Source organism: Aeromicrobium sp. UC242_57 (genome assembly GCF_044452305.1).
Taxonomy (GTDB): Bacteria; Actinomycetota; Actinomycetes; order Propionibacteriales; family Nocardioidaceae; genus Aeromicrobium.
The window spans coordinates 108,044-329,025 of record NZ_JBIOAM010000002.1 but is presented as its reverse complement, the minus strand read 5'-3'; the positions used below and the strand labels follow the sequence as shown (position 1 = coordinate 329,025).

Here is a 220,982-nt window from a genome sequence, read left to right as displayed (position 1 = left end):
TGCCACGGGCTTGGTCATCAGCAGGTTCGCCAGGATGATCGCGCCCACCGTGAAGATGACGACCGACATGGCGCCGTACTGCTCCATGTGCTGCCACAGGTCGAACTCGCGGTCGAGCAGGATGATGACGTAGCCGTGAAGCAGGTAGCAGTAGAACGTGCGACCGCCGAGCACTGTCGTGATGGAACGAGAGCGCGGGATCAACGACAGGGTCGCGAACGTCAGGACCGCACCGAGCAGCAGCAGGCTGCCGCGGGTGGCCATGCCGTCCCACGGGCCGGCATCCAACGGCGGCTCGGAGTAGCGGTCCTTCCACAGCAGCCAGCGGGTGATCCACTCGCCGGAGTACATCTGGCACACGATGAACGAGACGATCAGCGTGATCGCCGAGAGGATGCGGATCCGCCAGTCGCCGAGCCGCATGAACAGCGACGGTTCATGTGCAGGCCGATGACCCAGAACGGCAGCAGCGCGAGCACCTTGGGCAGCGCGAGGACGTTGGGGATCTCGATCAGACCGGCCAGCAGCGAGATCACGATCGACGTCGTGATGGGGTACTTCAGGGCCCGCCAGATCGGCGTCGTGATGCGCCAGATGAACAGCGCGGCCAGGAACCAGCCGATCCACTGCGGCGACAAGATCATGAGCGTCTTCGGCTCGCCGTCGTAGTGCCGGGTGATGAGCTGAAGGCTGGTCTCGACGATCAGGTAGGGGACGATCAGCGTGCTGACGATGCGCCGGATCTGCCGGAAGTCGCCGATGTAGTGCCGTGCGGTGTAGCCCGAGATCAGGATGAAGAACGGCATGTGGAACGAGTAGATCCAGGTGTACACGCCGTGGGCGGAGTCCATGACGACGTACTCGGTCAGGCTGTGGCCGATCACGACGAGCAGCATGACCCAGTAGCGGGCGTTGTCGAGATAGGCCACCCGCTCCTTGGGCGGAGCTGTGGCTACAGGCAGCGGGTCGAGGGCACTCATCGCCTTCGACTCTAATAGCCTTGACCTACTTCGACCTGTGGAGACCCAGTGCAAGACCCATCCGATGGAGGACGTGTGCACGAGCCGTCCCGCACCCAGCGTCTCGGCGCCTATGCCGTGGTCCTGCGTGACGACAAGATCCTGCTGACCAGGATCTCGCCTCAGGGCTATCCGGCCGGCACCTGGACGCTGCCTGGGGGCGGTGTCGATCACGGCGAGTCGCCCAACGAGGCGGTGCTGCGCGAGCTTACGAGGAGGCCGGGCTGCGAGCCATGTCAGCGCGCCTCGTCGACGTCCACGACATCCACATCGTGGCCCAGGGGCGTGGAGACATGACGAGGACTATCACGGGGTCCATCTGCTGTACGCGGTCGACGTCGAGCCCGGTGTGGACCCGCACGTCGTCGAGGTGGACGGCACGACCGATGTCGCCCGATGGGTGCCGGTCGCTGACGTGGGCGTCACGGTCGCGCCGATCCTGCCGATGGTCGAGCACGTGCTGGCCCGCCAGGGGCACTACGCCGCCGGGATGTAGAAGAACGCGGTGTAGTTGCCTCGGGCCGACAGTACGTAGACCGCACGCGCGGTCGAGCCGTCCTTGGTGCGGACGGAGTAGGTCGTGCTGACCGAGTTGAGGTCTTCCACGACGTCCTTGCGGGGTGTGCGCTGAGGGTTGTTGGCCACGACGAACTGCTCGGCCAGCTGGTCCGCGTCGGCCGAGCTGGCATTGGTGGTGACGGCGAACGGCGTCGCGAAGCCGCTGAGCAGCAACGTCGAGTCGGTCGGCAGGGTCCACCCGTTGACCAGAGGCGTGTCGAGCGGGGCGTCCTCGTCCATCTTGGGCCACAGCAGGCCAGACGTGTCGCTGGTCGACTTGACGTCGGCCACGTCGGACAGGGAGCCGGTGTCAGAGCCGAGCTGGTCGGTGCGGGGGTCGCCGACGGCATCGACCGTGGCTCCATGACCGGGCGGGTCAGGGCGGCCGGAGGGGAGGTGCGGGTCGCGAGCTCGCCGGGATCGACGGTCAGCCTGATCCGGATCTCGCGCTTGTCGTCGGTCATGCCCCGCACCGACACGGCGCAGCCGGTGATGCGCCGGTCCTTGGACTGGCAGTGGGTCGCAAGGTTGTCGAGATCGAGGTTCGCGGTCGGGACGGCTGCGTTGATCTGGGCCAGCATCTGACGGAAGACGTCGGTCGGGTCGCCGTCGATGCGCATCAGCGAGATCGACGTGTCGGGCCGCGGCGCGTCCTCGATGAGCTTGAAGCTGTCGGGGCTGGGACGCGTCGTCGGCTCGGGCGTCGGCGTGGGGGGAGGGGGTGCCGTTGGCCTCGTCCTCGGCGACCTTGTCGGCGTCTTCTGCAGCCTTCTGCGCCTCGGCGGCGGCCAGCTCGGGCTGGTAGGCGGCGATGAGCCGGGCACTGCGGTAGCGGAACAACGGGCCGAGCTGGGTGGCGCCGCGGGGCACGTACAGCCCGTACGTGATGGGGCTCTCGGGGCCCGACTCGTGCTCGGAGAGGTCGGGTGCCTTGGTCGAGGCCGGGGTCGAGTCGGGCGTCGGCTTGGCCGTCGCGCCGTCCTTCGGAGTCTCTTCGCTGGTGCAGGCGGACGTCGCCGTCAGGAGCGCGGCAGCGATCGCGAACGAGATGACCCCGAGACTTCATGTGTTCCCCTTGCGTGACGTGTTCGGCTGCCTGTGACTGAGCCACGTCAATGTGACGGTCTCTCGCGCACCAACACCACACGATATCGTTTCGCACCAAGCCACCTGAAGCAGACGGAGAACCAGCCCGATGGCACGCATCTCGACGACGGACCGGGTGTTCTCGAGCCTGCGCGAATCGATCGTCTCGGGGGAGTTCCCGGCCGGCTCGCTGCACTCGATCTACCGTCTGGCCGATCTCCTCGAGGTCTCGCGGACGCCGGTCCGTGACGCCGTGCTGCGGCTCGCCGACCTGGGCCTGGTCACGATCGAGCGCAATCGCGGCGTGCGCATCCGAGGTGTCTCGGTCGCTGACGTCAGGGCTGCCTTCGAGCTTCGCCTGATGCTGGAGGTGCCGGCCGCGGCGCTCGCTGCCAGGCATGCCGACGCCACGACGGTCGAGGCAGTCACCCAGAGCTGTCGGCGATGCGGGAGTGCGCGGCCCGTGCCGATGAGTCGGGTCTGATGGAGCACGATCGACGGCTTCATCACGCGATCGCGGCTGTCATGAACAATCCCCGCCTGCAGACCGAGCTCACGACGTTGAGCGACTCGATCCAGGCCCGCGGGGTGCTCACGATCGACCGGTCGCGGGGCATGGTCGACGTGGCCGAGGAGCACTCGCCGATCGTCGAGGCCATTGTGCAGCGCGATCCCGATGCTGCGGCAGCTCGCATGGAGGAGCACCTGGTGCACACTGCGACCTTGCTCATGCGGCAGGTCGCCACCGAGGGTGTCGACGTCGTCGATCCGTCGTGGGCGCGGGATCTCGTCCGCTACATCGGGGTGCCGGGCGGGTCGGACTTGCGATAGCCGTCCAGCAGTAGCATGCTAGTGCTGACCAGTGCGGCGTGAGGAGCCAAGATGTGGGGACATGAACCGCAACGACCCGAGACGGTGTTCACGTACGGAGCACCCGGGCTCAAGTTCGGCGCAGGCGCTCGCCACGAGCCGCCCACGACCTGGCCCAGCTCGACGCCCGCCGCGTGCTGCTGGTGACAGATCCGGGCGTGGCCGCGACCGGCGCTCCCGACGAGATCGCCGACTCCCTGCGCGCCGCCTCGATCGAGACCGTCGTCTTCGCTGACAGCCGGGTCGAGCCCACCGACCAGAGCCTCGAAGCAGCCATCTCGTTCGCTCGGTCAGCCGGACCGTTCGACGTCATCGTCGCGGTCGGCGGAGGCAGCGCCATCGACACCGCCAAAGCGGTCAACCTCCTGACGACCAACGACGGAGAGCTGCTCGACTACGTCAACGCACCCGTCGGCCAGGGGAGGGCACCCGAGAAGCAGCTGCTTCCGCTGATCGCCGTGCCGACCACGACGGGCACCGGCAGCGAGAGCACCACGATCTGCGTGCTCGACGTCGTGAGCCAGCACGTCAAGACCGGCATCTCGCACGCGCGCCTGCGCCCGACGCTCGCAGTCGTCGACCCCGAGCTGACCGTGACCCAGCCGGCGGGAGTCACCGCCGCGTCCGGGCTCGACATCCTGTGCCATGCGCTCGAGAGCACACGGCCCGTCCGTTCCAGTCGTACGAACGCAAGCAGGCCGACGAGCGGGTGCCGTACTGCGGCGCCAACCCGATCGCCGACATGTGGTCCGAGAAGGCCCTGAGCCTCATGTCGGCTTCGTTCCGAACGGCCGTGCACGACGGCGACGACCTCGCGGCCCGGACCGAGGTCGCGATGGCCGCGACCTTCGCCGGACTCGGATTCGGCAACGCCGGGGTGCACATCCCGCACGCGAACGCCTACCCCATCGCCGGGCAGGTGCGCGACTTCCGGCCGACCGGCTACGACGCCGACCACGCGATGGTGCCGCACGGCATGGCCGTCTCCCTGACGGCTCCGGCGGCCTTCCGGTTCACCTTCGACGCCTCGCCCGAACGTCACGTCCGTGCCGCCGAGCTGCTGGCGCCGGGCGCGACCCGTCCCGACGACCCGGCCGACTTCCTGCCCCAGGTGCTCGCCGGCATCATGCGCGACGTCGGGATCCCGTCCGGCATCGCCGAGGTCGGCTTCGGCGCCGGCGACGTCGACGCGCTCGTCGACGGTGCCATGAAGCAGCAGCGCCTGCTGGCGACGGCGCCCCGCACCGTGACCGAGGACGACATCGCCTCGATCCTGAACGACTCACTGGAAAATTGGTAAGCAGTGACCACGACGCTTGAACCCGTGACGAGAGATGTTGTCGCTGAGCTGCGCAGGCTCGGCGTCGCCGACGTCGACGACTCGACGACCACCCGGGCGCTCTACAGCACCGACGCATCGCTGTACCGGGTCGTGCCGCAGGTCGTGGTGCGGCCGCGCAGCACCGACGAGGTGCTCGCCACGATCGAGGCCTGCCGCACGGCTGGCGTGCCACTGACGTCGCGAGGTGCCGGCACCTCGATCGCCGGCAACGCGATCGGCACCGGGGTCGTGATGGACTTCAGCAAGTACCTCAACACGGTCCACTCGGTCGACCCCGAAGCCAGGGTCGCGACCGTCGACCCGGCGTCGTCCACGCGGCGCTGCAGAAGACCGCAGGGCCCCACGGGCTGCGCTTCGGGCCCGATCCCTCGACCCACACCCGCTGCACGATCGGCGGGATGATCGGCAACAACGCCTGCGGACACCGGGCACTCGGCTACGGGCGCAGCGCCGACAACGTCGCCGGACTGCACATCGCCACGATGGCCGGCGAAGAGCTGCACCTGGCCCGCGGAAGCGTCACCCAGTCGCCGACGCTCGACGCGCTCAAGACCGTGATCGGGCAAGAGCCGCCGTGGTCCGCACCGAGTTCGGCCGGTTCACCCGACAGGTCTCGGGCTACAGCCTCGAGCACCTGTTGCCCGAGAAGGGCTTCGACGTCGGGCGTTCCTGTCAGGCACCGAAGGCACGCTGGCCGTCATGCTCGGTGCGACGGTCGACCTCGTCCCGGTGCCGCCGCACCGCCACCTCGTCGTGCTGGGCTACCCGACGATGGCCGATGCCGCCGACGACGTCATGGCGATCCTGCCGTTCGAGCCGACGACGTGCGAGGGCCTCGGTGCGCGGATCGTCGAGGTCTACCAGCTGGCCAAGGGCCCCGGCTCCGTTCCTGACCTGCCGCCCGGTGGGGGATTCCTGTACGTCGAGCTGTCGGGCGACGACCCGGCCGAGCTGGCCGACCGCGGGGCCCGGGTCGCCGCCGCATCGGGCGCGCTGGGGCACCGTCACGTCACCTCGATCAGCGAGCAGGCGGTGCTGTGGCGCATCCGCGAGGAAGGTGCCGGCCTGGCCGCCCGCGCCCTCGAGCGTCCGGCTCTAGCCGGTTGGGAAGATGCTGCCGTGCCGCCCGAGCGACTCGGCGCCTACCTGCGCGAGTTCGAGGCCCTGATGCAGCAGCACGGCGTGCACGGCGTGCCGTTCGGCCACTTCGGCGACGGCTGCGTGCACGTCCGCATCGACTTCCCGCTCGACGAGCCCGGCGGACATGCCGGGTTCAGGTCGTTCCTGACCGACGCTGCCACGCTGGCGGCCTCACATGGCGGCTCGTTCTCCGGCGAGCACGGCGACGGACGGGCCCGCTCCGAGTCCTGCCGTTGATGTACTCGACCGAAGCGGTCGAGCTGTTCAGCCGGATCAAGCACGTCTTCGACCCCGACGACCTGCTCAACCCCGGTGTCCTGGTGCGACCCGCTGCGGTCGACGCCGATCTGCGCGGCTCCGGCCGCGGCCTGGTCGACGCCAAGCTGGGCCTGCGCCTGCTGCACGACGACGGTGACTTCGGTGCGGCCGTGCACCGGTGCACCGGTGTCGGCAAGTGCATTGCCGACAACCGGGGTTCCAACGGTGTCATGTGCCCGTCCTTCCAGGCGACACGCAACGAGAAGGACTCGACGCGCGGCCGGGCCCGGGTGCTGCAGGAGATGATCGACGGCCGCCTCGTGAAGGGTGGCTTCAGGTCCCCGAGGTGCACGAAGCGCTCGACCTGTGCCTGTCGTGCAAGGGGTGCGCCAGCGACTGCCCGACCGGCACGGACATGGCGACCTACAAGTCCGAGGTGCTGCACCAGTCGTACAAGGGACGTATCCGACCGCGCAGCCACTACATCTTGGGACGGCTCCCGTTCTGGGCGCGGGTCACGTCGCCGATCGCCTGGCTGGCCAACCTCGGCCTGCGGACGCCCGGTGTCCGCTCGATCGCCCGCTGGGCCGCTGGAGTCGACCAGCGCCGCAGCCTGCCGATGTTCGCGACCCGTCGCTTCACCCGGACTGCACGGCCCGTCCTGCAGGCAGGCAGGCCCAAGGTCGTGGTGTGGGCCGACTCGTTCACGGAGTACTTCTCGACCGAGGGTGGTCAGGCGGCATTGCGGGTGCTCGACACGGCGGGCTACGACGTCGAGGTGCTCCGACGTCCGCAGTGCTGCGGACTGACCTGGATCACGACCGGGCAGCTCGACACCGCACGCGACATGATCCGCCGGGCGGTCGAGCAGCTGCACCCGTACGTCGCTGCCGGAGTGCCCGTCGTCGGCCTCGAGCCGTCCTGCCTCTCGGTGCTGCGCTCGGACGCCGTCGAGCTGATCGACGACCCGCGCGCGGTCGACGTCGCCCAAGGCGTCTTCACCCTCGCCGCAGGTTGCAGCGCACCGAAGGGTGGCAGCCGCCTGACCTGACGGGGACGACGCTGGTCGTCCAGCCGCACTGCCACCAGTCGTCGATCCTGGGCTTCGAGGCCGACATGGCCATCATGACCGCGACTGGCGCGTCGATCGACCGCCTCTCGGGGTGCTGCGGACTGGCCGGCAACTTCGGTGTCGAGCAGGGGCACTACGAGGTGTCGGTCGCCGTGGCCGAGCGGCGAGCCGTGCCGGCGATCCGTAACGCCCCGGCCGGCGCCGTCGTCGTGGCAGATGGCTTCTCGTGCCGCACCCAGCTCGACGACCTGGCTGACCTGTCGGCGTTGCACCTCGCCAGCTCCTGGACCTCACGCCGAAGGACACCCCCTGATGGACCACGTGCACGAGGCTGGAGGTCGCGACGTCGCGCTTCGCCGAGCTGCGTGCGGCTCGGCACCGGCGACGAGCCGGTCCCGGCCTGCCCCGGCTGGACGGTGCGCGACCTCGCCGAACATCTCGGGGGAGTGCACCGGTGGGCTGCGGCGATCGTGCTGAGCGGACAACGTCTCGCCCCGCCGCGACCGCTCGTCGAGGACCCCGTCGACCGCTGGTACGCGGGCACCGCCCAGGCGCTGCTGGCCGCCCTGAGGGCCGTCAGCCCCGCTGAAGAGGTGCCCAACTTCACCCGGATGGGCGAGACCGCGGCGTTCTGGCCGCGCCGCCAGATGCACCAGACGCTGGTCCACGCCGTCGATGCCGCCCAGGCGCTCGGCCGGGACGAAGCCGACTGGACGGTCGCCCCCGCCATCGCCGCCGACGGGATCGACGAGGTGCTCCAGGTCTTCTTCCCCCGGATGACGGCCCGTGGAACCCGCCCGACGTGGGCTCCCGCATCAGGTTGCAGGCGACCGACCTCGACCAGTCGTGGATCATCGGACCGGGCAGCGGTGACACCGGGACGCCTGTCCAGCTGCACGCCTCGCTGCAGGCCGATGCGCAGGCGTCCGGCACGGCCTGCGAGCTCTACCTCGCACTGTGGCATCGCGTCGACGTCGAGCGGCTCGACTTCGACGGGCGTCACGCGCAGGCCCTGTTCGAGGGCCCCACGACGCCCTGAGCAGTCAACCGCGGTGTGAGTTTGACCGAGCAATTTGTACAGGGGCGGGGCAGGCCGGTAGTATCTGTCGCTGTGCCTGAACTCATCAGGCCGATGCGCGCATCCTGCTGGATTGCACAGTGGCGAGTGCATCACGACTCATGGCTCACACCAGTCAGAAGAAGGAAGTTTGTAGTGCCCACCATTAACCAGCTGGTCCGCAAGGGCCGTCAGCGCAAGGTCGTCAAGACGACGACCCCCGCGCTCAAGGGTTCGCCTCAGCGCCGCGGCGTCTGCACGCGCGTCTACACCACCACTCCGAAGAAGCCGAACTCCGCGCTCCGCAAGGTCGCACGTGTCAAGCTCTCGAGCGGTACCGAGGTCACTGCATACATCCCCGGTGAGGGTCACGACCTTCAGGAGCACTCGATCGTGCTCGTCCGTGGTGGTCGAGTCAAGGATCTCCCCGGTGTCCGTTACAAGGTCATCCGTGGAGCCCTCGATACTCAGGCTGTCAAGGGTCGCAAGCAGGCTCGCAGCCTGTACGGCGCCAAGAAGGAGAAGAAGTAATGCCTCGTAAGGGTCCGCGCGCCAAGCGCGTCGTCGAGACTGATCCGGTCTACGGAAAGCCAGCTCGTCACTTCTTTGATCAACAAGGTCCTGGTCGACGGCAAGAAGCAGGTCGCCCAGCGCATCGTCTACACCGCGCTCGAAGGCACCCGTGAGAAGTCCGGCACCGATCCGGTCATCACCCTCAAGCGTGCGCTCGACAACGTCAAGCCCGCGATCGAGGTCAAGAGCCGTCGCGTCGGTGGCGCGACCTACCAGGTCCCGATCGAGGTCCGTGCAGCCCGTCAGAACACTCTGGCCCTGCGTTGGCTCGTCAGCTACGCCGGTGCGCGTCGCGAGAAGACCATGGCAGAGCGCCTCATGAACGAGCCCTCGATGCCTCGAACGGCCTCGGCGGCGCTGTCAAGAAGCGCGAAGACACGCACAAGATGGCTGAAGCCAACAAGGCATTCGCCCACTACCGCTGGTAATAGCAATCTTTCGAGGGGCTCACGCTCCTCAAACACCGAGCACGCAGCTCAATCTCTAGAACGGAAGCGATCACACTCGTGGCAACCGACATCACCACTGACCTCAAGAGGGTCCGCAACATCGGCATCATGGCGCACATCGATGCCGGTAAGCCCACGACGACCGAACGCATCCTCTTCTACACCGGTATCACGTACAAGATCGGTGAAGTCCACGATGGCGGCGCCACGATGGACTGGATGGAGCAGGAGCAGGAGCGTGGCATCACGATCACGTCTGCTGCCACCACGTGCTGGTGGAAAGACAACCAGATCAACATCATCGACACCCCCGGGCACGTCGACTTCACCGTCGAGGTCGAGCGCAACCTGCGCGTCCTCGATGGTGCGGTCGCCGTGTTTGACGGTGTTGCCGGTGTCGAGCCGCAGTCCGAGACCGTGTGGCGTCAGGCCGACAAGTACGGCGTTCCGCGCATGTGCTTCGTCAACAAGCTCGAACCGCACGGGCGCAAGCTCGACTTCTGCGTCAAGACCATCCGTGAGCGCCTCGGCGCCACGGCCCTCGTCCTGCAGGTGCCGATTGGCGCCGGAGCGACTCATCGGCGTCGTCGACCTCGTCGGCAACCGCGCCCTGGTGTGGCGCGGCGAGACCGCGATCGGCGAGGACTACGCCGTCGAAGAGATCCCCGCAGACCTCGTCGACATGGCTGCTGCCGCTCGGTTCAGAGATGATCGAGACGCTGGCCGACCAGGACGACGAGTTCAGCCGAGTACTACCTCGACGGTGGCGAGATCACCGCTGAGGTGCTCAAGCCGGCCATCCGTCGCGCGACGCTGGCCGCCAAGCTGCAACCCGGTCCTGTGTGGCACGGCGTTCGAGCAAGGGCGTCCAGCCCCTGCTCGACGCCGTCGTCGACTTCCTGCCCCAACCCGCTCGATGTCGGCGCCGTCACCGGAACCGATCCCCGCGACGAAGAGAAGTCGCTGACCCGCGAGCCCAACGAGAGCGAGCCGTTCGCGGCCCTCGCGTTCAAGATCGCCTCCGACCCGCACCTGGGCAAGCTGACCTACCTGCGTGTCTACTCCGGTCGCCTCGAGTCCGGTTCCACGGTCATCAACGTGACCAAGGGCCGCAAGGAGCGCATCGGCAAGATCTACCAGATGCATGCCAACAAGCGCGCCGAGATCGCCTCGGTCGGCGCCGGCCAGATCGTCGCCGTCATGGGTCTGAAGGACACCACGACCGGTGAGACGCTGGCCGACCCGCAGAACCAGATCGTCCTCGAGTCGATGACGTTCCCGCGCCGGTCATCCAGGTCGCGATCGAGCCCGAGACCAAGAGCGACCAGGAGAAGCTCGGCACCGCCATCCAGCGCCTCGCCGAAGAAGATCCGACGTTCCAGGTCCACGCCGACGAAGAGACCGGTCAGACGATCATCGCCGGCATGGGCGAGCTTCACCTCGACATCCTCGTCGATCGCATGAAGCGCGAGTTCAACGTCGAGGCCAACGTCGGCAAGCCGCAGGTCGCGTACCGCGAGACCATCAAGCGCAAGGTCGAGAACGTCGGCTACACCCACAAGAAGCAGACCGGTGGTTCAGGTCAGTTCGCCAAGGTCATCATCAGCATCGAGCCCACGGGCCCGATCACCGGTGGCGAGGGTGGCTACGAGTTCGACAATGCCGTCACAGGTGGCCGTGTGCCCCGTGAATACATCCCTTTCGGTCGACCAGGGCGCACAGGACGCCATGCAGTTCGGCGTCCTCGCCGGCTACCAGATGGTCGACGTCAAGGTCACCCTGGAGGACGGCGCGTACCACGACGTCGACTCCTGGGAGCTCGCCTTCAGACTCGCCGGTTCCATGGCGTTCAAGGAAGCAAGCCGCAAGGCCGATCCGGGTGATCCTCGAGCCCGTGTTCGCGGTCGAGGTCACCACGCCCGAGGACTACATAGGCGACGTGATCGGCGACCTCAACTCCCCCGTGGCCAGGTTCAGGCCATGGAGGAGGGCATGGGCGGCGTCAAGATCGTCAAGGCGGTCGTCCCTTGTCCGAGATGTTCGGGTATGTCGGTGACCTGAGGTCCAAGACCTCGGGCCGTGCGTCATACTCGATGCAGTTCGACTCCTACGCGGAGGTTCCCAGAACGTCGCGGAAGAGATCATCAAAAAGGCCCGCGGCGAGTAACAGCGGACCATCTCATAAGATGGCCTGAGGTACTGGTCCGCAGTATCCGACGGCGTTCAACAGCAACCAATTCGAAGAAGGAGCCCCAAGTGGCTAAGGCGAAGTTCGAGCGGACCGAGCCGCACATGAACATCGGCACCATCGGTCATATCGACCACGGTAAGACGACTCTTCTGCGGCGATCACCAAGGTGCTGCACGACAGAGTACCCCGATCTGAACGAAGCTTCGGCTTTCGATCAGATCGACAAGGCCCCGGAAGAGCGCCAGCGCGGCATCACGATCTCCATCTCGCACGTCGAGTACCAGACCGAAACCGCCACTACGCGCACGTCGACTGCCCGGGCCACGCGGACTACGTCAAGAACATGATCACCGGTGCGGCTCAGATGGATGGTGCGATCCTCGTGGTGGCGACCGATGGCCCCATGCCCCAGACGCGCGAGCACGTGCTGCTCGCTCGCCAGGTCGGCGTGCCCGCGATGGTCGTCGCGCTCAACAAGTGCGACATGGTCGATGACGAAGAAATCCTCGAGCTTGTCGAGATGGAAGTTCGCGAGCTGCTCAGCGACCAGGAGTTCGACGGCGACAACGTCCCCGTCGTCCGGGTTGCAGCTGTTCCGGCTCTGGCCGGCGACGCCAAGTGGGGCGAGGCTGTCCTCGAGGACCGTGCAGGCTGTCGACGACTACATCCCGATGCCCCCGCGTGAGACGGACAAGCCGTTCCTCATGCCGGTCGAGGACGTCTTCACGATCACCGGTCGTGGAACCGTCATCACGGGTCGTATCGAGCGCCGGCATCGTCAAGGTGACCGACACGGTCGACATCATCGGCATCCGCGACACCAAGCAGACCACCACGGTCACGGGCATCGAGATGTTCCGCAAGCTGCTCGACGAGGGTCAGGCTGGCGAGAACGTCGGACTGCTCCTGCGTGGCACGAAGCGTGAAGACGTCGAGCGCGGCATGGTCATCATCGCGCCCGGTTCCACGACTCCCCACACGGAGTTCGAGGGCCAGGTCTACATCCTGTCGAAGGAAGAAGGCGGCCGTCACACGCCGTTCTTCAACAACTACCGTCCGCAGTTCTACTTCCGCACCACGGACGTCACCGGCGTCGTCACGCTGCCTGAAGGCACCGAGATGGTCATGCCCGGCGACAACACCGAAATGAGCGTTGAGCTGATCCAGCCCATCGCCATGGAAGAGGGCCTGCGCTTCGCCATCCGCGAGGGTGGACGTACGGTTGGCGCCGGTCGCGTCACGAAGATCAACAAGTGAGCTAGTAACACCTGCTCTCTGGCCTAGGGCCCCGCACCTGCTTCGGCAGGGGCGGGGCCCTTCGCTTTGCCCGAGCCCGGGCTCGGTGGATCCGCAACCTCATCCTCTTGGGTCGGTGGATCCGCAACCTCACCTTCTTGGGTTGGTGGATCCGCAACGGCAAACGGGCGAACGGCGTTGATAAACCACCGCGTCGCGACCGTGTCGGGGAGACAGACCCGAATGAGGTTGAAAAGTCACCGCGTCAGAGGGTGCGGCGGGAGCAGTTGGGACTGGTTCCCAGTGGCGTCCTTTTGGCGGACACGACGTCGATGTTTTCGCAACAAGCCCGTAGCCTTAATCCATGGGACACGATCACTCGCACAGCGCCGGCGTCCAGCACCGGGGGCGTTTGGCTCTTGTGCTGGGTCTGACCCTGACGGTGCTGATCGTGGAGGCCGTGGTCGCCTTCATCACCGGCAGCCTTGCGCTGCTGGCCGATGCCGGGCACATGCTGGGCGACTCGTTCGGCATCGTCATGGCACTGGCCGCGATCACGGTCGCGCAGCGTGGGGGAGGACCCGGTTCCCGGCGTAAGCTTCGGCTACCAACGCACCGAGATCCTTGCCGCCGGCCTCAACGGCCTCATCCTGCTGGGCTTGTCGGTCTGGATCACGTACAGCGCGATCCGCCGGTTCGGCGACGCCCCCGAGATCGAGGGCAAGCTGGTCCTGGTCGCCGGTGCCGTCGGTCTGGTCGTCAACATCATCGGGCTGTTCCTGCTTCGAGCTGGATCGACCGAGAGCCTCAACGTCCGCGGCGCCTACCTCGAGGTGCTCGGAGATGCGCTCGGCTCGGTGGCCGTGCTCGTCTCGGCGACCGTCATCCTGCTCACCGACTGGTATGCCGCCGATGCCGTGGCCTCGCTCGTGATCGCGGCGATGATCCTGCCTCGCGCGGTCTCCCTGCTGCGAGAGGTCGCCGAGGTGCTGCTCGAGTCGACTCCTCGTGACGTCGACCTGGTCGAGCTGCGCGCCCACATCGTCGAGACCCCGGGCGTCAAGGACGTCCATGACCTGCACGTCTGGACCATCACCTCGGGCATGCCCGTGATGAGCGCACACGTGGTGGTCGACGACGACATCACCGAGATGGACGCCGCGCATGCGGTGCTCGACCGGTTGCGGGGCTGCCTGTCAGAGCACTTCGACGTCGAGCACTCGACGTTCCAGATCGAACCCGCTGGCCACCAGGACTCCGAGCACCACGTCCACCACTGAGCGACACGTCGCTAGGTCACCGCGCCGAGCTGCACGTGACCTCGCACACCCGGACGGCCCCGATTTGTATTTGTTGCAGGGGGTCTGTCAGAATAGTCAGGTTGCCCCGGCTCGATCGCGGGGGCACACGCGTCCGGCATCTCACGCCGATCACGACACGTGCGCCGAACCTGAGATCGAGGCTGTCCCGCTGCGGCGGGTCCGACCACCTAACTCGAGAAGTGTGTGACGTACCAGCCTTAAGTGGCCGCGACACGCCCGACCTCGGGGGTCGGCGGATGGGGGAGCCTTCTCCCTCAAACCCGAGGTGAGACTGCGAAGCGAACGAACGTAAAGGACAAGCGAGAGCATGGCGGGACAAAAAATCCGTATCCGGCTCAAGGCCTACGACCACGAGGTCATTGACTCGTCGGCGCGCAAGATCGTCGACACGGTGACGCGCACGGGCGCCAAGGTCGCAGGACCGGTGCCGTTGCCCACCGAAAAGAACGTTTTCTGCGTGATCCGTTCGCCGCACAAGTACAAGGACAGCCGCGAGCACTTCGAGATGCGCACACACAAGCGTCTCATCGACATCATTGACCCGACGCCCAAGACAGTCGACTCGCTCATGCGCCTCGACCTGCCTGCCGGTGTCGACATCGAGATCAAGCTCTGAGGGGAAGCGACCAATGAGCGACAGCAGCACTGCCACGACGCGCGGCCTCCTGGGCCGCAAGATCGGCATGACCCAGGTCTGGGATGCCGACAACAAGATCATTCCCGTCACCGTGATCGCCGCCGACACCAATGTCGTCACGCAGATTCGTACGCGTGAGACCGACGGCTACTCGGCCGTCCAGGTCGGCTTCGGCGAGATCGACGGACGCAAGATCAACAAGCCGGTCGCCGGCCACTTCGCGAAGGCCGGCGTCACGCCGCGCCGTCACGTGGTCGAGATCCGCACCGAGGCCATCGCCGACTTCACGCTGGGCCAGGAGATCTCCCCGGAGATCTTCGCCGCGGGCGACGTCATCGACGTCACCGCGACCAGCAAGGGCAAGGGCTTTGCAGGCGTCATGAAGCGTCACGGCTTCTCCGGCGTCGGCGCCTCGCACGGTGCGCACCGCAACCACCGCAAGCCCGGCTCGATCGGTGGCTGCGCCACCCCGGGTCGTGTCTTCAAGGGTCTGCGCATGGCCGGTCACATGGGTGCCGAGCAGGTCACCACCCAGAACCTCAAGGTCCACGCGGTCGACGCCGACAAGGGCGTCATCCTGGTCAAGGGCGCAGTGCCCGGACCCAAGGGTGCGCTCGTCGTCATCCGCTCTGCAGTGAAGGGAGCCTGACACCATGGCACTGACACTTCCCAAGGGCAGCATCGATGCCCAGCTGCCCGTCGACATCTTCGACGTTCAGACCAACATCCCGCTGATCCACCAGGTCGTCGTCGCACAGCTCGCTGCGGCACGCCAGGGCACGCACAGCACCAAGACGCGTGGCGAGGTCGCCGGCGGCGGCAAGAAGCCGTACCGCCAGAAGGGCACCGGCCGCGCTCGTCAGGGCTCGATCCGCGCACCCCAGTACAACGGTGGTGGCATCGTGCACGGGCCCAAGCCGCGCGACTACGACCAGCGCACCCCCAAGAAGATGAAGGCTGCTGCTCTGCGCGGCGCCCTGTCCGACCGGGCTCGCACGGGTCGCCTGCACGTCATCGAGAGCTTCGTCTCCGGCGAGACTCCCTCGACGAAGCAGGCCATCGCGACGCTGGCTGGTCTCACGACTCGCCCCCCGCGTGCTCATCGTCGTCGACCGTGAAGACACGATCACGGCACTGAGCCTGCGCAACGTCGACCTCGCCGTGATCCTCACGTTCGATCAGCTCAACACGTACGACGTGCTGAAGGCTGACGACCTGATCTTCACCCAGACCGCATTCGACGCCTTCGTGGCGGCGCGTTCGGCCGAGGGTGCAGAGACGATCGCGCTGAGCGCCGCAGCGACCGAGGTGTCCGCCAAGGACAACGCCCCGGCCGCCAAGAAGGCACCGGCGAAGAAGGCTCCGGCCAAGAAGGCTGAGCCGAAGAAGGCTGAAGCAGCCAAGGTCGTCGAGGCTCCGGCCGCCGACGACAAGGCTGATGCTGCCAAGCCCGAAGCCAAGGCCGGCGCTACCGCGACGCAGCCCTACGGCCCCGGTTCCAAGGCCCCGCTCAAGAGCGGCAACGCTCCCAAGGGCCACGAGATCAAGGGCAACGAAGACTCGATGAAGTACCACGAGCCTGACGGCCAGTGGTACGAAGCCACTGTCGCCGAGGTCTGGTTCGACTCCGCCGAGACGGCTGAGGCTGCAGGCTTCACGAAGGCTGGAGGAGACCAGTGAGCACGATCTACAAAGACCACCGCGACATCCTGATCGCGCCGGTCGTCAGCGAGAAGAGCTACGGCCTGCTCGATGACAACAAGTACACGTTCGTCGTGCACCCCGACGCCAACAAGACGGAGATCAAGATCGCCGTCGAGAAGATCTTCGGCGTCAAGGTCACTTCGGTCAACACGCTCAACCGCAAGGGCAAGACCCGTCGCACCAAGACAGGTCTGGGCAAGCGCAAGGACACCAAGCGAGCAATCGTGAGTGTCGCGCCCGGTCAGAGCATCGACATCTTCTCGACGCCGAGCGCCTGAGGACTGAGGACATATGGCTATTCGCAAATACAAGCCGACAACGCCGGGCCGTCGTGGCTCGAGCGTCGCTGACTTCGCCGAGATCACCCGCACGACACCGGAGAAGTCCCTGGTCGAGCCGCTGCCCAAGAAGGGTGGCCGCAACAACCAGGGCCGGATCACGACTCGTCACCAGGGTGGTGGACACAAGCGCGCCTACCGCATCATCGACTTCCGTCGCTACGACAAGGACGGAATCCCCGCGAAGGTCGCACACATCGAGTACGACCCCAACCGCACGGCGCGCATCGCGCTCCTGCACTACGCGGACGGCGAGAAGCGCTACATCATCGCGCCCGAGGGTCTCAAGCAGGGCATGCCCGTCGAGGCCGGACCGGCTTCCGACATCAAGGTTGGCAACAACCTGCCGCTTCGCAACATCCCGGTCGGCACCCTGCTGCACTGCATCGAGCTCCGTCCCGGTGGCGGCGCCAAGATGGGCCGGTCCGCCGGCGTCAAGGTGCAGCGTCGCCAAGGAAGGCTCGAAGGCTCAGCTGCGTCTGCCCTCCGGCGAGATGCGCTACGTCGACGTCCGCTGCCGCGCCACGATCGGCGAGGTCGGCAACGCCGAGCAGTCGAACATCAACTGGGGCAAGGCCGGACGCAAGCGCTGGAAGGGCGTCCGCCCGACCGTCCGCGGTGTCGCGATGAACCCGGTCGATCACCCGCACGGTGGTGGCGAGGGCAAGACGTCCGGTGGACGTCACCCGGTCAGCCCGTGGGGCAAGCCGGAAGGCCGTACGCGCAAGCGCAAGGCCAGCGACTCCCAGATCGTCCGCCGCCGCAAGTCCGGCCGCTGAGAAGGATTGGTTAACAGATGCCACGCAGTTTGAAGAAGGGCCCGTTCGTTGACGGGCACCTTGAGAAGAAGGTCGACGCGCAGAATGCCGCCGACACTCACAACGTGATCAAGACCTGGTCGCGCCGCTCGATGATCCTGCCGTCCTTCATCGGGCACACGATCGCCGTGCACGATGGCCGCAAGCACGTGCCCGTGTTCATCACGGACTCGATGGTCGGACACAAGCTGGGCGAGTTCGCTCCGACCCGCACGTTCCGTGGTCACGAGAAGGACGACCGGAAGGCGAAGAGGCGATGAGTGCAGCAACCCGTGAGAACGTGAGCGCTCGCCGCGAGCGTCTGCTGGGCGACGAGCCCGGCGCGTTCGCAGTGACCCGCTTCGTGCGCGTCACCGCGCAGAAGTCGCGCCGTATCGGCGACCTGATCCGCGGTGAGTCCGTGGAGAACGCCCTGGCCATCCTGCAGTTCGCACCGCAGGCTGTTGCCGAGGTCTTCTACAAGCCGTCGACAGCGCAGCGGCCAACGCCGAGACCACTGAAGGTCTCGACCGGTCGACGCTGATCATCACGACGGTCCACGTTGACGAGGGCCCGACGATGAAGCGCTGGCGCCCGCGCGCCAAGGGTGCGGCCAACCGCATCCTCAAGCGCAGCAGCCACCTGACCGTGGTCGTCCAGCCGGCCGAGTTCGTCGAGGCCAAGCGCCTCGCGGCAGCCACCAAAACCTCGAAGAAGAAGGGCGGGAACCGATAGTGGGACAGAAGATCAACCCGCACGGGTTCCGACTGGGCATCTCGACGGATCACAAGAGCCGTTGGTACGCCGACAAGCCTCTACAAGAGCTACGTCGGTGAAGACGTGCAGATCCGCAAGATGCTCACCAAGGGCATGGACCGCGCCGGCATCAGCCGTGTCGAGATCGAGCGCACGCGTGACCGCGTCCGCGTCGACATCCACACTGCTCGCCCCGGCATCGTCATCGGCCGCCGTGGCGCTGAGGCTGACCGCATCCGCGGTGACCTCGAGAAGCTCACGGCAAGCAGGTGCAGCTGAACATCCTCGAGGTCAAGAACCCCGAGATGGACGCGCAGCTGGTCGCGCAGGGTGTTGCAGAGCAGCTTTCGGGCCGCGTGCAGTTCCGTCGCGCGATGCGCAAGGCGATGCAGTCGACGATGCGTTCGGGCGCCAAGGGTATTCGTATCCAGTGCTCGGGCCGTCTCGGTGGCGCTGAGATGTCGCGCTCGGAGTTCTACCGCGAGGGCCGCGTGCCCCTGCACACGCTCCGCGCTGACGTCGACTACGGCTTCTACGAGGCCAAGACGACCTTCGGCCGCATCGGCGTCAAGGTCTGGATCTACAAGGGCGAAGTTGCCGGCACCCGCGCTGAGCGCGAGGCCGAAGCCGCCAAGCGCGCAGCTGCGCCTGGCAGCAACCGCCGTCCCGCACGTGGTGGAGCTGGTGGCGCACGTCGCCCCGAGCGCCCCGCGCGCGAGGATTCCGCAGCAGCGGCAGAGACCGCTGCACCCGCCGCCACCGAGGCTCCGGCCGAGGCAGTGGCTGCTACTCCGGCAGGGGAGGCTTCCTGATGTTGATGCCCCGTAGGGTCAAGTACCGCAAGCAGCACCACCCGGCGCGCCGTGGCGCAGCCAAGGGTGGCACCGAGCTGGCGTTCGGTGACTATGGCATCCAGTGCGTCACCGCTGCGTACGTGACCAACCGTCAGATCGAGTCCGCTCGTATCGCCATGACGCGTCACATCAAGCGTGGCGGCAAGGTCTGGATCAACATCTACCCGACCGCCCGCTGACCAAGAAGCCTGCCGAGACCCGCATGGGTTCCGGTAAGGGTTCGCCCGAGTGGTGGGTTGCCAACGTCAAGCCCGGACGCGTCATGTTCGAGCTGTCGGGTGTCGACGAGAAGACCGCACGCGAGGCCATGCGCCGCGCAATCCACAAGCTGCCCATGAAGGCACGCTTCATCACGCGAGAGACAGGGTGGCTCGTGATGGCATCCATCACGACTGCAGCGGCTGCGTGCCGTCAGCGCCGAGGATCTGGCTGAGAAGCTGGCCGAAGCCAAGGAAGAGCTGTTCAACCTGCGCTTCCAGAACGCCACGGGCCAGCTCGACAACACCGCCCGCCTCCGGGCAGTGCGCAAGGACATTGCGCGGATCTACACCGTCATGCGCGAGCGCGAGCTCGGCATCGTCGAAGACTCCGCTGTTGAGGGGGCCAAGGCATGAGCGACGACAAGAAGGCAGAAGTAGTGACCAACGATCGCACCACGCGCAAGACCCGTGAGGGTCTTGTCGTCAGCGACAAGATGGACAAGACCGTCGTGGTCAATGTCGAGGACCGCGTCAAGCACGCGCTCTACGGCAAGGTCCTGCGTCGCAACATCAAGCTGCAAGGCTCACGACGAGTCCAACGCTGCCGGCATCGGCGACCGGGTCCTGATCATGGAGACCCGTCCGCTCTCGGCGACCAAGCGTTGGCGCATCGTCGAGATCCTCGAGAAGGCCAAGTAGGAGACGACAGATGATTCAGCAGGAGTCTCGACTCAAGGTTGCCGACAACACCGGTGCAAAGGAAATCCTCTGCATCCGTGTCCTCGGTGGCTCGGGCCGTCGTTACGCGGGCATCGGTGACACCATCGTCGCCACCGTGAAGGACGCCATCCCCGGCGGAAACGTCAAGAAGGGTGATGTCGTCAAGGCAGTCATCGTGCGCACCGTCAAGGAGCGCCGTCGTCCCGATGGTTCGTACATCAAGTTCGACGAGAACGCAGCCGTCATCCTCAAGGCGGACGGAGATCCGCGCGGAACGCGCATCTTCGGCCCCGTCGGCCGTGAGCTTCGCGACAAGAAGTTCATGCGCATCATCTCTCTCGCACCGGAGGTGCTCTGACATGGCCCGCAAAGGCACCGTCAGCATTCGCAAGGGTGACCAGGTCAAGGTCATCGCTGGCAAGGACAAGGGCGTGACCGGTTCGGTCATCGAGGTGCTCGCTGAGCACGACCGGGTCATTGTCGAAGGCGTCAACCGCGTCAAGCGTCACACCAAGCCGACTCAGGCTGGCGGCGTTGGCTCGGGCGGCATCATCACCAGCGAAGCCCCGATCCACATCTCGAACGTCATGCTGCTCGCCGACAAGGAGCCGACTCGTGTCGGTTACCGCCGCGACGACGTCACCAAGACGCGTCCCGACGGATCCACGTACGCCGCACAGCGCAGCGTCCGCATCGCCAAGAAGACCGGAAAGGAGATCTGAGAATGAGCACGACAGAAGCTTACGACGATCCCTCGTCTGAAGACGCGCTACCGCGAAGAGATCCTTCCGGCTCTGCGTGAGCAGTTCGAGTACTCGAACGTCATGCAGGTTCCCGGTCTGACCAAGATCGTCGTCAACATGGGCGTCGGCGAGGCAGCCCGCGACGGCAAGCTGATCGAGGGGGCCATCAAGGACCTCACCGCGATCACCGGCCAGAAGCCGCAGGTCACCAAGGCTCGCAAGTCCATCGCACAGTTCAAGCTGCGTGAGGGCATGCCGATCGGCACGCACGTCACGCTGCGTGGCGACCGCATGTGGGAGTTCCTCGATCGTCTGCTGACGCTCGCGCTGCCCCGCATCCGCGACTTCCGTGGCCTGAGCCCCAAGCAGTTCGACGGCCGCGGCAACTACACGTTCGGTCTGACCGAGCAGGTCATGTTCCACGAGATCGATCAGGACAAGATCGATCGCTCGCGTGGTATGGACATCACGATCGTGACGACGGCGACCAACGACGACGAGGGGCGCGCGCTGCTCAAGCTGCTCGGCTTCCCCTACAAGGAGAACTGACATGGCGAAGACTGGACTCAAGGTCAAGGCCGCTCGCAAGCCCAAGTTTGCGGTTCGCGGCTACACCCGTTGCCAGCGTTGTGGCCGACCCCGCTCGGTCTACAAGAAGTTCGGGCTCTGCCGCATCTGCCTTCGCGAGATGGCACACCGCGGTGAGCTGCCCGGGCATCACCAAGAGCTCCCTGGTAATCACTTACCTCTAACTACGGCGTAGGTCCCTTCTCACTCGAACGATCCAGCTTGCTCGTTCAGCTGAAGACGATACGGAAACCGCGGCGAGAAATGGAAACACACACTCATGACAATGACCGATCCGATCGCAGACATGCTCACGCGTGTCCGCAACGGCAACCAGGCATACCACGACAGCGTGTCGATGCCGTACTCCAAGCTGAAGGCCGGCGTCGCCGAGATCCTGAAGCAGGAGGGCTACATCACGTCGATCGACGTCGCTGAGCCCGCCGAGGGCGAGGTCGGCAAGACGCTGACCATCACCCTCAAGTACGGCCCGCACCGCGAGCGTTCGATCGCCGGTATCCGCCGCATCAGCAAGCCGGGACTGCGCGTCTACGCGAAGTCGACCGCTCTGCCCAAGGTCCTCGGTGGCCTCGGCGTGGCGATCATCTCGACCAGCCAGGGTCTGCTCACTGACCGCCAGGCCAACCAGAAGGGCGTAGGCGGAGAAGTCCTCGCCTACGTCTGGTGAGAGGGGCCTGAACCATGTCACGCATTGGCAAGATTCCTGTCACGATCCCTTCGGGCGTCGAGGTCACCATCGAAGGCCAGGACGTTCGCGTCAAGGGCCCGAAGGGCGAGCTCGCGCACACCGTTGCCGAACCCATCACGGTCAACAAGGCCGACGACGGTTCGCTCTCGGTCGAGCGTCCGAACGACGAGCGTCGCAGCAAGGCCCTCCATGGCCTGTCGCGCACGCTGATCAGCAACATGGTCGTCGGTGTCACCGAGGGCTATGAGAAGAAGCTCGAGATCGTCGGCGTCGGTTACCGCGTCGTCGCCAAGGGCCCGACGGAGCTCGAGTTCGCACTCGGCTTCAGCCACCCGGTCGTCGTCAAGGCTCCCGAGGGCATCACGTTCGCCGTCGAGAAGCCCACGGCTTTCTCGGTCATCGGCATCGACAAGCAGGCTGTCGGCGAGGTCGCTGCGAACATCCGCAAGATCCGCAAGCCCGAGCCCTACAAGGGCAAGGGTGTCCGTTACTCCGGCGAGCATGTTCGTCGCAAGGTCGGAAAGGCTGGTAAGTAGTCCATGGCTATCTCGATCAGGCACAACAAGAGCATCAAGGGTCGTACGGCTTCGCGCCTGCGTCGCCAGATCCGTGGTCGCAAGAAGATCCACGGCTCGGCGGAGCGTCCGCGTCTCGTCATCACTCGCTCCAGCAAGCACATGGTTGCTCAGATCGTCGACGACCTCGAGGGACACACCCTCGCATCGGCGTCGACGATGGAAGCCGACCTGCGCGCTTCGAGCGATGACAAGTCGGCCAAGGCCAAGCGCGTCGGCGAGCTCGTCGCCGAGCGCGCCAAGGCAGCTGGCGTTGGCACCGTGGTCTTCGACCGCGCGGGCAACAAGTACGCCGGTCGCGTCGCCGCTCTCGCGGATGGCGCTCGCGAGGGCGGACTGGAGTTCTGATGACCAACACCACTGAAATCCACATCGTGAGGAGTGCCGCATGAGCGGGCAGCAGCGCCGCGGAGGCGGAGGCGGACGGGGTCGTGGCAACGACCGCGGAGCCGAGAAGTCGCAGTACATCGAGAAGGTCGTCACGATCAACCGTGTCGCCAAGGTCGTCAAGGGTGGTCGTCGCTTCAGCTTCACCGCTCTCGTGATCGTCGGCGACGGCGATGGTCAGGTCGGCATCGGTTACGGCAAGGCCAAGGAAGTGCCTACCGCGATCTCGAAGGGCGTCGAAGAGGCCAAGAAGTCCTTCTTCCGCGTTCCCCGGATCCAGGGCACCATCCCGCACCCCGTGCAGGGCGAGAAGGCGGCTGGCGTCGTCTTCCTGCGCCCCGCGTCCCCGGGTACCGGCGTCATCGCCGGTGGACCGGTCCGCGCCGTGCTCGAGGCTGCTGGCGTCCACGACGTCCTGAGCAAGTCGCTCGGCTCGTCCAACGCGATCAACATCGTTCACGCGACCGTGGCAGCCCTGAGGCTCCTCGAATCGCCTGAGCAGGTTGCAGCGCGTCGTGGCCTGACGGTCGAAGAGGTTGCTCCGGCAGCTCTGCTTCGCGCCGGCAAGGAAGGCATCGCCGAGGCCAAGGCCAAGGCTGATGCCGGAGCGGGTGTCTGATGGCCAAGCTTCAGGTAACCCAGACCAAGTCCGGTATCGGACGCAAGCAGAACCAGCGCGACACCCTGCGCTCGCTCGGTCTCAAGCGGATCGGCGACGTGGTTGTCGTTGAGGATCGTCCCGAGCTCCGCGGCATGGCTGAGTCCATCCCGCACCTCGTGGACGTCAAGGAGGTCGACTGATCATGGCGCTTAAACTGCATCACTTGCGCCCGGCCCCTGGAGCCAAGACTGCCAAGACCCGTGTTGGTCGTGGTGAGGGCTCGAAGGGCAAGACGGCTGGTCGCGGAACCAAGGGTACGAAGGCTCGTTACCAGGTTCCCGCCGGCTTCGAGGGTGGACAGGTTCCCATCCACATGCGCCTGCCCAAGCTGAAGGGGTTCAAGAACCCGTTCCGCGTGGAGTTCCAGGTCGTCAACCTCGATCGCATCGAGGCTGTACCCCCAGGGTGGAGACGTCGACATCGCGTCGCTCGTCGCCAACGGCGCGGTTCGCAAGAACCAGCCCGTCAAGGTCCTGGGACAGGGCGAGATCACCGTGAAGGTCAACATCACGGCGACCAAGTTCTCGGCCTCGGCCAAGTCCAAGATCGAAGCAGCAGGCGGCAGCGTCACCATTCTTGGTTGATGCTGTTCGGGGCAGGACGCACGTCCTGCCCCGGCTGCTCATCTGGGCTGTTAGAGTCATCTAGCGGGCGAAAGCCCGCTTTTGTCCGTCATACCGAAGCACACCACGTGCACGAGGAGGATCGCGGTGCTCAGCGCCTTCGTTAATGCGTTCCGGACGCCCGATCTGCGTAAAAAGATCCTCTTCGTCCTGTTCGTCATCGTCTTGTTCCGTCTGGGATCGACGATGCCGGCCCCCGGCATCAATGTCGGGAACGTGAGAGACGCCGTCGACGCGGCCTCCACTGGCGAGAACAGCAGCCTGTTCGCGCTCATCAACGTCTTCTCCGGCGGCGCCCTGCTGCAGCTGACCGTGTTTGCGCTGGGCATCATGCCCTACATCACGGCCAGCATCATCTTGCAGCTGCTCGTCGTCGTGATCCCCCGTCTGGAGGCCCTCAAGAAAGAGGGCCAGGCCGGACAGACCAAGATCACGCAGTACACCCGCTACCTGACGCTGGGGCTGGCAATCTTGCAAGCCACCGGCATCGTGGCGTTGGCCCGCAGCGGCAACTTGTTCGGCGGTGCTGAGACTGGTCCGCTGCTGTACAACGAGGACAGCATCCTGTCCTTCCTGCTCATCGTGCTCACGATGGTCGCCGGCACCGCCGTGATCATGTGGCTCGGCGAGCTGATCACCGACCGGGGTGTCGGCAACGGCATGTCGATCTTGATCTTCACGCAGGTCGTCGCGACGTTCCCCGGCGCCATGTGGCAGATCAAGCAGACCAAGGGCTGGACGACCTTCACGATGGTCATCCTCATCGGTCTGGTCATCGTCGCGGCCGTGATCTTCATCGAGCAGGCTCAGCGCCGTATCCCGGTGCAGTACGCCAAGCGCATGGTGGGTCGCCGCATGTTCGGCGGATCCTCGACGTACATCCCGCTCAAGGTCAACCAGGCCGGCATCATCCCGGTCATCTTCGCCTCCTCGCTGATGTACCTCCCAGCGCTCATGGCGCAGTTCAACTCGGGTGCCGGTTGGGCCACCTGGATCAACGACAACTTCGTCAAGGGCGATCACCCGCTCTACATGATCACCTTCTTCACCCTGATCGTGTTCTTCACCTACTTCTACGTGTCGATCACCTTCAACCCCGAAGAAGTGGCCGACAACATGAAGAAGTACGGCGGGTTCATCCCGGGCATCCGTGCTGGGCGTCCCACGCAGGAGTACCTGGCCTACGTCCTGAGCCGCATCACGGCACCGGGTGCGCTGTACCTCGGTCTCATCGCGCTCATCCCGATGATCGCCATCGCCTTGATCGGTGCCAGCCAGAACTTCCCGTTCGGCGGCACGACCTTGCTGATCATCGTCGGCGTCGGCCTCGATACCGTCAAGCAGATCGAAAGCCAGTTGCAGCAGCGCAACTACGAAGGGTTCCTCAAGTAAATGCGTCTCCTCATCATGGGTCCTCCCGGAGCGGGCAAGGGCACACAGGCAGTGTCCTTGGCCGAACGCATCGGTGGAGCGCACATCTCCACGGGTGACATCTTCCGCGCGAACGTGCGTGACCAGACCGAGCTCGGTCAGGCTGCGCAGCGTTACATGGATGCGGGCGAGTACGTGCCCGACGAGGTCACGAACGCCATGGTCAGGGACCGGCTGGCACAAGACGATGCGCGTGAGGCCTTCATCCTCGACGGCTACCCGCGCACGGTCGACCAGGTCGCGACGCTCGACGGGATCCTCGACGAGCTGGGCACGCCCCTCGACGGCGTCATCGAGCTGGTCGTCGATTCCGAAGAGCTCATCCAGCGGCTGCTGAAGCGGGCGGAGACCAGCGGTCGGGCCGATGACACCGAAGAGGTCATCCGGCACCGACAGGACGTCTACACCGCCGAGACGTCGCCGCTGATCGAGGTCTACAGCTCGCGTGGTCAGCTGATCAAGGTCGACGGCATGGGCGATGTCGACGAGGTCACCAAGCGCATCGACGCAGCGCTTCCCTCCTAGTCAGTCTGGTTGCTCAGCGCATGTTCGAGCGCGGTATCGAGATCAAGACTCCGGCGCAGATCGAGTCGATGCGGGCCGCTGGCCTGGTCGTCGCCAAGACACTGGAGCTGTTGCGATCGAGTGCAGTGGCCGGTGTCACGACCGGTGAGCTCGACGCCATCGCGCACGAGTCGATCCGGTCATGCGGCGCGACGTCCAACTTCCTCGGCTATCACGGTTTCACCGGGGTGATCTGCACGTCGGTCAATGACGAGGTCGTGCACGGGATCCCGGGTTCGCGGGGTGCTGCGTGACGGCGACATCGTCTCGATCGACTGTGGGGCCATCGTCGACGGCTGGCACGGCGACGCTGCGATCACTGTGGCCGTCGGTGACGTGCCCGACGAGGTGCGCGAGCTGATGCGAGTCACCGAGGAGTCGCTGTGGCGGGGTCTGGCCGCGGCCCGGCTCGGTGGACGTCTGACCGACATCAGCCACGCGATCGAGACCACGATCTCGCAAGCCGGTGACTACGGCATCGTCGAGGGCTACACGGGTCACGGCATCGGTTCAGAGATGCATCAGCCGCCCAGCGTCTACAACTACGGCAAGCCGCGCCGCGGCCCCAAGCTCGTCAAGGGTCTGGCCCTGGCCGTGGAGCCGATGGTCTCGCTCGGCACCGCCGACTCGCGGACATTGGCCGACGACTGGACCGTCGTGACGACTGACGGATCGTGGGCCGCGCACTTCGAGCACACCTTCACGTTGACCGACCGCGGGGCGTGGGTGCTGACGGCGCTCGACGGCGGCAAGGCACGACTCGCTGAGCTCGGTGTGCCCTATGGGGGAGACTAGGAGCATGAGACTCCTGCTTGCTGCCATGTCCCTCGTCCTGGTGGCTGCGTGCGGGACGTCAGACTCCGGTGGGGGTGGGTCGACTGAGTCGCCTGCCCCGACCGCTCCGACCGCATCAGCGGCATCCGGTCCGGCTGCAGCCGTGGAGCAGCCGATGCGCGCCCTCGACGCCGGAGACTGCGACGCTGTGAAGGCGCTCGTGGTGACGCCGTCCGCAGTCGACTGCGGCGACGTCGAGGCGGCTGAAGGCTCCTTCGCAGACGAGGGGACCGAGCTCGACGACGTCACCTACACGGCTGGCCCGTCGCAGGGGACGACCGCCAAAGTCACGATCGACTGGGGCAATGACAACCCGGGTGAGTCCTACGACGTCGAAAACGTCGACGGAACGTGGCTCGTCGTGTTCGACGCCGTCGCCTAGAGGTCAGAACGGGGGACAGCTGCTCGGATTGCCGTAGTTGCAGGCCCGCGCGGTGGTCTCAGAAGCCGCTGTCGACATTGTCCGTGGCTGCGACGTTGATCCGCACGCCCGGGTTCACGCCATGCACGGAGAAGACGATGGCCGGCACCGACGATCCGGTCTGGACACGTGAACAGGTCATGGCGGTCATGGTGTCTCCGGATGCGAACGAGTCACAGTTCCAGCTGGCGATGGAACCTCCGCGAAACGTCACGGGACCCGAAAGCGCGTCGAAGCTCATCGAGACCGTGACCGTGTTTCCGCGTGGTGCCTCGCCACCGGCCGAGACCGCCACGGCCACCTGGCGTTCGAGGTTCTCGTCCGGGTTGTCGGTGAAGGCGACCGAGGTCGAGTAGTTCGTCGCGGTGGGTCCGAGCGGAGTGGGCGTCGTCGGTGCAGGGGTCGTGGGGGTCGGACTGGGCCGCGGAGTCTTGGTCGGCCGGGGAGTCGGCTTCGTGGTGGGCGCGGGCGTCGTGGGCTCGACATCGTCCTTCTGCGGCTCTGGGTCGACCGGAGCCGGCACGAAGGGCGGTGGCTGGGACGGCGGCGAGGCGAGGTCGGCGTCGTCGTCCTCGGGGGAGGGCTTGGTCGCAGCTGGCTCGGACGGTGCCGACGTCGGGGCCGGGGCAGAAGGTGGTGAGCTGGGGGAGGGCTGCGTCCTGGCAGCCGGAGGCGCCTCGTCGCCGCTGGCGACGACTGCGATGCCGACCACTCCCGCCACGACTGCCAGTGTGGCGGCGCCGACGGCAGCGACTGTCACCGGGCTGTTGGACGTGGCGCTCTGAAGCTTCTTGGGCGCCGAGCCCAGAAGTGCACCCATCGAGGCGAGGGTGCCGGTCGCTCCGAGGTAGCCGGCGGCGGCCGTGCCCAGCAGCGCCGGGGCGAGCAGTCCGGACAGATTGCCGTTGACCTCGACGAGCTCGAGGTACAGCCCGGAGCAGCGGCTGCACGTGTCGAGGTGCTTCTCGACGTTCGCCGTGTCACGAGCTCGCAAGGACTGGCGGACGTACTGGCCCAGAAGGCCGGTCGTGGTCTTGCACGCATCGTCGAGGGTAGGCGCCAAGTGGCTCTGCAGGTAGGCCGCGCGGAGACCCTCGCGAGCGCGGTAGGCGAGCGCTGAGACGCTGTTCGCGGTCATGCCGAGCAGCGGGGCGACCTGTGCGGGCTTCTGGCCCTCGACGTCGAGGTGCCACAGCACCATCTGCCACCGCTCAGGCAGCGATGCGAACGCCTCCGCGGCGGCCTGCTGCTCGAACTTCATCTCGGCTGGGTCGACGAACTCGACGGCGCGGTCGAGCTCGGCCTCGTCACCTGTCGTGCGCAGCCGCTTGCCCGCCCGGATGCGGTCGATGTGCAGCCGACGGATGCTCGTCAGGAGATAGGCGCGGAAGAACTCGTCGGGTCCCTTGCCTGCCTGCAGCACCGTCATGACCTTGGCGAACGACTCAGCCACGAGGTCGTCGGCGTCTGGACCTGGGACGAGCTGCCGTGCGAGACGGGTCGCAGCATCCCGATGGCGCGCGAACAGCTCGCCGTACGAGTCGAGGTCACCGGTGCGGACGGCACTGATCAGCTCGGCATCGCTGACTTCGGAGGTCATGCTCGACATCTCTGTCACGGGACGGTGCGGCCTTTCAGGTGTCGGAAACGGTCAGGGATGGACGTGCTCGGATCAGCGTGGCAACGCCGGGACAGGGAGCCCGATCTCGGAACCGGTCGCCTGCAGGTCCGTGTAGGCCGCCATGCATTCCTCGCAGTGTGCCAGATGAGCATGAGTCTTTTCGACTGCTCGGGAACCCGCTGAGTGCTGCACGAGCGAGGGGGAGCTGTGAACGCGCGTCGACGCAGGCCTGGCTGGCTCCAGGGTCGGCGCCAGCGACGTGCTGCTGCAGATAGGCCTCTCGAAGGCCCGCCCTGGCCCGGTACGCGAGCGCTGAAACGCTGTTGGGTGACACGTGGAGTGCTTCCGCCAGCTCGTGCGGCTTGTGCCCTTCGACGTCGAGCTGCCACAGCACGCTCTGCCATCGCGGGGGCAGCGACTCGTAGGCGGCCCGGATCGTGCTGCGCTCGAACTGGTCGAGCTGGTTGCCGCCGAACGGCACGGGAGAGTCGATCTGCGACTCGTCATCGGTCGGCACGACCTTCTGGCGGGCCTTGGCGCGGTGGCCAGCCTCGTGGCGCACTGTCGTGAACAGGTAGCTGCGGAAGTTGGAGGCGGGACCCTTGCCTCGTCGCATGAGATCCAGGATCCGTGCGAACGACTCCGCCACTACGTCCTCGGCTTCGTCGCGCATGCCGAGGTGGCGTGCCAGGCGGTGAGCGGGGTAGGCATATCTGTCGTAGAGCGTCGCGTAGGCCGCTCGGTTGCCCTGATGGACCAGTGCAAGCAGCTCGGACGTCTCGAGATCGTCGAGTCCGGGAAGGTCTGCGACCTCCGCGAGTTTCCGAGTGTTCATACGTCTCCTGAGCTGTCCTCACGCGGCATCTTGGGATGTCGTCGGGCACCTGACGGAGCCGACGACTGATTCCGATCGCAGATGAGACGGGGCTGACTCGCGATCGTGACGCGGAACACGAGAGAAAAAGAAAAAAGCTGGCGTGCTGCCGCGGCCGCGATGGTGAGCCGCTCTCAGCGCACCGTGACGGAGCGGCTGTACGTCGCGGTCGACACGGTCTTGGTGCCGTTGAACGTGAGCTGGTAGGTCTGACGTCCGACCGGCTGCTTGCTCAGCGAGACCGTGGCACGGCCCCGGCGTACCTTGGCGGTCACGAGCCTCTTGGTGCCCGAACGAATCGTCACCGTGCCATCGGGTGCTGCTGTCCGGGAGGCGGAGACCCTGATCGAGAAGGTGACCTTCCGGCTGCCCGGTGCCGACGCTGAGGCCGAGAGCTTGGCGGTCGCCGTGGCCCGGCCGATGCTCGCCGTGGTGCTCGACCGGGGCGTGTAGCCGCTCGCCGACATGGTCACCTTGACGGTCAGTCGATGACCGAGGTCGGTCTTCGACACGCGGTGCGTCCGCTTGGTCGCACCGGAGATCTTCTTGCCGTCCCGCAGCCACTGGTAGCGCAGCGACGTGTTGCTGGGGGAGTGGACGCCGGGGGCGACCTTCAGCACCGAGCCGAGGCGTGGTGAGCCCGTGACGGTGGGCGCGGCGGAGATGCTGATGCGGCCGGACGTCACGGCGGCGGCGCGAGCAGAGAGCGCGGAAGCGGTGGTAAAGCCGTCACGGCGCAACGTGACCCGCACGCGAAGCCGATCACCCAGGTCGTGGCGAGTCGGCACGTAGGTGCGTTGCGTCGCTCCCTTGATCGCGGAGCCGTCTGAGTACCACTGGTAGGAGTAGGCACCGGTGGCTGACCAGCTGCCAGTCGACGCGGTCAGCTTCGAGCCGACTCGCATCGCGCCGGAGACGGTGGGGGCAGACCGTGCCGTGAAGGTTCCTGGCACCACGGCGGTCGTCGAGCGCGCGGCGGCCGTCGCCGAGACGTAGCCGTTGCGGCGAGCGGTCACCACGACGTCGAGCGTCTTGCCTCGATCAGCGGGGGTCACGTCGTAGCGTGCCGCCGTGGCGCCGGCGATGGCCACGCCGTTGGCCCGCCACTGGTAGCCGAGTGTGAGCCCGGTCTTGGACCAGGTGCCCGCCGACGACGTGAGGCGGGAGCCGACCGCGGCGGTGCCGGAGATCGCAGGTCGGACCGTCGAGAGAATATCGCCCAGCGCGACCGCGGCGGCCTGCGCCGAGGTCGCCTCGTTGGTCGTGTATCCGCTGCGGGCCGATCTGATCCGCACGCTGATCTTCTTGCCGACGAGCTCGGGCCCGGGACTGAACGTCGACGAGCGTGCGGAACTGATCGCGACGCCATCGGCGAACCACAGGTAGGTCTGGTTGGTCGCAACCGGGGCCAGGGCGCCCGATGCAGCGGTGAGGGTCGAGTCGACCTTGGGGGTGCCGGTCACGGCGGGGGCGGTGGTCCTCTTGAACGTGCCGCGCTCGACCTCGATCGCCGGCGAAGTGACGTTGACCGTCGGATAGCTCGGACGAGCCGCGGTGACCCGGACCGAGAAGCTCTTGGTGGCGTGGGTTGCGGATGGAGTGAACGTCTTGGCGGTCGCGCCGCTGATCGCGGTGCCGTTGGCCAGCCACTGGTACGTGTAGGTGTTGCCCGTCGGGCTCCACACCCCGCCCGTTGCCTTGATCGCGGTGTCGACCTTGGGTGTGCCGACGACCTCGGGCTTGGTCTCGTTGACGATCCGCGGATCGGAGAAGTGGATGAATCCATCGGGCCAGCCGGAGCCCGACTTGGTGATCTTGCGCCAGTCGAACGCGCCGCTCCAGTTGGACTCGGAGACCAAGACCTCGGTCGAGGAGACGACTTTCTCGACGTACGCGACGTGATTGCCGGTCTTGCCCCACCAGGCGACGGATCCGACCGTGGGGACGTTGTCGGTGACCGACGACATCGTGGTGCCCCAGTCGCGGGCGTTGCCGACGCCGGCCTTGGGACGCTTGTTGGGCATGCCGTTGGTCGTGACGAGGCGGTAGGCGACGTAGTTGGTGCAGTTCGTCCCGGTGTACATGTTCCAGTCGCTGGTGCCCTTGTGCGACTCGTAGCCGCCGTGCGAGTAGCCCTTGCCCTCGCACGACGAGTAGCCCGTGCAGAGCACGCTGTAGGCGGCCTGCGCAGGGCTCGCCGGAACCAGAAGAGCGGCGAAAAGTAGCACAGCAAGTGCAATCGGTGAACGCGACACGCCGACACTCTACGTGACGCGTGGGGCTGGTGTGACATGAACGCGGGACCAAGGTCCCGTCGGAGACGGCTCACATGCGAGTGACAGCGTGCGCGGAGGATGCGCCCAGGCGTCGTTCCTAGCGTCGAATCATGATGACGTGGACGTTCAAGACATGGCTCACCAGTGCGGTGCTGACCGGCACGTTGATCGGTGGGGCAGCGCTCGCCACGGCCCAGGACTCCAGTGCCGGAGTGTCGACGGTTGCCGTGGCTCCGCTGACCCCGGTCTCGCAGACGACGACCACGGCGGAAGAACCGACGACGGTCGCGCTGGAAGCCATCTCCACGGACGCGAGGTACTCGGTCTCGGTGCTCGACCTCGACTCGGGAGCGGCCCTGACCTACGGCGGAGGCGAGTTCGACACCGCGAGCATCGTGAAGGTCGACATCCTCGCCGCGCTCCTGCACGGGCACCAGCAGGCTGGCACGGAAATGAGCGACAGCGAGCGGGCACAAGCCGCGGCGATGATCGAGCGGAGCGACAACGCAGCGGCCACCGCGTTGTTCGAGGCCGTCGGCGGCAAGGAAGGCCTCGACGCGTTCAACCAGCTGATCGGCCTGGACGACACCGAGGTCGGCGCCAACGGCAGCTGGGGGCTCACCCAGACCACGAGCGACGACCAGATCGCGCTGCTGCAAGTGGTCTTCGGTTCAGGCTCGGTGCTGACGGCCAGCGCGCAGGAGTATGTGGCCGACCTGATGTCAAACGTCGTCGAGGCCCAGAACTTCGGTGTCTCCGCTGCGGCGGACGACAGCGGCGATGCTGCGCTGAAGGTGGGCTTCCTGCAGCGCTCGACCACCGGGGCGTGGGACGTCACGAGCATCGGCAGGATCGAAGCGGCAGGCCGCACCTACCTCGTCGCTGTGCTCTCCGACGGCAACACGCGCCGAGGAGGGGGGTCGCCCTGGTCGACCAGGTGGCCCAGGCGGCGGTCGACGGGATGACCGCGATTTGAGTCTGCCGCCCGCGTAGGCGTAGAATTGGGAGTCGGCCTTTCTGGGTCCACGTCTTTGTGCATGAAATCAGTGCTCCGGTCGCCGCTTCGGCGGTGTCACAATGATGCGCCCCGGCCGATGGTAGACGGGCTACACCAGAACCAGGCTACACCCCAGCAGTGCAACCAAAGAAGAGGTTATGGCGAAAAAAGAAGGCGTCATCGAGATGGAAGGTGCCGTAGTCGAGGCGCTGCCCAACGCAATGTTCCGCGTCGAGCTGGCCAACGGCCACAAGGTTCTCGCGCACATCAGCGGCAAGATGCGTCAGCACTACATCCGCATCCTTCCCGAGGACCGGGTCGTCGTGGAGCTTTTCGCCGTATGACCTCTCCCGCGGGCGCATCGTCTACCGCTACAAGTAAAGAGCAGCACAGCACGACAGCAACAAACTCAACAGCCACGTTCAGATCGCAAAGAGAGACTCTCGATGAAGGTCAACCCGAGCGTGAAGAAGATCTGTGACAAGTGCAAGGTGATTCGTCGCCATGGCCGCGTCATGGTGATCTGCGAAAACCCGCGTCACAAGCAGCGTCAGGGCTAAGCAAGCTTCTTCACAGCAGTAGCAACACGAAACATCTGATCGCTCCCACCACCCGACAGATTCATCTCTGGCAGGCGGCGGGTCACCCCCGGAAGCGTAGGCCGGGGCCCGGCTCCAGGAGCACTCTTTCCCTCCTGGGAGGAGCAGCCTGGGAGGCAGTCGGGATGCATCAGGTGACCACACCTCGCTCAACGGAAGGAAATGCCTACATGGCACGCCTCGTAGGAGTAGATCTCCCGCGCGAAAAGCGCATCGAGATCGCACTCACATATGTATTCGGGATCGGCCGCACCCGCGCCGTCGAGACCCTCGCCGCTACCGGGATCGACCCGAACAAGCGCGTCCACGAGCTCGACGACAATGACCTCGTCGCGCTTCGTGATCACATCGAAGCGAACTACCAGACCGAGGGCGACCTGCGTCGTACCGTCACGGCTGACATTCGCCGCAAGATGGAGATCGGCAGCTACCAGGGCCGCCGTCACCGTGCGCACCTGCCCGTTCGTGGCCAGCGCACCAAGACCAACGCGCGTACCCGCAAGGGCCCCAAGCGCACCGTCGCCGGAAAGAAGAAGTGATAGCGCATGCCTCCTAAGACAGCTGGCAAGAAGGTCCGCCGCAAAGAGAAGAAGAACGTCGTTGCGGGCGAAGCCCACATCAAGAGCACGTTCAACAACACACACGTGACCATCACGGATCCTTCGGGCGCCGTGATCTCGTGGGCTTCCGGCGGAACCGTCGGATTCAAGGGCTCGCGCAAGTCGACACCGTTCGCCGCCGGCATGGCCGCCGAGTCGGCCGGTCGTCAGGCGATGGAGCACGGGATGAAGAAGGTCGACGTCTTCGTGAAGGGCCCCGGTTCGGGCCGCGAGACGGCGATCCGGTCGCTGAGCGGAGTCGGCCTCGAGGTCGGCACCATCTCCGACGTGACCCCCAGCCCCCACAACGGCTGCCGTCCTCCCAAGCACCGTCGTCTCTGACGTCGTCGCTGCCCCACGAATTTTCTAGGAGTTATCACTCATGGCCCGTTACACCGGACCTCTCACCAAGAAGTCGCGCCGTCTCGGCATCGACCTCGTCGGTGGTGACGCTGCATTCGAAAAGCGTCCTTACCCTCCCGGCCAGCACGGCCGCGCGCGCGTCAAGGAGTCGGAGTACCGCAACCAGCTGCTCGAGAAGCAGAAGGCGCGTTACACCTACGGAGTGCTCGAGAAGCAGTTCCGCAAGTACTACGAGCTCGCCTCGCGTCGTCCCGGCAAGACCGGTGACAACCTGCTCCAGATCCTGGAGTCGCGTCTCGACAACGTCGTCTACCGTGCAGGCTTCGCCCGTACGCGTCGTCACGCTCGTCAGCCGTCAACCACGGTCACTTCATCGTCAATGGCGTCAAGACCGACATCCCGTCGTTCCAGGTGAGCAAGCACGACATCATCGACGTCAAGCCCAAGTCGCTGGAGACCACGCCGTTCATCGTCGCGCGTGAGACCCACGACAAGGACACCGTCCCCGGCTGGATCGACGTTGCGCCCGACCGCGGTCGCATCCTCGTCCACCAGCGTCCCGTTCGCGAGCAGATCACGGTTCCGATCCAGGAACAGCTGATCGTGGAGTTCTACTCCAAGATCTGATCTCCCACCCGCTCTGGCAACGGAGCACTACCCGGACCTTCAAATATCGGTTGGTTCGGAAAGGAAGAAAACTATGCTGATCGCCCAGCGCCCCGCCCTGTCCGAAGAGGTTGTCGACGATTTCCGTTCGCGGTTCGTCATCGAGCCTCTCGAGCCCGGCTTCGGCTACACCCTCGGCAACTCGCTGCGTCGTACGCTGCTGTCGTCGATCCCGGGTGCAGCTGTCACCTCGATCAAGATCGACGGTGTGCTTCACGAGTTCTCGACCATCCCCGGCGTGACCGAGGATGTCACCGAGATCATCTTGAACCTCAAGGGGAACTGTCGTCTCGTCAGAGAACGACGAGCCTGTCGTGATGTACCTCCGCAAGGAGGGTGAAGGTGACGTGACCGCCGCCGACATCCAGCCCCCGGCTGGTGTCGAGGTCCACAACCCCGATCTGCACATCGCCACGCTCAACAGCAAGGGCAAGATCGAGATCGGCTCGTCGTCGAGCGTGGCCGCGGCTACGTGTCGGCGGTTCAGAACAAGTCCGGTGACGAAGAGATCGGCCGCATGCCGGTCGACTCGATCTACTCGCCGGTCCTGAAGGTGACCTACAAGGTCGAGGCGACTCGTGTCGAGCAGCGTACCGACTTCGACAAGCTCGTCATCGATGTCGAGACCAAGAAGTCGATTCTTCCTCGTGACGCGATCGCGTCGGCCGGTTCGACTCTCGTCGAGCTGTTCGGTCTGGCGCGCGAGCTCAACGTCGAGGCTGAAGGTATCGACATCGGCCCGAGCCCGGTCGACGAGCAGCTTGCTCCGACCTGGCTCTGCCGATCGAAGACCTCGACTTCACGGTCCGCTCGTACAACTGCCTCAAGCGCGAGGGCGTCCACACCGTGGGCCGCCGTCACGCGCTCGGAGCAGGACCTGCTCGACATCCGCAACTTCGGTTCGAAGTCGATCGACGAGGTCAAGGCCAAGCTCATCGAGATGGGCCTCTCGCTCAAGGACAGCCCGGCCGGATTCGATCCGTCCGCTGTCATCGATGCGTACGACGACGACGCCAGCTTCGCCGAGGACGAGCAGTACTGAGTACTGCCCGACCTTGACGGCCACAGCCTGAAAGATTTTGGAGAACAACAATGCCCACCCCCACCAAGGGACCTCGCCTCGGCGGTAGCCCGTCGCACCAGCGTCTGATCCTTGCCAACCTCGCGCAGAACCTGTTCGAGCACGGCAAGATCACGACGACGGAGGCCAAGGCCCGCCGTCTGCGTCCCTACGCGGAAGCACTGATCACCAAGGCCAAGACCGACACGGTGGCCAACCGCCGCCAGGTCGTCAAGGTCATCCGTGACAAGAGCATCCTGCACACGCTGTTCACCGAGATCGGTCCCGCCATGGCGACCCGTCCCGGCGGCTACACGCGCATCACGAAGGTCGCGCCGCGCAAGGGCGACAACGCCCCCATGGCCGTCATCGAGATCGTCGAGGCCAAGCAGTTCGGCGCTCAGAACCAGACTGCCAAGAAGGCCAAGACCGAGAAGGCCGCCCCGGTCGAAGAGGTCGAGACCGATGTGGAGTCCGAGGCTCCGGCCGAGGAAGTTCTCGAGACCGAGGCGCCTGTCGCCGAGGCCGAGGATGCGGCTGAGGCTCCGGCCGAGGACGACGCCAAGTAGTCATCTGTCACCATCAGGACGCCCGTCACCGTGAGGTGGCGGGCGTCTTGCCGTCGGTGGGCAATGGTAATTTCTTGCTACTGCTCCGCGGCCAGATGCCCGGAGCGTTCTTCGGTGGGGAATCTGTCTGTGCACATGCTTCGATCTGCTTCTGGACCGCGCCGTACGCTGACCGTCACGCTCGTCAGCTGCCTGGCCCTCTCGCTGACCGGTTTCAGCGCCTCGGCCAACGAGGCCCCCAAGCCCTCGTTGGCTCCTGCCAAGGGTGGTCCAGCTGCACCCGACCCGGTCGACGACACGGTCCCCGACCTGGCGCGCGGTCTCATCGTCAAGACGACGACCTCGGTGCCCTCTGACGGGCTGCTGGCGGCTGCTGATGCCGCACTCGGCTCGGCAGCTGAGGTCGTTGCCGACGACAAGGTCTCGACCAAGGTCTCGACGGTCGAGTTCGACGAGCCCATCGCGGGTGACGAGGCCGACGAGGTGGCCGCAGCTGTTGCCGAGCGCAGCGACGTCGAGTGGGCTGTCCCCGATCGGCTGATGGGCACTCAGGCCGCCCCGCCGGTCAACAAGAACGATCCGGGCTTCAGCTCGCAGCGCAATCTCTGGAGCACCGTGAGCTCGCCGGTCGGTGGCTACAGCATCAAGGCGCCCTCGTTGTGGCGCAAGACCGAAGGTTCGACAGGCACCGTCGTCGCAGTGATCGATTCGGGCATCCTGCCCGGGCATCCTGATCTCGCCGGAAAGATCGTGCCCGGCTACGACTTCGTCTCCGGCGACGGCGGTGTCCTGCCGCGCGACGGCGGCGGCCGCGACAACGACCCGAGCGACCCGGGTGACTGGAATGCCGCAGGGGAGTGCGGACCCGGATCGCGCAAGAGCAACAGCTCGTGGCACGGCACCTTCGTGGCCGGTCAGATCGCTGCCGCCACCAACAATGGTCAGGGAATCGCGGCGGTGGCGCCGAACGTCAAGGTGCAGCCCATCCGTGCGCTGGGCAGCTGTGGTGGGTGGAGCAGCGACATCGTCGCGGCGATGGAGTATGCATCGAGCGGACCGGCCAAGATCGTCAACATGTCCTTGGCGAGCCCGCCGCTCAGCAAGGCCTCGCGCAACCAGGCCTGCCAGTTGTTCAGCTACTACGCACAGCGCGGAAACAGCCGTGGCGCGATCTTCGTCGCAGCAGCAGGCAATGACGGTGCGAACGCCAACCTCGCCACCCCGGCCTCCTGCCCGGGATTCATCTCGGTCGGCGCGACGAGCGCCAAGGGCTTCAGCGCGATCTACTCCAACATCGGATCGACGGTCGACTTGTCGGCGCCAGGTGGAGACTCGACGGTCGAGGGCAAGAACGACGTCATCTACTCGCTGAGCAATGCCGGCACGCAGGGCCCGTCGGCCAGCTACGGCTACGCGGCCCAGCAGGGCACCAGCATGGCGGCGCCGCAGGTCGCCGGCGCAGCAGCGCTGCTCTACTCCCTGGGCTTCACGACGCCCGGTGCCTTGACCAACGCGATCTATGCATCGGTGTCGCCCTTTCGACCGAAGTCGTCGAGCTATGCACGCAAGCGGGTCGAGGGGTACGTGTACGACCTGAACTGCACGGCTCGAGGCCGCAAGTGGTGCGGCCGCGGGCTGCTCGATCTCAGCCGAGTGCAGGCGCCGCTCAGCAAGCCCGTGATCAGCGGTGCACTCACGATCGGCGAGCCGCTACGCACCTCGTTGGGATCATGGGTCCGCACGCCGTCGCCCAGGTACACCTGGAAGGTCGCAGGCGTCGTCAAGGGCACGTCGGCCGTCTACTGGCCCACCGCTGCCGATGCCGGCAAGTCGATCACCGTCACGATCACCCCGTCCACGGCAGCCTTTGCCCGGTTGACCAACGCGTCGGTTGGCACCGCGGCGGTCCCTGCAGGTCCTAACGTCGGCGTCACCCTCCCGGCATCCTCCCCGCGCTACGGCTCCGCCTACACGATCAAGGCCACGGTCCCCGGCGCGACGAGCGGACAGGTGCAGTTCCGCACCGACAGCGGTGCCGTCGTCGCGACCGGCCAGGTCGCCGGCGGTGTCGCCTCGGCCCGCGTGTCCGGCAAGGCGCTCAAGCCCGGCAAGCACAGCCTGCGGGCCGCCTACCTCGGCAACGGGACGACGCCCAAGGCATCGTCGCCGCGCAAGACCGTGACGATCCGCAAGCTCACCGCCAAGGTCACGACCAAGCTGCCCAAGAAGGTCAGCAAGAGCAAGCGCGCCGCCCTCAAGGTCACGGTCACCGAGCGACCCAACCTGTTCGCGAGCCCGACCGGTTACCTTCGCGTGTATGACGGCAAGAAGCGCATCGTGACGACGAAGCTGTCGGGCAGTGGTCGAGGCAAGAAGACGATCCGGCTCCCCGAGCTTAAGAAGGGGACCCACAAGATCCGCGTGCTCTACCGGGGCAACGCCTACATCACGTCGAAGTACTCGATCTATCGCACCATCAAGGTCAAGTAGGACGATGCGTCACGTGCGGCGCACGTGAAGGATCCGAAATCCCTGCTCGCTGGCCTCACGGGTCGTGGGCCAGCCCTGCTCGATGAGCCAGCGCTGCAGGGAGTCGGCACCCAGGTTCTTGCCCACCACGAGCCGCGCGACGCCGTCGGACGAGAGTCGCGGCAGCCAACGCAGCAACAGCCGTGCATGGCCTCCTTGCCGATCCGGATCGGAGGATTCGACCAGATCTCGTCGAACGTCAGGTCGTCGGGCACATCGTCGGGCAACGCAGCGTGCACCGTGACACCGAGACGTTCGGCATTCGAGCGGGTCAGGTCGAGCGCCCGCTCATTGGGATCGATGGCCCATACGGTCGCGCCGGCCAGCGCGAGGGAGCACGCGATCGGGCCCCATCCGCAACCGATGTCGAGCACCATCCCTGATTCTGGGGGCGTGCTGGTGCGCAGCAGCACCGAAGTGGCCTTGTCGAGGCCGTCGTGCGAGAAGACGCCCGACGACGTCGTGAACGTCAGCTCTCGACCCCAGATACGGGTCGTGATGTCGCGGCGGCGATCAGGGCTGGCGGGCGTTGCGTCGAAGTAGTGCTCTGGCACGGCTCCAGTCTCTCAGCAGGTCGCGTACCGGTATCCCCGGGCTCCGGCGGGCACGACGTCCCGGTCGCGCAGCACGATGGAAGCCTTGCCCCGGCGGGCAGCGCATGCGCGGTTGAAGGCCTTGCGACCGTTGTCGGTGTACTCGATCTCGATCAGCCGGGTTCCGTACGCGCGCGTGTACCTGCCGCACTCTCGATAGACCTCGCACTCCTCGGCGACTGCGAAGTCGAAACCGATGCCAGAGCGACTGAGCTGGGGTGCATTCTTCTGGGCGATCGCGAGCTTGCTGCGATGCGCTTGGCGCACCAGCCGCTTGGCGTACCGGACCGCCTGCGACTTCTTGATGAGCTTGCGTGACCGGGTCCATGAGTCGAGGTTGTCGGGCTCGACCGCCTGGAACCCGGCGCGCTGGCACCGGTCGAACCAGGTGCGGTTGATGCGGGCGAGCGCTGCACGCTTCTTCGAGGTGCGCAGGTCGAGAAGGACCTCGTCAGGCCAGTTGCGGTCGCGCACCAGGCGGCGGTTCTTGTCGCGGAGCAGCAGGCTGGGGTGATTCGTCTTCCACCAGCCGAGCCGCCCCGGCTGGGTCTGGAAGGAGTTGACGTAGCAGATGGAGTACACGCCCGCGGCCGGCGCGTCGGTGCGGTCGCGGGTGACGATCTGGACCTTGGAGGCCGGTGGATAGGCTCCGCCGAGCTGGTAGTCGGCAGGCCCGGCGGTCGGCGGGAGCGTCACGGGGGAAGCAGCGAGGGCTACGGCGGTGAGCAGTCCCGCGAAGATCGACATGTGCTCAGTCTGTCACCGGGGCGAGCGGGTACCCGAACTGCACCTGACGCCCCCACCGTGGATGCTGGTGATCTTCGAGCCGGTTGAATCCAGAGCGGGTGATGACACCGATCGAGGCGAAGTTGTCAGGCGAGATGCGGGCGATGACAAGGTCGACGCGAGCGTCGCGGCGTGCTTCGTCCAGCAGCAGTGCGACCGCCGAGACTGCCAGCCCGCGCCGACGGTACTGGGACGAGATCCGGTAGCCGAGCTCGACGGTGCCACCGGCCGGTGCGCCCTTGAACCCGGCGTTGCCGACGATCACGCCGTCCTCGAGCACGGCCTGCATCGCCCAGTCGGCGTTCTGCGTATCGGCCGTGACCAGCGCGTCCATGAATCGCCAGATGTCGGTCGTGCCGGCGAACTCAGCGGGCACTGGCAGCCCTAGCACGCGTTCTGCGGTCGCCGGATCCTCCGCGGCGAGGGACGTGAACACCGCGGGCGGGAGCCGCAGCAGGCGTGTTGTCATGAGTCCTTCAGCAGCCTGGCCGGGGCTGCGATGCGCCAGGCATCGGTGATCGGCTCGAAGAGCCGTCGGTGTCGACGACATCGAGATTGACCAGGATGTAGTTGTGGCCGTCGTAGTGCGACGTCGTGTAGAACGCCGGATCGGCGCTGGCGAGCAGCGCCTCCTTGTCGTCGGCCGAGCACTTGAGGGCCAGCCCGCCTTCGCTCTCGGTGCGAAGCCGTCCGAGCAGGGTGCCGGCGACCTTGAGGGACGGGGTGCGGTACGACGTCGACTCGGCCACTTCTGGCAGGGTCACGGCGAAGGCGACGACTTCTTCCCAGCTGATGGACATGTCGACAAGCCTTCCTCGAAGTCAGCTCTGCCGCATCTTCGGCCCGGCGGCCACGTCACGACGCTGACGCGACTGCTCGGCCCGGGCAGCCAGACCAGAGTCATCCGGGTAGCTGACCTCTTCGAGCACGAGACCGTGCGCCGGCATCACGGTGACTCGTGCATTGCGGGTGGCAGCCGACAGGACCTCGCCGGCCCAGGCAGGCGCGAAACGTCCTTCACCGACCGCTACCAGTGCGCCCATCAGCGCGCGCACCATGGAGTGACAGAACGCATCTGCCCGCACCGTCGTCTCGAGGACGTTGCCCACGCGAACGGTCGAGAGCTCGAGCAGGGTGCGGATCGTGGTGGCGCCTTCGCGCTTCTTGCAGAACGAGGCGAAGTCGTGCTCGCCCAGCAGGTGCGCGGCGGCGGCGTTCATCGCGTCGACGTCGAGCGGTCGGGGCCAGGCGACCTGGGTCAGGCGGACGAGCGGGTCCGGCACAGCTGGTGCATCGCAGATCCGGTAGACGTACCGGCGCTCGAGGGCCGCGAACCGGGCGTCGAAGCCCTCTGGCGCCACGCTGAGCCCTCGCAGCGCGATGTCGGCGGGCAGCAGCCGGCGCAGGCGGCGTTCGAGCGTCGGCGGATCGACGTCGTCGAGGTCGACGTGAGCCACCTGCCCCCGCGCGTGGACGCCAGCATCGGTGCGCCCGGCGCAGGTCAGCTGGGGTGCGGCTGGCAGGCGCAGGATCGTCGCCAAGGCGCTCTCGATCTCGCCTTGGACGGTCCGCAGGCCCGGCTGGGTGGCCCATCCGCGAAATGACGAACCGTCGTAGGAAAGATCGAGTCGCAGACGCACGGGAGAACGCTACCTCAGGCTGGGTGGGGGGTGGATCGGCAACCGGATGCGGGTGTGGCCCCGCATGACAGAACCCGTCCCGCCGGCGGCGGAACGGGTTCTGGAAGTGCAGGACGTCGGCTAGGCCCAACGCTCCTCGCGGGGCGTGAACGTCAGCTCACGGTCTCCGGTGTAGATCTGCTTGGGGCGAGCAATCTTCTGCTCCTTATCGTCGACCAGCTCGTTCCACTGGGCCAACCAGCCCGGTGTGCGACCGATCGCGAACAGCACCGTGAACATCTCCGGCGGGAACTGCAGTGCCTCGTAGATCAGGCCCGAGTAGAAGTCGACGTTGGGGTAGAGCTTGCGCTTGACGAAGTACTCGTCCTCGAGCGCGATCTTCTGGAGCTCCCTGGGCGATCTCGAGCAGCGGGTTGACGCCCGTGACCTCGAAGACGTCGTCGCAGGCCTTCTTGATGATCGTGGCGCGCGGATCGAAGTTCTTGTAGACGCGGTGACCGAAGCCCATGAGCTTCTCGTCGCCGTTCTTGACGCCCTCGATGAACGCGGGGATCTTGTCCTTGGTGCCGATGCGGCGAAGCATCTTCAGCACGGCCTCGTTCGCACCGCCGTGCAGCGGTCCGTAGAGCGCGGCGATGCCGCCGGAGACCGCCGAGTAGGGGTCGACCTGGCTCGAGCCGATCGAGCGCACGGCGTTCGTCGAGCAGTTCTGCTCGTGATCGGCGTGCAGGATCAGCAGGATGTCGAGGGCCTTGACCAGTCGCGGATCGGGGTTGTAGGTCTGCTCCGACATCTTGAACAGCATCGAGAGGAAGTTCTCGGTGTAGTTCAGGTCGTTGTCGGGGTAGACGTACGGCTTGCCCTGCGCGTGCCGGAACGACCAGGCGCCGAGTGTCGGCATCTTGGCGATCAGTCGCACGATCTGGTCGTGACGCACCTGGGGATCGCTGACGTTGCGAGCCTCGGGGTAGAACGTCGACAGTGCGCCGACCGACGACATCAGCATGCCCATGGGGTGTGCGTCGTAGCGGAAGCCCTGCATGAGGGACTTGACGTTCTCGTGCACGAACGTGTGGAACGTGATCTCGTGGACCCACTGCTCGTACTGCTGACGCGACGGCAAGCTCGCCGTGGATCAACAGGTACGAGACTTCGAGGAACGTGGAGTTCTCAGCCAGTTGCTCGATGGGGTAGCCGCGGTACTCGAGGATGCCTTTGTCGCCATCGATGTAGGTCACGGCGCTGCGTGTGGACGCAGTGTTCGTGAAGCCAGGATCGTAGACAGCGAGGCCGGGGTCGTCGTCGGATTTACCGATCTTGCCAAGGTCTCCGGCGCGAATCGTTCCATCTGTGATGGGTAGTTCGTACTCTTCGCCGGTGCGGTTGTCGCGGACGGTCAGGGTCTGTTTTTCGGTCACGATGGGTCTCCTGTGACGTGCCAATCGGGGCCGCGAAGATGGTGCGGACCACTTCACAACGTAGACCGCAGGGTGATGTGGCGCACCAAGGGGGGTCCGTGTGACGGACTCGTTTTGACCCGAACGGGTCTTGCCGGTTAACCTTGTGTGTCGTTGTGCCCACTCGAACATCTCGTGGGCGCCGACCACCAAGAGTTTGTTCAAGTTGCCGTACCCCCATCTGAAGAACGAGAAGGTCACGCCGTGCGCACGTTCAGCCCCAAGCCGTCTGACATCACCCGTCAGTGGCACGTCATCGACGCTCAGGACATCGTCCTCGGTCGTCTCGCCGTCCAGGCTGCGACGCTGCTGCGCGGCAAGCACAAGCCGACCTATGCACCGCACGTCGACGGTGGCGACTTCGTCATCATCGTCAACGCGGAGAAGGTGGCCCTGTCGGGCAACAAGCGCACCGACAAGCTCGCCTACCGTCACAGCGGCTACCCGGGTGGACTCAAGTCCATCGCTTACGGTGACCTGCTCGACAAGGACGCGCGCAAGGCGATCGAGAAGTCGGTACGCGGCATGCTTCCCAAGAACCGTCTGGGTGATCAGCTGATCACGAAGCTCAAGGTCTACTCCGGCCCCGAGCACCCGCACACCGCCCAGAAGCCCCAGCCGTTCGAGATCACACAGATCTCCCAGTAAAACTTTCCCGATCAGAGTAGGTAAGCGCAAACATGGCTGAGACCGCCACCATCGAAGAGACCGAGTTCGAGACCAACGCCGAAGGTGTTGCTTACACCTCGGAGTCCGCTGGTGCTTCCGAGACCTCCAGCAAGCCCGCGACCATCGCTCCGGGTGCTGCGACGGGTCGCCGCAAGGAGGCCATCGCGCGCGTCCGCATCGTTCCGGGCACCGGCGTGTGGACCGTCAACGGCAAGCCGCTCGAGGAGTACCTCCCCGAACAAGCTGCACCAGCAGATTGCCAAGGAAGCCTTCGCCGAGACGGGCCTGCAGGACCGTTTCGACGTCATCGCTCGCGTGACGGGTGGCGGCATGACCGGTCAGGCCGGCGCTCTGCGTCTCGGCGTGGCTCGCTCGCTCAACCAGATCGACGAAGAGGCCAACCGTCCGGTCCTCAAGAAGGCCGGACTCCTGACGCGCGACTCGCGCATCAAGGAGCGCAAGAAGGCTGGTCTCAAGAAGGCTCGTAAGGCTCCGCAGTACAGCAAGCGCTGATCGTTCGTGGGCCGAATCTTTGGCACGGATGGCGTTCGCGGACTCGCGAATCGTGATCTGACCGCCGAGCTGGCCGTCGACCTCTCGGTCGCGGCGGCCCACATCCTGGGTGAGGTCGGTGCTTTTGCTGACCAGCGCCCCACAGCAGTCGTGGCCCGCGATCCCCGCGCCTCAGGTGAATTCCTCGAGGCTGCGGTGGTCGCGGGTCTTGCTTCTGCCGGGTCGACGTGCACCGGCTCGGCGTCGTGCCGACCCCTGGAGCCGCGTTCCTGACGTCCTTCCTCAAGGCAGACATGGGCGTCATGATCTCCGCCAGCCACAATGCGATGCCCGACAACGGCATCAAGTTCCTGGCACGCGGTGGGCTCAAGCTCGACGACGATCTCGAGGTGCAGATCGAGAACCGTCTGCAGGAGCCTTGGGACCGTCCGACCGGGAGCTGGCGTGGGCCGTATCGGCGACAGCCAGGCGGGCGTCGCGGCGTACGTCAAGCATCTGGTCGGATCGTCTCCGCGACGACTCGACGGGATGAAGATCGTGCTCGACTGTGCCAATGGCGCGGCCTACGACGTCGGACCGAGTGTTCTCGAGCAAGCTCGGCGCGATCGTGATCACGATCCATGCCGAGCCCGACGGCCTCAACATCAACCACAACTGTGGTTCGACGCACCTCGACGACCTGCAGAAGGCAGTCGTCAGCATGGTGCGCACGCCGGCTTCGCCTTCGACGGCGACGCCGATCGATGCCTGGCGGTCGACGAGACTGGCGCAGTCGTCGACGGCGACCACATCCTGGCGATCTTGGCGCTGGCCGCACGTGACGCCGGTCGGCTGACCGAGTCGACCGTGGTCGCGACGGTCATCAGCAACCTCGGATTCGTGCACGCGCTCGAAGGCGCCGGCATCACCGTCGTCCAGACGGCGGTGGGCGACCGGTACGTCCTCGAGGCGATGCGAACCGGTGGCTTCAATCTCGGCGGCGAGCAGTCGGGCCACGTCATCATGGGCGACTACGCGACGACCGGCGACGGCGTCCTCACCGCGGTCCACATCGCAGCGCGCATGCGCGAGACAGGGTCGACGCTGTCCGAGCTGGCCTCGGTCATGACCCGGTTGCCGCAGGTGCTGGTCAACGTGCCTGACGTCGACAAGTCGCGTGCCGAGACCGATCCGACCCTGCAAGGTGCGGTCGCCATCGCGACAGCGCGGTTGGGCGACACCGGTCGAGTGCTGCTGCGTCAGTCGGGCACCGAACCGCTGGTACGCGTCATGGTCGAGGCGACGACGCCCGAAGAGGCGGCCGAGGTCGCCGACTACTTGGCGAGCATCGTCCGGTCGACGCTCGCTCTCTAGCCCGGCGCTGTCCAGGCCGGTCGGCGACTAGATCTTGCGGAGGCGCACCCAGCTGACCGCGTGATCGGGCCCTTTGCGCAGGACCAGCGAGGCACGGCCGCGGGTCGTGGCGATGTTCTCCTTCAGGTTCGGCCAGTTGATCGTGTCCCACAGCATGCTGGCTCGATCGACGGCCTCCTCGTCGGTGAAGGCGCTGTACCGGTGGAAGTACGACTCCGGATCGGCGAATGCGGTCTTGCGGAGTGTCAGGAAGCGGTCGATGTACCAGCGACGCAGATCTTTGCCGGCGGCGTCGACGTAGATCGAGAAGTCGAAGAAGTCGCTGACCGCCAGCCCCGGTGATCCGTCGCCACGGGTCTGCGCGGGGGCGAGGACGTTGAGGCCTTCGACGATGACGATGTCGGGCTGCTTGAGAGTCACGACCTCTTCGGTGCGGTCATACGTCAGGTGCGAGTAGACCGGCGCGGTGACGACCTCGACACCGGACTTGACCTCCATCACGAAGCGCAGCAGCGCCTTGCGGTCATAGGACTCGGGGAAACCCTTGCGATCGAGGATCCCGCGACGTTCGAGCTCGGCATTGGGGAACAAGAAGCCGTCGGTCGTGACCGCTCGACGACCGGATGATCGGGCGACTGCGCCAACGAGCTCGCGCAGCAGGCGGGCGGTCGTGGACTTGCCCACGGCGACCGAGCCGGCGATACCGATCACGAACGGGGTGCGGCGGGACTGCTTGGCGTGCAGGAAGTGCTCAGTGGCCTGGTACAGCGCGCCAGCCAGACGCACGCGCATGCTGATCAGCTCGGTCATCGGCAGGTAGACCTGCCGGACCTCCCTCGAGGTCGAGCTCGTCGCCCAGACCTCGGACGCGTTCGATCTCGTCGGGTTTCAACGGCTGCGGCACATCGCCCGCGAGCTCGGCCCACGCAGCTCGCTCGAGCTCGACATACGGGGAGTGGTCGCGCGTCATGGCGCCCATTCTCGCGCCTCCGTCCTGCGAATGCGTCACGCGGCCCCCTTGCGGGCCGACATCGAGCCGGGCTGCTGCACGTCACCGCAGGCCATACGGTCGTCGCTTGTACCCTTGACGACATGTGTGGAATTGTCGGTACGTCGGTCAGCGTTCTGCTCTTGACGTAGTCATCGGGGGACTGCGACGCCTGGAGTATCGGGGCTACGACTCCGCTGGCGTCGCGCTGGTCGGCGACGGTCGGATCTACTCGGCCAAGAAGGCCGGCAAGCTGCTCAACCTCGACGCCGAGCTCGAGAAGAGCCCGTTGCCGGTCGCCCACACGGGCATCGGTCACACCCGGTGGGCCACCCACGGTGCTCCCAACGACGCCAACGCGCACCCGCACCTCGACGACACCGGCCGGGTCGCGGTCGTCCACAACGGCATCATCGAGAACTTCGCGGTGCTGCGGCGGCTCGAAGCGCGGGGCCACGAGATGCTGTCAGAGACCGACACCGAGATCGTCGCCCATCTGCTGCACGGACGAGCTTCCAGCGCACGCCTGACCTGTCCGACGCGGTCCGCGCCGTGTGCCAACGCCTCGAAGGCGCGTTCACGCTGGTGATCTGCGACGCCCAGCGGCCCGACGTCGTCGTCGGAGCGCGACGCGAACTCTCCGCTGGTCGTCGGCCGTGGTGAGGGCGAGAACTTCCTCGGCTCCGACGTCGCCGCATTCATCGAGTTCACCCGTGACGCCGTCGAGCTCGGCCAGGACCAGGTCGTCACGATCACGCCCGACGACATCGTCGTCACCGACTTCTACGGAAATCCTGCCGAGACCACCGAGTACCACGTCGACTGGGACGTGTCGGCCGCCGAGAAGGGTGGCTACGACTGGTTCATGCTCAAGGAGATCGACGAGCAGCCGAGGGCCGTCGCCGACACCCTGCTGGGCCGTCACACGCCAGGCGGTCTGCTGCAGCTCGACGAGATGCGCATCAGCGATGGTGAGCTGCGCGAGGTCGACAAGATCATCGTCATCGCGTGCGGCACCTCGTTCTACGCCGCGATGGTCGCCAAGTACGCGATCGAGCACTGGACCCGCACCCCGTGCGAGGTCGAGCTGGCCTCCGAGTTCCGCTACCGCGACCCGATCCTCGACAAGAGCACCTTGGTCGTCACGATCAGCCAGTCCGGCGAGACCATGGACACCCTCATGGCGATCCGGTACGCGCGCCAGCAGCGGGCGCGGGTGCTGTCGATCTGCAACACGAACGGCTCGACGATCCCGCGTGAGTCCGATGCGGTGATCTACACCCACGCCGGGCCCGAGGTCGCGGTCGCCTCGACCAAGGGATTTCTCGCCCAGGTCGTGGCCTGCTACCTGCTCGCGCTGTACATCGCGCAGGTCAAGGGCATGAAGTACGGCGACGAGATCGACGGGATCCTCGCCGAGATCGGCAAGATCCCCGACGGGATCCAGCGCATGCTCGACGAGGGCGACAAGATGCGCAAGCTCGCCACCGAGCTGTCCGGCTCCCGGTCGATCCTGTTCCTGGGCCGCCACGTCGGCTACCCAGTGGCGCTGGAAGGTGCGTTGAAGCTCAAGGAGCTGGCCTACATCCACGCCGAAGGATTTGCCGCCGGCGAGCTCAAGCACGGCCCCATCGCGGTGATCGAGGAAGGTCTGCCGGTCTTCGTCATCGTGCCGCCCAAGGGCCGCGACCGGCTGCAGGAGAAGACCGTCAGCAACATCCAGGAGATCCGGGCACGCGGCGCTCGCACGATCGTCCTGGCCGAGGACGGCGACGACGACGTCGTGCCGTACGCCGACCACCTGATCCGGTTGCCCAAGGTTCCGACCCTGCTGCAGCCGCTGGTCTCCACGGTGCCGTTGCAGATCTTCGCCGCCGAGTTCGCCAGCCAGCTCGGCCACGACGTCGACCAACCGCGAAATCTCGCCAAGTCCGTCACGGTCGAATGACGATCTACGGGATCGGCGTCGACATCGTCGACATCCCGCGTTTCGCCGCGACGCTGGAGCGTACGCCGACGATGATCGACCGGCTGTTCACTGCGGCGGAGGTCGACCTGCCGCTGGAGTCCCTGGCCGGGCGGTTCGCCGCGAAGGAGGCGTTCGTGAAGGCGCTGCGTGCACCCGCCGGCATGTCGTGGCAGGACATCGAGGTCGTCAACGACGCGTCGGGTGCCCCGGGAGCTGCACCTGAGCGGGGCGGCGCTCGATCGGGTCAACGATCTCGGCATCACCTCGACGCACCTGTCGATCTCGCACGACACGACGGTCGCGACGGCCTTCGTGGTGGCCGAATGCTGAGGGCCCACCAGGTGGCCGACATCCGCGCTGCCGAAGAGGCGCTCGCCGCCACGCTGCCTGCTGGCGAGCCGATGCGCCGTGCCGCTCGCGGCCTGGCCGACGGACTCGATCATGTCGCGGCCGGAGAGGTCGTCCTGATGCTGATCGGCCCCGGCAACAACGGGGGCGACGCGTTGTGGGCCGCGGTCCACCTGCGAGACCGTGGCGTCCGAGTCGACCTGTGCCTGCTCGACCCCGAGAAGGTCCACGCCGGCGGCCTGGCGGCTGCCGTGGCCGCTGGCGCACGAGTCGTGGAGGCGCCGTCAGATCAACGCCACTGCCTCGACGCGATGTTCGGCATCGGAGCGCGACCGGGACTGGTCGGCAAGGCGGCCGAGTGGGCCGAGTGGATCGCTGGCGCCCGTCCGTACACGATTGCGGTCGACGTGCCGTCCGGTGTCGACGTCGACCACGGCACCCGACCCGACACCTGTGTGGTGGCCGATGCCACGATCACGTTCGGCACCTACAAGAACGCGCTGCTCGTCAACCCGGCGGCCGGGGCCGCAGGATGGAATGGCACGGCTCTTGCCCAGCCGTCGACATCGGCCTGGCAGAGCACCTGCCAGCGCCCTCGGTCGAGGCGATCGAGGCCGACGACGGACACCTGCTGCTCGAGACGTTCGACTGGCTGCGAAACCCTGCGAGCCACAAGTACTCCCGCGGGGTCGTCGGCATCGCGGCAGGCTCCGAGGAGTACGCAGGCGCCGCGCACCTGTGCGTCGCCGGTGCGCTGACTGGGATGGCAGGCATGGTGCGTTTCCTCGGATCGGCGCAGCTCAGCCAGCGCGTCGTCGACCGTGCACCCGAGGTCGTCGCCGGGCCAGGTCGCGTGCAGGCCTGGGTCGTCGGCCCCGGCGGGGGTGAGCAGGCCGAGCACCAGCTGCAGTCGGCTCTCGCCGACGGCGTGCCGGTGCTGGTCGACGCCAGCGCGCTGGCGCATCTGCCGGGATCGTTCGGCGTGCCGGCACTGCTGACCCCGCACGCTGGCGAGCTTGCGGCGATGCTCGGCACGAGTCGATCCGCCGTCGAGGCCGAGCCGTTGGCGCACGCTCGCGACGCCGCACATCGGTGGGGGCGCGACGGTGCTGCTCAAGGGCGCACGCACGCTGGTGGTGACGCCGGGTCGCCCGACGAGGGTCAACCTGACCGGCTCGCCGTGGCTCGGGACTGCGGGTGCCGGCGACGTCCTCGCCGGACTGGCGGGCTCGCTGATGGCTTCAGGAGCCGATCCGCACGACGCCGGATCACTCGCAGCGTTCTTGCACGGCGCCGCCAGCGTCCGCGCCAACCGTGGTGGCCCGGTGACGGCCTCCACCGTGGCGCACGCCCTGCCCGGGACGATCGCGGCCTTCCACGACGGGCAGCTCGACGACGTCCGCGACTGGAGGGACTGACCGTGGCACGACCGCAGGCCGAGGCCGTCATCGACCTCGATGCCTACCGGGACAACTTGGCTGCCTTGGCGCAGTGCGCACCGAACGCCCAGCAGATGGCGGTCGTGAAGGCCAATGCCTACGGCCACGGGATGGTGCCGATGGCGCGCGCTGCCCGGCAGGCCGGCTCGACCTGGCTGGGAGTCGGCCACGATCGACGAAGCCATGGCCTTGCGTGCGGCGGGCGACGACGGCGACGTCCTGTGCTGGCTCGCGAGTCCCGACGCTGCGTGGGGCGAGGTCGTCGCCGCCGGCGTGCACGTGACGGCCTCCTCGGCCGAACAGCCGCCGAGATCGTCGCCTCTGCTCCCGTCCGCGCGCGGGTCCAGCTCAAGGTCGACACCGGCCTCTCGCGCAACGGGGCCCGGGGCCAGCAGTGGACCGAGCCGTCGCCGCCGCGGCGGCTGCACAGGCCGCCGGTCGCATCGAGATCACCGGGACGTGGTCGCACCTTGCCTGCGCCGACGAGCCGGCCCATCCCGCCAACGACCTCCAGGAGCAGGCCTTCCGGGCGGCCCTCGACGAGCTGTCGGCGGCAGGCCTCGAACCAGGACTGCGGCACCTCAGCAACCGAGCAGCGACGCTGACCCGCCCCTCGGCGCACTTCGACCTGGTCCGGCCGGGCATCGCCTCGTACGGCATCCGGCCCGACCCGGCGATGACGTACTCGACGTCCCTGACCCCGGTCATGACCTTGCGGAGTCGTCTGGCGCAGGTCAAGCGGATTCCCGCCGGCAGCGGTGTCTCGTACGGCTGGACCTGGACGGCGCCGCGCGACACGACCGTGGCCGACGTGCCGCTCGGCTACGGCGACGGTGTCGCGGTCGCAGCGTCCAACCGTGCGCAGGTGCTGGTCGGCGGCGAACGTGCCCCGGTCGTGGGCCGCATCTGCATGGACCAGCTCGTCGTCGACCTGGGGGAGCGCCAGGCATCCCGCGGCGACACCGTGGTGCTGTTCGGCCCGGGCGACAGCGGTGAACCCACGGCGCAGGACTGGGCAGACGCATCGGGCACTATTGCGTACGAAGTGGTGACCCGCCTGGGTGACCGCATCGTCCGGACGTATCAAGGGGAACGATGAGCAAACCAGTCAGGGTCGCGACAACGGCAGGCGCCTTCGTCGCAGCCGGCGCACTGGCAACGTTGCTGAACGGCCGCCAGCGGACCCAGCGTCGCCGCCGCCGCGGCGAAGAGGTCGAGTTCGGCTCGGTGCGCAGTCCCGCGTTGACCCTCATGTCGTCGGACGGGGTCACCCTCAACGTCGAGATCGACGAGGCCGAGCGCAAGACGCCGACCATCGTCTTCCTGCACGGCTGGGTCGAGAACATCGACCTGTGGCACTACCAGCGGCTGGCGCTGCGGGGCCGGGTGCGCATGGTGTTCGTCGACCTGCGCTCGCACGGTCGGTCGGGCCGGTCGTACGCCGACAACTCCTCGCTCGACGACCTGGCCGACGACGTGCTGACCGTGATCAAGCAGATCGTGCCGCGCGGTCCGATCATCGTGGTCGGACACTCGATGGGCGGCATGGCGATCATGAAGCTTCGCGCAGCTGCAGCCCGAGCTGTTCGGCGGCCGGATCAAGGGCGTCGTGCTGCTCGGCACGCAGCTGCGGTCGGCTGATGCGCAACAGCCCCCGTCCTGCGTCGGGTCATCCCACTGCTGCGGGCAGGCGCGCCGCTGCTCGACTGGGGGCGGCAGTTCGACAGCTACTCGGTCATCCGCCGCTGGGCGGTCGGACCACGGGCGCACGAACGCCACGTCGACATGGCCAACGAGATGATCCTGACCGCGCCGACGCACGTCCTGTCCGACTTCTACCGCAACTTCGTCGACCTCGACCTGTCGTCGGGCCTCGACGCAGTGGGTCGGGCGCGCACCACCGTCGTCGGGGGCACCGCCGACCTGCTGACACCGCTCAAGCACTCTCGTCGACTCGCCGACGAGATACCTGACGCGAAGCTCGTGGTGCTGCAAGACGTCGGACACATGATGATGTTCGAGGACCACGAGAGCGTGACCAAGGCCATCGAGGACGTTCTGGAGGACATCACCGCATGATCGGAAGCAATGCCCTCAACGTCGTCGAGGCGGGCCCGGAGCACGCAGCGATGATCGTCGACATCATCCACCGCTCGTTCGGCGCTCGACCGGTGCTCGATCCGCCGACCACGGCGCTCGACGACACGGTCGAGTCGGTGGCTCGCACCTTGGCGACGGCAGGCGGTCTGCTCGTCGAACGTCGTGGACGTCCGATGGGTGCGCTGCTGTTCGACGAGTCGCGTCCCGGCCAGCTGGGTCTTCGCAGGGTCTGCGTCGACCCCGACATCCAGGCCCGCGGCGTCGCCTCGGCGATGGTCGGTGTCGCCGAGGACACCGCCGAGGAGCGTGGCAAGGACGGCATCTGGCTCGACGTGCGCGAAGAGCTGCCCGAGACGGTGCAGTTCTGGACCCGGCGCCTGTACCAGCCCGTCGGCAGGCGGGGACCGTTCATCGAGTTTGGCAAGACCTTGTGGCTGGCACGTGAGGTGCCGACGCCCGACGACATGCACGCCCTGGCCACCCGGTTGGCGTCCTTGCTGCGCGCGGGCGATCTGCTGGTGCTGTCGGGCGACCTGGGGGCCGGCAAAGACGACGTTCACGAAGGGGCTCGGCGAGGCCCTGGGCGTGCGCGGGCCCATCACGTCGCCGACGTTCATCCTCGCCAGGACGCACCCGTCGCTGGTCGGCGGTCCGCCGCTGGTGCACGTCGACGCCTACCGCTTGGGCGACCTGAGCGAGATCGACGATCTCGACCTCGACGCGACGACGGAGTCTGCGGTGACGGTCGTCGAGTGGGGCGACGACATGGCCGAGCAGCTGTCCGACAGCTGGCTGCACATCCGGATCGAGGTGCGAGGACCGCGTCCGATCGACCCCTTGGGCACTCCGCATGACTTCGCCGCCGACGGATCCGACGGCGAAGATGTCGACGATCTCGACGGGATCGACCCGCGCGTCGTCACGATCAAGCCGCACGGTCCGCGCTGGATCGGCGTCCCCCTGCGCTCCACCCTCCTCCGCTGACGAGGCACCTATCGCCCCTCCACGAGGTGGTTCTTGCCCCTCGACGAGGTGCTTGCTGCTGACCTGGCGCGGCGTCGTCGGCGGGGGAGGGCCACAACCTTCCCCTCAGGGGGCGACAACTACCTCCTCAGCGTTAGGCTGCGGGAGTGCTGCTGCTTGCTTTCGACACCGCGACCCCGGCGATCACGGTCGCCGTCCACGACGGGACCACGGTCGTGGGGGAGGCCTACGGCGAAGGTGCGATGGCCCACGGCGAGCTGCTCGCGCCGGCGATCCGCGATGCGATGGCCCAGGCGGGTGCTGCGATGGCCGATCTGACCGATGTCGCGGTCGGCGTCGGGCCCGGACCGTTCACCGGGCTGCGCGTCGGCGTCGTCACGGCGCTGACCCTCGGCTCCACACTGGGCCTGACGACGCATGGTGTCTGCTCGCTCGACATCGTCGCAGCCGACGTCGACGCCGATGGTGAGTTCTTGGTCGCGACGGATGCCCGCCGCAAAGAGGTCTACTGGGCCAGGTACGCCTCGCCCTGGCAGCGGATCGACGGGCCGGACGTGCTCAAACCGGCCGACCTCGCGGCGCTCCACCCCGACCTTCCGGTGTACGGCTCGGGCGCGCACCTGTACGACGGCATCCTGGCTGCCGCGGGAACTGCGGCCCATCCGCGCGCCGCCGCCCTCGCCACGCTCGTCGTCTCCGGCAAGGCCGCCGAGGTCCCGCTCGAGCCACTCTACCTGCGACGCCCCGACGCCGAGCCTCAGGTCAGCTCCAAGCGCGCATGATCCGCGCTGCCGGGCCCGACGACGTCGCTGCAATCGTCGCGATCGAGCAGGCCTGTTTCGGTGCCACGGCGTGGAGCGAAGGTCTCGTGCGGGACGAGGTGGCCAGCGAGCGTCACGTCGTCCTGGTCTGCGGCGCCGATGCGTACGGCGCCGTCTCCGTGGCCGGGGAGGACTCCGACCTCGACCGCATCGCGGTCCTGCCCGCCGCTCGCGGACGAGGCCTGGCCCGGCAGCTTCTGGAGGCGCTGATCGATCGCGCTCGTGACCTGGGCGCCGGCCGGATGCTCCTCGAGGTGGCAGCCGACAACGACGCCGCAATCGGTCTGTACGAGTCGTTCGGCTTCGACACGATCAGCACCCGGCGTGGCTACTACGCGGGCGGGGTCGACGCGCTCGTCATGGAGCTCGCGATCTCCGAGTGGCGCTGACCTGCTCGCCTTGCCTCTGACCGGCAGCGTGCAAGGCTGGATGGCATGACTCAGCCAGGCGATGACTACGAGGCACCTGACCAAGAAGCGCTGGTCGACGACGTCGACGAGATGATGGACACCGGGTACTCCCCGCCCGAGAGCTATCGCGGAGAAGGATTCGGCACGACGGCCGACGAGGCCGTGGAGGGCGAGTCGCTCGACGAACGACTCCGTCAGGAGGAGCCCGAGCCCGATCCCTACGCCGACACCGACGAGGTTCTCGACGACGGCGAGGTCGGTGCTGCCCGGGCCGGCCGGCTGGTCGACCCCGATGCGGGTTTCGGCGAGGACACCGAGAGCGACCTGATTGCGGAGGACGTCGGAATCGATGGGGCAGGTGCCAGCGCCGAAGAGGCAGCCGTCCACATCGTGGAGGACTGACGGCGCTGTCTGCACTACGCTGGCCGGATGCGCGATTTCACGTATCCGGCCACGATCGTCACGGCCAAGACGTTGTTCAAGGTGCTCGGCATGAAGTTTCAGACTTCGGGCACCGAGCACATCCCGCGCACCGGCGGGGCGATCCTCGCGGCCAATCACATCGGCTACGTCGACTTCATCTTCGACGGGCTCGCCGCGCAGCCCAGCGGCCGACTCGTCCGTTTCATGGCCAAGAAGGACGCCTTCGACCACAAGATCACCGGACCGCTGATGCGTTCGTTCCACCACATCTCGGTCGATCGCGACAACGGTCAGGCGTCGTACGACGCGGCGGTCCAGTACGCCCGTGACGGTGAGATCGTCGGGATCTTTCCCGAGGCGACGATCAGCCGGTCGTTCGAGATCAAGGAGCTCAAGACGGGCGCGGTGCGGATGGCCGCCGAGGCGGGCGTGCCGCTGATCCCGATGGTCACGTGGGGCACCCAGCTGCTCAAGACCAAGGACCACGAGTCCGATCTCAAGAGCCGTGGAAAGGCCATTGGCCTGCACGTCGGTGAGCCGCTCGCAGTGACGGGTGAGGATCCTGTTGCCGAGACCGAGCAGCTACGCGCGGCGATGTCGGCGTTGCTCGATCATGCGATCGATGCGTACCCGCTGAGCCCGGAAGGGCAGTGGTGGGCGCCGGCCCGGCATGGCGGGACTGCGCCGACGCTGGCAGAGGCTGCCAAGCTGGACGAGGAAGAGTATGCGGCGCGCGCGGCCAAGCGGGCTGCCCGCGACCAGCAGAGCTAACCCTGCAGACGTGACGACGGCGGACCCCATCGGGTCCGCCGTCGTCGTGTCTGCTGTGGGTCACGCCCGGTTGTCGGTCACATCGTGTTGACGATGAGTCCGATGTGGGTGAAGAAGTTCATCGCTCCGAACAGGATGAACGCGACACCTGTCACGGCCCAGACGATGCCGGTGATCTTGATCGGGACGGTCAGCACAGCCGTGGCCTTCTTGAGGCTGTTGACGACGAACGGGAACAGCACGGCGCCGATGCCGATCAGGGCGAACAGGCTCGACATGAAGATGGCTTCGACCAGGGGCCACTCGGCGAACTCTCCAGAGATGGGCTCCTCGGGCGGGGCAGCGAACAGCTTGTACTTGATGCCCGCGACGGCGATGCCGAACAGGGCGAGTCCGAGGCCGCCGACGAACACCGAGATGGGCTGGGCGACCTTGGCCAGCGCCGCGAGCGGCTCGGGACGGGTCAGCGCTTCGGCCCCGCGGCGCCACAGGTAGATCGATGCGCCGAGCAGCAGGACACCGAAGCCGAGGCTCGTCTCGCCGAAGATGATGTTGTCGAACGGGAAACCGCCTGCTGCCAGGGGCCAGGTCAGCGTCATGTGGAGACCGGTCGTGGTCAAGATGGCGCCCAGCACGCCGAAGGCGAGCGACCATCCCTCAGCACTCACCTCGCTCGGCTTGGTCATGAGCTGGCGAGCCAGGAGGACGATGCCCAACAGGCCTGCGCCGGCGGCGATCGACATGATCGTGTTGTAGGTGGGCATGGTCGCCCAGTCGATCTTCAGTCCCTCCTGCGCCAATGTTGCAGCGTGCATGTTTCTTCACCTCTCGAATCCTTTGAGGTCGTCGTCGACCTCACTGAGTAAAACACATACACATGTATATGTATTCCATGGTCGGTAGTCTTTTGGCGTGGCATCGCCGGTCAGGATCACGTCCCAAGAACGCAGCAGTGCGCGGCAGCGCGCCTTGGTGGTCGCGGCAGCGCGACTGCTGATCGATCAAGGGCCAGGGGCGGTGACTCACCGAGCCGTTGCAGAAGCCGCAGGAGTGCCGGCAGGTTCGGCCAACTACTACTTCCCCGCCAAGTCGCAGCTGTACGCCGAAGCCGTGCGAGAGGCCGAGGAGATTCGCGGCAGCAGCGCGTTGGAGATGGCAAGGGCGCTCCCGCAGCGCAATCGTTCAGACAGCACGACGGCGATACTGTTGATCGAGGTCTTCTACGCTCCCGACCTCCGGGTCGACGTCGTGCCAACCCGGTTGGAACCCATGCTGGCCGCCTACCGCGATCCCGATCTGCGGACCATCATGATGGCGTCCCGGTCCCGGCTCCTCACAGCGCTGCGGATCACCCTCGAGAGCTCGGGCTATCACAAGGTCGCGGCCGGACCAGATGTCGAGCTGCTGGCTCAGCTGATCGATGCCTCCCTGATCCGGGCCGGCCTGCTCGGCGAGAAGGACCCCATCGTGGTGGCAGGCCTGTCGGTCGCGCGTCTGTTGGAGCTGGCGCAGCAAGCACGCTGAACCAGGCGGTTCCGTCCGGCAGATGCGGCCCGTCGGGTGCACACTGGTAGACGACATCAGGAGCCACTCGGAAGGGCAGTCATGAAGGCAGTTATCGGCAGCACCGTCGTCGCCGAGGCGTCCCCCGACGACCTCGTCAAGATCGAAGGCAACTGGTACTTCCCGCCGAGCAGCCTGGTCGCCGACGCGTTCAGCGCGAGCCCGACCCAGTACCGCTGCCCCTGGAAGGGCGACGCGCAGTACTGGGACGTGGGCCTCGGTGACGACGTCCTCGCCGACGGCGGTTGGTCGTACCCCGAGCCGATCCCGTCGTCGTTCGACCGGGTCGGACAGGACTACAGCGGCTACGTCGCCTTCGACCCCCGGGTGACGCTGATCGACTGAGGACACCGGCCGACTAACTTCCTCAGCTCGTCGATGTGTCATCTCTGAGTGCTCGCGACATTACCTAGTGTGAGCCAGATGACGCAGCGGGAACGACTCGAGTCGATCTACGACGACTACGCCGCACGCGTCTATGCGTACGCGCTGCGACACTGCGGTCGCGACGACGCCGATGATGTCGTGTCGGAGACGTTCGCGGCAGCGTGGCGACGTATCGAGGTCGTTCCGGTTCCGGCTCTGCCGTGGCTGCTGGTGACGGCAGGAAACGTCATGCGCAACCGCAGGCGAGCGGACGTTCGCCGTTCGGTTCTTGCCGAGCATCTCGCGCAGGTGCATGAACCTGATGCGAGTGGAGCCGACTCGATCGTCGCCGAGCGCATGCAGCTGATCGAGGCGCTGCAACGGCTCAGCGAGCTCGAGCGCGAAGCGCTGCTGCTCGTGGCCTGGGACGGCCTGGACACCCGGAGCGCAGCAGAGGTGGCGCGTTGCGCACCCCGCGCCTTCCGGGCCCGGCTGACCCGTGCCAGGGCCCGGTTGAGCTCTGAGCCACGTCGTCATTGCCCGTACCGATCTCCGAGGAGACCACGTCATGAACGTCGACGAGATGCTGCGCGATCACGCGCCCGACCCCGAGCAGATGCGCCGTGAGGCCGAGCGGCTGCGAAGCCACGTGCTGGATGCCGCCACGTCTGCCACCGCCGGCACCGACCTGACGGTGCTGCCGAAGATCAGGCAACGGCGTACGCTCGCGCGCCTCGGTGTCGCCGCGGCAGTGCTGGGCGTGGTCGCAACAGGTGCGGTGCTGTCGATCGACGGAGGATCTCCGGCGAGCGCCGCGCAGGCGCGGTTCGAGAAGGCCGCTCCGGCACCCGCCTACGAGACCTACGGCGCCTTCTCCTCCGGCAAGACGGTCTACATCGGCAATCATCAGGTGACCTTTGACGAGAAGATCAAGGCGATGTACTACACGTCCGAAGGTGTGCTGGTGCGCACCGGACGGGTCGACTACACCGACGATGCCGGGGCCTCGCACTACGCTGATCCGGCCGGACGGCACCCACACAGGCATCGACCTGCGGATGGGGGACCGCGTCGTGGCAACCGATCCGCAGAGCCCCAACGTCGCGTACGCCGAGCCGACCGGTGACCGCTGGTCGTTCGTGGTGATCGACCTGGTCACCGGCGACGAGGTCGCCCGGACGACGGTCGACGGTGACTTCACGTGGGGTGGGTGGGAAGCGCCTCCCGTCACGATGACCGGCCACCGGATGTGGGCGCTGTTCGACGGCGGCTGGATGGAGTACGACTGGAAGACCGGCAAGACTCGTCTGGTGCCCGGGACGAAGGGCGCCATCGTGGAAGCGTCCCACGGGCGCTACCTCGTCGGCCCGAAACAGGACGGACGGGACTGGCAGGTGCGTGACTTCACCACTGGCGCGCTGCTGCAGAAGACCCGACTCGGCGCCGACAGCCCGTCGCCGGATCTCTCACCGAATGGCCAGTTCCTGCGGATCGCCGCGCACTACACGGGGTTCCAGGACGATGTGATGATCCAGACGCCGGGACCGTTCGAGCTCATCGACGTCGACTCGGGTGCTGCGGTCGAGATCGACCGGCCGGGTCCTCTCGGCTGGACGCCGGGCGGCAACACCTTGGAGGTCGACGCCAAGAACGACCGGTTGACAGTCTGCTACCCGACCACCGGCCTGTGCGACGGCATCGACCTGCCCATCAGTGGCTCCGGCAAGGTCAAGCTCGGCGGCAACAGCGACGAGACTGACCTCGCCAGGACGGGATCTGGGCGAGGTCAGTCGCCGGTGGTCCCGTCGGCCAGCCACGCAGGATGTCGAGGTGGCCGTTGTGGCGGGCGGTCTCCTCGATCAAGTGGTTGAGGATCCACCGCGCCGTGACGGGCTGGGTACGCCCCTCGTTGCGGCGCACCATGTCGAGGTCGACCTCGGCGAACACCGCACGCGTGCGGGCTGCCTCCTCCTCGTAGAGGCCGATGACCTCGGCGATCGGCAGCTCGGAGCCCTGGCGGAACTCCGCATCGGGGTCCTCCTTGCTCCACGGCCCGTCGTCCTCGCCGCCGAACAGGTCGTGGTTGATCCATGAACGCTCGACCCAGCGCAGGTGGTTCAGCACGTTGGCCGGGCTCATCAACGGGGAGCCCGGCAGCGGTGCCAGCCGGGCCAGCTCCTCGCTCAGACCGCTGACCTTCATCACGGCCGTGTCCTGCGTGTAGTGCAGCATCTGGACCAGCAGGGTCCGCTCGTCGAAGGTCTCGGGGATGTCGTCGGTGCGGGTCATGTTTTTCACCCTGCCACAATGTGAGGGTGAGTGAACCTCTGGTGATGGGCATCGAATCGTCCTGCGACGAGACCGGTGTCGGTATCGTGCGCGGAACCGAGCTGCTGGCGCATGCGCTGAGCTCGAGCATGGAGCAGCACGTCCGTTTCGGCGGTGTCGTGCCCGAGGTCGCGAGTCGCGCCCACCTCGAGGCGATGGTCCCGACCCTCGAGCAGGCCTATGCCGAGTCGGGCATCCGCGTGCAGGACGTCGACGCGATCGCCGTCACGAGCGGACCGGGCCTCACCGGCGCCCTGCTGGTCGGTGTCGCTGCGGCCAAGGCACTCGCGCTCGCCCACGACAAGCCCCTGTACGGCGTCAACCACCTGGCGGCCCACGTGGCCGTCGACCAGCTGGAGCACGGCCGTTTCAACGAACGCGTCGCCGCCCTGCTGGTCAGCGGTGGGCACACCGCTGCTGCTGGTCGACGACATCGTCACCGACATCACGATGCTCGGCCAGACGATCGACGACGCCGCTGGCGAAGCCTTCGACAAGGTCGCCCGCCTGCTCGACCTACCCTACCCGGGCGGACCGCACATCGACCGGGTCGCCCGCGACGGCAACCCGAAGGCAGTCGCGTTCCCGCGTGGACTGACGACGGGTCGCGATCTCGACAAGCACAAGTACGACTTCTCGTTCTCGGGCCTCAAGAGCGCAGTCGCCCGACACGTCCAGCACGAGCAGCGGATGGGACGTTCGTTCGACGTCGCCGATGTCGCAGCCTCCTTCCAGGACGCCGTGTGCGACGTGCTGACCAAGAAGACCATCGCGGCCTGCCTCGAGCATGACGTCGACACGCTGATCATCGGCGGAGGAGTCGCGGCGAATGCCCGGTTGCGCCACTTCGCCGAGGAGCGTGCTGCCAAGGCCGGCATCAAGGTCCGCATCCCACGGCTCGGGCTGTGCACCGACAACGGCGCGATGGTCGCTGCGCTAGGAGCCGAGGTCGTGCGTCGGGGCATCGCGCCGTCCTCGCTCGATCTGCCGGTCGACTCCAGCCGGCCTGTCACACAGGTCGTTGCCGCCTGAGATGTCGAACCGTCTTCGTGCGATCCCCCTGGTGTTCGTCGCTGTCGTCCTGATCGTGGTGGCGGCGGTCTCGTGGTCGAGCCGCGGCGACGACGCTGCACCGGCTCCGTCGGCCGATCGGACCACCGCTGCCCAGGAGCCGGAGCCGACGGGCTGGGTGCCGTCCGACGAAGTCCGGGCCAAGGCCAAGCAGCTGGCTGACTCCTTGAGCCTGGACGACCTGGCCGGACAGCTCATCATCGCGCGCAGCTTCTCCAACGACTCGTCCCTGGCACTCGTGCGCGACAAGCACTTCGCCGGCGTCATGGTCACCGGGCAACAGATCCTCGACGTCACGACCGACGATCCGCTCGACCAGGTCAAGGCCTTCAACCAGCAGCTGCAAGAAGTCGACGCCGACCGGGGTTTCCCGGTCATGGTGCCGATCGACCAAGAGGGCGGTCTGGTCGCCCGACTGGCCGATCCGTTGACGACGTTCCCACCGTTCATGTCGGCTGGTGCGGCGATCGCCGGGCACGGCGACGAGGGAGCCGCAGCGGTCACCGCAGCCGCTCGTGCCTCGGGTGCCGAGCTCAGAGCAGCCGGGTACAACACCGTCTTCGCGCCGATCGGCGACATCACGATCGGCCCCGCTGATCCGATCATCGGCAGCCGCTCGCCGGGCTCTGACCCCGAGACGGTCGCCTCCGCCGTCGTCGCCGCAGTCGACGGCTACTCCGAGGCCGGCATGATCTCGGCGGTCAAGCACTTCCCGGGACACAACGTCTCGACCGACAGCCACAAGGGTCTTCCGGTGCTCGACAGCGATCGCGACCGGCTGCGCTCGCACGACCTGGTGCCGTTCGAGGCAGCCATCGCTGCAGCGGCTCCTGGCATCATGACCGGACACCTCAACGTCCCGGCGATCGACAAGGGCGTCCCGGCCTCGATGTCCCGCAAGGTCATCACGACCGGGTTGCGCAAGAACCTCGGCCATGACGGCCTGGTGATCAGCGACTCGCTCGGCATGGGGGCGGTGATGAACCGCTATCCCGGCGGGGCGGCGGCTGTCGAGGCGATCAAGGCCGGCAGCGACCTGGCGCTGATGCCCGCCGACAACGAGCAGGCGTACGACGCGATGCTTGCGGCGCTGAAGTCTGGCGACCTGCCCGAGCAGCAGGCCCGGGACTCCGCAGCGCGGACGATCGCCTACCTGCTGCACTCGCAGGCATCGCCAGAAGCTTCCGGGCGAGCCGGGGAGCCATGGATCCGACTCCGAGCAGCTCAGCGCACTGGCCGCGACGATCGTGGCGCATCCGTGCCCGGTCCCGAAGATCACCGCTGTCATGCCTTCGGGTTCGCCCGATGCCGTTGCGGCGTTCCGGCAGGCGGCTCTGGAAGCAGGGCTGCCTACCGGTTCTGGCACGTCCGTGGCGTTCCTCGGCCCCGGCGTGCCTGCTGTGAGTGCCGCTGTCGCGGTCTCGACCGACACGCCGTACGGTCTGGCGAACAGCGCAGCTCCGACGAAGATCGCGTTGTACGGCCGCGACGTGCCCGCCATGCGGGCGCTCGTCAAGGTGCTGATGGGTGACGCGCGGGCCCTGGGCAAGCTCCCGGTCGAGATCGGGGTCCCTGCGCCGAAGCGCTGTTGAGACTGCCGCTCAGTCCGAGCGGCGGGTCAGGACGCCGGTGTCCTCGCCGTCGGCCCGCAACATGGCTGGTCACCGGAGAGGTGGGCACTGGTGGCGGTCTGGGGGTGGTGACCTGTTTGTGGATCCGGACAGGCAACCAGCGTTGTCGCAAGGTCCTTGAACGAGATGACACCGGTGGAGGTGTTGAGCGTCCATCGGCCGCCTTGAGAGTTGCAGCCGTCGAGCGAGCCACTCCACTCTCCGCTGGGATCCAGTCGGATCCTCTGCTGGTTCTGCGACGGCGTTGCGGCGGCGGGCCCCGCCCAGTCGCCGACCACGTCCGTCGTCCGTACCTGCACGGGCGTCGACTCACTCGCCTTCGTGGCCCGATCCGGGGGCGAGGGCGTGCAGGCAACCAGCGCAGTGACCAGTGCGGTGACCCCGAGGGCGCAGCCGCAGACTCTGTGGATCGGGGGCGGTCGCATCAGGGCTCCAGGTCGGGACGGGTGTATCTGGAGGTGACGGTATATGTCCGGCTCATCTGCGACGCGGGCTTTGCCTGTTCCTGCTCCGGCGTTCAGACAGCCGTCAAGCAGCGCATTCAGCGCGCTGCCACCCGCCGAAACCGAAGCATCTGCCCGGGCGAGAGCTGGGCGAGCCGGTCGGTGTGCGCGTCGATCACGACGGCGATGACGGGATATCCGCCGGTCACGGGGTGGTCGGGGCCGAACACGATGGGCTGTCCGTCGGCGGCGACCTGGATGCTGCCGCGCAGGCACGGCTCGCTGGGCAGGCTCGAGGTCCGTGGCTCGTTCGAGCGCGGGCCCGGTCAGGCGCACGCCGATGCGGTTGGAGGCGGGACTGACGAGCCACGACTCTTCCAGCAGGTGTCGGACGGCGGCGGGGGTGAACCAGTCGTCGCGGGGGCCGAGGACGACGTCGACGGTCAGCTCGCCGGTGCGGATGAGAGGCGGGACGTCCTCGGCGGCGGGGACGGGGCGCGGTGGGCCGACCTGCAGCTCGTCGCCTGGTCGCAGGGGCGCTGGCCCCAGGCTGGCGAGAGTGTCGGTGGATCGGGAACCGAGCTCTGGCGTGGCCGCGATCCCGCCGGCGACTCCGACGTACGTGCGCAGTCCCGCCCTGGGGTGGTGGATGTGCAACCTCTGCCCAGCGCGCAGGGTCACGGCGCGGCCGAACGTGATCGGCGCTCCGTCGATCGCGACGTCGCCGACCGCTCCTGTCACTGCGACGACGTGTGAGCTCTCGGGCCAGCAGCACCAGACCACCGCCGAGAGCCTCGACCGCCGCGAGCCAGGGGCGTTGCCGAGCACCGTGTTGACCTGGTGCAGCGCCGCGCGGTCGAACGCGCCGGATGCGCTGACCCCGAGGTGTCCGAGCCCGGGACGACCGCGGTCCTGCACGAGGCTCAGCGGCCCGGACTCCTCGACGATCAACGTCATGCGATCACGAACCGGACGCGCGTGCCGGGAGCAAGCAGGGCCGGTGGCCGACGCTCGGAGTCCCACAGCGTCAGGCTCGTGTGGCCGATGACCTGCCATCCGCCGGGTGACTCGCGTGGGTAGATCCCGCTGAACGGGCCGGCGAGCCCGACCGCGCCGGCCGGGACGCGCGTGCGCGGGGTGTTGCGTCGGGGCACCTCGAGCCGGGGGTCTCCGCCGATAAGGTAGGAGAAGCCTGGTGCGAAGCCGCCGAAGGCGACGGTCCACTCCGTTGCGGTGTGCGCGTCCACGACCTCGTCGCACGACATGCCGGTGAGCTGTGCGACGTCGTCGAGATCGGGCCCGTCGTACGTCACGGGGACCTCCACGGACAGCCCTGACGTGGCGGCTGCGGTGGACGGTCGGGTGCGAGCGATCAGCGACCTGGCCTGCGCGACGTCGCCGCGCACCAGCACCGTCCTAGCGCCCAGAACGACCTCGGCGTGCCCGTCGAGCGCTGCGAACCAGCCTTGTGCCTCGGCCAGGTCGTCGCAGTCGATCAGCACGGCCCGGTCGCCGTACGGCAGGACGTTCACGACCCGCTCGCCACTGTGGCGCCGGCGTGCTCCAGCGCCGCGTGGACGGCCCGTGCCAGCTGGAGTGCACCGGGGGAGTCGCTGTGCACGCAGATCGACGAGACGCGACCGAGCAGGTCGACTGCCTGCGCGGCCACCGCGTCGGGGAGGTCGAGGACTGCACCTGGTTCGCTGCGCGGCACCAACGTGCCGGCTGCCGTGTAGGCGCGGTCGGCGAAACCCTCGTGGACGACCGGGAGGCCAGCTGCTGCCGCGAGGTCGAGGACCAGCGATCCGGGCAGGCCCAGCAGGGGCAGGGGCCGGTCGAGCGCGCAGATCGCATCGACCACCGCTTGGGCCTGCCTCTCGTGGTGGACGATCGTGTTGTACAACGCGCCGTGCGGCTTGACGTAGGTGACCGTCCCGCCGATCGAGCGCGCGATGTCGTCGAGCATCCGGACCTGGTCGAGCAGCTCGGCTGTCAGCTCGGCGGGGGAGATGTCGACATAGACCCTGCCGAAGTTCTCCCGGTCCGGATAGCCGACCTGGGCGCCGATCGCCACACCACGAGCGACGGCAGCCTCGCAGGTGACTCGCATGAGCTCGGCATCGCCGGCGTACGCGCCGCAGCAGACGTTCGCGCTGGTCACGACGTCGAGCAGCGCGACGTCGTCGCCGGAACGCCACCGCTCCCACGACTCACCGAGATCGGCGTTGAGGTCGATGCGCATGGAGCAAGCCTAAGAGTGAACCCGCGAACCCAGCCCGCGAGTGGTGCAAACACCTCCCCGAGCGGTGCGCCTTGGCCAGACACACCGTCTCAGAACGTCCGAGACGCACCACTCGCGGAAAAGAAAAGGGGGCGGGTCAGTGTCGTTCGACCAGGAAGGCTCGGCCCTGACCCTGGACCCTGGTCATGATGACGATCGCCTTGTTGGGTCCTTTGAGCTTCATCCGCCTGACGAGCTCTTCGGGGACGATGTCGACACCGCGCTTCTTGATCGTCAGGGTGCCGATGCGTCTCACCTGCAGGGCCGCCTTCAACGGCTTGTCGCGGAAGGGCAGCTCGTCGACGATCCGGAATCCCTTGGCCAGAGGGGTGGTCACGATCTGCTCAGAGCTCACGTAGGCGATGTGCGGATCGGGCAGCCAGCCGCCGATCGTCGCGGCGAGCTCCATGACCAGCCCGGAGCGGATCACCGCGTCGTCGGGCTCGTAGAGGTGGGGGGCCCACGTCGGCGACGGCTACCGGCTCCCCGTCGGCGACGAGGCTCGTGGCGGACGGCAGGACCGTCGCCCGTCGAGTGGTCGTCGCGAAAGGAGCTCCCCACAGGCACGCCTCGACGAGGTCGCCGCCGTCGCTGACCCATTCGGCCTCCACCCCGGACGGGACGGCGTCGTGCGCCAGACCGGGCATGACCTTGGCGACGGCCCGGCCGGCCAGCAGCTCGCGCACCCAGTCCCACGGAGGCTGCAGGTCGGCGGTCGAGAATGTGCGTCCCCGGCCGTTGCGGCGTGCGGGGTCGATGAAGGCAACCTCGTCCGTGCCGATCTCGACGGCCTGCGCGTCGGCGCAGATGACCTCGCCCGCCAGGTCGAGAGCACGCAGGTTGGCGGCGGCGATCGCCGCACGCACCGGGTCCTGCTCGACACCGCGCACCGCGATGCCGGCCCGGGCCAGTGCGATGAGGTCGCCGCCGATCCCGCAACCGAGATCGATCGCGGAGGTCGCGCCGGTGCTGGCCAGGCGAGCAGCCCGGTGGGACGCGACCCGCATCCGCGTCGACTGCTCCAGAGCGTCGTGGGTGAAGTACAGGCGGGCCGCGTCCGCGCCGAACTTGGTGGCGGCCTTGCCGCGCAGATGGTTCTGGGTCACGGCCGCGGCGACGAGATCGGGAGCGTACGTCTTGCGCAGCCGGGTGCCGAGCGACAGGTCACTCTCGACCCCGGCACACCGGGCCACCTCGGCGAGCAGCTCCTGTCCGGGCACGGAGAGCAGCTGCTCGAACGTCGACAGTTCCATGGGAGAAGTCTGCCGCCTGCTGTCGATCTTCGGTGCGTGACGTCGGGCCGAGACTGTGCGACTCTCGATTCGTGACGACTGCCACTGTCGAAGAGCTTCCGCCTGAGGCGCACATCCTGAACGGTCGAGCCCGTCAGATCGCCTTCATCACGATCGCGTTGGGGATGCTGCTGGCGGCGCTCGACTCCACGATCGTCTCGACCGCGCTGCCCACGATCGTCGGCGACCTGGGCGGGGGCAATCACGTCTCCTGGGTCGTGACGTCCTACCTGCTGGCGCAGACCGTCGTGACCGCCGTGATCGGCAAGTTCGGTGACCAGTTCGGCCGCAAGCTGGTCTTCCAGATCTCGGTGGCGACGTTCATCATCGGCTCGGCTCTCTGCGGGGCTGCGCAGGACATGGGCTGGCTGATCGGTTCGCGCGCGATCCAGGGACTCGGCGCAGGTGGACTGACGGTCACGGCCACCGCCTTGATCGCCGACATCATCCCGCTGCGCGACCGCGGACGCTACCAGGGGTCGTTGGGTGCCATCTTCGGCATCACGACGGTGCTGGGCCCGTTGCTCGGCGGATTTTTCACCGACAACCTGAGCTGGCGGTGGGCGTTCTACATCAACGTGCCCCTCGCGCTGCTCGTGATCGCGGTCGCGGGCCGCACCCTCCCGGGGGTGCGGGCGAAGGGGCAGCAGCAGATCGACTACCTGGGGATGCTGTTCATCACGATCGGCGCCTCATGCCTGGTGCTGGCCACGAGCTGGGGCGGCACGACGCACCCGTGGGGATCGCCGACCATCATCGGGCTGTTCGCGGGCGGAGCCGTGGGCCTCGTGGTGTTCGTCCTGGTCGAGCTGAAGGCGGTCGAGCCGATCCTGCCGATGCGGCTGTTCAAGCAGCGCGTGTTCTGGACGTGCTGTGCGCTGGCCTTCGTCGTGGGCTTCGCGATGATGGGCTCGATCACGTTCCTGCCGACGTTCCTGCAGTACGTCAACGGTGTCTCGGCAACCGCGTCCGGGCTGCGGCTGCTGCCGATGGTGCTGGGGCTGATGCTGACGGCGATCTCGTCGGGCAACATCGTCAGCCGGACCGGACGCTACAAGATCTTTCCGGTCATCGGTTCGCCGATCATCGCGGTGGGGCTGTTCCTGCTCAGTCGCCTCGACGAGAACAGCTCGGTGCTGCGCGAGTCGTTGTCGATGTTCGTCCTCGGTCTCGGCATCGGCCTGTCGATGCAGGTGCTGACGATCATCGTGCAGAACACCGTGGCCTACCGCGACCTCGGGGTCGCGACGTCGGGCGTGACGTTCTTCCGCACCCTCGGCGGCGCATTCGGCGCGGCCGTGTTCGGCTCGCTGTACTCCAACTTCTTGTCCGATCGCCTGCCCGCGGCCATCGCCTCGACCGGGGGAGCGGTCAGCCCGACCGATGCGGCGACGCCGTCGGCGCTGCACCGGCTCGGCGACGAGGTCATCGAGCCGGTCGTCCACGCCTACGCCGAGGCGATCGGGCACGTGTTCTTGTGGGCGGCACCCGTGGCCGTCCTCGGCTTCGCCCTGGCGCTGCTGATCCCGCAGGTGACGCTGCGCGGCAGCATCAAGCCCGAGGCTGCCGACCTCGGCGAAGGGTTCGGCATGCCCGAGGCCCGCAGCAACGAGGACCGCCTCGCCTCGCGCATCGCCCGGCTGGTCTACGCGAACGATCGCAATGCCGTGATCGAGATGCTGCACGATGCCGACCTGGGGATCGACGAGGGCCGTATCTGGGCGCTCGCGCAGACCTACGGCCGGGTTCGCGCGGGTCAGCCTGCCGACGTCCGGTCGATCGCGCACGCGCGGCGGGTGCCGTCGATCCTGTTGCGGCCGGCCTTCGACGAGCTGCTCGAACGGGGCTATCTCGGAGGCGCGGCCGAAGACCTGGAGGTCACCCCGCTCGGCGCCGAGACGATGCGGGCGCTCGGTGAGCACTTCCGACGGTGGATCATCGAACGTCTCGAAGATCTCGACGACGTCGACGCTCCCGTGGTCGATGCGGCGATCGAGCGGATCGCCCAGCGACTGCTGGTCGAGACCGCCGAGACCCAGACGACCCCCCTTCCGGCGGGGTGAGGGCTGGCACTCGCTTTGACCGAGTGCTAAGTTTCGTATTGGCACTCTCCTCGTGGGAGTGCTAACCCACCGGTGAGTTCGACCCCCGCGACGGCGTACTCACCAACACGTCCCAACGTTCACCGTTGAAAGGGGAGGTCGACACGTGTCGGTCACCATCAAGCCGCTCGAAGACCGTCTGGTCATCCAGGTCGTCGAAGCAGAGCAGACCACTGCGTCCGGACTCGTTATTCCGGACACCGCCAAGGAGAAGCCGCAGGAAGGCATCGTCATCTCGGTCGGCCCCGGGTCGCGTCGATGACAATGGCAACCGCGTCCCGCTGGACGTCGCCGAAGGCGACAAGGTCATCTTCAGCAAGTACGGCGGCACCGAGGTCAAGTACGCCGGCCAGGAGTACCTCATCCTGTCCCGCGCGCGACGTTCTCGCTGTCGTTTCGTGATCTGACGCCCCGGCGCCCCGCGAGGGCGCCGGGTCTCTCACGTTCTGAGACACACCAGTCTCGCCAGTCGCACCCATAATTTTTGAAAGAGGCTCAGATGCCCAAGATTCTCGAATTTGACGAGAACGCCCGCCGCTCACTCGAGCGTGGCGTCGACAAGCTCGCCAACACCGTCAAGGTCACCCTCGGCCCCAAGGGCCGTTACGTCGTCCTCGACAAGAAGTGGGGCGCCCCCACGATCACCAACGACGGCGTGACCGTCGCCCGCGACGTCGAGCTCGACGACCCGTTCGAGAACCTCGGCGCCCAGCTGGCCAAGGAAGTTGCCACCAAGACCAACGACGTCGCCGGTGACGGCACGACGACCGCGACCGTCCTGGCGCAGGCCATGGTCCACGAGGGTCTGCGTGCAGTGGCCGCAGGCGCCAACCCGGTCGGCCTGAAGAAGGGCATCGAGGCGGCCGTCAAGGCGGTCACCGAGAAGCTCCACGAGCAGGCTCGTGAAGTCGACGACATCAAGGACATGACCGATGTCGCGACCGTGTCGTCGCGTGACGCCCACATCGGCGAGCCCATCGCCGAGGCCTTCGACAAGGTCGGCAAGGACGGCGTCATCACCGTCGAAGAGTCCAACACGATGGGCACCGAGCTCGAGTTCACCGAGGGCATGCAGTTCGACAAGGGTTACCTGTCGCCCTACATGGTGACCGACACCGAGCGCATGGAGGTCGTCCTCGACGATCCCTACATCCTGGTCAACCAGGGCAAGATCTCGTCGGTCAGCGATCTGCTGCCCATCCTGGAGAAGGTCGTCCAGGCCGGCAAGACGCTGTTCATCATCGCCGAGGACATCGAGGGCGAAGCGCTCTCGACCCTCGTCGTCAACAAGATCAAGGGCACGTTCACGTCGGCCGCCGTCAAGGCGCCTGCGTTCGGCGACCGCCGCAAGGCCATGCTGCAGGACATCGCTACCCTCACGGGCGCCGAGGTCGTGACGCCCGACGTCGGTCTGAAGCTCGACACGATCGGCCTCGAGGCGCTCGGTACCGCGCGCCGCGTCGTCATCACCAAGGACGCCACCACGATCATCGAGGGTGGCGGCAACAAGGAAGACGTCGACGGTCGGGTCAGCCAGATCAAGGCCGAGATCGAGAACACCGACTCCGACTGGGACCGCGAGAAGCTGCAGGAGCGTCTGGCCAAGCTGGCCGGCGGCGTCTGCGTCATCCAGGTCGGCGCGGCCACCGAGGTCGAGCTGAAGGAGAAGAAGCACCGCATCGAGGACGCCGTCTCGGCAACTCGTGCAGCGATCGAAGAGGGCATCGTCGCCGGTGGCGGCTCGGCGCTCGTCCACGCGGTGTCGGTGCTCGACGACAACCTCGGTCTGACCGGCGACGAAGCTGTCGGCGTCCGGATCGTCCGCATCGGCGCCGACGCGCCGCTGGAGTGGATCGCCCGCAACGGCGGCGTCTCCGGCGAGGTCGTCGTCAACAAGGTGCGCGAGAGCGGCCAGGGCTACAACGCGGCCACCGACACCTACGGCGACCTGGTCGCCCAGGGCGTCCTCGACCCGGTCAAGGTCACGCGCTCCGCGCTGGCCAACGCCGCGTCGATCACCGCGATGCTGCTGACGACCGAGACGCTGGTCGTCGAGAAGCCGGCCGAAGAGGCCGGCGCCGACGCGCACGCAGGTCACAACCACTGATCTGTTGAATCAGGCACGACGCCCGCCCCGGTCTTCCGGGGCGGGCGTTGTACGTTCGAGAGCGTGAGCCTCCCACGACTTCGACGGCATCCGGGCCGAGCTCGGGCTCCCGCCGGCGGCAGACAGCGACCAGTTCCCGGCCGACGTTCTCGCAGAGGCGCAGAAGATCGCGTCGACCGGCCCTGGCGACGTCGAGGACGCGACGCAGCTGCCATTCGTCACGATCGACCCGGCCGGAGCGCGCGATCTCGACCAGGCGGTCTTCCTCGAGCGGGTGGGGGCCGGGTTCCGCGTGCACTACGCGATCGCCGACCTCGGCTCGGTGATACCGCCCGGAGGTGCCGTCGACGCCGAGGCGAGACGTCGCGGGCAGACGATCTACCTGCCCGACGGGCGTGTCCCGCTGCATCCGCCGGTGCTGTCCGAAGGGGCGCTGAGCCTGTTGCCTGACGAGGTCCGCGGTGCGGCGCTGTGGACGATCGACGTCGACGAGCACGGCGCAACAACCAGGGTCGACGTCAGGCGCGCGTTGGTCCGGTCGACGGCGCAGCTCGACTACGAGGGCGTCCAGGCTGGCTTCGATGCCGGCACGCCGCACCCGTCGATCGAGCCGCTGGCCGACCTCGGCCGGCTGCGCCGGGCCGTGCGCGTCGAGCTCGGCGCCGTCGAGCTGGCTCTGCCAGAGCAGGAGGTCGTGATGACCGACAGCGGCTGGCGGGTCCACATGCGTCAGCGCACCGACGTCGACGGGTGGAACGCCGAGATCTCGCTGCTGACCGGCATGGCGGCTGCTCAGCTCATGCTGGGGGGCCGAGATCGGTCTGCTGCGTACCTTGCCGCCGAGCGAGGACGGCGACCGTGCGGCCTTCCTGCGGACCGCCCAGGCCTTGGGTGTGCAGGTCGCCGACGGTGCCACTGCCTCGGAGGTCCTGGCTGATCTCGATCCCGAGCTGGCGACGTCGATCGCGCTGATGCGCGACGCCACCCGTCTGCTGCGCGGTGCGGCATACGAGTCGTTCGACGGGGCCGCGCCGCAGCAGCCCGTGCATGCCGGTGTGGGTGGGCCGTACGCGCACGTCACGGCGCCGTTGCGGCGTCTGGCCGACCGGTTCGGGACCGAGGTGTGCCTGGCCATCTGCGCAGGCCGCCCGGCCGCGGACTGGGCCAGAGAAGCGCTGCCGTCGTTGGGCGAGATCATGCAGGACTCCGACCGGCGCGCCTCTGCTGCCGACCGGGCATGCATCGACCAGGCCGAGGCATGGGAGCTCGCGGGGCGCGAAGGGGAGAAGCTTCGAGGCCGTCGTGGTCCGTGCTGACGCCAAGGAGGGCGAGATCATGCTGACGTCCCCGCCGATCGTGGCCAAGTGCCAGGGAGTGGACCTTCCGGAGGGGCGTGAGATCTCGGTCCGGCTGGTCGAGGTCGACAGCTCCGGTCGGCGGATCGTGTTCGCCTACGACGGGGTCGCGACGACCTGATTGATGCCTTAGGTTAGGCTCGCCTTATGAAGAAGCTGCCCTCCCGCCGCACTAGCGGTGGCTGCTCTCCTGATCACGAGTGCCTGCGGCTCGTCCGACTCCTCAGACGGCGCGAACGGGGGCGAAGCGGCCGCGTTCAGCTACACCGACGACCTCGGCACCAAGATCTCCCTCGACAAGGCTCCCGAACGTCTCCTGGTGCAGTCGTCGATGGCTGCTGCGCTGACCGATCTGGGTCTCGGCGACAAGATCGTCGGCACGTTCGGTCCGCTCAAGAACGCCGATGGCGAACCCGACTCGCAGGTCGCCGGCCTCGACATCACGAAGGCACCCGACGTCACCGGTGGTGGTGACTACGGCTCCCTCGACCTCGAGAAGGTGGCAACGCTCAAGCCCGATCTCGTCGTCACGAGCGCCTACCTCGACGACGACCTGTGGTACCTCAACGACGAGACCGCAGCCGACCTGTCCAAGCTCGCCCAGATCCTGGTCGTCAGCTTCGACGGAAAGACGCTGCCCGAGCTGCTGGACGGCACCGAGCGTGCTGCCAAGGCGCTGGGAGCCGACCTCGACAGTGACTCCGTCGTGGCCTCGCACGACGACTTCAGCGCAGCGGCCGACCGGGTCAAGCAGGTCTCCTCCGATCTCGGTGACCGGACGATCCTGGCAGGCTCGGCGGCCCAAGACCTGTTCTACGTGTCGAACCCGGCGGTGAGTCCTGACCTGTCGTACTGGAAGGACGAGCTGGGGCTGCCACTGACCGTGCCGGACAACCCCGACGAGGGCGGCTACTTCGAGTCGCTGAGCTGGGAGAAGGCCGACAAGTACCCGGCCGACATCTTCTTGTACGACGACCGCATCGGCGCAGCAGGCCTGGCGCTGCTGGGCAAGGAGAAGGTGTTCGCGACGCTCGCCGCGGCCAAGAGCAAGGCCTTCGTGCCGTGGACGTCGGTCGCCCCGCCGAGCTACCAGGCGTACGCCGACCTGATGAACCGTCTCGCCGACGACCTGGCCAAGTACTAGGTCCCACAAGCTGGGCTCGTCTCCTGCGCGGTCGTGGTGGCCGCAGGAGGCGAGCCCTTGTGCTGTGCAGGCCGGGTGCTGTGCAGGCCTTGTGTTGTGCAGGGGTGTTGCGTGGCTCAGGCTGTGCGGCGGGTCGCCAGACCGGCGATGAAGATGTCGAGCTTGCGGCCGTACAGCCCACGACCGGTCCAGACCTCGTCATTGTCGTAGGCGTCGATGACCGGAAGCTGCTCGCGGTCGGGGTGGGCTTCTTGCATCCGGCGCAGCCGGCCCATCTGGGTCGAGCAGTCAAGCGCCAGTGCGATCGGGAACTCGACCGCTGTTGCTGCATCTGCCGGGTCGAAGCCCTGCTGCTCGATCGCCGTGACCCACGCACCCATCAGGCCGAGGACCGACGGTGCGGGCCGCGGGGCCAGCTGGGTGGCCCGGTCGAGACCGGGGAAGGTGTCGCACGAACGCCAGATCGCTTCGCCGATCTCGCGCACGAGCCTTTCCCAGCCGAGGTCGGTGCCTGGCCAGTCGGTCGTCAGGTACGCCTTGTCGAGCGCGTGGATCAGAAGGTCGTCCCGATCGGCGACATACCGGTAGAGGCCTGAGTGCGCCACACCGAGCCGGCGGGCGACGGACGGCATGCTGAACTGATCTACACCGTCGTCGAGGGCCGCTTGTGCAATGACGTCGACGGTCAGCGCACGCGGGCGCCCTGGCTTGCGCTCCATAGGTATCAGCGTACTCCCGGCGCGCGAGCATATGGCGGTGAAATGGCAGATGAATTCGCTGACTGCCGGTGGACGTCTGAGCCGCTTCTGCCGAGAGTTACGATGGGGGCATGGAGCAGACGGGTATTCCTGACAAGTTCGCGCCCCTTGGCCTGACCTACGACGACGTGCTTCTGCTGCCGGGTGAGACTGATGTCATCCCGAGCAACGTCGACACGACAGCCCGTCTCACTCGCAAGCTGTCGTTGCGGGTCCCGCTGCTGTCGAGCGCGATGGACACCGTGACCGAGTCGCGCATGGCGATCGCGATGGCTCGTGAGGGCGGCATCGGCATCCTGCACCGCAACCTCTCGATCGAGGACCAGGCCTATCAGGTCGATCTGGTCAAGCGCACCCAGACCGGCATGATCCCCAACCCGGTCACGATCCACCCCAAGGCGACGCTCGAAGAGCTTGACGAGCTGTGCGGCGAGTACCGCGTCTCCGGCCTGCCGGTCGTCGACCAGGACAACAAGCTGCTGGGCATCATCACCAACCGTGACCTGAGGTTCGTGCCGGTCGCTGAGTGGGCCACGCGCACGGTCCACGAGATCATGACGCCGATGCCGCTGATCACCGGTCCGGTCGGCATCAGCCGCGAAGACGCGTCGGCGCTGCTGCGGGCGCACAAGCGCGAGCGCCTGCCCATCATCGATGACGAAGGCCATCTTGCCGGTCTCATCACGGTCAAGGACTTCGTCAAGTCCGAGCAGTACCCGTTGGCCAGCAAGGCTGAGGACGGCCGACTGCTCGTCGGCGCCGCGATCGGCTTCTTCGGCGACTCGTGGGAGCGTGCGAACGCGCTGCGCGAGGCCGGCGTCGACGTCATCGTCGTCGACACCGCCCACGGTCACGCCCGGTTGCTGCTCGACATGGTGCGCCGGCTCAAGGCCGACAAGGCATTCGACGGCGTCGAGATCATCGGCGGCAACATCGCGACCCGCGCCGGTGCGCAGGCCCTGATCGACGCAGGCGTCGACGCCGTCAAGGTCGGTGTCGGTCCCGGGTCGATCTGCACGACGCGCGTCGTCGCCGGTGTCGGCGTCCCGCAGATCACGGCGGTGTACGAGGCGTCGCTCGCCTGCGGACCGGCGGGTGTCCCCTTGATCGCCGACGGCGGTCTGCAGTACTCCGGCGACATCGCCAAGGCGCTGGTCGCGGGTGCCGACACCGTCATGGTCGGCTCGTTGCTGGCCGGTTGCGAGGAGAGCCCCGGCGAGCTGATCTTCGTGGCAGGCAAGCAGTTCAGAGTTACCGCGGCATGGGATCGCTGGGTGCCATGGCGTCGCGCGGCAAGAAGTCGTACTCCAAGGACCGCTACTTCCAGGCCGATGTCGTCAGCGACGACAAGATCGTGCCCGAAGGCATCGAGGGCCAGGTCGCCTACCGCGGCCCGCTGGCAGCCGTCGCCCACCAGCCGTCGGCGGTCTGCACCAGTCGATGTTCTACGTCGGCGCCCCCACGATTCCTGCAGCTGCAGCGCAACGGTCGGTTCGTCCGGATCACGTCGGCAGGGCTCAAGGAGAGCCACCCGCACGACATCCAGATGACGGCCGAGGCGCCCAACTACGCTTCGCGCTAACGTCGAGGCGTGAACAACAACCGCAACGTCGCTGTCTTCATCGACGCCGAGAACCTGTTCAAGGGGTACGGCAAGCCGAAATCCCTGACATCTCGATGGACGAGATCCTCGACCAGCCTCGAAGCAGCCGCCGCCCGCGAGGCGGGTGCCGGCACGATCGCGCTGGCCAGGGCCTTCGCCGACTGGGGCGCCCTGGGGCTCGAGGACTACCGCCGCGACGTCGAGCGTGCCGGCGTCGAGACAGTCCAGGTGTTCAGCGTCGGCAAGGCGGAGAAGAACGCCGCCGACATCGTCCTGGTCGTCGACGCCCTGCGCGCCGCTGCTGATCTCGACCAGCTCGAGGTGTTCATCCTGGTCTCGGCCGACGGCGACTTCGTCCCGCTGGTGCGACGCCTGCACGAGCCCGACAAGTACGTCATCGGTGCGACGTTGGCCGATCACCCGGTGAACTCGCTGCTGGAGCGCGAGGTCGACCAGTACGTTCCGCTCAAGGTCAAGCCCGTCCCGCCAGCGGCAGCCCTGCAGCCGATCTTCTCGGCCAGCCCCACGGCCGATCCGAAGGCGCTCAAGGCGAGCTCACCGAGGCGGACGCCCGACAAGGCGCCCGAGCGCTCGCAGGAGCCGAAGGCCGACCGGCCCGTCGCCAAGAGGGCCAAGGAGCCCGTCAAGGAGCGCGCGAAGGAACCTGCGAAGGAGGCCGCCAAGAAGGCGCCCAAGCTGACCTGGCACGAGATGGCCCGTGACATCGCGGTCGTGCACGACCAGCCAGCCAGCTCGCCGGCCGAGTACAAGGCGATCATCGAGAAGATCCTGCTCGACTCGAAGGTGCGCAGCTTCTGCGACAAGCTCGCGAACGCCGGTGGCACGTTGCCGATCCTCGCGATGGCGATCAAGGCTGCCGCACCCAAGATCAGTCCGTCGGACGCGCGCGTCAGCTCCGATGTCGCGGGCGCTGAGGTTCGCCCTGGCCGACACGCAGTACGCGCTGGCGCGGGAGAGCGATGACGTGCAGCCGGTGCTGGTGCGCCGCAACGCCGATCCGGTCGGCATGCTGACCGATCTGACGCTGGACGACATCCAGCGCGGCGTCCAGTAGCCAACCACTAGGCTAGAGACCATGGCAGACATCGAGATCGGCACAGCCAAGCGCGGTCGACGGGCATACTTCCTTCGACGACATCGCAATCGTCCCGAGCCGGCGTACGCGCGACCCCGAAGAGGTGTCGACAGCGTGGCAGATCGACGCCTACCGGTTCGACCTTCCGGTCATCGCCGCACCGATGGACTCGGTCATGAGCCCCGAGACTGCGATCGCGCTGGGCAAGCACGGTGGCCTCGGCGTCCTCGACCTCGAGGGCCTGTGGACGCGCTACGACAACCCCGAAGGCTGCTCGACGAGGTCGCCAGCATCGACGGACCCAGGCCACCAAGCGCCTCCAGGAGATCTACTCCGAGCCGATCAAGGCCGAGCTCATCACCGAGCGCCTCCAGCAGATGCGTGCGGCCTGTGTCACCGTGGCCGGCTCGCTGTCGCCGGCGCGCACCAAGGAGTTCGCCGACACCGTCGTAGCGGCCGGTGTCGACCTGTTCGTCATCCGGGGCACGACGGTCTCCGCCGAGCACGTCTCGGGCCAGACCGAGCCGCTCAACCTCAAGGAGTTCATCTACGAGCTCGACGTTCCCGTCATCGTGGGCGGCTGCGCCACCTACCAGGCGGCGCTGCACCTCATGCGGACTGGCGCTGCTGGTGTCCTGGTCGGCTTCGGCGGCGGCGCGGCGCACACGACTCGCTCGGTGCTGGGCATCTCGGTGCCGATGGCGTCGGCGGTCGCCGATGTCGCAGCGGCGCGGCGTGACTACCTCGACGAGTCGGGTGGACGCTACGTCCACGTCATCGCCGACGGCTCGATCGGCCGCAGCGGCGACATCGCCAAGGCCATCGCCTGCGGTGCCGACGCGGTCATGATTGGTTCGCCGTTCGCGCGAGCGTCCGAGGCACCCGGTCGCGGCTTCCACTGGGGAGCCGAGGCCTGGCACCCCGACCTGCCGCGCGGCGAACGCGTCGACATCGGCACGGTCGGAGACCTCGAGTCGGTGCTGTTCGGTCCCTCGTCGGTTCCCGACGGCACCATGAACCTGATCGGAGCGCTGCGTCGGGCCATGGCCACGACGGGCTACACCGACGTCAAGGAGTTCCAGCGGGTCGAGGTCGTCGTCGGCTGATGCGGCTCCAGCGGGTCGACTTCGACCATCCGGATGCGGTCGCGCTGCGTGACGCCATGGTGGCCGAGGTCGGCACGATCTACGGATCGCAGCGAGACTACGGCAGCAGCGATGGAGCCGAGGGCATCGACGCCGCCAGCGTGGTGCTGACCCTCCTGGGGCGAGTGGCTGAACGGCCGGTCGCGCACGCGCTGCTGCGCAGGCTCGGCGACGACCTCGAGATCAAGCGGATGTTCGTGCTGCCCGAGGCGCGCGGTCTCGGAGCTGCCGATGGGCCCGATGGCGGCGCTGGAGGCCGAGGCCCGACAGCCGGCGCGTCCAGGATCGTCCTGCACACGGGCGACCGTCGGCTCGCCGCCGTGCGCGCCTACCAGCGGCACGGCTACACGCCGATCCCGATCTATGAGCCGTACGTCGGCATGCCGGCCTCGCTGTGCTTCGAGAAGGTGTTGAACCCGGTCGGGCCGCAGCCGTGAGGATCGCCGTCGGGCAGTACCCGAGCATCGCCGGCGATGTCGTGGCCAACGTGGCCACGGCAGTCGAGGCCGTCACGGCGGCGTCAGCCGCTGCTGCGAGGGTGCTGGTGCTGCCCGAGCTGTTCCTGACCGGTTATGCGATGCCGCCGACGGTCATCGACGTCGACGATCCGCGCCTGCGACCGCTCGACGAGGCCGCGACCGTTGCGGGCCTGACCGTCATCGTCGGCGCCGCGACCCCGGGGGAGGGACTGCCGCAGCTCAGCCTGCTGACGGTCGGGGCAGGCGTCCGGCGGGTCTACGACGAGCTGCACCTGTGCGGCGAGGAACGCTCGCACTTCGTCGCCGGTGAGCAGCCCGTCGCGGTCGAGATCGATGGTTGGAGCCTCGGCCTGGCGATCTGCTACGACGGATGCTTCCCCGAGCATGCGCGGGTGCTCGCAGACGCGGGAGCCGACGTCTACGTCGCCGCGGTCGCGTACTTCGCGGGCAGCGAGCATCGTCGCGACCTGTACTACCGGTCGCGCGCTCTCGACAACGGCTTCTTCGTCGCCGTGAGCGGCCTGGTCGGCGAGTGCGGCGGGGCGCAGTTCAACGGCGGCAGCGCGGTGTACGACCCCGAGGGCAGGCCGCTGGCCGCGGTCGCTCCCGAGCAGGTCGGTGTCGTCGTGGTCGGCTCGACCGCGAGCAGATTGCCGCGACCCGAGCGGCTCACCCGATGCTCGCCCAACGACGTGACCTTGGACATGTAGTCACCAAATCAGGTATGCCTTAGCACGGTGAGGCTGCCCTTATTCCGGACAGCCTGATCCGAAGGAACACCCCCGATGAAGTCCTCTCTTGCCACGCTCGGCGTGCTGACGATGGCCGCGCTGAGCCTCGGCGCCTGCGCCTCCGACCCGTCCGAGTCCTCTGCGTCCGGCGACCTCACGGTTGCGGCGTCAGACTCCGAGTGCAAGGTCTCCGCCACCAAGCTCGACGCAGGCCCGTCGACGTTCAAGGTGACCAACAAGGGCTCGCGAGTCACCGAGTTCTACGTCTACGCCGAGGGCGACCGCATCCTGGGCGAGGTCGAGAACGTCGGCCCCGGCCTGACCCGCAACCTCGTCGTCGACCTGCCCAAGGGAACCTACGAGGGCGCCTGCAAGCCCGGCATGATCGGCGACGGCATCCGTCAGACGCTGACCGTCACCGGCGAGGCCGCCAAGTCGCTGTCAGACTCCGAAGAGCTGAGGCTGCCGCAGCGGCGACGCCCGCTACGTCGACTCGCAGTCCGATGCGCTGATCGTCAAGACCACCGAGTTCGTCGACGCGGTCAAGGCCGGCAAGGTCGACGAGGCCAAGGCACTGTTCCCGGTGGCTCGCACCTACTGGGAGCGCATCGAGCCCGTCGCCGAGAAGTTCGGCGATCTCGACCCGATCACCGACGGCCGTGAGCCCGACGCGATCGCCGAAGGTGTCGACTTCACCGGTTGGCACCGCATCGAGAAGCAGCTCTGGGTCGAGAACAACACCGAGGGCATGGACAAGTACGCCGATCAGCTGCTCGACAACGTCGAGAAGATCGTCGCGCTCGGCCAGGACGCACCGTTGACCGCGCTCGAGCTCGCACAGGGCTCGAAGGGTCTGCTCGACGAGGTCGCGACCGGCAAGATCACCGGTGAGGAAGACGAGTTCAGCCACACCGACCTGTGGGACTTCAAGGCCAACATCGAAGGCTCGCAGGCCGCGATCGCCTCGCTGCGTCCCGTCCTGGAGAAGCAGGATCCCGCCCTGGTCGCCAAGCTCGACACCGAGTTCGCGGCGCTCGACAAAGAGCTCAACCAGCACCAAGACCAGACCACGGGCGACTGGACGTTCTACGAGCAGCTGTCGAAGGACCAGATCAAGGCGCTCTCGGACGCTGTCGCGGCCCTGAGCGAGCCGATCAGCCAGGTCGCTGCCGTCGTCGCGAAGTCGGCCTGATCGAGCGTGCGCGCTCGGGTGACAATGGAGCTGTGAACACCGACAACAACGCGTCCGGGCCCGGTCTCTCCCGCAGGAAGCTGCTGGGGGCGGCCGGGCTCGGCGTCGTGGCCGCTGGAGCCGTCGGAGCCGGTGCCGGATATGCGGCCGCCGACAAGGCTCCGCCCCCCGTCGTCCCCGATCCCGATGCCCTGCCGGTGCCGTTCGAGGGCAAGCACCAGGCGGGCATCGTCACGCCCGCGCAGGACCGGCTGTACTTCGCGGCGTTCAACCTGACGACCGAGAGCCGCGGCGACCTGATCCTGCTGCTGCAGGACTGGACGGCCGCTGCCCGTCAGCTGACGCAAGGCAATGACGTCGGCCAGCTCGGTGCCGTGGGCGGTTCGCCCTACGCGCCGCCCCGAGGACACCGGCGAGGCACTCGGCCTGCCCGCGTCCGGTCTGACGATCACGATCGGCTTCGGCCGCGGCATGTTCGTCGACGACCAGGGCAAGCCTCGCTTCGGCCTCGACGGCAAGCTGCCAGAGCTGTTGAAAGAGCTCCCGTCGTTCAGCGGAGACCGGTTGGACCCGGCAATCAGCGGGGGAGACCTCGCGATCCAAGCCTGTGCCAACGACCCGCAGGTCGCCGTGCACGCGGTGCGCAACCTGGTGCGGATCGCCTTCGGCCGCGCCTCGGTCCAGTACTCGCAGATGGGCTTCGGCCGCACATCGTCCACCTCGTCGGCGCAGGTAACGGCACGCAACCTGTTCGGCTTCAAGGACGGCACGGCCAACATCAAGGTCGAGGAGAAGAAGGACGTCGAAGACTTCATCTGGGTGCACCCCGAGGACGGGCCCGACTGGCTCGTCGGCGGCTCCTACCTGGTGACGCGCAAGATCGACATGCGGATCGAGACCTGGGACCGCGAGTCGTTGGAGGGCCAGGAGAACATCATGGGCCGGGCGAAGGGCTCCGGCGGTCCGCTGTCGGGCGGCGACGAGTTCGACGAGATCGACTTCACCGCCAAGAATGACGCCGGTGGCCCGCGATCGCTGAGAAGTCCCACGTGCGCCTGGCTCATCCCGACTTCAACCAGGGTGCCAAGCTGCTGCGTCGCGGCTACAATTTCGTCGACGGCTCCAACGGCCTGGGCCAGCTGTCGGCCGGCCTGTTCTTCATCGCCTACCAGCGCGATCCGTTCAAGCAGTTCGTGCAGATCCAAAAATCGCTGGCGGGCCTCAACAACGACCTGCTCAACGAGTACATCGTCCACGTGGGCTCGGGGCTGTTCGCGTGCCCGCCCGGCGTCGGCGCCGAGGGCTACTGGGGTCAGGCGCTGTTCGAGTGACCTAGGACGTCTCGATCGGGCGGTCTGCGGATCAGCAGGGCCACGGCCAGCCCGATCGCGACTCCCAGGATCGTCTCGACGGCGCGCTGCGCAACGACCTCGCCGGTCGGCATCGGATGGGCGAGCTGGCCCATCAGCAGCGCCAGCGGGGTGATGAACACCAGGGCCATCGCGTAGTGGCGCATCACGATCAGCTCGGTCGCGACCTGGCACACGATGATCGCCAGAACGAGCATCGTCGGGCTGGGGTCGAGCAGCAGGAAGGCGCCGGCGATCGCGACTCCGGCGAGGGTGCCGACGATGCGGTGCATGCCGCGATGCGCCATGGCGAGCAGGTTCGGGGCGGTCAGCGGGACCACGGAGGCAACCATCCCCCAGTAGGGATGACCGATGTCGAGCGCGACCGCGATGCCGCCGGTCAGCAGCGGGGCCAGGAAGTGGCGGCTCGTGTGTCGCACCGTGGCCCGATCGGCCAGGTGCTCGCGCACCGTGCGGTGGCGGGTCCGAGTGGCTGTGCCTCGCGGCCCGATGTTGCTGACCACGATCGCGAAGGCGGCCGAGGCGGTGCTGAGGCCCGCTGCGAGTGCGACGGTGCTCCACGAGGCGTCCGGGGTCAACGTGCAGACGGCGAACGCGAACAGCGTGAACACGCCGCCCGGCGGCTTCCACTCGAGGAGGTCGGCGGCGAAGGCGGTGAGCATCGCCACGATCGACCCGCCCACGACGAGCCAGAGGGTCGGATCGGACGACATGGAGGCGGCAGTTCCGAGCGTCACCGACAAGATCGAGGGCCAGGCCGGCCTGGAGTAGCTGGATGTTGCCGTGGCGGCGCTCAGTCGCGCGGGCGTAGATCACGACGAGGGCGCCGAAGGCGCAAAAGGCGGCCCACTCGAGCCGGTCGAAGGCGATCAACGTCAGCAGCGGCGTCGCGACCGAGATGCCGGCGCGCGCGGCCGTCACCCGGTTGTGCACGCCCGGCCGGACCTCACGCAGATCGGTCAGAAAGCTGCGCATCACATGGTCGGGCACAGGGCCGATCTTATCGCGGATTGCTAAGTTGACCGTCGTTGGTTACCGGTCAGTAGCAATGTGACACTGGCAATGACATACTCAGGGAATGACAACGTACGACGCCCCCGCCGGCACGCTGACTCAGCTGATCAGGTCGACGTCGGGGGAGACCCGCACGACGTTCTCGCCGATGGACGGCGAGCCAGTCGCCGAGATCCCGGTGTCGAGCATCACCGACGTCGACGCAGCGTTCGCTGCCGCGCGAGTGGCGCAGCGCACCTGGGCGCAGACCTCGCTGCGCGAGCGCAAGCGCGCTCTGCTGCGGTTCCACGATCTCGTGCTGGAACATCAGGACCGGCTGCTCGACCTGATCCAGATCGAGTCGGGCAAGAGCCGCAAGCACGCCTTCGACGAAGTCGCCCACCTCGCCCTGACAGCCCGCTTCTACGCCCGGCGGCTGCGCAGCCAGGTCGCTCCGAAGCGGCGCAACGGTGCGCTGCCGACCCTGACCTCGGTCACGGTCAACCAGATCCCCAAGGGCGTCGTGGGCATCATCAGTCCCTGGAACTACCCGCTGACGATGGCGATCGCCGACGGGCTGCCTGCCGTCGCAGCCGGCAATGCCGTGGTGCTCAAGCCCGACAGCCAGAGCCCGCTGATCGCGCTCGCCGCTGTCGAGCTTGCTGCACCAGGCCGGTGTCCCGGCAGACGTCTGGCAGGTCGTCAGCGGTGCCGGATCTGTCGTCGGAACTGCGATCATCGAGCGCGCCGACTACGTGTGCTTCACCGGCTCGACCGCGACCGGCAAGATCATCGCCGGCCAGGCCGCAGCCGGCTCATCAGCTGCTCCCTCGCAGCTCGGCGGCAGAATCCCATGATCGTCCTGCCGAGCGCCGACATCGACCGGGCGGCCGAAGGCGCCGTCCAGGCCTGCTTCTCGTCGGCAGGGCAGCTGTGCGTGTCGATCGAACGGATCTACGTGCCACGCGAGCGGTTCGAGGAGTTCAAGGCCGCCTTCGTGTCCCGGGTCGCGCACCTCGCGCTCGGCGCCTCGCTCGACTGGGACGCCGAGATCGGCTCCCTCGTCTCGCAGGCGCAGCTCGACACCGTCACGGCCCACGTCGGCGATGCCACAGCCCACGGCGCGAGCGTCCTCGTCGGCGGCAAGCCCCGCCCCGACCTGGGGCCGTACTTCTTCGAGCCGACCGTCCTCGAAGGAGTCACGGCCGCAGCGCAGTGCTTCGCCGAGGAGACCTTCGGGCCGCTGGTGTCGCTGTACCCGTACTCCACGGTCGACGAGGCCGTCGGCTGGCCAACTCCGGCGAGTACGGCCTGAATGCGAGCATCTGGGGCAAGCCCCGCGAGGCCAAGGCCGTCGCGCCGCGCATCAAGGCCGGCACGGTCAACATCAACGAAGGCTTCGCCGCGACGTTCGGCAGCATCGACGCGCCCATGGGCGGCATGCGGCAGTCGGGCCTCGGACGTCGGCAGGGCGCTGAGGGCATCCTGCGCTACACCGAGGCGCAGTCCGTCGGCGTCCAACGGCTCGTGCCCATGTCTGGCCCGGCCTTCCTCGAGTCACAGAAGTTCGCTGCCCTGCTCACCACCGGTCTCAAGGTCCTGAGGAGGACTCCGCGTGCCTGAATTCGACTATGACGTCCTGATCATCGGCTCAGGCTTCGGCGGCAGCGTCTCGGCGCTGAGGCTGACCGAGAAGGGCTACAAGGTCGCCGTCCTCGAGGCCGGCAAGCGCTTCGAGGACAAGGACTTCGCGAAGAGCTCGTGGCGGCTGCGCAAGTTCTTGTGGATGCCGCAGATCGGGTGCTACGGCATCCAGCGCATCGACAAGCTCAAGGACGCGCTGATCCTGTCCGGCGCCGGAGTCGGCGGCGGATCGTTGGTCTACGCCAACACGCTGTACGAACCGCTCGACCCGTTCTACAAGGATCCGGCGTGGGGGCACATCACCGACTGGAAGTCCGAGCTGGCGCCTACTACGACCAGGCCAAGCGGATGCTGGGCGTGACGGTCTACCCGTACGTGTCGCCGGCTGACGAGGTCGTCAAGCGGGTCGCCGAACGCATGGGCGTCGGTGGCACGTTCCACCACACCCCGGTCGGGGTCTACTTCGGCCAGCCGGGGGAGTCCGTGTCAGATCCCTACTTCGGCGGGGTCGGTCCCGACCGCAACGCCTGCCTCAACTGCGGCGAGTGCATGACCGGCTGCCGGCACAACGCCAAGAACACCTTGGTCAAGAACTACCTCTACCTCGCCGAGTCGGCAGGCGCCGAGGTGCTCGCGCTGACCACCGCGACGGCCGTGCGTCCGCTGCCGGGTGGTGGCTACGAGATCGAGACCCGGCAGACCAACCGGCGACTGCGGCCACACCGCAAGCCACCGCCGAGCAGGTCATCTTCTCGGCCAGCACGATGGGCACCCAGAAGCTGCTGCACGCCATGAAGGACCGGGGCGCCTTGCCGGGCGTGTCCGACCGGCTGGGCGTGCTGACCCGGACGAACTCCGAGGCGCTGCTCGGCTCGATCGCCGACGAGAAGGATGTCGACTACAGCGAAGGCGTCGCGATCACCTCGTCCTTCCACCCCGACGAGTTCACCCATGTCGAGCCGACCCGGTACGGACGCGGTCCAATGCGATGTCGTTGCTGCAGACGGTCCTGACCGACGGCAGCACCAGCACCGCGCGCTGGCGGGTGTGGTTGCGCGAGATGTGGAAGCAGAAGCGCAACCTGTTCAAGCTGTACGACCTGCGGCACTGGTCCGAGCGCACCGTCATCGCGCTCGTCATGCAGACCCACGACAACTCGATCACGACCTACACCAAGCGGGGGATCACCGGACGGCGCAAGCTGACGTCGCGGCAGGGACACGGGCGCCCGAATCCGTCCTTCATCGAGCCGGGACACCGCGCGGTGCAGATGATGGCCGAAGAGATGGGTGGCACCCCCGGCGGAACGATCGGAGAACCGTTCAACGTGCCGTTGACCGCTCACTTCATGGGCGGCTGCGCGATCGGCGACTCCCCGCAGACAGGTGTCGTCGACCCGTACCAGCGGCTGTACGGGCACGAGGGGCTGCACGTCGCCGATGGGTCGACGATCACCGCGAATCTCGGCGTCAATCCGTCGTTGACGATCACCGCCCAGACCGAGCGAGCCATGTCGTACTGGCCCAACAAGGGTGAGGTCGACGTCCGGCCCCCGGTCGGCGAGGCTTACCGCAAGATCGATCCCGTGCTGCCGAAGTCGCCGATCGTCCCCGACGGCGCCCCGGCGGCGCTGCGCCTGCCCATCGTCGGCGTCAGCTAACCCCCGCTGACGAGGTACTTACCGCCCCTCGGCGAGGTGGTTCCTGCCCCTCGGCGAGGTGGTTCCTGCCCCTGATGACCCGACCATTGGCCGAGCGAAGCGAGACAAGTGCCCAGGCGAAGCCTGCCTGCGTTGACCCGACCATTGGTCGAGCGAAGCGAGACGAGTGCCCAGGCGAAGCCTGGCTGCGACGAAGTCGCAGGGCGCGGCGGAGCCGCGCGCACTGCACAGGACCCGACCAGGAGGGAGATCACGGGCCGGGTCCTGTTGTGCCACGAGGAGCAGCACATGATCTAACGGGAGGGAGTGTGTTAGATCCACTCTGTAAAACGACCGCGCACACGAGGGGTTACGACGTTCATGAAGATAATTTCGGACCGATAGAGTGGAGCCTGTGAGCTTCCGAACATGACCTTGTCCTTGTCGTCGACTTCGGGGCGCAGTACGCCCAGCTGATCGCCCGCCGCGTCCGGGAGGCTCGGGTCTACTCCGAGATCGTCCCGCACACGATGCCCGTCGCCGAGATGCTGGCCAAGAAGCCGGCCGCGATCATCCTGTCCGGCGGCCCGTCGTCGGTGTACGAAGAGGGCGCCCCGCGGCTCGACGCGGCACTGTTCGACGCGCAGACGCCCGTGTTCGGCATCTGCTACGGCTTCATGGCCATGGCGCAGGCGCTCGGCGGCACGGTCGCCCACACAGGGCAGCGCGAGTACGGACGCACCAATGTCAGCGTGCTCGAGCCGGGCACCTTGCTGGCCGGACTGCCGACGACCCTCAACTCGTGGATGTCCCACGGCGACGAGGTCGTTGCCGCGCCCGACGGCTTCCTGGTCAACGCCAACTCGCCGCGCGCCACGGTCGCCGCATTCGAAGACACCGATCGCCGTCTCGCCGGCGTCCAGTGGCACCCCGAGGTGCTGCACAGCGAGCACGGTCAGCGCATCCTCGAGACGTTCTTGATCGACATCGCGGGCTGCCGTCCGACCTGGACCAGCAGCAACATCGTCGACGAGCAGATCGGAGCTGATCCGCGAGCAGGTCGGCGACGCCCGGGTCATCTCGGCACTGTCTGGTGGCGTCGACTCGGCCGTCTCGACGGCTCTGGTGCAGCGCGCGATCGGTGACCAGCTGACCGCCGTGTTCGTCGATCACGGTCTGCTGCGTCAGGGCGAGGCCGAGCAGGTCGAGAAGGACTACGTCGAAGCCACGGGTGTCGACCTCAAGGTCGTCGACGCGAAGGATCAGTTCCTGGGCTTCCTGGCCGGGGTCACCGACCCCGAGGAGAAGCGCAAGATCATCGGCCGCGAGTTCATCCGCGTCTTCGAGGCAGCCGAGCGTGAGGTCCTCGCGACCCCCGGCGCTCCGGTCAAGTTCCTCGTCCAAGGAACGCTCTACCCCGACGTCGTCGAGTCCGGTGGCGGTGCGGGCACCTCCAACATCAAGAGCCATCACAATGTCGGTGGGCTGCCCGAAGACCTCGAGTTCAGCCTGATCGAGCCGCTGCGCACCCTGTTCAAGGACGAAGTGCGTGACGTCGGACGGCAGCTCGGCATCCCCGAGGCGATCGTGGGTCGTCACCCGTTCCCCGGCCCGGGTCTGGCGATCCGTATCGTCGGCGCCGTCGACGAGCACCGGCTCACGATCCTGCGCGCGGCAGACGCGATCGTCCGTGAGGAGACCAGCGCTGCTGGCCTTGACGGCGAGATCTGGCAGTTCCCGGTCGTCCTGCTGGCCGACGTGCGCTCGGTCGGTGTCCAGGGCGACGGACGTACCTACGGGCATCCCATCGTGCTGCGTCCGGTCTCGAGCGAGGACGCTATGACGGCCGACTGGAGCCGTCTGCCGTACGAGGTGCTCGAGCGCATCTCGACCCGCATCACCAACGAGGTCGACGACGTCAACCGGGTCGTCCTCGACATCACGAGCAAGCCGCCGGGAACGATCGAGTGGGAGTAGTCGACGGTGCTTGTTAGGGTCGAGGAAGTCGATCGGGAGGCAACACCTTGAGCCAGTCCGCTGTCACGCGGCGTATTTACGCGGTGGCCGCTGTCGTCGTGCTGCTGGTTGCCGGGGCGTTCGCGCTGCGGCAGCTGGGTGGCGACGACGACCAGGCGACCCCGCTCACGACGCAGTCGTCCGATGCGCCGGCGACGACGACACCTCCGCCGACCCCGACTCCTGAGGCGACGACGACCACGCCGACTCCTCAGAAGACGACCGGCCCCTGTGAAGGTCCCGACACCCAGTTCAACGTCGAGGGCGTCAAGCAGGACAGCCTGCTGCCCGACTGCGGTACTGCGCCGGTCACCCAGGCCGAGGAGAAGAAAGCCGGGCTGGGCCTGGCCTGCGGTGGCTCGTATCCCGTGATCCTCTACAAGACGACCACGACCGACGCCAAGACGTCGATCTGCGGGCGTGACGCCTCAGGTGTTGACTTCCGTTTCGTCACGAAGGCCTCGGGCGGCGACACCGTCGACGCCAAGGGGTCTTATGATCCCGACCTCGACGCCTTCGTGGCCGAGAGCAGCGGTGTCAGCTATGCCGTGCAGGCCTATGACGGCACGCTGCTCGTGACCAAGGACGGCAGCACGAAGAAGCAGAAGTCGTCCGACTGGATCTCGCTCGACAACGAGTCCGACTACGACTGAGCCGCACTGAGCGCGGCGACAAGTACCTCCTCACGGGGCGGTAACTACCTCTTCAGGGTTGGTGGTGGTAGACGTCGGGGATGCCGTCGCCGTCGTCATCGCGCTGCTCGATCGCCGCGATGCGAGCGTAGTGCCGGTTGCGTGAGCGCAGCACGATCGACGCCGCCACCGCAGCGGTCAGCGAGCCGACCAGCACGCCGACCTTGACGTGCTCGTCGGCGGCGCTGCCCTGACCGTAGGCGAGCTCGCCGACGAGCAGCGAGACCGTGAAGCCGATCCCGGCGAGCATCGACAAGCCGAGCACGTCGATCCAGGCCAGGTCGTCGTCGAGGCTGGCCCGGGTGAACCGGGCGACGACCCAGGTCGTGGCGAAGACCCCGACCGTCTTGCCGACGACAAGACCCAGGACGATGCCGATCGTGATCGGGTCGCCCAACGCCGAACGGAGCCCGTCCAGACCGCTGATCGCGACTCCCGCGGAGAAGAAGGCGAACACCGGGACGGCGACACCGGCCGAGATCGGTCGGAAGACGTGCTCGAACCGTTCAGCCGGACCTGGTCCAGACTCGCCGTCCCGTGCGAGTACCGGGACCGCGAAGCCCATCAGGACTCCCGCGACCGTCGCGTGGATCCCCGAGGCATGCACCATGGCCCACACCGTGACGGCCAGCGGCAGCAGGATCCACCACGCACGTACCCGCCGTTGGACGCAGAACGTGAAGGCTGCGAGCGGGACCAGCGCCGCGAGCAGCCACAGGATCTCCAGGTCGCTGGTGTAGAAGATCGCGATGACGACGATCGCCAGCAGGTCGTCGACGATCGCAAGCGTCAACAAGAACGTGCGCAGCGCGGTCGGCAGATGGGTGCTGATGACGGCGAGCACGGCAAGGGCGAACGCGATGTCGGTCGCGGTCGGGATGGCCCAACCGCGCAGCGAGCCGCCGAGGTTGACCAGGACGAAGACAGCCGCGGGCACGATCATCCCGCCGACCGCAGCGAGGATCGGGATCGCAGCCCGTCGCGGGTCGCGCAGATCGCCTGCGACGAACTCGCGCTTGAGCTCGAGGCCTGCGACGAAGAAGAAGATCGCGAGCAGGCCGTCGGCCGCCCAGGTGCCGATCGACAGGTCGAGGTGCAGCGCGGACGGTCCGATCACGGTGTCGCGCAGCTCGGCGTAGCCGTCACCGAGGTTGGCAGCGATCAGCGCCGCCACCGCGGCGATGATCAGCAGGGTGCCACCGATCGTCTCCTTGCGGAGGATGTCGGCGATGCGCGAGGCCTCGGGCCACGAGCCTCGGCTCAGCAGGCGGGGGCTTGTCGGCGGGCGGGGTGGCAGGCACAGGGCTCCTTGGGGGTCGTTGAACACATGCCGACCAGACTTCCCGGCGCACCTGTGGCAATTCTAGCGGTGAAAACCTGAGCGAAGGGTAATCTTCCGAGATGCCGGACATCGCGATCGCTGCCCCCAACGAGGCCTCCGCCGACGCCGGCGAGCAGATCGCCAGGGCCGGAGGCAATGCGATCGACTCGGCCCTTGCTGCAGCGCTCGTGACGATGGTCAACGAGGTCGGCATCGTCTCGCCAGCTCAGGTGGATTCATCACGGTCCAGCCGCCCGACGGCAGTGCACCCGAGACGGTCGACGGCTGGATGGACATGCCGGGGCGCAAAGAGGCGCTTGGCGGTGGCACGTGGGACATCGACACCGAGTACGGCGGCGGAGTGACTGTCACGATCGGTCCGGGCTCGGTCGCGACGCACGGGTCGATCGCCGCGTTCGAGGAAGCGCACCGTCGGTGGGGCAGCATCCCGTGGCGCGAGCTCGTGTCGCCGGCGATCGACGTCGCGCGCCGTGGATTCCGGCTTAGCTCGGCGTCGCGCTACTACCTGGAGTACGTCCACGAGTCGATCTTCGGCTGGGACGACGAGAGCCGTGCGGCGGTGCACGACGCTGACGGCCGCCTCGAGACGGGGCTGATCGTGCTGCCCGATCTCGCCGCCTCCCTCGAGCTGATCGCCGCTGACGGTGCCGCTGCGCTGCACACCGGCGTGCTGGCCCGTCTGATCAGCGCCGACGTGATCAGGCGTGGAGGGATCCTGGGGCCCGACGACCTGGCCTCCTACCGCCCGGTCGTCCGCCCGTCCTTGCTCAGCACGGTCGGCGAGTGGACGTTCGGCACCAATCCGCCGCCGTCGGTCGGTGGGGTGTGCGTCGCAGCGATGCTCCGACTGCTCGACGGCCGACCCCGCGGAGCCTGGTCGGCCGATGACGTCGACCACCTGATCCGCGTCCAGCGGGCCGTGCTGGGGCACCGGCTCGAGATCCTCGACCACACCGACGACCTGGTCAGGGACGCCGCGGCATTCCTCGACCTCATCGACCGTGACCATCTGGCAGTGCTCGAGTCCGGGTCGACCGCGCACGTGTCGGCGACCGACAGTGACGGCGGGGCGTGCTCGGTCACGGTGTCCTCGGGCTACAGCTCGGGGATGATCGCCGAGGGCACCGGCATCTGGCTCAACAACTGCCTCGGCGAGCAGGAGCTCAACCCTCGCGGACTGCACGGACTGACCCCGGGCACCCGTCTGCTGTCGAACATGGCACCAACCGTGGGACATCACGTCGACGGATCCGCGCTGGCCATCGGGTCGCCCGGTGCCGACCGGATCACGACAGCCATCGTGCAAGCACTGGCCGGGCTGGTCAACGGGGGTCTTGACCTGCAGCAGGCCATCAACCATCCGCGCGTCCACGTGCACCGGGCCGGTCGCCGCGGCGAGGTCATCAAGACCGAGACCGATCTGACCATGTACTACGGGGGAGTGGCCGCAGCGCTGCGCCGTGCCCCTTCGACAGGCTCGAGGGACGGGGCGGCCGGCTCAGAGGGCGAGATGGTTGCGGCGGCCGATCCGCGCCGCGACGGTGCGGTGCGTCTCGTGCGTGGTCCGACCGACGAGGGGCCGCATACGGTTTGATGGAGACGTGTCCACGATCCCCATCGTCATCGGCCACCGCGGTGTCCCCGGTGAACGACTTGAGCACACCCGCCCGTCCTACCTGCTGGCGATCGAGCAGGGCTGCGACTACATCGAGCCCGATGTCGTCTCGACCAAGGACGGCGTGCTCGTCGTCCGGCACGAGAACGAGATCGGGGGCACGACCGATGTCTCCGAGCACCCGGAGTTCGCCGATCGCAAGGTCAGCAAGCTGCATCGACGGCGTGCCGCACACCGGCTGGTTCACCGAGGACTTCACCCTCGAGGAGATCAAGACCCTGCGGGTCCGGGAGCGGCTCCCGCAGCTGCGGCCTCAGAACATCCCGCTGGCGCGCACTGAGCAGATCCTCACCTTCGACGAGGTGCTCGACATCGCCGCAGAGGCCAGCGTGGGCCGGGCCGAACCGATCGGCGTCTACGTCGAGACCAAGCATCCGACGTACTTCGCCGGCATCGGGCTCGATCTCAACGACCTGCTGATCGAGGTGCTCGACCGACGTCAGGTCAACCACCGCGGCGCCAAGATCATCATCCAGTCGATGGAGACCGGCAACCTGCGGGCATTGCGAGCGCGGACACCGTTGACGTTGATCCAGCTGCTCGACCGCCAGGGCGCCCCGTACGACCTGGTGGCCGCCCGCGATCCCGCGCACGTACCGCAGGCTGACCAAGAAGGTCGAGCTGGAGAAGATCGCCGAGTACGCCGACGGGATCGGCCCCAACAAGAGCCTCGTGATCCGGCGAGACGAGCGGTTCCGGCTCAACGGTCAGACCAAGCTCGTGCGCAAGGCCCACCGGTTCGGCCTGCTGGTGCACATCTGGACGATGCGCAACGAGAACAACTTCCTGCCGACCGACCTGCGCATCGGCAGCGACAAGGCCGCCACGGTGATGCCGTGGCCGAGTACCTCGCCTTCTTCGATGCCGGTGTCGACGGTGTGTTCTCCGACTTCACTCAGACGGCGGTCGCGGCTCGTACGTCGTGGGTGGCACGTCGGTCGACTGCGACCACACCGTGACGTTCTCCGGCGTGCTCGGCATCAGGATCCAGGCCACGATGTAGGCGCAGATGCCCATGCCGGCGCTGAAGATCGTGACGACGGCGACGAGCAGCCGGACGACCGTGGTGTCGAGACCGGTGTAGTCGGCGATGCCGGAGCACACGCCGCCGATCCACTTGTCGTCACGGTTGCGGGTCAGCTTCTTCATGTGATGCTCCTTCGGAGGTGGTGAGGGTGGTGGTGCGGGTGGGCCAGAGCGTCGCCGCGGCGCCGAGCACACCGAGGACGAGCAGGGTTCCGGCGGCGGTCAGGCTGAGCTCGCGGGGAGTCAGCAGATCGCGCTCCCAGACGGCCCAGCTGCCGACGACGGCGGCGAAGAACAGGGCGAACACCAGGTTCTCCCAGCGGAATGGGTGCTTGCTCATCTGCGGATCACCTCGATCTGGCCGATGCGCTGACTGATGTCGATCGTCAGCGCGGGTTGAGACGTGGACGGAAGGTTGAGGTCGATATCGGTCCCGTTGGCGTTGCGGCCGAAGACCTGGATGTCTCCGGCGGCCACGTGAGACTCGATGTCGACGTCGAGACCGCGGGGCACCAGCACTCGGGCGTGCCCGATGCCCAGGCGAAGCGTGACGGTGCGCCCGTGCAGCGCGCTGAGGTCATCGACCTGGGTCAGGTCGAGCTCGAACTCACCGACGCCGTGCTTGTACGCGGACTCGACCTCGCTGGCGGTTGACGGGACCTGGCGATCCCTGCCGACGCCGCCTTCGGGGATGAGCGATCCGAGCGCGAGTGCGACGGCCAGCAGGCAGCCGATCGCGATCAGGCCCCCGCCGTTGCCGAAGAAGGTGCCGACCAGCAGGCCGAGGGCGACGACACCGAGAGCAACGGCGACGTACGTCGTCCACGGGAGGTCCTTCTGGGTCTCCTCGTAGATCCAGGTCGCTGCCAGGGCGATGAGCGTCAGGGAAGCGGTCAGCGCCAGCAGGGCGTGCGACTTGCGGGGCTTGGGCGGCGCGGCCGGATACATGACCTGGGTCGGGGAACCCGTTGCTGCCGAGTAGTGGACGGCCTCGGGGGCAGCAGCGGCCTGTCGTGCCTCGCGCCGACGCCGGGGTCGGATCCAGAAGAAGTAGGCGAGCAGCGCGAACGGCACGATCCACCAGGGGGCGTCGCCCCACCACGACCAGCTGCCGTCGCCGACCGCCGAGAGCACCGCCAGGACGACGGCGCCGATCATGCCGGCCACCCGGACCTGCTCCTCGTTCTTGTCGAGCTTCAGCCAGTCGGCGGCGACGCTCTTCTCGGCGCCCTCGGACGGGAGCAGGAACCACGCGGCCAGGTAGATGATCGCTCCGGCGAACCCGGCGAGTGTCAGGACGGCGAGGAGCACGCGGATCACGACGGGGTCGACGTTGAGGTACCGGGCGGCCCCGGAGCACACACCGGCGATGATGCGGTCGTCCTTCGACCGCCTCATGTCGGTGATGCTGCGCAGCTTGCGTGCATCGAAGTCGTCGTCAGGCCCGGACGGGGGCGGTGACTGCTGGGTGTCGTTCATGTCTCCATCCTGGCTCGCGGGGAGGCGCAGCACATCGGGTACGACCCTGAACCTGCCCCTGGTCGACTCGGGGACGATCCTGATGGCGCGCCAGTGTGCGTACGTGTGACGATCGTGGTGTGTCCTCACCCTCCCCGACCTACCGTCGCGCCTATCGGCCGGCTGACCGTCGCCTGATCGGCGGCGTTGCCACGGGTCTTGCCGATCATTTGGCGGTGCCCGTCGTGTACGTCCGCCTGGCGTTCGTGGTGGCCACCTGGTTCCAGGGAGTCGGGGTCATCGCGTACCTCGTGCTGTGGCGGTTGCTGCCGTTGCAGGCTCCCGAGCTGTCTCCCGGTCTGGAGGCGGCGACCCGCCAGGGCCTGCGCACCGGCAGCCGTCCCAAGTCTCGCGAGATGGTGCAGGCGGTGGCGCTGGTCGCCCTCGGTGTCGGCGTACTGGTCGTGATCCAGGCCTCGGGACGCGGCGTCGAGGGTGGAGTGTTCGTGCCGCTGCTGATCGGGGTGATCGGACTTGCCGTGATCTGGCGCCAGCTCGACAACGCCGCGTGGGCGCGTTGGATGCGTGGCACCCAGGGCTGGGCCTTCGCGTCCAGGATCGCGGCCGGCGGGGTCATGGTGGCGCTCGCCGCGGTCTACCTGCTCAGCCGCGAAGGAGGGTGGAGCGCGGCGCTCGACCTGGCAGCCGCCTTGGTCATCGCCCTGCTGGGCATCGGGCTGCTGCTCGGGCCGTGGATCGCCAACCAGGCCAAGGACCTCAGCGAGGAGCGACGCGAACGGGTGCGTTCTCAAGAACGGGCCGATGTCGCAGCGCACCTGCACGACTCGGTGCTGCAGACCCTGGCACTGCTGCAGAAGAACGCCGGCGATGCCGCCGCCGTGGCGACGCTCGCCCGACGGCAGGAACGTGAGCTCAGGTCGTGGCTGTACGGCAGCGACGAGCAGGCCGGCGACTCGCTGGTCGGCGCACTGCGCGCCGCCGCTGCCGAGGTCGAGGACGTCCACCACGTGCCGGTCGAGGTCGTGGCCGTCGGTGACGCGGGGCTCGACCCCGATGTGACGGCGCTCGCGCGCGCCTCGCGTGAAGCCATGATCAACGCGGCCAAGCATGCTGCGGTCGATCGCATCGACGTCTACGCGGAGTCCGACGGACGAGCTGCGGAGGTGTTCGTCCGTGACCGCGGAGTCGGTTTCGACCTCGACGCGATCGCGCCGGACCGGATGGGCGTGCGCGGCTCGATCATCGGCCGGGTCGAACGTCACGGCGGCACCGCTACGATCCGCAGTGAGCCGGGCGAGGGAACCGAGGTGGCGCTTCGCGTGCCGATCCGTCGCGCCGAGTCCGAGAGCACCCCGAGTGAAGAGGCCACATCATGACCCTGCGAGTCGCGATCGTCGACGATCACGCGATGTTCCGCACCGGCGTGCGAGCCGAGATCGAAGGACCTGTCGAGGTCGTCGCCGAGGCGGAGGATGTCGAGAGCGCCGTCACGGCACTCGTCGCGACGACGCCCGACGTCGTCCTGCTCGACGTCCACATGCCCGGTGGTGGCGGGCTCGAGGTCATCCGCCGCCTGCACGTCCGGCATCCCGACATGAAGTTCTTGGCGTTGTCGGTCAGCGATGCGGCCGAGGACGTCATCGGCATCATCCGGGCGGGCGCTCGCGGCTACGTCACGAAGAACATCTCCGGCCCCGAGCTGCTCGAGGCGATCAACCGGGTCGCCGCAGGCGACGCCTTCTTCTCGCCGCGGCTGGCCGGGTTCGTGCTCGACGCCTTCGCCGGGACGATCGAGATCGCCCAGGTCGACGAGGACCTCGACCGGCTGACCGAGCGCGAGCGTGAGGTCATGCGGCTGATCGCGCGCGGTTACGCGTACAAGGAGGTCGCCAAGGAGCTGTTCATCTCGATCAAGACCGTCGAGACGCATGTGTCGAGCGTGCTGCGCGAGCTCCAGCTGTCGAGCCGTCACGGCTGACCCGCTGGGCCAACGACCGTCGCCTGATCTGATCGGCTGCCACCGACTTGAGCAGATGCGGCCGATCCGGGTCAGAATTGCTGCCATGAGGGTTCTCGGGATGGTCGGATCGCTGGTCGTAGGTCTTGGTGCATCGCTGCTCGCGGTGCCCGCACAAGCGTCGGACGCTGACCGTCCGGCCGTCCTCGAGCGCCGCGTCATCGGCGAGAGCGTCAAGGGCCGCGACATCATCGCCTGGCGGCTGGGCAGCCCCCGGTCGACCAAGAAGATGGTGCTGCTCGCCGGGATGCACGGCAACGAGAAGGGCGCGATCAAGACGTTGCGCGCACTGCGGGACGGCAAGCCGATCACCGGTGCTGACATCTGGGTCGTGCCGGTCGTCAACCCCGACGGGGTCGCCAAGAACACTCGGCAGAATGCCCGCAAGGTCGACCTCAACCGCAACTTCTCGACCGGCTGGAAGAAGGGATCGGGCGCCACGTACGGCGGCAAGAAGGCATTCTCCGAGCCGGAGTCCCGCGCGATCCGAGCGTTCGTCAACAAGATCAAGCCGCGTTACACGATCAGCTTCCACCAGCCGCTCAACGGCATCGACATCCGTGACACCGGCAACAAGGCGTGGGCCAAGCGGCTGGCCAAGCACATCAGGCTGCCCAAGAAGTCGTTCGACTGCTTCTCCAAGTGCCACGGGACGTACTCGATGTGGTTTTCGCAAGCACCACAAGAAGCGCGCCGTGATCACGGTGGAGATGAAGAAGAAGCCCTCGACGACGTACCTCACCCGCACCGCACCGAAGGCGATCCTCCGCAGCGTCAACGCCACCCGCTAGCCGTTGACACACGACGGCGGCCTGGACGGGCACAATGGCGGATGTGCAGGTTGACGTCCTCGGACCGTTGCGGGTGCGCGCCGACGACCAGGAGGTCGATCCCGGCGGGCCGCGCAACCGCGCCCTCGTCGTCCGGCTGGCTCTGGCCGGTGGTCGTCCGGTCTCCGCGTCGACCCTGATCGACGACTTGTGGGGTCTCGACGTACCCGCCGATGCGGTCAATGCGCTCCAGTCGGTCGTGTCCCGGACCCGTCGTCGGCTCCCGCCGGGCGCGCTCGTCTCCACTCCCGCCGGATACGTCCTGCACGGTGCGAACGTCGACGCGCACGAGCTGGAGCACCTGGTGTCGACCGGACGTGCCGTCGAGGCGCTGAGCCTGTGGCGCGGCGATGCGCTCGTCGACGTCATCGAGTTCCCGTTCGCGCCGTCGGCGGCGACCCGGCTGGAGGAGCTGCGCCTGACGGCCGTCGAGTCGGCCGTCGCAGCGCGGGTCCGCACCGACCCGACCGTGATCGCCGAGCTGGCGCAGCTGACCGCCGACCATCCCTACCGCGACGGGTTCTGGCGGCTCTACCTGACGGCGTTGGCAGCCCAGGGACGCGCCAACGAGGCCCTGGCGGCGTACGACCGGCTACGCACCGAGCTGGCCGACGCTGGGCACCGAGCCGTCGCCGGAGCTGCAGGCACTGCACGTCTCGATCCTGCGAGGCGAGCAGCACGGGCACCGCAGCCACCCGGCGTTGCCGGTCGGCCTGAGCTCGTTCGTCGGCCGCGAACGGGCGATCGATGAGCTGGCGGCCGCGCTGGAGGACCACCGGCTGGTCACGATCCTCGGACCGGGCGGGGCGGGCAAGACCAGGCTGGCCGTCGAGACCGCACGCTCGACGGGAGACCGGTTCGACGAGGTGTGGCTGGCCGAGCTGGCCTCCGTGACAGGTGATGACGGCATCGTCCCGGCGATGCTGGCCGCGCTCGGGCTGCTCGAGGTCGCGGTGCTCGACCGCCCATCGTCGGCGCCACGCCTCGACGAGAGGTCCCGGCTGGTCGAGGCCGTGCGCGACGTCGAGGGCCTGCTGCTGCTCGACAACTGCGAGCACCTGATCGACGCAGTGGCCGCGATCGTCGACGACGTCCTCGCGCACGCGCCGAAGCTCCACATCATCGCGACGAGCCGTGAACCGTTGCGGATCATCGGTGAGTACGGCTACAGCTCAGCCCGTTGACGATGCCGACCGACGACGACTCGGTCGAGGTCGCGAGCACGTTCAGCGCGGTCCAGCTGTTCGTGCTGCGGGCCCAGACCGTCGACCACGCCTTCGAGCTGACGACCGAGACGCTCCCGGCGGTGCGAGAGATCTGCCGACGCCTCGACGGTCAGCCGCTCGCGATCGAGCTGGCGGCGGCCCGGCTGCGCACGTTGACGGCAGCTTAGGTGGCGGCCAGGCTCTCCGACCGGTTCAGGCTGCTGACCGGCGGCAGCCGCACGTCGTTGCCGCGGCACCGCACGCTGCGCGCGGTCGTGGAGTGGAGCTGGGACCTGCTCGATCCGCACGAAACGCGATCTGGCCGAACGGCTCGCGGTGTTCCCCGGCGGGGTGACGGTCGAGAGCGCTTCGGCGGTGCTTCCGGGGGTCGCGACCGGAGAAGCTGCTCGAGTCGTTGGCCGACAAGTCGTTGCTCGTGGCGGTACGTGGCGACACGCCACGGTTCAGGATGTTGGAGACGTTGCGCGAGTACGGCGTCGAGCGGCTGCTGGACCGGGGCATCGCCGAGGAGGTCCGCGACTCCCACCTCGAGTACTTCGTGGGACTCGTCGAACGCCTGGCGGTGCAGCTGAGGGGAGCAGGCCAGGTCGAGGCGACTCGCGAGCTGACGCCGAGGCAGGCAACATCATGGCGGCTCTGCGCTTCGCCGTGGACCGGGCAACCGGGCCCACGCCGGCCGGCTGGTCGCGTCGTATGCCTGGTTCTGGTCGATCCGCAGCCAGCACCTCGAGGCGTACACCTGGGCCCAGACGGTGCAGGCGCTGCCGGGAGAGGGAGATGCTGCCAGCGAGATATGCCTGGAGGCGTTGGCCGTCACCGGCATCCTGGCACAGTCGTGGCGTGCGTCGGAGGTCGATGAGCCGGCCGGTTGGGCCCCACCGGTCGAACGCATCCTCAGGCTGTGGGACACCCACCATCCGGTGAGCCCGATCGTCGACGTCGTCCTGGCCACGTTGGACTTCTTCGGCCTGACCGGTGAACGTGAGCTGCCGGTGCCCGTCGACGCGTGGACCCGTGCCACGACCCGGCTGCTGCGTCTCGTGCTGCTGGAGAACGTCGGCCGGATCGGCGAGACGGTCGAGCTGCTCGAGCCGACGATCAACGACTTTAGGTCGATCGGCGATCGGTGGGGGCTGGCGATGACCTTGTCGCAGCGAGGTGCCATCCAGTCGCTCGACGGCGAGCTCGTCGCGGCACTGGCCTCGTGGGGAGGAAGCCGTGCCCCTGCTCGACGAGCTCGGCGCGACCGAGGACGCGGAGTTCGCGAGCATGAAGATCATCGGGCTGCAGATGATGCTCGGTGACGAGGAGACGCTCGACGAGCTCCGGACCGACCTGACGGCCACGCTGCAGCAGGCACGTCGAGACGGCAACCGTCGCACCGGCTGGTGACCGGATGAACCTCGGCCACCTCGAGCACGTGCGGGGCAATCATGCACTCGCGCTGGAGCACATCGCTGGCCGTGGCCAACCTCGATGCCGCAGTGGCCTTCGGCGGGGGCCAGCTCGACGCGGCCGTGAAGGCGTCGCTGGCCATCGCCCGGGCCTGCGTCGATGATCTCGACGGTGCCTACGCCGAGCTGCAACAAGCCGGCCGGCTGGCCGTCAGCACCCAGGACATGCCGATCCTGGCCGAGGTCGTCTCAGCTGGGCGTTCGTCGCGCACCGTGCCGGTGACGCCGACCGGGCGGCACGTCTGCTCGGCGCGGCCGATGTCATCCGTGGCCGCGCCGACCTGATGAACCGCGACGCCCGTGAGATCGACGAACGTCTGCGGACGGCCCTGGGCGAGGAGCGACTGGCGGCGCTGCGCACCGACGGTGCAGCACTGACCGCCGAGGCCGCCCTCGCCCTGGCCGTCCCCGGACGCTAGGCCTTGGTGCGGTAGGCGCGCACGGCCAACGGTGCGAAGATCGCCAGCAGCAGCCCGGCTGTCCCCAGCGCGATGAACGCGTCCTGCGCGACCGGGCCGCCGGTCAGCAGCCCGCGCACGGCGTCGGTCAGATGAGTCACCGGGTTGATGTTGACCCAGGCCTTGAGCCAGCCGGGCATCGTGTCGGCGGAGGCGAACATGCTGGAGCCGAACGTGAGCGGGAACAGGGCCATGAAGCCGATGCCCTGCACCGAGCCGGCCTCGCGCATGATCATGCCCAGCCAGATCGCGATCCAGCACATGCACCAGGCGAAGAACAGCACGAGCAGGCAGGCAGCGACCACCTTGACGGGGGAGGTGCTGGTGCGGAACCCCATGACGAAGCCGGCGAACAGGCTGACCGCGATCGTGATCGCGTAGCGCAGGCACTCGGCGATCGTGGCACCGACGAGGGGAGCGGACCGGGGGATGGGCAGCGACCGGAACCGGTCGAAGACGCCCTCCTTGATGTCGGTGTTGAGGTTGACGCCGATCGCGACGGTGCTGAACAGCACGGTCTGGATCATGATGCCGGGCAGCACGAACTGCAGGTAGTCCTGGGTCGAGCCGGCGATCGCGCCGCCCAGGACGTACACGAAGATCACGAGGAACAGCACGGGCTGCAACGTCACGTCGAAGAACTGCTCGGGGTGGCGCATCATCTTCTTGATCGAGCGGCCGGCCAGCGACAGCGAGTGCCGTAGCCAGGGCAGGGACGAGGCCGGTCGTGCGACGGCGACCTCGGGGACGGTCATGGTCATCGGACCAGCTCCTTGTCGGTGTCGGTCGGCGCGTTCGCGGCGCCTTGACCGGTGAGGGTGAAGAAGACCTCGTCGAGGCTCGGCAGGCTCAGCGATATCTCGGTGAGGGCGATGCCGCGGGCTGCGAGGTCGGCGACGATCGTGGTGAAGTCGTGCTCGGCCTCGATCGGCGTCGTCAGCAGCCCACGGGTGAGCTCGCCGACGCTGCGGCCCGTGACCCGGCTCAGGACGGCCCGGATGTCGGCGGTGTCGCGCAGGTCGGCGGGTCGGATCTGCAGAGACCGGCCTCCGACGATCTGCTTGAGCTCGGAGGCCGTGCCGTGGGCGATGACCTTCCCGAGGTCGATCACCGTGATGGCGTCGGCGAGTGCGTCCGCCTCCTCGAGGTACTGCGTCGTCAGGAGCACCGTGGTGCCCTCCGACGTCAGCAGGCGCACCATGTTCCAGACGTCGTCCCGCTTGCTCGGGTCGAGCCCGGTGGTGGGTTCGTCGAGGAAGATGACGGCGGGCCGGCCGACGAGGCTGGCGGCGAGGTCGAGACGGCGTCGCATGCCGCCGGAGTAGGTCTTGGCGCGGCGGTCGCCGGCTTCGTCCAGCCCGAACTGGGAGAGCAGCTCGGCCGCGCGGGCCCGTGCATCGGGTCGGGTGAAGTCGAGCAGCCGGGCGAACAGCTCGAGGTTCTCCCGGCCGGTCAGCTGCTCGTCGACCGATGCGTACTGGCCGGTCAGGCCGATCGAGCGACGCACGGCATTGGGGTCTCGCACGACGTCGTGGCCGGCGACCGTGGCTGTCCCGGAGTCGGGGCGCAGCAAGGTCGCCAGGATGCGGACCGCAGTGGTCTTGCCAGCCCCGTTGGGGCCGAGGACGCCGAGGACGGTGCCCTCGGGGACGGACAGGTCGATGCCGTCGAGTGCTTTCGTGGTGCCGTAGTGCTTCGTGAGCCCTTCGGCACGGATGGCGTAGTTGGTCATGTCCACGATGTTCCACGGGCGCGCTGGCAGGGCGCTGTCACGTCGCTGGCATGCTGCCGGACCGCTGACAGCGCATCGTCAGGGCGCGCCCAGGAGCCGGTGAGAGGATCGTCGTCATGGACCTCACGATCTTCGCGGTGCTCGCGCTGGCCGTCATCGTCGCCTCGTCGGTGCTGGCTCCCAAGGTCGGCGTCGCGTCGCCGCTGGTGCTGATCGCGGCAGGCTTCCTGCTGGCGCTCGTCCCCGGTGTCCCGCGGATCGAGCCGGAACCCGAGCTGATCCTCGCCGGGGTGCTGCCGCCTCTGCTGTACGCCGCCTCGGTCAACATGCCGGCCATGGACTTCCGCCGCGACCTGAAGTCGATCGGCTGGCTGTCGATCGTCGTGGTGATCTCGTCGGCCCTCGCGATCGGCTGGATCGTCGAGCTCGTCGTGCCGGGCTCGGCTTCGCCGAGGGAGTCGCGCTGGGCGCCATCGTCAGCCCGACCGATGCCGTGGCGACCTCGATCGTCAAGCGGACGGGCGTCGCGCCCCGGCTGACGACCGTCCTGGAGGGCGAGAGCATGATCAACGACGCGTCGGCGCTCGTGCTGCTGCGTTCGGCTGTCGCGGCGACCGGGCTCTCGGTCTCGCTGGTCGACGTCACGATCGACTTCGTGGCGGCGATCGGCGTCGCAGCCGTCGTCGGGCTCGTCGTCGGCGCCATCAGCATCGGTGTGCGGGCTCGACTGCACGACGCCACGATCAACACCGCGATCTCGTTCGCCGTCCCGTTCATCGCGTACGCCCCGGCCGAGCACTTCGGTGCGTCCGGACTGGTCGCGGTGGTCACGACGGGGCTCGTGACGGGGTACTGGGGGCCGTCGGTGCTGCGGGCACAGGACCGGCTCGCCGAGTCGGTCAACTGGCGGACCATCGCCTTCCTGCTCGAAGGAGGCGTGTTCCTGCTGATGGGGCTCGAGGTCGGTCCACTGGTCGACGACTTCCGGGCCCAGGACGGCAGCGCCGGACGTCTCGTCGCCCGAGCGCGATCTGCCTGGTGGTCCTGCTGCTGGTGCGTGCGGTGTACGTCGTGCTGCTGCTGTGGAGCCTGCTGAAGGACCGGCAGAACATGCACCGAGCCGAGCCGCGGCTGACCCGCATCCGCGACTACCTCGCGAGCGACGAGGGTCAGGCGATGTCGGAACGACGGTTGCAGCGCATCCACCAGATGGTGACCCGCCGTGAGGCCGACATGCGCTTCTACGAGGAGGAGCGGCTCGATCGGCGCGACGGCATGGTCCTGGTGTGGGCGGGGATGCGCGGCAGCGTGACCTTGGCGGCCGCGCAGACGTTGCCGACCGGGTTCGAGCAGCGCGAGCTCCTGATCCTGGTGGCCTTCACGGTCGCGGTGGTCTCGTTGCTGCTGCAGGGCGGCACGTTGTCGTGGGTCGTGCGCCGGCTCGGGGTCGAGGCCGATCGCCGGGACATGGAGTGGCAGCAGCTGACTGCGCTGTCACAGGTGCTCGCCGACGTGGCAGCGTCCCGCTGCGCCGAGGCCGCCGACGAGGGACTCGACGGACGTCCGGTCGAGCCGGTCGTCGTCGACCAGGTGCGCGAAGACAGCCACGTCGACCGGACGACACGGTGGGCTGGCACGGGCGAGCAGAGCCGGCAGCGGCTGCACGACTATGCCGAGCTGCGCCGGGCCGTGCTCGCCGATCAGCGCGACGCCCTGATGGATGCGCGGGCCTCGGGGCGGTTCGACTCCGAGATCCTCGGGCAGATGCTGCGCCGGGTCGACGCCGGCGACATGGCGGTCGACCGGTTGGAGTGACGGCTGGGCTTGTCCACAGGTTGTCTCTTGGTGGTTGCGGTGCCGCTGCGTCGTCTCGATCCTTGGAAGGTGACAGTTTGCCGTGAGAGACTGAGGAGGTCGAGAGGATGGCCATGGCACACATCGTTCTCCCGTTCGACGAGGTCGGCCCGCCACACGTCTGGACTATCGACGATCTCGCGCGGCTGCCCGACGACGAGCGGCGATTTGAGATCGTCGATGGCCAGCTGATGATGGTGCCGCCTCCCTCGTTCGGCCACCAGGCTGCGGCCAAGAAGCTGCAATCGGCTTCTGACCGATGCCTGCGGTGATCGCTTCCGGGTGTTCGAGAACGCTGGTCTCGACATCGCGCCGACTTTCCGCGTCCCCGACGTCATGGTCTTTCGTGCATCCGCCTATTCGTCTGGTGCGGTGAGCGTGTTGCCACAAGACGTCGTGTTGGTCGTCGAGGTGGTGTCACCCGGATCTCGCACGAATGACCGCATCACGAAGCCTGCCGAATATGCTGCGGCTGGTATCGGGGCTGACCGGCGCGTCGAGCTCGAGCCGACGGCCAGCCTCACGGCGTACGTCCTGAAGGATGGTGACTCGACCTACACCGAGGCCGGCTCGTGGACGAAGGAGAGATCGCCAGGATCACCGATCCGGTCGAGGTGCAGATCGAAGTCGGCGTTCTGACGCGCTGACCCGACCGTGTCGGGGCGACAGATTCACCACCTGTTGACTCGCAGGGGTTGCGGATGTAACGAGCCGGGTGAAGGTTGGTCGCATGGACGAGCCTCATCTGATCGTGTTGTTCGGTGCCACCGGCGACCTGGCCCGACGCAGCTCTGCCGGGCATCATGCACCTGCTGCAGTCCGGACTCGTGTCCGACTCCCGCATCATCGGAGTCTCGCTCGACGACTTCGACGACCACGCCTTCCGCGAGTTCGCGGGCGAGGCCTACCGAGAGTTCAGCACCCGGGCGATCGACGAGCAGCAGTGGGCTGAGTTCGCGCTCGAGCTGTCGTACGTCAACGTCAAGGCCGGGCCCGAGGCGCTCGCCACCGCAGCAGCCGGCTTGGGAGGCCGAGCCTCGGGGGAGAGCCCCGACGACTGCACTACCTGAGCGTCCCACCCACGTCGGCGCTCGACGTCATCCACACGCTCGACGAGGCGCGCCTCGTCGAACGGTCGCGGATCATCATGGAGAAGCCGTTCGGCACCGATCTGGCCAGTGCCAGGAGCCTGAACCACCAGATCCACGAAGTCTTCGACGAGTCGCAGATCTTCCGCATCGACCACTTCCTCGGCAAGGAGGCTGCGCTCAGCATCCTCGCGTTCCGGTTCGCCAACGGCCTGTTCGAGCCGATCTGGAACCGCAACTTCATCGACCACGTCCAGATCGACGTTCCCGAGACGCTCTCGGTGTCAGGTCGCGCAGGCTTCTACGAGGGCACGGGTGCGTTCAAGGACATGGTCGCGACCCACCTGTTCCAGGTGCTGGCGTTCATGGCCATGGAACCGCCGACATCGCTCGACTCCGACTCGATCTCCGAGGAGAAGAACAAGGTCTTCCGGTCGATGCTGCCGCTCGACCCACACGCGGTCGTGCGCGGCCAGTACCAGGGCTATCGTTCCGCAGCCGGGTGTCGCGTCGGACTCCGAGACCGACACGTTCGTGGCGCTCAAAGCCGAGATCGACAACTGGCGGTGGGCCGGTGTGCCGTCTACCTGCGCACCGGCAAAGAGCTGGCCGAAGGGGCGCGGATCATCTCGATCGCCTTCCGGGAGCCGCCCAAGAGCATGTTCCCGGCCGGCTCGGGGAGTCGGCTTGGCCGGACCCGACCACCTGACGTTCGACCTGGCCGACGCGTCGCGGATGTCGCTGTCGTTCTACGGCAAGCGCCCTGGTCCGGGCATGCGGCTCGACAAGCTGAGCGTGCAGTTCGCGATGCAGGAGACCGAACGCGCTGGGCAGGTGCTCGAGGCGTACGAGCGGCTCATCTACGACGCGATGCGCGGAGAGCGGACGCTGTTCACGACCGCCGAGGGCATCGAACGGCTGTGGGAGGCTCCGAACCGCTGCTGGCCGACATCCCGCCGGTGCGCCCGTACGCGCCCGGCACGTGGGGGTCCCAACGCGATCCACCAGCTCATCGCGCCACGGGCCTGGCGACTGCCGTTCGAGCGCAGCTGGCGAAAGCCCAACGACAGTGCGGAGTGATGTCGGGTCGCCGCAGGTGCGCTGCTAGCCCTCGTCGAGGTTGCGACGTCGGGCCGGCTCTTCCTGGATCTCGTGACCAGGCATGCGCGGCGGCGGTTCGTGCGAGCGGTCGCGACTGCCGTAACCGCTGAGAGCAAGACCGATGAGGGCGAGTCCGGCCAGGAGCAACAGGGCGAGCACGAGTTCGAATGGCACCCCTCCACGCTATCGAGCGCGGCCAACCGGTCCTCAGGTGATGTCGCGGCGCAACGTCGTGCGCAGTCCGATCAGCGCGAGCACCGCGATGTACGCCAGCATCACCAGCGCCCCAGGCAGTCGTCCGAGCAGCCGGTCGCCGACCCTGCGGTGTAGAAGCTCGATCCGGCGATGGCCTCGGCCGCGGCTCCGGGCAGGAAACGGGCGATCGGTGCCGTCGCGTCGAACGCCGACAGCCCCAGGCGGACGATGGGCTCGACGAATTGGGTGAAGGCCAAGATCGCAATGATCGCACCGACCTGGTTGGGCAGCACCGAGCCGAGGCCGACGCCGATCATGCACCACAGGGCCAGGGCGACGACTGCTGAGGACCAGCGCCGTCCAGGTGGAGCCGGTGTCGAGCAGCAGTGGAACGTTCTTGGCGGCCAGCACCGGCACGCCGGTTGCGAGCGTCCCGACGACCCGGCCAACCCGAACAGCAGGCCGATCAGGCCAGCGACGACGAGCTGGCAGCCAGCACGACGTGGCGTCGCGGCTCGAACAGGAAGGTCGGCGTCGCGGTCTGGTGACGGAACTCGTTGGTCAGGATGAGGGCGCCGACGACGAGCGGGAACACGTAGCCGAGGGCCGTGGCCAGGGTGTAGACCGAGCCGGTGATCTCGGCCGAGGACAGGCCGCTCGACCCCGTCATCGAGTCACCCGTCGCGAGGGCGAATCCGAGCACCGCGGCGAGGAATGCCATGTAGGCAGCCATGCCGATCAGCAGGATCCACCAGAGCCGGGTGCTGAGGAGCTCGGGAGCTCGGTGCGGATCGCGGCGTTCATGCGGTCGTCCCGTTCTGGTCGGTGAGTCGGAGGAAGACGTCTTCGAGGTCGAGCACGTCATCGGACAGCCCGTGCAACTCGAGCCGTTCGGCGAAGGCCACTGCACCGATCTCGGCGGCCGTGGCACCGTGCACCACGACGCCGGGACGGATCGTCGGAGATGCGCCACTGCCGGGCCTGCGCGATCTGCTCGAGCAGTCGACGGTCGGGGGTGCGCACGTGGGACCCTAACGCTCGCCGAGGGAGGCGAGCCGTCGAGGGTCGAGGCGTGGACCAGCCGGCCGCGCGCGATGATCACGACGTCGTCGACGGTCTGCTGCACCTCGCCGAGGACATGGCTCGACACCAGCACGGTACGGCCCTCTGCCGCCAGGTGGCGCAGGAACAGCCGCAGCCACGAGATGCCGTGCGGATCGAGCCCGTTGGCAGGTTCGTCGAGCACGAGCACCTGAGGATCACCCAGCAGGGTCGTGGCGAGCCCGAGTCGCTGGCGCATGCCGAGCGAGACCCCGGAGACCCGACGGTTGGCGGCCTCGGTCAGGCCGACGACCTCGAGCACCTCGTCGACGCGGGCATCCGTCGCGTCGACCTGGGGCGCGAAGACACGTAGGTGACCGCGAGCCGTGCGTCCGGGGTGGAGGCTGTTGGCCTCGAGGGCAGCACCCACCGTGCGGGCCGGCTGGGGGAGCTCGGTGTAGTGCCGGCCTCCGATGAGGGCCGAGCCTGCGGTCGGCTCGACCAGCCCCAGCAGCATGCGCAGGGTCGTGGTCTTGCCCGAGCCGTTGGGACCGAGGAAGCCGGGTGCCCGCCCGGGACGGACGGTGAACGACAGGTCATCGACGGCTCGCACTGCGCCGAAGGTCTTGGTCAGGCCGGTGATGGTGATCTCAGACGTTGGCACGCCCTCACGCTAGCCGATGTCACGGCTTCCAGTGACGGGTCGACCAGGAGCAGCGCCTCGTCCCTCGACAGCCCCTGCCGGCGGGCCAGCAGGCGCGTAGGCCCGGGCAGCCGTGTCGGTCTCGGCGTCGTGCATCCGTCGGGCGGCGATCAGCGTGCCCTTGCGTCCGTGGGTCTCGATGACACCATCGGCCTCGAGCGCGCGATAGGCCTTGGCGACGGTGTTGGTCGCGATGCCCAGCGTCTCGGCGAGGCCGCGCACCGTCGGGCTTTGTGCCCGGGCGCGAACGTCCCGTCGCTCGCGCCGCCGGCGATCTGGCGGCGCAGCTGCTCGAACGGAGGCTCGGACTGAGGTGGTCGATCGTCAGGGTCATGTCTGAGCACCACCATGGGGTACGGGCGACCAGCCGGGTCGTGGTCGCGTCGGGCCGTCTCGGTGAAGCCGCGAGAACGGTAGAAGCCGAGGCCCGACGTGTTGCCGGCGTACACCTCGACGCTCGTGGCGCCCACGTGCTGGATCAGCCGCGTGCCGATGCCGAGACCGTGGAACGGCGGGTCGATGTAGAGCAGCTCGACGTGGCTGCCCTGCGCGCCGACGAAGGCGACCGGCGTCCCGTCGACCTCGGCGAGCCACACGTCCATCGACGGCAGGTACGAGTCGCGGATGAACGGCCGCATCGCCGTGAACTCGTCGGGGTCCATGAAGCCGTGGGAGGAACGTGCGGCGCGCTCCCACACGTCGGTCAACGTGTCGAGGTCGGCCTCGCGAGCCGCGCGGATCTCGCCCGTGACATCCATGACACGGAGTGTACTTCTGTGCGCACCCACGACGCCGGTGTCGGCGCTGGCAACTAGGATCGATGCACGATGACCTTGCCGTTCCCCGTCCCCTCTATGGGCAGTCCCGCCATGGGCAGTCCTGACGCCCCCACGACGAGGCGCCCGCGGTCCGAGACCCTGCTCGACGGGCTCAACGACGCCCAGCGTGCGGCCGTCTCCCACCCGGGCGGCCCCCTGCTGGTCGTCGCCGGCGCCGGATCAGGCAAGACCCGCGTGCTGACCCGCCGCATCGCCTGGCTCATCGCCGATCGTGGCGCGCATCCGGGGTCGATCCTGGCGATCACGTTCACCAACAAGGCCGCCGCCGAGATGCGCGAGCGCGTCGCCGAGCTGGTCGGCCCGCGTGCCCGGATGATGTGGGTCTCGACGTTCCACTCGGCAGCCGTGCGCATCCTGCGTCGTGAGGCCAGCAAGTTCGGCTTCACGTCGTCGTTCACGATCTACGACTCGGCCGATCAGCGCCGCCTGATGACCCTGATCTGCCGCGACATGGACCTCGATCCCAAGCGGATCAACCCGCGAGCGGTGCTGGGCTGGATCTCCAACCTCAAGAACGGCTGGTCGATCACGAGGCAGCGGCCGGGCGCGCGCAGAATCCGACCGAAGAGATCTACGCCGAGGTCTACCAGGCCTACCAGGCTCGCCTGCAGGCTGCCAACGCGATGGACTTCGACGACCTCATCATGAACACGGTCCACCTGTTCCAGGCTTGGCCCGACGTGCGCGAGACCTACCGTCGCCGATTCCGGCACATCCTGGTCGACGAGTACCAAGACACCAACCACGCGCAGTACCAGCTGATCAAGGAGCTGACCGACGAAGACTCCGACCTCCTGGTGGTCGGCGACTCCGATCAGTCGATCTATGCCTTTCGCGGTGCCAACATCCGCAACATCCTCGAGTTCGAGGCCGACTTCCCGGGCGCCGCAACAGTGCTGCTCGAGCAGAACTACCGCTCCACCCAGACGATTCTGTCGGCGGCCAACTCCGTCATCAGCCGCAACGCGGGTCGCAAGGACAAGCAGCTGTGGTCGGCCGAAGGCGACGGCGAGAAGATCGTCGGCTACGTGGGCGACGACGAACGCGACGAGGCCCAGTTCATCTCCGACGAGATCGACAAGCCCGTCGACGCCGGCGATGCTGCGGCCAAGGACGTCGCAATCTTCTACCGCACGAACGCCCAGAGCCGGGTGTTCGAAGAAGTCTTCATGCGGGTCGGTCTGCCCTACCGCGTCGTGGGCGGTGCGCGGTTCTACGAGCGCAAGGAGATCAAGGACGCCCTCGCCTACGTGCGCGCGCTCGTCAACCCGCGCGACGCAGTCTCGTTGCGACGCATCATCAACGAGCCCAAGCGGGGCATCGGTGACCGGGCAGAGGCGTCGATCCAGCGTCTGGCGACCCAGCACGACATCGGCTACTGGGAGGCGCTGACCCGCGCCGACGAGGCCCCCGACCTGGCCACCCGGTCGCTGAACGCGATCCAGGGCTTCACGACGTTCATGTCCGAGCTCATGGAGTTCGCCGACTCCGGTGCAGCGGCCGATGCTGTGCTCGAGGCCGCCCTGACCCGCAGCGGCTACCTGTCGTCGCTCGAGAACAGCACCGACCCGCAGGACGAGACCCGCGTCGAGAACCTCGCCGAGCCGTCGCCGTGGCCCGTGAGTTCGTCGTCGGCGCCAGCACGGTCGACGAGAACGACCTGATGCCCGAGCACTACGTCGAGGAGCCGTCCGAGGCCGTCGACGCGATCTCCGACGAGCCGACGCTGGGGGAGGGCTCGCTCGCGGCCTTCCTCGAGCAGGTCGCCCTCGTCGCCGATGCCGACCAGATCCCCGACGAGGGCGACGGCGTCGTCACCTTGATGACGCTGCACACCGCCAAGGGCCTGGAGTTCCCGGTCGTGTTCCTGACCGGCCTCGAAGACGGGGTCTTCCCGCACATGCGCTCGCTCGCCGACGTCAAAAGAGCTCGAGGAAGAGCGCCGCCTCGCCTACGTCGGCATCACCCGGGGCGCGTTCGCGGCTCTACGTCACCCGCGCGACGACCCGTGCTGCCTGGGGCGCACCCTCGTACAACCCGGCCTCGCGATTCCTCGACGAGGTGCCGGCCACCTTGATCGACTGGCGCCGGGTCGGATCGTCGCCGTCGCAGTGGACCCCCAGCCAGCCATCGGCGTCAGCGCAGTCGACGTTCCGCTCGTCCAACGTCGCGGCCCGCTCCAAGAAGGTCAACCGCGAGGTCATCTCGCTGTCGCCCGGCGATCGGGTCAGCCACGACCAGTTCGGCCTCGGCACCGTGGTGGCCGTCGAGGGGCAGGCCGAGAAGTCAGTGGCCTCGGTCGACTTCGGCTCGGGCGGCGTCAAGCGGTTGCTGCTGCGCTACGCGCCGGTCGAGAAGCTCTGACAGCCGCCGATCGAAGCTCAGCGCTGAGTGGCTTGATCAGGGACGTGCGTCGTGCGAGGAGAGCGCCGCGTACGGGTCGATCGGATCTCCGCCGCCGGGCCGTACCTCGAGGTGCAGGTGGGGGCCGGTCACGTTGCCGGTCGAACCGGTGTAGCCGATGACCTGGCCGGGTGCCACGACGTCGCCGACGTTGGCGACGATCTTGCTCTGGTGGCAGTACCAGATCTCGGTGCCGTCATTGAGCGTGATGATGGTGCGGTTGCCGTACGCGCCCTCGTAGCCGCTCGACGTCACGGTGCCGGCGGCGACCGAGACGATCGTGGTGCCAGCGGGGCCGGCGAAGTCGAGACCGGTGTGGGTCGTGGACCAGAGTCCGCTGCTCTGACCGAAACGGGCCGTCAAGTGGTAGCCGGTAACCGGGAGAACCCACTGGTTCAGCTTGCTTGGCCCGGATCTCCTTCTTGTTGACCTCGTTGACGGTGCTGGCGAGCTCTTTCTGAGCGGCCTGCACCTGGTTGGCCTGCGCCTTGGCCTGCTTGGCGAAGTTGCTGCGGTTGAAGTCGCGGCTGATGTCGACATCGCCGCTCGCACTCTCTGCCGGGCCGGTGTCTCTGCGAGATGGTCTGGTAGTTGTCAGCCTTGAGCGTGTTTCCGTCTGCAGCGCTGCCGATCACGGTGGATCCGAAGGCAGCCAGGAGCAGTGCGCACGCACCGGCCATCGCTGGAGTGGGGACGAGCGAGTGGCGGCGGGGCGCCCGGCGCTCGGCAGCGCGTTTACCTGCGACCCGCTGCGGGCTCTCCTGGCGTACGTCGAGCCGGCGTTTGGGCGCAGATGAAGACACGCAGCAAACCTCCAGGACGGGGCAACAGGACTTCATCGACCTTAGCCGACGCGGCAAGCGGGAGGAAACCAAATCGGTAAATCGGTCATCAGGTGGACAAGCATTGAGGCGGAATTGTCGACAAAATGTGATCGCATTCACCCATGTGGGAACCTTGATCGTGGCCAGAAAACGCATCATCGTGGGTTCGACGGGACAGGACGACACCGCGCGCACGACCGCGCGGCGGCTGCTCGACGACGGACACGAAGTCGTCTACGTCGGCGGTGACCAGACCGCCGAGCACCTGCTGAGTGCCGCGATCGCCGAAGATGCCGAGCTCGTCGTCGTGATCGGTGACGAGTCGACGGCGCAGCGGTTGCGCGCTCTGTGCCGCGAGATCGGGCCCGAGGCGCCCGTCGTGGAGCATTCCGAGGCGCCCGGGTGTGACGTATCCAACGCCGCTGAAACGACAGGCGCGGTATAGAGTCGATAAGGCTCAATTTTCGGCTGTTTCCCAGCCACCCTGAGCGCAGCGGAACTCCAACTGAGGACGGACACCACCGTGGATTTGATGGAATATCAGGCGAAGGAACTCTTCGCCAAGCATGGCGTCGCGACGACGCTCGGCATCGTCGTTCAGACGGCCGACGAGGCCAAGGCCGCAGCCGAGCAGCTCGGTGGCGTGACTGTCATCAAGGCGCAGGTCAAGGCCGGCGGCCGTGGCAAGGCGGGTGGCGTCAAGATCGCCAAGACCCCCGACGAGGCCTTCGAGCACGCGACCAACATCCTGCAGCTGACGATCAAGGATCTGCCGGTCAACCGGGTGCTCGTCACGCCGGCGACGCCGCCGATCGAGGAGTACTACTTCTCCTTCCTGCTGGACCGCTCCAACCGCAGCTACCTGTGCATCGCAAGCGTCGAGGGTGGTGTCGAGATCGAAGAGGTCGCCAAGACCAACCCCGAGGCCGTGCGCCAGATCCCGATCGACGCCGGTGTCGGTGTCGACGAGGCCAAGGCCCGCGCGATCGTCGAAGAGGCCAAGTTCCCGGCTGAGCTGACCGACCAGGCCGTCGCCATGGTCCAGTCGCTGTGGAAGGTCTTCGTCGAAGAGGACGCCACGCTCGTCGAGGTCAACCCGCTGGCTCGCCTCGAGGGCGACAAGCTCGAAGCGCTCGACGGCAAGGTCTCGCTCGACGAGAACGCCTCCGAGGTGCGTCACCCCGAGCACGAAGACTTCGTGATCCACGAAGAGGCCGACCCGCTCGAGGCGAAGGCCAAGGCCAAGGGCCTCAACTACGTCAAGCTCGACGGTGAGGTCGGCATCATCGGCAACGGCGCGGGACTCGTCATGAGCACCCTCGACGTCGTCGCGTACGCCGGCGAGAACCACGGTGGCGTCAAGCCCGCCAACTTCCTCGACATCGGCGGAGGAGCGTCGGCCGAGGTCATGGCCAACGGTCTCGACGTCATCCTGAACGATCCGCAGGTCAAGAGCGTGTTCGTCAACGTCTTCGGCGGCATCACCTCGTGTGACGCGGTCGCCAACGGCATCAAGGGCGCTCTCGAGCTCCTCGGCGACGAGGCCTCCAAGCCCCTCGTCGTCCGCCTCGACGGCAACAACGTCGACGAGGGTCGCGCGATCCTCAACGAGCTCAACCACCCGCTCGTCACCCAGGTGGACACGATGGACGGTGCGGCCGACAAGGCCGCCGAACTGGCGAACGGCTAAGGGGTAGACATGGCTATTTTTCTGACCAAGGACTCCAAGGTCATCGTTCAGGGCATCACCGGCGGTGAGGGCTCCAAGCACACCGCCCGCATGCTGGCTGCCGGCACTCAGGTCGTCGGTGGCGTCAACGCTCGCAAGGCCGGCACCACGGTCGAGCACGTCGACGCCAACGGCGCCACGGTCGAGCTGCCCGTCTTCGGGTCGGTCGCCGAGGCCATCGAGAAGACCGGCGCTGACGTGTCGGTCGCCTTCGTGCCGCCGGCGTTCACCAAGGACGCCGTCGTCGAGGCGATCGACGCCGAGATCGGCCTGCTCGTCATCATCACCGAGGGCGTTCCCGTCCAGGACTCGGCTGAGTTCTGGGCCTACGCGCAGGGCAAGAAGACGCAGATCATCGGCCCAACTGCCCCGGCATCATCACGCCGGGCGAGGCGCTGGCCGGCATCACGCCTGCCAACATCGCCGGCAAGGGTCCGATCGGCCTGGTCTCCAAGTCCGGCACGCTGACCTACCAGATGATGTTCGAGCTGCGCGACTTCGGCTTCTCGACCGCCATCGGCATCGGCGGCGACCCGATCATCGGCACGACGCACATCGACGCTCTCGCAGCGTTCGAGGCTGACCCCGAGACCAAGGCGATCGTCATGATCGGCGAGATCGGCGGCGACGCTGAGGAGAAGGCTGCGGCCTACATCAAGGCCAATGTCACCAAGCCTGTCGTCGGCTACGTCGCCGGCTTCACGGCTCCCGAGGGCAAGACGATGGGCCACGCCGGCGCCATCGTGTCCGACGGTGCTGGCACCGCTCAGGGCAAGAAGGAAGCCCTCGAGGCTGCGGGCGTCAAGGTCGGCAAGACGCCGTCCGAGACCGCCGAGCTCATGCGCGAGATCCTCAAGGGTCTGTAGGACTCCGCAAGACCTAGCGCAGAGGGCCCCGACTCCGTCACGACGGAGTCGGGGCCCTCTGCTGTCTGCCCTGCGAGTGGTGCAAACAGCTCCCCGAGCGGTGCGCTGTGGACAGACACACCGTCCCAGAACGACCGAACCGCACCACTCGCGGGGAAGGGGTGGGGGTCAGTTGACGTACTTGAGGCGGACTCCCGCGCGCTCCGCGATGGCGGCGAACTGCTTCTGGGTGATGTCGTACCTGCCGGCGGGCGTGAACGTCACCTGGGCGACGTCGGTGCCGCGGCGCACGATCGCGGTGCGCAGGTAGACCCGGCTGCTGCTCTTGTCGGAGAAGCTGGAAGCTGACCCGTCGGGCCTGCCCCGAGAACGCCGGCTCGGAGATCTTGATGTTCTGGTCGACCTTGGCCGACAAGATGTCGTCGGAGCAGTCGGCGATCCGCTGGTTGACGAGCTTGACGAACGTCTTGGCCTTGGCGACCGACGTGAACCGCGCCACGGTCTCGGCGATGCCGAACTCCTTGGGCAGGTTCTCGGCCTGGTAGAGCACGTAGATGCGCGATCCGGCCTTCTCGACCGACTTGCTGGTGAAGCTCGCGTTGTCGCACAGGGTCGCTGCCGGGTTGGTGCGGGCCGCGAACGGTGCAGCAGCCCAGACCTTGTCGATGTCGGCGACGGGTGGAAGGTCGACGATGCCCAAGAACGACGGTGCCTTCGACGTGGGCGGAGGATCGCTGCGCACCACCTCGATCTCGTCGGAGCAGTCGCCGCCGCTGTCCTTGCAGATCTTGGCGACTGAGTCGTTGAGGGTGCGGGCGAAGGCCTGGACGCTCGGCCCGCGGACCCCGTCGACCTCGTGGACGAGCGTGCTCGTGACGGTGCCCGAATGGCTGAACCCGACCGTGAAGGTGCGTTCAGGTGAACGGTGCGACCGCAGCTTGAGGATCTGGAAGTCGCCGAACGGCCGCTGCACGGTGTAGGCCGCCACCAGCTCGACCCGCGGATGCTCGCAGTCGGCGTACCACTGGACGAGCCGCTGATAGGTCTCGGTGGCGACTTCTTCGCTGCGGGACAGCTCGATCGCCTGCGCGACCCGCGCATTGTCGGTGCCGGACGCGCTGAACGTGCGGACGAAGACCTTGAGCGGGTCCTTGTCGGCGAAGCGGGTCGTGGGGCACGTCGCGTACGGGGTCGTGTTGGTCAGGTCGTCGTCGGTGTTCTCGACCTTCCAGGTCCGATCGGTGCCGAGCTGGGTCACCTGTGCGGCAGAAAGCAGGTTGCCGGAGTCGATCTTCTCGGCGTCGAGCAGGATGTCCTGGCTCTCGGCCCCGATCTTCTGGCGCTGCGGCAGCTGCTCGCTGGTGGCAAGGGCGTCGCCGTCGGTGGCGAGCCAGCCTCCTCCGAAGATCACGACCAGCGCGACGACCACCAGCAGGACCGTGTTGCGCTGACGCCCGCGGCGGGCCGCGGTGCGGATGTCAGCCGAGCGGGGGGCCTCCAGCGTGTCGGTCACCGCCGACAGACCGTGCATCCGGCGTTCGACCGCATCGATGCTGTCGTCGAGGGCCTTCTCGAGCGCCGTCAGCGCCGAGGTGACGTTCTCGATGCCCACCTCGGCGGGCACGCCGACCTCGCGGGATGCCTCTTCGAGATCGGTGTTGCCCAGCGTCATCAAGGCGATCAGGCGGCGGTCGTCGGCTGGCAGCTCGTGCAGGGCGGTCAGCAAGCCGGTGTCGCTGTCCTCCTCGTGACGACGACGCAGCGGATGCGTGCCGCGGCTCAGTGCGGTGAGCTTCCAGGCCTCGTTGCGGACGTACGACAACGGATGGCGGTCACGGATCTTGGACCAGTCGCGCCATGCCCGGCGGTAGGCGTCGACCGTCGCCTCGAAGGCGACCTGCCGATCGCCGCAGACGGCGTACGTCACGTGGACGGCTTCGGCGAAGGTCGAGGCGTAGAAGCTGTTGAACTCGTCGACGCGAGTCATCGTCCAGCCTCCTTCGGTCATCGGCGTGCCTGTGTGCAACGGGACAACTTTACAGGGAGGATGAAGCAGTGCCTGCGCCCGCCGAATCCTCCTACCTGCGTGCGGCGTTCCTCACCGCGCTGGTGGCCGCCTTGATCTCCTGGGCCGTCGCGGCGCTGTTCGTCCTGCTGGCGCAGGGCGGGATCGGCGCCTCACTGATCTCCACCGTCCGCGTCAGCGTCCGCACGTGGCTGGTCGCGATGGGCGGCGGCATCGACTCAGGCACCGTGGTCTTCGAGCTGGTCCCGTTGGGCGCGACGCTGGTCTGCATCGCGCTGGTCGCCCGATCCGCCCGCTGGATCGTGGTCGAGCCGCAGGAAGACCTGGCCGCCTTCGCAGCCTCGACTGCCGGCGCGTACGGCATCTTCGCCGCCATCGCGTCGGCTCTGACCAACTCCGGCGATGTGGAGGGGTCCGCCGTCCGGGCTGCCTGCGCAGGCTTCGTCGTCGGCGGCCTGGGTGCGGCGTGGGGCAGTGTGATGCGTCACGGTGACGCCGAGCGCTGGTGGTTCACGACCCCCGAGAACGTCCGTGCGACGATCCGTGCGGCGCTGCCGGGCGTCGTGGCTGTGCTGCTGGCGGCGACCGTCGTCGTGGCGGTGCTCCTGATCGCGTCGATGACGCAGGCCGGTGACCTGTGGGCCGCTCTCGACCCCGGAGCCGGTGGCGGCGTTGCGCTCGGAGTCGGCTCGCTGCTGGCCGTTCCGACCGTCATCCTGTGGACCGTGTCGGCCTTGATCGGCCCCGGCTTCGCGCTCGGCACCGACACCTCGGTCGACCTCACCGGCGCCCAGCTCGGGCAGGTGCCGGGCTTCCCGCTGTTCGCGGCCCTGCCGACACCCGGTGAGTTTCCCGGCTGGGTCTTCGTCCTGGGCCTGGTGCCGGTGCTCGCAGGCATGCTGTGCGGCTGGCGGCTGCGCACCCCCGACGACACCGGCGTGGGCCTCCGGACCGTGATGGGCGCTGCAGCCGGCGCGCTCGCAGGTCTCGTGCTGGGTGTCCTGGTCGCTCTGTCGCACGGTGCGATCGGTCCGGGACGGATGGCAGATGTCGGACCCCCGCTGCTGACGCCGCTGCTGGTCGCGACCGGCAGCATGGCGGTAGGCGGCGCATTCGGCGCGGCGCTCGCCCACTATCGTGGGGGGCGTGCCTCCCGCCCCTCGGACACCAGCGCGCCTGGTCGTTCTCGTCTCAGGAAGTGGCACCAATCTCCAAGCGTTGATTGATGCCGCAGCCGACGCCGAGTACGGCGCCAGATCGTGGCGGTCGGAGCCGACCGCCACGGCATCGAAGGTCTGGCCAGGGCCGAGCGCCACGGCATCGCGACGTTCGTGCTGTCGACCAAGGACTTCGACGACCGGGCAGCCTGGGACGAGGCGCTCGGTGAGACCGTGGCGGCGTACGAGCCCGATCTCGTGGTCCTCGCGGGCTTCATGAAGCTCACCGGACCGGCGTTCTTGTCGCGGTTCGGCGGGCGCACGCTCAACACGCATCCTGCGCTGTCGCCGTCATTCCCTGGCATGCACGGTCCGCGCGATGCGCTGGCCTACGGCGTCAAGATCACGGGAGCCACCCTGTTCGTGGTCGACGAAGGCGTCGACACCGGTCCGATCGTCGCGCAGGTCGCGGTCCCGGTCCTGGCCGACGACGACGAGAGCACCTTGCACGAACGGATCAAGACCAGCGAGCGCGCCATGCTGGTCGAATGGGTCGGCACCCTGGCGCGCAACGACTTCCACCTCGACGACCGGGCCGTGCGGCTCGCAGGAGACTAGACATGACAGACGGCAACCTGACAGACGTGCGCCCCCTCAAGCGGGCCCTCATCTCGGTCTACGACAAGACCGGCCTCGAAGGCTCGCCCGTGACCTGCACGCTGCTGGCGTGTCGATCGTGTCGACCGGATCGACCGCCAAGACGATCGAGGCTGCCGGCGTCCCGGTGACCCCGGTCGAGGCGCTCACCGGATTCCCCGAGTGCCTCGACGGCCGGGTCAAGACGCTGCACCCGCGCGTCCACGCCGGCATCCTGGCTGATCTGCGTCTCGACTCGCACGTCGCACAGCTCGCCGAGCTCGACGTCGAGCCCTTCGACTTGGTCATCGTGAACCTCTACCCGTTCAAGGCCACGGTGTCCTCGGGAGCGACGCCCGACGAGTGCGTCGAGCAGATCGACATCGGTGGACCGTCCATGGTCCGGGCAGCGGCCAAGAACCACCCGAGCGTGTCGGTCGTCGTGTCGCCCGGTGCGTACGACGCAGTTCGTGGGGCGCTGGCGTCCGGTGGCTTCACCCTCGACCAGCGCAAGCGTCTAGCCGCGCAGGCCTTCGCGCACACCGCTGCCTACGACGTCACAGTCGCCTCGTGGTTCGCGAGCACCTATGTCGGCGCCACAGCGTTGCCCGAGGTTGGCGGCTGGCCCGAGTTCGCTGGTGAGACCTGGGACAAGTCGGCCGTGCTGCGCTACGGCGAGAACCCGCACCAGCAGGCCGCGCTCTACACCGACGGCACGGGTGGACTCGCCGAGGCCGAGCAGCTGCACGGCAAGGAGATGTCGTACAACGACTACGTCGACACCGATGCCGCCCGTCGCGCTGCCTACGACTTCGAGCTGCCGGCCGTTGCGATCATCAAGCACGCCAACCCGTGCGGCATCGCGGTCGGTGCCGATGTCGCCGAGGCCCATGCGCGTGCGCACGCCTGCGATCCCGTCTCGGCCTTCGGCGGCGTCATCGCGACCAACCGCCCGGTCAGCGTCGCGATGGCCCAGCAGGTCGCCGAGGTCTTCACCGAGGTCATCGTGGCGCCCGGCTACGAGGCCGGTGCCGTCGAGGTGCTGCAGGGCAAGAAGAACATCCGCATCCTCCAGTGCGCCGACGGCACCGACGCCCCGGCCGAGTTCCGCCAGATCAGCGGCGGCGTCCTGGTGCAGATACGCGATCACGTCGACGCCGAGGGCGATGCGCCGTCCACCTGGACGCTGGTCGCCGGTGAGCCCGCCGACGACGCGACCCTCGCCGACCTCGAGTTCGCCTGGACCGCGTGCCGCGCGGTGAAGTCCAATGCCATCCTGCTGGCCAAGGACGGCGCCTCGGTGGGTGTCGGCATGGGTCAGGTCAACCGGGTCGACTCGTGCAAGCTGGCAGTCGAGCGGGCCGGTGACGAGCGGGCCACCGGCTCGGTTGCCGCCTCCGACGCCTTCTTCCCGTTCGCCGACGGGCTCCAGGTGCTGCTCGACGCCGGGGTCAAGGCCGTCGTGCAGCCGGGTGGCTCGGTGCGTGACGACGAGTCGATCGCCGCTGCGAACGCGGCTGGCGTGACGATGTACGTCACAGGCACCCGGCACTTCTTCCACTGATGTCCGCACGGCTGACAGGGGCGCTGCTGATCGCCCTGTCAGCCGTGGCCTTCGGGTCGATGGCGATCTTCGGCGTCTGGGCGCACGAGGACGGCATCGACACGCCCGCGCTGATCTTCGTCCGGTTTGCTCTCGCCTCGGTCGTGCTGGTCGCGGTCATCGCAGGTACGAGGCATCCGGTGGCCCAGCCGTCGGCAGTGTCTTCCGTCGCGGCGATGGGCGGCATCGGGTACGTCGGGCAGTCGTACTGCTACTTCTTGGCGCTCGAGCACGCCCAGGCGAGCCTCGTCGCCCTGCTGCTGTACCTGTTCCCGGCGTTCGTCGCGGTCCTCGCCGCGGTCTTCCTGCGTGAGCGGATCGGGCTGGTCACGGCGCTGGCACTGGCGCTCGCACTGATCGGGACGGCTCTCGTCGTCGGCGGGGGGATCGGGCCGCCCGCTGGGCTACCTGCTGGCGATCGGCGCCGCGATCATCTACTCGGTCTACATCACGGTCGGCTCGGTCGTCACCGCCGATCTCGACGTCATCGCGGTGTCGACGATCGTGTGCGTCTCGGCCGCGGTCGCCAGCGGGGTGATCGTGGCCGGGCTGGCGGCGATCGGTCGTCCGTCGTCCTTCCCGGACTCGGTCAGCGGCTGGTCGAAACCTCGTCGCGATCGCGGTGCTGTGCACGGCCGTCGCGATCATCGCGTTCTTCGGCGGGCTCCCGTTGCTGGGTCCGACGTCGACGTCGGTGCTCTCGACGTTGGAGCCAGTCGTGACGGTTGGGATGGCGACCTGGCTTCTGGCGGAGTCGTTCACGGGCGTGCAGGCGATCGGCGGCGCCCTGGTGCTGGTCGCCGTGACGTGGCTGGCGATGACGCAGCGCGAAGCCGCGGAGCGGGCCACTCCCGTCTAGACGTCAGCGGCCAGAACGCAGCGCCCCGAGCGCTTCGTCGACCCCGTGGGATCCGAGCGCATGCGCGGCGATAGCTGCCCGGATCGCCGTGGCCAAGATGCGAGCCTCGTCGGTCTCGGAGTACAGCGTCGACTGCCGCCGTACCGCCGTACCGATGATCAGCGCGACGATCGAGGCCGCCAGCATCTGTGCCTCGGCCACTCCGACCCGAGACAGCAGCGAGGAGGCGAGCGACTCGAGGGCTTGGAGTGCGCGCGACGACACGTCTCGCAGGCTCGGCTCGCGCGCCGCTGCGAGAAAGATCGACAGCTCAAGCGCCGCGACCTCGGGCCCGCGGGTCGCGAACAGTGCGCCGATGAACTCGGCGGCGTCGTCGAGGCCCACGTCGATCTCGAGGTCGACGGCGGTGAAGGCCTCGAGCTCGGCCGTCCACGACACGATGTGACCGCTGAGGAGCTGCTCGGATCAGCTCGTCGATCGACTCGAAGTAGTAGGTCGTCGTGGCTGAGGGGAGTCCGGCGCGGGCGGCGACGGCCCGGTGGGTGATAGCGCGCGAGCCGCCCTCGGCGAACAGGTCGATCGCGGCATCGAGCAGGGCCTCGCGGCGGGCCCGGCTGCGTTCCTGGGACAGTTGTGCGCGCTCGACCATGGACCCTCCCTCACCGCTTCTGACGTTCGGACAGCTTCCCTCGTGCCCAGGGATGTGGAGGAAGTCTATGCGCCAACCCGCCGTCACCATGGCCGCCCGACGAATCTGCTCTGTTGAGACGTGAAAGACTCGTCCCCGTGACTGCGCAGATTCTGGATGGCAAGGCGGCTGCGGCCGCGATCAAGGGCGAGCTTCGCGTGCGCGTGACGGCGTTGCGCGAGAAGGGCGTCGTGCCGGGGCTCGGCACGATCCTGGTCGGCAACGACCCGGGATCCCAGTGGTATGTCGCAGGCAAGCACCGCGACTGCGCCGAGGTCGGCATCGAGTCGATCCGCATCGATCTGCCCGAGAGCGCGTCGCAGGCCGACGTCGAAGCCGCGATCGATCAGCTCAACGCCGATCCGACGTGCACGGGCTACATCCTGCAGCTGCCGCTGCCCAAGGGGCTCGACGAGAATGCGGCGATCGGCCGCATCGACCCGGCCAAGGACGCCGACGGCCTGCACCCGACCAACCTGGGCTGGCTCGTGCTGGGCAAGGAAGCTCCGTTGCCGTGCACGCCGCGCGGATCATCGAGCTGTTGCGTCGCCATGACGTCCCGATCGCAGGGCAGCACGTCGTCGTCGTCGGTCGCGGCATCACCGTCGGACGTCCGATCGGCTTGCTGCTGACCCGTCGCAGCGAGATGCGACGGTCGCGTTGTGCCACACCGGCACGACCGATCTGGCCGCCGAGGTGCGACGAGCCGACATCGTGATCGCGGCCGCTGGCGTCCCGGGCATCATCACCGCCGACATGGTCAAGCCGGGAGCCGCGCTGCTCGACGTGGGGGTCAGCCGGGACGAGAACGGCATCGTGGGCGACGTCAGCCCCGGCGCGGTCGAGGTGGCCGGGTGGGTCTCGCCGAATCCCGGTGGTGTGGGTCCGATGACCCGCGCCCTGCTGCTGGCCAATGTCGTCGACACCGCGGAGCGACTGAGCCAGTGAGAGGTCCCCGCAGCCGTGGCTCGCAGCTGTACCTGCTGCAGCTGCTGACGGTCGCCGTCGGCCTGGTGCTGGTCGCGGTCGGGCTGTGGCGCACGGGGATCATCGCGATCGGCGTGGCCTTCATGGTGGGCGCCGTGGCTCGGTCGGTCGTGCCGATCGACCACACCGGGATGCTGCGGGTGCGGGGCAGATGTTCGACATCACCTGGATGTCGATCCTCGGCGTCGCGCTGGTCGTCCTCGCCCTGATCATCCCCACCCAACCCCACTAACCCCCCCCAACCGCGCTGAGGAGGGGGTTGTCGCCCTCTCGCGAGGTGGTTGTCGTCCTGCAGCAGGACGACAACCACCTCCCCGAAGGGCCACGACCACCTCCTCAGCGGTGGGGTGGGGTGGGTTAGATGAGGCCGAGGTCCTTGACGGCGGCTCGTTCTTCTTCGAGCTCCTTTGGCCGTGGCGTCCATCTTCTGGCGGCTGAAGTCGTCGATCTCGAGACCCTGGACGATCTCCCAGTCACCGTTGCTCGTCGTGACGGGGAAGGAGTAGATCAGGCCCTCCGGGACGCCGTACGAGCCGTCGGAGCGCACCGCCATCGAGGCCCAGTCGCCCTCGGGGGTGCCGGTCAGCCAATCACGGGCTGCGTCGATCGTCGCCGAGGCAGCCGAAGCGGCCGACGAGGAACCGCGCGCGTCGATGATCGCCGCACCACGCTTGGCCACCGTCGGGATGAACGTGTTCTCGATCCAGTCCTGGTCGTTGACCGACTCGGGCGGCGTTCTTGCCGGCGATCTCGGCGTGGAAGATGTCGGGGTACTGCGTGGCGGAGTGATTGCCCCAGATCGTCATCTTCTTGATGTCGGTGACGGACGCGCCAGTCTTGGCAGCGAGCTGCGAGATGGCCCGGTTGTGATCGAGCCGGGTCAGGGCGCTGAACCGGTCGGCCGGGATGTCGGGGGCGTTGCTCATCGCGATGAGGGCGTTGGTGTTGGCGGGGTTGCCGGTCACGCCGATGCGCACGTCGTCGGCGGCCACGGCGTTCAGAGCCTTGCCCTGGGCGGTGAAGATCGCGCCATTGGCCGACAGCAGGTCACCGCGCTCCATGCCCGGTCCGCGCGGACGAGCGCCGACCAGCAGGGCGAGGTTGACGCCGTCGAAGATCACTTCGGGGTCGTCACCGATCTCGACACCGGCCAAGGTCGGGAACGCGCAGTCATCGAGCTCCATCACGACACCTTCGAGGGCCTTGAGCGCCGGTGTGATCTCGAGCAGCCGGCTGGATCGGAGTGTCCGGTCCGAGCAGTGAGCCGCTGGCAAGACGGAAGAGGAGGCTGTAACCGATTTGGCCTGCGGCGCCGGTGACGGCGACCTTGACGGGTGTTGTGCTCACGAGTCGTGCTCCTTGGGAGGTGTCGAGGTGTGACCTACATTTCGAAACTAGCGCAGTTGCACCTTTCTCCATAGTGGGGGCAACCCGGTGATCGGGCCCGTCTGGGCATCGGCTATGGGCCGAGCCGCGGCCCGATCACCAGGAGTCCTCAGTCGTCGTCCTCGCCGACGATCAGGGCGTGCGTGACACCTGCAATCGCAGCACCGATGATCGGGGCCAGGATGAACACCCACAGCTGCTGGATGGCATCTCCTCCGGCGAACAGGGCCGGGCCGATCGAGCGTGCGGGGTTGACCGAGGTGCCGTCGACCGGGATGGAGATGAGGTGGATCAGCGTCAGGCCGAGGCCGATCGACAGTCCGGCGAAGCCGACGGCCGCGCGCTTGGCGGTCGCCCCGAAGATGATGTAGAGGAAGAAGGCGGTCAGAACGATCTCGGTGACGATCACGGCGGCCAGGCTGTAACCACCGGGGGAGCGGTCGCCGAAGCCGTTGGTGCCGAAGCCGCTGGCCTTGGCGTCGAATCCGTCGGTACCCGACGCGATGACGTACAGCACGGCGGACGCGACGATCGCGCCGACGAGCTGGGCACCGAAGTAGCCAGGCACCTCTTTCCAGTCGAAGCGCTTGGCGGTGGCCAGGCCGACCGTGACGGCGGGATTGAAGTGTCCGCCGGAGATCGGGCCGAAGGCATAGGCCGCGGTCAGCACCGTGAGGCCGAAGGCCAGCGCGATGCCGACGAAGCCGACTTCGTCGCCGGCCAGGACAGCGGTACCGACACCGCCGAGGACCAGCCAGAACGTGCCCAGCGCCTCAGCGCCGAGCTTGTGGGCAGTAGTGGGAGTGGACATGGCTCCTCCTGAGATTGAGTCTTTGGCTGTCAGATTAGGGCGATTCTGGCTGCGAGCGGGGAGGCTGAAGGTTTCGCGACAGGTGAGATATCTTGATGTCAAACAATCTTTTGGCATCCGACTGGAGGAGTCACCGCACTCATGGCCAAGATCATCTACACCCACACCGACGAGGCGCCCGCGCTGGCGACCTACTCACTGCTCCCCGTGATCGAGGCGTACGCCTCGACCGCCGGCGTCGAGATCGAGACTCGCGACATCTCGCTGTCGGGGCGCATCATCGCCCTGTTCGGCGATCGTCTGACCCCCCGAGCAGCAGATCGGCGACGCCCTCGCCGAGCTCGGCGACCTGGCCAAGACGCCAGAAGCCAACATCATCAAGCTGCCCAACATCAGCGCGTCGATCCCGCAGCTCAAGGCCGCGATCGCTGAGCTGCAGGAGCAGGGCTACGCACTGCCCGACTACCCGGACGATCCGCAGACCGACGAGGACAAGGACGTCCGCGCCCGCTACGACAAGGTCAAGGGCAGCGCCGTCAACCCGGTCCTGCGCGAGGGCAACTCCGACCGTCGTGCCCCGCTCTCGGTCAAGAACTACGCACGCAAGCACCCGCACTCGATGGGCGCCTGGAGCAGCGACTCGAAGACCAACGTCGCCACGATGGGCGAGAACGACTTCCGCTCGAACGAGAAGTCCGTCGTGATCGACGCCGACACGACGATCTCGATCCAGCACGTCGCCGCCGACGGCACGACCACTGCGGCTCAAGCCCGCGTTCAACGTGCTGGCCGGCGAGATCGTCGACGGAACCGTCATGCGCGCCGCAGCGCTCGACGAGTTCTTGAAGGCTCAGGTCGCCCGCGCCAAGGACGAAGGTGTGCTGTTCTCAGTGCACCTGAAGGCCACCATGATGAAGGTCTCCGACCCGATCATCTTCGGCCACGTCGTCAAGGCGTTCTTCCCGGCCGTGTTCGAGCAGTACGGTGCCGACCTCGAGGCTGCGGGGCTCAGCGCCAGCAACGGCCTCGGCGGAATCCTCGCCGGTCTCGACAAACTGCCCAACGGCGCAGAGATCAAGGCGGCCTTCGACCAGGGCATCGCCGAGGGTCCCGCCCTCGCGATGGTCGACTCCGACAAGGGCATCACCAACCTGCACGTGCCGAGCGATGTCATCGTCGACGCCTCGATGCCGGCCATGATCCGCACGTCGGGCCACATGTGGGGCCCGGACGGCAACGAGGCCGACACGCTGGCCGTGATCCCCGACAGCTCGTACGCCGGGATCTACCAGACCGTCATCGATGACTGCCGCGCCAACGGTGCGTACGATCCGACCACGATGGGCTCGGTGCCGAACGTCGGCCTGATGGCTCAGGCGGCCGAGGAGTACGGCAGCCACGACAAGACGTTCGAGATCGCTGCCGCCGGCACGGTCCAGGTCGTCGACGCGGCCGGCAACGTGCTGATCGAGCACGCCGTCGAGCCCGGTGACGTGTGGCGCGCCTGCCAGACCAAGGACGTCCCGATCCGCGACTGGGGTCAGCTCGCCGTGACCCGCGCTCGCGCGTCCAGCACGCCGGCGATCTTCTGGCTCGACGCCGATCGCGCGCACGACGCCAACCTGATCGCCAAGGTCAAGGCGTACCTGCCGGAGCACGACACCGACGGCCTGACGATCGAGATCATGGCCCCGGCCGCGGCGACGCAGTACTCGATCGACCGCATCCGCAAGGGTGAGGACACGATCTCGGTCACCGGCAACGTGCTCCGTGACTACAACACCGACCTGTTCCCGATCCTGGAGCTCGGCACGAGCGCCAAGATGCTGTCGATCGTCCCGCTGATCAACGGTGGCGGACTGTTCGAGACCGGCGCCGGCGGCTCGGCACCCAAGCACGTGCAGCAGCTCGTCAAGGAGAACTACCTGCGCTGGGACAGCCTCGGCGAGTTCCTGGCCCTGGCCTCGGCTTCGAGCACATGGCCGTCACGACGGGCAACGCTCGTGCGCAGATCCTTGCCGACACGCTCGACCGGGCGACCGGCACGTTCCTCGACGAGAACAAGTCGCCGGGCCGCAAGCTCGGCACGATCGACAACCGCGGAAGCCACTTCTACCTGGCGCTGTACTGGGCCGAGGCTGGCGACGCAGACCGAGGACGCCGAGCTGGCTGCGGCGTTCACGGCGGTCGCCGATGCGCTGTCGAGCAACGAGCAGAAGATCGTCGACGGCTCCTGGCCGTCCAGGGATCGCCGGCCGACATCGGCGGCTACTACCGTCCCGACGAGGAGAAGGTGAAGGGCGTCATGCGTCCGTCGTCGACGTTGCTCGAGGTGCTGGCAACGCTCGTCTGATTTCTCGCGTCACGAACTCTCGGTTGGGCGCTCTCGTAGGGGAGAGCCCAACCGAGAAGGCGTTTATGCGGACCCCTGCGACGATCGTTGTTCCCCTGACCCTGGCCCTCGCCTCGGTCGCGCTGGTGGGCGTTCCGGCCGCGGCCGGCCGCGTCGACGAGACGATCAAGCCGCGCGCACAGACCATCGCCGCTGGCGGTGCGCACACCGTGGTCATCGACGGGGCGGGTGAGGTGTGGGCGTCGGCTCGAAGCGGACGGCCAGCGGCCCCGGTCGGGACGGTCGGCGTTCTGCGACGGATCCCCGGCCTGCCAGCAGGCGTGACGGCCACGGCGGTCGACGCCGGACCTGACTTCACGGTCGTCCTCGGATCGGACGGAGCGGTGTACGGCGCAGGCGCCAACGACTTCGGCCCGCTGACCGGCTCCGGAGCGGCCGACGTCACGAACCTGCGTCCGCTCACCGGGGCTGCCAGGTGGCGTCAAGGCCACCGCCGTGGCGGCGGGTCGTGACTTCACGCTCGTGGTCGGCAGCGACGGACGGCGTACGGCACGGGCCGCAACGATCGCTCCCAGCTGACCGGGGCTGCGACCGGTCGGACCACGTTGGCCCCGCTCACGGGACTGCCCCCAGGAACCAAGGCGACCGGGGTCGATGCCGGTGCCGACTTCAGCGTCGTGCTCGACAAGACCGGCAAGGTGCATGGCGCGGGACGCAACACCGATCGTCAGCTGACCTTGGCGACCACGTCCGACGTGACGACGCTGACGCCGTTCGCCGCGATGCCCTCCGGCTACGTCGCGACGGCCGTTGCGGCGGGTGCGACGTCGATGTCCGTGCTGCTGAACGACGGCCGTATCGTCTCGACCGCGCCCGGTACAGCCCGGCCGATACCGGCCTGACCGGCTTCGTCGCCGTGGCCGCCGATCCGCAGGGCACGAGCACCCTCGCCGTCCGCACCGATGGCCGTGCCTACGGGATCGGTGCCAACGGCTCGTCGCAGCTGACTGGACCTCCGACGACGGTGTCGACGTACACCGCACTGTCCGAGCCGGCCGATCTCGACAAGGTCGTCGAGATCGCAGCGGGTGCGGCCACACGCTGGTCCGCGACGCTCGCGGAGTCGTCTACACGACCGGCAGCGCGGCACCGGGAGTCGCGGCGACGACGTTGACGCAGCTGCCGGAGCAAGGTTTTTCGGCCCCGACCGGCCGTCGTTCCTGACCGGCGCGACGGTCAGCGAAGGCGACGTGGTCTCGGCCAACTCGGCCACCTGGATCCCGTCCGACGTCGGTGCGTCGACGTTCCAGTGGGAGCGGGACGGCTCGCCGATCTCCGGCGCCACGTCCGCGACGTACACCGTGGTGCCTGCCGATCACGGCAGCGCGCTGACGGTGGTGGAGACCCGCTCGGCCGCAGGATTCGTCGCCGGGTCCAGGCGCAGCGAACCCGTCTCCGTGGCGGCGCCCACGCTTGCGGCCATCGCGCGGAGCCGTCGTCTCCGGCAGCGGCAAGGTCGGTGCGGTGCTGACCGCGAAGGACGCCGTCTTCGAGCCCCAGCAGGAGGACCTGAGCCGGGTCTGGTTGCGCAACGGGGTGGAGATCGCGGGCGCGACGGGCTCGACGTACCGCCTGACCGCAGCCGACGCAGGGCGCAGCATCTCGGTCCGCAACCGGGCGACCAAGCCCGGTGCGCTCGACGGTGTGTCGACCTCGTCCGCGCTGCGGGTCGCGATCCTCGCCACCGCGCGGCCGAGAATCTCTGGAACGGCGAAGGTCGGCAAGCGGCTCAAGGTGGCGTCGAAGGGATCGTGGCGCGGGCGCTGCGTCCTACACGTACCAGTGGTACGCGGGTCCGTGAGGATCCCAGGTGCGACGCGGACGAGCTCAAGGTCACCAAGAAGGACCGTCGCAAGCGGCTCAGCGTGCGGGTCTCGGCCCAACGCACAGGATTTGCGACCGTGACGGCGCGGAGCGCGAGCAGCCGGAAGGTCCGGTGACGGCGCGACGTGTGATCTGACGCACGCCGTGCGTCGGGCGTGGAATAGCCACCCTGTCCAGCCACTTATCCTCAAGTGTGACCGCCGTCGACGCCCCCATCCGCACCCGCCACGTGACGTGGGCGCTGATCGCGTTGGCGCTCGGCGGATCGCGATCGGCACGACCGAGTTCATGACGATGGGTCTGCTCGGGAGATCGCCGACGGCATCGGCCGCAGCAACGCCGAGACGGGCCACATCATCACGGCGTACGCCTTCGGTGTCGTCGTCGGTGCACCGATCATCGTGTCGCTGGGCGCCCGGCTGCCGAAGAAAGCTCGCGATCGGGCTGATCCTGGCGCTGGGTGTCGGCAATGCGATCACCGCCCTCGCAAGCGGCTACCTGCCCGTCATGCTGGCGCGGTTGATCTCCGGCCTGCCGCATGGAGCCTACTTCGGCGTCGCCTCCTTGCTCGCGGCCTCGATGGTCGCACCGGCGATGCGCGGCCGGGCGGTCAGCTCGGTCATGCTCGGCCTGTCCGTGGCCACCGTCGCCGGAGTTCCGGCCAGCACCCTCCTCGGGCAGGCGCTGGGATGGCGCAGCGCGTACTGGGCCGTGCTCGGCATCGCGATCTGCGCGGCGCTCATGATCTACGTGTTCGTGCCGCACTCGCCGGCGAACCTGGGGGCCTCGGTCCGCGGTGGCTGTCGGCGCTCAAGCGCCCGCAGGTGCTGTTCGCGGTCTCGGCAGGCATGGTCGGCTTCGGCGGCCTGTTCGCGATGTACAGCTACATCGCGCCGATCGTCACCAAGACGATGGACCGTCCCGAGTCGTGGATCGCGGTCTTCACGTTGGCGTTCGGCATCGGTTCGGTCGCCGGCTCGTGGGGCGCGGGAATCCTGGCCGACTGGAACGTCGAGCGCTCGGTGCTGTGGGGCTTCGTCGCGACGGCGCTGGTGCTCGTGGCGTTCTACTTCGCGGTCATGCAGCCGTGCCGGCCCTGCTGCTGGTGTTCGCAGTCGGTGCGCTCGGTTCGATCGTCGCGATCAACCTGCAGATCCGGCTGATGGATGCTGCTGGCGAGGCCCAGATGCTGGGCGCTGCGCTCAACCACTCGGCGCTCAACGTCGCGAACGGTCTCGGCGCGTTCTTCGGCTCGCTCATCATCTCGGCCGGCCACGGCTACCGGGCGACGGCCCTGGTGGGTGTCGTCCTGGCCGTGCTGGGCCTGATCGTCTTCGCGATCGGTCTGTGGGCCCAGGCCCGCTCCCCGCGAGCCGAGCAATTGAGTAGTCGTCACTCATGACGTGCGCGCACCACGCTCCTTAGTCTCCGACTAGCCGGCAGATCCAGGCCGGCAAGGGAGAAGGCGGAGAGCCATGTCGGTGCGGAGCCTGCTGATACGTGTGCTGAGTCCGATCGCGCTGGTCGTCACCACCTTGGTGGCGCTTCCAGCCTGGCGCTCAGGCGGCCGGTGATCCACCGCAGTTCTACGACGGGTCGATCCAGTACTCCGACGTCGTCGACTGCGGCTCGATCATCTGGGGCAGCCCGTACGTCTCCAAGGGCGTCGGTGCCTGGGTCGGTGCCCTCGCCGACCTCGACGAGTCGCCACCGCTGCCAGGGGTCAACCAGACGTTCTACGTCAGGGTCGTCGTCGGCGGGATCGGCAACGCCTGCTCGGGCACCGGATTCCGTCCGGGCTTCACCCTGCCGCCGGGATGACGCGCGACACCACCCAGCCCATCCAGTGCTACATCAACGGTGCGCAGACAACCAATCCGGCAGACTGCCCGCAGGGCGCCGGAGCCATCGCGTCGAACTACTTCGGCGCTGGCAGCTTCGCCTACATCTCGGGGCGCACCCAAGACGGCAACCTCTGGCCGGCAGCACCGGGCGCGACCTGGGAGTTCCGCTTCCCGGTGCGCTCCAGCACGTTGCAGAGCATGACGACGCTGCAAGGCCATGTCGCGGTGGCCGACGGGAACCAGAACCCGACGCTACGACCCAAGGTCGGTCTCAACGTCTTCCCGTCCAGCGGCAGCGGTGGTGGCGCCGATCCGGCAACCGGACAGTACGCCATCGTCTACGACCAGCCCTCGACGTTCGCGACCCCAAGCCACAACCCGGGCAGTGGTGCCTTCACCCGGCCTTCGGCTGGTCTCCGAGGGCAAGGTCTTCACGCAGTACCGCGCCGGGACGATCTACCTGCGGCGGGCATCGAGCGCAGCACGGCTCGGCAGCCCCGCGACGTCGAACGAGGAATCGTTCGCGGTCGACAGCAGCCAACCGGGGTGGAAGCTGCACCGACTGGGATGGCCTGCCAGGGTTCGCCAGCCTCGTCGGAGGGCAGACGTACTACTGGCGGCTGGGCTTCCGGCCCACCGGCGGTGCGCTGGTGTGGGGTGCGACCCAGTCCTTCCAGGCGCTGTCGCAGACGAGCTGTGACGGCAAGCCCGTCACAGTCTCGACGGCCCTCGGCCAGCTGCCGACCGAAGGCGACGACGTCATCCTCGGCACGACAGGCAACGACACGATCCAGGCGCTGGGCGGCAACGACACGATCTGCACCCTGGGCGGCAACGACACCGTCGACGGAGGCGCTGGCAATGACTGGGTCGATGCAGGCGCCGGCCACGACGTGATCGTGCCGCGCGACGGCAACGACGTCTCGATCGGCGGCAGCGGCATCGACACGATCAGCTACGTCGGTCACCCGGCTGGCGTGACGTTCGCGCTCGGCTTCGGGCTCGACCTGATGGCCCAGAACACCGGTGGTGCTGGTCACGACGCCGAGCACGGCGTCGAGAACCTCACCGGCACGAGCTTCGCCGACACCCTGCGCGGGTGGAACGGCCCCCAACCGTCTCGTCGGAGGGGTCGGCAACGACGTCCTGATCGGCAACGGGGGAGACGATCTGCTGATCCCCGGCCTGGGAAATGACACCGTCAACGGCGGGGGGCCACATGCGGGCAGGTCGCCCGGCAACGACACGATCTCGTACGTCGGTCTGCCGGCGTCGAAGGGAGTCCGGGTCGACCTGGCCGGACCAGCCCGCAGAACAGCATCGGATCGGGGGTCGAGACCATCTCGGGCGTCCGCAACATCATCGGCGGGGCCGGCGCCGACCGGTTGTACGGCACCAACGCAGCCGGTGTCGTGAGCGGCGGCGGTGGCAAGGATCTCCTGTACGGGCGGGGAGGTCACGACACGGTGCGCGGCGGGGCCGGCAACGACCGGCTGTACGGCGGTGCTGGCAACGACCGGCTGTACGGCGAGGCCGGTCGGGACCGCGTGCACGGCGAAGCTGGCAAGGACCGGCTCGACGGTGGAACCTCCCGGGACCGCTGCTACGGCGGCCCGTCGCGCGACCGGGCCACGAAGTGCGAGTACCGCCACCGCATCCCGTGAGGTGGGACATCCCCTGAGATCGCAGCCTCACCGGGCGGCGCGGCGGCATACTCAGGTCATGTCCCTGATCGGTCGCGCAGAGCAGAGTGCCCGGCTCCGTGCTGCGCTCGCCGATCCGGACATCTCCCTGGTGCTGGTGGTCGGCGAGGCCGGTGTCGGCAAGACGCACCTGCTGGCCGATGCGACCGCTGACCGCGCCGCCGTCCGGGCGTGGGGAGACGCAGCCATGTCGCACGTGCCGCTCGCGGCTCTGGCCCACCTGGTCGAACGGACGAGCGGAACCCTCGCCGAGCTCATCGCCCAGGCTGCGCAGGCCGTGCCGGTTGGCGGCGTGCTCATGATCGATGACATCGACCGGTGCGATGACCTGCTCCTTCGCCGTGGCGATGCAGCTGGTCCGGTCGAGGCGCTGCACCGTCGCTGCGACCGTCCGCTCCACGACGAGGCGCTCCCCGAACGGGTCGAGGCCGTGGCGCACGACCCGGGGACGGCCCTGATCCGGCTGCCGGCATTCAGTCGTGTCGAGACCGATGCCTTGGCGGCGGCGCTGCTGGGTGATGCGGTCGACGCGGCTCTCAGCGACGGCTTGTGGCGGCGCTCGGGCGGCAACGCGTTGTTCATCGGTCAGCTGATCGGCGAGGCCCGAGCCCTGGCAGCGATCCGGCACACCATGGCCGGGTGGGTCATGACTCGACCGCTCTCGGTGCCGACGCGGTTGCGGCAGATGCTGCTGGCCCGGCTGGAGTCCGTCGACGACGTGGCTGCGTCGGCCGCCCGGTTCCTCGCCGGCGTCGGTCGCATCGGGGCCGCCCAGATCGAGCGCGCCGGACACGCCGCGGGTGTCGACGCCCTGGTCGCGGCGGAGGTTGCTGCCTTCGACGGCGACGTCGCCCGGTTCGCTCACCCGCTGTACGCCGAGGTCATCTGGGAGGCCCTGACCGCGCTGCAACGTCGGGCGGTCCTGCGCGATCATGTGCGGCTCGAACGGGAGTCGGACGCACCTGACCTCGTCCGTCTCGCCGTGCTGGCGCTGGACGCCGGAGACGTGCCTGATCCAGATGGGCTGCTGGCTGCCGCCCGGCTCGCGAATGCCGGTGGTGCGGCCGAGCAGGCTCGACGTCTGGCACATGCCGCGATCGACGTCGGCGGCACGCGGCTGCTGGCCGAGGCCGCGACAGTTGCCGCTGGGGCCGAGGCAGAGCTGGGCCTCGCGGCTGAAGCGGTCGAGACGCTGACCTCGGCGCTGGCAGCCGTGGAGCCGGGGCCGAGCGCAGTGGTGCTGGCGATCACGCTGCACGAGGTCAACCTGTGGGCCCGGTTCGACCGAGCCAGTGCCGTCGAGGTGCTGCGAACCCAGGCGCGCCGGTATCCGCGGACACGCCGCTCGTCACCGCCGCGTTTACGGTGGCCGAGGCCGACGGGCTGATCTACAGCGGTCGTGCCGGTGAGGCCGTGCGCCTGCTCGACGGGCTGACCGGCCACCGTGAGCTGCCGTCGGCGGTCACATCGATGCTTGCGACGAGTCGCGCCCACGCCACGGCGTTGCTCGGGCGTACGGACGAGGCCATCACGATCGCGACGACAGCACACGGCAGGTCATGTCGGCGCTCGAGTCGAGCGTGCCGGGAGCGCGGAGCAAGCACCTGGTGATCGCGAGCCATGCGCTGCGCGAGCACGGACGGCTGGCCGATGCGGTCGATCATGCCGAACGGGCCCACACCCTCTCGCTGGCTCAGGGCGTCGTCATGGGGCGCGCCTGGGCGGCCCTCAATGCCGCTGCTGCCTGGTTGCAGGTGGGCGACCTGGCCACGGCGTCGCTGTGGGCCAGGCGGTCGTTGGCCGCTGCCTCGTCGGCCCGGATGGTCGACTGCGAACGTCTGGCGATCGGTGTGCTGTGCGTCGCCGCGGCCAGCCAGGGTGCGGCCGTCGAACCACAGTTCCGGGCCCGGCTCGACGACTGCCGGTCGGTGTCGGCTTCCTGATCGACCAGCTGCCGATCGCGCGGGGCTGGCTGATGCACGCCGATGGCAGCCCCGCCCGCGCTGCCATGATCATGGCCGAAGGGCAGCGTCGGGCCGCCGAGGACGACGCCGTCAGCAGCGAGGCGTGGATCCTGCATGAGCGGCTGCGGATGGGCGAGCGGGAGGGGATCGCCGCACGCCTCGCCGAGCTCCCGGGGGTCGGGCCCCTGGCCCAGGCGCGCATCGCCCTCGCCCGCGGGATCGAGGACCGGGACCGGGGCCGGCTGCCGTCGCGGGAGACCTGTTCTGCGACGTGGGGTCAGCCCTGTTCGCAGCCGAGGCGTTCGCGGTGGCGGCGCGTCTCGGTCGTGGGCGTGACGCGCTCGCTGCTGGCCGGAGAGCTGATGCCCTGCTGGGCGAGATCGGACGTCCGACGACGCCGCTGCTGCGCGGGATGGTCGTCGACCCGCTGAGCCCGCGCGAACGGCTGGCGGCCGAGCTGGCGGCAGGCGGGGCGTCCAATGCCGACATCGCGGCCGAGCTGGGTCTCTCGGTGCGCACCGTCGAGAACCACCTGGCTCGCGCCTACGTCAAGCTGGGCATCACGTCGCGCGCCGAGCTGCGGGCTGCTCTGCGCCCCGTCCCCGCCGGGAGATATCCGCAGCGGGACACGGGGCACCGGGTCAGTGGCTGACCTGCTCGGCCCCGACGCGTGGGCGAAGCCAGACCAGGTCGCCCTCGTGAAGCTGCAGGGCCGTCGCCTCGGCGCGAGTCACCACGACCTGCACCGGATCGGGGTGGAGCTTGTCGTCGGGGGTGACCTCGAGGCGGATCTCGAAGCCGACCCGCGTCCACCGGGTGATCCGGCCCGAGGCGGTCGCGGCGTGCTCGTAGCGGGTGATGTCGATGTCGTGCGGACGGATCAGGTTGTCGCCGAGCTTGGTCACCGGGCCGAGGAAGGACAGCACGAAGTCGCTGGCCGGCCGGTCGTACAGGTCGTCGGGTGAGCCGATCTGCTCGATACGTCCCTCGTTGATGACCACGATGCTGTCGGCGACCTCGAGAGCCTCCTCCTGGTCGTGGGTCACGAACACCGTCGTGACGTGGACCTCGTCGTGCAGTCGGCGCAACCAGTCGCGCAGCTCTTTGCGGACCTTGGCGTCGAGGGCGCCGAACGGCTCGTCGAGCAGCAGCACGCTGGGCTCGATGGCCAGGGCGCGGGCGAGCGCCATGCGCTGGCGCTGACCACCTGAGAGCTGTGAGGGCAGCCGGTGCGAGAACTGCTCGAGGTGGACGAGCTGCAGCAGCTTCCTCGACCTTGGCCTTGATCTCGGCCTTGGGACGCTTGCGGATCTCCAGGCCGAAGGCGACGTTCTTGGCCACCGACATGTGCTTGAACGCGGCATAGTGCTGGAACACGAATCCGACGTTGCGCTTCTGGGCCGGAAGGTTCGTCGCGTCGGAGCCCTCGATCGTGATGGTGCCGCTGTCGGAGGTCTCGAGCCCGGCGATGATGCGCAGCAGGGTCGACTTGCCACCGCCGCTGGGGCCGAGCAAGGCGGTCAGCTGGCCCGTCGGGATCGTGAGATTGATGTCCTGCAGCGCGACGAAGTCGCCGAAGTTCTTGTTGACACCGATGACGTCGATGCTCATGGTTGTGCCTTTCGGGTCCGGGGTCGGCCCGCGCGTGCGCGGAGCGCCGAGACGACGATGATGCAGATGACGGAGACGCTGGCCAGCAGGAACGCGATGGCGTAGGCGCCTTCCTGATCGAAGTTGAGGTACTTCTCCTCGACGGCGAGGGTCGCGGTCCGGGTCTCACCAAGGACGTTGCCCGAGACGACCTTGACCGCACCGAACTCGCCCAACGATCGGGCCAGGGTCAGCACGACGCCGTACACGACGGCCCACTTGATGCTGGGCAGCGTGATCCGCCAGAACGTCTGCCAGCCGCTCGCGCCGAGGCTGCGGGCAGCCTGCTCTTGCTCGGTGCCGATCTCCTTGAGGACCGGGACGACCTCGCGGATCACCAGCGGCAGGGCGACGAAAGCGGTGGCCATGATGATGCCGGGAGTCGAGAAGATGATGCGCAGGCCCCAGCTCTCGAGGGTGGGGCCGAACCAGCCGCCTCGGCCGCCGTAGACCAGCACGAGGGCCAGGCCCACCACGATGGGGGAGACCGACAGCGGCAGGTCGAGCAGTGCGCTGAAGACCCGTTTGCCCGGAAACTCGTAGCGCACCAGCAGCAGCGACACCCCGACGCCGAAGACCGTGTTGATCGCCGTTGCGACGACCGCGGCGAAGGCGGTCAGCTGCAGCGCGCTGACGATGTCGGGGTCGTTCAACAGGTTGTTGATCGAGTCGAAGCCATTCTCGAACGTGTTGGTCACGACGAGCGACACGGGCCAGGCGATCAGCAGGAACAGGTAGCCGATGACCGCGAAGCGCAGGACGTACGTGAACCAGCCCTTGCGGCGGGAGGGGCGGCGGGCGAGCCGCTGGGTGTCAGCCACGGCGGGCCACCCTCCGCTGGAGGACGTCGAGCAGGATGATCACGAGCAGCGAGACGATCAGCAGCAGCGTCGCGACGGAAGCCGCCGCAGCGGGGTTGTCGTTCTCGATCGCGCCGAGGATCCGCACGGAGGCGACCTCTGACTTGAACGGCAGGTTGCCCGACAGCAGCACCAACGACCCGTACTCGCCCATGCCGCGGGCAAACGACAGGGCCGCGCCGGCGGTGATGGCCGGTGCCAGGCTCGGCAAGATGATGCGGCGGAAGATCGTCAGCCGGCTGGCGCCCAGCGACGCGGCAGCCTCCTCGACGTCGGCATCGAGCCTTCGAGCACGGGCTGGACCATGCGGACCACGAAGGGCAGCGTCACGAACAAGAACGCGAGGTAGACCGACTTCGAGCTGTTTGGCCACGTTGATGCCGAGCGGGCTGTCGTTGCCGTACAGCGACAGCAGCACGAGGCCGGCCACGATCGTCGGGAGCGCGAACGGGATGTCGATGATGACGTCGAGGACGGACTTGCCGACAAACTTGTCGCGCACCAGGATCCAGGCGATCGCGGTGCCGGCGAAGACGTTGATGACGGTCACGACGGCGGCGGCGCGCACCGTCAGCGCAATGGCCTCGGCCGTCTGCTTGTTGGAGATCGCCCGCCAGAAGTTGTCCCAGCCGCCCTCGGAGGCAGTGATGATGACGGCGGCGAGTGGGATCATGACGAGGAGGCTGAACCAGAGCATCGCAATGCCCAGGCCCAGGCCCGACGTCCGGGTCAGGGTGCTCGAAAGGACCGGCCGGGACGTGCCCGGCCGGTCCTGCTTCGTGATGGTTGAGGTCAAGAGCTCTGGTCGCCTGTTACGACGAGGCCTTGCCGGACTTGGCGATCGCCTTGGTGACGATGCCTTCGGGCTTGCCGTCCTTGCCGTCGCCGAACAGCTTGTCCTTGACGCCGCCCCATCCGGGGCCACCGAAGTTGTCGGTCAGTGTCAGCAGGTTCTTGACCTTCGGGAACGGATCGGCCGCATCGGGTGCGCCCTTGATGTCGCTGGCCTTGAGGCCGACAGCGGCCAGGTCGGCGGTGCCCGGCTCGGCGATGTTGAGCGGGCGGAAGCCCTTGAGCGCGAACTGCTTCTGGCCCTCGGTGCTGAGCACGAAGTCGAGCCAGTCGGTCGCGGCGGGTGCGGCGTCCTTGAGCACGGCGCCGGGGTTCTCGATCAGCAGCGTCGTGTCGGGGATGATGTAGTCGAATCCCTGGCCGTTCTGGGCTGCGAGGATCGCTTCGTTCTCGTAGGCCAGCAGGACGTCGCCGGTGCCGCCGAGGAAGCCCTGGGTCGCGTCGCGTCCGCTGTTGGTCAGTGACACGACGTTGCCGAAGACCTTGTCGAGGAAAGCCGTGGCCTCGGCGTCGGTGCCGCCGTTCTCGGTGATGTGGCCCCATGCCGCGAGGGCGTTCCAGCGGGCTGCGCCCGACGAGGCGGGGTTGGCGGTCACGATCTCGACGTCGTCGCGGGCCAGGTCGTCCCAGCCCTTGATGTTCTTGGGGTTGCCCTCGCGGACGCCGAGCACGACGACGGAGGTCGACACGATGCCCTTGTTGTCGCCGTCGTCCCAGGTCGGGTCGACGAGGCCGGCGTCGACGAGCCGGTCGACGTCGGTCGCGACGGACAGGTGGACGTAGTCGGCGGGCAGTCCGTCGACGACGGCGCGGCTCTGGTCGCCGAGGCGCCGTAGGACGTCTTGAACGTGACGTCCTTGCCGGCGTCGGTCTTGTTGAACTCGGTGGCGATGGCCTTGTTGGCCGCTTCGGGAACTGCGAATCCGACGATGCTGAGCTTCGTGGAGTCGGCTCCGGCGCCGTCGCTGCTGCCGCCGCAGGCTGCCAGCACCGTGGCGCTCAGTGCGAGTGCGAGCGCAGCGACTGCGCGATGTCGGGTGAAGGTCGTCATGTTCCTCGCCTTTGTTCGGGGCACGCCACCGTGCGTGCGCCGACACTCAAACTAGGCGGATTCTCCGTCGAAAAGGGCTCGTCTCACGATATAAGACTCGACGCCACATGCTGAGAACCAACCTCCCGCGCTGACGAGGTAGTTGTCGCCCCTTGAGGAGGTGGTTCAGGCCCTTGCGTACGGCAGCAACCACCTCGCCGAAGGGCGGTAAGGGCCTCGTCAGCGGGGATGGGGATGGGATGGGGGAGGGTTAGTCGAAGACGACGGTGCGGGGGCCGTTCATGAGGACGCGGGACTCGGCGTGCAGCTGCACCGCGCGCGACAGGGTCTGCGCCTCGACGTCGCGGCCGACCCGGGCCAGGTCTGCCGACGTCATGCGGTGGTCGACGCGCAGGACGCCCTGGTCGATGATGGGGCCCTCGTCGAGCTCGGCGGTCACGTAGTGGGCTGTCGCACCGATCGAGCTTGACGCCGCGGTCGTGGGCCTGGTGATAGGGACGAGCGCCCTTGAAGCTGGGCAGGAAGCTGTGGTGGATGTTGATCGCCCGTCCTTGCAGCGAGCGGCACAGGTCGTCCGACAGGATCTGCATGTAGCGCGCCAGCACGACCAGGTCGACCGCGAGCTCGTCGACCATCGCCAGCAGAGCCGTCTCGACGTCGGCCTTGGTGTCGGGCGTGACGGGCATGTGCACGAACGGGACGTCGTAGGCGTCGGCGAGTCGTTCGAGGTCGCGGTGGTTCGACACGATGGCCGGGATCTCGACGTGCAGCGAGCCGCTGCTCTGCCGGTACAGCAGGTCGTTGAGGCAGTGCCCCTCCTTCGAGACCATCACCAGCGCGCGCAGGGGGCGCTCGGCGACCACGAGGCGGTACTCCATGTCGTGCTCGTCGGCCACGGGGGCGAAGGCGGTGACGGCTCGTCGGCCCCCTGCGTGCCCGGCATGTCGAAGTGGACCCGCAGGAAGAACTCGCTGTCGGAGGTGTCGGTGAACTGCTGGCTGTCGAGGATGTTGCCGCCGGCCTCGGCGACCCAACGGGTCACCGCGAAGACGAGCCCGGGGCGGTCGGGGCAGGACAGGGTCAGCACGAAGGATGAGGACACGACGATCAGCCTAGACCGTGCGCCTCGGGGCTCGCAGGGATGTTGGCGCGACTGCAACGATAACGATAATGCGAGATGGCATCCCGCATGCTTGACATGAAGTTCACTGGCCCATAGAGTCATTCTTGATGTTAGGGGGGTCACACCGGCTCCACACCTCGCCGTCACTCACTGGCCGAGGTAGACGACGACATCGCGGCGCGCCTCGGGTGGTCGCGATTCGCCGTCGCCGGTTAGAGACCTCCCGGCAGGGTGCGCCAGCACGGTCCTCGTACTTCCCCCGACTGGATGATTCAGGAGAATTCACATGCGCGTAGACACCCTCGTGACGGGCGGCTTGCTCGTCACACCTCACGGCGTCGTGGATGCCGACCTGGCCGTCCTCGACGGCAAGATCGCCGCGATCGGTGCACCGGGGACGCTGCCCGAGGCCGATGAGGTCATCGACTGCGGCGGCAAGTACGTGCTGCCCGGTCTGGTCGACCCCCACGTCCACCTCGGCGGCGGTCGTCCGCTGGAGGAGATCTTCGCCTCCGAGACCGCCTCGGCCGCGGTCGGCGGCGTCACGACGGTGCTGCAGTACCGTCGTTCGCCCTCGACGTTCCTCGACACGTTCCCCGCCGAGCGCGAGCTGGCCCGCACCAAGATGCTGGTCGACACGCAGTTCCACTTCATCATCTCCACGATGGAGCAGGTCGAGGAGATCCCGCGCTACGCCCAGGAGTTCGGCGTCACGAGCTTCAAGTTCTACATGGGCGGCTACGAGCCCGGAAACCCCATCGGCCTGGTCTCGGTCAACGACGCCGTCCTGTACGCCGCGATGGAGAAGATCCGCGAGCTCGGTCCCTATGCCTGGTGCATGGTGCACTGCGAGGACGACTCCCTCGTCTGCCACCTGACCGAGAAGGTCAAGGCCAAGGGCGGCAACGACCTGGCCGCGTACACCGAGTCACGTCCCGACTTCGTCGAGGAGCAGGACCTGCTGCGCGCGATCTGGCTCGCCGATCTGCAGGACTGCCCGCTGTACGTACCGCACACGACGGTCGGCATGGCCGTCGACGCCGCTGCGGACTCCCGCAAGAAGGGCAACACCGTCGTCCTCGAGACGTGCCCTCACTACCTGGTGCTGAGCGCCGACGACGAGCGCCTGACCGGCAGCGGTGTCGGCAAGGTCGCACCGGCCCTGCGCAACGAGGACCACAAGGCCGAGCTGTGGCGTGGGCTCCGCGAGGGCTGGATCTCCACGATCGGCTCGGACCACGTCCCGATCCCCAAGAAGGGCGGCGACTTCTGGGACGAGGCACCGGGCTTCGCCGGACTCGCCACGATGCTGCCTGTCGTGCTGACCGAGGGCGTCCTGGCCGGCCGGATCACGATCGAGAAGGTCGCCGAGACCATGGCGTTCAACCCGGCCCGCCTGTTCGGCCTCTACCCGAAGAAGGGTGCGCTGCAGGTCGGCTGCGACGCCGATCTGGCGATCATCGACATGGAGACCGAGAAGGTCGTCGGTCCCGACACGACGCAGAGCGAGTTCCCCAGCGCCTTCGAGGGTCTGCCGCTGCGCGGCTGGCCGGTGCTGACGATGAGCCGTGGGCAGGTCGTGTTCAAGGACGGCGTCGTCACGGGAACCCCCGGCGGCGGCCAGATCGTCACCAAGGCTGAAAACACTGAGAAGAAGAGGAACTGGCATGCCGCTTGACGTCAAGCTGACCGTACCGACGTCGGAATCCTGATCGTCGACATGCAGAACGGGTTCTGCCATCCCGAGGGATCCCGCGGTCAGGCCTTCGGCGCCGACGCCGTGCGTCAGCCGCAGGAGATCATCCCGAACGTCGTCAAGCTGATCGAGCTGGGTCACGAGCTGGGCATTCCGGTCTGGTTCACCCAGCAGGTGCACTACGACGATGACGTGACTCGTGGCAAGCGCCGCATCCCGTCGCACCTGCAGCGTCGGGGCGTCGACCTCAAGCTGTGCCGTCGTGGCACGTGGGACGCCGAGCTGCTCGACGAGATGAAGGCCGTCCAGGCTCCTGAGGACGAGGTCGTCGTCAAGCACCGTTCGAGCGCTTTCTACCAGACGACGCTGGAGTGCGAGCTGCGCATGAAGGCCGTGCAGGTCCTCGTCGTCGCGGGAACCACGACGAGCTTCTGTGTCGACTCCACGATCCGTGACGCCTACGCCCGCGATCTCGACGTCGTCGTCGCAGCCGAGTGCGTCGCCGACTCCGACGATGATGCTCAGGCCTCGACGTTGGCCTCGATCGACCGTTTCCACGGTGTCGTGACGTCGCTGCCCGAGCCGTCCGCTCCCCTGGGCGCGTGATGTGACCAGGCGACGTCTGTCGGTCGACGGTCAGCCCGTCGAGGTCGACGCGGCGCTCGGTGAGTCGCTCCTGTCGGTGCTCCGCTCGGCCGGCCGCACGGCCCCCAAGCTGGCGTGCGGCCGCGGCGAGTGCGGGGCCTGCACGGTCCAGATCGACGGTCGTCCGGTCATGTCGTGCGCGATCTTGGCCGCCACCGTGACCGGCGACGTCGTCACCGCCGAGTCGGTGGCTCGGACGTCGCCTGACCTCGGCGAGGCGTTCGCCGACAACATCGCGTTCCAGTGCGGCTTCTGCACTCCCGGCCAGATCGTCCGGGCCGATGCACTGCTGCGCGACAACCCGTGTCCGTCACGGGCCGAGGTGGCCCAGGGGATGATCGGCAACGTCTGCCGCTGCACGGGTTACGTCCAGATCGTCGATGCGGTGTGCGATGTCGCCCGCCAGAGAGAGGCAGCCCCACAATGAAGGTGGCCGGATGAAGGTCGTCGGACGTCAGGTCCGCCCCGTCGACTGGGTCGGCAAGACCGCCGGTACCGCGCCGTACGCCTCCGACGCGGCTCCGGAGAACACCCTGGCGACCAAGGTGCTCCGGTCGCCCTACCCGCACGCCAAGATCACCCGGCTCGACGTGTCGAAGGCTCGCACGCTGCCAGGCGTCCACGCCGTCATCACGGCCGCCGACTTCGGCGACGTCATCTACGAGCACAGCGGCGAGTCGTACTCCGACCGTCCGCCCATGGCGGTCGACCGGGTGCTGTTCGTCGGCCAGGAGGTCGCGGCGGTGGCCGCGGACAACGCCGAGATCGCCGCTGAGGCGGTGCGTCTGATCGACGTCCGGTATCGCAGGCTCCCGGCGCTGCTGTCGGTCAAGCAGGCCCTGGCCAAGCGGGCGCGTCCCTTGCACGACCGCGAGAGCGGGACCAATGTCGCGCTCGGCGTCGAGGGCGTGTGGGGAGGCCTCGATGTCGCGAAGTCCAACGCCGTTGCGAGCGCGAGCGGGACGTTCGTGTACCCGCGGGTCGCCCACGCATGCATGGAGCCCAACACGACAGTGGCCTGGTGGCACGACGACCGCATGGAGCTCTGGACGTCGAGCCAGGCACCGCACTTCGTCGTGCACGAGCTGGCCCGGGTCCTGCATCTCGAGCTCGACCAGGTCGTGTGCCGGGACGTCTCGGTCGGTGGCGGATTCGGCTCGAAGTCGAAGGTCTCCGAGCACGAGGCGCTGGCTGCGATGCTGTCGATGAAGTGCGGGAAGCCGGTCAGCGTCGCGTACTCGCGTGAAGAGGAGATGGCGGTCACCAAGCCGCGTCACGAGTTCACGACCCAGTTCGAGGCGCACGTCGATGCCGACGGACGGATGTGCCTGTTCGAGGCGCACATCGACGTCGACAACGGGGCCTACAACCACTACGGCCCCTCGGTCATGCGGGCTGGCATCAAGCAGCTCGGCTCGATGTACCGGCCGGACGCGGTGGTGTGGGCCGGACAGCTCGTCGACACCCACCTGCCGCCCGGCGGGCAGTTCAGGGGTTACGGCACGCCGCAGACCGCGCTGGCGCTCGAGAGCGTCGTCGACCAGCTGGCCGAGGGCTGCGGAGTCGACCCGATCGAGTTCCGCATCGCGAACGCGAGCCAGCCGAACACCGTGGCGCTGGCTGGCGCCAAGATCGGTTCCAACCGGCTCGTCGAGTGCCTGCACAGCGTCCGCGAGCTGCTCGACTGGGACGCCAAGAAGGCCGACCCGACGTACGGCCGAGGCGTGGGCGTCGCCGCCGGCATGCACTCCAGCGGCTCGTACGCCTACCCCGGCGGCAACGTCAGCGCGGCCGGCATCGAGGTCACCCGCGACGGCGACGTCGTCGTGCGATTCGGCGGCGCAGATGCCGGCACGGGCCAGCGCACCGTGCTGGCGCAGATCGCCGCCGAGATCCTGGCTGTTCCGCTCGATCGGGTCACGGTCATCATGACCGACTGGGACCAGACCCCGCCCGACATGGGGGCGTGGTCCTCGCGGGGGACCCACATGGGTGGCCATGCCACCCGGCAGGCCGCCGAAGCCATGGCCGAGAAGCTGCGTGAGACCGCTGCCGACAAGCTCGGCACCTCGCGGCTCGAGCTGGTGGACGGGCAGTTCGTGTCGGTCGACGACTCGCTGAGCATCGGCGATGCCGCGTCGTTGACCGAAGGCGCGATCGACGGCGGACTGCGGATCGACATGGAGTACCTCGAGAAGAGGATGGAGCCGTACTGGACCGGCATCGCCAGCCCCAACATCTCGGCCAGCTACACGTTCGCAGCTCATGCCGTCGAGGTCGAGGTCGACACCACGACCGGTGAGCCGAAGATCCTCGACTACGTCGCGGCGCACGACATCGGCCGGGCCATCAACCCCGGCATGGTCAAGGGCCAGATCATCGGCGGCGCGGTGCAGGGCCTCGGCGCTGTGCTGGGCGAAGAGCCGTCTACGAGGGCGGGCGGGTCACCAACGACGCCTACGTCCACTACGCGGTGCCACGGTCGACGTCGGTGCCGAACATCCGGGCCGAGCTGATCGAGGGGCCCGAAGAGGCTGGCCCGTTCGACGCCAAGAGCGTCGGCGAGATGTCGATCGTTCCGCCGGGAGCCGCCGTGCTGAATGCGGTCTACGACGCGATCGGCATCCGGTTCCACTCTCTTCCGCTGACTCCCGACGTCATCTTGAACGCTCTGCGCGAGCAGTCCGGCCAGCGCCGCCGCTACCACCTGTGGCGTCGACCGGGACGCTGGCAGATTGCCGCGTTCCGTCGGCTCTACCCGTGGGGGATCCACTGGTTCCTGGAGCACGTGGGCATCCGGTGGGCCCGGCGCCTGACGCCGCGTCCGATCGAGACGATCGAGGCGCCCGGCTCGGTCGACGAGGCCGTGGCAGCGCTGTCTGCCGAGAAGGTCGGCGATGTCGCGCTCCACGGGGGTGGCACCGACGTCATCGTCCAGCGTCACCAGAACTTGATGAATCCGACGACGTTGGTGCTGACCAAGTCGATCGCGGGCATGGGCGAGATCACCGTGCTTCCCGACGGCAGCACCAGGATCGGCGCTGCCGTGACGTTGCGCGAGGTCGCCGAGTGGGCCCGGCCGGTGCAGCCGTCGATGACGCGGCTGATCGAGACCATCGCCTCGGCGCAGATCCGTGAGGTCGCGACGCTCGGCGGAAATCTCGGTCAGGCCAAGCGTTGCTGGTTCTTCCGCAGCGGCTTCGACTGCTACAAGCGTGCCGGCACGTCGAGCCCGTGCTTCGCGGTCACCGGGGATCACCGCTTCCATCACGCCGCGATCGACGGGCACCGCTGCCAGGCCGTGACCCCCTCGGATCTTGCGACCGTGCTCACGGCGATGGACGCATGCGTCGTCGTCTCCGGGCCGAAGGGCACCCGTGAGCTGCCGATCAGCTCCTTGTACTCCGGTCCCGGTGAGCTGCACCTCGATCCTGACGAGCTGATCGAGGCGATCCTGGTCCCGCCGGCAGCGTTGAGCCGGCGGCTCGCAGTCGAGAAGGTCCAGATGTCAGGCGGAGATTTCGCGCTGGTCTCGCTGGCTGCTTCGGCGGATATCGACGAAGACGGAACCTGGCGCCGACCACGCTTCGTCTTCGGGGCGATCGCACCGACGCCCTGGAGCCCGGAGGCCCTCGAGGCCGAGACCGACGGCACCACGCCGTCACCCGAGGTGCTGGCAGCCGGGCTGAACCGCGAGTTCAGCGCGCATGCACACCCTTTGTCAGGCAATGAATGGAAGCTGGATGCGGCAGTCGGCCTGCTGACGCGCATCGCAACGGAATGGACACTGCATGACTGACCTATCTGCCGCCGAGCAGGCGCGGCAAGCGCGCGGCGCGGCGATCCGCAGCCGCCTCACCGCTGGGGGAGTGACGATCGCGGCGTCACTGCCCGACAGCTGGCTGACCCCGACGATCGACGCGGTCTCGGCCGATCCGGGCATCGTCCACACCCGTGTCACGCGGGAGGACGATGCTGCGGCGATCGCTGCCGGCGCGGCCCTGATGGGCGCACGTTCGGCGGTGCTGTGCCAGAACGCCGGTGTGCTGCTCGCGACCAACATGCTGGCCGCCCTGGCACATCACCATCAGCTGCCGTTCGTGATCCTCGCTGCTGATCGTGGCGGGCCGGAGGACGGCTTCTACTACCAGTCGTACAAGGGAGCGGTGACCTCTGACGTCACGGCGGCGCTACGGCTGCCGACCCACCGTGTCAGCGGTCCACAGGACGACTGGCTCATCGAACGATCGTGCGAGCAGGCCATGATGCACCGGCGCCCCGTCGTGCTCCTGTGCTCGAAGGCAGCGTTGACAGGAGCAGCGGCATGAGGCGGCAACAGGTGGCTGAAGCCCTGAAGGCAGAGCTCGACGAGCAGGTCGTGATCGCCAGCCTCGGCAGCGCGGGCCGCGCCTGGCGCGAGTTCGGCGGAGACAACGCGACGTTCTACTCCTCCGACCCGATGGGTGCTGCGCCGGGCATCGCTCTCGGCGCTGCGCTGGCCCGGCCGGATCTCGAGTTCGTCCTGCTCGAGGGCGATGGCGACCTGACGATGAACCTGGGCTCGCTGCTCGCGATCGCCGGATCGGTCGCGACGAACCTGAAGATGGTCGTGTTCGCCAATCACCGCTACGAGACCGGGGGCGGGCAGCCGCTGGCCGGCGCGGAGCGTCTCGACCTGGCTGGCATCGCTGCGGCTGCGGGCTGGGGCTGGACCCGGACGCTCGACTTCGACACCCCTGAGTCCGAGCTGCGGGCCACGTTGCGCGAGATGTGCGACGTCGAGGGGCCCGCGATCGTCGTGGCCCGCGTCGTCACCGAGGCGTCGCCGTACGGCGGACCGGGTGACCACTCCGGCGCCGAGGCGCAGTTCGTGTTCCGTGAACAGATTCGACAGCTTGACCTCAAGACTCGATCACTGAAGGAAGGGATCGCATGACCATGCTCATCCTGCGCAACGCCCGACTGCTCGACCTGGTGCTGGACGGCTCGATCGGCGACATCGTCGCGGTCGACGGACGCATCGTTGCCGTCGGCAGCGGTGTCGCCGCACAGCACGAGGTCGCCGCAGGTGAGGACGTCGTCGATGTCGACCTGGCCGGCGACGTCGTGATGCCGGGCATGATCAACGCGCACACCCACTCCAACCAGAGCATCGAGAAGGGGCTGTGCGATGCGCTGCCGCTCGACGCCTGGATGGTGCTGGCGAGCTATGGCGGGGCGGGCGCACGTCTGTCGCCGCGTGATCTCTACATCTCGGCGATGGCCGGCGGCATCGAGATGATCCGCAGCGGCTCGACGGCTGTGCTGGACTGCGCGCGGGCCGACCTCGAGTGGGTCGACGACGGCATGGACGCCATCATGCAGGCATACGTCGACCTGGGCATGCGTGCCTCGGTCGCGATCCAGTTCTCCGACCTCGACTTCTTCTCGTCCCTCCCGATCGACCTGGTGCCGAACGGGCAGTCGCTGCGCAAGCCGCCGATGGCTCCGCCGGACGTCGTGCTGGCCGGTGCCGATCGATTCCTCGACCGGTGGGACACCGTGTCGTCGCGGGTGCGCCCCATCCTCGGCCCGTCTTCGCTGCCGCGTTGCTCGACCGATCTCTTTGCGGCGAGCGTCGACCTGGCCAAGAGCAGGGGCGCGCGCATGCAGACGCATCTGCTGTCGGCCAAGTCGCAGGTCGACGTGGCTGCGGAGCGCTTCGGCGGCTCGACCGTCGAGTTCCTGGGCAAGATGGGTGCCCTGGAGGAGTGGGCGTCGTATGGTCACGCGATCTGGCTCGACCAGCGCGAGGTCGAGATGTTCGCAGAGACCGACGCCGTTGCGATCCACAACCCGGCCAGCAACTTGAAGCTCGGCGCCGGCGTCGCGCCGATCCCGGCGATGCTGCGCGCCGGTGCCAACGTCGCGCTGGGCTCGGACGGCGCCAGCAGCAGCGACACCCAGAACATGTTCGAGACGTTGAAGCTGTCGACGACGTTGCACCGCGTCCACGGTCCTCAAGACACGTGGCCCACGGCCATGGACGGCCTCGGCATGTTGTGGACCGGTGGCGCTGCTGCGGTAGGCGCTGACATCGGTCGGCTGGAGGTCGGTGCACTCGCTGACCTGACGGTCCTCGACATCGATCGGCTGTGGCCCGGTCCGGCCGAGCAGATGCGTCAGCAGCTGCGTACTCCGAGCTGGGCGCTGCGGTCAAGAGCGTGTACGTCGACGGCATGCCGATCATGGTCGAGGGCGCGATCTCGACGATCGACGAGAGCGCGATCCTGGCCGAGGCACGGGACATCGCCGAGCGGGTCTGGACGACGCTTCCAGATCGACTGGCGCGGTTCGAGGGAGCTGCGACCCATGCTGGAGCAGATCGAGGCGGCATCGGCCAGGGCTTCGCCGCCGGTTGCCAGTGCGGCTGATGACGGTCGCGTTCCGTGGCTGAGTCGTGCGAGGAGTCGGCTGCAGCACGGGTGCAGGCTGCCGACATCCGGTCGGCGTTGGAGATCTTCACGGCGTTCCCCAGTCCCCGCGGCGGCGAGCTCGCTCGCCGTGGGGCTGGCCGAGTGGGCGCAGGTGCGGTGGCCGATGCTGACGTGGGAGGTCGAGCGTCTCGGCGAGCGCGGTGCGAGCCTGGTGTCACGTGCGCCGGGCGATGCTGACGACCGGACACTGATCTATTCGCACCTCGACACGTCGCTGACCGGCGGCGTCGGCTGGGACTCGGCGTTGACGGCGCGGCTCGACCCGCCGATGCCGTGGCGCTGGGATGCCGTGGCTGATGCGACCTGGGGCTTCGGCCTGGGAGTCGCCAGGCGCCGGCTGCTGCGGCCCTCGTCGGCTATGCGGCTGCTGCCGCGCAGCGGGCCGATCAGCCTGGGCGGCGCCGGCTCGGCCCTGCTGCTGGCCGGATCGGGGACGCACCGGTCGCCGTTCCAGGACTCGCCGACAGGACAGCGCCTCGCACCGACCGGGGTCGAGAGCACCTCGCCTCACGGCGGCGGCCCGACGAGGTCGTCGTGGCCAAGGGCGGTCCGCCCGGCCTGCTGCACGAGGAGCCCGGGGCGATGTTCGTCAAGGTGCGAGTCGGTGCGGAGATGCTCCCGGCCATGAGCGGGGCAGCTGCTGTGCCGTCCGGGGGCCTGCCTCTCCGGCTGGGACCGGTGCTCGACGCGATCGGGACCTGGCGAGAAGCGCACCTGGCCAGCCGACCACCGGTAGGTCAGATCGCTGCCGAGGTCGGCGTCGGCTCGATCGTCGCGGGGCAGCCGGGCAAACCCGATCTGTTGCCGGCCGCTGTCGACATCCACGCCTATGTCGTGATGGTCGACGGCGACGACGCGCAGCGCATCGGCGCCGAGCTCGCTCGGCACCTGCAGGACCGGTTGGCCGGCACAGCCCTGGCGCAGTGCCCTGTCGAGGTCACGGTCGCGCTGGAGCATCCGTCGGCGGCGACCCCGGCGGCGGCTGACGTCGTGCAGCGCGCGGCGTCCGCCTGGCTGGCTGAACGGGGGGAGTCCACCGGCTGCGGTCACGGGCTGGAAGGGCTCGACCGACGGGGTCGTCTTCCGCTCGGCGGGCTGTCAGACCGTCCGGGTGGGGCCGAGTCCGAAGGCCACCCCTGAGGATGTTCGCGTGGATCGCATCGCGATCTCAGATCTCGTCAGCTTCGCGCGAATGTACGCACGTCTGGGCGCAAATCACGCTCAGTCCTCCTGAGTTTGCATGTCAATCTGAGATGGCATCTCATAATGATTGACAGCAACTAGGTCTCACCATATCGTGGAAATAGACGGATCGGGTGTATTGCGACCCGTCAGACCACCGGCGTAATTGAGTTTCAAGGAAGTGCCATGACCCAAGTTTCTGCCCAGTCACACAGCGTGACCGGCGAGGCGAGATCGACATTCCTGCGTGACGACCCGAGCTCGTTGAGCTTCAAGGTCAACCGCGAGGCCTACCGGTCGAATGCGGTGTTCAACAGCGAGCGCAACGAGATCTGGAACTCCACCTGGCTGTACCTCGGTCACGAGACCGAGCTGCCCAAGCCCGGCGACTTCAAGATCCGCACGCTGGGTGGACGTCCGCTGATCTTCGTCCGCGACTCCGCCGGCGTGATCCGCGCGTTCTACAACGCCTGCCCGCACCGCGGCACGATCCTGTGCCGTGAGGCCGAGGGCAACAAGAAGCACTTCCAGTGCTTCTACCACGCCTGGGCCTTCTCCAACTCCGGTGACCTGGCCGCGCTGCCCGGCCCCGAGGCCTATGCCGCCGACGAGCAGTTCAAGGCCGATCACAGCCTGCGTGCGGTGCAGCGACTCGACATCCACGAAGGCTTCGTCTTCGTCGCGTTCACGGCCGAGGTCCCCCCGCTGCTGGAGCACCTGGGTGAGGCGGCCAACTTCATCAGCATGACGGCGCAGATCGGCGCCGACGGCATGGAGGCGCTGCCGGGCGTCCAGCCTACAGCGTCAAGGGCAACTGGAAGCTCACCGTCGAGAACGCGATGGACGGCTACCACTTCGCGCCGACCCACAACACCTTCGTGGGCTACCTGCGTGAGACCGGTTTCCAGGTCAATGACGACGACCAGTACGCCTACACCCTCGACAACGGCCACGCCCTGGCCGTGCTGACCGGCCACAACGGCCGCATCGGCATGATCTGGGAGCCCCGCTTCGGCGAGGAGGAGAAGACCCGCACCGAGGCCAAGCGGGTCGAGATGGCCGAACGCCTGGGCCAGGAGCGTGCCGACGAAGTCGCCGACGCGAGCCGCATCCTGTTCGTCTACCCCAACCTGCTGCTGTTCGACCTCGAAGCGCTCACGATCCGTCAGATCGAGCCCGTCGCGCCCGGCCAGACCGACGTGCGGGCCTGGCAGCTCGTCGAGACCGGCGAGCCGGCGAACGTCCGCGAGCTGCGCCTGCGCACCATGGCGAGCTTCGTCGGACCCGGCGGCCTGGCGACGCCCGACGACATCGAGGCCTACGAAGCCGTCCAGCGCGGTATCGAGGCCACGGCCGGATTCACCGACTCGCTCGACGACTGGAGCGACATGTCGCGTGGCATGGCCAACGAGGTCGCCGGCCGCAAGGGCCGCTCGATCGACGAAGGCGCGATGCGCGGCTTCTGGCGCTACTGGGCCGACAGCCTGGACGGCCAGACCGAGATTGCTCAGGCCAAGAAGGAAGGTGCCTACCGTGGCTGCTGGATCGTGACCCGCTCCGAGGTCGAGGACTTCATGTACCGGGACGCTCAGCTGCTCGACGAGTGGAAGCTCGACGACTGGCTCGCCACGTTCCAGGAGGGCGCCAAGTTCGAGGTGCCGACGACCGACTGGCAGGGCTGGGACACCGGCTCGGCCGGCTACTTCGTGGCCGACGACTGGGACCTGATCAAGGCCCGCGTCCAGCGGCTCAAGAGCCGCAAGGCGCACGCGGAGAACCCGCACTCGCGCACCAACCGGGTCGTCGCCAACGTCCAGGTCTTCGACCGCGAGGACGGCACGCTGCAGGTCAAGGCGAACTTCCACATCTCGCGCTACCGCGACGGCGGATCGTTCACCTATGTCGGCCGCTACGACCACGTCATCGCGATCGAGAACGGGGAGATGAAGTTCCAGCTCCGTCGCTCGATCCTGACCAACGAGTCGATGCCCGCCGGCGCCCGACTGCAGCTTCATCCTGTAGTCGCTGATGATCAAGCACATGGTCCTGTTCGCCTTCAACGACGACGTTGAAGGCGAGCAGGAGCAGGCCATCCTCGACGAGCTCGACCAGCTGCCCACGCACTACCCGGCGATGCAGAACTGGAGCTGCGGGCAGAACATCAGCAACCGCAACACGACGCTGAAGATGACGCACGCCTTCGTCGTCGAGTTCGCCCACGAGCAAGATCTGCTCGACTACCTGCACAGCGACGGCCACGAGGAGTTCGTGGCCAACCGGTGGCGGCAGGCCATCAAGCACCAGGTCATCGTCAGCTTACGAGTACACCTAGACCACCACACAGCACGACCATCCAGCTAGCCCGAGCCACACAGGCCCAGCATTCAAGCGCGGTGAAAGGAAATAGTCATGTCAGACGAGCAGGCTGCACGCCCCCGGGGACCCCTGGCCATGCAGTACGCACGGATCGCCGTGCCGGACATGCAGGACACGATCGAGTTCTTGACCTATCACGTGGGTCTGCAGCTCGAGCAGCACGACGAGGCGCACGCCTACCTGCGCGCCGACATCGCGCACCACAACATCGAGACTGCTGCACGAGCCGCACCGCACCGAGTCCGAGACGGTCGCCGTCGGCTACTCGGTCGAGTCGGCCGCGACGCTGGCCGACCTGCGTCGCCGGGTGGCGGCAGCGGGCCACGAGGTCATCGAGCTCGACGAGAAGATGCAGAAAGCTGTGCGCAGAGGGCTTCGCCGTCGCTGACCCGAACGGCCTGATCGTCGAGCTCTTCACCGAGTTCACCGAGTACGCCGAGCCGCCGCTCCTGGAGTACCGGCCCGTTGGGGCGTGCACCCCTTCCTCGCGACGCCGAAGTACGACGAGACGCTCGAGTTCTACCGCGACGTCCTGGGGTTCATGGCGTCGGACTACATCGAGGACGTCACGGCGTTCCTGCGCTGCGAGAACCGCTACCACCACACCGTGGCGATCCAGAAGAACAAGGAGTACTACGTCGCGCACCTGTGCTTCATGATGAAGAGCTCGACCACGTCATGCGTGGTCGGGCCAAGGCGCAGTACAAGAACGTGCCGATCGCCTCCGACCTGGTCAACCACTCGGCGTCGACCTCGATCGCGTTCTACATGCACGACGTGCGCCACGGCCCGCGTTACGGCTGTGCGACCTGCACCGGGTCTTCACGCCGGAAGAGCATGAGACGCACCGGGCCCGCCGCATGGGCCTCGATCCCCGCAACATCGACGTCTGGCGGCCCGCCGCCGACGACTGGGGTCGTTTCTGATCCACCACGTGCAAGCTGCCGAGCGCTGATCCAGCGCTCGGCAGCTTGCGTATAGGTCGGGGTCGATCCTGAGACTCTGACCACAGAAGTGTCGCGAGAGCAGGCGCAGCCGTGAAAGTTCGTGTACAAAGGGGTGTCGCAGTGGAAGACGTCATTGCCCAGGATGCAGAAGGTCAGGAGGTGTCGCCGGTGCCCGTCGAGGTCCAGCCGACCATCAAGTCCGTGCAGCGCGCTGCCCGGATCCTGTCGGCCTTCACCGTCAGCAATCCGCGGCTGACCCTCAACCAGCTGACCGAGAGCCTGGGCAGCACCAAGGCCACCGCGCACCGCTACACGATGGCGCTGCGCGAGGCCAAGCTCGTGCGGTACTCAGAACGCGACACCCTCTTCTCGCTCGGACCGCAGGTCTTGACCCTGTCGGCCGCCGCCCGCGCCGGAATGCCCATCATCGCAATGGCGGCGCCCCTGATCCACGGCTGGTCCGAGAGCCAACCAGACGGTCGTGCTGAGCGTCTGGGACGGCGGCACCGCGGTCGTCGTGCACGTCGACGACAGCGCCGACAGCGTCATCCAGGTCAGCGTGCGGACCGGAGCGAGGCTGGAGCTTCGAGCACTCGGCGCAGGGTCGCGTCTTCTGTGCCTACCTCGATCCCGAGACCGAGCCGTTCGTCAAGGCTGCGCTCGAGGACTCGCCTGGTCTGGCCGACGAGATGGCACAGATCCGCGCCGAGGGCGTCGCCGACAACCTCATCGCGGTCAGCGGCGTCCGGGCCGTCGCGGTCCCGGTGCTGAGCGATGGTTCGATCGTCGCCGCACTGGCGGTCATCGGTACCTCGTTCTCGGTGCCAGAGGACGACAAGGCCGCCCTCGCGGCGCGCTTGACCGAGGTCGCCGACCTGCTCGCAGCCGACCTGGCCACCGCGAAGGCTACGTCGGCGCGCTGAGCGTCAGGCAGCCGTCGCCGGTTCGATACGGTGGCGGCGCACCAGCACCAGGACTCCGACGATCAGGTAGGCCAGGATCGCCGCGGCCGAACCGATGTAGGGCTCTTGGTCGACCAGGATGACCGTGCCGGTCAGCAGCGAGAAGTCGAACAGCCCGTGCAGGATCGAGTTGAGCACGTTGCTGCCCGACACTCGACGCGTGAGGTAGAAGAAGTAGCCCGCGAAGCTGACTGCCAGCGCCTGGGGATCCGCAGTCGCACCGTGACCGACCGCATTGGTCAGGTGGACAGCACCGAAGACGACGCTCGACCAGAGCGCGACCTTGCCCTCGGTGAGGCCGTGCTCACGCAGGGCCGTGACGCCGATGCCGCGGAACATGCCCTCCTCGCCCCAGCCGACGAGCTGGCAGGCGAGGAACAGCGCGATGATGTAGCCGATGGTCTTGTCGCCCAGGGCGCCGTAGTCGATCGCGAGCAGGCTGCAGACGAGGAAGATCACCGGGACGGCCCAGACCCAGCGGCGCACCGGCTTGCCGTCGTGGAAGACCGGACGCCACCAGCCGAGGACGCCGATGACCGCGTAGGTGAACACGAGCGCGGTGCCGAGCGGCAGCCACATGCCCCACACGAGGCCCTCGATGGTCGTGAAGCTCGCGTGTCGTGGTCGCCGACCTTCTCCAGCAGGATGCCGCCGAGCTGGATGATCGCGAGGTAGACGACCACGATGACGCCGAAGGCCCACAGCGGTAGCGGGCGAGCCGTCGACGGCATGGTGGACGAAGTCGGTTCGTGGGGGCTGCTCACGAGACGACGGTATCGGTCGGGGTGACTGGCTGGCTCAGCGGTCGAGCAGCTTGATGCTGACTGCCTTCTCCTGCGTGTACTCGGCCATCGAGTCGTAGCCACCCGTGCCGAAACCGCTGTCCTTCTGCATGTTGAACGGGAAGCCGATCGCGCCGGCGTCGCCGTACTGGTTGACCGTGACCTGACCGGCGTGGGCGTCCTTGGCAAGGCGCAGGGCCAGCGAGACGTCATTGGTCCATACCGCGGTCATGAGACCGAAGTTGGTGTCGTTGATCATCTCGGTGACTTGCTGCAGTCCGCCAAAGGTCTGGACGGTCAGGACAGGGCCGAAGATCTCTTCGCGCACGACGCGCATCGAGGAGTCGACCTGGTCGAAGACGGTCGGCTGGACGAACCAGCCGTCCTGGGCCTGCCCGCCGGTGATGGCGCGAGCGCCTTCGACCTTGGCCGAGTCGAGGTGGCCGACGACCTTGTCGAACTGCGCCTGGCTGACCAGCGGTCCCATGTCGAGGTCTTCGTGCCACGCGCCGACCCGGATCGCGTTCATGGCCGCGACGATGCGGTCGAGGGCCTCGTCCTTGATCGACTCCTCGATCAGCAGGCGCGACCCGGCGTTGCAGTTCTGGCCGGCGTTCTCGGTGATCGCGCGGGACGATGCCCGGAATCGCGATGTCGAGGTCAGCGTCGGCGAACAGCACGTTCGGCGACTTGCCGCCGAGCTCGAGCTTGACCGGGACGAGGTTCTCGGCAGCCGCGCGCATGACGGCCTTGCCGGTCTGGGTCGAGCCCACGAAGCTGATGTGGTCGATTCCCGGGTTCGAGGTCAGCGCCGCACCGGCATCGGCGGCGCCGACGACGGCGTTGACGACGCCAGGTGGGAAGCCTGCCTGGCGGGCCAGCTCGACCAGTGCGAGCGGCGACAGGGGAGCGATCTCGGAAGGCTTCAGCACGACGGTGTTGCCTGCTGCGAGGGCCGGCGCCATGTTGCTGACCGCCAGCACGGCGGGCACGTTCCAGGGGATGATGATGCCGCACACGCCGAAGGGCTCACGGACCGAGTAGCCCATGTAGTCGGGGCTGCGGGTCGGGGAACGTGACACCGGTCATCTTGTCGGCGGCGCCGGAGAAGTAGTCGACGATGCTGTGGGTGATGTACATGTTCATCCGGCCGCCCGAGAGGGGCTTGCCGACGTCCTTGGCCTCCCAGGCGGCGAGGCTCTCGACATGGGCCATGATCAGGTCGGCCCAGCGCCGCAGGACTGCCCGCGGGTCGAGGCGGAGGTGGCGGCCCAGGCTGGTGCCGCGCGGCGTGCTGCGTCGACCGCGTCTGCAACGTCGGCGGGTTCGGCCAGTGCCACGGTGTGCAGGACCTCGTGGGTAGCGGGATCGAGCACGGCCAGCTCACCTTTGTTCCGGGCGCTGACCCATTCGCCGTCGATGAAGTTCTGTGAACTGGGGATCTCGAGATCGGTCATGTTCCCATTCTTGGCCCCGCCGTCACGCATGTCAATATACAATCTCGCAACGCAATATACGTGTGGGCGACTTCGTTGGCGTGCAGGCTGTCACGCCTGAATCTACCGCGACCGAGTCCTGTCGTTCCGACAGCTCGCAAGCGCACCCCCTCTTCCATGGTCGCCGATTCGACCTCTGCGACGACAGGGGTTCACGACTCCACGAGTGACCGGAGTCACGAAAACGCTTGACAATCTCCGTCAGCCCTATCAGCATATCTCGTACTGCGAGTTACCGATTCGCAATGCAAGATCAACAGGCCCGGTGTCCAGACGCCAACAAGTGCACTGAACGTCGCTGCTGTCACCCCCCGGCAGGCAGTTCGAGGCCCGCGTGACCCCAACAGCCCGAAAGGACACATCCAGTGAGACTCTCCCAGCGAGGTAGCGCCGCCAAGGTGGCCATTGCTTCTGTTGCCGTGCTCTTGCTTGCAGCATGTGCGAGCACCGACTCATCCGGCGGCGATCCGGCACCGGGCGCGAGCGCTTCAGCACCGGCAGGTCAGCCCGACGTCAACGGAGACGGCAAGGTCGTCATCGGCATCCTCAGCCCCGGCGACATCAACGACGGCGGCTACTTCCAGAAGCTTCGTCGACGGCGCGAAGAGGTTCGGCGAGCCCAAGGACTGGAAGGTCATCGCCCGAGGCAACGTCAGCACCGCCGACGCGCTGAGCGCCGCCCGTGCATTGTGCGCCCAGAAGGTCGACATGGTCGCCCTGGGCGCCGGCTCGCTCAGCGATGCGATCCCGGCCTCCGAAGAGCCCGCCTGCGAGAAGACCGTCTGGTACGTGCCCGCCCAGGGCAATATCGCCCAGACCCCGCGCATCCTGCTTTCCGAGGACAGCGTCAACCAGAACCTCCTGGCCGCAGGTCACGCTGCCGGCATGCTGATGAAGGACAAGAACCTCGACACCGCCGGCTTCGTCGGCGGGCTCGACGTCGAGTTCGAGCAGCGCGCATCGGTCGCCTTCAAGGCCGGCGTCCGTTCGGTCCTTCCCGACGCCAAGGTCCTGATCTCCTTCGCTGGCGACCAGAACGACTCGGCCAAGGCCAAGGAAGCCACCCAGGCGCAGCTGCGCCAGGGCGCCAAGGTCATCTACCCGTACCTGGGTGGATCGACAGACGCCGCTGCCCGCCTCGCCAACGAGACCGGCGTGCTGACCCTGACGCCCGGCACCGACCGCTGCGCGTCGACCGACCCGAAGTTCGACATCTCGGTCATCTTCGATCCGGGCTCCTACCTCACCGCCGCCCTGCAGCAGTTCGCTGACGGCAAGATGGAGGTCGGTACCAAGAAGACCTGGATGATGGGCGTCGACGAAGTCCCGACCGTCAAGTTCTGCAACGGCACCGACGAGCAGAACAAGCAGCTTCGAGCAGTTCATGTCCGACATCGGCTCCGGCAAGATCGTCGCCGACGACGAAGTCAAGCGCCTTGGTTCCTGAGGTCGCGCAGCAGGGCGCCGGGACCGCAGCAGCGGTCCCGGCGCCAGCCCTTCGCTGCGTGGAATCAGCAAGGCGTACGGCAAGGTCGTCGCCAGCGACAACGTGGATCTGTCGATCAACCCCGGACAGATCCACGGTCTGCTGGGTGAGAACGGCGCGGGCAAGTCCACGCTCATGAAGATCCTGCTCGGTCTGGAACGGCCCGACTCGGGCATCATCCGCCGGCAAGGCACCGAGATCCGCATCGCGAGTCCTCAGGACGCGCGCAAGCACGGGATCGACATGGTCCACCAGCACTTCAGCCTCATCGGGCCCCTGGCGGTGTGGGAGAACGTCATCCTCGGAGACGTCGGCACCGTCAACCGCTCGGCCGCCTGCGAGCAGGTCGAGCACGTCGCGCAGCGCTACGGCCTGCCGATCGATCCGCTCGCGCGGGTCGACGCACTGTCGGCCGGTGAGCGGCAGCGGGTCGAGCTCATCAAGTGCCTGCGTCGGGAGCCGGAGTTCCTGGTCCTGGACGAGCCGACGTCGGTGCTGACCCAGGAAGAGTCCGAAGAGCTCTTCGAGGTCCTGCGCCGCATGGTGCAGTCGGAGAACCGCGCCGTGATCCTGATCAGCCACAAGCTCGCCGAGATCACGGCGGCGACCGACGCCATCACGGTGCTGCGCAAGGGACGGGTCGTGTTCCACCAGGCGACCGCCGAGACGACCCATCAGAGCTCGCCCGCCAGATGGTCGGCCGCGACGTGTCGCTGCTCGCCGATGCTGCGGCAGTCGGCGTGCTGCCGGTCCAGACGCCGACCGCACCGACCCCGCCTGCCGCAGACGACCCGAGCGTGGTGCCCGCACTGAGCCTGCGTGACCTGACTGTCGTCTCGGACGGAACAGTCCTGCTCGACTCGTTCAGCCTCGACGTCGCTCCCGGTGAGATCGTCGGCCTGTACGGCGTCGAGGGCAACGGTCAGACGGTCCTGGGAGACGTCCTGTCGGGACTGGTGCTGCCGAGCAAGGGAACCGTCGCGGTCGACGGGGAGACCGTCAACCTGTCACGCGCAGACGCGCTGACCCGCGCCGGAATCGGCATCGTGCCCGAGGACCGGCACCGGTCGGGAGTCATCCTGGCGATGAGCGTCGCGGAGAACCTCGCGATGAAGTCGCTGGACAAGGTCAGTGGAAAAGCTCCTGCTGAGCCACCGGGCGATGCGGGCCAAGGCCGAGCGCCTGATGGTCGAGTACAGCATCATGGCGCCGTCGGCCGACGCGCCGGTCGGGCGGCTCTCAGGCGGCAACCAGCAGCGTCTGGTGCTGGCGCGTGCGCTGTCCAACGGGCCGCGCGTCATGGTCGTCGCGCAGCCGACCCAGGGGCTCGACATCGGAGCGATCGAAGACATGTACGGCCGCATCCGCAAGGTAGCCGCCGAAGGGATCGGTGTGCTGCTGATCTCGACCGAGCTCGAGGAGGTCATGACGCTCGCATCGCGGGTCGCCGTCATCTCGTCGGGAGCCCTCAGCGGAGTCCTTCCCGCCGAGGAAGTCACCGCCGAGCGTCTCGGCATGATGGTGGGAGGAGCATCGTGATGAGCAAGGCACAGATCCGGTTGACCTTGGTGACGGCGGCCTCGGTGCTCGTCGCCTTGGCATTGTCGCTGGCTCTGATCTCCTGGACCGGCGGCTCGGCCCGCGACTCCGTCGATGCTCTCTACACAGGGAGCATGGGCTCGAAGGCCGCCTGGTCGACGACGCTGCTGTACGTCGCGCCGCTGCTGCTGGTGGCCATCGGCTCCTGTGTCTCGATGCGTGGCGGCGTGTTCAACATCGGCCAGGAAGGCCAGGTCCTGATCGGCGCGCTGGTCGGCACCTGGGTAGCCCTGCGTCTGGCGCTTCCAGGAGTCTCGCTGATGATCGCGACCTTGGTCGCGGCCACCGTCGCCGGTGCTCTGTGGGCCGGCCTGAGCTCGCTGATGTACCGCCTGCGGGGCGTCAACATCGTCGTCAGCACCTTGCTGATGACGTTCATTGCGATCCAGGTCGTCGGCTTCGCCGTCAGCAAGGACTGGTGGCTGCAGGCCTCGCGCGTCGGCGACTCCGTCGTGGAGAGCCAGTCGAACCAGGTTCCGCTCGACGCCCGGGTCAACTCGATCGGGCAGTACCCCAACCTGCAGATCAACGGCGGACTCATCATCGCGCTGCTCCTGGCGGTCGGCATCGCGATCCTGGTGTCGCGCTCGCGGTGGGGGCTGCAGCTCAAGATGATGGGCCTGAGTCCCATCGCCGCCAAGCATGCCGGCGTCAAGACCGGACGGCTCTCGGCCGTCGCGCTGGCCGTGTCGGGAGCCACCGCCGGACTGGCAGGGGCGATCTTGGTCGCCAGCCCCGTCAGCACCAACCGGCTGCAGCCGGGAACGTCGAACGGCATCGGCTGGGACGGTCTGCTGATCGTGCTGGTCGCACGATCCAACCCGCTCGTCGCAATCCCGGTGGCGCTGCTGTTCGGAGTGTTGCGCGCAGGTGGTGGGTTCCTGGCCTCGACGGGAGTCCCGTCGTCGCTCGTCGACGTCATGAAGGCGCTGCTGGTCCTGGCCTTCGTCGTGCCTCCTGCCCTGATCCCAGCTGACGCAGAATCGCCGCAAGCGGGTCCGACCCGCCCGCGTCGCGCCCTCCGTCATCCATGAACCAACGCCCAAGGGGCTGTGGCATGACCTCGGTAGACGATCTGTCCACGATTCTGTCCAGCGGCATGCGCCTGACGGCGCCGCTGGCCTTCGCCGCGTGCGGGGAGTACCTCGCGCATCGCGCCGGTGCGATCAACATCTCGGTCGAGGGAATGATGCTGGGCGCAGCATTCGGAGCGGTCGCCGCCGCCAGCGCCACGGGCAGCGCCACGACAGGACTGCTCGCCGGTGCCCTGGTGGGACTCGTGGTCGCGATGGTGCACGGCAACCTCGTGCACCGCGCCCACATCAACACCTTCGTGGTGGGTCTTGTCCTCAACGCCCTGGTCCTGGGACTGACGACCTTCCTCATCGCGATCAACACCTTCGCGAGCCACCAGGTCGCCAAGATCGACATCCCGTTGTCGTCGGACATCCCACTGATCGGCGATGCCCTGTTCACGGGCCGATGGCCGATGTACCTGTTGCTGCTGATCGTGCCGCTGACGTGGTGGCTGGTCGAGCGCAGCCGCTGGGGCCTCGAGCTGCGGGCCGTGGGGGAGGACCCGATCGGCGCGGACCTGACCGGGATCGACGTCAACCGTCGGCGTCGCCAGGCCCTGATGTGGTGCGGTCTGCTGGCCGGTCTCGGCGGCGCGTACCTGGCCGTCGGTGAGGTCGGCTCGTTCAACCAGAACATGACCGACGGTCGCGGCTACATCGTGATCGCCGCGGCGATCTTCGGCGGTTGGCGCCTGGGCCGGACGATCCTGGGCTGCATCCTGTTCGGCCTGGCCGACGCGATGCGCCTGGCCCTGCCGGCGATGGGCCTGACGTTGGACAGCAACCTGCTGATCGCGACGCCTTATCTCCTGGCGATCGTCGTGATGCTGATGTTCGCGAGCTCCAAGCGCGAACCTCGAGCGTTGGGACAGCCCTTCCAACGAACGATCTAGGCGGCCCCGCCGCCAACGACGACGAACCCCCGAGGTGCACCTCAGCACCTCGGGGGTTCGCCCGTTCCAGGCCCCTTGCTCGCTCCGGCGCGGTGGTTCTGCAACCTTCTGGGTGGTTCGTCGCCCCGGCGCGGTGGTTTATCAACCGCATTCGGACGAATGAGGTTGCAGGTCCACCGGCCCGGCGGGATGAGGTTGCGGATCCACCGACTCCGGGGCCGCGGCCCGATGTCGACGCCGCCGTAGACAGCAGTGCGCCCCCGGTCGATCGACCGGGGGCGCACCGAGGCAAGCAGGGATCTTCAGTCGAACAGCACGACTCCGCGCAGGTTGATGCCCGCGTGCATGTCCTCGTAGCCCTGGCCGATCTCGTCCAGGGAGTACGTGCGCGTGATCATCTCGTCGAGGCGCAACGCTCCGAGCTTGTACATGTCGAGCAGGTACACGATGTCGGAGGTCGGATTGCACTGGCCGAAGAGGGAGCCCTGGATCCGCTTCTGGTAGAGCGTGAGCTCCGTCAGGTCGATCGGCACGGCATCTCCGCCGCCACCGAGGCCCGTCACGACGGCCGTTCCACCCTTGCGGATGGCAGCGAACGCCTGGCCCACGTGCTCGGGCTTGACGATGCCGACCGTGACGATCGCCGAGTCGGCGCCCTGGCCGTTGCTCAGCTGACGCGCCAGGTCTGCGGCCTCGTCCATCGTGGCGAAGGAGTGGGTGGCGCCGAACCGCTTGGCCTCGTCGCGCTTGAACTCGACGGGGTCGACCGCGATGACGGTCGTGGCTCCGGCGTGCAAGGCGCCCTGCACGGCGCTGATGCCGATTCCGCCGATACCCATCACGATGACGACCTGGCCCGGACGGACTGCCGCAGAGTTGACGGCAGCTCCCCCATCCGGTGGCCACGGCGCAGCCGACCAGGCACGCCTTGTCGAGCGGGATGTCCTGGGAGATCTTGACGACCGAACGAGCCGAGACCGTCGTGTGCTCGACGAACGCCGAGACGCCGCACATCTGACCGATGGCCGCGTCGGAGTCGGGCAACGTGATGCGCGCGACCTCGGGCGGCATCCAGACCTTGCCGCCGTCATCACACAGGTTCTGCTGGCCGCTGGCACACCAACGGCAGCGGCCACAGGCCGGCAGGAAGGACATCACGACGTGATCGCCCTCGACCAGGTCGGTGACTCCTGCGCCGACCTTGGTAGCACCACGCCGGCGCCCTCATGGCCCAGCGCGAAGGGGAAGGTGGGTGCCCCGGAGTCGCCGACGGCGATGTGGTCGTCGGAGTGGCACAAGCCGGCCGCAACCATGCGGACCTGGACCTCGCCCTGCTGGGGCTCGGCCACCTCTAGCTCGACGACCTCGTAGGGGCCGGGTGCAGTGCGCACGATCGCGCCTCTGGTTCGCATGGACAGTCCTCTCGTGTGTACTTCGTGGTCTCGCTGATGAGGCGCGGTGGATCTGCAACGGCATTCGGTCGAATGCGGTTGCAGATCCACCGCGCGGCGGGGATACGTTGCGGATCCACCGCCTCGGGGGTTAGAGGTCGAGCACCAGGCGGTCGCTCTTGGTACGGCTGACGCAGATCATCATGCAGGTGCCGGTCTCGCGCTCTTCCTTGCTGAGGATCGAGTCGTGGTGATCCGGCGTGCCCGCGATGACCCGGGTCTCGCACGCACCGCAGAAGCCCTTCTCGCAGTCGTACGACAGGTCGGGAAGCACCTCGCGAGCCACCTCGATGATGCGCTTGTCGGCCGGGACGTGCAGCGTCACGCCGGTGCGTGCGGAGCTGTACGTCGAATGCGGTGTTGTTCTCCGGGTCGAAGACGACGTCGAAGTCGTCGCCGGCCGTGAAGCGCTCGATGTGCAGGCGCGAGTCGATGCCGAGCTCTGAGCAGACCTGCTCGGTCGCCGCGATCATCGCCGACGGGCCGCAGCAGTAGACCGCAGTGCCGTCGCCGATTCCGCCGAGGAAGCCGCGCAGGTCGAGCAGTCCGGCGATCTCGTCCTGCGGGATGATCATGACCCGCTCGGGTGCCAGCTGCTGCAGCTCGTCGACGAACGCCATCGAGGCGCGTGACCGGCCGCCGTAGACGACTGTGACGTCCTTGCCCTGCTCGACGGCCGAACGCACCATCGCGACGATCGGCGTCACGCCGATGCCGCCTGCGAGGAACAGGTCGCTGTCGGCCTCGACCAGCGGGAAGTGGTTGCGGGGCCGGACCGTCAGCTCGGCACCGACCTTGGCGACCTCGTGCAGCTCGACCGAGCCACCTCGGCCAGCAGGCTCACGCAGCACCGCGACGGTGTACTTCGAGGCGTCGGCAGGGTCTCCGCACAGCGAGTACTGGCGCAGACGTCCCGACGGCAGCCGCAGCTCGAGGTGGGCTCCGGGCTTCCAGGCGGACACCGCGGCACCGCTCGGATCGGCCAGCGAGATCTTCAGTACCTCGTCTGCGGCGACGACGACCTCGGTGACCGTCAGGTCGGCCCATTCGGCACGCGCCGGCACGCCGAGCGATCCGAGCGATCCGTTCTGCGAGCGCTGACCGGGAGTGAACGTCGCGGGAATGACGTCCCAGCCGCTGGCGGTGCCGCGCGACGGGTAGCCGACGAGGCCCTCGTCGATGACCTGGTAGTCGGGCATGCGGGTCAGGACCTGGTTGATCATCTCGTGGAACATCGCTCGTGCCAGGTGGCTTCCGGGGCAGCGGTGCGATCCGGTGCCGAACGCCAGGTGGCGGGTCGCGTCACGATCCAGCTGGACCTCACGCGGGTTGGCGAACACCTCGGGATCGTGGTTGGCGGCGACCCAGGGGAGCAGGATGCGCTCGCCGGCCTTGACCGGGCAGCCCGAGATCTCGGTGTCCGCAGTCGTCGTGCGTGCCATCGACGTCGTCGGGGCGAAGACGCGCAGGAACTCCTCGGTCGCGGCCTCGAGCAGGTCGGGGGCCTCGAGCAGCTTCTGGCGCTGCTCCGGGTTTTGGCTGAGGTGCACGAGCACCGAGCCGGTCAACGACGTCGTGGTGTCGACGCCGCCGGCGACGAGCAGTCCGATCGTCGACAGGACCTCTGCCTCGGTGAACTCGGTGCCGTCGGTCTTCTTCTGGTGGACGAGCCAGCTCAGGGCGTCCTCGCCCGGCTCGGCTCGGCGCTGCTGGATGAGCTCGCGGATGCGCTTCTCCATGTACGCGAGGCCTTCGCCACCGCGCTGGAGGCGCTCGCTGCCGGGCAGGGAGGAGAAGATGAGGTGGACGGGCACGCCGATGCGGGCCCAGTCCTCCTCGGGGAAGCCGAGCCAGTCGAGCGTCACGCAGGACGGCAGAGGATTGGTGAGGTCGCGCACGAAGTCGGTCGAGCCGGACTCGATGAACTCGTCGACGATGCGGGTCGCATGCGCCTTGATCATCGGCTTCATCTTCTCGACCGCGCGCTCGGTGAGCAGCGGGTTGAGCAGGTTGCGGTACTCGAACGAGTCCGGCGGATCGACTCGAGCGGGAACTGGAAGTCGTCGAGCCCAGGTCCGCTGGGAATCACGATCGCCGTGCCTTCGCGGCCGCCCATGCTGGCTCGCGAGGACGAGAAAGGCTCGTCGTTGCGGGCCACGCGGAACACGTCGTCGTAGCGAGTGATGTACACGAAGCCGTCGTGCGCGTCGCTGCGGCCGACGGGGCAGGAGTCGCGGAAAGATTCGTAGTAACCAACCGGATCCGCAGTTGCTGTTGCAGAGTGGTGATCGAACTGATTCGTGTCGGTCATGGTGCGGTGGCTCCATCGCGGTCTTGAGTGTGAGATGTGGTGCGGGTTACACTCTAACGCCGTATCGGATCGTGGGTCAATGGATCGTAATGTGAGTTGACTCGTCGTGAACTCTCTGGACTCGCGCGCGGTGTCATGAGATGGTCTTGTGGCGTCGGTAGGATGAGTCGCTGTGACCCGAGGGTTGCTGCTGCACCAGCCGTGCCCGAGCACTATTCACTGGGATCCCCGAGGGGGCGAAGAAGCGACATGAGCGATGACTCCGTGCCCGCGATCCAGACCGTGCAGCGCGCTGCCGTGATCCTGAACGCATTCACGATCCGCCGCCCTCAGCTCAGCTTGAGCGAGATCACCGAGGCGCTGGGCAGCACCAAGGCGACCGCGCACCGCTATGCCAAGGCGCTGCGCGAGGTGGGACTGCTGCGATATGACTCGGCGAGCGCGACCTACACCCTGGGCCCGGCAGCTTGAGCCTGGAGTCCGTGGCCCGTTCGGGGCTGTCGATCATCGCGGCTGCCGGACCCCACATGGAAAAGCTTGAAGCAGGTCAACCAGACCGTGGTCCTCTCGGTGTGGGACGGCGAGACCGCTGCTGTCGTCAGGTGCCTCGACAACACGACCGGATCGGTCCGGCTCACGATCAAGCCCGGCGCCCGGCTCGACCTGTTCGAGTCCGCGCAGGGCAGGGTCTTTTGCGCCTACCTCGATCATGCCGAGGTTCCGGGCCTCGACCGTCGGTTGCGGTTCCTGCCCGGCCTCGAGAGCGAGCTCGGCCTGATCCGCGAGACCGGCGTCTCGATGAACTCCCCGGCTGTGCACGGGGTGCGGACGATTGCAGCGCCGATCTTCGAGTACCGCAAGATCGCAGCATCCCTGGCCGTCGTCGGCACGGCGGTCTCGCTGTCCGAAGACCTGGAGGCCGAGGTCATCGAGACCCTGCGCTCAGCGGCCGTGGGCCTGTCGGCCGATCTGGGCACGCCCGCAGACGAGTGGCCCATCCCGCCGCTGGGGCACTAGTCGGTCGACCGAGCACTGGCTCGTCTCGTATTATGTGACACTGTCGCGCAAAAACGCGCGAAGGGTTCTGGTCGACTCGAGTCGACCAGAACCCTTCGCGCGTGCTGCGGCAGTCGGGTGACCTACTTGGTCACGATGTACGACGGCACCAGGTCGTCGATCTCGGCGGGACCGTCGAGCCGCTCCTGCTCCTCGAGGATCTTGCCCATCCGCGCGATCGCCTCGGTGTCGACGCGTGCCTCGTAGATGTTCTCCTTCAACGACTTGAGGTACGCAGCATCCTGCTTGCACTTCTCGGACTGCAGGGCGTACTTCGCGTCGGCGTTCTCAGGCGCGGTGTACTCGTCGACGGCCGTGATCAACGAGTCCTGAAACGCCTTGAGCGACTTCTCCTTGGAGGTGGCGTTCTTGCTCGTCGCGACGTACCCCGCGAACACCAGTCCCTTGCCGTTGCCGACTGCGACGTACGGATCCTCGAGCGACGTCAGGCCGAGCTTCGGATCGACGTTCTGTGCCGGGATCTGTGCCGAGTCGATCTTGCCGTTGGCGACCGAGGACGCGAGCTCGTTGAACGGCAGGGCGACGAACTTCACGCTGGAGGCGTCGGCACCGTTGATCGTCAGCCACTCGGTCGTGATGATCTCGTTGATGCCGCCGATCTCGTTGACGCCGATCGTCTTGCCGTTGAGGTCCGACGCCTTCGTGATGCCGGAGTCTTCCGTGACGGCCATCGCGTTGGTGCCCTCGCCCTTGACCGAGGTCGTCTCGTAGGCAGTCGCGATCCACCGGACGTCGATGCCCTGCGAGCGGGCGATCATGGTGGAGAACGGGTTCGTGAACGCCAGGTCGATGTCTCCGCTCTGCAGCGCGGTCAGGGCGGCGGCACCGCCCGTCGACTTCACGAGCTCGACCTTGAGGCCGTTGTCCTCGAAGATGCCGTTCTTCTCGGCCCAGTACACCGAGGTCTCGTTGCACAGACCCAAGGTCGTGATCCGCAGGGTTCCGGAGTCCTGTGCGGAGGCGGAGTCCTTGTCGGAGCCACACGCGGCGAGCGTCGCGGCGGCCAGTCCGATCGTCGCAGCGAGGGCAACGGCGCGATTCTTCCTGGCGCGATTCTTCCTGAGGTGGTGCTTCATGAGCAGTGCCTTTCGAAGGGTGGAGTGCAGGAGCCCGGACACAGGCTGTGCCAGGGCGAGAGTGGTGGACGCGTCAGGCCTCGGTGGGACGCATGACGAGCTGGAAGACCTGGCTGCGCAGCCGGTGAAGCGCTGGTCGAGCTGGTCTCGACCTGGTCGCGTGGGCGGGGCAGGTCGACGTCGATGTTGGCCACGATGCGACCGGGACCGGCAGCCATCACGACGACCTGGTCGGCCATGTAGACCGCCTCGTCGATGTCGTGGGTCACGAACACGACCGTGACCTGGTACTCGGCGCGCACCCGGAGGACGAGGTCCTCGAGGTCGGCGCGGGTCTGCGCGTCGACGGCGGCGAAGGGCTCGTCCATCAGCATGACGGTCGGCTCCACGACGAGGGCCCGGGCGATGGCCACACGCTGCTGCATGCCGCCGGACATCTGCCAGGGATACATCGAGCCGGAGCCGGCCAGGCCGACCGAGTGCAAGGCGTGCTCGACCCGGTTCTTCAGCTCGGCCTTGGGGATCTTGTACGCCGTGGCCGCCATCGCCAGGTTGCGCTCGACCGTCATCCACGGGAACAGTGACCGGCTGTAGTCCTGGAAGACGACCGACAAGCCCATGGGCGGGCCGTTGATCGTCCGCTCGCCGAGCCGGACCTCGCCACCGGTGGGGGACAGGAGTCCGGCCATGACCATCAGCAGGGTCGACTTGCCGCACCCGGACGGGCCGACGATCGACACGAACTGCTTGGAGTTGACGACCAGGCTGGTGTCGGTCAGCACCTGCTTGGCGGTGGGCCCGTGCCCATAGGTCTTGGTGACTGCGTCGACGTAGAGATCCATGTCGCTCCTTGCGGGTTGGTGTCTAGAGGGCGCTCAGGCCGGCGCGGCGCTGCCACCGCAGGACCCGACGCTCGATCAGGCTGAACAGTGCGTTGAGGGTGATGCCGATGACGCCGACGACGACGAAGGCAGACCACATGTTGAGGTAGCGGAAGCTGGTCTGGGCGATCACGATCTGATGGCCCAGGCCGACTGTCGTGGGCGTACAGCTCGGCGATGACCATGAGGATCAGCGAGATGCCGAGGCTGACGCGTAACCCGGCCATGATCTGCGGCATGGCCGCCGGGATGATGACCTTGCGGTACAGGGTCAGACGTCCAGCTGCAGGCTCCGGGCGCTGCGGATCCACGAACGGTCGACGCCGGCCACGCCGTCGCAGGTGTTGATGATGATGACCCACACGCTGCCGAGGCAGATCAGGAAGACGTTCATGGTGGAGGCGATGCCGAACAGCTGGACAGCGATCGGCAGCAGGAGGGTGCTCGGGATCGAGGCGAAGAACCGGACGGTCGGGTTGTACATCCTGGCCAGCACCTGACTTGCCCCGAGCATGACGCCGACGCTGACGCCGATCACGATTGCGAGGGCCCACCCGCGGGCGAACCGGCTCAGGCTGGTGCCAGCCTGCTCGATGAACAGGTCGGAGTGGAACAGCTGGCTGGGATCGGACGAGAGCCAGACCGTGCGGTAGTTGTCGAGGATCTTGCTGATCGGGGGAAGAACACCGAGGGGTTGAGCCGTGCGTAGAGCTCCCAGACCGCGAACACGAGCAGCAGCAGCCAGATCGTGCTGAGGCCCCGGACGAACCGGCCGGCGCTCTGGCGAAGTGTCGGTTGACTCACGAGTGACATGTGTGGCGCTCCTTGTCGAGGGGGTGCGGTCTCATCGAGTCAGGCAACGGAGACCCACCGGACCAGGCGGTGCTCGGCCCGCATCATGAGCGAGAACGCCGCAGCGCCCACGACGCCGAGGGCGAGGACCCCGGCGTAGACGACATCGGGTCGGTCTGCCTGCGGTGTACTGCACCAAGATCGTGCCGACGCCGTAGCGGGCACCGAGAAGCTCGGTGGAGATGATGACGACGAGGGCGATCCCCACGCTGATCCTGATCCCGGTCAGGATCGAGGGTGTCGCGCTGGGGAGGGTCACGAAGACCTGGCGGCGCCACCACCGCCAGTGCATCGACCGAGCGGCGTCGAGGCGCATCGGCTCCGTCATGGCGACGCCGTAGATCGTGTTGATCAGGATCGGCCAGAAGATCGCGTAGACCGCGACCGAGATCTTCATCTGGGCTGCCGAGCCCGAACATCAGCACCGCGATGGGGATCAGGGCGGTGGCGGGCACGGCCCGGAACGTGTTGACGACCAAGCTCGGTGGGGCGTCGCAGCATGGGCGAGCTGCTGGCCACGAGCCCGACGGCGACTGCCGCGATCGATCCGATCAGCACCGTGGTGAACCAGTTGAGCATGGTGTCGGCGGCACCGCTTCGAAACTCGGGATCGGACAGCAACGTCGGAACGGCCTGTGCGACCTCGATCGGGCCGGGGAGCGAGGACCTCGGCACGAGGTCGAGCTCGCCCAGAAGCTGCCAGCCGACCAGCAGCGTGAAGGTGCCCAGCATGGCCCAGCCCCATGATGCGAGCTCGATGCGGTCCCGTCTCATGACGCCCCTCTCAGTCGCGCTGACAGGGCCCGAGGGCACAGCCTGTCAGCCATTGAGGAAGGACGATAGGACGTGCCTAGTCGCGTGTCAATGGATGATATGACGTCTCGCAACAGTCATCGTCTCGCAAATGTGGCGGCGTCACGCCTAGTGGCAGCGTGAGCGGGGGATGGTGGAAATTCAGCGAGAAATCGCTGAATCAGGGCGGCCTTGCCAGGCAACGTCAGCGGGAAGCGTGAGGATTGCGCCCATCTCATTTTCATCTTGATTGACAAGATGCCATCTCGCATATGAGGATACGTGGCATGGAGTTCATGGTGACGCGCTGGGGCATCGGTCGAGCCGATGGCGATAGCGTCCAGGTGCTGGACGTCCCCTTCCCCGACCTGCGGTCCGTCCTGGTCGAGCACGGGTCGTACGACTGGCTGTCGTCCCGCCCGTGTGGCCAGGACCGTGTCCCGCGACGAAGTCGTCGCGGCGGGCCTGTGCGCCCCGCTCGGCCGCAGCGGCGCGGTGTGGGGAGTCGGACTGAACTACCACTCCAAGGTCGTCGTGACCGGTCGGGCGATCCCCACCGAGCCGATCCTGTTCTCGGCCGCCGCGGGCGCCATCTCCCGGCCCCGGCGCCGACATCGACTATCCAGAAGGCTGCACCAACGAGCTCGACTACGAAGCCGAGATCGCTGCCGTCATCTCACGCCGCATGTACCGCGTCGATCCGCGGGACGCCTGGAAGTACGTGGCCGCCTACACCGGAGCGAGCGACATGACCGCCCGCGACGTGATGCGCCAGACGTCGACGCCCGTGCTGGCCAAGAGCTTCGCGGGCTGCAAGCCGATCGGCGCGTCGCTGCGCACCGTGCACGCCGAGGAAGACCTCGACTCGATCCGGGTCCGCTCGTTCGTCAACGGCGAGCTGCGCCAGGAGGACACCAGCGCCGGCATGGTCTGGAGCATCACCGAGTTGTTGTCCCGGCTCTCGTGGTTCGCGCCGCTGCAGCCCGGCGACGTCTTCTTGTCCGGCACGCCTTCGGGCACGGGGCAGGACCGCAAGGAGTTCCTGCGCGTCGGAGACGTCGTCGAAGTGCACGTCGACGGGGTCGAGCCCCTCAAGAACGCCCTCGTCGCGCCGCCCGACGCCACGGCCCGCACTGCCGCACGCCTGCAGGCGCAGCTGTCCTGACGCAGGCTCGCACGTCTTCGTCTGAACTGATCCACCCGTTCCACCACAACCCGTACCGAACGCCCACTCGTCCGAGGAGAATGATGTCTTCACCTACTACCGCCACCCTGTCTGCTGAACCGCAGGTCGAGCACGATCTCGTCCTGCGAGGAGGACGCGTGGTCGACCCGTCGAGCGGAGTCGTCGGCGACTTCGACATCGCCATCGCCGACGGCGTCATCAAGCAGGTCGCGCCGAGCATCACCGACGGTGCCCGCGAGACGATCAACTGCCAGGGCAAGCTGGTCTTCCCCGGACTCGTCGAGGGACACAGCCACATCTTTCGAGCACGTCTCGAAGGTCGGCGCCGACGCGACCGAGGCACACCTGCGTCGCGGCGTCGTCGCGGTGGCCGACGCGGGCACAGCCGGTGCTTCGACGTTCAACGCCTTCCGCAAGCTCGTCGTGGAGCCCAACGACCTCAAGGTGCTCAACTTCCTGAACGTCTCGGTGCTCGGCCTGATCGACTTCCGCTACGGCGAGCTGATCAACCCGCGACGCTGTGCGTCGAGGACGCGCTGCAGGTCGCCGCCGACAATGCCGACGTCGTCCGTGGCTTCAAGATCCGGTTGTCCGAGGACGTCGTCGGAGAAGCCTGGCTCGAGCTGCTGAACCAGTCGCTGAGCCTCGCCGACCAGGCCGGCCTGCCGCTGATGGTGCACATCGGCGAGACCTCCGAGCCGCTGAAGCACGTTCTGCCGCACCTGCGCGCCGGCGACATCGTGGCGCACTGCTACACCGGCAAGCCGCACGGCATCCTCGGTGACGGCAAGGTGCTGCCCGAGGTCATGGAGGCGCGCGAGCGCGGTGTCCTGTTCGACTCGGCGCACGGCCGCAGCAACCTCAGCTTCAACGTCGCCCGTGAAGCGATCGCCGACGGCTTCCTGCCGACATCGTGTCGTCCGACACCTCGGCCCGCAACTGGCACGGCCCGGTCTTCGACCTGCTGACCAGCATCTCCAAGCTGTGGCGCTCGGTGCGGACCTGACCGACGTCATCGAGCGGGCCACGATCGTTCCCGCCAAGCTGCTCGGCATCGCCGACGAGGGCTACGGCACGCTGGCAGTCGGCAGCCCGGCCAATGTCACGGTCGTCGAAGAGGTCTCCGACCAGCTCATGCCCGATGCGGCCGGCAACTCGATCGTCGCTCCTCGCTACGAGCCGACCACGGTGCTCTCCAAGGGTGAGAACATCTCGATCACGCCATGGCGTGGCCTGAACCAGTGAACGTCCGCGGTCCAGGCGGGGTCCGCGCTCAGCGGGCCCGCCTGAGGCAGCGCCTCGCGGCGGGTGAACGACTGCTCGGGACGTTCGTCAAGCTCCCCGACGACCGACGTGCTCGACATGTGCGTCACGTCGCTCGACCTCGTCGTGATCGACATGGAGCACTCCTCGCTCGGCGAGGGCGACGTGATCTCGATGCTGCGGCACTGCCACGGCATCGGGCTGCCGGCCCTGGTGCGGGTGCCATCGGTCGAGCCTGGCCAGGTCAACCGCCTCCTGGAAGCTGGGGCGACCGGAATCCAGCTCTCGATGCTGTCCAGTGCGGCACAACGCGAAGCGCTTCACGCGGCTTGCCACTATGCGCCGATCGGGCGCCGGTCGATCAGTCTGGCGCACCCCACCGCAGGCTTCGGGGGGCTGGCACTGGCTGACTACCTGGCCGCTGAACGCATCGCCCCACCCTTGTTGGTCGGCCAGATCCAGTCCGACGTCGAGGGCGACCTGGCAGACGTCATCACGGGCCTCGACGTGGCCTTCGTCGGCACGACAGACCTCGCGGTCTCACGTGGGCTGGCGTCCGACGACGGCTCGCTGGCCGAGGCCGTCGCCGAGATCGCTCGGTGTGCGGACGACCAGCAGGTGCCGTTCGGCGGCTGGGCCGCCCGGCTCGACGGCGTTCCGGCCGCAGGGCTGCAGGACGCGGCTCTCGTCCTGCTGGGCTCCGATCTGCAGATCCTGGCCGCAGGCCTGCGGCAGCTGGCCACGTGACGGCCGGCGACACCACCCCACGAGAAGAGGGACACAGCACATGAACAACTACGCGACAGTCGTCAACTGGGAAGACATCCCGATCGTCGACGTGCGTCCGGGCGTGCGACGCCGGATCTACACGACCGATCAGGTGATGTTCGCGTGGCACTCCCTCGACGTCGGCATGCAGACCAATCCGCACTCGCACGAAGACTTCGACCAGCGTGTACATCGACGCGGGCCTGTGCGACTACTACGTCAGCGGCGAGCCGCACCGGATGGGGCCGGGCTCGTTCATGCTGGTGCCGGCCGGCGCGGAGCACTACATCGTCCGATCGAGGGTCCGTGCATCAACATCGACGTCTTCACGCCGCCGAGGGCCGACTTCCTGCCCTGACTCCCAGCCCACGACGAAGGCCCCGCTCGATCGACGAGCGGGGCCTTCGGTGTGATCTCAGCCGTCCGTGGAGTGCCCGGGGTTGAGGGCCGAGGACGGATCGATCAACCGCGCAATGTGGTTGACCGCCAGCGCCGCCTCGCCGAAGCCGATCGAGATGAGCTTGACCTTGCCGTCGAAGTGCGTGACGTCGCCAGCGGCGAAGACCCGCTCGCGGTTGGTGCGCTGCGTGCGATCGACGACGATGTGACGGCGGTGCGCTCGAGTCCCCACTGCTCCATCGGGCCGAGGTCGGCGATGAAGCCCAACGCGGCGACGACCGTGCGTGCCGGAAGGTGCTTGACGTCGCCGTCCTTGCTGCTGACCACGACGGAGGTGAGGTGCTCGTCTCCGACGGCTCGTCGACCTCGTAGGGCGTCAGCACCGTGACGGTGGAGTCCATCAGCTGCTCGACGCTGCGCTCGTGGGCGCGGAACGCCGGGCGTCGGTGGACCAGGGTGACGCTTGCGGCAACGTCCTCAAGGGCCAGGGCCCAGTCGACGGCCGAGTCGCCGCCGCCGACGATGACGACGTCCTGAGCTGTCAGGTCGTTGAGCCGCGGCACGAAGTAGCGCAGGCCGCGGTCCTCGAGTCGGAGCCCGTCGGCAAGCTGGCGCGGCTCGAACGTGCCGATCCCGGCGGTGATGAGCAGAGCGGCAGCACGGACCTGTCGACCGTCGCTCATCGTGATCGTGACGTGCTCGGGAGTCTCCTCCAGGCCCACGGCCTGGCACTCCAGCAAGATCTCGGGGCTCCAGCGCGTGGCCTGTGCGTGCAACCCGTCGACGAGGTCTTGGCCGCGGATCGAGGGGAAGCCGGCGACGTCGAAGATCGCCTTCTCGGGGTAGAGCGCCGCGATCTGTCCGCCGACCTCGGGCAACGAGTCGATCAGGGCGGTGCGCAGCCCGCGAAATCCTGCGTAGTAGGAGGCGTACAGTCCGCTCGGGCCGGCGCCGATGATCGCGATGTCGACCTCGAGCATCGTCATCGCTTGGCTCCGATCGAGTCGACCATGGGATGGTCGGACCCGGTGGGCTGGACCTTGCGGGCGCCGCCGGGGGAGCCGATCTCGGCGAAGAACTCGGTGTTGACCTGGGCCCAGACACTCTTGTCGTCCGGCAGATCGTCTTCGTGGAAGATCGAGATCTGCGGCAGACGGGTTCGCATCGACCACATTCCACGCACTCGTCGGGCTGGATGTAGAGCATGCGGTCGCCTTCATAGATGCAGTCGACGGGGCATTCTTCGATGCAGGACTTGTCCATCACATCGATGCAAGCATCGGTGATCACATAGGTCATGGCGGGACTTTCACACGGGAGCGGGGTGCTCGGAGGGCGCTACTGATTGCTAATGCGTGATGTCATCTTGTCATCAGAGACGCCTTCGGTCAATGCGAAAGCCCTAGGTCGCGCCGTGCCCGGCATGCGTGGGACGAGCCATGAACAGCACGACGACCAGCCCGAGGAGGTACGCCAGGACCGGCAGCCACAGGGCCTGCGCCATGGCGTCGGTGTAGGAGGTCTGGATGTCGGTCGGCATCCTCTGGCCGGACAACGCCTGGCTCGCGTCGCCGCCGAGGCCCTGCGCTGCCAGCCGAGAGGTGATTGCCGCGGCGATCGCCGCGCTGCCGAGCGCCGCAGCGAACTGTCGGACCGTGTTGAAGATGCCCGAACCGGCCCCGGCCGCCGCCAGCGGCAGGTTGCGGGTCGTCGTCACGCTGAGCGGAGCCCACAAGAAGGCGTTGGCCACGCCGAACGTCGCCATCGGCACGCAGAGCTGCCACACCGGGGTCGTGGGGGTCATGATCAGCAGAAGCCCCAGGATCGAACCGGCGGCGACGCCGAAGCCGATCACGGTGAGCGTGCGGGGGTGCACCTGGTCGACGAGCCGACCCACCAGGGGGGAGAGAGCCATCAGCATGACCGCCATGGGAGCCAGGAGGAGCGCCGACTCCGTCGGAGTCCACCCGCGCGCGTTCTGGGCGTAGAACATCAGCGGCAGAGCCATGGCGGTGATGGCCAAGGAGACCATCGCGATGCCGGCGTTGCCGACCGAGAAGTTGCGGTCGCGGAACAGCGACAGCGGCACCAGCGGCTCGGCCTCGATGCGGCCCTGCCACCACAGGAACACCGCGAACAGCAGCACCCCGAGCGCGATCAGCAGCGGGACGCTGAGGATGCCGGAGATCGTGCCCCAGTCGTAGCGTTCACCTTCTTGGATGCCGAAGACCACCAGGAAGACCGCCACAGCACTGAGCGCCACCCCGATCCAGTCGAAGCTGTGGGCGTGGGTCGGCAGATCGGGCACGAGCCGGGCCGCGAGGACGAAGGCGATCACCCCGATCGGCACGTTGATGATGAAGATCCACTCCCAGCCAGCCGCGTCGACCAGCACGCCGCCCAGGATCGGCCCGACGAGCGTCGCCACGCCTGCCGTCGCGCCCACAGGGCCATGGCCTTGCCGCGGTTGGCGGCGGGGAAGGTGCGGGTGATGACCGCCATGGTCTGCGGCGTCATGCAGGACGCGCCGAAGCCCTGGACGACGCGAGCGACGATCAGCATCTCGATCGAGTCGGTCAGGCCGCACCACAGGGATGCAGCGGTGAAGACGGCGAGCCCGAACAGGTAGACCTTCTTGGGGCCGATCCGGTCGCCGAGACGTCCGGTCACCAGCAGCGGCACGGCATAGGCCAGCAGATAGGCGCTCGTCGCCCAGATCGCCGTGTTGTAGTCGGTCTTGAGCTCGCGGATGATCGCCGGTGTCGCCACCGACACGATCGTGTTGTCGATCAGGATCATGAAGAAGCCGATGACCATGGCCCAGAGTGCAGGCCATGGCCGGTAGCCAGCCGGCAGGTCAGTGCCGGCGGAAGGTGCAGTGTTCGGGGGGTGTCCTGAGGCCATGGTGACCATCGTGCACCCGGAGGGTGACGAAAACCCACCTCGCCCCTGAGGTAGGAAGGTGGGGTGGCCATCACCCGCGCGTCGGCGCAGCAGAACCTGGACGCCTTCGAGCGACGGGCCGCCCCGGCACACCCCTCCGAGCGCCGCGCAGCGGTGTGCCTCGTGCTCGTGGACGGCATGGGTGGTGCCGACGGTCCCGCTTGCTGATCACGCTGCGGGCCAGCACCCTGCGTGCGCATGCGGGCCAATGGGCGCTGCCGGGCGGGCGCCTCGATCCCGGTGAGACGGTCCGGGAGGCCGCGGTGCGGGGAGCTGGCTGAGGAGGTGGGTCTCGACGTCCCTCAGGATGCCGTGCTCGGCGAGCTCGACGACTTCGTGACCCGGTCAGGATTTCGCATCACCCCGGTCGTGATCTGGGCGGTCGACGTGCCCTTCACGCCAGTTCTCGCAGAGGCAGAGGTGGCGTCGATCCACCGCCTCACGATGTCGGCGGTCTCGGTGGAGCCCCGGTTCGTCGCGATTCCGCAGTCTGATCGGCCGGTCCTGCAGCTGCCGCTGCTCGGCCAGCTGATCCACGCGCCGACCGGAGCAATCGTGCACCAGTTCGCCGAGGTCGTGCTGCACGGACGTGCGACGCGCGTCGCGGACGTCGAGCAGCCGCCCTTCGCCTGGAAGTGAGAGGCGCCAGTCAGCGCAGCAGCTCGTAGCCGCGCAGGTCGTCGAAGGATCCGTCGCCGAGCCGCTCGGCTGCGCGCTGGGTGCCGTAGTAGGTGAAGCCGGCCGCGTTGGCGACGGCGTTGCTCGCGGCGTTGTCGGTCGCGGCGTAGAGCGTCAGACGGCGACGGTCGAGCCCGTCGGGGTCGAGCGCGTGCGCCACGACGAGCCGGGTCGCCTCGGTCATCAGGCCGCGGCCCCGGGCATCGGGGTGCAGCCAGTAGCCGACCTCGCCGGAGTCGCCGTTGACCCCCAGCATGTCCATGACCGAGATATTGCCCAGCAGGTCGTCGCTATCACGGTCGGCGATCGCCCAGGTAACCTTCGCGCCCGTCGCGGCCTGCCAGAGGCAGTCGTTCAGATACGCTCGCGCCGCCGCAGGCGTGTACGGCTGCGGGAAGTGGGCCAGGTAGCGCTGCGACGCAGGATCGCTGCAGGCCTCGACGAGCCGCGGCACGTCAGCCTCGGTGAAGGGGCGCAGCCGCAGCCGGTCGGACTCGAGCACGGTGGACTCCGCCCACGGTCCCCGGGCGTACGGTGCGTCGCCGAACCGGATCGAGCCGGTCCAGGCATCGAGGACCTGACCGCGCTCGTACAACATCCCAGGAGTGGTCCCGTGCAACGTGAAGCCGGTCGAGTGGGCCACGCGCAACGACGACTCGTTGCCGATGTGCGAGCGCCAGTGCACGATCTCCACGCCGCCCTCGGTCAACGCCCAGTCGACGGCCAGCCGCACGGCGCGCGCCATGATGCCCTGACCTCGCGCCCACGGGTGCAGGGCGAAGCCGATGTCGGCGATCGGCCGCTGCCGGATGTCGAGATTGCCCGCGAACCGCGAGCGTCCGGTGTCGTCGGTCGCCTCGATGGCCCAGCCGCGGATCGTTCCGTCGTCCCAGCCGCGCGGAATGATCGTGAACGCGTGCTGCTCGCACATCTCGCGGGTGTGCGGGTTCGGGATGCTGGTCCACTGCACCATCAGCGTCGCTGGCCATCTCCAGCATCGCGTCGATGTCGCCGGGCACGTGCGCGCGCAGCGTCACGACGCCGTCGCTCAGCACGGGTACCGACAGCGGCCACCGCATCATCGGCTGGCGGCGCGGAACGGATCTGCGGGGTAGACGCCCATCACGGTGATGTCGGTCGTGAAGAACGTCAGCCTTTCCAGCGCCCGGGCGAGCGGCAGGTCGTCGGGATGCCCGTCGACCTCGGCCAGGAACTGGGTCGCGGTGAACTCGCCGTCGACCATGTAGCTCTGAGCTTGGTCATGTTGACGCCGTTGGTGGCGAAGCCGCCCAGAGCCTTGTAGAGGGCGGCCGGCAGGTTGCGGACGTTGAACACGAACGTCGTGACCGTCGGGCCGTTGCCAGCCGGTGCACGCACCGGTTCGCGGGGACAGGACCACGAACCGGGTCGTGTTGTGGTCCTCGTCCTCGATGTCGTGGGCCAGCACGTCGAGACCGTAGATCTCAGCGGCCATCGGGGGCGAGATCGCGGCCTGGGTGGGGTCGCCGGCGGCGGCGATCTCACGTGCCGCGCCGGCCGTGTCGCCTGAGATGACCGGTGTCAGCCCGTGCTCGCGGATGATCTTGCGGCACTGGCCCAACGCGTGGACGTGGCTGTGGACGGTCTTGATCTGGTCGATCGTCACGCCCGGCATCGCCATGAGGCTGAACTGGATGCGCAAGAAGTGCTCGGCGATGATGTGCAGTCCCGACGTGGGCAGGAAATGATGGATGTCGGCCACCCGCCCGGCGATCGAGTTGTCGATCGGGATCATCGCGAGCTCGGCCTCGCCGGACTCCACGGCAGCGAAGACGTCCTCGAACGACGCGCACGGCAGCGTGTCCCAGTCGGGGTAGTGGCGGTTGGCCACGATGTGCGAGTTGGCGCCGGGCTCGCCCTGATAGGCAATGCGTCGAGAAGTCACTTTCCCAGTCTGGCATCTGTGCTCGGCGCCGGGTGCGCGCCATCGGCGGCACGCACCGCAAACACCTCGGGCCGAGCCCAGCGACGGTCGAGGTACCGGGCCTCGACCCGGTCGCGCACGGCCTGGACCTTCTCGGGAGCGACGAGCGCGATCGCGCTGCCGCCGAAGCCGCCGCCGGTCATCCGCGCACCGAGCGCGCCGGCCTCCAGCGCCGCCTCGACGGCCGTGTCGAGCTCGGAACAGCTGACCTCGAAGTCATCGCGCAGCGAGGCGTGGGACGCGGTCAGGATCGTCCCGAGCTGGGGCCAGGCGCCGCGCCGGATCGCGTTGACCGCACCTCGGACGCGCGCCGTCTCGGTCAGGACGTGGCGGGTGCGGGCCTTCAGCGTCTCGTCGGTCAACCTGACGGTGGCGTCGAGCCCGGCATCGGCGAGCCGGTCGAGCCCCAGCTCGGCGGCGGCCTGCTCGCATTCCTCGCGCCTCGCCGCGTACTCGCCCGCAGCGAGAGAATGGTGTGCTCCGGTCGAGATGACGACCAGGGTCAGGCCGTCGGCGTCCCACGTGAGAGGAACGGCCTCGAACGGGTGCGGCTGCTGCGACGTGTCGATCAGCAGGGCGTGCCCGGCCTGCCCGTGCAGCACGGCGAGCTGGTCCATGAGCCCGACCGGCACGCCGACGAACTCGGCCTCGGCCTGCTGGGCCAGCTGAGCGACCTGGGTCCGGTCGAGCCCGAGGTGCTGTGCCTGGTTGAGGGCAGCGCCGATGCCGCACGTCGTCGCGGCCGACGACGACAGTCCTGCGCCCGACGGCAGCGCGGACTCGATCACGAGATCTGCTCCGGACAGCGAGTGACCGGCGTTGCCGAGGCTCCAGATCATCGCCGCAGCATACGAAGCCCATCCGTCGACCTCGCCAGGTCGTACCGAGGTCGTGAACGACTCCTTGGCAGCACCGGGAAGATCGGTCCAGACATTGACCACTCCGTCCTCACGGAGACGTGCCTTGACCGTCACCCGCCGGTCGATCGCCATCGGCAGGACTGGTCCACCGTTGTAGTCGAGGTGCTCCCCGATCAGGTTCACCCGACCTGGCACATCCCACCGGCACACGTCAGTCACGATGCGAGCCTAACGACTCACCCGATCGGCGCGACTGGCAGAATGCCGGACATGGACACCGTTCGTCGACCACGCGTGTTGTCCGGGGCCCAGCCCACGGCCGACTCGTACCACTTGGGCAACTATTTCGGTGCCTTCAAGCAGTGGGTCTCCCTGCAGGACGACTTCGAGGCGTTCTACTTCATCCCCGACCTGCACGCCATCACGGTCGAGTACGAACCCGCACTGCTGCGCGAGCGCACCTACATCGCCGCAGCCCAGCGTCGCGGCTGGCGTCGACCCTGAGCGCAGCGCCCTCTTCGTGCAGAGCCACGTGCCCGAGCATGCCCAGCTGGCCTGGATCCTCGGCGGTGTCACCGGATTCGGCGAGGCTGCCCGGATGACGCAGTTCAAGGACAAGAGCGCCAAGGGCGGTCAGGACTCAGCCAGCGTCGGCCTGTTCACCTACCCGATCCTGATGGCCGCCGACATCTTGATCTACCAGGCCGACAAGGTCCCGGTCGGTGAGGACCAGCGCCAGCACGTCGAGCTGACCCGCAACCTCGCGCAGCGCTTCAACCACCGGTTCGGCGAGACGTTCGTGGTCCCGGAACCGCACATCGTCAAGGCCACTGCGAAGATCTACGACCTGCAAGATCCGACGTCCAAGATGAGCAAGTCGGCGCTGTCGCCCAATGGCGTCGTGTCGCTGCTCGACACCCCCAAGCAGGTGCTCAAGAAGATCCGGTCGGCGATGACCGACTCCGGCACCGAGATCTCGTACGACCCGGTCGCCAAGCCGGGCATCTCCAACCTGCTCTCGATCTACTCGGCCCTCACCGACGAGCCGATCGAGAAGATCGTCGCGGAGTTCGAAGGGCAGCAGTACGGACACCTCAAGGTCGCCCTGGCCGACATCGTGGCCGAGTTCGTCGGCGCATTCGGTGACCGGACCCGCGAGCTGCTGGCCGATCGTGGTGAGCTCGACCGCATCCTGGCCAAGGGCGCCGAGCAGGCCCGCGAGGTCGCCAGCACGACGTTGGACCTCGTCTACGACCGCTCCGGTTTCGTCCGGCAGGTCTGACCTGTGCCCATCATCGGCGTCTCGATCGCGATACCTGAGCCCTACGGCTCGTTGCTGCGTCGCAAGCGGGCTGAGTTCGGCGATCCTCTGGCCGAGACAGTTCCCAGTCATGTGACCTTGATTCCGCCGACCGAGGTTCGCGACGACGAGCTGGAGGCCGTCTGCGCGTCGTTGGAGCGCGCATCGGTGACCCTGCCGCCCTTCACGATGAAGCTGCGCGGGACCGGGACGTTCCGTCCGGTGTCGCCGGTGGTGTTCGTCGCCGTGAGCCAGGGCATCTCGTACACCGAGATGTTGGCCAAGTGCGTGCGCAACGCGCTCGACAGCCCCGAGCCGGAGTTCCCGTTCCATCCGCACGTCACGGTCGCCCACAACCTCGATGATGCGAGCCTCGACCGGGCGTACGACGATCTGAGCGACTTCGCCTGTGACTTCGTCGTCAGCGAGTTTGCGCTCTACCACCACGAGGACGAGCTCGGCTGGGTCCCGCAGCGCGCCTTCCCCCTGGGTGCCAGTCTCAGCTGAGCCAGGCGTGCTGGTTTTCCACAGCTTTCTGCTCGTCGCTACCCATGAGTCGCCGGGGCTGAAAGACTGGGCTGACCGGAGCGAAGAGCGGAGACGGCGTGGCGAACGAGCTGCAGGTGTGGACGATGATCGGTGTGTTCGTCGCGATCATGTCGAGCGTGCTGGGGCTGCTGTCCGCGGCATTCCTCAGGGTCCTGAGGGCCGAGATCGGTTCGCTCAGCTCAGTCGTCAGCTCCCAGGGCACGAGCCTGCGGGCCGAGATGGGCACGCTGGCCACTGATCTGCGGGCTGAGATGGGCACGTTGGCTACTGATCTGCGGGCTGAGATGGGAACGCTGGCGACCGATCTGCGGGCTGAGATGGGCACGTTGGCCACCGATCTGCGCGCCGACATGAGCACGCTCACAGCCGAGATCAAGGCAGAGATCCGGGTGCTCGACAACAAGGTCGACCTGCTCGACCGCGATGTCCAGGCGATCGCCCGGCAGGTGTTTCCCGATCGAGACTGAATGGCCTACTGGTCGAGCAGGTCGGCATCGCTGAACGTCCTCAGGTGGTCGAGCAGGTCCGACTTGAAGGCCTGCACCGCCAGGGGCAGCGCATCCGACTGGCGATGGGCCAGGGCGATGACTCGGTCCAACGGAGGATTCTCCAGCTGGGTGGCCTTCGCTGCGGCCGGGTCGACAGCACCATGCTGGGCACCACAGCATGGCCAAGGCCCGCCTCGACGAACCGCAGCACGGCACTCATCTCTCCGCCCTCCACGGCCAGACGCGGTTCGAATCCGGCTGCCGCGCAGGCCCGCAGCGTGACGTCCCGCAGGTCATAGCCTTCGCGGAACATCACGAGCGGCAGGTCGCGGAGCCCCTGCACGTCCATGTGGCTCGGCAGCTCGCTGTCGGCGGGGCTGGCGAGCACGAGCCGTTCGCGCAGCACGGGGGTCGTCTCGATGTCGGGCTCGTTGCTGGGCAACGGGATGATCAGCAGGGCGACATCAAGCCGGCCCTGGGCGAGCTCGCGGGTCAACAGCCGCGAGCCGGCCTCGTGCACCTCGAGGTCGATCTGTGGGTAGGCGGCATGGAAGCGAGTCAGTGCCTCCGGCAGGACACCGTCGCACAACGACGGGGTCGCGCCGAGCCGGACTCGTCCGCGGCGCAGGCTGGCGACCTCGTGCACGGCGCGTTGAGCGCTCTCGACGTCGATCAGGATGCGCTGGGCGTGGGGGAGGAGGGCCTCGCCGGCGCTCGTGGGCTTCGATGGCGCCGCGGTCGCGGACGAACAGCGCAGCACCGAGGGAGTTCTCCAAAACCCTGATCTGCTTGGACATCGTGGGCTGCGACACACCCGTCAGCTCGGCCGCACGGGTGAAGTGGCGGGTACGGGCGACGGCCACGAAGTAGCTGCTGATGGATCTGCACTGGTCAAGTGTGTCATAGCCAATGGCTATGAAGGTTGCCCTCAACATGACTTAGCCAGAATCGTCGAAGAGTCCTAATGTGTGAACGTGGCAACTACTCAAACTGCGAAGCGCGTCTCGGCCAAACGGTCGACCGTGGCTCTGAAATCTTCGATGGCGGTGTCGGGGCTCATCATGTTGGGCTACCTGCTCGTCCACATGTACGGGAACCTGAAGTTCTTCCAGGGACGGGAGAAGTTCGACCACTATCTCCACGAGACCCTCCCGCACATGTTCTACCCGTACCTGCCTGAGGGCGGCGCGATGTGGATCATCCGCGTCCTCCTCGTGGCCGCGCTGCTCGTGCACGCCTATGCGGCCGCCACGCTGTGGCGCCGCAACAAGGCAGCTGCCGGGTACGTCGGCGGCAAGCGCTACCACACGAGCCAGAACAAGACCGGCTACCAGCGCAGCTACGCATCGTTCACGATGCGGTGGGGCGGCGTCATCCTGCTGCTGTTCATCATCGGCCACGTCGCACAGATGATGCCGAACTGGATCTCACCCGGTGGCGCCAGCGACAGCAAGTACGACCGCGTCGTCAACGGCTTCGGCTGTGGTGGGTCGTCCTGCTGTACACGATCGGCCTTGTCGCCGTCGGCTTCCACCTGGCTCACGGATTCTGGAGCGCGCTCACGACCCTGGGTCAGAACCGCAGCTCGACCCGCAAGGGCTCGCGCTGGACCGTGATCTCGATCGCTCTCGCGACCGTCATCACCGTCGGCTTCATCTCCGTCCCGTTCGCGATCTTCTTCTTCGGAGCTGGTTCCTGATGACTACCACCACTACCCCCGAGGCCGGGCAGTTCCACGTCGTCGGCCACGACATCGCCGACACCAAGGCGCCTGCCGGACCGATCGAGAAGCGCTGGGACGAGCGCAAGTTCAACGCCAAGCTCGTCAACCCGGCGAACCGCCGCAAGATCAGCGTCATCATCGTCGGAACCGGCCTGGCCGGCTCGGCCGCCGCTGCGACGATGGGCGAGGCCGGCTACCACGTCAAGGCTTCTGCTACCAGGACAGCCCGCGCCGCGCACACTCGATCGCCGCGCAGGGTGGCATCAACGCCGCCAAGAACTACCGCAACGACGGCGACAGCGTCTACCGGCTGTTCTACGACACGGTCAAGGGCGGCGACTTCCGTTCGCGCGAGTCCAACTCGTACCGCCTCGCGCAGGTCTCGGTCAACATCATCGACCAGTGCGTCGCGCAGGGCGTCCCGTTCGCTCGTGAGTACGGCGGACTGCTCGACAACCGTTCCTTCGGCGGCGTCCAGGTCTCGCGTACGTTCTACGCCCGCGGCCAGACCGGACAGCAGCTGCTGATCGGCGCCTACCAGGCGCTGGAGCGTCAGGTCGCAGCCGGCACCGTCGAGGTCAACACCCGCCACGAGATGCTCGAGCTGATCATGGTCGACGGCAAGGCCCGCGGCATCGTTGCTCGCGACATGGTCTCCGGCGAGATCGAGACGCACACCGCTGACGTCGTCATCCTGGCCACAGGTGGCTACGGCAACGTGTACTTCTTGTCGACCAACGCGATGGGCTGCAACACCACGGCGACGTGGCGTGCGCACCGCAAGGGCGCCTACTTCGGCAACCCCTGCTACACGCAGATCCACCCCACCTGCATCCCGGTCTCCGGCGACTACCAGTCGAAGCTGACCCTGATGAGCGAGTCGCTGCGCAACGACGGCCGCATCTGGGTGCCCAAGAAGGCCGGCGACGAACGTCCCGCCGACCAGATCCCCGAGGACGAGCGCGACTACTACCTCGAGCGCATCTACCCGGCGTTCGGCAACCTGGTGCCCCGTGACATCGCCTCGCGCGCCGCGAAGTATCAGTGCGACGACGGCAAGGGCGTCGGCCCCGGTGGCCTCGGTGTCTACCTCGACTTTGCCGACGCGATCAAGCGTCTCGGGCTCGACACGGTCGTCGCCAAGTACGGCAACCTGTTCGACATGTACGCCCAGATCACGGGCGAGGATCCGTACAAGACGCCGATGCGTATCTACCCGGCCGTGCACTACACGATGGGCGGGCTGTGGGTCGACTACGACCTGCAGAGCAACCTCGAAGGCCTGTTCGTCACGGGTGAGGCCAACTTCTCCGACCAGGGTGCCAACCGCCTTGGCGCCTCGGCGCTGATGCAGGGTCTGGCCGACGGCTACTTCGTGCTGCCGAACACGGTCGCCAACTACCTGGCCGACGGACCGTTCGAGAAGATCGGCGACGATCATCCCGAGGTCGTGGCGGCCAAGCAGGCGGTCGTCGACCGGATCGACACATTCTTGTCGATCAACGGCAACCGCACGGTCGACTCGTACCACAAGGAGCTCGGCCACATCATGTGGGAGTACTGCGGCATGGAGCGCACCGAGGCCGGTCTGACCAAGGCGATCGGCCTGATCCGTGAGCTCAAGGCCGACTTCTACCAGAACGTCAAGGTCTCCGGTGTCAACGAAGAGCTCAACCAGACCCTCGAGCGGGCCGGCCGCGTGGCCGACTTCTTCGAGCTCGGTGAGCTCATGTGCATCGACGCGCTGCACCGCGCCGAGTCGTGTGGCGGTCACTTCCGCGCGGAGAGCCAGACCGAGGACGGCGAGGCACTCCGTAACGACGAGGAGTTCGCGTACGTCGCTGCGTGGGAGTTCGGGGGAGACACCCCGGTCCTGCACAAGGAACCGTTGGAGTACGAGTACGTCGAGATGAAGGCCAGGCAGCTACAAGTGAACATCACCGTACGGGTGTGGCGTCAGAAGGACGCCGACAGCAAGGGCAAGATGGTCACGTATGGCGTCGAGGACGTCAGCGAGCACATGTCGTTCCTCGAGATGCTCGACGTCCTCAACGAGCAGCTGACGCTGGCCGGTGACGACCCGATCGCCTTCGACCACGACTGCCGCGAGGGCATCTGTGGAGCGTGTGGTGTCGTGATCAACGGCCAGGCGCACGGCCCGCAGGTCACCACGACGTGCCAGCTGCACATGCGCAGCTTCGAGGACGGCGCCGTCATCGACATCGAGCCGTGGCGGGCGGGCGCGTTCCCGGTCATCAAGGACCTCGTCGTCGATCGTGGTGCCTTCGACCGCATCATCCAGGCCGGTGGCTTCATCAGCGCGCCGACCGGTTCGGCGCCTGAGGCCAACAACCTCCCCGTGCCGAAGAATGATGCCGATCACGCCTTCGAGTCGGCCGCATGCATCGGCTGTGGCGCGTGCGTCGCAGCGTGCCCCAACGGTTCGGGCATGTTGTTCACGGCCGCCAAGATCACGCACCTGGGCCTGCTCCCGCAGGGCCAGCCCGAGCGTGACTCGCGGGTCGTCGGCATGGTCGAGCAGCATGATCACGAGGGCTTCGGCGGCTGCACCAACATCGGTGAGTGCACGTCGGCCTGCCCCAAGAGCATCCCGCTCGACACGATCAGCCGCCTGAACCGCGATCTCCTCGGAAGCTCTCGCCAAGGGCAAAGCCTAAGAACGCTGACGAGGGGGTTATGGCCCCCTGAGGAGAGGGTTGTCGTCCACGCTGCGGGCGGCAACCCTCTCGTCGTAGGGCGACAAGTGCCTCGTCAGCGGGGATTTGGTTAGCGTAGGTAATTTGTTATGCTAACGATATGCCTACTGATGCTCACCAGCTCGCTCGGTCGGTGGCGCGCCTCAACCGACGTCTGCGCAAGGAGCGTCAGAGCGATCTGACCCCGACCCAGCTGTCGGTGCTCGGATCGACCTTCGCGATCGGCCCGGCGACGCCCAGTGCGATCGCCGCGTACGAAGGGGTCCAGCCGCCGTCGATGACCCGCATCCTCGCCCAGCTGCTGGACGAAGGATTCGTCACCCGGTCGCCGCACCCTGACGACGGACGCCAGGTGCTGATCTCGATCTCCGTGGAGGGCGATGCCGTCCTGGCCGCCGAACGTGATCGACGTGACCTCTGGCTCAGCCAACGACTGCACGAGCTCGACGCCGCCGACCGATCGATCCTGAGGGAGGCTGCTGTGCTGATGGAACGGCTCGCCCAGGTTTGAGCCCCACGTTCAGCGCACTGTCCGTCCGCAACTTCCGGATCTACATGCTCGGTGGGATCCTGTCGAACACCGGCACCTGGATGCAGCGCATCGCCCAGGACTGGCTCGTCCTGCAGCTGACCGCCAGCGGGACCGCGCTCGGCATCACGACGGGGCTGCAGCTGTTGCCTGTTCTGCTGTTCTCGCCGGTCGCCGGCGTCGTCGCCGACCGCGTGCCGAAACGCACGGTGCTGCGCTGCACCCAGGTCGCGATGGCGCTGCCGTCGGCCCTTCTGGGGCTGCTCGCCGTGACCGGGATGCTCGAGCTGTGGCACGTGTACCTGCTGACCTTCATCTTCGGCATCGGCACGGCCTTCGACGCTCCCGCGCGCCAGTCGTTCGTCGTCGAGATCGTCGGACGTGACGACCTGGCCAATGCCGTCGGCCTCAACTCCGCCTCGTTCAACCTGGCTCGGATGATCGGCCCCGCCGTGGCCGGGCTCATGATCGCCGCCCTCGGATCAGGGGTCGGTGCCGCCGGCTGGGTCATCTTGATCAACGCCGTCAGCTATGTCGCGGTGTTCGCGTCGTTGCAGCTGCTCGACGGCAGCCGGCTGCGTCCCTCCGACATCACCGGCACCCGCAAGCGTGCCATCCGCGACGGTGTCGCCTACGTCCGGTCGAGGCCCGACCTGGTGCTGATCCTGACCTGCGTGTTCTTCGTCGGGACCTTCGGGATGAACTTCCAGATGACCAGCGCACTGATGGCCACCGAGGTCTTCGGCAAGGGTGCGGGGGAGTACGGGGCTGCTCGCGTCGATCATGGCGATCGGTTCGCTCGGCGGGGCGCTGCTGGCGGCTCGTCGTCCGCGACCGCGGCTGCGTTTCGTGGTGCTGGCCGGTGCCGGCTTCAGCATCGTCGAGATCGTTGCCGGGCTGATGCCCACCTACACGAGCTTCGCCGCGGTGCTCCCGGTGCTCGGCCTGTGCGCCCTGACGATGGTCACGTCGGCCAACGCCACGATCCAGCTGACCTCGAGCCCCATGATGCGCGGGCGGGTCGCGGCGCTGTACCTGATGGTCTTCATGGGCGGGACGCCGATCGGTGCGCCCATCGTCGGATGGGTCGGTGAGACGTTCGGCGCCAGGTGGATGATGATCGGCGGCGGGACGCTGACGCTGTTCGGCATCCTGTTCGCGACCCTGTGGTACCTGAGGCACCACGACCAGCGTCTTCAGGAGTTGCGGGCCGAGCTGCGCGACCTACGGTGGAGGCATGCACGTCGAACGGACTTTCACGGTGTCGAGATCCCCTGAGGACGTCTTCGACTACTTGAGCGACTTCGTCAACACCAATGAGTGGGATCCCGGGACGCTTGAGACGACCCGCGTCACGGGTGACGGCGGTCTGGGCACGACCTACGCCAACCGGTCGACGTTCATGGGCCGCGAAGTCGACCTGACGTACGAGACGATCGGCTACGACCGTCCCACGTTCTTCTCGTGCCGCGGCACCAACAAGACCGCCACCGCGACCGACTCGATGACGTTCACCCGCGACGGAGACCGTACCCAGATCCGCTACCGCGCCGACTTCGAGTTCCGCGGAGTCGCCAAGCTGGTGGCCCCGTTGGTGGTCAAGCCGAAGCTGAGCGCCTTGGCGGACGAGACGGTCGAGCAGATCAAGGCTGCCCTGGAAGGGTGAGTCCTACAGGCTCTTGAGCACCTCGGCACGGGCAGTCGCGAGCTCTGCCGCACTGATGGTGCCCTTGGCGTGCAGGGCGTCGAGGTCGGCCAACCGCTGCTCCAACGTCTTCTCCGGTGCCAACGCCTGTGACTTGATGAGCGTCGTCATGGCCTCGGTCTCCATCGTGAACGGGTTGACGCCCGCATCGCTGGCCTTCTTCCAGTTCATGACGGTCACGACGGCGGCGCCGATGGCCGCCACCACAAAGATCACGATGAACAGGGTGAACATCGAGTCGAAGGTGCCGTCGCTGGGGAAGGAGTCGTCCATGGAGGTGGGCACAGGCATGGGTTCACTCTAGGCCAGGGTGGACGTCCGGCAGGGGCGCACGGCAAACAGCGATATCCTGAAGGAATGTCTCTTGCAGAACACCTCGCACGCTCGATCGACGTGGTCACCCCCGACCTGATCGAGGTGCGGCGCGCTGCACGCCTATCCCGAGCTGTCGTGGCACGAAGAACGCACGACCGACCTGGTGGCGACGTGGATGGACAAGAGCGGCATCCCGTACGAGCGGTTCGAGGGTACGGGCCTCATGGCCGACGTCGGTCCAGAAGAGGGACCGATCATCGCGCTGCGTGCCGACCTCGACGCCCTGCCGGTCGAGGACGCCTCGCAAGACCCGTGGCGCTCGACCGTCGCCGGGGTCTCGCACTCGTGTGGCCACGACGTGCACATCTCCGCGCTGCTCGGGGCCAGCGTCGCCCTGGCTCAGGCGCACGCCGAGAACCGTCTGCCGGTGCGGGTGCGGCTGCTGTTCCAGCCGGCTGAGGAAGTCATGCCCGGCGGTGCCTTGCGGCTGCTGGCGGCCGGTGCGTTGAAGGGCGTCTCGCGCATCTTCGCCCTGCACTGCGATCCTTCGCTCGACGTCGGTCAGGTCGGGCTGCGCGAAGGCCCCATCACGGGCGCCTCCGACCACATCACGGTGCGGCTCAGCGGCCGCGGCGGTCACACGTCGAGGCCTCACCTGACCGAAGACCTGACGTACGCGCTCGGCAGCCTGCTGACCCAGCTCCCGGCCGTCCTGTCGCGCCGCTTCGACCCCCGCTCGGGCGCCAGCATGGTCTGGGGTCAGGTCCACTCGGGCAATGCCGCCAACGTCATCCCGTCCAGCGGTGAGCTGACCGGCACCTTGCGCATGCTCGACGCGGCCGCCTGGCACCAGGCCGAGCATCTGGTCCGCGGCCTGATCAGCGACATCATCGAGCCCTTCGGGGTCAGCGCCGACGTCGTCTACACCCGCGGCGTCCCGCCGGTCGTCAACGACTTCGGGGCCACCGAGATCCTGCGCCGGGCCGTGACCGAGGCGGTCGGTCCCAGCGGTGTCGCGGCCACGGCCCAGAGCCTCGGCGGCGAAGATTTCGCCTGGTACGTCGAGGCGGTGCCCGGCGCGATGGGACGGCTCGGCACCCGCACTCCCGACGGGCCGACGTACGACCTGCACCAAGGCAATCTGCGCATCGACGAGCGGGCCATCGCCGTCGGCGCCAAGGTGCTGGCCTGCGCGGCCGTGAGCTGACCGACAGTTCCCGCAGTTTCGGTCAGGTGAAGAAACGATTAAGGGCTCAGGTAAAGCGGACCTCTGGGTCCCAGGGCACCCCTTCCAGCATTAAGGTCGACACACGTGCCGGGCTCCCGGCTCCGTATCGAGGAGGAATTTTGCGTCGACTGACGAAGGCCACCGCTGTCGCGGGTGTGGCCGTACTCGTGCTCGCTGCAGCGGGCTGTGGCAAGAACAGTGACTCAGAGGGCGACAAGCCGTCCGCTGAGGGTGACAACTGCGTCAAGGCTGATCCCGACAAGAAGGTCGGCATGGCATTCGACGTCGGCGGTCGCGGCGACCAGTCCTTCAACGACTCGGCAGCCAAGGGACTCGACAAGGCCGCCTGCGACCTGGGCGTCACGGTCCAGACCGCCGAGGCTCAGGACGGCGAGGCCGAGTCGGCTCGCGAGGGTCGCCTCCAGCAGCTCGTTGACGCGGGCTTCAACCCCGTCATCGCAGTGGGCTTCGCCTACTCCGCCTCCGTCGGCAAGGTCGCCAAGGCCAACCCCGAGGTCAACTTCGCGATCGTCGACGACGCAGTCGAGGGCGACAACATCGCCAACCTGCTGTTCGCCGAGGAGCAGGGCTCGTTCCTGGTCGGTGCCGCTGCCGCGCTCAAGAGCGAGTCGGGCAACATCGGCTTCGTCGGTGGCGTCGAGACACCGCTGATCAAGAAGTTCGAGGTCGGCTACGAGGCTGGCGCCAAGGCCGTCAACAAGGACATCAAGATCCAGGCCCGCTACCTGACGCAGCCGCCGGACTTCAGCGGCTTCGGCGACCCGGCCAAGGGCAAGACCACGGCTGAGGGCATGTTCGACGCCGGCGCAGACGTCGTCTACCACGCTGCAGGCGGTTCGGGCGGCGGTGTCTTCGAGGCAGCCGCAGCGGCCGGCAAGCAGGCCATCGGCGTCGACTCCGACCAGGCGCTGACCGCTGATGCGTCCGTCAAGGACGTCATCATCACCTCGATGCTCAAGAACATCGACGTCGCCGTGTTCACCTACCTCGACAACGTCGAGAAGGGTGACGTCCCGACCGGCCCGACGGTCTACGACCTCAAGGTCGACGGCGTCGGCTACTCCACGACGGGTGGTCACATCGACGACATCGTGAGCAAGCTCGACGATTACAAGAAGCAGATCATCGACGGAACCATCAAGGTTCCGACCTCGTAGTCGCTGCTGACGTGGCCCGGGCACGCGCTGTAGCGTGGGCCCGGGCCACGGTCGTCCTGTTGTACCTGTGAAGTGAGGGGCAGTGTGAAATCGACGAGCACGAACCAGGACGTGGTCGTACGACTGCGCGACATCGGCAAGACCTTCCCGGGGGTCGTCGCCAACCATGACGTCAACATCGACGTCAGGCGGGGCACGGTGCACGCGGTCGTGGGGGAGAACGGTGCCGGCAAGTCGACACTGATGAAGATCCTGTACGGCGTGCAGAAGCCCGACTCCGGAACTATCGAGGTCAACGGCACGCAGGTGACGCTGTCCTCGCCCAGCGACGCCATCGCCGCCGGCGTCGGCATGGTCTTCCAGCACTTCATGCTGGCCGACAACTTCACGGTGCTCGAGAACGTCGTCCTGGGTGCAGGAGAAGCTCCACGGCATCGGCGACGCCGCCCGCGACAAGATCCGCGAGATCTCCGCCGCCTACGGCCTCGACATCGAGCCCGACGTGCTCGTCGAGACGCTGGGCGTCGGTGCCCGGCAGCGGGTCGAGATCCTCAAGGTGCTGTTCCGCGGTGCCTCGATCATCATCCTCGACGAGCCGACCGCAGTGCTCGTGCCGCAAGAGGTGGACGGCTGTTCGGCAACCTCGAGGAGCTGACCCGCGAGGGCCTGGCCGTCATCTTCATCTCCCACAAGCGACGAGGTGCTGTCGGTCGCCGACGAGGTCACCGTGATCCGTCGTGGCGCGACGGTCGACACCGTCGACGCTGCCTCGGTCACGTCCAGAGCAAGCTGGCCGAGCCGATGGTCGGCTCCGAGCTTCCAACCCCAGCACCGAGAACCTCGACCGTGACCGACCAGGTCGTCCTCGAGGTCCGCGACCTGACCCTGACCTCGCCAGGCGGCGGACGTGACCTGCTGTCCGACATCGACCTGGTGATCCACTCCGGTGAGATCCTCGGCATCGCCGGTGTCGAGGGCAATGGCCAGGCCGAGCTCGTCGAGGCCATCATGGGCAGTGCGCGCCGGTGCGTCGGGAGTCATCACGCTCGACGACGTCGACCTGACCGGACGCTCGACCCGCGACCGCCGCGAGGCCGGCATCGGCTACATCCCCGAAGACCGCCACCGCCACGCTCTGCTGCTCGACGCACCGCTGTGGGAGAACCGCATCCTCGGTCACCAGACCCGCGAGCCCAATGTCAACGGACCGCTGATCGATCGAGGCGGAGCCCGCAAGGACACCCAGCGCATCGTCGACCAGTACGACGTCCGGACGCCGGGCATCGACACCCTGGCGCGCGCCCTGTCGGGCGGCAACCAGCAAAAGCTCATCGTGGGCCGTGAGATGGCCGACGACCCCCACCTGCTGATCGCGTCCCACCCGACCCGTGGCGTCGACGTCGGCGCCCAGGCCGCGATCTGGGGACACATCAAGCGTGCCCGACGCGAAGGACTTGCCGTGCTGCTCATCTCGGCCGACCTCGACGAGCTCATCGGCCTGTCCGACACCATCAGGGTGATCCTGCGTGGCCGGCTCGGCGGTTCGCTCGACCCGGCCAACGTCACCCCCTCGATGCTCGGCTCGGCCATGACAGGAGCGACGGAATGACACTGTCTCCTCGCCAGACCAAGATCATCCTCGCGATCGGGGCGCCAGTTCTCGCGCTCGTCGCGGCCTTCCTGATCACGAGCCTCGTGCTGATCCTCGCCGGTGACGACGTCGGCGGGGTCTGGGGGCAGATCCTGAGCCTCCCGAACCACCGCGGCTACGTCAACATCATCAACGCTGCCACGGTCTCTACCTGTCGGCGGTCGCGGTCGCGATCGGCTTCCGGATGAACCTGTTCAACATCGGCGTCGACGGTCAGTACCGGGTCGCGGCGTTCGCGGCGGCCGTGGTGGCCGGCGAGGGCTGGCTGCCGGGCTACTTCAACACGGCGCTCGCGATGCTGGCCGCCGTGCTGGTCGGCGCGGCGTGGGCCGGCATCGCCGGGGCTGCTGCGCGTGACCCGCGGCGTCAGCGAGGTCATCTCGACGATCATGCTCAACGCCATCGCGACGGCGCTCGTGGCCTATCTGCTGCGCAAGGTCGCGGTCGACGCCCCGGGCAGCAACATCACCGCGACCAAGCCGGTGCCCGAGGGCAGCCGGATCGGCGGCTTCACGCTGTTCGGCGATGTCCCGGCCACGGTGTACGGGCTGGTGCTGCTGTCGGTCGCAGTCGGCTTCGCCTACTGGTTCGTGATCAACAAGACCCGTTTCGGCTTCGACCTGCGGGCCACCGGCAGCTCGGAGACCGCAGCGGTCGCCAGCGGCATCAACGTCAAGAAGATGATCGTGATCTCGATGCTGATCTCCGGCGGTGTCGCCGGGCTGGTCGGCATGCCGTTGCTGTTCGGCAACGACTACGCCTACGGCTCGACGTTCCAGTCCGGGCTCGGCTTTGCCGGCATCGCGATCGCGCTGCTGGGTCGCAACCACCCGGTCGGCATCGCGCTGGGCGCACTGCTGTTCGCCTTCCTCGACGAGCAGTCCAATCCGTTGCAGATCCTGCTCAACGTGTCACCCGACATCGTCAAGATCACCCAGGGCACGATCGTGCTGACCGTCGTCATCGCCTACGAGGTGGTGCGCCGCTACGGCGTCCGTCTCGAGCAGCGCCGGGTGGCGTCTGCCCTGGATGACGAGCCGGCGACGGAAGGAGCGAAAGCATGACTGTCGTGACGAATGCGATGGCTCCGATGACCTCGGCTGCCAGAAGCCGCGTTCGGCTGGGCCATGATCTGGCTGGCCGCCGGGCTCGTGCTGTTCTCGCTGCTGCGCATCATCACCGGTGCCAACGACCTCGACTCGTCGGGCACGCTGCGCGCCACGTTGGTGGCTGCCGTTCCGATCGGACTCGCCGGTCTCGGCGGTCTGTGGTCTGAACGCGCTGGCGTCGTCAACATCGGCCTCGAGGGCATGATGATCCTCGGAACCTTCGGTGCGGGCTACTTCGGCTACTTCTACGGCCCCTGGCAGGGCGTGCTCGGCGCGATCCTGCTTGGCGCTGCCGGCGGTCTGCTGCATGCCGTCGCGACGGTCATCTTCGGCGTCGACCACATCGTCTCGGGTGTCGCGATCAACATCATCGCCCTGGGTGCCGTGCAGTACCTGGCAGCGTTGGCTTTCACCGGCGTGCCGGGCGGTGGTCAGACGCAGTCCCCGACGATCGACAGCCTCCCGTCGATCACGATCGACTTCCTGTCCGAGCCGCTCAAAAAGCTGGAGCAGAAGCACTGGTTCGTGATCTCCGACCTGGCCTCCGTGCTGGGTGCGATCGTGACCAACCTCAACATCCTGACGATCCTGTCGCTGCTGCTGTTCGTGCTGACCTGGTACCTGCTCTGGAAGACGGCTTTCGGTCTGCGCCTGCGGTCGTGCGGCGAGAGCCCCGCCGCCGCAGAGTCGCTCGGCGTCAACGTCATCCGCTACAAGTTCACGGCAGTCGTGGTGTCCGGCGGGCTCGCCGGCCTGGCCGGCGGCTTCCTGGCACTGGTCGCGTCCAGCACGTTCCGCGACGGCCAGACCGGTGGACGAGGCTATATCGGCCTGGCCGCGATGATCTTCGGCAACTGGCGCCCCGGCGGGCTGCTGGCCGGTGCAGGCCTGTTCGGCTACACCGACACGCTCCGCCTGCGCGGTGGTGGCGAGACGATCCACGGACTGCTGCTGCTGGTCGCCGTCGGCATCATCTTGTTCGGTCTGTGGAAGTTCCGCCAGACCCGCCAGATCTCGACCCTGATCGGCGCCCTGCTGGGTGTCGCAGTGGCCGTCTGGTACTTCTCGACCGACTCGATCCCCGAAGACCTGACCGGCATGACGCCGTACCTGACGACGCTGCTGGTGCTTGCGCTGTTCTCGCAACGGCTGCGCATGCCAGCAGCAGACGGAAAACCCTATCGAAAAGGCAGTGCAGGCTAGTGGCCGCAGAGATCAAAGGACTGGGCATCAAGGGGGCGGGCGACCCGATCGACTGGGAGGCCCTGACCCGGTACGCCACCGAGGTCATGGGCCGCGCCTATGCGCCCTACTCGAACTACAAGGTCGGTGTCGCGGGTCTGGTCGACGACGGCCGGGTCGTGCTCGGCTGCAATGTCGAGAACGCGGCCTACGGGGTCGCGCTGTGCGCCGAGTGCGGCATGGTCTCGGCCTTGCACGCGACCGGCGGCGGCCGCCTCATCGCGGTCGCCTGCGTCGACGCGCAGGGGGCTGCACTGATGCCGTGCGGACGCTGCCGCCAGCTGCTGTGGGAGAACGGCGGTCCCGACATGCAGCTCATGACGGCTTCGGGCGTCAAGACCATGAACGACGTGCTGCCCGACGCATTCGGTGCAGATGATCTGGGAAGCTTGTTGACACCTCACCCGCAGAACCCGACCACCAAGTACGCCGTCCAGCTCGACCCGGGGGCGCCGTCCTTCGTGGCGGACCCCTATCCGTCCTGGCCTCGCTGCGTGAGACCGGCCCCGTGCTCTGGCACGAGCCGATGGGGATGTGGCTGGCCACGACCCACGACTCGGTCAGCAAGGTGCTGCGCAACCGCGCCTTCGGCCGGTTGTGGACCGACTGGGAACCGGCTTCGCAGATGGAGCCGTTCAACTCGTTGCACCGCAACCAGCTGATGGAGAACGAGCCTCCGGCGCACACCCGGCTGCGGCGGCTCCTGGCCTCGGCCTTCGGTCGTGGCCACGTCGAACGCATGCGACCCCGCATCGAAGAGCTCGCCACGTCGATGGTCGCCGAGCTCGGCGACTCCTTCGACGTGCTGGCCGACTACGCCGAGCCGATGCCGGTCTTCGTGATCGCCGATCTGCTCGGTGTGCCGCGCGAAGATCATGTGCTGCTGCGCGACTGGTCGCAGGCCATCGTGCACATGTACGAGCCCAATGTCGGCGCGCTGACCAAGAAGGCCGCGATCGAGGCGAGCACCGCGTTCTCCGACTACGTGCGCGAGGTCGTGGCGCTGCGCCGCAAGCAGCCGGGCGACGACCTGATCACCGATCTGATCGCGGCGCGTGACGAGGGCACCAAGCTCAATGACGACGAGCTGGTCGCCACGGTCGTGCTGCTGCTCAACGCCGGGCACGAGGCTTCGGTCAACGTGTTCGGCAACGGTTTCAACGCGCTGCTGCAGCACCCCGACCAGATGGCCAGACTGACGAACGGCGAGGTGCCGATCGACGTCGCCCTCGAAGAGCTCATCCGCTACGACGCACCCCTGCAGCTGTTCGAGCGCACCGCGACCGAGGACGTCGAGGTCTGCGGCCAGGTGGTCGCGGCCGGCCAGAAGATCGCCGCGCTGATGGGCTCGGCCAACCGTGACGCCGCAGTGTTTGCCGACGCCGACACGTTCGACGTCAGCCGCGATCCCCAACCCTCACGTCGGCTTCGGCATGGGACTGCACTTCTGCCTGGGTGCTCCGCTGGCCCGGCTCGAGCTGCAGATCAGCCTGGGCCACCTTGCTCGACCGGTTCCCGACGCTCGAGCTGGCTGGCGAACCGCCACGGCGACCGACCTGGGTGCTGCGAGGGTTCGAGAAGCTGGACGTCACCACTGGGGGAGCTGTGTCATGACCGAGAACTTCGACGCGATCGATGTCATCGCCGCCAAGCGGGACAAGCACGGCTGACCGATCCACAGATCGACTGGGTCGTTGACGCCTACACCCGTGGGGTCGTCGCCGACGAGCAGATGTCGGCGCTGGCGATGGCCATCTTGCTCAACGGCATGAACCGGCGTGAGATCTCGCGCTGGACCAACGCGATGATCGACAGCGGCGAGCGGATGGACTTCTCGAGCGCTGTCGTGGACCACCTCCGACAAGCACTCGACCGGCGGGGTGGGCGACAAGATCACCCTGCCGCTCGCACCCCTGGTGGCTGCGTGCGGCGTCGCGGTGCCGGCTGTCCGGCCGCGGGCTGGGCCACACCGGCGGCACGCTCGACAAGCTGGAGGCGATCCCGGGCTGGCGGGCCAATCTGACCAATGACGAGATGATGGCCCAGCTCGAGAGCATCGGCGCGGTCATCTGTGCTGCGGGCGCCGGTCTGGCTCCGGCCGACAAGAAGCTCTACGCACTGCGCGACGTCACGGGCACCGTCGAGGCGATCCCGCTGATCGCCAGCTCGATCATGAGCAAGAAGATCGCCGAAGGCACCGGCTCGCTCGTGCTCGACGTCAAGGCCGGTTCTGGAGCCTTCATGAAGGACATCGCCGATGCACGCGAGCTCGCCGAGACGATGGTGGCGCTCGGCAAGGACGCAGGCGTCACGACCGTCGCATTGCTGACCGACATGTCGACCCCGCTCGGTCTCACCGCCGGCAACGCGTGCGAGGTCGCCGAGTCGGTCGAGGTGCTCGCCGGTGGCGGCCCGTCCGACGTCGTCGAGCCGACTCTCGCACTGGCCCAGAGATGCTGGCGGCGGCGGGCAAGACCGACAAGGATCCTGCCGACGTCCTGGCCTCCGGAGCGGCGATGGACGTGTGGAAGAAGATGATCTCCGCCCAGGGCGGCGACCCCGACGCGCCCCTGCCGGTCGCGAAGGAGACTCATGTCGTCACCGCGCCGACGTCGGGCACCGTGAGCCGCCTCGACGCCATGAGCGTCGGCGTCGCGGCCTGGCGCCTGGGTGCTGGTCGGTCGCGGCCGGGCGAGCAGGTGCAAAGCGGCCGCCGGCGTCGTGATGCACGCCAAGCCCGGTGACCAGGTCACCGCAGGCCAACCCCTGCTGACGCTGCACACCGACACCCCCGAACGGTTCGAGCGGGCCATCGCCGCGCTGGAGGGCGGGTACGACATCGGAGACGCGGCCGTGGAGCCGCCCGGTGTGGTGATCGACCAGATTCGATAGGTTCATCGGATGCGCATCTTCAACAACCGTCAGGAAATCGCAGACGCCGCCGGCCAGAAGCTGGGCGTCAGCGAGTGGGTCGCGATATCGCAGGACCGGATCGACATGTTCGCCGACGCCACCGGCGACCGGCAGTGGATCCACATCGACACCGAGCGTGCAGCAGACGGTCCGTTCGGCGTGACCGTCGCCCACGGCTACCTGACGTTGTCGATGCTGCCCTTCCTCGGCGCGCAGGTCTTCGCGTTCGCAGGCGACGTCGCGCGGGTCAACTACGGCCTCAACAAGGTGCGTTTCGTCTCGCCCGTCCGGGTCGGGCAAAGATCCGCAACCGGGTCGTGATGTCCGAGGTCGTCGAGATCGAGAAGGGCCAGCAGGTCACCTTGCAGCACACGATCGAGATCAAGGGCGACGAGAAGCCGGCCTGCGTCGCCGAGACCGTGACACTGCTGATGACGTCATGACACGATGAACGCGTGACTGCCACCGCTGAACAGATCCGTCGAGCCCCCAAGGTAGCCCTGCACGAGCACCTGGACGGGGGAGTGCGCCCCGCCACGATCGTCGAGATCGCCGCCGAGATAAGTCACGACCTGCCGGCCGATGGCGCCGAGGCACTGGGTGTCTGGTTCGAGGAGGCCTCGAGCTTCGGATCGCTGGTGCGCTACCTCGAGACATTCGTCCACACCGTCGCGGTGATGCAGCGGCCAGAAGACCTGGCACGCGTGGCCCGTGAGGCCGTCGTCGACCTCGCCACGGACGGCTGTGTCTACGCCGGCTGCGCTGGGCGCCCGAGCAGCACCAGTCGGCCGGGCTCTCGCTGCGCGAGGCCGTCGAGGCGGTGCAGACCGGCATCGACGCCGGACGCGCCGAGGCCGACGCCCTCGGGCATCCCATCGTCGTCGGCCAGCTGCTGACCGCGATGCGGCATGCCAAGCGCGGGCAGGAGATCGCCGAGATCGTCGTGGAGTACCGCACTCGCGGCGTCGCCGGCTTCGACATCGCCGGAGCCGAGGACGGCTTCCCGCCGATCCTGCACCTCGAGGCCTTCGAGTACCTGCGCCGCGAGACGCCCACTTCACGATCCATGCCGGTGAGGCCTTCGGTCTGCCGTCGATCTGGCAGGCGATCCAGCGCTGCGGCGCAGAACGTCTCGGGCACGGCGTCCGTATCGTCGACGACATCGACTGGGACGCGCCCGACGGGCCGGTGCTGGGTGATCTGGCGGCGTACATCCGCGATCGCCGCATCCCGCTGGAGATGTGCCCGTCGTCGAACCTGCAGACCAACGCTGTGCCAGGCATGACCTCGATCGCCGATCATCCGATCGGCAAGCTCGAAGGACCTCGGCTTCCGGGTCACGGTCAACTGCGACAACCGGCTCATGAGTGGCACCTCGATGTCACGGGAGCTCCAGCTGCTTGCCGAGGCCTTCGACTACGACCTCGACGACATCCGCTGGTTCACGATCAATGCGATGAAGAGCGCCTTCTTGCCCTTCGACCAGCGGCTGAGCCTGATCAACGACGTCATCAAGCCCGGCTACGCAGCCCTGTGAGCCGATCGCCCGTCCTGCTGTTCGACGTGTTCAGGACCTTGATCGCCTTCGACGGCGATCACGTCGACGAGCACACCTACGACCATCTGGCCCGCTGGCTCTGGTACCGCGGCGTGGTGGTCGAGGGCTCCGACCTGCAGCAGCGGGTCGAGCAGGAGAAGCAGCTGCAGCTGGCACAGTCGGTCAGCGCGACGCCCGACGTCGACACCGTCGTGGTGTGGGACCGGGTGCTCGAAGCACTCGGCACCTCCCCGGCACGGCGTGCGATGCTCGGCGCCGCTTGCCGCTGGTCTACCGGCAGCTCACGACACGCAGCATCGAGGTGTGGCCTGGCACGTTCGAGATGCTGGCGGCGTGCAGCGACTTCCGTCTCGGCATCGCGTCCAACACCCAGCGTGCGTACACCGAGCCCGAGCTGCGGATGCTGGGGCTGTGGGACTCGTTCGAGGTCGTGGTGTTCAGCTCCGACGTGCGGGCCTGCAAGCCCGATCCTGCGATCTTTCGCGCTGCCCTGGCCGAGCTCGACGTGCCAGCGTCCGACGTCGTCTACGTGGGCGACAACCCGCACGACGACGTGCTGGGAGCCTCGTTGCTCGACATCCCGACGATCCTGCTCGACCGGGGAACGCCGGTCGCCGACGGGGCGCAGCTGGGCCTGCCACTGGCGACGATCCCCGATGGTGACGCGGATGCCGTGGCGCGAGTGGCACGATCGCACTTCGGGATCGACACATGACCGATGTGGTCGAGTCGCCGCCCGAGGCGCTGACGACCGAGGCGTTCCGGCTGATGCGCGAGGCTCGGGAGCCAGGCGACTGGATCAGGCTCGACGGGATGGACCTCCACGGAGTGACCTTCGAGCCGGGCACCGACGACGAGACCTTGGAGCGGATCGACTTCACCGGCTCGACGCTGACGGGATGCTCGTTCAAGGACGTCTACCTGCGCAACGTGAAGTTCCAGGACGCCACGTTGATCGAGTGCGATCTTCGCTACGCCGAGATCGAGCGGACCTCGTTCAAACGAGCGGAGCTCGTGCGGTGCGATCTCTACCGCGCCCGGCTCGGAACGGGCGCGGTGTCGAGAACGCGAAGATCGTCGACAGCTCGCTGAACTTGACGACGTTCGACGGCGTCACGATCCCGCGGGATGCGCTGCGAGGTCCCACGCCCGGTCTGCTGCAAGAGCACCTCGAGGCATTCCGTGCCTTCCACAGCAAGGACGAGCATGCCCGTGACACGGGGGAGGACGACGAGAAGATCGCCGTCCACCTGGCTCGTCGGCACCAGGAGGCGTCCGACATCTACCGGGCGCTGTCGGCCCACTGGGCATCGGCCGGTCGGACACGCGATGCTGGCTGGGCCTACTACCACGGTCGTCGCCTCGAGATCGCCGCGCTGAGGCCAGATCGGGTCAGGCATCGGCGAAGCTGCGGAGGAGCGGGCGGCCGGCTTCACCCCGGCATCACCTGGGGTGGCCCTGGCCTCGGTGCGCTGGCTCATGGGCAGCACCGCCCGGTGGGTCGCGGGATTCGGCGAGAGCCCGTTCCGCGTCGCGGTGTCGACGCTGATCGTCGTCCTGGGCTTCGCCGTGGCATTCGGCGTGTGGGGTCCGGCAGCGAGCGAGAGCACCGGGTGGTGGAGCGCGTCCGCCGACTCGGTGCTCTACAGCCGCAGGCGATGACCGCCTCCCTCGACCTCGGTGAGGACCCTGCCCGGTGGGTCGAGTGGGCCTCCGAGATCGAGACGGCCTTGGGCATCACCTTGCTCGGCCTGCTGGGCTTCTGCCTGGGCAACCGTCTCCGCAGCGCCTGACCCACCGGTGGGGGAGTCAGGCCGCGGCGGTCGCAGTCGTGACGGTCGCCTCCTCCAGCGCGTAGGCCAGGATCTCGGCGACATCGGCCACCGGACGCACGTCGAGCTCGGCCAGCACCTCGTCGGGCACGTCGGCCAGGTCGACCTCGTTGCGCGCCGGGATGAAGACGGTCTTGAGACCGGCACGTTGCGCCGCCATCAGCTTTTGCTTGACGCCACCGATCGGCAGGACCCGGCCGTTGAGCGTTACCTCGCCCGTCATCCCGACATCGGCCCGGACGTTGCGTCCCAGCGCCAACGACGTCAGCGCCGTGATCATCGTGACGCCCGCGGACGGCCCGTCCTTGGGCACCGCGCCGGCCGGCACGTGCAGGTGGATCGAGCGCTCCAACGTCGCCGGGTCGATGCCGATCGCCTCGGCGTGCGACCGGACGTAGGTCAGTGCGATGTGCGCCGACTCCTTCATGACGTCGCCGAGCTGACCCGTGATCGCGAGGTTGCGCTCGCCGTCGAAGGCACTGGCCTCGATGAAGAGCACGTCGCCGCCGAGGCCCGTGACGGCGAGCCCGGTGGAGACGCCTGGCACGGCAGTGCGCTCAGCGACCTCGGGGGACGAAGCGGGGCCGTCCCACGTAGTCGACGAGGGTGTTCTCGTCGACGACGACAGGTTGGACGGTTGCCGGGTCGGTCAGCTTGGTCGTGACCTTGCGGAACACCTTGGCCAGCAGTCGTTCTCGCTGCCGCACGCCCGCCTCACGGGTGTAGGACGCCGCGATCGAGCGCAGCGCGCCGTCGGTGATCTCGACCTCGTCGACGGTCAAGGCAGCACGTTCGAGCTGGCGGGGCGCCAGGTACTGCCGTGCGATCTGGACCTTGTCGTCCTCGGTGTAGCCGTCGAGCTGGACGAGCTCCATGCGGTCGAGAAGGGCTTCGGGGATCTGCTCGATGACGTTGGCGGTGGCCAGGAACAGCACGTCCGACAGGTCGAGGTCGAGATCGAGGTAGTGATCGCGGAACGTGTGGTTCTGCGCCGGGTCGAGCACCTCGAGCAGCGCCGCCGCAGGATCGCCGCGGTGGTCGGAGCCGACCTTGTCGATCTCGTCGAGCAGCACGACGGGGTTCATCGAGCCTGCCTCGCCGATCGCGCGGACCAGGCGGCCGGGGAGAGCGCCGACGTAGGTGCGGCGGTGTCCGCGGATCTCTGCCTCGTCGCGCACGCCGCCGAGGGCGACGCGGACGAAGTTGCGGCCCAGCGCCTTGGCGACGCTCTCGCCGAGCGAGGTCTTGCCGACGCCAGGAGGTCCGACGAGCGCCATGACGGCACCGGAACCTCGTCCGCCGACGACCTCCATGCCGCGCTCGCTGCGGCGGGCGCGCACCGCGAGGTACTCCACGATCCGGTCCTTGACGTCGTCGAGGCCGTGGTGATCGGCGTCGAGCACCGCACGGGCCGCTGTGATGTCGGTGTTGTCGTCGGTCTTGACGCCCCAGGGCAGCTCGAGCACCGTGTCGAGCCAGGTGCGGATGTAGCCCGCTTCGGGGTTCTGGTCGCTGCCGCGCTCGAGCTTGCCCGACCTCGCGCAGCGCAGCCTTGCGGACGTCGTCGGGCAGGTCAGCCTCCTCGACGCGTTCGCGGTAGTCCTTCGTGTCCTCGGGCTCGTCGTCGCCGAGCTCCTTGCGGATCGCGGCCAGCTGCTGGCGCAGGACGAACTCGCGCTGGTTCGCCTCGATGCTCTCCTGCACCGATTCTGAGATCTTCTCGTTGACCTCGGCCTCGGCGAGGTAGTCGCGGGACCAGCCGATCAGGGTCGTCAGCCGCTCGGCGACGTCCTCGGTCTCCAGCAGCTGTCGCTTCTGCTCGAGCTCGAGGTATGACGCGTAGCCTGCGGTGTCGGCGAGCTCGCCGGGTGCGGTCAGCCGCTGCACGGAGTCGATGACCTGCCAGGCGTTGCGCTTCTGCAGGATCGCGACGAGCAGGCCCTTGTACTCCTGCGCGAGGTCGAGCACGGCCTCGCTGGGCTCGGCGTCGGTGAGGGGTTCGGCCTCGACCCACAGGGCCGCGCCGGGGCCGGTCACGCCGCCTTGGATGTGGGCGCGCTGCTCGGCGCGGAGCACCGCGCCGGGTCCGCCGCCGGGGAGGCGTCCGATCTGCTGGATCGTGGCGATGACGCCGTGGGTGGCGTACCGGTCCTCGAGGCGCGGGGCCACGAGGATGCGGTCGTCGTTGCTGGTGCGGGCGGCGTCGACGGCGGCACGGGCCGCGTCGTCGAGCTCGATCGGGACGACCATGCCGGGCAGGACGACGACGTCCTCCAGGGCCAGCACGGGGAACTGCTGCAGTGCGCTCACGCCTACTCCTATGGGTCGAGTCTTCAGACTTGAGTCTGCTGGGCTCAACTGTCATGCGTCCGTGCTTGTTCCCTGCATCTGGCCGTGTTCGCTGTGGGCGGATCCAACGGCGGCAGGGTAGGGCGGTTTCCCACGAGACCTAGGGGATTGCTCACTCTCCAAGGGTTGTAACCCCAGGTACCTGCCAAAGACGCTCGGGGAGTCCCGCTAGAACGCGAGGTATGTGCCAAAGACGCGAGGCCTCGTGGGAAACCGCCGAGGGGTGGTCAACCGGCCAGCAGCATCCGGGCTTCTCGCGGCGACATCGGGGTGCATCCGTGGGCCACGGCATCGGCCACGACCTGTGGCTCGTCCTGCATGAGCCGCCAGCCCCGGCGCACGAGCACCCACGGCGACTTGCGGCCCTCGCGCAGGTCGCGGGCGAATCGCAGCGCGAACGTCAGCAGTCGATGACGTCGTAGGCAGATCGCGGCGTCCAACAACCCGGCCTCCCGGCAGGCGTCGACGATGACAGGGGCGAACAGTCCCTCGGCGATGAACTTGCCGTCAGGGACCGTCAACGTCTGCGTGCCGGTACGACGACTCGTCGCGATGTCGTAGACCGGCACCTCGGCTGATCCCGAGGCGCACAGCTCGGCGATCGCGCCGACCGCATCGACTGCGCCCCACGAGCCGACGTCGTCCCAGTCGACGATGCCGAGGGTCGAGCGGGGCATGTCGGGCTCGTCGAGATCGCGGTAGAAGTCGTCGAGCCGCAGCACCGGCCAGCCGAGCTTCGCCGCGAGGTGCGACTTGCCGGACCCCGAGGGTCCGGCAAGGATCACGACACCCACTAGACGCCGATGGGGTGCCAGACCGTCTTGGTCTCGACGAATGCCTCCAGCCGGGCCAGGCTCGGCTCGGCAAGCCAGTCGACCTTCGACGCCGGGGCGCGCAGGACGCGCTTGAGGTTCTCGGCCGCGGCGACCTCGAGCGAGGTCGCGAGCTCCCGGATCGGCCACACCGGCCAGGTCGAGCCCGTTGACGTCCATGTGGCTGGCCAGCCACGGTGCGATCTCGGCAGCCGAGCCGGTCAGGATGTTGACGACACCGCCGGGCACGTCGGACGTCGCCATGACCTCGGACAACGTCACGGCTGGCACAGGAGCGGCCTCGCTCGCGATCACGACGACGGTGTTGCCGGTGGCGATCGCCGGCATGATGACCGACACGAGACCCAGCAGGGCGCCGGACGGAGCGATGATCGTGACGACACCGGTCGGTTCGGGGGTCGACAGGTTGAAGTACGGCGACGAGACGGCGTTGGCGTTGCCGAGCACCTGGACGTACTTGTCAGCCCAGCCCGCGTACCAGACCACCCGGTCGACGGCGGCGTCGAAGTAGGTCTCGGCCTTCTTGGTCGATACCCCCTCGGCCTCGACGAGCTGCGCGGTGAACTGCTCGCGCCGGCCCTCCATGACCTCGGCGATCCGGTAGATCACCTGGCCACGGTTGTAAGGCGTGCGCGCCGACCATCCGCTGAACGCCTTGCGTGCCGCGACGACCGCGTCACGGCCGTCCTTGCGGGAGCCCTTGGCCATGTGGGCGATGAGGCCGCCCTTGGAGTCGAGTGCCTCGTAGGTGCGGCCGGACTCCGAGCGCGGGAACGCGCCACCGATGTAGAGCTTGTGCGTCTTGCGGACGTCGAGTCGAGTCATCGTGCTGCTCCTTCGAGGTACGCGGCGAGGCCGTGGCGGCCACCTTCGCGGCCGTAGCCGGACTCCTTGTAGCCGCCGAACGGCGACGCGGGGTCGAAGACGTTGAACGTGTTGGCCCACACCACGCCGGCGCGCAGCTGGTTGGCCATGTGCAGGATGCGTGAGCCCTTCTCGGTCCACACCCCGGCGGACAGTCCGTACGGCGTGTTGTTGGCCTTCTCGACGGCCTCGGACGGGGTGCGGAAGGTCAGGACCGACAGGACCGGCCCGAAGATCTCCTCGCGCGCGATGCGGTGGGCCTGGGTGACGCCGGTGAAGATCGTCGGGGCGTACCAGAACCCGTTCGATGGGAGATCGCACGGAGGCGACCACCGCTCGGCGCCTTCGGCGTCCCCGATCGCGGACAGCTCGGTGATGCGATCGAGCTGCTCGCGCGAGTTGATCGCGCCGATGTCGGTGTTCTTGTCGAGCGGATCGCCCAGTCGCAGCGTCGACATGCGGCGCTTGAGCTTCTCGAGCACCTCGTCGTAGGCGCTCTCCTGCACCAGCAGCCGCGATCCGGCGCAGCACACGTGACCCTGGTTGAAGAAGATGCCGCGCACGATGCCCTCGACGGCCTGGTCGATCGGCGCGTCGTCGAACACGATGTTGGCGGCCTTGCCGCCGAGCTCGAGGGTGACCTTCTTGTGTGTTCCGGCGACCGACCGAGCGATGGCCTTGCCGACGGCGGTCGAGCCGGTGAAGGCGACCTTGTCGACGTCGGGGTGCTCGACCAGGGCCTGCCCGGTCGCGCCGGCGCCCGTGATGATGTTGACGACGCCCGGCGGCAGCTCGGCCTGCTGGCACACCTCGGCGAACAGCAGCGCAGTCAGGGGAGTGGTCTCGGCAGGCTTGAGCACGACGGTGTTGCCGGCGGCGAGCGCCGGGGCGATCTTCCAGGCCAGCATCATGATCGGGAAGTTCCACGGGATGACCTGACCGGCGACGCCCAGCGCACGCGGGTCGGGTCCCAGGCCGGCGTACGACAAGCTTGTCGGCCCAGCCGGCGTAGTAGAAGAACCACTGCGAGACCAGGGGAAGGTCGACGTCGCGGGACTCCTTGATCGGCTTGCCGTTGTCGAGCGACTCCAGCACCGCGAACTCGCGCGAGCGTTCGGCCATGATGCGGGCGATCCGGTACAGGTACTTGGCGCGCTCGCTGCCGGGCATCTTCGACCAGACGGTGTCGTACGCCTTGCGGGCGGACTTGACGGCCCGGTCGACGTCGTCGGCGGTCGCCTCGGCGATCTCGGCGAGCACTTCCTCGGTCGACGGGCTGATCGACTTGAAGGACGTTCCGGAGCCGTCGCTGAACCGTCCGTTGATGAACAGCCCGTACGGCTCTTGATGTCGACGATCGCCCGCGACTCGGGGGCGGGTGCGTACTCAAACTTCGAAGCCATGAAATCAGTCCAACGTCACGTAGTCGGGGCCGGAGTAGAAGCCGGTGGCCAGCTTCTGGCGCTGCATCAGCAGGTCGTTGAGCAGCGTGGATGCGCCGAACCGGAACCAGTCCGGGTCGAGCCAGTCATCGCCGACGATCTCGTTGACCATCACGAGGTACTTGATCGCGTCCTTGGTCGTGCGGATGCCGCCGGCCGGCTTGACGCCGACCTGGCGCCCGGTCTCGGCCCGGAAGTCGCGCACCGCCTCCAGCATCACCAGCGTCACGGGCAAGGTCGCGGCAGGCTGGATCTTGCCGGTGCTGGTCTTGATGAAGTCGGCGCCGGCCATCATCGCGAGCCACGACGCCTTGCGGACGTTGTCGTACGTCTGCAGCTCGCCGGTCTCGAAGATGACCTTCAGGTGGGCGTGGGTGCCGTCGGGCCGCACGCAGGCTTCACGGGTCGCGACGATCTCGTCGTAGACCCGGCTCAGGTCGCCTCGCAAGAAGGCGCCGCGATCGATGACCATGTCGATCTCGTCGGCACCGGCCTCGACCGCATCGGTCGTGTCAGCGAGCTTGATGTCGAGCGCGGCCCGGCCGGACGGGAAGGCCGTGGCGACGGCCGCGACGTTGATGCCGCTGCTGCCGAGCGTCTCCTTGGCAACCGCGACCATGTCGGGATAGACGCACACGGCTGCGGCAGCCGGGCAGCTGGGTCGGTCGGGTCGGGACGCATGGCCTTGTTGGCCAGCGCGCGGACCTTGCCCGGCGTGTCGGAACCTTCGAGCGTCGTCAGGTCGACCATCGAGATGGCCAGGTCGATGGCCCACTGCTTGGCTGTCGTCTTGATCGAGCGGGTGCCCAGACCAGCGGCTCGGGCTTCGAGCCCGACCTGGTCGACACCTGGCAGACCGTCGAGGGTCTGGCGCAGTGAGCTGCTGGCGCCTGTCACAAAGGACCTCCATGCATGTAGACAACCCGCATCGGCCTCGTCGTCGAGACCGACTTCAACACTAGGCCCCTGGACGGCCCGTGGGCCAATGCAGAACGGGCCGTGCACGCCGATCCGCTGCTTTCTGGAGCAACTTCACCAATTCGTCACGTTGCGGTCGTCTGAAACCCGTTGACGGCGGTCGGGGCCGCGGGGTGTCATGTAGGCCACACGCCCCTGAGAGCTTCTCAGCCTTGCGCCTTTCAGGGAGTGCTCATCGGGGGATGACGTGCGCTGTGCGGTTCCCCTTTCGTTAAGAAACACAAAGGGGAACCCGTGAAATCCACTGTCCGAGGACTGTTGTCCGTCGCGGCCGCCGCCCTGCTGGGTGGCTCGCTGCTCGTCGCCTCACCGGCCCAGGCCGCCGATCCGGTCACGATCAACCTGATCGGCATCAACGACTTCCACGGACGGGTCGACGCCGACACGTTGAAGTGGGCCAAGGTCGTCGAGGACCTCAAGGCCGACGGCGGCGCGGCCAACACCTTGATGGTGTCGGCCGGTGACAACGTGGGCGCCTCGGTCTTCGCCTCTGCCCTGCAGGGCGACGAGCCGACGATCGACATCCTCAACGAGATCGGGCTCGACGCCACGGCAGCCGGAAATCACGAGTTCGACCAGGGTTACGCCGACCTGATCAATCGCATCGTGCCGCAGGCGGACTTCAAGATCCTCGCCGCGAACGTGCGCAAGGCCGACAACAGCCGCGCCCTGCCCGCGTACGAGATCTTCACCGTCGCGGGCGTCAAGGTGGCCGTGATCGGCGCCGTCACGCAGGAGACGCCCACGCTGGTCGCACCCGACCGCGTCACAGGGCTGACCTTCGGCGATCCGTCCGACTCGATCAACCAGGCCATCACCGAGATCGCCCGGCTCCCGGCCGACCAGCAGCCGGACGTCACGGTCGCGTCCTTCCACGAGGGTGCGCCTGACGGTTCGCAGACATTCACGCAGGCGATGGCGCAGAGCCAGGTCTTCAACCGTCTCGTCAACAACACCTCGCCAGACGTCGACGCGATCTTCATGGGGCACACCCACCAGAAGTACGTGTACGACGCACCGGTTCCCGGCACCAACCGGACCCGTCCGGTGATCCAGACCGGCCAGTACGGCGAGAACGTCGGCCAGATCAAGCTGAGCGTCGACACCGACACCGATGCCGTCACGACGGTCGAGGCCAAGACGGTCGCGCGTGGCGCGCAGACCGACGCCGCGATCCTGACGACCAACCCGGGACTGCAGCCCATCAAGGACATCCGCGACGCTGCGGTGACCTACGCGAACCAGGTCGGCAACGTCGCGAAGGGCGAGGTCACCGACGACATCACCCGCGCCTACGTCAACCCGACCGCGACGCCGCTCGTGGAGGATCGTGCGAGCGAGTCGTCGCTCGGCAACCTGGTCGCCGATGCGCTGCTGTACCGGATCAAGGACACCGACGCAGGGGCAGATCTCGGCATCGTCAACCCCGGCGGGCTGCGCGCCGACCTCAAGTACGCCGGCGTTCCCGGTGACGCTGTCAACAGCGACGGAGTCGTGACTCGAGGCGAGCTCAACACCGTCCTGCCCTTCGCCAACAACCTCAACTCGGTCAGCGCAAGGGCGCCGACGTCAAGGAGATCCTCGAGCAGCAGTGGCAGACCAATCCCGGAGGTCCGGCACCGTCGCGGCCCTACCTGCAGCTCGGTCTGTCCAAGAACGTGACCTACACGTACGACGCGAACAGGGCCGAAGGCGATCGCATCATCGCGGTGCGGATCAACGGTGAGGCGCTCGACCTGGCCAAGGACTACAAGGTCGCGACGTTCTCGTTCCTCGCCGCCGGCGGCGACAACTTTCGGGCGTTCAAGAAGGGCGTCAACACCGACACCGCGCTGGTCGACCGCGACGGCTGGGAGAAGTTCTTCGAGGACAACAGCCCGGTCTCGCCGAGCTACGCCAAGCACGCCGTCCAGGTGACGAGCCTCAAGGACACGTACCGGGTCGGTGCGACCGTCAGCTACACGCTGTCCAAGATCAAGCTGGGCTCGCTCGGCAGCCCCGCCGACAAGACGGTCTCGTCGAAGCTGTTCTACGGCGACGGCCAGAGCGTGACGCTTCCCTCCAAGGCAGTAGTCAACGACAGCGCTGCCTTGTCGTTCGCGCTTCCGGCCGGTGCCAGCGGCGCGATGCGCGTCGAGTCGACGGTCTACCCGAACGGCACGAAGATCGTCGTCCCGCTCAACGTCACGGGTGCCTCCGTCACGGCCGATGCGGTCGCGGGAACCTACGGCGACGATGTCGCGATCGCCGTGACCGTCAGCGGTCCGGAAGAGACGCCGACCGGCGAGGTCGCGGTCAAGAAGGGCGACACCGTGGTCGGCACGGCGACGCTCGCGAACGGGACCGCCACGGTCACGGTCGACTCGGAGGACCTTGGTGCGGGAGCATCGAACCTCACGGTCGTGTACGCCGGCGACGCCAGCTTATCCCGCTTCGACCGGGACGGTCGTCGCCACGATCGCCAAGGCCGGCACGACGGCGTCCGCCGACGAGCCTGCCCCGACGAAGGTCAACGTCCCGGCGCAGATCGAGGTCACGGTGGCTTCGGCCACTGGCACCGATCCCACGGGCGAGGTGACGATCTCCGACGGCACCACCGGCTTGGAAGCGCCACGGTGAGCAACGGGTCCGCGACGGTCAGCACCGACGTGTCGGGCTTGACGGTCGGTCGGCACGAGCTGTCCGTCGCGTACTCCGGCGACGGCAACCACGAGGCGTCGACCACGGCCGTCGACGTCAACGTGCTGAAGGGCACGGCGCCGCTGACCGCGACGTCCGCAGGTGCGGCGTACGGCACCGCGGCCAAGGTGCGGGTGACGGGCGGCCCCGGCGCTTCGGGCCTGCTGTACCTGGCGAACGGCGACGACATGATCGCCGTCGGCTTCCTGCAGGACGGTGTCGCCACCGTCTCGCTCGGCAAGACCGTGCTGAAGCCGGGCAGCTACACGCTCGACGTCTACTACGGCGGCAGTGCATCGTTCGACAGTGCGCAGACCACGGTCGGCGTGACGATCACGAAGGGCGCCACGACGACCAGGAAGGTCTCGGTCAGCCCGACCAAGATCGTCAAGAACCGGACCAAGGCCACGGTGACCGTGTCGGTGGCAGGTGCCGGCTTCACGGTTGACGGCGGCAAGGTGACGCTTCGGGCCAGCGGCAAGACTGACACCGGGACGGTCAAGGCCGGCAAGGTCAAGATCAAGCTAGGCAAGTTCACGTCGACCGGTAGCAAGCGGGTCACTGTGACCTATGCCGGCAACGAGGTCGCGAAGAGCTCCTCGACCAGCTTCACGGTCAAGGTGGTCAAGAAGTGAAGACCTCGTTCCTCGCCGCCGCAGCAGTCGCGCTGACGTCCCTCGTCGCGCTGCCTGCCGCGCCGGCGTCGGCGGCTGCGGCCGATCACGTCATCATCAACGGCTGTACATCACCGGTGGCAGCGCAGGTCAGCCGTACAACCAGAAGTTCGTCGAGCTGTACAACCCGACGTCCGAGGCGGTCGACATCAGCGAGTGGTCGCTGCAGTACCGGGCCGCCACGAACTCGGCACCCTTCAGCGTCAACACCAAGTACGACCTCGACGGCATCATCCAGCCCGGCAAGCACTTCCTCGTGGCGGGCAACTCCAATGGCTCGCCACCGGTGGGTGCCCCGTTGCCGACACCCGACCAGGTCACGACGCTCGCCCCTGCGGCAGGCGGTGGCACCCCTGGCGCTCGTGGCTCGACCGAGCTGATCCCGGCGCTGACGGGTGATCTGACCGGCACCCGGGCGAGCGACAACAGCATCGTGGACCTGATCGGGTTCGGCACGAGCAACACTTACGAGACGGCCGTCGCACCTGCGCCGGGCGCCACGTCGGTGCGCAAGTCGATCAATCGTGCGGGCTTCGCCGACACCGACAACAACGCGGTCGACTTCACGTTGTCCGAGACCGATGCCGTGACCCCGCAGAACTGCGGCGCGACCTGCGTCCTGCCGCTGCCGCCGCCGATCAACGGTCCTATCGCGCAGATCCAGGGCGACGGGCCCAAGAGCCCGCAGCGTCGCGGGCAGGCCACGACGCGCGGCGTCGTGACGGCCGTCTACAAGACCGGCGGTTTCAGCGGCGCGTACATCCAGAGCCCGGGCACCGGCGGAGCTGTCGACCTGGCGACGCACACCGCCTCGGACGGCATCTTCGTGTTCGGTTCTGCCTTTGCGGCGGCCGTCGACACCGGGACGTACGTCGAGGTGACCGGCAAGGTCGTCGAGTTCGGTGGGATGACCGAGCTGACGGCTCCCGACCTGGACGGTCCCTGACCGACGAGCACGAGCCGGTGACGCCCGCCGAGGTGGCCTTCCCGCTGAACGAGACGCAGAAGGAGTCGCTCGAAGGCATGCTGCTCGCGCCGCAGGGCGACTACACCGTGACCAACAACTACTCGACCAACCAGTACGCCGAGATCGGTCTGGCTCCGGGCACGGAACCGTTCGACAATCCCACGAACGTCGTCGCGCCGGGTGCACCCGCCGTGGCGCTGGCCAAGAAGAATGCAGCCGACCTGATCACGCTCGACGACGGCTCGACGCTCAACTTCCTGACCGCAGCGAACCAGGAGATCGCGCTGCCGTGGCTCAGGGCTGACAACGAGGTGCGGGTCGGGGCACCCGTCACGTTCGAGCAGCCCGTCGTGCTGGACTACCGCAACAACGGCTGGAAGCTGCAGCCCCGGCAGCAGCTGACCGCGACGGGCACCGAGCCGGTGTCGTTCGGCTCGACGCGCAAGGCCGCACCCGAACCCGTCGGCGGTCAGGTCAAGCTGGCGACGTTCAACGTCCTGAACTACTTCACGACGACGGGCGTCGACTACGTGGCGGCGAGCGCGGCCAACAAGTGCTCGTACTACAACGACCGCGCCGGCAAACCCATCACGACCAATGAGTGCGGTTCGCCGAATGCGTCGAGCGGGCAACGGTCCGCGTGGCGCGGCCGATGCGGCCAACCTGGCACGCCAGCAGGCCAAGATCGTCACGGCGATCAACACCTTGGGCGCGGACGTGGTGTCGCTGGAGGAGATCGAGAACTCCGCGGCACTCGGCCAGCCCCGTGACACGGCGCTCAACACGCTCGTCGCAGCGCTCAACAGCGCGGCCGGCGCCGACACCTGGGCAGCCGTCCCGTCGCCGACGACCGTCCCGACGACCGGCGAGGACGTCATCCGCACTGCGCTGATCTACCGGCCGGCGAAGATCGCACCGGTCGGCACGTCGACGATCCTGGACGACCCGGCCTTCGTGAACGCCCGGGCGCCGCTCGCACAGGCCTTCACCCAGGTCGACCGTCCGGCCAGCGGGAAGTTCGTCGTCATCGTCAACCACTTCAAGTCGAAGGGTTCCGGCACCGGTGCCAACGCCGACCAGGGTGATGGTCAAGGGGCTTCGAACCTGTCGCGCAAGAACCAGGCGACGGCGCTCGTGGCCTTCGCCGAGGACGTCGAGGCGAACCTGCCGGGACCGACAAGGTCTTCTTGACCGGCGACTTCAACTCCTACAACAAGGAGGAGCCGGTAGCGATCATCGAGGCCGCGGGCTTCGTCAACGTCGCGGCAGAGCGCACCGACAAGGAGACCTACCAGTTCGACGGGGCGGTTGGCTCGCTCGACCACGTCTTCGCCTCCCACGAGGCGGACGAGACCATCACGGGTGCCGACATCTGGAACATCAACTCCTACGAGTCGGTGGCCCGCGAGTACAGCCGGTTCAACTACAACGTGACCGACTTCTACGACGCGAGTCCGTTCCGGGCTAGCGACCATGACCCGGAGATCGTCGGCTTCGATGCCGCCGAGCTCGGCTCAGCCGTCTCGGTGAAGGCCCCGGCGACGGTGCGCAACGGCACCTCTGCCGACATCAAGGTCACGGTGTCGTCGACTGGTGAGGGGACCCCGTCGGGCGAGGTCACCTTGCTCGAGAGGACGACCGAGCTGGCGTCGGGTGATCTCGTCGACGGTGTGGTCACGCTCCCGACGGGCGTGCTGCCGCTGGGAAGCCACGTCCTGAAGGTCGTCTACGGGGGCGACGCCGATCACGCCGGTTCGACGGCGACGCTGACGATCGAGGTGCTCAAGTCGGAAGCCGGTCTGACCGCCACGGCAGCGACGTCGACCTACGGCACGGGTGCCGTGGTCGTGGTGACCGGCCCGGCGGGTGCGACCGGACCGGTCTACGTCGCCCTCGGTGACGATCGGGTCGGCAGCGGGGTGCTGAAGAACGGCACCGCCAGGATCACGCTGGACCGCACGATCGCGGTCGGCACGCATCAGCTGCGGGTGTTCTACGCCGGTGATGCATCGCACGACCCGGCGTCGGTGTCGACGACTCTCACGGTCGCCAAGGCCGCCACGTCGATCAAGAGGATCTCGGTCAGCCCGACCAAGATCGTCAAGAATCGCACCAAGCCGTTCGTGACGCTCAGCGTCAAGGCAGCCGGGTTCACGGTCGACGGCGGCAAGGTCACGGTGCGGGTGCAGGGCAAGAGCACACCGGGACGGTCAAGGCCGGCAGGGTCAAGATCCGCCTCGGCAAGATCACGTCGACCGGCACGAAGCGGGTCACGGCCAGCACGCCGGCAACGGTGTCGCGAAGGGCTCGTCGACGTCGTTCACGATCAAGGTGGTCAAGAAGTAGACCCAGCGGAGTTAGCGGTGACCTGGCGACCTGTCCCACCTCGGGACAGGTCGCCAAGTCACCGCGGTGCGGTCAGATACCGAGCGCTGCGGCCAGATCGGCTTTGATGCCGGAGATCTGCACGTCGGCGACTTCGCGTGCGGCCTCGATCGAGTCGGTGACCGGGATGACGACCTCGAGGTAGCACTTGGCTCGGGCTCGGTGCCGGACGGGCGGGCGATGATGCGCGCGCCGCCCTCGAGCCCGAGCCGGATGCCGTCTGTCGGGGGCAGCCCTTGGTAGCCGTCGGCGAGGTCGTCGACCGACGTCACGGCAAGGCCGCCGAGGACGGTCGGGGGAGCGGTGCGCAGGACGTCCATGGCCCGGCTGATGATCGACAGGTCGTCGACCCGCACCGACAGCTGGGACGTCGCGTGCAGGCCGTGCCGGCGGTAGATGTCGTCGAGGGCATCGAGCAGCGTGAGCCCTTCGGCCTTCAGGTTGGCGGCCATCTCGAGCACCGTGATGGCTGCTGACACGCCGTCCTTGTCGCGGGCGATGTCGGGAGCGACGCTGTAGCCCAGGGCCTCCTCATAGCCGTAGACCAGCGTCGGGATCTTGCCGAGCCACTTGAATCCGGTCAGCGTCTGCTGCCAGGGCTGACCGTAGGCGGCGGCCTGACGGCCCAGCAGATCGGACGACACGATCGAGGCGCCGTACGTGCCCGCCACGCCCCGTTGCAGCAGGAACTCCGCCAGCAGCACGCCCACCTGGTCGCCCGTGAGCATCCGGTACGACTCGCCGTCGCGTACGCCCACCGCACAGCGATCGGCATCAGGGTCGTTGGCGATGATGAGATCGGCGCCTGCCTCGGAGGCCAGCTTGAGCGCCAGGTCCATCGCGCCGGGCTCTTCGGGGTTGGGGAACACGACGGTCGGGAAGTCCGGATCGGATCGCCCTGCTCGCGGACGACGTGCAGCGGCGCGAAGCCCGCCCGGGCCACGACCTCGACCAGCGTGTCGCGGCCGACCCCGTGCATCGGGGTGTACACGGCGATGACGTCGCGAGGTCCGTCGGCGGGCAGCGCCACGACCGCCTCGACGTAGGCCTCGGCGACCTCGGGGCCCAACGTCTCGTAGTCGTTGCTGCGGGGCATCTCGTCAACCGGTCCGACCGCGTCGATGGCGTCGGAGATCTCGGCGTCAGCGGGCGGCACGATCTGGCTGGAGTCTTCGAGGTAGACCTTGTAGCCATTGTCCTGCGGAGGGTTGTGCGAGGCCGTGACCATGACACCGGCTGAGCAGCCGAGGTGCCGGATCGCGAACGCCAGCACCGGCGTGGGCAGGTGCGTGGGCAGCAGGAACGCCTGGACACCCGCACCCTGCATGATCTCGGCGGTGTCACGGGCGAACACGTCAGAGTTGTGCCGGGCGTCGTAGCCGACGACGACAGACGGACTCTTGCCCTTCTCCAGCAGGTAGGCGGCCAGCCCTGACGCTGCCTGCGCCACGATGACCCGGTTCATCCGGTTCGGACCGGCACCCAGTGCGCCACGCAGCCCTGCTGTGCCGAACTGCAGACGCTCGGAGAACCGGTCGGCGATCTCGGCGACGTCATCGGAGTCGATCGCTGTTGCAGCTCGGCGCGGGTGACTGGGGTCAGGATCTTGGTTGATCCAGTCTTGGGCGCGGGCGACGAGGTCGTCGGTCATGGGTTTCCCTTCAGAAGGCAGGTCGTGGGGGTGCGGCGACGAACGAGCCGCCGACGTGCGCAGCCTCTTGCTCGTCCTCGACGCGCGATGGCACCTGGTCGGCATATGTTCTGTGCGTCGTCGCGGGGCTCGTACCCGAATTCACGTCCGGGACGCAGATCCCACCAACCGCGAGTGTTCGCGGAGACACCGTACGCGATGTGGAGGCCAGGCGTCGTCGAGCCGATGGCGGCGTCGACCATGCGGACGGCATCGGCTGGTGACAGCCAGGTCGAGAGGGCGCGCACGGTGGCTGGTTGCTCTTCGAACGTGCCGATCCGCAGAGCGGTCGCGCTGAGCTCGTACCGGTCGGCGTAGAGGCTCAGCAGCGCCTCTGCCGCGACCTTCGCGACCCCGTAGAAGGTGTCGGGTCGCGGGGGACCGACGTGGTCAGCAGCTCGCTGCGCTCGGTGCGTCCGACGGCGTGGTTGCTGCTCGCATAGACGATGCGTCGCACCCCGTGCGTGACCATGGCGTCGAGCAGGCGCCCGGTCGTGTGGACGTGCGAGGCGAGGCTCGCGGGCAAGGAGTCCTCGTCGGGATTGCCCGCGAGATGGACCACGACGTCGACGCCGGCGACAGCTTCGTCGACGACCGACGGGTCGAGGCAGTCGCCGACGATCCAGCCCAGCGAGCAGCCGCCCGCCGAGTCGGCGACCAGGTCGAGTCCGCGGAGCTCGTGTCCCAGCGCAGGGGAGCTCGCGGACGAGTGCTCGTCCGATGGAGCCGCCAGCGCCGGTGACGAGGACCTTCATCAGATTCTCGGCAGGATGTTGCCCAGAAGGGTGCCCATACGGGTTGCGGCGGACTTGCCGGCCTCGAGGACCTCTTCATGGTTGAGGGGTTCACCGGTCATGCCGGCGGCGGCATTCGTGACCAGCGAGATGCCGAGGACCTCCAGACCGGCGGCGCGCGCTGCGATCGCCTCGAGCGTCGTGGACATGCCGACCAGGTCGCCGCCGATCGTGCGGACCATGCGGATCTCTGCAGGCGTCTCGTAGTGCGGTCCGGGCAGCTGGACGTACACGCCTTCGTCGAGGCTCGGGTCGGCCTCCTTGCACAGTGCCCGCAGCCGTGAGGAGTACAGGTCGGTCAGGTCGACGAACGTCGCGCCCTCGAGCGGTGAGGTCGCGGTCATGTTGATGTGATCGCTGATCAGCACCGGCGTGCCGGGTGCCCAGGCCGGGTTGAGGCCTCCGCAGCCATTGGTCAGGACGAGCGTCTTGACGCCGGCTGCCGCAGCGGTGCGCACACCGTGCACCACGGCTGCGACTCCCTTGCCCTCGTAGTAGTGGGTGCGGCCGAGGAAGATCAGCAGGCGCTTGTCGCCGAGCGTGACCGAACGCACGGTGCCGCCGTGTCCGGCGACGGCGGGCGCGCTGAACCCTGGCAGCCCGGCCAGGGGAACCTCGTAGTCCGGGGATCCGAGGGCGTCAGCGGCCGGAAGCCAGCCTGAACCCATGACGAGTGCGATGTCGTGCTCACCCCCGCCCGTACGCTCACGGAGGGCGTCGGCGGCCTGGCGGGCGAGATCTGTTGTGCTCACCTGCCGTACATTACGACAATGCCCAAGATCATTGGTGGATCGCTCGAGCAACACCGCGAGCAAACCCGTCGCCGCATCTTCGAGGCGTTGGTCGCGCTACTGGCCAAGCGGTCCTTCGACACCGTCACGATGGCCGATCTCGCCTCTGAGGCGGGCATCGGACGTACGGCGATCTACAACCACTTCGCCGACAAGGACGCGATCGTGGTGGCGTTTGCGAGTGCGGAGACCGAACGCTACTTGGATCGGCTGTCGATGGCCCTGGAGCCTGCGCAGGGACCAGCGAGGCGATGCGCATCTACATCACCGAGCACCTGAGCTCGTCGGAGGAGTTCCACTTCGGCTTCGGCCCCAGCTGTACGCGATGTTGTCGCGGGAGTCGTTGGCCGAGATCCGTGAGCACGTCATGGCAGTCGAGGCGGTGCTGCGCAGCATCATCGAGGACGGTCAGCAGCAGGGTGTCTTCGAGGTCGACGACGTCGCGCCGACCATGGCGCTGGTGCACCAGTGCCTGGGCGCTCGGCGGGTTGCCCCCGAGGCAGTCGAGAACTTCATCCTGCGCGCACTTCAGCGTCGCTAGAGCTGTCCCACAGACTCCCGAGATGAGTCTTCATCTGGTGGTGTCGCCGGCACAGCGTCTGGAGATTGCGTGCGGTTGTTGGCCCGTGCGGCCAGGGGATCTGATGGTCGAGATCGCATTCGACGGCCGGCCGGTGGCAGGTGGCGAACTGGCAGGTCTGGTCGCGGGAAGTCAACAGCTCTCCGCAGCTTCGAAGAGGGGCGGTAGCCGATCTCGGTGATGTCGAGCAGGTGGCCTAGTGGATTCTTCAGAAGCCGGTAGAAGATGGTGCCGGGCTCGGCGGCCAAGTCGCGGACCATGTCGGCTGGCAGGGCAAAGGATCCGTCGAGAGCGACGCCAGGCTCGTCGGTGAGCCCGGTCAATGACTCGAT

236 protein-coding genes and 76 pseudogenes (2 of these 312 running past the window's edge) are annotated in these 220,982 nt (G+C 67.7%); 223 read left to right on the top strand and 89 right to left on the bottom strand.

Annotated elements, in window-relative coordinates; all coding sequences use genetic code 11:
- Both ACHMWU_RS06650 and ACHMWU_RS06645 read right to left on the bottom strand, forming a co-directional pair.
- Positions 1-423, bottom strand: partial view of a hypothetical protein gene (locus ACHMWU_RS06650; protein WP_396042220.1) — the 5' portion only. 150 nt of this gene lie to the left of the window's left edge; only the first 423 of its 573 coding nucleotides appear in the window; it begins with the start codon at positions 421-423; its stop codon lies off the left edge, out of view.
- On the bottom strand, positions 375-980 hold the full coding sequence (locus ACHMWU_RS06645) for an acyltransferase family protein (protein WP_396042218.1): 606 nt from the start codon (positions 978-980) through the stop codon (positions 375-377). Before ACHMWU_RS06645 ends, ACHMWU_RS06650 begins: the two co-directional genes overlap by 49 nt.
- A gap of 75 nt (positions 981-1,055) precedes the next feature.
- Here ACHMWU_RS06645 and ACHMWU_RS06640 point away from each other — a divergent pair, with 75 nt between their 5' ends.
- Together ACHMWU_RS06640 and ACHMWU_RS06635 are read left to right on the top strand one after the other, a co-directional pair.
- Positions 1,056-1,316: an NUDIX hydrolase gene (locus tag ACHMWU_RS06640; RefSeq protein WP_396042216.1), complete on the top strand. Its 261-nt coding sequence runs from the start codon at positions 1,056-1,058 to the stop codon at positions 1,314-1,316.
- 52 nt (positions 1,317-1,368) lie between these two features.
- Positions 1,369-1,515 carry a hypothetical protein gene (locus ACHMWU_RS06635; RefSeq protein ID WP_396042213.1) on the top strand — a complete coding sequence of 49 codons (147 nt, stop codon included), beginning with the start codon at positions 1,369-1,371 and terminating at the stop codon, positions 1,513-1,515.
- Here the strand turns inward: ACHMWU_RS06635 and ACHMWU_RS06630 are convergent.
- Positions 1,497-2,447, bottom strand: a complete 951-nt coding sequence (locus ACHMWU_RS06630) for a hypothetical protein (RefSeq protein WP_396042211.1) — start codon at positions 2,445-2,447, stop codon at positions 1,497-1,499. The two genes, ACHMWU_RS06635 and ACHMWU_RS06630, sit on opposite strands and share 19 nt — an antisense overlap.
- On the opposite strand from ACHMWU_RS06630, the gene ACHMWU_RS06625 reads away from it, so the two are divergent.
- The 41 genes and pseudogenes from ACHMWU_RS06625 to ACHMWU_RS06425 all read left to right on the top strand — a co-directional run bounded on the left by ACHMWU_RS06625 (position 2,431) and on the right by ACHMWU_RS06425 (position 27,655).
- Positions 2,431-2,679, top strand: a complete 249-nt coding sequence (locus tag ACHMWU_RS06625) for a hypothetical protein (RefSeq protein ID WP_396042209.1) — start codon at positions 2,431-2,433, stop codon at positions 2,677-2,679. The genes ACHMWU_RS06630 and ACHMWU_RS06625 overlap by 17 nt on opposite strands.
- A gap of 93 nt (positions 2,680-2,772) precedes the next feature.
- Positions 2,773-3,147, top strand: a complete 375-nt coding sequence (locus tag ACHMWU_RS06620; protein ID WP_396042207.1) for a GntR family transcriptional regulator — start codon at positions 2,773-2,775, stop codon at positions 3,145-3,147.
- Entirely contained in the window at positions 3,108-3,494 is a 387-nt protein-coding gene (locus tag ACHMWU_RS06615) for an FCD domain-containing protein (RefSeq protein ID WP_396042205.1), read from the top strand. The genes ACHMWU_RS06620 and ACHMWU_RS06615 overlap by 40 nt, the downstream gene beginning before the upstream one ends.
- Positions 3,495-3,545: 51 nt before the next feature.
- The gene (locus ACHMWU_RS06610) at positions 3,546-3,680 is read left to right on the top strand and encodes a hypothetical protein (RefSeq protein ID WP_396042203.1); all 135 of its coding nucleotides are present in this window, start codon (positions 3,546-3,548) and stop codon (positions 3,678-3,680) included.
- On the top strand, positions 3,668-4,297 hold the full coding sequence (locus tag ACHMWU_RS06605; protein ID WP_396042201.1) for an iron-containing alcohol dehydrogenase: 630 nt from the start codon (positions 3,668-3,670) through the stop codon (positions 4,295-4,297). The genes ACHMWU_RS06610 and ACHMWU_RS06605 overlap by 13 nt, the downstream gene beginning before the upstream one ends.
- 5 nt (positions 4,298-4,302) lie before the next feature.
- Positions 4,303-4,833 (top strand): iron-containing alcohol dehydrogenase, encoded by a 531-nt coding sequence (locus ACHMWU_RS06600; RefSeq protein WP_396042199.1) that lies wholly within the window; start codon positions 4,303-4,305, stop codon positions 4,831-4,833.
- Positions 4,834-4,836: 3 nt separating this feature from the next.
- Positions 4,837-5,321: pseudogene (locus ACHMWU_RS06595) on the top strand (FAD-binding oxidoreductase); the annotation flags it as partial.
- A gap of 253 nt (positions 5,322-5,574) precedes the next feature.
- Entirely contained in the window at positions 5,575-6,252 is a 678-nt protein-coding gene (locus ACHMWU_RS06590) for an FAD-binding oxidoreductase (RefSeq protein WP_396042197.1), read from the top strand.
- 367 nt (positions 6,253-6,619) lie between these two features.
- The gene (locus tag ACHMWU_RS06585; protein ID WP_396042195.1) at positions 6,620-7,324 is read left to right on the top strand and encodes a (Fe-S)-binding protein; all 705 of its coding nucleotides are present in this window, start codon (positions 6,620-6,622) and stop codon (positions 7,322-7,324) included.
- Positions 7,288-8,403: a maleylpyruvate isomerase family mycothiol-dependent enzyme gene (locus ACHMWU_RS06580; protein ID WP_396042193.1), complete on the top strand. Its 1,116-nt coding sequence runs from the start codon at positions 7,288-7,290 to the stop codon at positions 8,401-8,403. The genes ACHMWU_RS06585 and ACHMWU_RS06580 overlap by 37 nt, the downstream gene beginning before the upstream one ends.
- Positions 8,404-8,558: 155 nt before the next feature.
- On the top strand, positions 8,559-8,933 hold the full coding sequence (rpsL, locus tag ACHMWU_RS06575; RefSeq protein ID WP_396042191.1) for a 30S ribosomal protein S12: 375 nt from the start codon (positions 8,559-8,561) through the stop codon (positions 8,931-8,933).
- Positions 8,933-9,403, top strand: a pseudogene (gene rpsG / locus ACHMWU_RS06570) (30S ribosomal protein S7). The gene rpsL and the pseudogene rpsG overlap by 1 nt, the downstream one beginning before the upstream one ends.
- A gap of 129 nt (positions 9,404-9,532) precedes the next feature.
- Positions 9,533-11,591: pseudogene (fusA, locus tag ACHMWU_RS06565) on the top strand (elongation factor G).
- 89 nt (positions 11,592-11,680) lie between these two features.
- Positions 11,681-12,872: pseudogene (tuf, locus tag ACHMWU_RS06560) on the top strand (elongation factor Tu).
- Positions 12,873-13,215: 343 nt separating this feature from the next.
- A pseudogene (locus tag ACHMWU_RS06555) lies at positions 13,216-13,365 on the top strand (cation transporter); the annotation flags it as partial.
- A gap of 55 nt (positions 13,366-13,420) precedes the next feature.
- On the top strand, positions 13,421-14,131 hold the full coding sequence (locus ACHMWU_RS06550) for a cation diffusion facilitator family transporter (RefSeq protein WP_396042189.1): 711 nt from the start codon (positions 13,421-13,423) through the stop codon (positions 14,129-14,131).
- A 349-nt stretch (positions 14,132-14,480) separates the two neighbouring features.
- A complete protein-coding gene (gene rpsJ / locus ACHMWU_RS06545; RefSeq protein ID WP_012923688.1) occupies positions 14,481-14,789 on the top strand; it encodes a 30S ribosomal protein S10 in 309 nt (102 codons plus the stop codon).
- A 13-nt stretch (positions 14,790-14,802) separates the two neighbouring features.
- Positions 14,803-15,459, top strand: a complete 657-nt coding sequence (rplC, locus tag ACHMWU_RS06540; protein WP_396042186.1) for a 50S ribosomal protein L3 — start codon at positions 14,803-14,805, stop codon at positions 15,457-15,459.
- A gap of 4 nt (positions 15,460-15,463) precedes the next feature.
- Positions 15,464-16,490, top strand: a pseudogene (gene rplD / locus ACHMWU_RS06535) (50S ribosomal protein L4).
- Positions 16,487-16,792 carry a 50S ribosomal protein L23 gene (gene rplW / locus ACHMWU_RS06530; RefSeq protein ID WP_396042184.1) on the top strand — a complete coding sequence of 102 codons (306 nt, stop codon included), beginning with the start codon at positions 16,487-16,489 and terminating at the stop codon, positions 16,790-16,792. Before rplD ends, rplW begins: the two are co-directional and overlap by 4 nt.
- A 13-nt stretch (positions 16,793-16,805) precedes the next feature.
- Positions 16,806-17,631, top strand: a pseudogene (rplB, locus tag ACHMWU_RS06525) (50S ribosomal protein L2).
- Between the two features lie 17 nt (positions 17,632-17,648).
- On the top strand, positions 17,649-17,930 hold the full coding sequence (gene rpsS, locus ACHMWU_RS06520) for a 30S ribosomal protein S19 (RefSeq protein ID WP_232400711.1): 282 nt from the start codon (positions 17,649-17,651) through the stop codon (positions 17,928-17,930).
- Positions 17,927-18,384, top strand: a pseudogene (gene rplV, locus ACHMWU_RS06515) (50S ribosomal protein L22). Before rpsS ends, rplV begins: the two are co-directional and overlap by 4 nt.
- Positions 18,384-19,217, top strand: a pseudogene (rpsC, locus tag ACHMWU_RS06510) (30S ribosomal protein S3). The pseudogenes rplV and rpsC overlap by 1 nt, the downstream one beginning before the upstream one ends.
- A pseudogene (gene rplP, locus ACHMWU_RS06505) lies at positions 19,217-19,692 on the top strand (50S ribosomal protein L16). Before rpsC ends, rplP begins: the two co-directional pseudogenes overlap by 1 nt.
- Entirely contained in the window at positions 19,652-19,873 is a 222-nt protein-coding gene (gene rpmC, locus ACHMWU_RS06500; protein ID WP_396042995.1) for a 50S ribosomal protein L29, read from the top strand. Before rplP ends, rpmC begins: the two are co-directional and overlap by 41 nt.
- Positions 19,870-20,158: pseudogene (gene rpsQ, locus ACHMWU_RS06495) on the top strand (30S ribosomal protein S17). Before rpmC ends, rpsQ begins: the two are co-directional and overlap by 4 nt.
- 10 nt (positions 20,159-20,168) lie before the next feature.
- Positions 20,169-20,537, top strand: a complete 369-nt coding sequence (gene rplN, locus ACHMWU_RS06490) for a 50S ribosomal protein L14 (RefSeq protein ID WP_019143636.1) — start codon at positions 20,169-20,171, stop codon at positions 20,535-20,537.
- Position 20,538: 1 nt separating this feature from the next.
- Positions 20,539-20,901, top strand: coding sequence for a 50S ribosomal protein L24 (gene rplX / locus ACHMWU_RS06485; protein WP_396042182.1), 363 nt, complete (start codon positions 20,539-20,541; stop codon positions 20,899-20,901).
- A 27-nt stretch (positions 20,902-20,928) separates the two neighbouring features.
- Complete coding sequence (gene rplE / locus ACHMWU_RS06480) at positions 20,929-21,471, top strand: 50S ribosomal protein L5 (RefSeq protein ID WP_396042993.1); 543 nt, start codon at positions 20,929-20,931, stop codon at positions 21,469-21,471.
- Between the two features lies 1 nt (position 21,472).
- A pseudogene (locus ACHMWU_RS06475) lies at positions 21,473-21,674 on the top strand (type Z 30S ribosomal protein S14).
- A gap of 95 nt (positions 21,675-21,769) precedes the next feature.
- Positions 21,770-22,177 (top strand): 30S ribosomal protein S8, encoded by a 408-nt coding sequence (gene rpsH, locus ACHMWU_RS06470; RefSeq protein ID WP_396042180.1) that lies wholly within the window; start codon positions 21,770-21,772, stop codon positions 22,175-22,177.
- A gap of 14 nt (positions 22,178-22,191) precedes the next feature.
- Positions 22,192-22,734 (top strand): 50S ribosomal protein L6, encoded by a 543-nt coding sequence (gene rplF, locus ACHMWU_RS06465; protein ID WP_396042178.1) that lies wholly within the window; start codon positions 22,192-22,194, stop codon positions 22,732-22,734.
- 3 nt (positions 22,735-22,737) lie between these two features.
- Positions 22,738-23,121 carry a 50S ribosomal protein L18 gene (gene rplR, locus ACHMWU_RS06460; protein WP_396042176.1) on the top strand — a complete coding sequence of 128 codons (384 nt, stop codon included), beginning with the start codon at positions 22,738-22,740 and terminating at the stop codon, positions 23,119-23,121.
- Positions 23,122-23,161: 40 nt separating this feature from the next.
- Positions 23,162-23,779, top strand: coding sequence for a 30S ribosomal protein S5 (gene rpsE / locus ACHMWU_RS06455; RefSeq protein WP_396042174.1), 618 nt, complete (start codon positions 23,162-23,164; stop codon positions 23,777-23,779).
- Positions 23,779-23,961, top strand: coding sequence for a 50S ribosomal protein L30 (gene rpmD / locus ACHMWU_RS06450; protein WP_396042172.1), 183 nt, complete (start codon positions 23,779-23,781; stop codon positions 23,959-23,961). The genes rpsE and rpmD overlap by 1 nt, the downstream gene beginning before the upstream one ends.
- Before the next feature lie 2 nt (positions 23,962-23,963).
- Positions 23,964-24,405: pseudogene (rplO, locus tag ACHMWU_RS06445) on the top strand (50S ribosomal protein L15).
- A 126-nt stretch (positions 24,406-24,531) separates the two neighbouring features.
- The gene (secY, locus tag ACHMWU_RS06440; RefSeq protein ID WP_396042170.1) at positions 24,532-25,836 is read left to right on the top strand and encodes a preprotein translocase subunit SecY; all 1,305 of its coding nucleotides are present in this window, start codon (positions 24,532-24,534) and stop codon (positions 25,834-25,836) included.
- The gene (locus ACHMWU_RS06435; RefSeq protein ID WP_396042167.1) at positions 25,837-26,400 is read left to right on the top strand and encodes an adenylate kinase; all 564 of its coding nucleotides are present in this window, start codon (positions 25,837-25,839) and stop codon (positions 26,398-26,400) included. It abuts the gene before it with no gap.
- 20 nt (positions 26,401-26,420) lie between these two features.
- Positions 26,421-27,234, top strand: a pseudogene (gene map / locus ACHMWU_RS06430) (type I methionyl aminopeptidase).
- A gap of 4 nt (positions 27,235-27,238) precedes the next feature.
- Positions 27,239-27,655 (top strand): hypothetical protein, encoded by a 417-nt coding sequence (locus ACHMWU_RS06425; protein WP_396042165.1) that lies wholly within the window; start codon positions 27,239-27,241, stop codon positions 27,653-27,655.
- Positions 27,656-27,713: 58 nt separating this feature from the next.
- Here ACHMWU_RS06425 and ACHMWU_RS06420 read toward each other — a convergent pair whose 3' ends face one another.
- The 3 genes from ACHMWU_RS06420 to ACHMWU_RS06410 form a co-directional block, all read right to left on the bottom strand.
- The gene (locus ACHMWU_RS06420) at positions 27,714-29,294 is read right to left on the bottom strand and encodes a sigma-70 family RNA polymerase sigma factor (RefSeq protein ID WP_396042163.1); all 1,581 of its coding nucleotides are present in this window, start codon (positions 29,292-29,294) and stop codon (positions 27,714-27,716) included.
- A 34-nt stretch (positions 29,295-29,328) separates the two neighbouring features.
- Positions 29,329-30,150, bottom strand: a complete 822-nt coding sequence (locus tag ACHMWU_RS06415; RefSeq protein WP_396042161.1) for an RNA polymerase sigma factor — start codon at positions 30,148-30,150, stop codon at positions 29,329-29,331.
- Positions 30,151-30,323: 173 nt separating this feature from the next.
- On the bottom strand, positions 30,324-32,444 hold the full coding sequence (locus ACHMWU_RS06410) for a CHAP domain-containing protein (protein WP_396042159.1): 2,121 nt from the start codon (positions 32,442-32,444) through the stop codon (positions 30,324-30,326).
- A 131-nt stretch (positions 32,445-32,575) separates the two neighbouring features.
- Here ACHMWU_RS06410 and ACHMWU_RS06405 point away from each other — a divergent pair, with 131 nt between their 5' ends.
- From ACHMWU_RS06405 to ACHMWU_RS06365, 9 genes and pseudogenes are all read left to right on the top strand, one after another.
- Positions 32,576-33,430 (top strand): serine hydrolase, encoded by an 855-nt coding sequence (locus ACHMWU_RS06405; protein WP_396042157.1) that lies wholly within the window; start codon positions 32,576-32,578, stop codon positions 33,428-33,430.
- A gap of 190 nt (positions 33,431-33,620) precedes the next feature.
- Positions 33,621-33,843 (top strand): annotated as a pseudogene (infA, locus tag ACHMWU_RS06400) (translation initiation factor IF-1).
- Positions 33,844-33,908: 65 nt separating this feature from the next.
- Positions 33,909-34,022, top strand: a complete 114-nt coding sequence (gene rpmJ / locus ACHMWU_RS06395; protein ID WP_008361054.1) for a 50S ribosomal protein L36 — start codon at positions 33,909-33,911, stop codon at positions 34,020-34,022.
- 209 nt (positions 34,023-34,231) lie between these two features.
- Positions 34,232-34,600: a 30S ribosomal protein S13 gene (rpsM, locus tag ACHMWU_RS06390; protein WP_396042153.1), complete on the top strand. Its 369-nt coding sequence runs from the start codon at positions 34,232-34,234 to the stop codon at positions 34,598-34,600.
- Between the two features lie 6 nt (positions 34,601-34,606).
- Positions 34,607-35,002, top strand: coding sequence for a 30S ribosomal protein S11 (gene rpsK / locus ACHMWU_RS06385; protein ID WP_396042152.1), 396 nt, complete (start codon positions 34,607-34,609; stop codon positions 35,000-35,002).
- Between the two features lie 40 nt (positions 35,003-35,042).
- Positions 35,043-35,650 (top strand): annotated as a pseudogene (gene rpsD / locus ACHMWU_RS06380) (30S ribosomal protein S4).
- A gap of 73 nt (positions 35,651-35,723) precedes the next feature.
- Positions 35,724-36,731: pseudogene (locus tag ACHMWU_RS06375) on the top strand (DNA-directed RNA polymerase subunit alpha).
- A gap of 50 nt (positions 36,732-36,781) precedes the next feature.
- The gene (gene rplQ, locus ACHMWU_RS06370) at positions 36,782-37,318 is read left to right on the top strand and encodes a 50S ribosomal protein L17 (RefSeq protein WP_396042151.1); all 537 of its coding nucleotides are present in this window, start codon (positions 36,782-36,784) and stop codon (positions 37,316-37,318) included.
- Between the two features lie 135 nt (positions 37,319-37,453).
- Positions 37,454-39,808: a S8 family serine peptidase gene (locus ACHMWU_RS06365; RefSeq protein ID WP_396042150.1), complete on the top strand. Its 2,355-nt coding sequence runs from the start codon at positions 37,454-37,456 to the stop codon at positions 39,806-39,808.
- A 9-nt stretch (positions 39,809-39,817) separates the two neighbouring features.
- On the opposite strand, the pseudogene ACHMWU_RS06360 reads toward ACHMWU_RS06365, so the two are convergent.
- The 6 genes and pseudogenes from ACHMWU_RS06360 to ACHMWU_RS06335 form a co-directional block, all read right to left on the bottom strand.
- A pseudogene (locus tag ACHMWU_RS06360) lies at positions 39,818-40,401 on the bottom strand (class I SAM-dependent methyltransferase).
- Positions 40,402-40,413: 12 nt separating this feature from the next.
- Complete coding sequence (locus ACHMWU_RS06355; protein ID WP_396042148.1) at positions 40,414-41,187, bottom strand: endo alpha-1,4 polygalactosaminidase; 774 nt, start codon at positions 41,185-41,187, stop codon at positions 40,414-40,416.
- A gap of 4 nt (positions 41,188-41,191) precedes the next feature.
- Positions 41,192-41,695: a GNAT family N-acetyltransferase gene (locus ACHMWU_RS06350; protein ID WP_396042147.1), complete on the bottom strand. Its 504-nt coding sequence runs from the start codon at positions 41,693-41,695 to the stop codon at positions 41,192-41,194.
- Positions 41,696-41,702: 7 nt separating this feature from the next.
- Complete coding sequence (locus tag ACHMWU_RS06345) at positions 41,703-42,026, bottom strand: MmcQ/YjbR family DNA-binding protein (RefSeq protein WP_396042146.1); 324 nt, start codon at positions 42,024-42,026, stop codon at positions 41,703-41,705.
- 21 nt (positions 42,027-42,047) lie between these two features.
- The gene (gene truA / locus ACHMWU_RS06340; protein ID WP_396042145.1) at positions 42,048-42,866 is read right to left on the bottom strand and encodes a tRNA pseudouridine(38-40) synthase TruA; all 819 of its coding nucleotides are present in this window, start codon (positions 42,864-42,866) and stop codon (positions 42,048-42,050) included.
- Between the two features lie 120 nt (positions 42,867-42,986).
- A pseudogene (locus ACHMWU_RS06335) lies at positions 42,987-44,284 on the bottom strand (citrate synthase).
- A gap of 243 nt (positions 44,285-44,527) precedes the next feature.
- On the opposite strand from ACHMWU_RS06335, the gene rplM reads away from it, so the two are divergent.
- The 4 genes and pseudogenes from rplM (at position 44,528) to ACHMWU_RS06315 (ending at position 46,858) form a co-directional block, all read left to right on the top strand.
- Positions 44,528-44,971: a 50S ribosomal protein L13 gene (rplM, locus tag ACHMWU_RS06330; protein WP_396042144.1), complete on the top strand. Its 444-nt coding sequence runs from the start codon at positions 44,528-44,530 to the stop codon at positions 44,969-44,971.
- A gap of 32 nt (positions 44,972-45,003) precedes the next feature.
- Positions 45,004-45,505, top strand: a pseudogene (rpsI, locus tag ACHMWU_RS06325) (30S ribosomal protein S9).
- A gap of 6 nt (positions 45,506-45,511) precedes the next feature.
- Positions 45,512-45,861, top strand: a pseudogene (locus ACHMWU_RS06320) (phosphoglucosamine mutase); the annotation flags it as partial.
- Positions 45,862-45,949: 88 nt separating this feature from the next.
- Complete coding sequence (locus ACHMWU_RS06315; RefSeq protein ID WP_396042143.1) at positions 45,950-46,858, top strand: hypothetical protein; 909 nt, start codon at positions 45,950-45,952, stop codon at positions 46,856-46,858.
- A 27-nt stretch (positions 46,859-46,885) separates the two neighbouring features.
- Here ACHMWU_RS06315 and coaA read toward each other — a convergent pair.
- Positions 46,886-47,837: pseudogene (gene coaA, locus ACHMWU_RS06310) on the bottom strand (type I pantothenate kinase).
- A gap of 113 nt (positions 47,838-47,950) precedes the next feature.
- Here coaA and glmS point away from each other — a divergent pair.
- The 16 genes and pseudogenes from glmS to ACHMWU_RS06230 all read left to right on the top strand — a co-directional run bounded on the left by glmS (position 47,951) and on the right by ACHMWU_RS06230 (position 57,111).
- Positions 47,951-49,794: pseudogene (glmS, locus tag ACHMWU_RS06305) on the top strand (glutamine--fructose-6-phosphate transaminase (isomerizing)).
- Positions 49,791-49,995 (top strand): annotated as a pseudogene (locus tag ACHMWU_RS06300) (holo-ACP synthase); the annotation flags it as partial. The pseudogenes glmS and ACHMWU_RS06300, both read left to right, overlap by 4 nt.
- The gene (locus tag ACHMWU_RS06295) at positions 49,977-50,921 is read left to right on the top strand and encodes an NAD(P)H-hydrate epimerase (RefSeq protein ID WP_396042991.1); all 945 of its coding nucleotides are present in this window, start codon (positions 49,977-49,979) and stop codon (positions 50,919-50,921) included. The pseudogene ACHMWU_RS06300 and the gene ACHMWU_RS06295, both read left to right, overlap by 19 nt.
- Positions 50,816-51,172 (top strand): annotated as a pseudogene (locus ACHMWU_RS06290) (NAD(P)H-hydrate dehydratase); the annotation flags it as partial. The gene ACHMWU_RS06295 and the pseudogene ACHMWU_RS06290, both read left to right, overlap by 106 nt.
- A 97-nt stretch (positions 51,173-51,269) precedes the next feature.
- Positions 51,270-51,581 carry an NAD(P)H-hydrate dehydratase gene (locus ACHMWU_RS06285; protein ID WP_396042989.1) on the top strand — a complete coding sequence of 104 codons (312 nt, stop codon included), beginning with the start codon at positions 51,270-51,272 and terminating at the stop codon, positions 51,579-51,581.
- A 2-nt stretch (positions 51,582-51,583) separates the two neighbouring features.
- Positions 51,584-51,709, top strand: a pseudogene (locus ACHMWU_RS06280) (alanine racemase); the annotation flags it as partial.
- A 287-nt stretch (positions 51,710-51,996) separates the two neighbouring features.
- Positions 51,997-52,701 (top strand): alanine racemase, encoded by a 705-nt coding sequence (gene alr, locus ACHMWU_RS06275; RefSeq protein ID WP_396042142.1) that lies wholly within the window; start codon positions 51,997-51,999, stop codon positions 52,699-52,701.
- Positions 52,698-53,243 (top strand): alpha/beta hydrolase, encoded by a 546-nt coding sequence (locus ACHMWU_RS06270; protein ID WP_396042141.1) that lies wholly within the window; start codon positions 52,698-52,700, stop codon positions 53,241-53,243. The genes alr and ACHMWU_RS06270 overlap by 4 nt, the downstream gene beginning before the upstream one ends.
- Before the next feature lie 18 nt (positions 53,244-53,261).
- Positions 53,262-53,681 (top strand): alpha/beta fold hydrolase, encoded by a 420-nt coding sequence (locus ACHMWU_RS06265; protein WP_396042987.1) that lies wholly within the window; start codon positions 53,262-53,264, stop codon positions 53,679-53,681.
- Positions 53,678-54,016: pseudogene (locus ACHMWU_RS06260) on the top strand (GNAT family N-acetyltransferase); the annotation flags it as partial. The gene ACHMWU_RS06265 and the pseudogene ACHMWU_RS06260, both read left to right, overlap by 4 nt.
- A pseudogene (locus ACHMWU_RS06255) lies at positions 53,982-54,452 on the top strand (tRNA (adenosine(37)-N6)-threonylcarbamoyltransferase complex ATPase subunit type 1 TsaE); the annotation flags it as partial. The pseudogenes ACHMWU_RS06260 and ACHMWU_RS06255, both read left to right, overlap by 35 nt.
- 87 nt (positions 54,453-54,539) lie before the next feature.
- On the top strand, positions 54,540-54,686 hold the full coding sequence (locus tag ACHMWU_RS06250; protein WP_396043069.1) for a hypothetical protein: 147 nt from the start codon (positions 54,540-54,542) through the stop codon (positions 54,684-54,686).
- Between the two features lie 146 nt (positions 54,687-54,832).
- Entirely contained in the window at positions 54,833-55,468 is a 636-nt protein-coding gene (gene tsaB / locus ACHMWU_RS06245) for a tRNA (adenosine(37)-N6)-threonylcarbamoyltransferase complex dimerization subunit type 1 TsaB (protein WP_396042140.1), read from the top strand.
- Positions 55,465-55,896, top strand: a complete 432-nt coding sequence (gene rimI / locus ACHMWU_RS06240; protein ID WP_396042139.1) for a ribosomal protein S18-alanine N-acetyltransferase — start codon at positions 55,465-55,467, stop codon at positions 55,894-55,896. Before tsaB ends, rimI begins: the two co-directional genes overlap by 4 nt.
- A gap of 45 nt (positions 55,897-55,941) precedes the next feature.
- Positions 55,942-56,319: a DUF5709 domain-containing protein gene (locus ACHMWU_RS06235; protein WP_396042137.1), complete on the top strand. Its 378-nt coding sequence runs from the start codon at positions 55,942-55,944 to the stop codon at positions 56,317-56,319.
- Between the two features lie 27 nt (positions 56,320-56,346).
- Positions 56,347-57,111 carry a lysophospholipid acyltransferase family protein gene (locus ACHMWU_RS06230; protein WP_396042136.1) on the top strand — a complete coding sequence of 255 codons (765 nt, stop codon included), beginning with the start codon at positions 56,347-56,349 and terminating at the stop codon, positions 57,109-57,111.
- 77 nt (positions 57,112-57,188) lie between these two features.
- Here the strand turns inward: ACHMWU_RS06230 and ACHMWU_RS06225 are convergent, their stop codons facing one another.
- Positions 57,189-57,926 carry a DUF981 family protein gene (locus ACHMWU_RS06225; protein ID WP_396042135.1) on the bottom strand — a complete coding sequence of 246 codons (738 nt, stop codon included), beginning with the start codon at positions 57,924-57,926 and terminating at the stop codon, positions 57,189-57,191.
- A gap of 97 nt (positions 57,927-58,023) precedes the next feature.
- On the opposite strand from ACHMWU_RS06225, the gene ACHMWU_RS06220 reads away from it, so the two are divergent.
- From ACHMWU_RS06220 to ACHMWU_RS06205, 4 genes are all read left to right on the top strand, one after another.
- Positions 58,024-58,635, top strand: a complete 612-nt coding sequence (locus ACHMWU_RS06220) for a TetR/AcrR family transcriptional regulator (protein WP_396042134.1) — start codon at positions 58,024-58,026, stop codon at positions 58,633-58,635.
- Between the two features lie 81 nt (positions 58,636-58,716).
- Entirely contained in the window at positions 58,717-59,019 is a 303-nt protein-coding gene (locus ACHMWU_RS06215) for a DUF427 domain-containing protein (RefSeq protein WP_396042133.1), read from the top strand.
- A gap of 78 nt (positions 59,020-59,097) precedes the next feature.
- Positions 59,098-59,667, top strand: coding sequence for a sigma-70 family RNA polymerase sigma factor (locus ACHMWU_RS06210; protein ID WP_396042132.1), 570 nt, complete (start codon positions 59,098-59,100; stop codon positions 59,665-59,667).
- The gene (locus tag ACHMWU_RS06205; RefSeq protein ID WP_396042131.1) at positions 59,609-60,166 is read left to right on the top strand and encodes a hypothetical protein; all 558 of its coding nucleotides are present in this window, start codon (positions 59,609-59,611) and stop codon (positions 60,164-60,166) included. The genes ACHMWU_RS06210 and ACHMWU_RS06205 overlap by 59 nt, the downstream gene beginning before the upstream one ends.
- Positions 60,167-60,768: 602 nt before the next feature.
- Here the strand turns inward: ACHMWU_RS06205 and ACHMWU_RS06200 are convergent.
- A complete protein-coding gene (locus ACHMWU_RS06200) occupies positions 60,769-61,329 on the bottom strand; it encodes a DinB family protein (RefSeq protein ID WP_396042130.1) in 561 nt (186 codons plus the stop codon).
- Positions 61,330-61,355: 26 nt separating this feature from the next.
- Between ACHMWU_RS06200 and tsaD the strand changes: the two are divergent.
- Together tsaD and ACHMWU_RS06190 are read left to right on the top strand one after the other, a co-directional pair.
- A pseudogene (tsaD, locus tag ACHMWU_RS06195) lies at positions 61,356-62,400 on the top strand (tRNA (adenosine(37)-N6)-threonylcarbamoyltransferase complex transferase subunit TsaD).
- Position 62,401: 1 nt separating this feature from the next.
- Complete coding sequence (locus tag ACHMWU_RS06190) at positions 62,402-63,970, top strand: glycoside hydrolase family 3 N-terminal domain-containing protein (protein ID WP_396042129.1); 1,569 nt, start codon at positions 62,402-62,404, stop codon at positions 63,968-63,970.
- Positions 63,971-64,057: 87 nt separating this feature from the next.
- Here ACHMWU_RS06190 and ACHMWU_RS06185 read toward each other — a convergent pair whose 3' ends face one another.
- The 7 genes and pseudogenes from ACHMWU_RS06185 to ACHMWU_RS06155 form a co-directional block, all read right to left on the bottom strand.
- Entirely contained in the window at positions 64,058-64,495 is a 438-nt protein-coding gene (locus ACHMWU_RS06185) for an META domain-containing protein (RefSeq protein ID WP_396042984.1), read from the bottom strand.
- A gap of 116 nt (positions 64,496-64,611) precedes the next feature.
- Entirely contained in the window at positions 64,612-64,773 is a 162-nt protein-coding gene (locus ACHMWU_RS06180) for a hypothetical protein (RefSeq protein WP_396042982.1), read from the bottom strand.
- Between the two features lie 106 nt (positions 64,774-64,879).
- A pseudogene (locus ACHMWU_RS06175) lies at positions 64,880-65,470 on the bottom strand (allophanate hydrolase subunit 2 family protein); the annotation flags it as partial.
- Entirely contained in the window at positions 65,467-66,045 is a 579-nt protein-coding gene (locus ACHMWU_RS06170; protein ID WP_396042128.1) for an allophanate hydrolase subunit 1, read from the bottom strand. The pseudogene ACHMWU_RS06175 and the gene ACHMWU_RS06170, both read right to left, overlap by 4 nt.
- Positions 66,042-66,755: a LamB/YcsF family protein gene (locus ACHMWU_RS06165; RefSeq protein WP_396042127.1), complete on the bottom strand. Its 714-nt coding sequence runs from the start codon at positions 66,753-66,755 to the stop codon at positions 66,042-66,044. The genes ACHMWU_RS06170 and ACHMWU_RS06165 overlap by 4 nt, the downstream gene beginning before the upstream one ends.
- A gap of 136 nt (positions 66,756-66,891) precedes the next feature.
- Positions 66,892-67,149, bottom strand: a complete 258-nt coding sequence (locus ACHMWU_RS06160; protein ID WP_396042126.1) for a hypothetical protein — start codon at positions 67,147-67,149, stop codon at positions 66,892-66,894.
- Positions 67,139-68,047 carry an SAM-dependent methyltransferase gene (locus ACHMWU_RS06155; protein ID WP_396042124.1) on the bottom strand — a complete coding sequence of 303 codons (909 nt, stop codon included), beginning with the start codon at positions 68,045-68,047 and terminating at the stop codon, positions 67,139-67,141. The genes ACHMWU_RS06160 and ACHMWU_RS06155 overlap by 11 nt, the downstream gene beginning before the upstream one ends.
- A gap of 71 nt (positions 68,048-68,118) precedes the next feature.
- Between ACHMWU_RS06155 and ACHMWU_RS06150 the strand changes: the two genes are divergently transcribed.
- The 7 genes and pseudogenes from ACHMWU_RS06150 to ACHMWU_RS06120 all read left to right on the top strand — a co-directional run bounded on the left by ACHMWU_RS06150 (position 68,119) and on the right by ACHMWU_RS06120 (position 74,794).
- The gene (locus ACHMWU_RS06150) at positions 68,119-70,149 is read left to right on the top strand and encodes an MDR family MFS transporter (RefSeq protein WP_396042123.1); all 2,031 of its coding nucleotides are present in this window, start codon (positions 68,119-68,121) and stop codon (positions 70,147-70,149) included.
- Between the two features lie 145 nt (positions 70,150-70,294).
- Positions 70,295-70,590: pseudogene (groES, locus tag ACHMWU_RS06145) on the top strand (co-chaperone GroES).
- 97 nt (positions 70,591-70,687) lie between these two features.
- Positions 70,688-72,295 (top strand): chaperonin GroEL, encoded by a 1,608-nt coding sequence (groL, locus tag ACHMWU_RS06140; protein WP_396042122.1) that lies wholly within the window; start codon positions 70,688-70,690, stop codon positions 72,293-72,295.
- 88 nt (positions 72,296-72,383) lie between these two features.
- Positions 72,384-73,232 carry an RNB domain-containing ribonuclease gene (locus ACHMWU_RS06135; protein ID WP_396042980.1) on the top strand — a complete coding sequence of 283 codons (849 nt, stop codon included), beginning with the start codon at positions 72,384-72,386 and terminating at the stop codon, positions 73,230-73,232.
- Positions 73,189-73,611 (top strand): hypothetical protein, encoded by a 423-nt coding sequence (locus ACHMWU_RS06130; RefSeq protein ID WP_396042121.1) that lies wholly within the window; start codon positions 73,189-73,191, stop codon positions 73,609-73,611. The genes ACHMWU_RS06135 and ACHMWU_RS06130 overlap by 44 nt, the downstream gene beginning before the upstream one ends.
- Positions 73,598-73,771: a hypothetical protein gene (locus tag ACHMWU_RS06125; protein ID WP_396042120.1), complete on the top strand. Its 174-nt coding sequence runs from the start codon at positions 73,598-73,600 to the stop codon at positions 73,769-73,771. The genes ACHMWU_RS06130 and ACHMWU_RS06125 overlap by 14 nt, the downstream gene beginning before the upstream one ends.
- Before the next feature lie 57 nt (positions 73,772-73,828).
- Positions 73,829-74,794 carry an ABC transporter substrate-binding protein gene (locus ACHMWU_RS06120; RefSeq protein ID WP_396042119.1) on the top strand — a complete coding sequence of 322 codons (966 nt, stop codon included), beginning with the start codon at positions 73,829-73,831 and terminating at the stop codon, positions 74,792-74,794.
- A 116-nt stretch (positions 74,795-74,910) separates the two neighbouring features.
- On the opposite strand, the gene ACHMWU_RS06115 is transcribed toward ACHMWU_RS06120, so the two are convergent.
- Positions 74,911-75,513, bottom strand: a complete 603-nt coding sequence (locus ACHMWU_RS06115; RefSeq protein ID WP_396042118.1) for a TetR/AcrR family transcriptional regulator — start codon at positions 75,511-75,513, stop codon at positions 74,911-74,913.
- Positions 75,514-75,710: 197 nt separating this feature from the next.
- Between ACHMWU_RS06115 and guaB the strand changes: the two are divergent.
- From guaB to ACHMWU_RS06065, 10 genes and pseudogenes are all read left to right on the top strand, one after another.
- Positions 75,711-77,134: pseudogene (gene guaB, locus ACHMWU_RS06110) on the top strand (IMP dehydrogenase).
- Between the two features lie 9 nt (positions 77,135-77,143).
- Positions 77,144-78,139, top strand: coding sequence for an NYN domain-containing protein (locus ACHMWU_RS06105; RefSeq protein ID WP_396042117.1), 996 nt, complete (start codon positions 77,144-77,146; stop codon positions 78,137-78,139).
- A 112-nt stretch (positions 78,140-78,251) separates the two neighbouring features.
- Positions 78,252-79,357 (top strand): annotated as a pseudogene (locus ACHMWU_RS06100) (GuaB3 family IMP dehydrogenase-related protein).
- On the top strand, positions 79,357-79,833 hold the full coding sequence (locus tag ACHMWU_RS06095) for a GNAT family N-acetyltransferase (protein WP_396042116.1): 477 nt from the start codon (positions 79,357-79,359) through the stop codon (positions 79,831-79,833). Before ACHMWU_RS06100 ends, ACHMWU_RS06095 begins: the two are co-directional and overlap by 1 nt.
- Positions 79,830-80,585 carry a carbon-nitrogen hydrolase family protein gene (locus ACHMWU_RS06090; RefSeq protein ID WP_396042115.1) on the top strand — a complete coding sequence of 252 codons (756 nt, stop codon included), beginning with the start codon at positions 79,830-79,832 and terminating at the stop codon, positions 80,583-80,585. Before ACHMWU_RS06095 ends, ACHMWU_RS06090 begins: the two co-directional genes overlap by 4 nt.
- A 75-nt stretch (positions 80,586-80,660) precedes the next feature.
- Positions 80,661-80,963, top strand: a pseudogene (locus tag ACHMWU_RS06085) (cupredoxin domain-containing protein); the annotation flags it as partial.
- A gap of 151 nt (positions 80,964-81,114) precedes the next feature.
- Complete coding sequence (gene efeO, locus ACHMWU_RS06080) at positions 81,115-81,798, top strand: iron uptake system protein EfeO (RefSeq protein WP_396042976.1); 684 nt, start codon at positions 81,115-81,117, stop codon at positions 81,796-81,798.
- Positions 81,799-81,830: 32 nt separating this feature from the next.
- A pseudogene (locus ACHMWU_RS06075) lies at positions 81,831-82,148 on the top strand (Dyp-type peroxidase domain-containing protein); the annotation flags it as partial.
- A 1-nt stretch (position 82,149) separates the two neighbouring features.
- Positions 82,150-82,779 (top strand): annotated as a pseudogene (locus ACHMWU_RS06070) (Dyp-type peroxidase); the annotation flags it as partial.
- Positions 82,780-82,829: 50 nt separating this feature from the next.
- The gene (locus tag ACHMWU_RS06065; protein ID WP_396042974.1) at positions 82,830-83,129 is read left to right on the top strand and encodes a hypothetical protein; all 300 of its coding nucleotides are present in this window, start codon (positions 82,830-82,832) and stop codon (positions 83,127-83,129) included.
- Here ACHMWU_RS06065 and ACHMWU_RS06060 read toward each other — a convergent pair.
- Positions 83,111-83,905 (bottom strand): FUSC family protein, encoded by a 795-nt coding sequence (locus ACHMWU_RS06060; protein ID WP_396042113.1) that lies wholly within the window; start codon positions 83,903-83,905, stop codon positions 83,111-83,113. The two genes, ACHMWU_RS06065 and ACHMWU_RS06060, sit on opposite strands and share 19 nt — an antisense overlap.
- Before the next feature lie 341 nt (positions 83,906-84,246).
- Between ACHMWU_RS06060 and ACHMWU_RS06055 the strand changes: the two are divergent.
- The 5 genes and pseudogenes from ACHMWU_RS06055 to ACHMWU_RS06035 form a co-directional block, all read left to right on the top strand.
- Positions 84,247-84,768, top strand: a pseudogene (locus ACHMWU_RS06055) (aldehyde dehydrogenase family protein); the annotation flags it as partial.
- Between the two features lie 52 nt (positions 84,769-84,820).
- Positions 84,821-85,784: pseudogene (locus tag ACHMWU_RS06050) on the top strand (aldehyde dehydrogenase family protein).
- Positions 85,777-87,465 (top strand): annotated as a pseudogene (locus ACHMWU_RS06045) (GMC oxidoreductase). Before ACHMWU_RS06050 ends, ACHMWU_RS06045 begins: the two co-directional pseudogenes overlap by 8 nt.
- Before the next feature lie 452 nt (positions 87,466-87,917).
- Positions 87,918-89,421 (top strand): annotated as a pseudogene (gene guaA, locus ACHMWU_RS06040) (glutamine-hydrolyzing GMP synthase).
- Positions 89,422-89,468: 47 nt separating this feature from the next.
- Positions 89,469-90,113 carry a hypothetical protein gene (locus ACHMWU_RS06035; RefSeq protein WP_396042112.1) on the top strand — a complete coding sequence of 215 codons (645 nt, stop codon included), beginning with the start codon at positions 89,469-89,471 and terminating at the stop codon, positions 90,111-90,113.
- A 52-nt stretch (positions 90,114-90,165) separates the two neighbouring features.
- Here the strand turns inward: ACHMWU_RS06035 and nhaA are convergent, their stop codons facing one another.
- Complete coding sequence (nhaA, locus tag ACHMWU_RS06030; RefSeq protein ID WP_396042111.1) at positions 90,166-91,479, bottom strand: Na+/H+ antiporter NhaA; 1,314 nt, start codon at positions 91,477-91,479, stop codon at positions 90,166-90,168.
- Positions 91,480-91,768: 289 nt separating this feature from the next.
- Here nhaA and ACHMWU_RS06025 point away from each other — a divergent pair, with 289 nt between their 5' ends.
- From ACHMWU_RS06025 to ACHMWU_RS06015, 3 genes are read left to right on the top strand one after another with little or no spacing between them, the layout of a single operon-like run.
- Complete coding sequence (locus tag ACHMWU_RS06025) at positions 91,769-93,088, top strand: gamma-glutamyltransferase (protein WP_396042110.1); 1,320 nt, start codon at positions 91,769-91,771, stop codon at positions 93,086-93,088.
- Positions 93,089-93,095: 7 nt separating this feature from the next.
- Entirely contained in the window at positions 93,096-93,449 is a 354-nt protein-coding gene (locus ACHMWU_RS06020; RefSeq protein ID WP_396042109.1) for a glycerophosphodiester phosphodiesterase family protein, read from the top strand.
- Positions 93,334-94,128, top strand: a complete 795-nt coding sequence (locus ACHMWU_RS06015; RefSeq protein WP_396042107.1) for a glycerophosphodiester phosphodiesterase family protein — start codon at positions 93,334-93,336, stop codon at positions 94,126-94,128. Before ACHMWU_RS06020 ends, ACHMWU_RS06015 begins: the two co-directional genes overlap by 116 nt.
- Here the strand turns inward: ACHMWU_RS06015 and ACHMWU_RS06010 are convergent.
- Genes ACHMWU_RS06010 through ACHMWU_RS06000 form a run of 3 tightly spaced genes read right to left on the bottom strand, consistent with a single transcriptional unit; the run spans position 94,061 to position 95,674 of the window.
- Positions 94,061-94,318: a PspC domain-containing protein gene (locus ACHMWU_RS06010; RefSeq protein WP_396042106.1), complete on the bottom strand. Its 258-nt coding sequence runs from the start codon at positions 94,316-94,318 to the stop codon at positions 94,061-94,063. The genes ACHMWU_RS06015 and ACHMWU_RS06010 overlap by 68 nt on opposite strands.
- Positions 94,293-94,535: a hypothetical protein gene (locus ACHMWU_RS06005; protein WP_396042105.1), complete on the bottom strand. Its 243-nt coding sequence runs from the start codon at positions 94,533-94,535 to the stop codon at positions 94,293-94,295. Before ACHMWU_RS06005 ends, ACHMWU_RS06010 begins: the two co-directional genes overlap by 26 nt.
- Complete coding sequence (locus tag ACHMWU_RS06000; RefSeq protein WP_396042104.1) at positions 94,532-95,674, bottom strand: PspC domain-containing protein; 1,143 nt, start codon at positions 95,672-95,674, stop codon at positions 94,532-94,534. Before ACHMWU_RS06000 ends, ACHMWU_RS06005 begins: the two co-directional genes overlap by 4 nt.
- Before the next feature lie 119 nt (positions 95,675-95,793).
- On the opposite strand from ACHMWU_RS06000, the gene ACHMWU_RS05995 reads away from it, so the two are divergent.
- The 11 genes and pseudogenes from ACHMWU_RS05995 (at position 95,794) to ACHMWU_RS05945 (ending at position 101,620) form a co-directional block, all read left to right on the top strand.
- On the top strand, positions 95,794-97,050 hold the full coding sequence (locus ACHMWU_RS05995) for a PspC domain-containing protein (RefSeq protein WP_396042103.1): 1,257 nt from the start codon (positions 95,794-95,796) through the stop codon (positions 97,048-97,050).
- Positions 97,047-97,684 (top strand): annotated as a pseudogene (locus tag ACHMWU_RS05990) (response regulator). Before ACHMWU_RS05995 ends, ACHMWU_RS05990 begins: the two are co-directional and overlap by 4 nt.
- A 53-nt stretch (positions 97,685-97,737) precedes the next feature.
- Complete coding sequence (locus ACHMWU_RS05985; RefSeq protein WP_396042102.1) at positions 97,738-98,661, top strand: DUF2817 domain-containing protein; 924 nt, start codon at positions 97,738-97,740, stop codon at positions 98,659-98,661.
- Entirely contained in the window at positions 98,556-99,272 is a 717-nt protein-coding gene (locus tag ACHMWU_RS05980; RefSeq protein ID WP_396042101.1) for a BTAD domain-containing putative transcriptional regulator, read from the top strand. Before ACHMWU_RS05985 ends, ACHMWU_RS05980 begins: the two co-directional genes overlap by 106 nt.
- Positions 99,223-99,705, top strand: a complete 483-nt coding sequence (locus ACHMWU_RS05975; RefSeq protein ID WP_396042100.1) for an AAA family ATPase — start codon at positions 99,223-99,225, stop codon at positions 99,703-99,705. Before ACHMWU_RS05980 ends, ACHMWU_RS05975 begins: the two co-directional genes overlap by 50 nt.
- Complete coding sequence (locus tag ACHMWU_RS05970) at positions 99,702-99,914, top strand: hypothetical protein (protein WP_396042098.1); 213 nt, start codon at positions 99,702-99,704, stop codon at positions 99,912-99,914. The genes ACHMWU_RS05975 and ACHMWU_RS05970 overlap by 4 nt, the downstream gene beginning before the upstream one ends.
- A gap of 227 nt (positions 99,915-100,141) precedes the next feature.
- Entirely contained in the window at positions 100,142-100,606 is a 465-nt protein-coding gene (locus tag ACHMWU_RS05965; RefSeq protein ID WP_396042097.1) for a hypothetical protein, read from the top strand.
- Positions 100,554-101,051, top strand: coding sequence for a hypothetical protein (locus ACHMWU_RS05960; protein ID WP_396042096.1), 498 nt, complete (start codon positions 100,554-100,556; stop codon positions 101,049-101,051). The genes ACHMWU_RS05965 and ACHMWU_RS05960 overlap by 53 nt, the downstream gene beginning before the upstream one ends.
- Positions 101,017-101,139: a hypothetical protein gene (locus ACHMWU_RS05955; protein ID WP_396042095.1), complete on the top strand. Its 123-nt coding sequence runs from the start codon at positions 101,017-101,019 to the stop codon at positions 101,137-101,139. The genes ACHMWU_RS05960 and ACHMWU_RS05955 overlap by 35 nt, the downstream gene beginning before the upstream one ends.
- A gap of 41 nt (positions 101,140-101,180) precedes the next feature.
- On the top strand, positions 101,181-101,486 hold the full coding sequence (locus ACHMWU_RS05950; protein ID WP_396042094.1) for a hypothetical protein: 306 nt from the start codon (positions 101,181-101,183) through the stop codon (positions 101,484-101,486).
- Complete coding sequence (locus tag ACHMWU_RS05945) at positions 101,486-101,620, top strand: hypothetical protein (RefSeq protein ID WP_396042093.1); 135 nt, start codon at positions 101,486-101,488, stop codon at positions 101,618-101,620. The genes ACHMWU_RS05950 and ACHMWU_RS05945 overlap by 1 nt, the downstream gene beginning before the upstream one ends.
- Here ACHMWU_RS05945 and ACHMWU_RS05940 read toward each other — a convergent pair.
- Both ACHMWU_RS05940 and ACHMWU_RS05935 read right to left on the bottom strand, forming a co-directional pair.
- Positions 101,617-102,420 (bottom strand): ABC transporter permease, encoded by an 804-nt coding sequence (locus tag ACHMWU_RS05940; protein ID WP_396042092.1) that lies wholly within the window; start codon positions 102,418-102,420, stop codon positions 101,617-101,619. The genes ACHMWU_RS05945 and ACHMWU_RS05940 overlap by 4 nt on opposite strands.
- The gene (locus tag ACHMWU_RS05935; protein ID WP_396042091.1) at positions 102,417-103,391 is read right to left on the bottom strand and encodes an ATP-binding cassette domain-containing protein; all 975 of its coding nucleotides are present in this window, start codon (positions 103,389-103,391) and stop codon (positions 102,417-102,419) included. Before ACHMWU_RS05935 ends, ACHMWU_RS05940 begins: the two co-directional genes overlap by 4 nt.
- 116 nt (positions 103,392-103,507) lie before the next feature.
- Here ACHMWU_RS05935 and ACHMWU_RS05930 point away from each other — a divergent pair, with 116 nt between their 5' ends.
- The 8 genes and pseudogenes from ACHMWU_RS05930 (at position 103,508) to ACHMWU_RS05895 (ending at position 107,413) form a co-directional block, all read left to right on the top strand.
- Positions 103,508-103,930 carry a cation:proton antiporter gene (locus ACHMWU_RS05930; RefSeq protein WP_396042090.1) on the top strand — a complete coding sequence of 141 codons (423 nt, stop codon included), beginning with the start codon at positions 103,508-103,510 and terminating at the stop codon, positions 103,928-103,930.
- Positions 103,885-104,487 (top strand): cation:proton antiporter, encoded by a 603-nt coding sequence (locus ACHMWU_RS05925; protein WP_396042089.1) that lies wholly within the window; start codon positions 103,885-103,887, stop codon positions 104,485-104,487. The genes ACHMWU_RS05930 and ACHMWU_RS05925 overlap by 46 nt, the downstream gene beginning before the upstream one ends.
- A complete protein-coding gene (locus ACHMWU_RS05920; protein ID WP_396042088.1) occupies positions 104,430-105,206 on the top strand; it encodes a cation:proton antiporter in 777 nt (258 codons plus the stop codon). Before ACHMWU_RS05925 ends, ACHMWU_RS05920 begins: the two co-directional genes overlap by 58 nt.
- Before the next feature lie 113 nt (positions 105,207-105,319).
- Positions 105,320-105,517 (top strand): hypothetical protein, encoded by a 198-nt coding sequence (locus tag ACHMWU_RS05915; RefSeq protein ID WP_396042087.1) that lies wholly within the window; start codon positions 105,320-105,322, stop codon positions 105,515-105,517.
- A gap of 10 nt (positions 105,518-105,527) precedes the next feature.
- Positions 105,528-105,884: a Uma2 family endonuclease gene (locus ACHMWU_RS05910; protein ID WP_396042086.1), complete on the top strand. Its 357-nt coding sequence runs from the start codon at positions 105,528-105,530 to the stop codon at positions 105,882-105,884.
- 122 nt (positions 105,885-106,006) lie between these two features.
- A complete protein-coding gene (locus tag ACHMWU_RS05905) occupies positions 106,007-106,315 on the top strand; it encodes a hypothetical protein (protein ID WP_396042085.1) in 309 nt (102 codons plus the stop codon).
- A pseudogene (locus ACHMWU_RS05900) lies at positions 106,303-106,938 on the top strand (glucose-6-phosphate dehydrogenase); the annotation flags it as partial. The gene ACHMWU_RS05905 and the pseudogene ACHMWU_RS05900, both read left to right, overlap by 13 nt.
- Positions 106,868-107,413, top strand: coding sequence for a hypothetical protein (locus ACHMWU_RS05895; protein WP_396042084.1), 546 nt, complete (start codon positions 106,868-106,870; stop codon positions 107,411-107,413). The pseudogene ACHMWU_RS05900 and the gene ACHMWU_RS05895, both read left to right, overlap by 71 nt.
- Before the next feature lie 24 nt (positions 107,414-107,437).
- Here ACHMWU_RS05895 and ACHMWU_RS05890 read toward each other — a convergent pair whose 3' ends face one another.
- The 5 genes from ACHMWU_RS05890 to ACHMWU_RS05870 all read right to left on the bottom strand — a co-directional run bounded on the left by ACHMWU_RS05890 (position 107,438) and on the right by ACHMWU_RS05870 (position 110,131).
- Positions 107,438-107,608, bottom strand: a complete 171-nt coding sequence (locus ACHMWU_RS05890; RefSeq protein ID WP_396042083.1) for a hypothetical protein — start codon at positions 107,606-107,608, stop codon at positions 107,438-107,440.
- A 101-nt stretch (positions 107,609-107,709) separates the two neighbouring features.
- Positions 107,710-108,078 (bottom strand): hypothetical protein, encoded by a 369-nt coding sequence (locus ACHMWU_RS05885; protein ID WP_396042082.1) that lies wholly within the window; start codon positions 108,076-108,078, stop codon positions 107,710-107,712.
- A 17-nt stretch (positions 108,079-108,095) separates the two neighbouring features.
- Positions 108,096-109,334, bottom strand: a complete 1,239-nt coding sequence (locus ACHMWU_RS05880) for an ATP-binding cassette domain-containing protein (RefSeq protein ID WP_396042081.1) — start codon at positions 109,332-109,334, stop codon at positions 108,096-108,098.
- Positions 109,335-109,343: 9 nt separating this feature from the next.
- Complete coding sequence (locus ACHMWU_RS05875) at positions 109,344-109,595, bottom strand: GntR family transcriptional regulator (RefSeq protein ID WP_396042080.1); 252 nt, start codon at positions 109,593-109,595, stop codon at positions 109,344-109,346.
- The gene (locus ACHMWU_RS05870) at positions 109,484-110,131 is read right to left on the bottom strand and encodes a GNAT family N-acetyltransferase (protein ID WP_396042079.1); all 648 of its coding nucleotides are present in this window, start codon (positions 110,129-110,131) and stop codon (positions 109,484-109,486) included. The genes ACHMWU_RS05875 and ACHMWU_RS05870 overlap by 112 nt, the downstream gene beginning before the upstream one ends.
- Positions 110,132-110,200: 69 nt before the next feature.
- On the opposite strand from ACHMWU_RS05870, the pseudogene pcrA reads away from it, so the two are divergent.
- Positions 110,201-112,576, top strand: a pseudogene (gene pcrA / locus ACHMWU_RS05865) (DNA helicase PcrA).
- 36 nt (positions 112,577-112,612) lie between these two features.
- Here the strand turns inward: pcrA and ACHMWU_RS05860 are convergent.
- On the bottom strand, positions 112,613-112,978 hold the full coding sequence (locus ACHMWU_RS05860) for a M23 family metallopeptidase (RefSeq protein ID WP_396042078.1): 366 nt from the start codon (positions 112,976-112,978) through the stop codon (positions 112,613-112,615).
- 32 nt (positions 112,979-113,010) lie between these two features.
- The gene (locus ACHMWU_RS05855) at positions 113,011-113,418 is read right to left on the bottom strand and encodes a hypothetical protein (protein WP_396042077.1); all 408 of its coding nucleotides are present in this window, start codon (positions 113,416-113,418) and stop codon (positions 113,011-113,013) included.
- Here ACHMWU_RS05855 and ACHMWU_RS05850 point away from each other — a divergent pair.
- The 3 genes and pseudogenes from ACHMWU_RS05850 (at position 113,399) to sucD (ending at position 116,034) form a co-directional block, all read left to right on the top strand.
- Positions 113,399-113,884, top strand: coding sequence for a hypothetical protein (locus tag ACHMWU_RS05850; RefSeq protein WP_396042076.1), 486 nt, complete (start codon positions 113,399-113,401; stop codon positions 113,882-113,884). The genes ACHMWU_RS05855 and ACHMWU_RS05850 overlap by 20 nt on opposite strands.
- Before the next feature lie 78 nt (positions 113,885-113,962).
- A complete protein-coding gene (sucC, locus tag ACHMWU_RS05845; protein WP_396042075.1) occupies positions 113,963-115,129 on the top strand; it encodes an ADP-forming succinate--CoA ligase subunit beta in 1,167 nt (388 codons plus the stop codon).
- 9 nt (positions 115,130-115,138) lie between these two features.
- Positions 115,139-116,034, top strand: a pseudogene (gene sucD, locus ACHMWU_RS05840) (succinate--CoA ligase subunit alpha).
- A gap of 37 nt (positions 116,035-116,071) precedes the next feature.
- Here sucD and ACHMWU_RS05835 read toward each other — a convergent pair.
- Positions 116,072-118,021 (bottom strand): RNA polymerase sigma factor, encoded by a 1,950-nt coding sequence (locus ACHMWU_RS05835; protein WP_396042074.1) that lies wholly within the window; start codon positions 118,019-118,021, stop codon positions 116,072-116,074.
- Between the two features lie 68 nt (positions 118,022-118,089).
- Between ACHMWU_RS05835 and ACHMWU_RS05830 the strand changes: the two genes are divergently transcribed.
- From ACHMWU_RS05830 to ACHMWU_RS05810, 5 genes and pseudogenes are all read left to right on the top strand, one after another.
- A complete protein-coding gene (locus tag ACHMWU_RS05830; protein WP_396042073.1) occupies positions 118,090-119,286 on the top strand; it encodes a DUF6350 family protein in 1,197 nt (398 codons plus the stop codon).
- Positions 119,195-119,835: pseudogene (gene purN / locus ACHMWU_RS05825) on the top strand (phosphoribosylglycinamide formyltransferase). The gene ACHMWU_RS05830 and the pseudogene purN overlap by 92 nt, the downstream one beginning before the upstream one ends.
- Before the next feature lie 17 nt (positions 119,836-119,852).
- A pseudogene (gene purH, locus ACHMWU_RS05820) lies at positions 119,853-121,417 on the top strand (bifunctional phosphoribosylaminoimidazolecarboxamide formyltransferase/IMP cyclohydrolase).
- On the top strand, positions 121,417-122,178 hold the full coding sequence (locus tag ACHMWU_RS05815; RefSeq protein ID WP_396042072.1) for a DMT family transporter: 762 nt from the start codon (positions 121,417-121,419) through the stop codon (positions 122,176-122,178). Before purH ends, ACHMWU_RS05815 begins: the two are co-directional and overlap by 1 nt.
- Positions 122,079-122,315, top strand: coding sequence for an EamA family transporter (locus tag ACHMWU_RS05810; RefSeq protein ID WP_396042071.1), 237 nt, complete (start codon positions 122,079-122,081; stop codon positions 122,313-122,315). The genes ACHMWU_RS05815 and ACHMWU_RS05810 overlap by 100 nt, the downstream gene beginning before the upstream one ends.
- A 3-nt stretch (positions 122,316-122,318) precedes the next feature.
- Here the strand turns inward: ACHMWU_RS05810 and ACHMWU_RS05805 are convergent, their stop codons facing one another.
- Positions 122,319-122,753 carry a hypothetical protein gene (locus tag ACHMWU_RS05805; RefSeq protein WP_396042070.1) on the bottom strand — a complete coding sequence of 145 codons (435 nt, stop codon included), beginning with the start codon at positions 122,751-122,753 and terminating at the stop codon, positions 122,319-122,321.
- Between the two features lie 28 nt (positions 122,754-122,781).
- A pseudogene (locus tag ACHMWU_RS05800) lies at positions 122,782-122,964 on the bottom strand (TetR/AcrR family transcriptional regulator); the annotation flags it as partial.
- Positions 122,965-123,101: 137 nt separating this feature from the next.
- Here ACHMWU_RS05800 and ACHMWU_RS05795 point away from each other — a divergent pair.
- Positions 123,102-123,951: pseudogene (locus ACHMWU_RS05795) on the top strand (bifunctional methylenetetrahydrofolate dehydrogenase/methenyltetrahydrofolate cyclohydrolase).
- Complete coding sequence (locus ACHMWU_RS05790) at positions 123,948-124,199, top strand: DUF3017 domain-containing protein (protein WP_396042069.1); 252 nt, start codon at positions 123,948-123,950, stop codon at positions 124,197-124,199. Before ACHMWU_RS05795 ends, ACHMWU_RS05790 begins: the two are co-directional and overlap by 4 nt.
- Before the next feature lie 148 nt (positions 124,200-124,347).
- On the opposite strand, the pseudogene ACHMWU_RS05785 reads toward ACHMWU_RS05790, so the two are convergent.
- Positions 124,348-125,337: pseudogene (locus ACHMWU_RS05785) on the bottom strand (malate dehydrogenase).
- Between the two features lie 148 nt (positions 125,338-125,485).
- Positions 125,486-126,187: an aquaporin Z gene (gene aqpZ, locus ACHMWU_RS05780; protein WP_396042068.1), complete on the bottom strand. Its 702-nt coding sequence runs from the start codon at positions 126,185-126,187 to the stop codon at positions 125,486-125,488.
- Positions 126,188-126,328: 141 nt separating this feature from the next.
- Between aqpZ and ACHMWU_RS05775 the strand changes: the two genes are divergently transcribed.
- From ACHMWU_RS05775 to ACHMWU_RS05725, 11 genes and pseudogenes are all read left to right on the top strand, one after another.
- Positions 126,329-126,619, top strand: coding sequence for an NADP-dependent isocitrate dehydrogenase (locus ACHMWU_RS05775; RefSeq protein WP_396042067.1), 291 nt, complete (start codon positions 126,329-126,331; stop codon positions 126,617-126,619).
- A pseudogene (locus ACHMWU_RS05770) lies at positions 126,507-126,905 on the top strand (NADP-dependent isocitrate dehydrogenase); the annotation flags it as partial. The gene ACHMWU_RS05775 and the pseudogene ACHMWU_RS05770, both read left to right, overlap by 113 nt.
- Before the next feature lie 64 nt (positions 126,906-126,969).
- On the top strand, positions 126,970-128,484 hold the full coding sequence (locus tag ACHMWU_RS05765; RefSeq protein ID WP_396042066.1) for an NADP-dependent isocitrate dehydrogenase: 1,515 nt from the start codon (positions 126,970-126,972) through the stop codon (positions 128,482-128,484).
- Positions 128,448-128,540 (top strand): hypothetical protein, encoded by a 93-nt coding sequence (locus tag ACHMWU_RS05760; RefSeq protein WP_396042972.1) that lies wholly within the window; start codon positions 128,448-128,450, stop codon positions 128,538-128,540. Before ACHMWU_RS05765 ends, ACHMWU_RS05760 begins: the two co-directional genes overlap by 37 nt.
- Positions 128,541-128,605: 65 nt before the next feature.
- Entirely contained in the window at positions 128,606-129,052 is a 447-nt protein-coding gene (locus ACHMWU_RS05755; protein WP_396042065.1) for a hypothetical protein, read from the top strand.
- Positions 129,053-129,145: 93 nt separating this feature from the next.
- Positions 129,146-129,442 (top strand): RCC1-like domain-containing protein, encoded by a 297-nt coding sequence (locus ACHMWU_RS05750; RefSeq protein ID WP_396042064.1) that lies wholly within the window; start codon positions 129,146-129,148, stop codon positions 129,440-129,442.
- A 14-nt stretch (positions 129,443-129,456) separates the two neighbouring features.
- Positions 129,457-129,714, top strand: coding sequence for a hypothetical protein (locus ACHMWU_RS05745; protein ID WP_396042063.1), 258 nt, complete (start codon positions 129,457-129,459; stop codon positions 129,712-129,714).
- 76 nt (positions 129,715-129,790) lie between these two features.
- Positions 129,791-130,540, top strand: a complete 750-nt coding sequence (locus tag ACHMWU_RS05740; RefSeq protein ID WP_396042062.1) for a hypothetical protein — start codon at positions 129,791-129,793, stop codon at positions 130,538-130,540.
- Between the two features lie 172 nt (positions 130,541-130,712).
- Positions 130,713-131,228 (top strand): annotated as a pseudogene (locus ACHMWU_RS05735) (MFS transporter); the annotation flags it as partial.
- A 20-nt stretch (positions 131,229-131,248) separates the two neighbouring features.
- Complete coding sequence (locus tag ACHMWU_RS05730; RefSeq protein WP_396043067.1) at positions 131,249-131,587, top strand: hypothetical protein; 339 nt, start codon at positions 131,249-131,251, stop codon at positions 131,585-131,587.
- A complete protein-coding gene (locus ACHMWU_RS05725) occupies positions 131,530-131,826 on the top strand; it encodes a hypothetical protein (RefSeq protein ID WP_396043065.1) in 297 nt (98 codons plus the stop codon). Before ACHMWU_RS05730 ends, ACHMWU_RS05725 begins: the two co-directional genes overlap by 58 nt.
- Positions 131,827-132,010: 184 nt before the next feature.
- Here the strand turns inward: ACHMWU_RS05725 and ACHMWU_RS05720 are convergent, their stop codons facing one another.
- A complete protein-coding gene (locus ACHMWU_RS05720) occupies positions 132,011-132,151 on the bottom strand; it encodes a hypothetical protein (protein ID WP_396042060.1) in 141 nt (46 codons plus the stop codon).
- Positions 132,152-132,918: 767 nt separating this feature from the next.
- On the opposite strand from ACHMWU_RS05720, the gene ACHMWU_RS05715 reads away from it, so the two are divergent.
- From ACHMWU_RS05715 to ACHMWU_RS05680, 8 genes are read left to right on the top strand one after another with little or no spacing between them, the layout of a single operon-like run.
- Positions 132,919-133,464, top strand: coding sequence for a calcium-binding protein (locus ACHMWU_RS05715; RefSeq protein ID WP_396042059.1), 546 nt, complete (start codon positions 132,919-132,921; stop codon positions 133,462-133,464).
- Positions 133,415-133,684 (top strand): hypothetical protein, encoded by a 270-nt coding sequence (locus tag ACHMWU_RS05710; RefSeq protein ID WP_396042970.1) that lies wholly within the window; start codon positions 133,415-133,417, stop codon positions 133,682-133,684. The genes ACHMWU_RS05715 and ACHMWU_RS05710 overlap by 50 nt, the downstream gene beginning before the upstream one ends.
- Entirely contained in the window at positions 133,588-133,932 is a 345-nt protein-coding gene (locus ACHMWU_RS05705; protein WP_396042968.1) for a calcium-binding protein, read from the top strand. Before ACHMWU_RS05710 ends, ACHMWU_RS05705 begins: the two co-directional genes overlap by 97 nt.
- Positions 133,933-133,990: 58 nt before the next feature.
- Positions 133,991-135,358 carry a hypothetical protein gene (locus ACHMWU_RS05700; RefSeq protein ID WP_396042058.1) on the top strand — a complete coding sequence of 456 codons (1,368 nt, stop codon included), beginning with the start codon at positions 133,991-133,993 and terminating at the stop codon, positions 135,356-135,358.
- The gene (locus ACHMWU_RS05695; protein ID WP_396042057.1) at positions 135,337-135,582 is read left to right on the top strand and encodes a hypothetical protein; all 246 of its coding nucleotides are present in this window, start codon (positions 135,337-135,339) and stop codon (positions 135,580-135,582) included. The genes ACHMWU_RS05700 and ACHMWU_RS05695 overlap by 22 nt, the downstream gene beginning before the upstream one ends.
- The gene (locus ACHMWU_RS05690; protein ID WP_396042056.1) at positions 135,531-135,914 is read left to right on the top strand and encodes a hypothetical protein; all 384 of its coding nucleotides are present in this window, start codon (positions 135,531-135,533) and stop codon (positions 135,912-135,914) included. Before ACHMWU_RS05695 ends, ACHMWU_RS05690 begins: the two co-directional genes overlap by 52 nt.
- Positions 135,915-135,946: 32 nt before the next feature.
- Entirely contained in the window at positions 135,947-136,366 is a 420-nt protein-coding gene (locus ACHMWU_RS05685; protein WP_396042055.1) for a hypothetical protein, read from the top strand.
- Positions 136,348-136,587 (top strand): helix-turn-helix transcriptional regulator, encoded by a 240-nt coding sequence (locus tag ACHMWU_RS05680; protein WP_396042054.1) that lies wholly within the window; start codon positions 136,348-136,350, stop codon positions 136,585-136,587. Before ACHMWU_RS05685 ends, ACHMWU_RS05680 begins: the two co-directional genes overlap by 19 nt.
- Here the strand turns inward: ACHMWU_RS05680 and ACHMWU_RS05675 are convergent.
- From ACHMWU_RS05675 to ACHMWU_RS05640, 8 genes and pseudogenes are all read right to left on the bottom strand, one after another.
- Positions 136,577-137,299, bottom strand: coding sequence for a sulfate/molybdate ABC transporter ATP-binding protein (locus ACHMWU_RS05675; RefSeq protein ID WP_396042053.1), 723 nt, complete (start codon positions 137,297-137,299; stop codon positions 136,577-136,579). The genes ACHMWU_RS05680 and ACHMWU_RS05675 overlap by 11 nt on opposite strands.
- Positions 137,286-137,546, bottom strand: a pseudogene (locus ACHMWU_RS05670) (ATP-binding cassette domain-containing protein); the annotation flags it as partial. The pseudogene ACHMWU_RS05670 and the gene ACHMWU_RS05675, both read right to left, overlap by 14 nt.
- Positions 137,543-138,406 (bottom strand): sulfate ABC transporter permease, encoded by an 864-nt coding sequence (locus tag ACHMWU_RS05665; protein ID WP_396042052.1) that lies wholly within the window; start codon positions 138,404-138,406, stop codon positions 137,543-137,545. The pseudogene ACHMWU_RS05670 and the gene ACHMWU_RS05665, both read right to left, overlap by 4 nt.
- Positions 138,399-139,241 (bottom strand): ABC transporter permease, encoded by an 843-nt coding sequence (locus ACHMWU_RS05660; protein WP_396042051.1) that lies wholly within the window; start codon positions 139,239-139,241, stop codon positions 138,399-138,401. Before ACHMWU_RS05660 ends, ACHMWU_RS05665 begins: the two co-directional genes overlap by 8 nt.
- Positions 139,242-139,257: 16 nt before the next feature.
- A complete protein-coding gene (locus ACHMWU_RS05655) occupies positions 139,258-140,394 on the bottom strand; it encodes an extracellular solute-binding protein (protein ID WP_396042050.1) in 1,137 nt (378 codons plus the stop codon).
- Between the two features lie 204 nt (positions 140,395-140,598).
- On the bottom strand, positions 140,599-140,787 hold the full coding sequence (locus ACHMWU_RS05650; protein ID WP_396042966.1) for a hypothetical protein: 189 nt from the start codon (positions 140,785-140,787) through the stop codon (positions 140,599-140,601).
- Between the two features lie 121 nt (positions 140,788-140,908).
- Positions 140,909-141,178: pseudogene (locus tag ACHMWU_RS05645) on the bottom strand (formyltransferase family protein); the annotation flags it as partial.
- Positions 141,178-141,450: an ACT domain-containing protein gene (locus ACHMWU_RS05640; RefSeq protein WP_396042049.1), complete on the bottom strand. Its 273-nt coding sequence runs from the start codon at positions 141,448-141,450 to the stop codon at positions 141,178-141,180. The gene ACHMWU_RS05640 and the pseudogene ACHMWU_RS05645, both read right to left, overlap by 1 nt.
- A gap of 307 nt (positions 141,451-141,757) precedes the next feature.
- Here ACHMWU_RS05640 and ACHMWU_RS05635 point away from each other — a divergent pair, with 307 nt between their 5' ends.
- From ACHMWU_RS05635 to ACHMWU_RS05560, 16 genes and pseudogenes are all read left to right on the top strand, one after another.
- On the top strand, positions 141,758-143,149 hold the full coding sequence (locus ACHMWU_RS05635) for a dihydroorotase family protein (RefSeq protein ID WP_396042048.1): 1,392 nt from the start codon (positions 141,758-141,760) through the stop codon (positions 143,147-143,149).
- A gap of 27 nt (positions 143,150-143,176) precedes the next feature.
- The gene (locus tag ACHMWU_RS05630; protein WP_396042964.1) at positions 143,177-143,773 is read left to right on the top strand and encodes a cysteine hydrolase family protein; all 597 of its coding nucleotides are present in this window, start codon (positions 143,177-143,179) and stop codon (positions 143,771-143,773) included.
- A 1-nt stretch (position 143,774) separates the two neighbouring features.
- Positions 143,775-144,239, top strand: a complete 465-nt coding sequence (locus ACHMWU_RS05625; RefSeq protein ID WP_396042047.1) for a (2Fe-2S)-binding protein — start codon at positions 143,775-143,777, stop codon at positions 144,237-144,239.
- A 10-nt stretch (positions 144,240-144,249) separates the two neighbouring features.
- Positions 144,250-146,328: a xanthine dehydrogenase family protein molybdopterin-binding subunit gene (locus ACHMWU_RS05620; RefSeq protein WP_396042046.1), complete on the top strand. Its 2,079-nt coding sequence runs from the start codon at positions 144,250-144,252 to the stop codon at positions 146,326-146,328.
- Positions 146,304-147,611: an FAD binding domain-containing protein gene (locus tag ACHMWU_RS05615; RefSeq protein ID WP_396042045.1), complete on the top strand. Its 1,308-nt coding sequence runs from the start codon at positions 146,304-146,306 to the stop codon at positions 147,609-147,611. The genes ACHMWU_RS05620 and ACHMWU_RS05615 overlap by 25 nt, the downstream gene beginning before the upstream one ends.
- Complete coding sequence (locus tag ACHMWU_RS05610) at positions 147,604-148,140, top strand: thiamine pyrophosphate-binding protein (RefSeq protein WP_396042044.1); 537 nt, start codon at positions 147,604-147,606, stop codon at positions 148,138-148,140. The genes ACHMWU_RS05615 and ACHMWU_RS05610 overlap by 8 nt, the downstream gene beginning before the upstream one ends.
- Positions 148,137-148,748 (top strand): thiamine pyrophosphate-dependent enzyme, encoded by a 612-nt coding sequence (locus ACHMWU_RS05605; RefSeq protein ID WP_396042043.1) that lies wholly within the window; start codon positions 148,137-148,139, stop codon positions 148,746-148,748. The genes ACHMWU_RS05610 and ACHMWU_RS05605 overlap by 4 nt, the downstream gene beginning before the upstream one ends.
- The gene (locus ACHMWU_RS05600) at positions 148,745-150,916 is read left to right on the top strand and encodes an amidohydrolase family protein (RefSeq protein WP_396042042.1); all 2,172 of its coding nucleotides are present in this window, start codon (positions 148,745-148,747) and stop codon (positions 150,914-150,916) included. The genes ACHMWU_RS05605 and ACHMWU_RS05600 overlap by 4 nt, the downstream gene beginning before the upstream one ends.
- Positions 150,871-151,428 (top strand): hypothetical protein, encoded by a 558-nt coding sequence (locus ACHMWU_RS05595; RefSeq protein ID WP_396042041.1) that lies wholly within the window; start codon positions 150,871-150,873, stop codon positions 151,426-151,428. The genes ACHMWU_RS05600 and ACHMWU_RS05595 overlap by 46 nt, the downstream gene beginning before the upstream one ends.
- Positions 151,429-151,656: 228 nt before the next feature.
- Positions 151,657-152,055 (top strand): annotated as a pseudogene (locus ACHMWU_RS05590) (aromatic ring-hydroxylating dioxygenase subunit alpha); the annotation flags it as partial.
- A 254-nt stretch (positions 152,056-152,309) separates the two neighbouring features.
- Positions 152,310-153,542: an aromatic-ring-hydroxylating dioxygenase subunit beta gene (locus tag ACHMWU_RS05585; RefSeq protein WP_396042040.1), complete on the top strand. Its 1,233-nt coding sequence runs from the start codon at positions 152,310-152,312 to the stop codon at positions 153,540-153,542.
- Entirely contained in the window at positions 153,511-153,831 is a 321-nt protein-coding gene (locus tag ACHMWU_RS05580; protein WP_396042039.1) for a Dabb family protein, read from the top strand. The genes ACHMWU_RS05585 and ACHMWU_RS05580 overlap by 32 nt, the downstream gene beginning before the upstream one ends.
- Before the next feature lie 48 nt (positions 153,832-153,879).
- Positions 153,880-154,248: a hypothetical protein gene (locus ACHMWU_RS05575; protein WP_396042038.1), complete on the top strand. Its 369-nt coding sequence runs from the start codon at positions 153,880-153,882 to the stop codon at positions 154,246-154,248.
- 70 nt (positions 154,249-154,318) lie between these two features.
- Positions 154,319-154,687, top strand: coding sequence for a VOC family protein (locus ACHMWU_RS05570; RefSeq protein ID WP_396042037.1), 369 nt, complete (start codon positions 154,319-154,321; stop codon positions 154,685-154,687).
- Between the two features lie 226 nt (positions 154,688-154,913).
- Positions 154,914-155,564 (top strand): helix-turn-helix domain-containing protein, encoded by a 651-nt coding sequence (locus tag ACHMWU_RS05565; RefSeq protein WP_396042036.1) that lies wholly within the window; start codon positions 154,914-154,916, stop codon positions 155,562-155,564.
- The gene (locus ACHMWU_RS05560; protein ID WP_396042035.1) at positions 155,483-155,716 is read left to right on the top strand and encodes a hypothetical protein; all 234 of its coding nucleotides are present in this window, start codon (positions 155,483-155,485) and stop codon (positions 155,714-155,716) included. The genes ACHMWU_RS05565 and ACHMWU_RS05560 overlap by 82 nt, the downstream gene beginning before the upstream one ends.
- Before the next feature lie 3 nt (positions 155,717-155,719).
- Here ACHMWU_RS05560 and ACHMWU_RS05555 read toward each other — a convergent pair whose 3' ends face one another.
- The 4 genes and pseudogenes from ACHMWU_RS05555 to ACHMWU_RS05540 all read right to left on the bottom strand — a co-directional run bounded on the left by ACHMWU_RS05555 (position 155,720) and on the right by ACHMWU_RS05540 (position 157,994).
- Positions 155,720-156,334, bottom strand: coding sequence for a type II CAAX prenyl endopeptidase Rce1 family protein (locus tag ACHMWU_RS05555; protein WP_396042034.1), 615 nt, complete (start codon positions 156,332-156,334; stop codon positions 155,720-155,722).
- A 219-nt stretch (positions 156,335-156,553) separates the two neighbouring features.
- On the bottom strand, positions 156,554-157,114 hold the full coding sequence (locus ACHMWU_RS05550; RefSeq protein ID WP_396042962.1) for an aldehyde dehydrogenase family protein: 561 nt from the start codon (positions 157,112-157,114) through the stop codon (positions 156,554-156,556).
- A gap of 121 nt (positions 157,115-157,235) precedes the next feature.
- Positions 157,236-157,586: pseudogene (locus ACHMWU_RS05545) on the bottom strand (aldehyde dehydrogenase family protein); the annotation flags it as partial.
- Positions 157,567-157,994: pseudogene (locus tag ACHMWU_RS05540) on the bottom strand (aldehyde dehydrogenase family protein). The pseudogenes ACHMWU_RS05545 and ACHMWU_RS05540, both read right to left, overlap by 20 nt.
- A gap of 477 nt (positions 157,995-158,471) precedes the next feature.
- On the opposite strand from ACHMWU_RS05540, the gene ACHMWU_RS05535 reads away from it, so the two are divergent.
- From ACHMWU_RS05535 to ACHMWU_RS05510, 6 genes and pseudogenes are all read left to right on the top strand, one after another.
- Positions 158,472-159,629, top strand: coding sequence for a BMP family ABC transporter substrate-binding protein (locus ACHMWU_RS05535; RefSeq protein ID WP_396042033.1), 1,158 nt, complete (start codon positions 158,472-158,474; stop codon positions 159,627-159,629).
- A complete protein-coding gene (locus ACHMWU_RS05530) occupies positions 159,583-160,332 on the top strand; it encodes an ATP-binding cassette domain-containing protein (RefSeq protein WP_396042032.1) in 750 nt (249 codons plus the stop codon). The genes ACHMWU_RS05535 and ACHMWU_RS05530 overlap by 47 nt, the downstream gene beginning before the upstream one ends.
- Positions 160,227-160,622: pseudogene (locus tag ACHMWU_RS05525) on the top strand (ATP-binding cassette domain-containing protein); the annotation flags it as partial. The gene ACHMWU_RS05530 and the pseudogene ACHMWU_RS05525, both read left to right, overlap by 106 nt.
- Positions 160,623-160,650: 28 nt before the next feature.
- Positions 160,651-161,058, top strand: a complete 408-nt coding sequence (locus ACHMWU_RS05520; RefSeq protein ID WP_396042960.1) for an ATP-binding cassette domain-containing protein — start codon at positions 160,651-160,653, stop codon at positions 161,056-161,058.
- Complete coding sequence (locus ACHMWU_RS05515; protein WP_396042957.1) at positions 161,058-162,152, top strand: ABC transporter permease; 1,095 nt, start codon at positions 161,058-161,060, stop codon at positions 162,150-162,152. The genes ACHMWU_RS05520 and ACHMWU_RS05515 overlap by 1 nt, the downstream gene beginning before the upstream one ends.
- Positions 162,153-162,175: 23 nt before the next feature.
- On the top strand, positions 162,176-163,087 hold the full coding sequence (locus tag ACHMWU_RS05510) for an ABC transporter permease (protein ID WP_396042031.1): 912 nt from the start codon (positions 162,176-162,178) through the stop codon (positions 163,085-163,087).
- Positions 163,088-163,389: 302 nt separating this feature from the next.
- On the opposite strand, the gene ACHMWU_RS05505 is transcribed toward ACHMWU_RS05510, so the two are convergent.
- From ACHMWU_RS05505 to ACHMWU_RS05480, 6 genes and pseudogenes are all read right to left on the bottom strand, one after another.
- Positions 163,390-163,926 (bottom strand): zinc-binding dehydrogenase, encoded by a 537-nt coding sequence (locus ACHMWU_RS05505; protein WP_396042030.1) that lies wholly within the window; start codon positions 163,924-163,926, stop codon positions 163,390-163,392.
- A gap of 169 nt (positions 163,927-164,095) precedes the next feature.
- Positions 164,096-164,242, bottom strand: a pseudogene (locus tag ACHMWU_RS05500) (alcohol dehydrogenase); the annotation flags it as partial.
- Complete coding sequence (locus ACHMWU_RS05495) at positions 164,242-164,478, bottom strand: alcohol dehydrogenase catalytic domain-containing protein (RefSeq protein ID WP_396042029.1); 237 nt, start codon at positions 164,476-164,478, stop codon at positions 164,242-164,244. The pseudogene ACHMWU_RS05500 and the gene ACHMWU_RS05495, both read right to left, overlap by 1 nt.
- 151 nt (positions 164,479-164,629) lie before the next feature.
- Complete coding sequence (locus tag ACHMWU_RS05490) at positions 164,630-164,812, bottom strand: 2Fe-2S iron-sulfur cluster-binding protein (RefSeq protein ID WP_396042955.1); 183 nt, start codon at positions 164,810-164,812, stop codon at positions 164,630-164,632.
- 211 nt (positions 164,813-165,023) lie between these two features.
- Positions 165,024-166,277, bottom strand: a pseudogene (locus tag ACHMWU_RS05485) (cytochrome P450); the annotation flags it as partial.
- A gap of 227 nt (positions 166,278-166,504) precedes the next feature.
- On the bottom strand, positions 166,505-166,729 hold the full coding sequence (locus tag ACHMWU_RS05480; protein WP_396042028.1) for a hypothetical protein: 225 nt from the start codon (positions 166,727-166,729) through the stop codon (positions 166,505-166,507).
- Positions 166,730-167,098: 369 nt separating this feature from the next.
- Between ACHMWU_RS05480 and ACHMWU_RS05475 the strand changes: the two genes are divergently transcribed.
- Together ACHMWU_RS05475 and ACHMWU_RS05470 are read left to right on the top strand one after the other, a co-directional pair.
- Positions 167,099-167,320: a helix-turn-helix domain-containing protein gene (locus ACHMWU_RS05475; RefSeq protein ID WP_396042027.1), complete on the top strand. Its 222-nt coding sequence runs from the start codon at positions 167,099-167,101 to the stop codon at positions 167,318-167,320.
- Positions 167,321-167,386: 66 nt separating this feature from the next.
- Positions 167,387-167,866, top strand: a complete 480-nt coding sequence (locus ACHMWU_RS05470; RefSeq protein ID WP_396042026.1) for an IclR family transcriptional regulator C-terminal domain-containing protein — start codon at positions 167,387-167,389, stop codon at positions 167,864-167,866.
- 122 nt (positions 167,867-167,988) lie between these two features.
- Here the strand turns inward: ACHMWU_RS05470 and ACHMWU_RS05465 are convergent, their stop codons facing one another.
- From ACHMWU_RS05465 to ACHMWU_RS05435, 7 genes are all read right to left on the bottom strand, one after another.
- Positions 167,989-169,002 (bottom strand): ABC transporter substrate-binding protein, encoded by a 1,014-nt coding sequence (locus ACHMWU_RS05465; protein WP_396042025.1) that lies wholly within the window; start codon positions 169,000-169,002, stop codon positions 167,989-167,991.
- Complete coding sequence (locus ACHMWU_RS05460; protein WP_396042024.1) at positions 168,999-169,844, bottom strand: ABC transporter ATP-binding protein; 846 nt, start codon at positions 169,842-169,844, stop codon at positions 168,999-169,001. The genes ACHMWU_RS05465 and ACHMWU_RS05460 overlap by 4 nt, the downstream gene beginning before the upstream one ends.
- A 22-nt stretch (positions 169,845-169,866) precedes the next feature.
- The gene (locus tag ACHMWU_RS05455; RefSeq protein ID WP_396042023.1) at positions 169,867-170,016 is read right to left on the bottom strand and encodes a hypothetical protein; all 150 of its coding nucleotides are present in this window, start codon (positions 170,014-170,016) and stop codon (positions 169,867-169,869) included.
- Positions 170,017-170,154: 138 nt separating this feature from the next.
- Complete coding sequence (locus tag ACHMWU_RS05450; protein ID WP_396042022.1) at positions 170,155-170,421, bottom strand: ABC transporter permease; 267 nt, start codon at positions 170,419-170,421, stop codon at positions 170,155-170,157.
- 32 nt (positions 170,422-170,453) lie between these two features.
- A complete protein-coding gene (locus ACHMWU_RS05445) occupies positions 170,454-170,687 on the bottom strand; it encodes a hypothetical protein (protein ID WP_396042021.1) in 234 nt (77 codons plus the stop codon).
- A gap of 40 nt (positions 170,688-170,727) precedes the next feature.
- Entirely contained in the window at positions 170,728-171,132 is a 405-nt protein-coding gene (locus ACHMWU_RS05440; protein WP_396042020.1) for an ABC transporter permease, read from the bottom strand.
- Complete coding sequence (locus ACHMWU_RS05435) at positions 171,129-171,509, bottom strand: hypothetical protein (protein WP_396042019.1); 381 nt, start codon at positions 171,507-171,509, stop codon at positions 171,129-171,131. The genes ACHMWU_RS05440 and ACHMWU_RS05435 overlap by 4 nt, the downstream gene beginning before the upstream one ends.
- Before the next feature lie 628 nt (positions 171,510-172,137).
- On the opposite strand from ACHMWU_RS05435, the pseudogene ACHMWU_RS05430 reads away from it, so the two are divergent.
- The 5 genes and pseudogenes from ACHMWU_RS05430 to ACHMWU_RS05410 all read left to right on the top strand — a co-directional run.
- Positions 172,138-172,692: pseudogene (locus tag ACHMWU_RS05430) on the top strand (fumarylacetoacetate hydrolase family protein); the annotation flags it as partial.
- 158 nt (positions 172,693-172,850) lie between these two features.
- Positions 172,851-173,681 (top strand): hypothetical protein, encoded by an 831-nt coding sequence (locus ACHMWU_RS05425; protein WP_396042018.1) that lies wholly within the window; start codon positions 172,851-172,853, stop codon positions 173,679-173,681.
- Positions 173,682-173,697: 16 nt separating this feature from the next.
- Complete coding sequence (locus ACHMWU_RS05420; RefSeq protein ID WP_396042017.1) at positions 173,698-173,958, top strand: amidohydrolase family protein; 261 nt, start codon at positions 173,698-173,700, stop codon at positions 173,956-173,958.
- Positions 173,959-174,021: 63 nt separating this feature from the next.
- Positions 174,022-174,723, top strand: a complete 702-nt coding sequence (locus ACHMWU_RS05415; RefSeq protein ID WP_396042016.1) for an aldolase/citrate lyase family protein — start codon at positions 174,022-174,024, stop codon at positions 174,721-174,723.
- Positions 174,724-174,763: 40 nt separating this feature from the next.
- Complete coding sequence (locus ACHMWU_RS05410; RefSeq protein WP_396042015.1) at positions 174,764-175,102, top strand: hypothetical protein; 339 nt, start codon at positions 174,764-174,766, stop codon at positions 175,100-175,102.
- Here ACHMWU_RS05410 and ACHMWU_RS05405 read toward each other — a convergent pair.
- From ACHMWU_RS05405 to ACHMWU_RS05395, 3 genes and pseudogenes are all read right to left on the bottom strand, one after another.
- Entirely contained in the window at positions 175,071-176,129 is a 1,059-nt protein-coding gene (locus ACHMWU_RS05405; protein ID WP_396042014.1) for an FAD-dependent oxidoreductase, read from the bottom strand. The two genes, ACHMWU_RS05410 and ACHMWU_RS05405, sit on opposite strands and share 32 nt — an antisense overlap.
- Positions 176,126-176,442 (bottom strand): annotated as a pseudogene (gene fdxA / locus ACHMWU_RS05400) (ferredoxin). The gene ACHMWU_RS05405 and the pseudogene fdxA overlap by 4 nt, the downstream one beginning before the upstream one ends.
- Before the next feature lie 103 nt (positions 176,443-176,545).
- Positions 176,546-177,942, bottom strand: a pseudogene (locus ACHMWU_RS05395) (DHA2 family efflux MFS transporter permease subunit).
- Positions 177,943-178,110: 168 nt separating this feature from the next.
- Here ACHMWU_RS05395 and ACHMWU_RS05390 point away from each other — a divergent pair.
- The 3 genes from ACHMWU_RS05390 to ACHMWU_RS05380 are packed head-to-tail and all read left to right on the top strand — an operon-like array spanning position 178,111 to position 178,725.
- Positions 178,111-178,254: a hypothetical protein gene (locus ACHMWU_RS05390; RefSeq protein WP_396043063.1), complete on the top strand. Its 144-nt coding sequence runs from the start codon at positions 178,111-178,113 to the stop codon at positions 178,252-178,254.
- A complete protein-coding gene (locus ACHMWU_RS05385; RefSeq protein ID WP_396042013.1) occupies positions 178,203-178,367 on the top strand; it encodes an NUDIX domain-containing protein in 165 nt (54 codons plus the stop codon). The genes ACHMWU_RS05390 and ACHMWU_RS05385 overlap by 52 nt, the downstream gene beginning before the upstream one ends.
- A gap of 4 nt (positions 178,368-178,371) precedes the next feature.
- Positions 178,372-178,725 (top strand): hypothetical protein, encoded by a 354-nt coding sequence (locus ACHMWU_RS05380; protein ID WP_396042012.1) that lies wholly within the window; start codon positions 178,372-178,374, stop codon positions 178,723-178,725.
- 10 nt (positions 178,726-178,735) lie between these two features.
- Here ACHMWU_RS05380 and ACHMWU_RS05375 read toward each other — a convergent pair whose 3' ends face one another.
- The 3 genes from ACHMWU_RS05375 to galK all read right to left on the bottom strand — a co-directional run bounded on the left by ACHMWU_RS05375 (position 178,736) and on the right by galK (position 181,806).
- On the bottom strand, positions 178,736-179,737 hold the full coding sequence (locus ACHMWU_RS05375; protein ID WP_396042011.1) for a GNAT family N-acetyltransferase: 1,002 nt from the start codon (positions 179,735-179,737) through the stop codon (positions 178,736-178,738).
- Positions 179,738-179,842: 105 nt separating this feature from the next.
- A complete protein-coding gene (locus ACHMWU_RS05370) occupies positions 179,843-180,688 on the bottom strand; it encodes a prephenate dehydratase domain-containing protein (protein WP_396042010.1) in 846 nt (281 codons plus the stop codon).
- Positions 180,685-181,806, bottom strand: a complete 1,122-nt coding sequence (galK, locus tag ACHMWU_RS05365) for a galactokinase (protein WP_396042009.1) — start codon at positions 181,804-181,806, stop codon at positions 180,685-180,687. The genes ACHMWU_RS05370 and galK overlap by 4 nt, the downstream gene beginning before the upstream one ends.
- A 75-nt stretch (positions 181,807-181,881) precedes the next feature.
- Here galK and ACHMWU_RS05360 point away from each other — a divergent pair, with 75 nt between their 5' ends.
- From ACHMWU_RS05360 to ACHMWU_RS05345, 4 genes are all read left to right on the top strand, one after another.
- On the top strand, positions 181,882-182,091 hold the full coding sequence (locus ACHMWU_RS05360) for a hypothetical protein (RefSeq protein WP_396042008.1): 210 nt from the start codon (positions 181,882-181,884) through the stop codon (positions 182,089-182,091).
- 16 nt (positions 182,092-182,107) lie between these two features.
- Positions 182,108-182,869, top strand: coding sequence for a tryptophan--tRNA ligase (gene trpS / locus ACHMWU_RS05355; RefSeq protein WP_396042007.1), 762 nt, complete (start codon positions 182,108-182,110; stop codon positions 182,867-182,869).
- Positions 182,870-182,872: 3 nt separating this feature from the next.
- Positions 182,873-183,394 (top strand): 2'-5' RNA ligase family protein, encoded by a 522-nt coding sequence (locus ACHMWU_RS05350; RefSeq protein WP_396042006.1) that lies wholly within the window; start codon positions 182,873-182,875, stop codon positions 183,392-183,394.
- A gap of 98 nt (positions 183,395-183,492) precedes the next feature.
- Positions 183,493-183,903, top strand: coding sequence for a hypothetical protein (locus ACHMWU_RS05345; RefSeq protein ID WP_396042005.1), 411 nt, complete (start codon positions 183,493-183,495; stop codon positions 183,901-183,903).
- Positions 183,904-183,943: 40 nt separating this feature from the next.
- On the opposite strand, the gene ACHMWU_RS05340 is transcribed toward ACHMWU_RS05345, so the two are convergent.
- Positions 183,944-184,684: a LysR family transcriptional regulator substrate-binding protein gene (locus ACHMWU_RS05340; protein ID WP_396042004.1), complete on the bottom strand. Its 741-nt coding sequence runs from the start codon at positions 184,682-184,684 to the stop codon at positions 183,944-183,946.
- 31 nt (positions 184,685-184,715) lie between these two features.
- Positions 184,716-184,859: pseudogene (locus ACHMWU_RS05335) on the bottom strand (LysR family transcriptional regulator); the annotation flags it as partial.
- Between the two features lie 111 nt (positions 184,860-184,970).
- Here ACHMWU_RS05335 and ACHMWU_RS05330 point away from each other — a divergent pair.
- The 7 genes and pseudogenes from ACHMWU_RS05330 to ACHMWU_RS05300 all read left to right on the top strand — a co-directional run bounded on the left by ACHMWU_RS05330 (position 184,971) and on the right by ACHMWU_RS05300 (position 190,559).
- Complete coding sequence (locus ACHMWU_RS05330) at positions 184,971-185,540, top strand: succinate dehydrogenase (RefSeq protein WP_396042003.1); 570 nt, start codon at positions 184,971-184,973, stop codon at positions 185,538-185,540.
- Positions 185,541-185,622: 82 nt separating this feature from the next.
- Positions 185,623-187,568 (top strand): annotated as a pseudogene (locus ACHMWU_RS05325) (fumarate reductase/succinate dehydrogenase flavoprotein subunit); the annotation flags it as partial.
- Positions 187,569-187,577: 9 nt separating this feature from the next.
- Positions 187,578-188,303 (top strand): annotated as a pseudogene (locus ACHMWU_RS05320) (succinate dehydrogenase/fumarate reductase iron-sulfur subunit); the annotation flags it as partial.
- A 194-nt stretch (positions 188,304-188,497) separates the two neighbouring features.
- Positions 188,498-188,875 (top strand): MarR family transcriptional regulator, encoded by a 378-nt coding sequence (locus ACHMWU_RS05315; protein WP_396042002.1) that lies wholly within the window; start codon positions 188,498-188,500, stop codon positions 188,873-188,875.
- A gap of 44 nt (positions 188,876-188,919) precedes the next feature.
- A pseudogene (locus ACHMWU_RS05310) lies at positions 188,920-189,600 on the top strand (MFS transporter); the annotation flags it as partial.
- A 76-nt stretch (positions 189,601-189,676) separates the two neighbouring features.
- Positions 189,677-190,171 (top strand): MFS transporter, encoded by a 495-nt coding sequence (locus ACHMWU_RS05305; protein WP_396042001.1) that lies wholly within the window; start codon positions 189,677-189,679, stop codon positions 190,169-190,171.
- The gene (locus tag ACHMWU_RS05300; protein WP_396042000.1) at positions 190,131-190,559 is read left to right on the top strand and encodes an SRPBCC family protein; all 429 of its coding nucleotides are present in this window, start codon (positions 190,131-190,133) and stop codon (positions 190,557-190,559) included. Before ACHMWU_RS05305 ends, ACHMWU_RS05300 begins: the two co-directional genes overlap by 41 nt.
- A gap of 3 nt (positions 190,560-190,562) precedes the next feature.
- Here the strand turns inward: ACHMWU_RS05300 and ACHMWU_RS05295 are convergent, their stop codons facing one another.
- The gene (locus ACHMWU_RS05295) at positions 190,563-190,889 is read right to left on the bottom strand and encodes a hypothetical protein (RefSeq protein WP_396041999.1); all 327 of its coding nucleotides are present in this window, start codon (positions 190,887-190,889) and stop codon (positions 190,563-190,565) included.
- A gap of 187 nt (positions 190,890-191,076) precedes the next feature.
- Between ACHMWU_RS05295 and ACHMWU_RS05290 the strand changes: the two genes are divergently transcribed.
- The 18 genes and pseudogenes from ACHMWU_RS05290 to ACHMWU_RS05205 all read left to right on the top strand — a co-directional run bounded on the left by ACHMWU_RS05290 (position 191,077) and on the right by ACHMWU_RS05205 (position 203,585).
- Entirely contained in the window at positions 191,077-192,120 is a 1,044-nt protein-coding gene (locus ACHMWU_RS05290; protein ID WP_396041998.1) for an amidohydrolase, read from the top strand.
- A gap of 140 nt (positions 192,121-192,260) precedes the next feature.
- A complete protein-coding gene (locus tag ACHMWU_RS05285; protein WP_396041997.1) occupies positions 192,261-193,319 on the top strand; it encodes a BMP family protein in 1,059 nt (352 codons plus the stop codon).
- A gap of 72 nt (positions 193,320-193,391) precedes the next feature.
- Positions 193,392-193,974: pseudogene (locus ACHMWU_RS05280) on the top strand (ATP-binding cassette domain-containing protein).
- 45 nt (positions 193,975-194,019) lie between these two features.
- Positions 194,020-194,169, top strand: coding sequence for a hypothetical protein (locus ACHMWU_RS05275; RefSeq protein ID WP_396041996.1), 150 nt, complete (start codon positions 194,020-194,022; stop codon positions 194,167-194,169).
- A gap of 129 nt (positions 194,170-194,298) precedes the next feature.
- A complete protein-coding gene (locus ACHMWU_RS05270; RefSeq protein ID WP_396041995.1) occupies positions 194,299-194,928 on the top strand; it encodes a hypothetical protein in 630 nt (209 codons plus the stop codon).
- The gene (locus tag ACHMWU_RS05265; RefSeq protein WP_396041994.1) at positions 194,925-195,158 is read left to right on the top strand and encodes a hypothetical protein; all 234 of its coding nucleotides are present in this window, start codon (positions 194,925-194,927) and stop codon (positions 195,156-195,158) included. Before ACHMWU_RS05270 ends, ACHMWU_RS05265 begins: the two co-directional genes overlap by 4 nt.
- Positions 195,159-195,323: 165 nt before the next feature.
- Positions 195,324-196,034, top strand: coding sequence for an ABC transporter permease (locus tag ACHMWU_RS05260; RefSeq protein WP_396041993.1), 711 nt, complete (start codon positions 195,324-195,326; stop codon positions 196,032-196,034).
- A gap of 63 nt (positions 196,035-196,097) precedes the next feature.
- Positions 196,098-197,282 carry an ABC transporter permease gene (locus ACHMWU_RS05255; protein ID WP_396041992.1) on the top strand — a complete coding sequence of 395 codons (1,185 nt, stop codon included), beginning with the start codon at positions 196,098-196,100 and terminating at the stop codon, positions 197,280-197,282.
- 47 nt (positions 197,283-197,329) lie between these two features.
- Positions 197,330-197,704 (top strand): annotated as a pseudogene (locus tag ACHMWU_RS05250) (cytidine deaminase); the annotation flags it as partial.
- A gap of 143 nt (positions 197,705-197,847) precedes the next feature.
- Positions 197,848-198,666: pseudogene (locus ACHMWU_RS05245) on the top strand (cytochrome P450); the annotation flags it as partial.
- Positions 198,667-198,931: 265 nt separating this feature from the next.
- Positions 198,932-200,213: pseudogene (locus ACHMWU_RS05240) on the top strand (thymidine phosphorylase).
- A 9-nt stretch (positions 200,214-200,222) separates the two neighbouring features.
- Positions 200,223-200,555, top strand: a complete 333-nt coding sequence (locus tag ACHMWU_RS05235; protein WP_396041991.1) for a MaoC family dehydratase — start codon at positions 200,223-200,225, stop codon at positions 200,553-200,555.
- Positions 200,552-200,677 (top strand): hypothetical protein, encoded by a 126-nt coding sequence (locus tag ACHMWU_RS05230; RefSeq protein WP_396041990.1) that lies wholly within the window; start codon positions 200,552-200,554, stop codon positions 200,675-200,677. The genes ACHMWU_RS05235 and ACHMWU_RS05230 overlap by 4 nt, the downstream gene beginning before the upstream one ends.
- A 12-nt stretch (positions 200,678-200,689) precedes the next feature.
- Positions 200,690-201,491, top strand: a pseudogene (locus ACHMWU_RS05225) (adenosine deaminase); the annotation flags it as partial.
- A 106-nt stretch (positions 201,492-201,597) separates the two neighbouring features.
- On the top strand, positions 201,598-201,771 hold the full coding sequence (locus ACHMWU_RS05220) for a hypothetical protein (RefSeq protein WP_396041989.1): 174 nt from the start codon (positions 201,598-201,600) through the stop codon (positions 201,769-201,771).
- Positions 201,772-202,051: 280 nt separating this feature from the next.
- Entirely contained in the window at positions 202,052-202,507 is a 456-nt protein-coding gene (locus ACHMWU_RS05215; protein WP_396041988.1) for an HAD family hydrolase, read from the top strand.
- Entirely contained in the window at positions 202,504-202,884 is a 381-nt protein-coding gene (locus ACHMWU_RS05210; protein WP_396041987.1) for a pentapeptide repeat-containing protein, read from the top strand. The genes ACHMWU_RS05215 and ACHMWU_RS05210 overlap by 4 nt, the downstream gene beginning before the upstream one ends.
- 2 nt (positions 202,885-202,886) lie before the next feature.
- Positions 202,887-203,585 (top strand): hypothetical protein, encoded by a 699-nt coding sequence (locus ACHMWU_RS05205; protein ID WP_396043061.1) that lies wholly within the window; start codon positions 202,887-202,889, stop codon positions 203,583-203,585.
- Between the two features lie 16 nt (positions 203,586-203,601).
- On the opposite strand, the gene ACHMWU_RS05200 is transcribed toward ACHMWU_RS05205, so the two are convergent.
- Both ACHMWU_RS05200 and ACHMWU_RS05195 read right to left on the bottom strand, forming a co-directional pair.
- The gene (locus ACHMWU_RS05200) at positions 203,602-204,171 is read right to left on the bottom strand and encodes a S16 family serine protease (protein ID WP_396041986.1); all 570 of its coding nucleotides are present in this window, start codon (positions 204,169-204,171) and stop codon (positions 203,602-203,604) included.
- Positions 204,172-204,181: 10 nt separating this feature from the next.
- A complete protein-coding gene (locus ACHMWU_RS05195; protein ID WP_396041985.1) occupies positions 204,182-205,090 on the bottom strand; it encodes an AAA family ATPase in 909 nt (302 codons plus the stop codon).
- 61 nt (positions 205,091-205,151) lie between these two features.
- On the opposite strand from ACHMWU_RS05195, the gene ACHMWU_RS05190 reads away from it, so the two are divergent.
- Positions 205,152-205,337: a hypothetical protein gene (locus ACHMWU_RS05190; protein WP_396041984.1), complete on the top strand. Its 186-nt coding sequence runs from the start codon at positions 205,152-205,154 to the stop codon at positions 205,335-205,337.
- A 108-nt stretch (positions 205,338-205,445) separates the two neighbouring features.
- On the opposite strand, the pseudogene ACHMWU_RS05185 reads toward ACHMWU_RS05190, so the two are convergent.
- The 5 genes and pseudogenes from ACHMWU_RS05185 to deoC all read right to left on the bottom strand — a co-directional run.
- Positions 205,446-205,874 (bottom strand): annotated as a pseudogene (locus tag ACHMWU_RS05185) (LON peptidase substrate-binding domain-containing protein); the annotation flags it as partial.
- Positions 205,875-206,200: 326 nt separating this feature from the next.
- Entirely contained in the window at positions 206,201-207,631 is a 1,431-nt protein-coding gene (locus ACHMWU_RS05180) for an aldehyde dehydrogenase family protein (protein ID WP_396042953.1), read from the bottom strand.
- Positions 207,628-208,659, bottom strand: a complete 1,032-nt coding sequence (locus tag ACHMWU_RS05175; RefSeq protein WP_396042951.1) for an aldehyde dehydrogenase family protein — start codon at positions 208,657-208,659, stop codon at positions 207,628-207,630. The genes ACHMWU_RS05180 and ACHMWU_RS05175 overlap by 4 nt, the downstream gene beginning before the upstream one ends.
- A 58-nt stretch (positions 208,660-208,717) precedes the next feature.
- Positions 208,718-208,930 (bottom strand): annotated as a pseudogene (locus ACHMWU_RS05170) (aldehyde dehydrogenase family protein); the annotation flags it as partial.
- A gap of 147 nt (positions 208,931-209,077) precedes the next feature.
- Positions 209,078-210,009: pseudogene (gene deoC / locus ACHMWU_RS05165) on the bottom strand (deoxyribose-phosphate aldolase).
- 315 nt (positions 210,010-210,324) lie between these two features.
- On the opposite strand from deoC, the gene ACHMWU_RS05160 reads away from it, so the two are divergent.
- From ACHMWU_RS05160 to ACHMWU_RS05135, 6 genes are read left to right on the top strand one after another with little or no spacing between them, the layout of a single operon-like run.
- Entirely contained in the window at positions 210,325-211,752 is a 1,428-nt protein-coding gene (locus ACHMWU_RS05160) for a bifunctional metallophosphatase/5'-nucleotidase (RefSeq protein ID WP_396041983.1), read from the top strand.
- A complete protein-coding gene (locus tag ACHMWU_RS05155) occupies positions 211,668-213,404 on the top strand; it encodes an Ig-like domain repeat protein (RefSeq protein ID WP_396042949.1) in 1,737 nt (578 codons plus the stop codon). The genes ACHMWU_RS05160 and ACHMWU_RS05155 overlap by 85 nt, the downstream gene beginning before the upstream one ends.
- Positions 213,340-214,389 carry a lamin tail domain-containing protein gene (locus tag ACHMWU_RS05150; RefSeq protein ID WP_396041982.1) on the top strand — a complete coding sequence of 350 codons (1,050 nt, stop codon included), beginning with the start codon at positions 213,340-213,342 and terminating at the stop codon, positions 214,387-214,389. Before ACHMWU_RS05155 ends, ACHMWU_RS05150 begins: the two co-directional genes overlap by 65 nt.
- A gap of 17 nt (positions 214,390-214,406) precedes the next feature.
- Positions 214,407-215,180 (top strand): hypothetical protein, encoded by a 774-nt coding sequence (locus ACHMWU_RS05145; RefSeq protein ID WP_396041981.1) that lies wholly within the window; start codon positions 214,407-214,409, stop codon positions 215,178-215,180.
- Positions 215,116-215,601, top strand: a complete 486-nt coding sequence (locus ACHMWU_RS05140; protein ID WP_396041980.1) for a hypothetical protein — start codon at positions 215,116-215,118, stop codon at positions 215,599-215,601. Before ACHMWU_RS05145 ends, ACHMWU_RS05140 begins: the two co-directional genes overlap by 65 nt.
- On the top strand, positions 215,598-216,863 hold the full coding sequence (locus ACHMWU_RS05135) for an Ig-like domain repeat protein (RefSeq protein ID WP_396041979.1): 1,266 nt from the start codon (positions 215,598-215,600) through the stop codon (positions 216,861-216,863). Before ACHMWU_RS05140 ends, ACHMWU_RS05135 begins: the two co-directional genes overlap by 4 nt.
- Here ACHMWU_RS05135 and ACHMWU_RS05130 read toward each other — a convergent pair.
- Together ACHMWU_RS05130 and ACHMWU_RS05125 are read right to left on the bottom strand one after the other, a co-directional pair.
- A pseudogene (locus ACHMWU_RS05130) lies at positions 216,829-218,446 on the bottom strand (phospho-sugar mutase). The gene ACHMWU_RS05135 and the pseudogene ACHMWU_RS05130 overlap by 35 nt on opposite strands.
- A 361-nt stretch (positions 218,447-218,807) precedes the next feature.
- Positions 218,808-219,107, bottom strand: coding sequence for an NAD-dependent epimerase/dehydratase family protein (locus tag ACHMWU_RS05125; protein WP_396042947.1), 300 nt, complete (start codon positions 219,105-219,107; stop codon positions 218,808-218,810).
- On the opposite strand from ACHMWU_RS05125, the gene ACHMWU_RS05120 reads away from it, so the two are divergent.
- Positions 219,039-219,227 carry a hypothetical protein gene (locus tag ACHMWU_RS05120; RefSeq protein ID WP_396041978.1) on the top strand — a complete coding sequence of 63 codons (189 nt, stop codon included), beginning with the start codon at positions 219,039-219,041 and terminating at the stop codon, positions 219,225-219,227. The genes ACHMWU_RS05125 and ACHMWU_RS05120 overlap by 69 nt on opposite strands.
- A 12-nt stretch (positions 219,228-219,239) precedes the next feature.
- Here the strand turns inward: ACHMWU_RS05120 and ACHMWU_RS05115 are convergent, their stop codons facing one another.
- Entirely contained in the window at positions 219,240-220,031 is a 792-nt protein-coding gene (locus ACHMWU_RS05115; protein WP_396041977.1) for a purine-nucleoside phosphorylase, read from the bottom strand.
- A gap of 18 nt (positions 220,032-220,049) precedes the next feature.
- Here ACHMWU_RS05115 and ACHMWU_RS05110 point away from each other — a divergent pair, with 18 nt between their 5' ends.
- Entirely contained in the window at positions 220,050-220,349 is a 300-nt protein-coding gene (locus ACHMWU_RS05110; RefSeq protein ID WP_396041976.1) for a TetR/AcrR family transcriptional regulator, read from the top strand.
- A gap of 46 nt (positions 220,350-220,395) precedes the next feature.
- Positions 220,396-220,611, top strand: coding sequence for a hypothetical protein (locus tag ACHMWU_RS05105; protein ID WP_396041975.1), 216 nt, complete (start codon positions 220,396-220,398; stop codon positions 220,609-220,611).
- Here the strand turns inward: ACHMWU_RS05105 and ACHMWU_RS05100 are convergent.
- The gene (locus ACHMWU_RS05100; protein WP_396041974.1) at positions 220,583-220,786 is read right to left on the bottom strand and encodes an HNH endonuclease signature motif containing protein; all 204 of its coding nucleotides are present in this window, start codon (positions 220,784-220,786) and stop codon (positions 220,583-220,585) included. The genes ACHMWU_RS05105 and ACHMWU_RS05100 overlap by 29 nt on opposite strands.
- Positions 220,787-220,844: 58 nt before the next feature.
- Positions 220,845-220,982: pseudogene (locus ACHMWU_RS05095) on the bottom strand (hypothetical protein) (its annotated part continues 309 nt past the right edge of the window); the annotation flags it as partial.

Excerpts from the sequence above, each read along its gene's own strand:
- ACHMWU_RS05605 (WP_396042043.1), top strand. The coding sequence starts at position 148,137 with ATGAGGCGGCAACAGGTGGCTGAAGCCCTGAAGGCAGAGCTCGACGAG.
- ACHMWU_RS06435 (WP_396042167.1), top strand. The coding sequence starts at position 25,837 with ATGCGTCTCCTCATCATGGGTCCTCCCGGAGCGGGCAAGGGCACACAG.
- ACHMWU_RS06230 (WP_396042136.1), top strand. The coding sequence starts at position 56,347 with ATGCGCGATTTCACGTATCCGGCCACGATCGTCACGGCCAAGACGTTG.
- ACHMWU_RS05110 (WP_396041976.1), top strand. The coding sequence starts at position 220,050 with ATGCCCAAGATCATTGGTGGATCGCTCGAGCAACACCGCGAGCAAACC.
- ACHMWU_RS06200 (WP_396042130.1), bottom strand. The coding sequence starts at position 61,329 with ATGACCCGCACCGACGACATCCCCGAGACCTTCGACGAGCGGACCCTG.
- ACHMWU_RS05515 (WP_396042957.1), top strand. The coding sequence starts at position 161,058 with ATGAGCAAGGCACAGATCCGGTTGACCTTGGTGACGGCGGCCTCGGTG.
- ACHMWU_RS05595 (WP_396042041.1), top strand. The coding sequence starts at position 150,871 with ATGTTCGTCAAGGTGCGAGTCGGTGCGGAGATGCTCCCGGCCATGAGC.
- rpsS (WP_232400711.1), top strand. The coding sequence starts at position 17,649 with ATGCCACGCAGTTTGAAGAAGGGCCCGTTCGTTGACGGGCACCTTGAG.
- ACHMWU_RS05815 (WP_396042072.1), top strand. The coding sequence starts at position 121,417 with ATGTCCGCACGGCTGACAGGGGCGCTGCTGATCGCCCTGTCAGCCGTG.
- ACHMWU_RS05755 (WP_396042065.1), top strand. The coding sequence starts at position 128,606 with ATGCGGACCCCTGCGACGATCGTTGTTCCCCTGACCCTGGCCCTCGCC.
- ACHMWU_RS06405 (WP_396042157.1), top strand. The coding sequence starts at position 32,576 with ATGATGACGTGGACGTTCAAGACATGGCTCACCAGTGCGGTGCTGACC.
- ACHMWU_RS06425 (WP_396042165.1), top strand. The coding sequence starts at position 27,239 with ATGAGACTCCTGCTTGCTGCCATGTCCCTCGTCCTGGTGGCTGCGTGC.
- ACHMWU_RS05985 (WP_396042102.1), top strand. The coding sequence starts at position 97,738 with ATGAGGGTTCTCGGGATGGTCGGATCGCTGGTCGTAGGTCTTGGTGCA.
- ACHMWU_RS05940 (WP_396042092.1), bottom strand. The coding sequence starts at position 102,420 with ATGACCATGACCGTCCCCGAGGTCGCCGTCGCACGACCGGCCTCGTCC.
- ACHMWU_RS05685 (WP_396042055.1), top strand. The coding sequence starts at position 135,947 with ATGCACGCCGATGGCAGCCCCGCCCGCGCTGCCATGATCATGGCCGAA.
- aqpZ (WP_396042068.1), bottom strand. The coding sequence starts at position 126,187 with ATGTCCACTCCCACTACTGCCCACAAGCTCGGCGCTGAGGCGCTGGGC.
- ACHMWU_RS06010 (WP_396042106.1), bottom strand. The coding sequence starts at position 94,318 with ATGAAGAAGCTGACCCGCAACCGTGACGACAAGTGGATCGGCGGCGTG.
- ACHMWU_RS05210 (WP_396041987.1), top strand. The coding sequence starts at position 202,504 with ATGACCGATGTGGTCGAGTCGCCGCCCGAGGCGCTGACGACCGAGGCG.
- ACHMWU_RS06610 (WP_396042203.1), top strand. The coding sequence starts at position 3,546 with ATGTGGGGACATGAACCGCAACGACCCGAGACGGTGTTCACGTACGGA.
- ACHMWU_RS05585 (WP_396042040.1), top strand. The coding sequence starts at position 152,310 with ATGGACGGCTACCACTTCGCGCCGACCCACAACACCTTCGTGGGCTAC.
- ACHMWU_RS05150 (WP_396041982.1), top strand. The coding sequence starts at position 213,340 with ATGCCGGCAACGAGGTCGCGAAGAGCTCCTCGACCAGCTTCACGGTCA.
- rpsJ (WP_012923688.1), top strand. The coding sequence starts at position 14,481 with ATGGCGGGACAAAAAATCCGTATCCGGCTCAAGGCCTACGACCACGAG.
- ACHMWU_RS06115 (WP_396042118.1), bottom strand. The coding sequence starts at position 75,513 with ATGGAGCGCAAGCCAGGGCGCCCGCGTGCGCTGACCGTCGACGTCATT.
- ACHMWU_RS06295 (WP_396042991.1), top strand. The coding sequence starts at position 49,977 with ATGTCGTGGCAGGACATCGAGGTCGTCAACGACGCGTCGGGTGCCCCG.
- ACHMWU_RS05235 (WP_396041991.1), top strand. The coding sequence starts at position 200,223 with ATGCGCATCTTCAACAACCGTCAGGAAATCGCAGACGCCGCCGGCCAG.
- ACHMWU_RS05555 (WP_396042034.1), bottom strand. The coding sequence starts at position 156,334 with ATGTGGCTGCCGCTCGGCACCGCGCTCGTGTTCACCTACGCGGTCATC.
- ACHMWU_RS05870 (WP_396042079.1), bottom strand. The coding sequence starts at position 110,131 with ATGGATGTCACGGGCGAGATCCGCGCGGCTCGCGAGGCCGACCTCGAC.
- ACHMWU_RS06215 (WP_396042133.1), top strand. The coding sequence starts at position 58,717 with ATGAAGGCAGTTATCGGCAGCACCGTCGTCGCCGAGGCGTCCCCCGAC.
- ACHMWU_RS06620 (WP_396042207.1), top strand. The coding sequence starts at position 2,773 with ATGGCACGCATCTCGACGACGGACCGGGTGTTCTCGAGCCTGCGCGAA.
- ACHMWU_RS06165 (WP_396042127.1), bottom strand. The coding sequence starts at position 66,755 with ATGCGCATCGACCTCAACGCCGATCTCGGTGAGTCGTGGGAGCGGTGG.
- ACHMWU_RS06365 (WP_396042150.1), top strand. The coding sequence starts at position 37,454 with ATGCTTCGATCTGCTTCTGGACCGCGCCGTACGCTGACCGTCACGCTC.
- ACHMWU_RS05505 (WP_396042030.1), bottom strand. The coding sequence starts at position 163,926 with ATGGGTATCGGCGGAATCGGCATCAGCGCCGTGCAGGGCGCCTTGCAC.
- ACHMWU_RS05690 (WP_396042056.1), top strand. The coding sequence starts at position 135,531 with ATGTCGGCGCTCGAGTCGAGCGTGCCGGGAGCGCGGAGCAAGCACCTG.
- ACHMWU_RS06210 (WP_396042132.1), top strand. The coding sequence starts at position 59,098 with ATGACGCAGCGGGAACGACTCGAGTCGATCTACGACGACTACGCCGCA.
- ACHMWU_RS06000 (WP_396042104.1), bottom strand. The coding sequence starts at position 95,674 with ATGAACGACACCCAGCAGTCACCGCCCCCGTCCGGGCCTGACGACGAC.
- ACHMWU_RS06005 (WP_396042105.1), bottom strand. The coding sequence starts at position 94,535 with ATGAGCAAGCACCCATTCCGCTGGGAGAACCTGGTGTTCGCCCTGTTC.
- ACHMWU_RS05440 (WP_396042020.1), bottom strand. The coding sequence starts at position 171,132 with ATGAAGATCTCGGTCGCGGTCTACGCGATCTTCTGGCCGATCCTGATC.
- ACHMWU_RS05120 (WP_396041978.1), top strand. The coding sequence starts at position 219,039 with ATGGACCACGACGTCGACGCCGGCGACAGCTTCGTCGACGACCGACGG.
- ACHMWU_RS05180 (WP_396042953.1), bottom strand. The coding sequence starts at position 207,631 with ATGACTCGACTCGACGTCCGCAAGACGCACAAGCTCTACATCGGTGGC.
- rimI (WP_396042139.1), top strand. The coding sequence starts at position 55,465 with ATGATCCGCGCTGCCGGGCCCGACGACGTCGCTGCAATCGTCGCGATC.
- ACHMWU_RS05610 (WP_396042044.1), top strand. The coding sequence starts at position 147,604 with ATGACTGACCTATCTGCCGCCGAGCAGGCGCGGCAAGCGCGCGGCGCG.
- ACHMWU_RS06270 (WP_396042141.1), top strand. The coding sequence starts at position 52,698 with ATGAGCAAACCAGTCAGGGTCGCGACAACGGCAGGCGCCTTCGTCGCA.
- ACHMWU_RS06205 (WP_396042131.1), top strand. The coding sequence starts at position 59,609 with ATGAACGTCGACGAGATGCTGCGCGATCACGCGCCCGACCCCGAGCAG.
- ACHMWU_RS05475 (WP_396042027.1), top strand. The coding sequence starts at position 167,099 with ATGAGCGATGACTCCGTGCCCGCGATCCAGACCGTGCAGCGCGCTGCC.
- ACHMWU_RS05255 (WP_396041992.1), top strand. The coding sequence starts at position 196,098 with ATGATCTGGCTGGCCGCCGGGCTCGTGCTGTTCTCGCTGCTGCGCATC.
- ACHMWU_RS05575 (WP_396042038.1), top strand. The coding sequence starts at position 153,880 with ATGTCAGACGAGCAGGCTGCACGCCCCCGGGGACCCCTGGCCATGCAG.
- rpsM (WP_396042153.1), top strand. The coding sequence starts at position 34,232 with ATGGCACGCCTCGTAGGAGTAGATCTCCCGCGCGAAAAGCGCATCGAG.
- ACHMWU_RS05375 (WP_396042011.1), bottom strand. The coding sequence starts at position 179,737 with ATGGTGCAGTGGACCAGCATCCCGAACCCGCACACCCGCGAGATGTGC.
- ACHMWU_RS05955 (WP_396042095.1), top strand. The coding sequence starts at position 101,017 with ATGAAGATCATCGGGCTGCAGATGATGCTCGGTGACGAGGAGACGCTC.
- ACHMWU_RS06190 (WP_396042129.1), top strand. The coding sequence starts at position 62,402 with ATGTCGAACCGTCTTCGTGCGATCCCCCTGGTGTTCGTCGCTGTCGTC.
- ACHMWU_RS06185 (WP_396042984.1), bottom strand. The coding sequence starts at position 64,495 with ATGCGACCGCCCCCGATCCACAGAGTCTGCGGCTGCGCCCTCGGGGTC.
- ACHMWU_RS05775 (WP_396042067.1), top strand. The coding sequence starts at position 126,329 with ATGGCCAAGATCATCTACACCCACACCGACGAGGCGCCCGCGCTGGCG.
- ACHMWU_RS05405 (WP_396042014.1), bottom strand. The coding sequence starts at position 176,129 with ATGACGATGCTCGAGGTCGACATCGCGATCATCGGCGCCGGCCCGAGC.
- ACHMWU_RS05675 (WP_396042053.1), bottom strand. The coding sequence starts at position 137,299 with ATGCCGCGTTCAAGCACATGTCGGTGGCCAAGAACGTCGCCTTCGGCC.
- ACHMWU_RS05410 (WP_396042015.1), top strand. The coding sequence starts at position 174,764 with ATGAACAACTACGCGACAGTCGTCAACTGGGAAGACATCCCGATCGTC.
- ACHMWU_RS05510 (WP_396042031.1), top strand. The coding sequence starts at position 162,176 with ATGACCTCGGTAGACGATCTGTCCACGATTCTGTCCAGCGGCATGCGC.
- ACHMWU_RS05105 (WP_396041975.1), top strand. The coding sequence starts at position 220,396 with ATGTTGTCGCGGGAGTCGTTGGCCGAGATCCGTGAGCACGTCATGGCA.
- ACHMWU_RS05270 (WP_396041995.1), top strand. The coding sequence starts at position 194,299 with ATGGCCAGGCCGAGCTCGTCGAGGCCATCATGGGCAGTGCGCGCCGGT.
- ACHMWU_RS06590 (WP_396042197.1), top strand. The coding sequence starts at position 5,575 with ATGCTCGGTGCGACGGTCGACCTCGTCCCGGTGCCGCCGCACCGCCAC.
- rplN (WP_019143636.1), top strand. The coding sequence starts at position 20,169 with ATGATTCAGCAGGAGTCTCGACTCAAGGTTGCCGACAACACCGGTGCA.
- ACHMWU_RS05300 (WP_396042000.1), top strand. The coding sequence starts at position 190,131 with ATGCACGTCGAACGGACTTTCACGGTGTCGAGATCCCCTGAGGACGTC.
- ACHMWU_RS06025 (WP_396042110.1), top strand. The coding sequence starts at position 91,769 with ATGCCGGGGCGCAAAGAGGCGCTTGGCGGTGGCACGTGGGACATCGAC.
- ACHMWU_RS05620 (WP_396042046.1), top strand. The coding sequence starts at position 144,250 with ATGAAGGTCGTCGGACGTCAGGTCCGCCCCGTCGACTGGGTCGGCAAG.
- ACHMWU_RS05915 (WP_396042087.1), top strand. The coding sequence starts at position 105,320 with ATGGCACACATCGTTCTCCCGTTCGACGAGGTCGGCCCGCCACACGTC.
- rpmD (WP_396042172.1), top strand. The coding sequence starts at position 23,779 with ATGGCCAAGCTTCAGGTAACCCAGACCAAGTCCGGTATCGGACGCAAG.
- ACHMWU_RS06615 (WP_396042205.1), top strand. The coding sequence starts at position 3,108 with ATGCGGGAGTGCGCGGCCCGTGCCGATGAGTCGGGTCTGATGGAGCAC.
- ACHMWU_RS05680 (WP_396042054.1), top strand. The coding sequence starts at position 136,348 with ATGGTCGTCGACCCGCTGAGCCCGCGCGAACGGCTGGCGGCCGAGCTG.
- ACHMWU_RS06155 (WP_396042124.1), bottom strand. The coding sequence starts at position 68,047 with ATGGAACTGTCGACGTTCGAGCAGCTGCTCTCCGTGCCCGGACAGGAG.
- ACHMWU_RS05935 (WP_396042091.1), bottom strand. The coding sequence starts at position 103,391 with ATGACCAACTACGCCATCCGTGCCGAAGGGCTCACGAAGCACTACGGC.
- groL (WP_396042122.1), top strand. The coding sequence starts at position 70,688 with ATGCCCAAGATTCTCGAATTTGACGAGAACGCCCGCCGCTCACTCGAG.
- ACHMWU_RS05580 (WP_396042039.1), top strand. The coding sequence starts at position 153,511 with ATGGTCCTGTTCGCCTTCAACGACGACGTTGAAGGCGAGCAGGAGCAG.
- ACHMWU_RS05600 (WP_396042042.1), top strand. The coding sequence starts at position 148,745 with ATGACCATGCTCATCCTGCGCAACGCCCGACTGCTCGACCTGGTGCTG.
- ACHMWU_RS06095 (WP_396042116.1), top strand. The coding sequence starts at position 79,357 with ATGCGGCTCCAGCGGGTCGACTTCGACCATCCGGATGCGGTCGCGCTG.
- ACHMWU_RS05945 (WP_396042093.1), top strand. The coding sequence starts at position 101,486 with ATGAACCGCGACGCCCGTGAGATCGACGAACGTCTGCGGACGGCCCTG.
- rpsK (WP_396042152.1), top strand. The coding sequence starts at position 34,607 with ATGCCTCCTAAGACAGCTGGCAAGAAGGTCCGCCGCAAAGAGAAGAAG.
- rplF (WP_396042178.1), top strand. The coding sequence starts at position 22,192 with ATGTCACGCATTGGCAAGATTCCTGTCACGATCCCTTCGGGCGTCGAG.
- ACHMWU_RS05435 (WP_396042019.1), bottom strand. The coding sequence starts at position 171,509 with ATGAGACGGGACCGCATCGAGCTCGCATCATGGGGCTGGGCCATGCTG.
- rplQ (WP_396042151.1), top strand. The coding sequence starts at position 36,782 with ATGCCCACCCCCACCAAGGGACCTCGCCTCGGCGGTAGCCCGTCGCAC.
- ACHMWU_RS05635 (WP_396042048.1), top strand. The coding sequence starts at position 141,758 with ATGCGCGTAGACACCCTCGTGACGGGCGGCTTGCTCGTCACACCTCAC.
- ACHMWU_RS06355 (WP_396042148.1), bottom strand. The coding sequence starts at position 41,187 with ATGTCGATCTTCGCGGGACTGCTCACCGCCGTAGCCCTCGCTGCTTCC.
- ACHMWU_RS06645 (WP_396042218.1), bottom strand. The coding sequence starts at position 980 with ATGAGTGCCCTCGACCCGCTGCCTGTAGCCACAGCTCCGCCCAAGGAG.
- ACHMWU_RS06345 (WP_396042146.1), bottom strand. The coding sequence starts at position 42,026 with ATGTCCATCAGCTGGGAAGAAGTCGTCGCCTTCGCCGTGACCCTGCCA.
- ACHMWU_RS05460 (WP_396042024.1), bottom strand. The coding sequence starts at position 169,844 with ATGGATCTCTACGTCGACGCAGTCACCAAGACCTATGGGCACGGGCCC.
- ACHMWU_RS05305 (WP_396042001.1), top strand. The coding sequence starts at position 189,677 with ATGGCGATCGGTTCGCTCGGCGGGGCGCTGCTGGCGGCTCGTCGTCCG.
- ACHMWU_RS06415 (WP_396042161.1), bottom strand. The coding sequence starts at position 30,150 with ATGAACACTCGGAAACTCGCGGAGGTCGCAGACCTTCCCGGACTCGAC.
- ACHMWU_RS06235 (WP_396042137.1), top strand. The coding sequence starts at position 55,942 with ATGACTCAGCCAGGCGATGACTACGAGGCACCTGACCAAGAAGCGCTG.
- ACHMWU_RS06350 (WP_396042147.1), bottom strand. The coding sequence starts at position 41,695 with ATGACAACACGCCTGCTGCGGCTCCCGCCCGCGGTGTTCACGTCCCTC.
- ACHMWU_RS06600 (WP_396042199.1), top strand. The coding sequence starts at position 4,303 with ATGTCGGCTTCGTTCCGAACGGCCGTGCACGACGGCGACGACCTCGCG.
- ACHMWU_RS05835 (WP_396042074.1), bottom strand. The coding sequence starts at position 118,021 with ATGACTCGCGTCGACGAGTTCAACAGCTTCTACGCCTCGACCTTCGCC.
- ACHMWU_RS05930 (WP_396042090.1), top strand. The coding sequence starts at position 103,508 with ATGGACCTCACGATCTTCGCGGTGCTCGCGCTGGCCGTCATCGTCGCC.
- ACHMWU_RS05295 (WP_396041999.1), bottom strand. The coding sequence starts at position 190,889 with ATGCCTGTGCCCACCTCCATGGACGACTCCTTCCCCAGCGACGGCACC.
- rpmJ (WP_008361054.1), top strand. The coding sequence starts at position 33,909 with ATGAAGGTCAACCCGAGCGTGAAGAAGATCTGTGACAAGTGCAAGGTG.
- rpsE (WP_396042174.1), top strand. The coding sequence starts at position 23,162 with ATGAGCGGGCAGCAGCGCCGCGGAGGCGGAGGCGGACGGGGTCGTGGC.
- ACHMWU_RS05700 (WP_396042058.1), top strand. The coding sequence starts at position 133,991 with ATGTCCCTGATCGGTCGCGCAGAGCAGAGTGCCCGGCTCCGTGCTGCG.
- ACHMWU_RS05560 (WP_396042035.1), top strand. The coding sequence starts at position 155,483 with ATGGCACAGATCCGCGCCGAGGGCGTCGCCGACAACCTCATCGCGGTC.
- ACHMWU_RS06420 (WP_396042163.1), bottom strand. The coding sequence starts at position 29,294 with ATGACCTCCGAAGTCAGCGATGCCGAGCTGATCAGTGCCGTCCGCACC.
- rplC (WP_396042186.1), top strand. The coding sequence starts at position 14,803 with ATGAGCGACAGCAGCACTGCCACGACGCGCGGCCTCCTGGGCCGCAAG.
- rplX (WP_396042182.1), top strand. The coding sequence starts at position 20,539 with ATGGCCCGCAAAGGCACCGTCAGCATTCGCAAGGGTGACCAGGTCAAG.
- ACHMWU_RS05265 (WP_396041994.1), top strand. The coding sequence starts at position 194,925 with ATGACACTGTCTCCTCGCCAGACCAAGATCATCCTCGCGATCGGGGCG.
- rpsH (WP_396042180.1), top strand. The coding sequence starts at position 21,770 with ATGACAATGACCGATCCGATCGCAGACATGCTCACGCGTGTCCGCAAC.
- ACHMWU_RS05465 (WP_396042025.1), bottom strand. The coding sequence starts at position 169,002 with ATGAAGCACCACCTCAGGAAGAATCGCGCCAGGAAGAATCGCGCCGTT.
- ACHMWU_RS06225 (WP_396042135.1), bottom strand. The coding sequence starts at position 57,926 with ATGCACGCTGCAACATTGGCGCAGGAGGGACTGAAGATCGACTGGGCG.
- ACHMWU_RS05950 (WP_396042094.1), top strand. The coding sequence starts at position 101,181 with ATGCACTCGCGCTGGAGCACATCGCTGGCCGTGGCCAACCTCGATGCC.
- rplR (WP_396042176.1), top strand. The coding sequence starts at position 22,738 with ATGGCTATCTCGATCAGGCACAACAAGAGCATCAAGGGTCGTACGGCT.
- ACHMWU_RS05220 (WP_396041989.1), top strand. The coding sequence starts at position 201,598 with ATGAGTGGCACCTCGATGTCACGGGAGCTCCAGCTGCTTGCCGAGGCC.